This is a genomic window from Bacteroides sp. CACC 737 (assembly GCF_013874375.1).
In the GTDB taxonomy this organism is placed as follows: Bacteria; Bacteroidota; Bacteroidia; order Bacteroidales; family Bacteroidaceae; genus Bacteroides; species Bacteroides uniformis.
On the sequence record NZ_CP059408.1, the window covers coordinates 1,958,221 to 2,188,906 of the forward strand.

Consider the following 230,686-nt stretch of genomic DNA (forward strand, 5'->3'; position numbering starts at 1 on the left):
CTCGAGGACATCTTTGCGGAAAGCAATCTCTTTCTCCTTTTCTTCGTGCATCTTCAGCTGGAAGGCGTCTTCCCAGTCGTCCACCATTTTCTCCCAGACTTCATCGTCCGCATATCCTCCTTCGGTACCGAAGTGGCTGCGATAGAAGCGGGAGTCGAAGCCGTACTCCCGGTATTTGTCGGAAATCTGCTGAAGCAAGGCTTGCCAGCCGTCTTTCCGCTTTGCCATGGACCACTCCAGCACGAGTTTCATCTCATTTCGTTCCGACTGGCTTTTCCGGAGGTTGTACCTCTCCTTCTCCAAATTCAAGTGGATAAACTGAATCATGGTGTCGTAAAAGATACGTGCACAGACCTCATTGCCCAGCACCTGCACCTTGACCATGGAGTCGTTCATCACGGAGAGCAGATAGGCATACAAGGGCTCGGTATCCGTCTCAGCACACTCTCCGGTGGCTACAAAACGGTCCAGTGCCTGCACATAGAAGGCGGTGTCATATCGGGTGGCGGTGGTGTTCATCTTCTTCTTGGTTACTGGAGGATTATTCGTCTCCATATCTCAGTTTGCGCATGTCCACACGCGCCCAGGCTATCTCCTTGCGGACGATGGAGACGTATTGAGCTACGCTCTTTTTATCCTCTTCGGAGACGAAAAGGTTGGCGGACAAATCTCTTACCAGCCGGTCTATGCTGGTGGCGGCGGTATCCAGTTCCGTCTCGTAATCACGGTCGGTGACGGAGAGGTTTCCCAGCCAGAGTTGTTGCTCCTCGCCCCGTTGCAGACGCCGCATGGGGAAGCACACACCGTTGATGTAGAGATGCTTGTCGTCGCGGTAGAGGGTGACGCGTTCGGTGCCTTCCTCTTTCACGGCGCCGGTGTCGGCAAAGGCACGGATGATTGTACGCTTGGGATTGAGGGGGTCGGCATACATTATACCCAAGGTGGGGGCATCTTTGGTGCTATACTCCTTCAGATTTTTGTAGTCCACGATAAAGATGTAGGTGTTGCCCGTACCATGTTTCTCCACCTGGTAGTAGAAGTGGTCCGTTATCTGCAGGTCATCGTCCCTACGGTCGCCGGCAAGGCGGGCTTTGTCGAGGGCTTCGCGCACACGGCTGACTTTCAAATCGGATTTCAGCGAGGAGGCGATACCGGCAATCTGTTTTGTGTGGGACACGAATAAGGCACGGATAACAATGTCACGGATGGCAACGCTCTCATCAGGCTCACTCCATAGGCAGTGGTAGACGGGAAGCAAGTCGGTCATGGAGACTTCCGTGCGGCCGTGGACGAAGGCGGAGGTCTTGAGCAGCTTCACGATGTTCTTCCAGCGGCGATCGCTGACATAGACATTGCGACGCAGGTCGGAGTCTTGCATCTCTACGCTTGTCAGTCCGTGGCGAATGGCTGTGATGCAGGAAAGAACATCGAGAGGCAAGGTTACGCGGCGTATCTCTGCTTGCCATTCGGCATACTCGCGGTCGGAGATTTGCCATTCGCAGGCAGTCGTTTCCGGATGGTCAGCAGAATCGTCCAGCAGCATTTTGTAGAAAGACTCTTCCTGCTTGACGCAGGTGCAGAGAATGCGGATGAGGAAGCGGTCCCATAGGGCTTCCAGTCCCTCGCCTTGGGCAGGCAGTTCGTTGCTGGCAGCTACGAGCAGTTTGAGGGGGAGATGCAGTTCCTTGTCGCCGTTGCGGAAAAGTTTCTCGTTGATGACGGTCAGCAGAGTGTTCTGTATGGCAGGGCCTGCTTTCCATATTTCATCCAGAAACACGACGTCGGCTGTGGGCAGATAGCCGTCGATGGCACGTTCGTACTTATCGGATTCTTTCAGCCGGCTGATGCTGACGGGACCGAATATCTCGTCGGGTGTAGAGAATCGGGACATCAAGTATTCGAAGGCACGGGCATCTATAAAAGCAGACTTTAGCCGCCTGGCTACCATTGACTTGGCTACTCCCGGAGGCCCCAGGAGCAGGATGCTCTCACCTGCCAGGGCTGCCAGCAGGGAGAGGTTTATTTCGGTTTCTTTTTCGTATACTCCCCGGTTCATTTCGGAAAGGAGGAGGCGGATGCGTTGGATCATTTCCACAATATGATTTATTTATAGTCAGTACTCATGTATAAAGAAAATTGTGTAAAGATACCAAATAGTAGCGAAATCAGAGAGATTCTTATTAAGATTCACTATTTTTGGAAAACAAATACACACACAGACACGCACACACACGTTGTGATCTGCTTTCATTTTAGTATCTTTGACCCATTGGAAACAGCGATAGGAATATACGTGAAATTGAAACAATAGTTGTGATTTGCTTTCATTTTAGTATCTTTGAACCATTGGAAACAGCTTTCGACAGATAAGCAAACGGTTGAGAATCGTTGTGATTTGCTTTCATTTTAGTATCTTTGAACCATTGGAAACAGCGTTTAACATTTTGTTTTTATTCTCGTTTTGTTGTGATTTGCTTTCATTTTAGTATATTTGTTGTAATAAAGTATTTTCCCTTTGAATATCAACAGATTGAATAAAACTCGCACGAGAACGGGCAACGGATAAGAAAAAGCTGGACTGTGTAGAACTGCCATATTTCTCATGCTTTCAAATAACTCTTTAATTCGATTACAAAGATAACATTTCTATTTTAAAGGACATAATAAATGACTTCAATCTTATCGGATAAGATTGAAAAAAATAAATATTCAGTAGCCGAGTCCCCATAACCACAGGCAAAGGTAACTCGTGTTCTACTCGTCCAAGCAAGGCCAAGCCCTTCGGGTTCGTGGAAAAAATCATCCTCGCCCGAAGGGCTTGCGGTATTTTTTCCCGAAGCCTTGCATGTACGGAACACGACCTTTTAAAGCCTGTAGTTATGGGAACTCCGGCCCCGAAATGCCGGACTAACAAATATTGATTGTTATGTTACAACAGATGGCAAAAGACAAGTACAGTATCGAAACACTCAGAGAATTGAATGTTTCATACGACCGTGAACATTGGCTTACGCAGGATGATGTGGATATGGCCAACAATTACGTGCAACTCATCGAACGGACACGCTCGGAAATCACACCGCAAGTCGGTGACAGAGTGGTATATGTCACCGAGTATGGAGATTATTACGGACATGCCCTAATCGATCACATTCACAGGGATGAAGAACGCCTGTCCGTATGCGAACGGCCCTATGTGCCTTTTGTATTGAAGGAGGACGGAAGCATCCGTCTGAGTGTCAGCGGTGGAGCATTTCACCGTGTAAACCCGAAGGACATGAAATTCCTGAAATGGACGGAAGGTGCTTTCAAGGATTGGGGAAGCTGTGGAGCATGTGCCAACGGTTCGGTCACATTTCTTGCCAGAGTGCCGCTATGGTTCTATGCCGAACCAAATCCAACGTATGGCAATTACACTACCGAGACCTACCGGAAGTTTTACCTGAATAAAAGAATGGATACGGAAGAAGGCAACCTTTATCAAAGCTTCGATATCGCTTTCCGGGATGAAACCGATTTCAGACAGTTCCTGGAAGACTATGAAGGAACGGTGTTCAAGGGAAACTGGGCAAATCAAATTGTGGTATGGTGCTTCCGTCATGAAAACCGTTTTATCACGCAAGACGAATGGAATAGAATTGATGAACCGGCTGTTGAACGGAGACTCAATTTCTATCCTGAACAAGTCAAGATAGTCAAGGACATGGAACAGCACATCACGTACTTCTACCGGATCAAGCCGCAAAATTTCTAACATCTTAAATTACAACCGATATGCAGACAACAACATCAATCAAGGCCGGTAACGCTCCCGACCTGCTTTCCGGCATCCTGAGCGTACAAGTAAGAAACGAGGAAAAGATTACCGAACAGGACAGGCTCTATTGCCAGTCACAGCAGGATCTTCTGTACAAGACACTCAACCAGATAGAAAAGTGGTACGCCATCTTCAAGGAGGATGCGGAACAGTACCGGAAAGAAAGACGGTTCAAGTACGAGGACAACGGCAAAGTCTCCATCCGCGACTTTTATTTCCACAACGGGCAGGATGATTATTCGCACAATGAGTTCAAACCGTTCAATCTCATTAACGACCTTGTGGACAAGAGCCACAATGCCAATGCGAACTTTGCCAACCGCATCATTTCCTATTTCAACAAGACCTACAATGTGGATGTCCCTGTCCCGAAAATTGACGGACAGACATTGCCTATGGGATTCAGACCGGTCTACCAGACCTATGTGGATTCTGTCATCGAACATCTGGGCGGAAAGAGTTTCCGGGAAACTGCCGAGGAGGAACTGCTGGCCCGTTTCCTGAAAACGGTACGACCCTCCCGTTGGAGCAAGGTCAAACCCGAGCTGAAAAAAGACAAGATAACATTTCCTGATATCGTATATTGGGACAGCATCCATCTGGAATATCATGGTGAATACGAATTCTCATACGACTGTAGAAACAAGGTGAACATCTTCTGTGAAGGTATAGCCTACGGTTCGGATAACCTGATAAACGGCTCAACCGGAACAGTTATCGGACTTGATGAGCGGAACGTGGACATCACACAGTGGTACAGTCTCACCACGGACAATGCCCGGCAAATCAAATTCTACAAGAACGGACGCATCGACATACGGTTCAAGGACAGTCCAGCTGCCGAAAACTGTTACAGACGGCTCCGTCTGGACGAAATCACGCTCAATGAAGATTGATTCATGAAAAGTTTAATCCTGCACCCCGTAAGGCTTCCTTGCGGGGTGTTTCCGTTTTTAACCATCAAAAAGTAAAAGCATGTATGCCATCATACCCCAACAGATTCCCCGGGACAAGCGTGCCGAGGTGAACGAGAAAATCCTTTTCGCCATCGATTCCGGCAAGGACCTCATTCCGAAGGAGAGCATCTACAACTGCTACACAGGTATCGGAGGACTGCACAATTTCAAGCAGGCAGATTTTTCCAGCTATCACAGATATGCGGAAGCCAAGAAAGAATTCGAAATGGGCCAGTTTTTCACCCCTCATGAGCTATGCCGGAGCATGGTGGAGGTCCTTTCCCCGACCTCTTCGGAAATGGTGCTTGATATGTGTTGTGGAATGGGCAACTTCTTCAACCACCTGCCGAACCTGCATAACACCTACGGCTTTGACATAGACGGCAGGGCTGTAACCGTTGCGAGACACCTCTATCCGGAAGCCCATATCGAAAAATGCGACATACAGCAGTACCGCCCGGAACAACGTTTTGACGTAATCATCGGCAACCCGCCATTCAACCTGAAATTTGACTGTAAACTTTCACAGGAATATTATATGGATAAAGCATACGACGTGCTCAATCCGGCAGGATTCCTGATGGTCATCGTACCCGTGTCATTCATGCAGAGTGAATTTTGGGAGAAGACACGTGTTGCCAATATCAACAGCTGTTTTTCCTTTGTCGGCCAGACCAAACTGAATCCGGATGCTTTCGATTCCATGGGAGTACATAACTTCAGCACGAAAGTCATGGTATTCCTGCGCAGGTCACGCCACATCGAAATGCAACCCTACAATGCGGACGAGTTCATTCCGATGGAAAAGTTGAAAGACCGCGTCAGGAAGACAAGGGCGATGAAGCAGAGAATCCGGATTGACCTCATGCGGGAAACCAACCGGATAGACCGCGAGGAACTGGAAGCGTTCGAATACAGGCTCTCCAAGTATATGTATGAGCTGAAAGCCCATGCCGTACTGAACAGGCACATTGAGAAGGCAGAGGCACTTGTATCCAAGTTCCGCAACCAAAAACCACCGGAAAATGCCACGAACCAGCAGGTCAAGGAGTGGGAACGTAAAAAACTGACCACAGGCAAGGTACTCGGAATCATCCGCAAGTACATTACTTCCCAGCATTCAGTACCCCGCAAGGAAGTGGCACTGGTGAAGACCTCCTACGGTTTCAAACTCAAACCATACGCACCCCGTCTGCTTGACAAAGTCACACACAAGGCTGCAAGCATCAACGATCTCATTCTCGGAAGGGCTGAACTTCCGGTACCGGAAACCGTAACGGAAAGTAACAGGCTTCAGATCCGTGCGGCGGAGAAACTGATACGCCGGAAACAGAAACAGTATGAGATGCAGAACCTCCGGTTTGCGGATATGGAAGAAGACGTCAATCTGAAGGAATATCTGGACCGGAGCACATTCATCAACAAGGACGGCGAGGCATGTGAATTCACAGCCCTGCAAAAGCATGACCTGAACCTTGTACTTCAAAAACGTTATGCCCTGCTGAACTGGCAGCAGGGATCGGGCAAAACCGCGGCTGTCTATTACCGGGCCAGATTCCTGCTCAAATTCCGAAAAGTAAGGAATGCCATCATCCTTGCACCGGCCATTGCCACCAACATGACCTGGATTCCGTTCCTGTCGGTAAACAGGGAACGGTTCCGTGTCATCCGGGCAGAGAGCGACCTTACAAACGTACCCGAAGGCATGTTCCTCGTCGTTTCAACCTCCATGCTCGGCAAACTGAGAAGAGGTCTGGTGCGCTACGTGAAACAAACTTCCCGGAAACTGTGTCTTGTTTTCGACGAGTCGGACGAAATCACGAATCCGACTTCACAGCGCACAAGAAACATCCTGTGCATATTCAGAAGGCTCAAGTATAAGATTCTTGACACCGGAACGACCACGCGCAACAACATAGCGGAACTGTACAGCCAGTTCGAGCTGCTTTACAACAATTCGGTGAACATGGTGTGCTGGAGCCCGCAGGTCTATCACGAAAACAAGGAACGTGAGATAGAGGAAGAGAACAATACGGATTACGGGACTCCATTCCCGGCCTTCAGGGGGCACGTCCTCTTCCGTGCCTGCCACTGTCCCGGAAAAGCCACCGTATTCGGCATCGAGAAGCAGAACCAGGATGTCTATAACAAGGAGGAATTGTCGGAACTTATCGGCAAGACGGTCATCACACGCAAGTTCAGGGATTTCGCAGGAGAAAAATACAAGATACAGACCCATACCGTCAGTCCGTCGGATGGAGAGCGTGAGGTTTACCGTGTCATCATCGAGGAATTCTGCCGTATCTGTGAGCTGTATTACAACAGTACGGGTGATGCGAAGAAGGATGCCGGACTCCGGCTCATGCGGCAGATCAAACTGCTCATCAAGGCCTGTTCTGTTCCACACCTGATAGAGGGTTACTCCGGTGACGGGATTCCGAACAAGACAAAGTACATAGAGAAACTGGTGCGGAAGATACCCGGGAAAGTGGCTGTCGGCTGTACATCGATAGCCGCATTTGACCTTTACGAGAACCATCTCCGCAAATGCTTTCCCGACCGCCCGGTATTCGTGGTCAAGGGAGACGTGGCATTCAAAAGGAGGCAAAACATCGTAACGGAATTTGATTCCACCATCAACGGCATACTGATATGCACACAGCAAAGCCTGAGCAGCTCGGTGAACATACCTGCCTGCAATCAGGTGATACTGGAATCCCTGCAATGGAACATTCCCCGCATGGAACAGTTCTACTTCCGGTTCATCCGCCTCGATTCCAAAGAAATGAAGGACGTTCATTATGTCACCTATGAGGACTCGGTCGAACAGAACCTGATGGCACTGGTACTGACCAAGGAACGGCTGAACGAGTTTATCAAGACAGGAGAAGTCAAGGAACAGTCCGAGATATTCGAGGAGTTCGACATTACGATGTCCGTCATCGACAGCCTGCTTGTCCGCACGCAGGACCGTGAAGGCAAAATACACATCAGCTGGGGAAGCCAGCGAATAGCAAACTGAATATGAACCGTATGAAAAGAACCGGGAGTTCCATTCCCACCGACAAAGGTAGTCCGTGTCCTCCTTGGCCGTGCAAGGTCATGCCGCAAGCGGTTTTCGGGAAAATCATCCTCGCCAAGGCTGCGGTATTTTCCCGAAAAACCCTGCACAGCCGGGACACGGCACCTTCTCGAAGTCGGTGGAATGGAATCCCCGGCATTCGCATACATAATAATGAAAAGGATATGAATCTAAACAATGCAGAGATTGCCGTGACAACACAGCATCTCATTGACATAAAGAATTACAGGGACTACTGGCTGCACATGTCTGACTACAGTGACATGGGCGAATTCCTGTGTGCCTGCTCAGACCTGTTCCCCGGAGAGGAAGAACCGCAATACCGGTATCCCAAATGGGAGAATATCCCTGACATACTGGTCAGTCGTGAATGGCTCTGCCCAAACTTCTTCGAAATCAGGGATGCCCTTGAAAGGCTCGAAGAGGAAGAAACCGAATTCTTCATGGACTGGAGCAGGAATTACGGCTATGACATCAGTACGGATGATCCGCACATGATTGTCTCGCACTATCATGATCTGTACGGAGATGCCGTTGCCGAGAAGGAAGAGGACACTGCTGACTTGGCAGAAGATACGCTGATATATACAGGCATATCAAGCAGCTATTGCGACATGCTTCCCTTCCGTTACGAGATATTTGATGATAATTACAATTAAATGGAAAAAATATGGAAATCAACTTTAAAGGACCTGTCATGCCCATTGACCCGTACTCACAGCTGGCATTCGTCGAGATTCTGAACATCATACTGACGGCAGGACATATCGTGGATGTAAACCGTTTCCTCATCAGAAGGAACGTCAACCCCCGGTTCGGCTCCCTGTCAGGTTATTTCAGGTGGTCGTTCGCCGAAGACCGCTTTACGCTCTGGCAACGTACGGACTACAACTCCACGATGTGTTTCAGCCACAGGATACTGGACTTGCCCTTCGGTGTCCTGGCCGCAAAAGACAACGGGAAAGAAACGGAATTCTTAAACTGAAAGGAGGACAACATGGAAACGATATTCAGAATACCCAACAGGGAAATCGCAATGGCTGCATTCGAGAGCCTACGCCATGAGGGAAAGAAGGATGCGGCGCTGAAACTGGCCGGTGCTCTGCTCAAGCACACGTACATCCCGCTCGGTATAGGTGATACAGATTGGGAAATAGATACGGCACTGCGCAAGTACGGAGGTGAGCCTGTAACGGGATATGGGTATACGGCATATTTCCATTTCAGCGGAGAAACAGAAATGGAAAAAGAGAAATACGAAAAATTCATGAAAGAAAACGGATAGCAAGGGAGCGGCCGCAAGGTCGCTCTCTGCATTTATAACCACATGTACGGGAAACAGAATCCTGCCGTACACAGGTAACGAAAATGAAAGAACAGAAAAGACTGACAATGGAACTCGTCAAGTCCCTCATGGACGAATCCTACACACTGGTGTGGACGGACTACAATGACAACCTTGACAATCATCTCGACCTGATTCATGAATGCCTTGCAAGTAAAAGCCAAGAAAAATTGTGGGAAAAAGCAGATGAATGGTACAGAGATAGCGAATGGGAAGCAGTTCGTGAAATCATCACAAGACTGAAGACGGAATGTACCGCATGCTTCCATGTTGATGAAAAGACGGTGGAAGCTTTCTTTGAAGAGCACGAAGATGAAATACGCGATGAGATATACGGTCGCAACGATTCGGATGTCCTTGCGGAGCTGATAAAGAATACGGATGACATCCCTGTCCGTGTGGAAATGCTTTCCAATTATGACTGCATCAACTCCGACTGGTTTGAGTCACAGGGCGGCTACCGGTATGAAGAAAGCTACTTCGGGGATATGGTAGACGCGCTGAACCTTAATCCGGCAAGTGTGAAGAAGCTCCTGACGGAGCATGGCTGCAAGGTTTACGGATATTTTCCGAACCGCAAAGGAAGGAACGGCAAGGAACAGGTATCCTATGAACAATTCTACCAAGAACTCATCAACTCCTGTTGCGGTGCCAACCTGTTGACCTATATCGGCAGGGTAAATCTGAAAGAACTGTACGAATCCGGATTCTCACCGGGTGAAGTTGTCATTCCCAAAGGCAACTGCTGCGGGCTTTTCAGTTCCGCTTACGGCGGTGGCAGCCTGCTTGAAATGGAGCTGAAACAGGATGTCAGGTTGAAATTGGAAATCAACGGCTACCATGGTTTCCGTCTCCGTTTGGACGAGGAACGGAACAAGTATGACTATTCCATCGGACATGTGTATGGAGTGGACGATTCTTTCTTCGGTGAGAGGATAAGCCTTGTCACTTCGGACGGGAAGAAGGAACAGCAATCAAACATATAATATCAACAACCAAATTATAGGAATTATGGCAAAATACAAAGTAAGAGTAAGATACACCTTCGTGGGCACTTACACGGTAGCGGCAGGAAGCTGCGAAGAAGCAAAAAGAGTGGTAGAGGAAGACTGCGGTCTGGTATTGGGCGGCAATATCCACACGACATGTAATGAGGAAGAGGTGACGGACTGGAACTTTGGCATCCATCCCGAATCGCTGATACTCTCGATCAAGGAAACAGGCAGGAAAGCCCGGGTGAAATACACCGCAATGGATTTCAGCGACCGGATTGAGGAACTGCGCAATGACATCATTGAAGCGATACGGCAGTTGCTTCAGGCGTACTCACTGACGGAACTGGCCTTTACGGACACGGAAGATGATCCGGTATGGATAGTCTGGTTCGGGAAAAACGGAGACCCGTATGAATGCCGGGTCACGGGTGTCCGGATAACGGCAAGCAGCCTGACCGTCATTGCCGAAGAGAAAGAAAGCGGTGACGAAGTGGAATGCTACGGACCGTTTGAACTCGGTGCAAGCAACATCGACTGGCTCCATGAAATATACGAAGCCGCGAAATTGGAATTGGAAACACCCCGTCATGTCAAATCTTAAAAGAGCAGGATATGTATTTACAGGCAGAAAACGCAGTCTCCAGTTTCTTCTTCTATATGTGGAACGCCTGGAGTGAGGAAGAATGCAAAGCCGTCTATGGCAACATGTATCCGCATTTTTGGGAAAAATGGTGCGTGGCGACGGACAAGGGCACATTCGGTGCAGCGGAACGGTTCTATCTGGAACTCTCGGAAGACAGCCGCAGGCTTCTGGTAGAGCGGGCCGTCTCGATATATGACGGACGACGCTTCAGAAACAGGAACAGGAATTCGACCTCGACCACAAGGAATATATCATCAACCGCCTCGCAGGGGCATAACAGACAACAGCCATGACCTATTTTCAAAACATACATTCGCTGGCGGACCTGAAGAAAGAATACCGCCGGCTGGCATTGCAGCATCACCCGGACAAGGGTGGTGACACTGCAATCATGCAATGGGTGAATACCGAGTTTGGAAGGCTCTTCGACATTTGGAAAGACAAACCGGATATATCTGCGACTTCAACCGGATATGAATATGACCATTCGGGAGCCACGGCAAAGGAGTACACTGAATATGTGTATAACGAATACCGCTGGAAAGGCCGTAATTACAAGGGACAGCACGCACCGGAGATTGTGGAACCGGTACGTGCATGTCTCAAGGAAACCTATCCGGGATACAGGTTCTCGGTCAGGCGCGAGAATTACCACTCCATCCACATCCGGCTGATGAAAGCGGATTTCGAGGCGTTCACCAAAGAATCCGGAAAAGTCCAGGGAGATGTCAACCACTACAACATTTCGTCCGACAAGACCCTGACAGACCGGGCCAAAGAGGTTATGCAGAATATCTGCGATTTCGTCATGTCGTACAACTTCGATGACAGCGACCCGATGACCGACTATTTCCACACCAACTTCTACCTCACGTTAGGGATAGGCAGTTACAGACAGCCGTACAAAGTGGAACTGCCCGGGCTCAAGAGCCAAGACAAACCGCAAGCGTTCAAGCATCCGGAAGGTCCGGCACACAAGGCCCTGCGGCAGGCATTGGGCAAAGCACGCTTTGACTTCATAACCAGCCTCAGGTTTTCCGGAAAACTGATTCTCGGAGAGGATGCCTACGGCTCAACGGGAGAACACTATTTCTGGCCGAAGCAGTATTCCAGTGCCAGAAATGCACAAAAACGGATGGACAAACTCTCGGAAGCCGGCATACGGTGCCGACTGACGGGGTATAATGGAGGCTATATCGAGTTCCTTGGCTATATGCCTGAAACGGAAAACCTTTTAGAACAGGAACGAGAGGAATACAGCCGGGCATACCGGGCATGGGCATCAGAGCAAAGTATACCCCAAAGGATGAAAGCGATAAAATACATGAATCATTCAAATCAAATCCAACTGCAACAACCATGAAAAAGAAGGAAATCATACAAGAACTGAAACGCTACGGCTACAGCCGTGTGAACATTGACACGGACAGAAGGACCTCAAAAACATTCTATACCTATCGTGGAGGTATTCACATCAACGGTACGGAAAATCTGTCATTCCACATCGTACCGCCACCGGAAAGTTTCGGACTGGGACGGTTTGCCATATGCGCTACACGGAACGGAGAAAGCTCACAGCTGGGAACAGACCATGCTCCATTCTTTTTCCAGCGGCTGTTCTCCTTTATAAAAGGTGAGAGAACGGAGCATGAGATGGTAGATGAAATATGCAATAACTGACTAATTAAACGATAGTATGAAAGCAAAAGTATTCAAGTACAAGTCTGACGGAAATACCGTCGTGGCTCCTTATATGGAACTGGAGCCGTATGCAGAGAATGTATATCTCTCCCTGTCAAGAAAGAACGAATATGGGAATGAAGACGATGACTGTTTCCATGTGGTCTGTCGGATTGAAAACGTTTATTTTTCCAGCGGGCAGTATTCACGCCGGTTTCTCAAGGGAGAAGACCGCAGAGAGAAAGTTGCCACCTATTGCAGGAACTGGATTGCGGATACGCTTCAAAGTGCAAAAAGAGGATCCTTCGTCAGTTTGATTTCCGTCCGCGTGTTCGAGGCTCTCGGACTTGATACCACTTCCCTGGTGCAAGCCCGTGAGTCATATAAAAGAAAGCAGGAGAAGAAACGCAGGGAGCAGGAGAAGAAAGAGGCAGAAGAGCGCAGAGTGCAGGAAGAGCAACATCAGCGGCTGCTTGATGAACAGAAACAGAAATTCCTGGACGGGGAACGGATCACGGGAGGAATGTTCCTTGAAATCACCGGGAGGGACGGTTTTGACATCCATATCAGAACCAAAGGGACATTCAACAGGCATGTGAGGGGCATTGACAGGAACGGAACCGTCAGTTTCCGGAAAATCAAGGGCTGCCGGACTCCGGACTTTACCGGATGCCATAAGACCGTGTCCGCCTATCTGGCGTTCATAACAGAAAAAGAGGGCAAATAATTAAATCCGGGGCGGTAACGGTCTGCTCCATGCTGCTGTTACCGCTACCGGCTTCCGGCCTCACAATTCTCGGTTCAGCACCATTGCCAGCGGGAACATAAACTGGTTATAGGCTTTCAGTTTTTGCAGGTTCAGCACATATCCGGCATAAGGATTGGTCAAATCGGTATAGAAGAACACATCGGTAAATCCGGCGTGTTCCTCCACAATTTCACCCGCCAATGGTATCTCCTCCACATTGAACAGCTCCAGAGGCAGTTCCTCCAGACGGGCCTGTTCCGCATTTCCCAACACATTGAGATTGCGGTTAAACAGGACGAAACCTTTCTTCCTGTAATCCACACGCATACCGTACGGACGCTCCACAAGAAAAGCATCCGCCGCTTTCTTTATATAGTTTTCCATGATTCTGAAATTAGAAATTGCAAAAATACATCTTTTGTCCGGCAATGGCGAACAAATCAGGAAGAGAATCGCCACAGCCCATGCAAAGCACACTACCGTGTATTTTATTTCCCACCCTGCAAAGGTAGTCCCGTGTCCGGTGTACCCGGCCAAGGTCAGGCCCCTGCGGGGTTGGCTGAAAGAAAATCATCCTCGCCTGACGGCTGCGGTATTTTCTTTCGCCAAACCTTGCGGGTACGGCCACGGGACAGTCAGGCAGGTGAGAAATAAAAATACCGGCTCCCGGAGCCGGACGTGTTTAACAGATAAAAAACAATGAATCATGAAGATCCTGAATCAAGAACATTCCGAGAATGTAAAGCGTTATGCCGAATCCATCGGTGATACCTCACTCCAGAAATGCCTGGAACGGTTGAAGAGCTGGGAGGAAAATCCTGACTATCCCAGCGAAATCTCACTCTACTATGACCATGCCCCGTATTCGTTCGGCTTCACCCAACGATATCCCGACGGAAGGACAGGCATCGTGGGCGGTCTGCTCTATCACGGAATCCCGGACCGTTCTTTCGCCGTGACACTACAGCCGTTCCATGGATGGCAGATACACACCTGATGAGAGGCAAACAACAGTATTAACTTTATAAAATTCAATTCAATATGGAAACGACATTGGCAGTAATGGAAAGACAACAGCAGTTTGACTTCCAGAAAAACGGAATTGAAGTGATGAACTTCGAGACACTCCAACGCACCTATAAAGAAAATGACATCTATAATAACCCGGTGCAGGGCATCTACCATTACCAGGTCATACGCCGCATGATGGACATCTGTGAGAAATACAATCTCGATTATGAGGTGGAAGAAATCTTCGCTGCCCAGAACAGAAACAAGACACAGCCGGGAGTGAGCATCCTCCCGCAGGTAGAACAGACACATGGTGAAAAAGCCGTGGAAGCCCATATCCTGCGCCGTATCTTCGCTACTATCCGGATCAAGGATTGGGAGACAGACGAACTGACGACCACACTGGTTGTTGCCTACCATCAGGACGGCATACAGGCAGCCATAGGCCCTTGCGTGAAGATATGCCATAACCAGTGCATCCTCTCGCCGCAGCGGAGCATCTGCAATTACGGGAAAAAGAAGGTGACAACCGATGCGCTCTTCGAAACCGTGGACGGCTGGCTGGCCAATTTCAAAGTGAACATGAACGAGGACATTGCAAGGATTCAGCGGTTGAAACGCCGGATCGTCCCGATGGAAGAAATCTACCTGTACATCGGCTTGCTGACAGCCTTGCGCGTCTCCCATGACAGTTCGGACAGAAACCTGTCATCCACTGTGGAAACCTACCCGCTGAACCAAAGCCAGATTTCCATCTTCACGGAAGAGGTGCTGAAACTGGCCATGAGCAAGGGACAAATTACCGCATGGGATTTGTACAACGTGGCCACTGAAATATATAAGCCTGGAAAGACAGACTTTCCGGCTCTCATTCCGCAGAATGGAGCCATGGCGGAACTGCTGCTTTCCCGTCTCTCTGAAGAGGTGGAAGTGCAGGATGCCATTCCGATAAACTGACATGCTAACTTATCAAATAATCGTACAAAACCAAAAAATAAGGGAGAACCTGACAGTGATAACAACTGAAAGATTCTCCCTTTTTCACTTACTCTTCAAAAAGCAGCATGAATTCCACCTTCCTTCTCCGTTCGATGCTCGGAACCACTTTTCCTTTATAGCACCTGAAAGAGACATATTCCTTGTAAATATTACGGTCTCCCGACTCCAGTTTCTTTAACAGACTGCTCTTTGGTCTTTTCCCATAGCCTTTTAATCTGTAGGGTCCGACATTATATGAAAGGACTGCTGCCAATAAAGAATCACGCCCCAGATAACTGAACATGCGGCACAGCTTACGGAGGTCTTCCCTCAGAATGGAGTCTCCCTGCGCTTTAGAGATGCTGTTGGTAAACCTCTCCCCGGGAAGAACCTTGTGACCCCACCCGACATAAGGCCAATGCTTTTTCTCTCCATGCCAGCCCTCGAATCGCTTGAGACACTCGACAGCAAGACTAAATCTGTCCGGATTGGTTTTAACCGGATTCTCCGCCCTTAACAGCATACCTGGAAAAAAGACGGTGGCACAAAACACTGTAAACCATATTGAATTTAACCTCATAGGCAGGACCGGCTTAGTGTCCGACAATTGTGACCGGCAATTCCTTACTATCCGCAGTCACGACGGAATCTTCGTCCTCCGTCTCGTTGTTGAAGTCAAAGGTCAGCTTGCAAAGCTGTGCCGGCTCGCTGTTGTCCTCAAAATAGATGTCGATTGTCTGCTGATCCTCGCTTTCAGAAGTGTAGTATAACCTGAACACTTCCCTGTCAAGGGGATAGCGGTCATTGGGCAACAGCACCATCCCGTCATCCATGCGGAGCGTGCCCTTGCCGTCCGGCTGGAAATAGCGGATGGTGTAGCGTGCATCGGAAAAATGTCCTTCACGTTTGAGTTCACAGCGTATTTCCACCGTCTCGCCTTTCACAATACTTGTGGGAACCGGCAGGGTCTCCACCTTGAACGGGTAAGACTGCTGTACTTCCATTTCATCAGAACAGGCGGACAACAGCAAAACCGTCAGACCCAGGAACAGGACTGCCACCATTCCGGCCAATCCTCTTTTTTTATTCATTGCATTCATATTCTATCAGATTTTAATACGTTATACTTTATTCGATACTTACAGGAACTTATGTTGCAGGTATTCGTTCAGGTCCTTGTAACCTTTGTACAAAGAGGAACAATCCACCAGTTTATCCGCATAGCGTTTACGGAGTGCCTCCAGCGTGCGCCGTCCGGCTTCATCCCGATCCAGATAACAGTTAATCCTCTCGTACCTGTCAAGAATAGGGAACGAGCGTTCCAGCAATGACACTGAGTTCAACACAAGATAATCGTCTCCATATCCCAGACCGAGTTCCAGCCACGAAAGGCAGTCGATAAACCCCTCGAAGAGGTTGCATGTGTCCGAACCGTTATCCATCAGTGAAATGTCCTTAGGTGACAGGCTGGCCTTGAAAAAACGGTTGCGCAACTCGTATCCGTCGCTGACATTCCTGAATCCGATGGCGAAATACCGTTTCCCGTGCAAGGTATATCTGACTTCCCGACAGTTCGGTACAGCCACATCGCTGCTAATGCCGCGTTCCGCCAGATATCGGAGCAGGACTCTGTTGTATAGAGGCCCGAAGCGTACATCAGTGAAACTCTCCTTCTTGAGGAGATCCTCCCTGTCACTCCCATCAGTGCGGGAAACGGTCTTGTGCTCGGGGGCGAGACCGCCCCATGTCTCTGTGATGAACCTGGCCTGCGCCTTGAAATCCCCGTTGCCGATAAACTCCCCGGCAAGGTTGAATATGTCACCTCCCTGCCCGGTGCCGAAGTCATGCCAGATTTCCTTTCGTACATTCACCTGAAACGAGGCGGTGCGTTCCTCCCGATACGGAGCCAGATACCAGTATTCGTCACCCCGTCTTCTTGCCGGTTCATATCCCATCCTTGCCAGAAAAGCGGCGATAGGGATAGCTTTTATCTCTTCTATAGTCATAGATGGTACAGTTTTAATGGATAATGAATTTGATTCCCAATCCGAATTGGGTTGTAAACAGATCCAGGGAACTTCCCCACAAGGCACGTTCCCGGATATTGGCAAGTAGGACAATGCGGTCTGTCAGGTAAGTCTCAAGCTCTAGGGTTATCGCACCGCCATAGACAAACGCATCCTTGGCGAGCAGCGTTGAACCGTCAAACAGCATCCTGTCTCCCCAATTCACGGTTTCATAGCCGGCCAGTGCGGAACCGCCGATGGAGAGAAAGACCGTTCTGGACGGGTCCGACAGGAATTTCAGGTAATAGCCGCCTTCTGCCGTGAACTGTGCGCAGGGCACATTCACGTTCCGGTACCCGTAATTCTTCATCAGATACTCGGCACCGATGACCCAGCGGTCGGCTCTTTTGGTATATCCTGAAACGGCAAATCCGGCATAATGATTCAAGGGGGATTTCGAGCCGTTCGCAAATCCTCCGCGCAGTTCCACGCCCTTCATTCCGGGCAGGTACCGCTGGGCATGTGCCCGCCCCGGGAACAGGGCAAGCGACACGGCTGTAACGAATAGGAACAGATACTTCTTCATGACTACTTCACTTTAAGTTCGTTGATAACTCTGGCTCTCACGATATCTTCACTTTCCACGGTGAAGGTCTGGTGCCTTCCACCGCTTTTCTCGTGCATTTCCACCACCAGCACCTTGTCCGAGGGAATGGTGAATTTGTCCAGGACGAAAACGGTGCGCCCGTCCTTTTTCCCTGCGACAGTTGTTACATAATCGTAAGCACGCAAAGGAAATATCACCTGCTCCTGGATGGCGGTACGTTTCATCACCTTCTTGTCCACAATCTTGAATGTCACGAAATCCACCTCATAAGGCACGTTGGACCGGTTCCTGATTTGTGTATGAAAGTACAGCAGCCCGTTATGGGTGTAAAGACCGCGCAGCAGGTACTGGATGCCGAACGCCTTGCTCCCGATATGCTTGATGTGCCTTTTGTTGTCCTTATGGACGGACTTCGAAATGAGATATACCAGTTTCGGAGACTCGCTGCCGAGTTCCTTCAGGTAAATGTCAAGGGCGTTGTTGGGACGGTTCACTTCGCTTCCGTCATGGATGAAATCCTTCATCTCGATGTTCAGCAACAACGGTTCTTCCGCATACTTTACATTGAATGTATAGAAACTTCCGCTTTCGGTTATCACGGACATGTTGGTCTCCTCACGGAAATTCTTTACGGTAGCCTTTACACGGATGACATTTTCCGCGCCGTCCGCCTTGCCTGCAATGAGGTTCGGCGATCCGAGGTCCACATAACGCACCGAAGACGGGAAGATGATGTGCGTAGTCTTGTCGTAAGTCACTTCCAGACCGTACGGCGGTATCATCCGGTCGAAAGTAAGTTTTCGGGTCAGCCCGTGATAGAGGTCCCCGTCTTCCTCTTTTTGGGGATACACTTCCTTGACCGGTGTGATTCCTTTGTTTACCACCGCTGCACTGTCGGTTTCAGTCTGGGCAAAGGCGCCCATGGTGCCCCCTGCAAGGGCAAGCATTACAAATAACTTTTTCATGTTGATTGAATTTTAATGGGTTGTCATTGATTGTCATTCTGATAAAGCATCAGGGTATAGCCGGATTTGAGATGCACCTTCTCTTCACGCATCTTCCGGGAGATGTACTGCGAGACACCCTGTATGGCACCCTTCCCGAGTTCGGAAAGCAGCTGGTCGCCTGCCGACTGGTTGGTGATGGATATGCTCGTGCCGAGATTCTGCCCCAGATTGGCGGCAACCTCCTTGACAGCGTTTGCTTCCATGGATCCCGGAATGAAGATACCTTCCTGTCCGTCATTGTCATACACGGCAAGTTTCACGGGGATGATGGTACCGCCATATTCAACCTGAAGGATATTGACGTGAAGCCTTTCTCCCTGTATGCGCCCTTCTCCGATGAGCAAGGAGTTTTTGGGAAGGACATGCTTTCCTACACGCATCGCTTCCAGAAGTCTCATCTTCACACCCAGACCACTGATTACAGTCTGGTTCCCGTGGATGCAGGCCCGTATGGTATTCCTCACGTCTTTTTCATCCCTGTGGCCAATCGGGGTATGGAATCTTTCCGCCAATGTCCTTCCCGTTAATGACACGGAATCCCGGACCGGTTGCGGCAACGATGATACTACGTGTGTGGAGACCAACCCGACGGGAACGGCTTTCATGTTTCCATCTCGTCCTCTTTCTCCATCATCCGGATGGTTTTTCTTGTTTTTGCCGCCATTGCCCGGCATGTACTTGGCCGCAAGCTCGTAGGACTTTTCCAAAAGTGCCACCTGTTCCTCATAGCCCGGCTGTGCATTCTGTGCGGCAGCCGCCTGCTTCAGCTGTTCCACCTCGGCTTTCAAGGCCTCCTTTTCCGGGTCTTCCTGCGGTGATTCGTAAAAATTGCCGAGGGTCCTGTTGATGTCATTGTAAGCGGAAACGGATGAAAAACGGGCTTCCTCCCTTCGGCCGGTTTCATGCAAGCTGCTTTCCTTGTCATCCGCATCCGGTGACAGCTGTACGCGAGTTCCGGAGTTCTCGTCCGAAATGCCGGAGAAGTCTCCCAGCGTGCGCATTTTTTCTGCCTGTTTGCGCTTCATGTCCGCCTGTTCGTAGGCAGCGATCTTGTCTCCCTCTATGCCGGCTCCCCTCGGGTCAGGCAGTTCGGTATTGAAGCCCGCATTTTTTCCCTCCTTTCGTCTGTCCTCTTTAGACGGTGCGAAGATGAACCACATCGCACCAAGGAAGAGAAGGAACATTCCTGCAAAAACCAGATATTTCCTGATTTCCAGCCTCTGTCTCAATTTGTCTGCATTATTACTCATTTTCTTCCTGATTGAATTGGTTAAAGAAATCTTCCATTTCCTGCATTTTTTCATCCGGAATTGTATCGGCAGGAACGATATCCGGAATGTCCAACGGGGCTATCTCAATGATGTCCCGCTGTACATCTTCCCGCCCGATGTCATAGATGGCACGGAAAATCAGATAGAAATTTCCGAGAGCAAACAGGACAGCCGGCACGATGACTGCCAACATTCTCTTTTCCGGAGAAAGCCCGGCACACAAACCCCGAAGCTTTTCTGCAACGGTTTCCTTGATTCTTACAAACATCTGTTTCATACATTCGAAATTTTAACGGTCATACACTCTGATATCCCTGTTCTCCACCACACGGAAGGCTTCAAGGATGAAACCGTGCGGATTATTGTCGCTGCGGGTGGAGTTCAGCAGCCTGCCACGTGTGACAAGGCTGCGTTCGGTCACACTCTTCTCCCTGATAATGGAGAGTTTCGCATAGGTCACGACTTCATACGGATAGGTATTGAAATCGCACCTGACACTGTCAATCCCAATCCGCTGGCTCATGTTCCCCGAAATGATCCGGTTGTAATATCCCTGCTCTGCCAGATCCACATAATGGGCATAGGCAGAACGGTCGCTGAGAAACATCGCCCGTTGGATATTACCCTCAATCGCGCTTTTGTCGGGAGACAGTGTAAAGAACAGTTCATGAAACCTCCTGACATGTTCCCTCGCTTCCACCGGGCGGTTCTGTTCCAAGTCTTGTGAAAGGGCCAGCATCAACGACTTTCCCTCATCCAGAACATAGATCTTCTCCCGTTGCGCTTCCGCAAAGCTGTAAGCCTTCCATACTGAAAATCCCACAAGAAGCGTACAGACACACAGATAGATGATTCCGAACAGGCGGAGGTGTCTGAAACTTGTCTCGATATTCTTCAATGATTTGAATTCCATTCTGTAAATGTTTTATACTGTTATTGCCTAAATTCACTTGACCAGCCTTCCGGCAATGTTTCCCACCGCCGCTCCGGCACTTCCTGCCACCACAGAGCCGGTCTTGGATGCCGCCTGATTCACGTTCTTTCCATAATTTCCCGCACCGCCTCCGGCCTGCACAATCCAGTTGGATACGGTCGGGATGGTGAAATACCCGATAATGCCGATTATCAGAAACGTGATGTAAACTGCGTTTGAACTGTCAGGGATGAAATCCGGATCGGAAAGCTGCTCGATGTCCCTTTGTAGCATCAGCACCTGGATTCTCGCCAGCACACTGCTGAACAGGTCGCTGACAGGAAGCCAAAGGTAGATGCTGATGTAGCGGACGAACCACTGGCTGAGAGATGCCTGAAACCCGTCCCAGCAGGAAAGGGCAAAGGAAACGGGACCGAGTATCGAAAGGACGATCAGGAAGAATGTCCTCAGCGTATCAATGACCAGTGCCGCAGCATTGAAAAGGAGTTCCAGCAGTTCCCGGAAAAAATCCTGTACCGACTTTTTCATGTTATACATGGCACGGTCCACATACATTCCGCAGGCCTCTATCGCATCCAATGCGCCCAGTTCGTCCAGTTTGTTGTCAAAAGCCTCCTTGTCCACCAGATAGGCAGTCTCGGGATTCCGTTTCATAGCCTCCATCTCCAGCTTGTCCTTCTGTGCCCGGTACTCGTTCATGTCAAAGGTCTGGCTTTCGAGAATCGTATGCGTGCCTTTCACGACCGGTGACAGGATACTGTTCAGCGTACCCAGTACAAGCGTCGGAAAGAACATGATACAGAGTCCAAGGGCGAACGGACGAAGAAGCGGAAAGACATCCACGGGTTCGGCACGGGCCAGAGCCTGCCATACACGATATGCCACATAGAAAAGAGCACCCAACCCGGCAAGCCCTCGGGCGACACCGGTCATCTGTGAGCAGAGCGGCATCATTTCCACATACAGATTCTGTAAAATCTGATGCAGGTTGTCAAAATTTGCAGCCAACAATACCATAAGCATTCGGAATGAGGATTACCAATAACGTTCGTTCGGTGAACCGTAGAGAGCCATTACACGGTCCAGGTCGTTCCGTTTCTTGGCACGCAGGTAGGACACCCCGATATTCTTGTTGGTATAATACTGCACCAGGCTTCGGTTTTGCAGCATGTCGTTGTAGCAGCGGTCGATGATGTCCATCCTTTCCTGGTCGTTCATGGAAAGCCCGTTCTCGTTGACTACCGTCTTCAGGTCGTTCAGCAGATGGGCACTTTCTTCCAGCAGTTTGGTGTATCCAAGGGCAATGGCACTCAGTTCTTCCGGTGTAAAATACGGGTCGCTGAGCATACGCTCGAAGCTGGTGACATAGATGTCCGTGATATCTCCCACCATCAGGATAGTCTGCTGGACCTTGCGGGCATCCCGGACAAGGTTCTTGACCTTGCGCAATCGTAGGCTAAGCATCCAACGCCCTGCCGTATTACTACGGTGGGTTTTCGGAAGCTCGCCCCCAAACCGGACGTACACGTCTCCGCGTATCCGGCTTTCTACTAATAATATCAATCTATTCATTGTTACTGAGTTTTTTGTAACACTTACCACATATGGCAATAGTCTTTCGTTTGCGAGCCATCATTTGTTTTTCGCAGGTAGTTTTCCCTTGAAGATTTTTTAATTTTCTCACATGGTGCATCACTAACTTATCGACTGCTCCACATAATTCACATTTTTCCGCTTTCAGCCTATCTATAAGACTTGTGTTTGTAGGATGATATGTGAATTTGGGCAAGTTGTCTAAATCCTTAATGTTCATTGGATTTTTCTTTTTGAACCCACCATGATAAAAGGTCAAGTCTTTGGCAGTACCGTTCTTTAAATAGTATCTAACTGAAAAAAGTCCATTCTTGGTGTACTTTTTTCGGATTTGCGACATCGTTGTCCGATATTTCTGCGCAAATGTTTTGTACATACTATATTTCATGATATACCCAAGTTTTGACAGACTACTACAATTATTAGCCAAACAATAGTAATTGTAAATGCCCTTTATTTCCTTGTTGTACCTGTCAAGTATCTCAAAGTCATTGTTGTTTGAAAGTTTGGGACGGGATTTTGCTTTCCAATACTCCTTGCCGTTGTGTATCTTTATTTCTAAAACACGATATTCGAGCAACTTTTTCTTAAACGTATCCTTTCCAAGTGCCAATTGTATCCTCTTATTGAAGACACGTCTTAGTACTCCGTATTTGCTTCTTTTGGTGTCATTGGATTTCCTTACAAAAATCTCATATCCGAGAAATTTTGCAGCGTTTTCAGCATGGGTGATAAGTGTTTTCTCATCGGACAGTGTAAGAGCCAACTTTTCATAGAGGAAGTTCTTTATGTCCTCTTTGATGATGATAGCATCTTGTTTACTGCCAATGATTCCAATTAGAAAATCATCCGCATATCTCACGTATTTGAGTTTTCTGTAGTTCATATCCATTTCGTCACCATCAGAATACTGCAAACCTTCTTTTTGATAAGCCTTATATTGTCTTATCAATTCTGACCTTTCATTTTTGTCTTTTACCACTTTCAACTTTTTCAGAATACGGTGTCGTTTGCCTTCAAGTGATACTGCCTGTTTGGTTCTTTTCCGTTCTTTCCCCTTATCAAATTTTTCAGTGTATTCCTTCATGAATTTATCCAACTTATCAAGGTATATGTTTGCCAAGATAGGGCTGACAATTCCGCCTTGCGGTGTTCCGCTGTAGGAGTTATGAAAGTTCCAGTCTTCGATATATCCTGCATTCAGAAATTTTCTAATCAAGCGAATAAATCTTTCGTCAGCGATACGTTCTTTCAGAATACCTATCAGTATCTCATGATTGATATTGTCGAAAAATCCCTTAATATCACCTTCTACGAACCATTTCACGCCCGAAAATGTCTTCTGAATATCAGACAAGGCAGTGTGGCAGCTTCTTAGGGGTCGGAAGCCATGCGACGTTTTTTCAAACTGTCTTTCATAGATGGCTTCCAATATCATTCTGACCACTTCCTGCAATAATTTATCGTTAAAAGCTGGTACACCTAATGGACGCATTTTCCCATTTTTCTTTGGGATATACACCCGTTTTGAGGGTTGGGGCTGATAACTCTCATCTTTCAACGATGTTATCAGTTGTTCAATTCGGTTCAGGCTCATTTGGTCAATGGTTTTTCCCATCTGCACCTGCTGTCATATTGCCCGGTTTCGCATATATGCGTTGGTAGGCAACGTAATACATTTCCTCATTGAAAAAGATACGGTACAAGCGTTCGAACTTGTAATTCAAATTTTCACTGTGTTCCGTTAGACTGTTTAATACATACTCTGGACTTCTCATAATGTCTCTCACATTTTCCGTTATTTGCATTAAAATTATTAGCTGCTTCCCTTCGCCATGTACAGGGCTTTCCCCTGCTCAGACTACTACGGAAGCTCCGTTGCCTTGTCGGATTTTCATAGGTCTGTACCTAATAGCCTTGCGGCGTTCCGATTTAGGCAATCCCCGTTTACGATATAATAACATGGCTATGATAGATTATCGGATATGACTTCCGCCCGTTACCGCTTACTGCGGTTGTGCCGTAATTTGTTCCTGCCTCTACTACACGACGCTCGCAACAGAGGTATTACGGTATAGCGAGTTAAGTTATCTTTCACTATAAAACATACTGGGTTCACTTGGACTATCATTCAATCAGTTTGGATTTTATCCTCGTATCTATCTGTTTCATCTCACCATTCAGTTGCAATTTGATAACTAATTGACTTATGGCTTTCCAGCGTGCTATACTCCCTGCCGTCCTTTCGTGGGCAGATAAGCTGGTGATGATAGGTAAATATTGGAACACTTACCTAATAGCTTGCCAATGCTATATTTATTATATCGCCTATACGGGCGCACCGTCATAATACTCCTTGCCCTGCTTGTAGATTTTCACGGTTTCCTGAAAATTGTTGAGCATATTGTTCGCCGTGGAAGACGTATGAACAATGTTCTTGGCGGCATTGATGATGCCCTGTGCCAGATTGCCCGGATCGCTCACGACCCATTGGGCTTGTACTGTGAAGCTGGCAAGGAAGCAGCCCATGCACAGCATGAGAATTTTCTTTTTCATGATGTTCTTGTTTTTATAGTGAATAATCCTGCTGAATATCAGATTCCGAATTTCCGCCCCTTGGTCGGCAGATTCCGTAGGATGGCCCGTTGCGCCTGTCTCGTGCGGTTCTCTATTCGGGAATCCTCCCTCTTGCTTCTGATAGTGGCAAAGAGTTCGTCAGCATACGGCCTGCGTCCGGTCATCCTGACAAACCGGGCATCCAGTTCCCGGTATGCTTTTTCAGCCTGACACGAACGTTCCGTGGCGGAAGCGTTCTTGTCTATGCCATATTTGGCAAGAAATCCCGGATGGACATGAAGAATATCATGAACGGATTCCGGTATAGCGGCTATCTGCCCCAATCTCTCCAATTCGGTATTCAGCTTGTCGAGATATTCGACCGGGGGACGGGGACAGAGCCTTTCAAATAGTTCTTCAGCGCGGTGTGTCAGCCTCGCATCTATTTCCAGCACATCCGGAATCTCACCAAGCAGCCTTTTCTGCCTGTATTCATCATTCTTCATGGCACTGAGCTGATGATACAGCCGGTAATCCTCCGTCAATCCATAGTGATCCCGGATGCGCTTGGGAATATCCCAGTCATACATCAGAGACCAATAGAGGCAATCAGTCACTTCCCTGAGCCACTTTTCATCTGATTCAAATCTTTCATGCATACATGTTGCCTTTAAATAGGTTTATAAAAATCTTATTTTCCTCTTTTGCTTTCGGCCAACTGCTTGATAGCAAGTTCTATGTTGCCGCCGAGTTTGTCCGTAAGGCGCATGAGTTCCAGTTTTTCCGTTTCTTCAGTGGTGTAGCACATATATTCTTCAAGCGACACCTCAGTGGCATAGACTGCTGACTGGGTTCCGCCGAGACCAATCCACACTTCCTTGTATTTGCGGGAAGGGTTGTTGGCCATGTTGATGGAAAGTATCTGCGCACGCTCCTTGTCGGTCAAGCCGAGCAAGGACTGGATCTCGTCAAACTTGTTCATGTACTTGCGCTGGTCAAGGAGAATCTTACAGTCACTGTTGTTGATGATAGTCCCCTTGACAATGGGAGAAGAAATGATATCTTCCACTTCCTGGGTCACGACAACGGCTTCGCCGAAAAACTTTCTGACGGTCTTGAAGAGATACCGAAGATATTCCGCCATGCCTTCTTTGCTGATGGCTTTCCAAGCCTCTTCCAGCAATATCATCTTGCGGATTCCCTTCAGTTTTCTCATTTTGTTGATAAAGGTTTCCATGATGATAATGGTGACTATCGGGAAGAGTACTTTGTTATCCTTGATATTGTCCAACTCAAAGACTATGAAGCGTTTATTCTGTAAATCAAGCTGCTTATCGGAGTTGAGCAGATAGTCATACTCTCCACCTTTGTAGTAGGGCTCCAATACATTGAGGAATCCCCACACGTCAAAATCCTTCTCGCGGGTGCGTTTCTTTTCCAGGATATTCTGATATTCGTCACGGATAAACTCATAGAAAGTATTGAAAGACGGTTCTAGGCCGCTGTCCTTGCGGATCTTCTCCAGAAAGAGATTGACCGCATTGGACAATGCCACCTCCTCGGCACGTGTCGGCGGTTCGTCGTCACGCTTCCATAGGGTAAGGATAAGCGTCTTGATGGATTCTTTCTTCTCGATGTCGAAAATCCCGTCCTCCACATAGAAGGGGTTGAAAGCAATCGGATTATTTTCCTCATAGGTGAAATAAATCCCGTCTTCACCATGTGTCCTGGCATGGATAAGGTTGCACAGCCCCTGATAGGAATTTCCGGTATCCACCAACAGCACATGCGTTCCTTGCTCGTAATACTGGCGTACCATGTGATTGGTAAAAAAGGATTTACCGCTACCGGAAGGTCCGAGGATGAATTTGTTACGGTTGGTGATGGTGCCGTTCTTCATGGGCAGGTCGGAAATGTCCAGATGAACAGGCTTTCCGGTCAGGCGGTCCACCATACGGATGCCGAACGGAGAGAGCGAATCCTTATAGGAGGTTTCCCCGATGAACAGGCACAGGGCCTGTTCAATAAAGGTGTGGAAACTTTCCTCTGAAGGGAAATCCCCTGCATTGCCGGGTATCGCCGCCCAAAAGAGCGTCGGCACGTCCACCGTGTTGTGACGCGGTTTCACTTCCATCAACGCCAGTTGGCTGCCCACATCGTTCTTGATGCGCTTCAACTTTTCCCGGTCATCGCTCCAGGCCATGACGTTACAGTGTGCGCGGATGGAGGTCAGTCCCTTGCTGTGTGCCTCGTTCAGGTACTCTTCAATCCATTCGCGGTTGATCTGGTTGGAACGGCTGTAACGGGAAAGCGAGTGCATGTTCCGTGCGGTCTGCTCGAATTTCCTGAGAATTTCAGCCGAATCATCAATGAAGAGATACTGGTTCACCACATGGTTGCAGGTAAGCAGGATGCCTATCGGTGCGGCAAAGGACAGCCGGCAGTCGCTCCGGTCTGTCGAGAGCCTTTCATACCGGCAGTCGGTTGACACGTTCGACGGCAGGTCTTCCGGATCAGAAAGCGTATGAAGGCACAGGTAGTTGTCGCCCACCTTCATTTCCCCGGCACCGAGTGACAGATCCTGCAAGCAGGTAGCATCTTCCTGCGACATGGAAAAATACTTCTCGATGATGCCGGCGGAATTTTTGCTCCCGATGATATCCTCATCCGTCAGGCGGATGATACGTAGCAGGCCGCTGTCGTTCACGATGCGTTCGAATTGTCCGCAGCACTCCATGAACCGGGTGACGGTTTCCTTGTCCTGCATTTCCTTGGGGATAATGAATCCCCTTGTAAGTGCATTGAAACTGCTGGTCGTCCGGCTGTGTTCCTTCGTGGTCTTCGTCAGGAACAGGTAACAGGTATGCTGCAAATACGGCCGCTCGTTGAAATGCCGCTCGAAACTGCGGCTCAGAAAGCTCAGGTCTTCCTTGCAGATATCCGGCTTGTATCCCTCTTCGATGAAGAAGTCCTGCTTGTGTACGATGCTGTAGTTCGGCAAGACCTTTACCGCTTTTGCCCAGGTGGAGTGCATGGACTCGTACTCGGCACGTGTCAGCGTGAACAGTTCGGGCAGTTCCACCCGGTATGCCACGGTGATGTCCGCATCCTTGCTGATGATGCAGCCGTTTTCCACGGCCAACAGCGGGAACTTGCTTTCCAGCGTGGCTGTTTTCATTACGTTTTTCATGCTTTTCTGTTTTTAATGGTTGGGGAAAACAACCGGAGGAACTTTCTCCGGCTGATGATGTAGCGGGGATGGCTGCGCAGCGCATGGAGTTTCATAAGGCCCCATTCACCGTATTTCGAGTTCATCCTGAAAGTGACCCAGACCAGCACCGATGCGGAAACGACCCCGAAACCGATGCAGACCCACTGGTCAATACCTGCCATGTACATGACAACGAAGATTACGAACAACGCAAGCAATCCTCCTGCAAAGATGAACAGGTACTGGCTCTTGAGTCCCTTGAACTCCGGGCTGCGCCCAATCCCCTTGTTGACATTGAATTCCGCCATATTACAGGAAGAATGAGCGTAAGATGGTGGCTGCGACAATCAGGAAGATACACGCGCCGAACCAGCTGGCGGCAGTCTTTGAGGTGTCCGGGTCGCCTGATGAGAACTTGGAATAGACCTTCACGCCTCCGATAAGGCCGATAACGGCACCGATGGCGTAAATCAGCTTGGTGCCGGGGTCGAAATACGAAGTGACCATGTTGGTAGCTTCCGTAATTCCACCGATACCGTTGCCCTGGGCAAATGCCCCCATTGAAACCAGCAGCGTCATAGCTGCCAAAAAGAATCTTTTTTTCATGTGTCGAAACTTTTAATTGGTGAGACAAAAAATGATTTCGACTGCGAATATATAATGCTTAATTTATTGATTTACAAACTGTACGACATGTGACACCGTATGACATCACGTTACATCGGAAGAAGATTTTGAGCTATTCAAAAAGGGTTTTCCGGGCAATATGAAACAGTAAAAACAGGATAAGGAGAAAGCGGCATTTCATTTCTTCCGGCAAAGGTAGCCCCGTGTCCTGAGAAGCCCGACAAGGCGGCCCTGCGAGCTGGTTGCCGTGAAATAATCATCCTCGCTGCGCTTGCGGTATTTTTTCACGGCAAGCCTTGCGGGATTCCGGACCGGGGCGGAAAAGCCTTCAGGAAATAAAATACCGTTCGGTTTGAATGGATATATGTAAAACAAAAAACAGAAGATAACATGGAAACAAGAAACAATCAGACAGTGGCTTTCACAGGACACCGTAAGGAACGTATTCTGCAAGGGGTTGGAAACGATCCCCGGATACTTGCACAAATCAGGGAAGCTGTGGCTGGAATGGTAACAGAACTGTACGGGCAGGGATACAAGGAATACTACACCGGGATGGCCAACGGCTTTGACATGGCGGCTGCGGAAGCGGTCTTACAGGTCAGGGAGGAATACGGGGATATCATGCTCGTAGCGGCAGTGCCATTTCGGAAACAGCCTTTATGGTTTGATGCGGAAGACCAGCTGTTGTATGCCTGTCTGTTGGAAAGAGTGGACCGGGTGGTCATGGTTTCTGAGAATTACCACAAGGGCTGTTACCTGCGCAGGGATGAATACATGGTGCGTAAAGCGGATACAGTCATAGCCTATTGGGACCTCGTACCGAAAGGGGGAACATTTTACACGGTGAGCAAGGCGTTGGAAAGCGGAAAGCCGGTCATCAACCTTTATGAAAGGATGAAATAGCGGCTGTCTGTATTGGGATGGAAAAGCGAAGTGTGAAAGCCGGCTTTCACACTTCGCCTCTGTTCGTTTTACACGTTTTATGTATTGTCTGCTCCTCAGAACCGGAAGATATGTCTGACAACATAGAAAAGGCACACCGATATCACATCGACATGCCTTCTGAAACTATGACAGCAAAAAGAAACAATTATACGAATTCATTTATATCGAATGCCTCTGTCTGATTTTTTGTATTATCCATTGCTGTAGTATGTGAGTCATCACAAAACATACTATCAATAAGATGTCCTATCTTCTTTTTGACAGCGGCTTCTCTCCCCATAAGTCTGGAAACTTCTTCTTCGGATAAATAGATACGTGGGGCACGAATTGCAGGATTTCTTTTTATGGCAAAAGATTCTGCTTTTGGCTGCGGTACTGCTTGTTGTTTTTTGTCTTGCATATTCGATTCCATATTTACATGTATTTATTCCAATCAATTCCAATCTGTTCCAAAGGCTGTTTTGGCGTCTCTATTCCATTTGGCATATTTTCCCTGAGCAGTCTTTCCAATTGGCTCTGAGTACTCAGTTCGGTTGAAAAGAACCTGAACAGGTCTGTATCCTGAAGTTGGTACAGGGTTTCGGCTGCATTTCGGATTTTCTTTCTGTCATCCGTCCCCGAAATAAGCACATCAGCTACATTGTCCAGTTCCTCAAAAGTCAGTGCCCTTGAAAAATCCGGGTCAGGAACACACCCGTCATTTGATATAAGTTCCCATTTTTCCGATTCTGTCAGTCCCTTTTGTGAAGAGAAGTCATCTATCACATCATCCGGATCTATATCCTCATCTTCCTCTATAGGCTCTTTCTTCATAGGTTCAGAACGTGTGGGAGTTTTTCTTGCCACATCCGGGTCTTCAAGATAGACTATTTTCGTTTTTCCGATTACTTCATTGTACTCATCCAGTGGATTCGGCTGCGTTTCGGTTTTCTCATCATGCCCGACTTTAAGGATATTCCTCTCCGCTTGTACGATCCACGCTTCAGCCTTGTCCAGTCTTGCCCTATACCGGGCTTTTCTTGCTTTTTCCGCCATCCGTTTTTTGCGTGATTTCCATAACCGGATACGTGCAATACGCATATGACGAAGCTGACTATCCCAAAAATTATAAACTCTCGGACTGAAAATGAACATCAATACCTTATATAATATGTAAGTTGCCGACACGGCTTTTACTGAAAAATAAATTAATGTTGTTTCCATGACTATTGAATTTTAGGGGGTGAAAAACGGTCTTTATACATTCGGGTGATTTCCTCGATGTTGAGTTCTATATGCTCAGCGATGATGTTACTGATATAACTCGCAATACTTACTTCAGGAGCTATCACATGGAGATAATTCTTTATCTCGTCGTACAGTTTGCGGTTCAGGTACACCTGTATACGTCCGGACATGGGGGTATTCACCAGATACTTCTGACGGAAACCGCTAACATTTTTACGCTTTGGACGAGGTTCGGGATGTTCCAAGGCTGTTTTCTTATCCTGCCTTTTATCTGTTTCTTCTGCCGGAACTTCTACCACGATGACATCCTCTTTCTCTACGGCATCAGGAATGTCACCGACCATATATCCCCTGATTTCCTCTTCATTCACTTTTACTATTTTCTTTGCCATACCTTAATTATAGATTAAATTTTACAATCAGTTCATTTGCCAGTTCCTGCAATCCGCTGCCTTTAAGCTGTCCTGCCGGCGGTGGAAGGAGTGAACATCGGAAATAGGTACGTGTCCGGGATGAGAGTTCCTTGTCATAGCGGCAGAGATCCGGAATGGTTGAGTCTAGAATTTTCAGTCCCTGTTTCTTCATTAGTGCCATATAGTTGTCAAGCACTTCGGTGTTGCTTCTCTTCTTGACCTTGGTCCAGAACAGGAACACATCTTTCAAGGGAATATTCTTTCGGTTTTCCAGAAACTTCATGACGCTTTTAGCAAAGACAAAACTGCTGTCCATGACAAAATTGTCAGCGGCAATGGGGGTCAATACATAATCCACATTGAAAATGGTCTGCAACACACCGGATATGTCCATAGATCCCGGCAAATCTATGAAAACAATATCAAAATCTGCTTTTGCCGCCAACTCTCCGGCCACCTGGCGTGCATTCTCCGGCTTTGCCTGCCTGATAGGATAAATCCTGCATCCCCTGAGCCTCTGCTCTTCCAACAGCACCATGTACTTCTTGTTCTTCTCCACCATCTCCATGTCCCGTTCCCTCAAATTGAACAGGCTGCGTTGCGTAGAGTCACAATCAACGATAGCCACATTCTTGCCCATCGAATAATTCAGGAGACTGGCAAGCGTTACCAGCATGGTACTTTTGCCGACCCCACCTTTCTGGTTGCTGACCGCAACGAATAACGGATTTTTCTTCATAACAGAACTTTTTATTGGTTTATTACACTATTGTTTTACTTGTCTGTTGTTTGCTTTGTGACATGGTTTGTTAGTGATACGATTACTTTGTGCTCACCAACCGGCAAACCGACCAACCGATAGTTCTCTGCCCTAACAAAGCAAGCAAACAATCACTGCCCATCTGTTGCAACAAGTGCTTTCGTTAACCGACAATACAACGGTTATGGACTTGTCTATTGGTTTGTTTTACCGTTCACGCTGCAAATAAAAGGGTATTTTTCCATATTTCCACCATGTCTTAAGGGAGGTGACGACCTGTGTCACCATATGTCATCACGTTACATATAACCCGCTATTTTACAACAGGATAAACCGCCATAACTTTGCACCGACAACGGAACGGATACCGCTGCGGAGGTTTCCCGAAGCCGAAGAATGAGGCTAAAGGTCAAAACTTAATTTGACGAAGGAAAATTCATGTTCAAGCGAACATAGCAAGTTGTGTTTTGGGCAGCCCGAAATGATTCGGGCATCCCAAAACAAACTTGCCACTCGCCTGAAGGCTCGGGAGGGATTTCCTCCAAAGTCGGAAATCCATGACGGAAGATCAGTAACAGAAAAACCCAATGCGTATGGAAGAAAACAGAAAAAGAAGAAAAACAGGAAGTACGGGCAGAAAGCCGAAAACTGACCCGGCAGTTTACCGTTACGGTATCAAACTGACCTCGGAAGAGAACGGAAATTTTGAGCTGCTGTTTGAAAAATCCGGAATGAAACAGCGGGCAAGATTCATCAAGGCGATGATTTTCGGACGAGAAATGAAGGTCGTCAGAATCGACAAGGCTGCGGTGGATTACTACATCAGACTGACAAATTTCTATCACCAGTTCCAGGCTATCGGTAACAACTACAACCAGACGGTAAAAGCTGTCAAGTCCAATTTCGGTGAAAAACGGACATTCGCCTTGCTCCGTAATCTGGAGAAGGCCACCATCGATCTGGTGGTGCTGAGCAAAAGGATTATCATGCTTACCCGGGAGTTTGAGGAGGAATACCTGATAAAAAGGAATAAGGAGGAACAGCAGAATGGTGGCTAAAATCAACAGAGGTGTATCGCTTTACGGAGCGGTCATCTACAACCAGCGGAAAGTGGACGAGTCCACCGCCCGTATCATCACGGGCAACCGTATGATTACCAATATCACCGGAAATCCCCATAATGTCATGCAGCAGACACTATGGGCTTTCGACAGCTACCTTGCCGCCAACAGGAACACGGAGAAGCCGGTACTGCATATCTCCCTGAACCCATCGGTGGACGACCGCCTCACGGACGGGCAGTTCGCGGAACTGGCACGCGAGTACATGCAGAAGATGGGGTACGGCGACCAGCCCTACATCGTCTATCTGCACGAGGACATCGACCGCAGGCATGTCCATATCGTCTCCACCTGTGTAAAGGAGAACGGCGAAAAAATCAGTGACGCATACGAATGGAACCGTTCGATGAAAGCCTGCCGGGAACTGGAAAGGAAGTTCGGACTGAAGCAGGTGGAGAACAAACGGAAGGAATTGCTTGAACCATACCTGAAAAAAGCGGACTACCAAAGCGGTGATGTAAAGAAGCAGGTGTCCAACATCGTAAAGAGCGTGTTCGGCTCTTACCGTTTCCAGTCTTTCGGGGAGTACAGCGCATTGCTCTCCTGCTTCAATATCGAAACGAAGCAAGTGAAAGGCGAATTTGATGGAGTGACTTATAATGGTATCGTCTATACCATGACGGATGACACAGGCAAACCGCTTTGCACACCCATCAAGTCTTCCCTTATCGGGAAACGCTACGGGTATGAGGGACTGGAAAAGCGTATCGGTTACAACATTCGTGAGTATAAGGCAAAAAAATGGCAGCCGAAGATTCGGAACGAAGTGGCACTTGCCATGCACGGTTGCCGTGGCGACCGGGAGACATTTGTCCGTCTGCTTACTGGGAAAGGCATAGATACGGTATTCCGTGAGAACGATGAAGGACGCATCTACGGTGCGACCTTCATTGACCACATGAACCGGGAGGTCTATAACGGCTCCCGTCTCGGCAAGGAATTCTCGGCAAACGCCTTTGAGCGGCTCTTCAATAATCCGGACATCATCCCGGATTTGGATGCGCACATGCCGGACACCGGTCTGCAAAGCGGATTCTCCTCCGATATGGAAAGTGCCATCGAACAGGCTTTCGGGATATTCAACCTGGAAGCGAACGGTCCCGATCCACAGGAAGAGGCTCTCGCCCGGAGGCTGCAACGTAAAAAGAAGAAGAAACGCCGCTCACGGGGAATATCCTAATTACCGAATTTACCAACATTAAAAATCAGTTTATCATGCAACAGGAAGATGATTTGAGAGGACTGGCCAAGGTCATGGAGTTCATGCGTGCCATATCCATTGTTTTTATTGTCATTCACGTCTATTGGTTCTGTTACCGATCATTTGTGGATATGGGTATCAATATAGGCGTGGTTGACAGGATACTGCTTAATTTCCAGCGGACGGCGGGGCTGTTCTGCAACCTGCTTGTAACGAAAGTGTTTGCCGTCATATTCCTTGCACTCTCGTGTCTGGGTACAAAAGGTGTGAAGAATGAAAAGATGACATGGAACAGGATATATGCCGCTTTCCTTTCGGGGATGGTGCTGTTTTTCATGAACTGGTGGATGCTCGACCTGCCGTTCACCTCGACAGCCAATGCCGTCATATATACGGTAACGCTTACCGCAGGATATATCCTTCTCTTGATGTCGGGTATGTGGATAAGCCGTATGTTGAAGAATAATCTGATGGAGGACGTGTTCAATACCGCCAATGAGAGCTTCATGCAGGAAACAAGGCTCATGGAGAACGAGTATTCCGTCAACCTGCCCACGAAATTTGTCTATCAGGGCAAGGAATGGGACGGATGGATAAACATCGTCAACCCGTTCCGTGCTTCCATCGTGCTTGGAACGCCCGGTTCGGGTAAGAGTTACGCAGTGGTGAATAATTTTATCAAACAGCAGATTTCCAAAGGTTTCGCTTTGTATCTGTATGATTACAAATTTGACGACCTTTCCGTAATAGCCTATAACGAACTGCTGAAGAACCTGGATAAATACAAGGTCAGACCGGAATTCTATGTGATAAACTTTGACGATCCGAGACGCAGCCACCGATGCAATCCCATAAACCCGAAATTCATGGCCGATATCAGTGATGCCTACGAATCAGCCTATACCATTCTCCTGAATTTGAACAAGACATGGATACAGAAACAAGGTGACTTCTTCGTGGAATCTCCGATTATTTTGCTTGCGGCGATTATCTGGTACTTGCGGATTTACAAGGACGGCAAGTATTGTACCTTTCCCCATGCGATAGAATTCTTAAACAAACCGTATGCTGATATTTTCACGATTTTGACCTCGTATCCCTCACTGGAAAACTACCTTTCCCCCTTTATGGATGCCTGGCAAGGAGGAGCTCAAGATCAGCTCCAGGGCCAGATAGCGAGTGCAAAAATCCCGCTATCGAGGATGATTTCGCCACAGCTTTACTGGGTCATGACAGGCGATGACTTCACGTTGGATTTGAATAATCCTGAACATCCTAAAATCCTATGCGTGGGAAATAATCCGGACAGACAAAATATCTATTCGGCCGCATTGGGGCTATACAACTCCCGTATCGTGAAACTGGTAAACAAGAAAGGACAGCTCAAGAGTTCCATTATCATTGACGAGCTACCGACCATCTATTTCCGTGGTATCGACAACCTGATAGCCACAGCACGAAGCAACAAAGTGGCGGTGTGTCTCGGCTTTCAGGATTTCTCACAGCTTACCCGTGACTACGGTGAAAAAGAGGCGAAGGTAATCCAAAATACGGTCGGAAATATATTCTCAGGACAGGTGGTCGGGGAAACGGCAAAAAGCCTGTCGGAACGTTTTGGCAAAATACTCCAGCAACGACAATCCATCTCTATTAACCGGCAGGACACATCCACTTCCATTAACACGCAGTTGGATTCGCTGATACCTGCATCCAAGATTGCCAACCTCTCGCAGGGCACATTCGTGGGCAGTGTGGCGGACAACTTCGGGGAAGAAATTGACCAGAAGATTTTCCACGCACGGATTATTGTCGATAGCGAAAAGGTAGCGGCGGAAACAAAGGCTTACAAGAAGATACCTGTCATCAATGAGTTCAAGGACGAGAATGGCAACGATATCATGCAGCAACAGATAGACCGGAACTATTCCCAAATCAAGGCGGATGTGGTGCAGATAATCGAGGATGAGATGAAACGAATCGCAAACGACGAGAACCTGAAACATTTGTTACAGGAGAAATAACCGGTGGGTGACAAAAATACGGGCGGGGCAAATCTGATACATTGTCCCGCCCGTCATTCTTTTAATCCTGATTTTCAGAAATTTCCTCTTTAAGTAATTTGTTTATGGTCGTTATTGTGTGGGTCTGAAAGTAATTTTTTAGTTCGGCATCATCTTTCAGCAGTATGCCACATTCTTCATCAAAAGTTCCAATGATATATTTTTTTAATTCGGAGAAACTTTCTGCAAACGGTATCTGTCTGTTTTCCTGCCAGTATCCGGTCGTGACTTCGGAGACAAACGCTTTCAATACGGCTTTTTCCTCCTTGTCCAGTTTCTTGAAAGGCATTGTTTCCCGGCTCACGTGCAATGGCTCCCGTAAAATATCCTCCGGATTTTTACCGTTACGTATAGCGGACATACAACTTTTACAGATATGTTGTGCGTGTCCTTTGCCTGAGAACTTCTCGTTCGCCTTATAGTTGCCACAGATACGGCAATAGTGCCCCTGTTGTTTCTTCTTCTTTTTCGCCATGCCTATTGTTGTTTTAATAATTCCAGACCTTTTTCCGTCAGACGGTATTTCTGCTTCGGGTGGCTCGGCTGTTCCGGGTACAATGGAACGATATATCCTTCATTCAATGCGGGATGCAAGTAGTTCGTCCTAAATGTGGGACGGTGGTTCAGTTCCAATGCTTCCATTATTTCTTTTACGGACAATTCTCCTTCATCCAGTATTTTTACCAAAGCAAGAACCTGATCGGTACTTGGTCGGTACTTGGTCGGTGCTTGGTCGGTACTTGGTCGGTTTGTCACATCGCATCTGAATATCAGTGTTACACTGTCTGCCCATATCTTATATTCAGGTTCGGGCAATCCTGCTTTGCGGCATTCAGACATCATCAGTCCTATACCGCGTCCCCAGCTTTCCAAAACCTTCCGTTTATACAGAACATTGGCCAATAAAGGATTTTGTGGTTTTGATTCATGCTCTGACTTCATTTTTTCTGCATCCCATTCGGGCGGGAAAGTACCGGGGTTTTCTATTTCCACACGATCATCATAAATGGCTATGCCCACCGAACCGCCGGCTTCTTTGTACGATCTGTGGGTCAGCGAGTTCAATACTCCTTCTCTTATAGCCTTGTAGGGAATGGTCAGATGTTCCTCACGTTCCAATGTATCGGTTGTGCCGGATAAGGAAAGGTGCTTGAAAATAAATGCCATTGCCGCATTGAGCAGTTGAAAAAAGTTGCCTTGAATGCGTTGGCTGTCCATGAATACGGTTTTGTCCGTTCCTTTGAAACGGGCTAAGCGGAGCAGGCATTGGGGATATTCCATATCCTCATGTTTTCCAAACAGCACGGCTGCCGCATTGTTCAACACCCCATCTTTCAGTAAACCGAACTTTCCTAATATGGCAGGAATGTCAGTACCGGTATCTTCCGGCAGGCGACCGCATTCTATACCTAATCTGACTGTCTTCAATACCTCGTTGGTATCCAAGTGCTGTAAGGTCAGGTTGCTGTTTGCTAAAAGTTCCCAGCGGTATCTGTTTCCGTCACGCTGCAACAGTAGCTCATTGTATGCCGGCTGCGGCATCGTGGTGGTCGCACTTTCCACACGCATATAGGGTCGTCCTTTATAGCAGAACGGACGGCTGGGTTTGGAATCTTCAACACGGAAAACAATTACTTTTTTCTCATTATCCGACAGCGGTACATAGGAGATCTGTACCATTGCCACAGGTTCCAGCCGATTGATTGCTTCCGCTATATCCCGTTTGGTCTTGTCGCTTACTTCCTGCCCGATGATTTTTCCCTTGTCGCTCACACCGAACAGCACCGTACCACCGTTACCGTTGAGAAAGGCGCAAAGGGTTTCCATACCGCGTTCCAACTGACCGGTGGTTTCCTTGAACTCCACCAGCCCGCCTTCTTTTTCAGCTATCAACCGTTTTATTATATCGAGGTCTTCTATAATCATATATAATTCTGTAACGTAAGTACAAAGGTAGCGGTTTCCGCTGACATTCGAGCAAAAGAATCGAATACTATCTGTCGGAAAAGACAAACTATCCTATAAAAATGCAAGAATGGCATCCTGCCACCATCTGCTTCGGCTTTGGTACAAGATAGCCTTCTTATGCGCTCTTGATTTACGGCTCCTGATGCCCAAAGAAGACAGTAACAAGGAGGATAAGACATCCGCTTTTTTATTTCAGCCTGCAAAGGTAGCCCCGTGCCTATCTGGATTGAGCAAGGCCGGGCCCTTACGGGTTTCCGCAAAAATCTTCCGCGCTGCGCTTGCGGTATTTTTCCGGAAAGCCTTGCACAATCCGGCACGGGACTGTTTGGCAGGCAAGAAATAAAAAATCGGCTCACGAACCGGTAAGTGTTTAACTGAAAAAATATGGCTATGAGCAAAACAAGAGCAAACAATGGCATGAAAGAGAATTTGAGTCCAACCACCGAAAGCAAGGATAATCTGCTCATTGGACAGATTTATTGGAAAGGGTGTGCTTACCCTGTAAGAGAAATAGATACCGGAAAACATTTGTTCAAGGTGTCTGTGGAAAGCCTGCTGGATGAACTGATAAACGATATGCGCAACGGAATATATGAGGCAATGGAAGCGTGCGAAGAGATAGACGCTTACTGCACCGATGAAGAACTGCGTACTTTGTCCGATTCTGAATTATATAAACTGTATTGTTAAACCAACTGATAGAAAAAATTTGAAAAAGAGAAGCAACTTCACACCGATGGAAAGATTTCATGAGATTCTTGTCGGTCATAGTTTGAATGCAATGAATGTGGGAATCAACCATATTCGTGTTTTCCTTGAGGGCAAAAAACTGTTTGATTACTATCCGTTAAGGATGAAACTGTTTGACTACCATAACTGGCACCAGTTGACTTATCCTTCTTTTGGAAACGACGACACGAAATGGGAAAACGAACTTGATGATATTATCCGGTGCCTGATGATAAAATCCCAATAAAAGTTATGCTTATAAACAAAAACAGTAAAACGCTCATTTGGGATAACATTCCCGAATGGGCGATTTATTCATTGGAGTATGGCATTGAAGAGGATTTGTTTCTTACCGATGAAGACAAAAAATTGATAACCAAATTTATCGGTGAAAATTTTCCAAACGGATATGCCATGTCAGTGGATTGGGAATCATACAAGGAGTTCGACCGTTTTCCTGCATTCGGAAAACCGTGCAAGACTTATACGGTCAGGTTCTGTAACCTATAAATCAGAAAAATATGAGAAAGATAACATTGAGCGAATACAATGCCATTCCGGAAAACTATCGTGGGATTTGGACTGTCGAACGTTGGGATTTGCCTGATTGGGCAGAAATACGCAAAAGACATATCGGCAAACGTACCATGATGGTTTATGATAAAGGTACATGCCTGCTGGTAGAGGGAATCGGCTTTGAAATCGTGGATGATTCCGGCTGGAAAAAGCCGGATGAAATCAGAAAAGACATAGATATGCTTTACCAAGAGTTCTGTAACATGCGTAAATGCGAACCGCATTATGCAGATTGCATCATACGTTGGCAGGACACTCTGGATACATTGGAAACAAGAATTGCATTGTCCATGGATTCCGATACGGAATGGGATGAAGAAATCTTCTATTATTGCAACAGCCGGAACGAATTGAAATCACTCACAGAAAAAGGTTGCTCAGATTTTGTCATTGCTGATTGCTTCGGCTTCGGAATGTATGAAAAGCCGATGCAGGAAATCTGAACAACATATTGAAAAAAGTAATGAAATACCAATAAAAACAAGAAATCTCAGCCATAATGACCGAGATTTCTTTTCTTCCTTTTTATAGTGCAGATGCGACGACTAAGCTCGCACGGGCACTTTTAGTATTGCAAAGGTAAGGATTCTTTTTTATTCAACCAAATAATATGAATTCAACTTTCTATTTTGGAAACCTGCGCTATAACTTTTTGGGCTTCGGGAGTCTGAATGGAACTGACAAGATTTTGAATATCATTCTCCAAATCCTTTTTCCGCGATTGTGAGATACACCCCAGCATATACCTGGCAACATCTATGCCACCTTTAATATTGTGTCTGCATTCGGCAGAAATGTCAGCAGGCAAACGTTTGATTCCTTTAGGAAAGTCCATACGGTAAATACAACCTCCGTGTGCACATTTGTTACGAAGTACACGTATAGTTTCCATATAGTTATAAAAAACACCTCTTGAACAGCCATAGGCATTAGCGACCAGATCTTTCGCTTCCGCTTCTTTCAGCGAATCATATAATGTTATGATATTGCCTATTGTCATAAACTCGATGGTTTTCCATGCAGGAGCATATATCCCCGGATGGTTGGCATGATGACGTTGGATAATGGGGTTTTTACGCATAACCGCATATACCTGTTCTTCAAAATCGTTAACGAATTTAGAGGTTACATACTTACGATTGACAAACCAGCAGGGGTCATCAATGTATTTCAGCGATATGTTGTAGATGAGTTTTGTACGGATATTGACCTCAATACGGTCAAGAGCATTGAGCAACAATCTCCTGAGTCTGGTATCAAACTCATAAAGGTCATAGACACTTTTAAATGTAGTACCCGGTTTTAACTGATGGTCACGATGTTCCAGACATGGGAACTTTATTTCGTATGGAAAAGAATAGAATCCAAGTCGGTAATAACCCACATCAAGGAGAATCTCTTTCGCTTTCTCCTCATCATCAAATGTCATTCCATTTGATTTCAGTCTGGCTATTTGTTGGTCTATCGTATATGCTTTTTTCATTGAATTCATTGAATATTTATTTTAAATGCGAATTTACTCATTTTTCTTAAAACATATATCCAATGTGCTGATTGATTTATAGAAAGATAAATCGTGCCAAGCATTATTCCATATTCCTCCATAAAATTCCATCATTATTCCGCTTCACTTGGCAAGTCCCTTCGAGAAGATAACTCGGAGGATGATACCTTCCACGTTCAAGCCTCCGGTTTTCGGGACACAAAATTCCCTTTGGTAATTTTCCGCCCGAAAAAACGCTCCGGTATCATCGTCCGAGTTGGGGAAAAGGTCCGGGACTTAGCAAGCGAAGCGACCTACGACGCATAGGACAAAACCAAAAAGACAAATGACGGCGGTCTTTTGCCGTTGCTGATGTCGCAATGGATTACGCTGTCAATATCTACCATACAAAAATGATCTTCCGGTCTTATGGAGCAACGGAAGGAAGTGGGGACTAAAGACAGCTCGCTCTCCACTCTGCATAATACATTTCTCTTTATCGCTTTCCTTTTGTTTCCGGCTTTTCTACCGCTTCCGCCTTTTCTGTTTGTTGGGGCTTACCTCCTGTGTGCTCCTTCTTTCTTTTTTGTTTTATCGGACTCTGTATATTTCCCACACTTTTACCCTGATTCTTCCGTTTTTCTGCCTTTCGTCTTCCCGCCTATGGTGAAACGTGATGACATACGATGAAACGGATAGTCCAACGCATTGAAATATAATGTTTTATCAAAATTATGCCTATATATTTGCGGTGACAACAATAGTTTTCAACTCTAAAAATCACAGTTATGGCAAAGAAAAATGTAAGGGACGAACCCATGAAAACACAAGTCACCGAGAATGACCAGCTGAGTGACATTGTCTTCATTCTCGACAAGATGGAACTGCTGTTGCAGGCTATATCCGAAATCGACAAGAACGGCAGGTACAAGACGGTTCCTGCAGACAAGGAACACCGGAACTCCTTTCTGAAAATAGACCGTTATGCCAGCATGTTCGAGAATTTTCTGAAAAACTTCTGGAGCCAGTTCAAGGACCCGACCCGTTTCGGACTGCTCACCATCAAGGAGGACACCCTGGACAGCCCTGAAGTCAGACAGGCGGTGGAAGACATAGCCGCAGGCAGGAAATCGGATGCGGTGGATGAATTTCTGAAAAAATACGAGATTGTACCACGCACCAAGGAAAACCAAAGTATAAACAATCAAAATCAAGAAGAAATGGCAAAGAAAAACCAGACACAGCAGCAGGCCGCCCCGGAAACCGGGCAGCAGCCCAAGTACCGCTACAATGAATCAATGATCAACTGGGAGGAACTGAAACACTTCGGACTGTCCAGGGAGGAACTTCAGGAGCGCGGACTCCTTGACCAGATGCTCAAGGGATACAAGACCAACCAGGTCGTACCCATCAGCATGAATTTCGGTTCCGCTGTTTTGCGCACGGATGCACGACTGTCATTCCAGCAGTCCGTGGGAGGTCCCATCGTATTGGGCATCCACGGTATCCGTCAGAAACCCGAACTTGACCGTCCTTATTTCGGACACATCTTTTCCGAAGAGGACAAGAAGAACCTGCTTGAAACAGGCAACATGGGGCGTGTCGTGGAACTGAAGGGACGTAACGGGGAATATATCCCTTCCTTCGTGAGCATTGACAAACTTACCAACGAGGTGGTTGCCATGCGTGTGGAAAATGTGTTCATCCCGAAGGAAATCAAGGGAGTGCAGCTGACCGAACAGGAACAGAACGACCTGAGGGAAGGCAAGAAGATATTCGTTGAAGGGATGATTTCCAACGGTGGAAAGGAATTTGATGCCCATATCCAGATCAATGCCGAGCGCAGGGGTATCGAATACATCTTCGAGAACGACAAGCTGTTCAACCGCCAGTCGCTGGGTGGCGTGGAACTGACCAAACAGCAGATTGAAGATCTCAATCTGGGAAAAGCCATCTTCGTGGAGGGAATGGCACGCAAGGACGGTGAGCTATTCTCCTCGTATGTAAAGCTGGATGAAGCCACCGGCAGACCTTCCTATACACGCTACAACCCGGATTCTCCGGAAGGCGCACGTGAAATCTACATCCCGAAAGAAATCAACGGAGTGAAGATAACTCCGGAAGAACAGCAGCAGCTCCGGGAGGGCAAGGTCATCTTCCTCAATGACATGGTCAACCGCAAGGGCGAGGAATTCTCCTCATTCATCAAGGCAGACCTGGAAACCGGACGGCTGAGCTATTCACGCACACCGGACGGCTTCGAGCAGCGTGCGGAGTTCAAGATTCCGGACAAGGTATGGGACGTGCAGCTGAACCGCCAGCAGCGTGCCGATCTCCAGAGCGGCAAGGCCGTGCTGGTAGAGGGCATCAAGGGCTATGACGGAAAGACCATCTCCCAGTATGTCAAGGCGAACTTCAACCAGAGCAGGCTGGACTTCTACAACGAGAATCCGGACCGCAAGCGTGACGCTTCACAGCGGAATGTCGTGGCCAACGCCCAGAAACAGGGACAGGAGGCGAAGCAGAGCAGCCGCAGATCCAAAGGTGCAAGCATGGCCTGAAGTAAAACGAATGTATAATCCAAAAGAATCAGAAACATGGAAAAGAACAATGGAAACAATGCGCCTTTCAAGGCGGAAGACGTAAACTGGGAAGAACTGGCCAGAATCGGCATCCTCAAGGACGAACTGGAAATGTCGGGAGAACTTGAAACGCTGCTCAGCGGGAAAAAAACGAAAGTAATGTCACTCAGCCTTGTACTCCTCGGTGTGGACGTGGTGATGGATGCCACCCTGCAACTGATACGCAAGGACGGTGAACCGCTGATGGAAATCCTTGGCGTGAAGCCGATGGCATAACATCTCCTTTTCACCCGATACGACAATCAACCGTCAAATGTCAAACCGCCGTTCCCCGTCATCCATGGCGGTCGCGGGGAACGGCTTTAATTTTACAAAAAAATGAAGATAAAAGCAATCATAGCAGAAAAACCGAGTGTGGGAATGGATATCGCCCGTGTGGTCGGGGCTACCGAAAAGATGGACGGCTACTGTACAGGCAACGGATACATGGTGACATGGGCTCTGGGGCACCTCGTGCAACTTGCCCTGCCCGGCACGTATGGCTATACGAAGACAACCGCCGCTGATCTCCCGATGCTGCCGGACCCGTTCCGGCTTGTTTCCAGACTGATCCGCACGGACAAGGGCACGGTGACAGACCTGACCGCTTCCCGGCAGTTGAAAATCATCGAGGGGGTATTCTCCAGATGCGAGAGCATCATTGTGGCAACCGATGCCGGACGAGAGGGTGAACTGATATTCCGTTGGATATATGACTATCTGGGATGCACCAAGCCGTTCATGCGTCTGTGGATCTCATCGCTTACAGACGAGGCTATCCGGGAAGGTATGGCCAATCTCAGGAACGGCAGCGACTATGACAGTCTCCATGCGGCCGCTGACTGCCGGGCAAAGGCTGACTGGCTGGTGGGCATGAACGCCAGCCGAGCGTTGGCGATAGCCACAAGTTCGGCCAATAATTCCATCGGACGGGTGCAGACTCCGACACTCGCCATGATATGTACCCGTTTCAAGGAGAACCGGAATTTCGTGTCTGTTCCTTATTGGCAACTGCATATCACGCTGACACAGGGAGAGGCGCACCAGCAATTCATCCATACGGGGGAATTCAAGGACAAGGCAGCAGCGGAAGCGGCATTCGGCAACATCGGCACCGGTTCTCAGGCGACAGTCACACGACCGGAACGCAAGAGGGTCTTCCGGCAGCCACCGCTTCTCTACGACCTGACATCCCTACAGAAAGACTGCAACACCCATTATGACCTGACGGCAGAAAAGACCCTTTCCATAGCCCAGTCCTTGTATGAGAAGAAACTCATTTCCTATCCGAGAACCGGCAGCCGCCATATTCCGGAAGATGTCATGCGGATCATTCCTTCCCTGCTGGAAAAAATCACATCCATATCGGATTTCAAGGCATACGGGGAATCCTTTGACTTGTCCGACCTGAATACCCGGTGTGTGGACGGCACCAAAGTGACGGACCATCATGCACTGATCATTACCGGTATCATCCCGAACGAACTCTCCGAGGCTGAATCGGCGGTCTATACCCTGATAGCCGGCAGGATGCTGGAATCCTTTTCGCCACCCTGCGAGAAAGAGCAGCTGACCATGGAATGCACCTGTGAGGGAATGGTCTTCCGTTCACGTTCCTCTTCCGTCATCCGTCCGGGATGGTGCGGCGTTTTCTCACGGAGGGAGGAAAGAGACGGAGACGAACCGGAAGGGAAAGTCGGTATGGCTGTATTTGCCGAAGGAGAAACCCTTCCCGTCATGGGTCGGGGACTGGTGCAGAAGAAGACCCTTCCCAAGCCGCTCTACACGGAAGCGACCCTGCTGGGCGCCATGGAGACTTGCGGAAAGGACATTACCGATGAAGAGGCGAAAGAGGCCGTAAAGGATGCCGGAATCGGTACACCTGCCACACGGGCAGCCATCATTGCCACCCTGTTCAAAAGGGACTATATAGAACGATCCGGAAAGAGTATCCGTCCTACGGAAAAAGGGCTCTATCTGTTCGAGGCCGTAAAGGATATGCAGGTGGCGGATGTGGAAATGACAGGCTGCTGGGAGAAGGCACTGGCTCAGATTGAAGGGCATACACTCGATACGGAAACGTTCATGCGTTCCATCCGTGACTACACGCACAAGGCCACCGATGAAATACTCCGTCTCGAATTTCCTCTGCCCAAGTCACGTTCCTTCACTTGCCCCAAATGCAAGTGTGGTCATGTCATCATCCGGGGGAAGGCGGCCAAATGTGACAAGGAAGGTTGCGGACTGATGGTATTCCGCCGTTTTCTGAACAAGGAACTGACCGACCAGCATCTGGAACAGCTTTTCTCTTCAGGCTCCACCCGGCTCATCAAGGGCTTTAAAGGGAAAAAGGGGATCTCATTCGATGCCATGGTCGCCTTTGACGAGAGCTTTAACCTGAAACTTGTTTTTCCAAAGCCCAAAGGTGGAAAAGGGAACTGAACCAGTCATTCCATTTCCGGGACAAAGGTAGCGGACCGCCGGTTTCCACCTGCAAGGTCGGGCCTTGCAGGTTTCGGGAAAAATCATCCTCGCCGGACTCCGGTATTTTCCCCGAAAACCTTGCCTGTGGAGGCGGTCCGCTTTCCGGCCCCCGAAATAGGAAATGACATGTTTCACCGATTAACATTGTATGGTCATGAGAACAAGAGAATTTATCAAAAGGTTGAAAACAGACAAACGGATCAGGATGGCGGCATTGGTGCTTGTTGCCTTTGCCGTATTCAGTTATCTGTATTCACGGGGAATATCCCCCGTATGGGCAGCGGTAGCCATTGTCTGCTTCAGGGGATTCTTCAGGTTCCTGTATAAGATAGCCTGCCTGCTGGTGGCCGCTGCCATACTTTTCTGCATCCTCAGTTATCTGGTCTTTTAGCAAACAGGAGGAAACATGAACCGGATATGCTATACCTATTATAATATGGATTCCGACAGAAACAGCGTACGGAACGGAGCTGCCTTGAGGGGCGGCTCTTTTTGTATCTGCCATGTCCGTCATATAGGGAAAGTAGAAACAGCAGGAGCAGGAAGGATGAAAATACAGCCATTGACAGACCGAAGAACTACAGGGCAAAGGTGGCAAATGCTTCTGTACGGACGACAAGGTCAGGCCCCTTGCGGGGTTTCCCGGGAAAAATCATCCTCGCTCTGCTGCGGTATTTTTCCCGAAAACCTTGTCTTTCCGGAAGCATTTGCAGTAAAGGGCCTTGTAGTTCAACGGGCTGCCAAAGCCCGGATATTCACGATTTAAATAAAAGGAGTATGCAACAGACAATTATCGCAAGACAGTCACCGGCTCCGGCATGGATTCCGGTGATAGAGAAAAAGAGAAAAATCCGGATGCCGGAACCGCACATCAAGCTGCCCGGCAGGGGAGCGACAGGTCCCGTACCTGTCTCCACGCTGTTGAATCCGGTATTGGAAATCTGCAACCATCCCGACAGGAACAGGCTTTTGGCTGAATTTTTCCGGGAATATTGAAACAAATCGTTTTACCATTAAATAATTTAAGTTATGTTTTTCACAGCAATCCACCAGATGATGACAGAAAACGTGGATCTCACGATTGTCATCCGCAAAGCGAACGGACAACTGACCGTTGCCACATTACCCAAGTCAAACGGGCTCAAGGACGAGGCTCAGAACCATATTGTTCCGCTGACCGTTACAGGCACACCGCAGGAACTTGACGCGGGATTCCTTCAGACCGTCACACGGCCGATACAGAAGGCCGGCGGCCTGATTGCGAACATGGCCCAGTTCGAGGCACAGGCAGACAAGGCGGCAGCCAACAGCAAGGCCGCCAGGGAAGCGAAGTCCAAAGAGTCAAAGGAAGAGAGGGAAAAACGGGAAAAATACGAGAAGCTGATGAAGAAGGCGGAAGAAATGACTACCGCCAAGAATTATCGGGAAGCCCTCAACCTGCTCGGACAGGCAAAATCCCATGCGAATGAAGCACAGCTGAAAGGGATTGAAGAAAAGATTCAGGCTGTCGACAAGGAAATGAACAAGGGAAGCCTCTTTGACCTGATGGAACGGCAGCCCCAACCGGAACAGCAACCGGTAGTACAGAACCGTACACAACCGCAACCGCAGCAGGTCATGCAGCCACAAGCGGCTTATGCCCCTGCTCGGCAAGCTCCAGCAAGCAGGCAACCGCAAAGGCAGGCTCCTATGCAACAGCCGGAAAGACCGGAATTCGGACAGCCTCCTGTACTGCAGGCACAACAACAGTCAGGGTTGTGGATGCTACAGCAACCGGAACAGCAGCCGGTACGCCAGCCACTGCAACCGCATCCTCACTATGCTTCACAAAACACCGGATCCGGACAGGATATGTATGGAATGCCTCCGGCAACGGGAGGATGGCAGGATGAATCCTTCCTGCAGGAGGATGAACAGCAGCAGCTTTACTTCTCCGATTCTGAACAACCGGCCTACAATCCGAAAGACTACGAGGATTACATAGACTTTCCGCAATCCATGCTGGAACCGAAATATTCACCTTATCAAACCCGATAAACTATGGCTCTTCAAATCAAAGGGATGTCACGTACATTCAAATTCAAGAAAGGAACAGAGTATGTAACCCTTCAAGACCCGGATCCGAACCTTTCTCCGGATGTGGTCATGAGTTATTATTCGAACTTCTATCCGGAACTGACCACGGCAACCGTACATGGTCCCGTCATCCGGGATGACAGGACCATGTACGAGTTCAAGACAACCATCGGGACAAAAGGCTGACGGTTATGGATAAAGACAACAACAAGAAACAGAAGAAATCATGTGTACCATTGGACGAACAGCAGGCGGAACGGCTGGCAAGGCTCATCATCGGACAGACCGTGCGCAATATCCGGTATGGAACGGACAGGAAAGAAAGGATAACGGTGCCAAGCGGTGCCGTTCCTCTTTTCTGAACACCACGTTTCTGCCCAGACCGCTGCCGAGTCTCTTCGTGGAAGACACCGGAGGAAACAGGTACAATCTCATCACGCAGGAAAATTATGAATTCCTGCGTGATTCTTATTTCAGGTATGCCTGCCTCTTGGGAAAGGAAGCGGTACATACTCCGGGACGTACATTCGGCGAAGGAATCGCAAAACTGCACGAAGAAATGGAAGTCCTTGTCGGAGAAGAACTGAATGTCAATATAGAAGAGCAAAACGGACGGTTGCTGTTTAGGCTCTGGAAAACCCATTGTTGGGGCGTACTGACATTGTATTATTTTCCGGTGAAATTCGTGGAAGATCTCAATCCGGAACTGAGGCGTATCTCCATCACGTTTATCCATCAACTGATGAAGGCAAACGGAATACAGACCGTGCTGGACGAGGACGATACGGACTATGTGCTGACATGGATCTCGGAAGGAATTCCGGACGAGACAGCGGAGGAAAGAAGAAACCATCTGAAACTTCTGCGCTCCTATGAGATCGGCAAAGTACAAGCGTTGCTCCGGAGGGTGGAAAACAGGTGTTACTACAAGAACCTTCCGAAAGCACTTGACCGGTATGAGCCCCAAAACGACTATGAGCGGTCGCTGGTCTCCGCCATGAAGGAGGGATTGGACTTCCTGTCACCGGAGCATGGCATCATGGAATACAGTTACGACCCTTTCTATGAAGAGGAGCCTGAATGCCTGCCGATGTATCTCCACCAGCAGATCCGTGTAGTCTATGACAGCAACGATATGGTGACAGACTACCTGGTAGATTACTACAATTCATATAGCAGGGAGACCTACGACATCATACCTGCAACGACACTCGCCCTGTCACCGGAAACGGAAAAGTTATTCTGCATGGATGACTATCCGGAGCGATTTCTACAATGGGCGGACAAATTCATCAACATAATCATTTGAACATCATGATAGAGACAAACGAACTTACAAGAACCTTAAAGACTTTGCTTATCCCCAAGGCGGCACTGATTGCCTACACCTCGGAGAATGAGAGGATTTTCTTTCTGGAGGTACGGGATATAGACGACCGGGGGAATATGACGGAAGGAAGGCCGGTGACCCTGGAATTCATGAACGAACTGGTGAAGGGGTATTCGGAAAGGCACGGCAGCACGCCCTACGGAAAAATACCGTCCAACCTGATGTATTGCGATTCACGCAAGGGAAGCGAACGGTATGTATGGTACAATCCTCCGGGTAAAAGGATGATGTTCTTCGGTCCGGAGCTTAAAATCGACAATGCGGAATACAACCTGCCTGGAGTGATTTACGAGGCGGGGGAACACGGGATGAATATATATGCCTACAAGGGCGATACACCCGACAAGGATACGCCACTATATGCCGCACCGTTCTTCAACGTGACCGGATCCGGCGTATGTCTGGGTTCTGCCAATTTAGAGAAACAGAAAGATATGACCTACGAAAAGCTGCTGCAATACTGGGAAAAGAAATTCTGGCTGACGGAGTTCTCCCACTTGGGAGGCAACGGAAACCCGACCCGATCTAATCTTGTTCTGGTGACAAAAGCAGCCAGGAACAGACCTTTCGACCTCGAAGAATTAAAACCATTGAACAATCTGAAACTTAAAGACATCCTGAAATGAAAAGAGTACACTATATTGACAACTATCTGGTAAACCCGCAGCATCCGGTAACAGTAAATCTGATTGGAGCGGGAGGAACAGGCTCGCAGGTGCTTACCTGTCTGGCCCGACTTGATACTGCATTGAGAGGACTCGGACACCCGGGGCTGTTCGTGACCCTGTATGATCCCGACATCGTGACGGAAGCCAACATCGGCCGTCAGCTGTTCGGGCCGTCTGATCTGGGACAGAACAAGGCGCAATGCCTTGTCTCCCGGATAAACAATTTCTTCGGCAACGACTGGAAGGCGCAGCCGGACATCTATCCGACCGTATTGAAGGATGCCCGACGGGATAATCTGGCCAATATCACAATCACTTGTACGGACAACATCAAATCCCGGATAGACCTGTGGAACCTGTTGAAGGCTTTGCCACAACCGACATTCTGCACTTACGAAACCCCTTTGTATTGGATGGATTTCGGAAACACGCAGACCACGGGACAGGTCGTTATGGGTACGGTGCCGAAAAAAATAAAACAGCCGGCATCCAAACTGTATGAAACTGTCAGTACCTTGAAAGTAATCACCCGTTTCGTGCGATACTCTCGGGTAAAGGAAGAAGACTCCGGTCCAAGCTGCTCGCTGGCGGAAGCATTGGACAGGCAGGACCTGTTCATCAATTCCACGCTGGCACAACTCGGCTGCAATATCCTGTGGAAGATGTTCCGCAACGGGATGATTGAGCATCACGGGCTGTACCTGAATCTGGAAACGATGAAAGTGAATCCGATAAATATATGAATAGATAGTCAACCGCATTTATATATGTACTTGTTCTTCATACGCCCTCATCCGCTCCAATAAAACTTCTTTCAAATTGTCATTTTTGTCTAGGTTGAGCTTGCTTCTTATGCTTGAGCGCTGACTTGTAATGTTGCCGCTACTTCTATGCAGTATTTCACATATCTGACTGACTGTCTTATCCTGCACAATCAGTCGGCAGATGCTTAACTCAGATGGGGATAGTTCTGGAAATATGGTCCGGAGCACCTCAATGTGGCTCTTTTCTTCTTTCATGTGTGAAGTAATGGCTGCATAGAGGTTCTTTTTTGTCTTTTCCCCCAATATGCTTAGCAGCGAACCGTTCTTTTCTTCCGTATTGTCATTGTTTGCGAGCTCGGCAAATGCAAACAGTTCTTTTCTGCTCATCTGAAGCGATTTTAAGAGGGAGGCCTCTTCTGCCTTCAGGGTATTGTATTCCTTCTGAAGGGAATTGATGTTTTTATTTAACAGCCGTCCCAGTATTGCTACCATACTATATATAATGATTATCAAAGGGAGAAAAGAGGTCAAAAAAGGTCCATGCGTGACAACAACACAGGCTATATATGAAGCAACAGCTAATATGGATAACAGGATGGATACTTTATACATATATGCGCAGATAGCAATCATGATATATAATATTGACATTACCATATTACTCATAATGAGTAATCGTTGAAAAGAGTAATCATTATGTATAGAACAATAGATTATTTCTATACATTTTTCTATATGTATAACGATTAAGATGGAAGAAAACGCTGTATTGATATTGATTTTCTTTGTGGAGTAAAGTGTAGTAAACACCACCAATGCCGCAAACTTAATCGCATTCATATAATAGTACAGTGTTCCCGGGAATGGTATACTGAAGGTGTAAGTTGGAATACAGAGAAATACAATGCCTAAGAAAAGAAGGAATACGTTCTTTTGCTGATGTTCCATTATAGTACCTTCTTCTATCGAATTATCAATAAGCTGTCGATATACGGTTCCTACTGTCATAATTAATCGATTTTCAGTTGTTAATGTATATGTTTGTTTTTATTAGGTGCAAATATAATTAGTTTTTTATTGAAAACCAAATATTTATCTATAATATGTAGTCATTATAAGTATTCGAGGTTTAATCGGATAATTAGGGTAAGTATGCAACATAAAGTATATAAAGTGCCATAAGTATCATGAAATTGATAAGATAAGCATTATAATTATATACTACTATTATTATAAGTATAAATAAGTAGATATAACCAGTAAATCAAGTATTATGCCATAAAACTTAAAGTGTAAACAAGTATAAAATAGTTGTTTGGCTCTTTGTTGGGAAGAAAAATCGGAGTTAATTTTGCACTCGAAATAGATAACGAATGTATAATATATTAGTATGAACAGAAATTTGACAACCTTATTATGTGGCTTGATTGTTGCACTCTATTCTATATATGGTGCGAACATGTTACATGCGCAGGTCCAGAAAGATTCTGTCCGAATTTTCTTTTATCAAGGGAGAGCTGATCTTGATATGAAATTAAGAAGCAACAAATTGGAGTTGGAGCGTCTGTTGGAATTGTGTTCGTCAATTGAGGATACTACTTTGTATTATAATAATATATCTATCAAAGGGTGGACTTCTCCGGAAGGGGGCATATCAATAAATAGCAGTCTTTCGAAAAAACGAGCAGATGCGATTATTGAATTTCTTTCAACCAATGTGCAGAAAAAAATAAGCACAATTGACGTGCATTTTAAAGGAAGTGACTGGAATCGACTTCTGGATTTGGTTAGAAGGGATAAAGGCATTCCATTTCAAGCAGAAGCAATTAACATTGTGGAACAGTTGATGATTTTGGATGAAGCGGAGAAGTATAAATACTTTGATGAAATTAGAACTCTACATAGTGGTAGGATCTATGCTTATCTATATCAAAAAGTTTTTCCTGAACTACGTTCCACTATTATTCAGTTTGCAAAAGAAAGAAAACCTTGTGCATCCGTTTTCATGCCCGATACGGTTTATATCCATGTTACGGATACAGTCTATATACCAGTCAAAGAAATAGAATGCGATACCATTTACGTTCCGGTAATTGGTAATAAGAAACCGTTCTACATGGCTATAAAAACCAATTTGACATACGATGCATTGTTGATTCCGAATATCGGAATTGAATTCTATCTTGGTAAAAAATGGTCAGCCAGTTTGAATTGGATGTATGCTTGGTGGAAAAGTGATCGTAAGCATAACTATTGGCGTACCTATGGCGGTGATTTTGAGATAAGACGTTGGCTGGGCAAAAAGTCTGACATAAAACCTCTAAGCGGACATCATTTAGGTGTATACGCTCAGATGTTAACTTATGATTTCGAATTGGGTGGCCGTGGTTATCTGGGTGATAAATGGACCTATGGATGTGGTGTAAGTTATGGTTACTCTCTTCCACTGACCTCACGCCTAAATATGGATTTCACATTGGGTCTAGGCTATTTAGGTGGCATTTACAAAGAATATCTTCCTATTGATGATCACTATGTATGGCAGAAAACTCGCAGGATGAATTGGTTCGGTCCGACAAAAGCAGAAATATCTCTAGTTTGGTTGATTGGAAGAGGCAACAAAAATGCACAGAAAGGAGGTATAAGATGAGAATGGGTATCATTTCGATATTGTTTTGCTCTTGTCTCTTGTCTCTTGTCTCTTGTGAGCATAAAGACTTGTGTTATAGTCATCCACATGACCAAGAGGTAAGAATCCTTTTTGATTGGAGCAATATTCGCGAGGAGAATATTCCGAAAGTGGTTGCTGTCGTCTTTCGTAATGAAGAAACAAATACTGTCGTAGAATTTGCCTTGCCACCGGAAGGTGGTATAGTAATGATTCCTAATGGAGCGTATGAGTTTACAGCCTATAATGTGGGTCAATATGGAAACATCTTTAAGGAGACAGATGCAGGCAAAATAGTAACGACTCCTGTTTCTCGCAAATTGAAAGGAATATATTATGAGGCTCCTGATTTTTTGTGCTTGGAGAACCTAAGGGTTGCGCTTACAGATTCCGAAACGTCCAGGTTGATAACGGCAAAACCCATCAGACGAACAGCAAGGGTGGACTATAGGATAAATGGCATTGAAAGGTTGGAAAAAGCAGATGCTATCTATGCTGTACTGTCGGGATGTTCAGCCGAATTGGAACTCTATACCGGATGTTGTGTGGAAAGGCATGAAGATGGAATACAGCATAATATAGTATTTGAAGTAGATAAATGGAAGCAGCAAGGATGGTTCTATATGTTTGGAGGCGGATTCACCCCTGAAAATAGAAGAACGAGCGAACATGTCCACATTCTGTCTATATACGCAGTGTATAAGGATAATAAATACAAAAAGTTAGATATTGATGTGACACAACAGATACATTGCGAGAATCCGATAGGTTTACCCATGGAGGATTTTAGTATTGTAGTTGATTTAAATTTGGCACATCCCGATGGTGGTGATGACACCGATGACACTGAAGGTTTTTTCGATCCGGAAGTTGAAGGTTGGGAAGACATTGAAATAGATATTCCATTGTAGAATAATAATTTTTTAATTAAACAATAAGAAACGCAAAATTATGAAAAAAAAGAGCTTTTACATTCTTGCATTGGCTGCATTGGCAGTAAGTTGTACTAACGATGAGTTGACGACCAACGAAACTAACGCCGTTGTAGGTTTTCACGCACTGACATCGGGAGTAACCACCAGAGCTGTCAACGAAACCAATAGTGTTAACCTTAAAGACAGTCCGTTTGATGTCTATGCTTTCACAGAGACTGATGGCAAACTGTTCATAGGAAAAAGCCTGAGCGAATCCGATTACGAATTAAGCCAGGGTGTTGAAATCCGACACAATGGTTCTGCGTGGGATTATGCTAACCCGGCAGACAAGGCATACTGGCCTACGGACAAAAAACTGAATTTCTTTGCATTCCATCCACAACCAGACCCTAGCGGAGTATATAGCGTGGAGGTCTTTTCTGCCTCAAAACAAGTGGTGCGTTATTCTGTACCTACCAATGCTAAATTTCAGAAAGACTTGATGTACGCCATTTCACGAGGGGTGGACAAAAATACGAACGCAGGAAAGGTTAAGATATTATTCAAACATGCACTCTCACAGGCATGCTTCAAAGCAAAAACAGAAATGGAATCCATGAGAGTTGATGTTGAAGATATCCAGATCCACAACATTGCTGTTGATGGTGACTTGACATTACCACAGACTGGTACAGATATTTCCATGAAAGATTGGGATACTCAAGAAAAGCAACACATCGCGTTTGAACCGAAGAACCTTGAAACTCCGATTATGGAAATTGGAACAGAAGCCAAAGAATTAACTGGCAAGATGTATTTGCCGCAGGAACTTACAAAGTGGACTCCGGAAACTAAGACGATTGATCAGGCAAATCAAGAAAAGCAAAGTTATCTTTCAGTTTTGTGTAAAATTAAGCAAAATGGGGTTTATCTGTGGGGTAGTGAAGAAAAGGCTTGGAGATTATTCGTTCCTTTTGGTGTAAAATGGGAACCGGGTAAGAGATATGTATATACGCTGATCTTCGGTGGTGGATATAAAGATGACGGTACCCAGGTTCTTGATCAGATTAAATGGGAAGTTGAAGAGATGCCTTGGCAAGACGCTCCATACGATGTGAATGCAGACACAAATGTAAATGTCAACTAATGGTTAGGTTACATAGCTCTTACAAAGTAGGGGCTATGTTTTTACATAAGAATCCATTATATCTAACTCAAATGATTTACTCTAATATTGAGAGATAATGGAATGGGATATTATATGTTTTGAAAATAATTAGTCGTAAATTCATACATGAGAATCATCTTAATCACAATATTGCTTTTTGCAGCAACCAGTCTGTTTGCCCAAAAGACACGTCATATCTCTGTCGAGATTCTGGGTGCCCAAAACACGGTAGGTATCAACTACGACAGCCGTTTCAAAGGTACATACGGTTTGGGATACCGGGTAGGTATCGGTTATGGCTATGGCAGAAACTCGGGCTGGTTTGACGAGAGTATCAAGGGCGTAGGTGTGCCGCTGGAGCTGAACTACCTTCTCGGAAAGAAGAACAGCAAGCTGGAGCTGGGCTTCGGTGCAAGTCTGGGGATTTATCGCGTGAAGGGAGAAGTGGCATATTATAACAATCTCGAATGGTATTCAGATAGGTATAATACCTATGAAAAGGTTTCTGAATCTTATTACTATACGTCATCGGGCTGTCAGTTCGGTTATTTCCTCTTCGGAGACATCGGCTACCGCTATGAGCGCGCCGGCGGATTCATGTTTCGTATAGGAGTGTCTCCGTCCTTTAATTTTGGTGACAAACATGGAGTCACAAAGTCTTTCTTCTACCCGTACCTCGGCTTCGGATGGTCGTTCTAGGGTTTTAGCTGGAATAGACGCTCCCATCGTCACGGTAATGGCTACTATATTTCACCTCTGATTCAATTAAATAAAGTAGTATGAAGCTTTCTATGTTTAATCAAACTAAAATAACTCTCAGAAGACTGTTATTCTTGCTGTTGTCTGCTCTTGGATATGTTACCTGCTGTCACTGCCTTACCTCCTGCGGCGATGAATATGAAAAATTTCAAGGTATTGAGTTTAAAACGACAGGGGTAGTTCTGTCTCCCATAAACTCACTTTTATATCATGGCAAATTGGATGGTTCCGCGACTGATGTCACGATTACAGCTATAGGCAAAAACGCTAACTATGGATTCCTGTCTCTGATCAATACAGATGACTGTCTCTATGAGGTCACGGATGATGACTGGAAGCAGGCATTGCCTTATACTGTATGCGAAAAGACATGGGGAAAGATAGAGCTCCTGTCCGCGTCACCTTATTCCATCCGTCTGACTCTGAATGTAAACCAGACAGGGGATGACAGAAACCTCGAACTGACATTCGGCGGCGGATATGTAATTTCTACTCTGACATTGAATCAAATGAAGAGGCAGTAAAACATGACGAAGTTATCATTCTTATTCTTTATAATGACAATTGTAAAGTATTTAGAATAACTGCAATAACAGGAATCCGAAAATAAGATTTATATGAAAAATTGTATAACAAAACTTCTTTCTTCATCCGTGCTTATTTGCTGTTTTTGGAGTTATTCTAAAGAAGATACAGGAGCAACATATAATAAACATATATAACAGGATACCTTAGTCCAGAGTCTGCAATTATTAAAGAACAAGTTTTCAAGAATAAATTCTACGAACACTAAATTGGTTTCGCGGAAATTTGTATTAAAATTCAACAAATAGCCAAAATATAAGCAATGAGTACCTATAATCACATACCCATTCCAAAACAGTGTCTTCTCTTTCTTTTAGACATCTCTGTATAAAGATGAATTTTTCAATGGAATTTATCTATTTTTTATTGTTCTGAAACTAAATATGAAATTATTATTACAGCATAAAATTCTATTCGGTTATTTGATATGCATAGTAGTCATAGGAAGCATGGTCGCTATTTTGTTACACGAACGTAGCCGAGTTCTTCAGATAGAGACTGAAATGAAACACCTTCACCATGTACAGCACAATGTGAATACAGCCCACCGTTACATCACGCTTCTTGCTATGCATGGCGAAACTGCACTTGCCTGGGAAGAGGACGATTATACAAGCTATTGTTCACTCCGTCTCCGCGTAGACTCTATACTGCAATCCATGCACAAGGAAAACGTGGAGTTTGTCAGCAAAGAGCAAATTGACTCCCTTAGACATATGCTTGCCAGTAAAGAAGAGCATCTTTACCAAATCATGCAGGCGTTTCGTAGACAAGAGAATTATAATGATTTGCCACTCAAAAGCTTACCCAAAGAATTTCAATCTAAAACCATTATACGCAAGAAAAAAGGACTTGCTGGTTTTTTGGGTGCAAAAGAGACAGTAAAAATTACACCTTCTGAATCTTCTGTATTACAGTCGTTAAATAAAAAAATTCTCTCCTTTCAAAGAGAACATCAGGAGTCCATAGATACGAATATTGATAGTTTGCGTAAACACAATAAGGAACTCAATAAGGAACTTCGCACCTTAATTACCTCAATGGATGAGCAGACTAAATGTATTCTTCAAGAAAAGGAACATAATCTTCAAAAATCGTACGATCAATCTACTCTTATTATAACATGGCTCGTTTCATCTGCTCTTTTTATGCTTGCTATATCTTACTTGATTATTCAAAGGGACTTACGAGAAAAAACAAGGACGAAAATACAATTGGAGGAAACAATCAAACAGAATACGGCACTCCTTAATATGCGTAAGAGTATCATCCTTACCTTGTCGCACGACATCAAGACCCCTTTGAGCATCATAACCGGGAACCTTGAATTGGCCATGAAAACGGAGGAGGAAATGCAGCGAAATATTTTCCTGAAACACATCGGAGACGAATGCCTCCATGTGGTACACCTTCTCAACAACCTGCTGGATGTGTACCACCTGAACGAAGCGAACGAGAAACGCAGGGATGTCCCGTTTAACCTTCAAGAAATGCTGGAGCGTACTGCTGTGGGATTCTCGCATATAGCCAACGACAAGGGCATCCGGTTTGTCAGTGATTTCAAGGATACGGAAGTCAGGCTATATGGCGATGCGGTCCGCATAGAACAGATCATGCACAACCTGCTTGTCAATGCGGTTAAATTCACCGAATCCGGCACAATCAGTTTCCATGTCCGTTATCACAACGGAATTCTGACGTTGGAAATCAAGGATACCGGCATCGGTATGACCGAGGAGACGCTTTCACGTATCTTCCGTCCTTTCGAGCGCAAGGATTCTGCCGCCAATGCCGACGGACATGGCTTGGGGCTGTCTATCACGCAAGGGCTCGTAAAACTGCTTGACGGAAATATCAGGGTGACAAGTTCCATCGAGCAGGGAAGCACGTTCCGTGTAACCCTTCCGTTAAGGCAAACGGACGAACCGGTGGAAAACGAGAAGCCGGTTGAACTGCATCTTGAACACCTTCCTCATCGTGTACTGATCATCGATGACAACATCATGCAGAGGGATGTCATCAAGCAGATGCTGGAACGCAACGGTATAGCATGTACGGCATGCGCTTCGGTCAAGGAGGTGGTCAAGGCCATGCGCGACATGGATTACGACGTACTTCTCTCTGACATACAGATGCCCGGTACCGACGGGTTCGAGCTGCTTGCCCTTTTACGTGGCTCAACCATCGGCAATTCGCGTACAATACCCGTAGTCGCCATGACCGCACGCAGCGATTACGGGAAGAAAGACTATCAGGAAGCCGGATTTGCGGCCTGCATCTACAAACCGTTCTTTCTTTCGGATTTGCTGGGTCTGCTTTCGACCATAAAGACTTGCCGGAAGGATGAAAACCGGAAAGTGGACTTCAGCACGATGCTGGCAGAGGTCGATGACAAGGCAAAACTGTTAGGCTCCTTTATTGAGCAGTCAAGACAAGACGCGGATGAACTCGCTTCGGCCATGCATGGCAATGACCGGAAAAGGCTGCGTGAGATTGCCCACCGTATGCAGCCGATGTGGGAATTGTTGCAGATGGAAAATACCTTGTCCGCCTATCGGAGCCTGCTAAAAGACAGCACCACAGGCAATGACACCGTACGGGAACATACAAAACGAATCATGGAATATACCGCCATGCTGATAGCGGAAGCGAAGAACGAAATAAAAAAACTGGAAAATGAAACGGAAAATACTGATAGTTGAGGACAATATAAGCTTGTCGCAGATGCAGAAGGACTGGTTTGCACAGGCGGGATATGATGCGGTAACGGCCATGAACGAGCCGGTTGCCCGCTCGTTGATACGTAAGATTACATTCGATTTGATTCTTTCGGATGTGCGTCTGCCGGAAGGGGACGGCATCTCCCTACTGGAATGGCTACGCAAGGAAAAGAGGGATATCCCATTCATCATCACAACCGAATATGTATCAGTTTCGGATGTGGTACGTACTATCAAACTGGGTGCAATAGACTACCTGCCCAAACCGGTACACAGGGAGCATCTGCTGGAATTGGCCGAGGATGTGTTCCGGCCTATGGTTACGGTACGGAAGAAGGAGAAGGTGCTGTTTCACCGGACAAGTCCGAAAATAGAACAGGTGGAAAAATACGCCCGGCTGGTGGCTCCTTCGGAAATGGCTGTAATGATACTTGGCGCCAACGGAACCGGCAAGGAATCGGTGGCACAGAGTATCCATCAGGGCAGCGAACGGTGGAACAAACCCTTTGTGGCTGTAAATTGCGGAGCATTGCCCCGAGAACTGGCGGCTTCGCTTCTCTTCGGACATGAGAAAGGGGCGTTTACCGGTGCCGATACCGCCAAGGCAGGTTACTTCGACATGGCCAAAGGCGGAACATTGTTTCTGGATGAAATCGGAACAATGTCCTTTGAAATTCAATCCATGCTTCTCCGTGTGTTGCAGGAAAGTACCTATACGCCAATCGGCAGCAGCAAGGAACGGATAGCGGATGTGCGGATAGTCTCTGCCACAAACGAGGATTTGCAGCAGGCTATCAAGGAAGGGCGGTTCAGGGAAGACCTCTATCACCGCTTGAACGAATTTGAAATTCAACAGCCATCGTTGGCTGAATGCCCGGAGGACATCCTTCCCTTGGCCGAGTTTTTCCGTGAACGCTATTCAAAGGAGTTGAAACGCGAAACAAGTGGTTTTTCCGATGATGCCAGAAGCAAGATGCTTGCCTATCCTTGGCCGGGTAACGTGCGTGAAGTGCAAAACCGGGTGAAACGCTCCGTGCTTATTTCGGAATCACCGGTATTGGAAATGGAAGGGTTGGATACAGAAATCCATCAGCATGATAATGAATCAACAGTCAAACCTGCTATCCGCCCGCTGAAAGATGAATCGCAGGAGAAAATGAACATCATTAATGCCCTTAAAGCCTGCAACGGACACCGGGAACAGGCGGCAGCGATGCTCAAGATCAATCCGGCAACGCTGTACAGAAAGATGAAAAAATACGGGTTGAATTAAAAAATGAAGTCCGTAGCTAATGAAAATCTCGCTGAATATGTGTACATTTGCAAGTAAATAGAGAAAAAGCGGCATATCGTCTGTGAGACGGTTACCGATTGTATATAACATAAGAGCGCAAGCTTCTCAGACAGAAATCTGGTAAATTGACGTTAAAGGAGAATGATTGCGTAATGCTTATGCTATGCTTTGTCATAGCGTGGTATTGCGTATTCTCCTTTAGGCTTTACCAGAGCCTCTGTCTGAGTGCGTGATAACCACGCTTCTTTTTTTTGACAGATGACATGGCAAAGATACAGGCTGTAACGGTAATGACGCTGGATGGTTTCCTGCCTGAACCTGACAACGTGCTGACGCAATGGGTAATGAACCATAGAAAAGGGTTTGTTCATTGGCGGGAACACTGCAATGCCTGGATTCTACCTCACTCCATTCTGGATCTGCTCTGCGAGAAAGACCACAAAAACGCTTCTTTTACCTATCTGGCAGAAGTTCATGATGCAGAATCCCTTGAACTTCTTCGGGGACTTTTCCACTACAATCTTGTGGATGAATTTATAGTTTATCTGTTTCCTTATTCTATGGGGAAGGGACATTCCGTACAGAACATTCTTCCTTCCCGGCAGTGGAAGTTGCATAAAGCCGTTGCTTTTTCCAACGGCATCTGCCGCCTGATTTACCGCAATCCTTGCAGGATGTAACTTGCGTTTTGCGAGATTTCTTGCATCCTGCAAGGTTGTATTTCCATCATTCCTTTTCTCTGATAAATTTTATTTAGCTGTATTTCAATGGAATATCTATGTCGTTTCATGAAATATGGTGCCATTGGCATGCCGTTAGCCCTATATCATAATATAACCTGTTGCGCGACAAGGTGTAATCAACCGATTATTTACACTCAAAGACAGACCGTATTATGATACAGATAGACCGTGAAACCTTCCAGATGATGATCCATCAGATCATGGAACGGTTCGATAAGATTGAAGACAGACTGAACCGCATGAACCGCCAGACTTCCGCCCTTGACGGCGACAAGCTGCTGGACAATCAGGACATGTGCGAGCTGCTCGGCATAACCAAGCGCACCCTCGCACGCTACCGCCAGAAGAAACTCGTGGCGTATTACATGATTGACGGGCGTACCTATTACAAGTCTTCTGAGGTAGAGGCATTCCTCAACCAGAAGGGGAAACGTATGCCGGCAAAACTGAAAAACCAGGTGGAATAATAAAACAGAAAAGAATATGGAACTTGTATGTATTGACAAACAGACTTTTGAAGAGCTGCGTATCCGCTTCTGCAAATTTGAGGAACGGATGACACACATTTGCCGACCGGTAGAGGACCTCGGTCTGAAAAACTGGCTGGACAACCAGGAAGTGTGCGATGTGCTCCGCATCAACAAAAAGACTCTTCAGGCATATCGGGCCAAAGGGATACTTCCCTTCAGCCGTATAAAGAACAAGCTCTTCTACAAGCCGGAAGATATACAGAGATTGTTGGATTTGAGTTATCACCCTTTAATAAAGAGCAGATTATGAGCTATCATTTCATAGACAAGAAAGACCCACACATTGATGTGATGTTTCAGGGATTGGAGAAATTGGAGAAGATGCTTTCGGTATTGGAGGAAATCCCGAGAACGCTCTTCAACGGTGAACGCTTCCTTACGGATGATGAACTTTCCAATGTCCTGCGGGTGAGCAGACGCACATTGCAGGAATACCGTACATCTGGTGTAATCCCTTACTACCTGGTACAGGGAAAGGCTCTCTATAAAGAGTCCGACATTATGAAAATACTGGACGATGCCTATAAGCGGTGCCGGGAAGAACAACGCTGGGTATAGCTGGCATCATTAAAGTCAGAACGGAGAAACGACCTGCCGGGTTGCGGTTGTTTCTCCGTTCTCCTTTTCATACGGCTTGCGATTTCCGTTTCCGTTTTTTCTTTGTCGTGAAATCCTCTTCACATAATTCTATGCTGTTACCGAAGCCGGTGGCTCTCAAGCGTTTCATGTCCTCATCCACTTTTGAGTCCGTGACCTGCGCATAAATTTGCGTGGTGGAAATGGAGGTATGTCCCATCATACGGCTTACTGTCTCTATCGGGACACCCAACGAGAGAGTGATGTGGGTTCCGTAATTATGCCGGGCCTGGTGGAAGGTCAAATCAAATCCATAGGTCTTTCCCAATTCTTTTGTCAGCATGATAAAATAACAGCGTCCGTAAATGTTGAACACCTTGTCCCCGGTTCTCTGGCTACGGTACTTCTCTATGATTTGGAGAGGAATATCCAGCAGACGGACAGAGGAAAGCGTATCGGTCTTTTGGCGGTGGATATGAATCCACCAAGTGCCGTCGTCTGCCTGCGTAATATCATTTACCGACAACTTCTTCAAATCCGCATATGCCAGTCCGGTAAAAGTCGAAAAGATGAACATATCCCTCACGAATTGTAATTGCGGCTTCTCTACGGGAGTAGTCATCAATGTCTTGAGGTCCTCCAGCTTCATGTGGCGGCTTCTTCTTTTGGGGAGTTCGGGGTGCAGACGGCAGTATGGGTCTCGTCTCAACGTGCCCTGGCTGACAGCCCGCACCGTGAGTTTCTTCAAGCGGTACAGATGCTCATGCACGCTTTTGGGCTTCAGATTGCGGTCGGTGCGCAGGAAAACTTCAAAATCGTCATAGAACACCCTGTCAAGACTTCGCAACGTGACATCTTCCATACCCTTCTTTTCCCGTACAAATGCGGAAAGATGTTTGTATGAACGCTGATAGGACTCGTATGTCTCCCGTATGCGGTCTATCCCGACACGTTTCTTGAATTCCTCATTATGTTCCCTGAAGAGAGCCAGCAGGGTAAGCGGTTTCTGTCCGATACCTTTGACTGCATTCTTGACCAGTTCTGCCGTGATGAAACCCAGGCTGTTCTTTATCCGATCATAATGTCCGGCTATCTCGCTTGTCAGGTCATCTATGGCGCGGTTCACAGTAACGGCATTCTCGCTTCGTCCATCTGCACGCCCTTTCTCCGGATTCCAGATAGCCGGATTGACAGATACTTTGGTACCTATCTGAGCCCATTCGGCATCGATGCTCACCTTGCACAACAACTGGCACATCCCGTCCTTGCGTATTTTTGTACGGTTGATATAAAACAGCACGGCAAATGTGCTGCGGTGTTTGGTATTCTGTTTCTCAATATTCTGTTTCATATACTTTCCATTTAAGGGTTTATTAAATGACGACAGAAAAGCGTTCTGAAATTTTCCGGTTCAGTGCCTTTGTATCGGCATCTATCTTGTCATCGGTTACTTTCGCATAAATCTGGGTGGTTTCTATCTGACTGTGTCCAAGCATTTTGCTGACTGTTTCAAGGGGTACGCTATGGGAAAGCGTTATTTCCGTAGCGTATGTATGACGCGCGGCATGAAAGACCAACGGACGGTTTATGTGGCAGATTTGCGCAATCTCTTTCAAATAATGGTTCAGCATGGAATTGCAGTACATCGGCAGCAACTTGTCATCGGGAGCAGTGTCGCTGTACTTCTTCAGAATCTGTAGCGGCAAATCAAGCAGCGGAATCTCAAATTCTATTTTGGTTTTCTGTCTGGCACTTTTTATCCACCATGTCCCATCTTCTGCTGAACATAGGTTGCTTTTAGTCAGCAGACACATGTCTCTATATGAAATCCCGGTAAAACAGGAAAACAAAAACATATCACGGACATGGTATAATGTCTGTCTGTGAAGCGGAGTGGTCATGATTCTATGTAACTCTTCTGCCGTGAGATATTTCTGTACGGCTTTAGGACGCACCGGCTCGTATCCCAAAAACGGACTGGCGGTAATGATACCGTCAGCGATGGCCTCGCCGACAATCGTTTTCAGTTGTACGGTCAGATTGATGATTGTTCCGGGGGCGAGATTGCGTTCTGTCCGAAGGTATAAATCATACTTGTCAATAAAGGAACGGTCTAGCGCAGAGAACGGGATATCGGAAAGTTTGTATTTTGCCTGCAAGAATCTTTCGATATGGTTGTAGGCGTTCCGGTAAGCACGCAGACTTCCTATGGTGCGGTTTACTCCCACACGCTTTTCAAAACAATTGATAAATCGTCTGAAGTAGCCCAAAAGAGTTTCCTGTCCGCTGGCCATTCCTAGCAGAATACTTTTTATCTCTTCTGCTGTCACACCGTCACGTACAGCCGACAGTTCTGAGTAGATACTTAAAGCCATTGCACGAATCTCGTCCAGACGGTTGTTTATCTCCTTTGCCGCCACACTCTTGCCTGATGCACGTCCGGAAGTCCAGCGCGACTGTGACACTTTCATCTTAACACTGAATGCCGCTTCCGAGTATTTCCCGACGCTTAACTTAGCCATTACAGGGCAGTTTCCGTCAACATCCGCCTCGCTCTTTTTCAGGTAGAACGATACCTTTACATTTGCTTGATTCATAACTAATTCCTTTGTTTGCAAAATTATTATATAGCGAGCAAATGAATGGCATGAAAAATATAGCGGAACGGAGAATAAGGTCCTTCGCCTAACAAACAAACCCTGTCTTTTTTTCTAATACGGAAAAATATGACTAAGTTTGCATGATAGACATAGCAAGAAACATCGTTCCATGCAGTGATAAACAGGATATGAAAAGTAGAAATGGAAGCTATTTCCAACCCTCTTTTTCAACCCGGAAAAGGCAACGGATAAGTAGCGATTTGTTTTCCGAACTCCCTCAAAAACGGTCAAAAACCACAAATGGAAGAATCTGGAACAAAGCTACATATTCCTTTAGTTCTCAAATACTTTGTACTATTTCCTCAAAAGTTATCCGTATGTGGGCGAGTTTCGCTATCTTTGAACCATTGGAAACAGCAAATTACCGTTCACCTATGAGGAGTTTTTGTTGTGATTTGCTTTCATTTTAGTATCTTTGAACCATTGGAAACAGCAAATTACCGTTCACCTATGAGGAGTTTTTGTTGTGATTTGCTTTCATTTTAGTATCTTTGAACCATTGGAAACAGCACCTGTCCTCCTACAATCCATAGAAAGAAGTTGTGATTTGCTTTCATTTTAGTATCTTTGAACCATTGGAAACAGCTAAATGCAAATTTGAAATAGTAGAACCTTAGTTGTGATTTGCTTTCATTTTAGTATCTTTGAACCATTGGAAACAGCATTAAGAGATGATAAGTCAAACAAGTAAAGTTGTGATTTGCTTTCATTTTAGTATCTTTGAACCATTGGAAACAGCTCTGTATACATCATAGCATTACACTCGGTTGTTGTGATTTGCTTTCATTTTAGTATCTTTGAACCATTGGAAACAGCATTTTACAAAAAATAACAAATCAAAAATTAGTTGTGATTTGCTTTCATTTTAGTATCTTTGAACCATTGGAAACAGCGTCACATATATTTAGACCTCGGCGGGTCAAGTTGTGATTTGCTTTCATTTTAGTATCTTTGAACCATTGGAAACAGCTATCTGATTGACGAAGGCCAACGGTTGGGCGTTGTGATTTGCTTTCATTTTAGTATCTTTGAACCATTGGAAACAGCCACGAGAAGCCAAGTCCTTAGTATGAAGAAGTTGTGATTTGCTTTCATTTTAGTATCTTTGAACCATTGGAAACAGCAAAAAATAATATATATCTTTGCCTTGTCTGTTGTGATTTGCTTTCATTTTAGTATCTTTGAACCATTGGAAACAGCAGATCTTAGATTTAGTTTCACTTTTCATTGTTGTGATTTGCTTTCATTTTAGTATCTTTGAACCATTGGAAACAGCTTCTTCCGTGTTCGCATATTTACTGGGTAGTTGTGATTTGCTTTCATTTTAGTATCTTTGAACCATTGGAAACAGCGTTTCTTTTGTAAAAGTGTAATCAAGTTCTGTTGTGATTTGCTTTCATTTTAGTATCTTTGAACCATTGGAAACAGCCAATTATCTGAACATCAGAAGAGAAAAGTTGTTGTGATTTGCTTTCATTTTAGTATCTTTGAACCATTGGAAACAGCAAATACTACTTCTGCATATTATGAGCATCGGTTGTGATTTGCTTTCATTTTAGTATCTTTGAACCATTGGAAACAGCAGAAGCATCGGTAACCATAGGCCAAGGAACGTTGTGATTTGCTTTCATTTTAGTATCTTTGAACCATTGGAAACAGCCTCAGTTTGGTAAGGTGAACATCAAAGCGGGTTGTGATTTGCTTTCATTTTAGTATCTTTGAACCATTGGAAACAGCAGATGCAGTTGTGGTTGACAGCGAGAGCAGGTTGTGATTTGCTTTCATTTTAGTATCTTTGAACCATTGGAAACAGCTCTAGTCGAACAAAAGCTAGAGACTCTCGAGTTGTGATTTGCTTTCATTTTAGTATCTTTGAACCATTGGAAACAGCAGAATGTTTTTGCATGACAATGATCAACGGGTTGTGATTTGCTTTCATTTTAGTATCTTTGAACCATTGGAAACAGCCTCTTTCGTTTTCTTGCATAACAGCCAACAGTTGTGATTTGCTTTCATTTTAGTATCTTTGAACCATTGGAAACAGCATAAGATTTTATAATCCATCAAACGGCATGGTTGTGATTTGCTTTCATTTTAGTATCTTTGAACCATTGGAAACAGCAATCGTATAATCAAGCAAAGGAACAGCATGGTTGTGATTTGCTTTCATTTTAGTATCTTTGAACCATTGGAAACAGCCGTTCGCGATTATACTTAGAAGCTTCAAGTGTTGTGATTTGCTTTCATTTTAGTATCTTTGAACCATTGGAAACAGCCGTTTGTTTTGGTAGGTTTGCATGGGATAGGTTGTGATTTGCTTTCATTTTAGTATCTTTGAACCATTGGAAACAGCTGATTACAAGTAACAATCTAATATTCAAACGATTACACATAGTATTAGAATATAAAAAAAGAATGCTGCTTCTGAAAAAATCCCGCCATTGCGCGGGATTTTTTTAGAATAATTCTAATTGTTGTCCAGGCGTATTCACATCCACAGTCTTTTTCCCATAAAAAAGTGCTATATTTCCAAATTGCTTGTCCGTAATGCACATAATTCCGACACTTCCATAGTCCGGTAAGAAAGATTTAACTCTTTTTATATGTACCTCCGCATTCTCACAACTCGCACAATGACGGACATATATAGAGAACTGGAACATCGTAAATCCATCCTTTTGCAGATTTTTTCTAAATTCCGCATACGCCTTTTTATCCTTCTTGGTTTCGGTAGGCAAATCAAACAACACTAATACCCACATAATGCGATATTCACTAAACCGGTCCATCACATCTCTGGATAGGATATTTTACGCAACTCACCACTGAAACATTTATACAGAGAAGCCGTAGTCTGCCCAACAGCTACCATCAACGGACTACGTTTTCCCGAAATAACAGTCTCTAATGTAGGAATTGTCAGTAACCTCGCTTTCAATTCTCTCGTCAATTCAACACAATTCGGTTCTGCTTCCTTGAATATATCATATACCAACCTATCCACATAAGGGCGATAAGGTTCCATTATATCATCTGCCAGACAATAAGCATTATAACGATTATGATGATGTATTCCCAAAGTAGGTAGAAGCCCACTTGTCACCAAAGCACGAGCAACAACTGCCCTCAAAATAGCATACCCATAATTTAACAAATTATTAGGAGGAATACCTTCTCTATCCCTTGTAAAGCCTTCTATTTTAAACAAATTCTTCCAATAATAAGCAGCTGCACGAGCCTCCAAATTATCAGAATCTCCACTCTTTACATCTGCAGCCCACACCTTCATACACTTTATTTCTTCTCCAGCACATTCATGCAATACTACCGTCTGATTCTCTATTTTGGCTTTTATTGTTTGCTGCCAAAGTTGTTTCATCAATGGTAGAGACGCACCAAGTTGATGACGAAACCTTTCATTTTGTGTAGTATTCCCATACAAAGGAAGCATTAAACCAACCGGCATACTTTTAGAATCGCAGGTTATGACTGCACAATTATTCTCAAGCAAAGCTTCCAATACTCCCGAAGTAATGGTTATCTGCTTATTGTCCAACACCACTACTCCAATATCTTCTATTGGCTTAGTCACTTCGGACATTCGTTTGAACCCTTCGGGTAAAGCACTGTTCTTCACCACCTCCGGCAATTTAATCACCAACTGGGCATTTTTTAAAGACAAATAGACCGGATTCCCAAAATAAAGTGTTTTCTTAATCATAGCATATAGACTTTACAAGTTATTCATTCATCATTTTCAAGAAAAGGAAGCTCTAAAGTATCATTCTGTTTATCAGAATCCAACAGAAAATTTTCAGGAGAAACAACACTTCTACCCAACTCTTTTTCAGCTTGTTCACGTGCTACTCCGGCTACATTTCCTCCACGTTGTGCTACTTGCTTACTTTTAGTAAATGTATCTGGTTTTTCTTTCTGAGAAATTTCCGTTGTGACACGTTCTCCAAGCATTGTAAATATCAACTCCAAATCAGACATGTGGTCACGAAGATTCTGATTTTTCTTCGTCAGCCCCTTATATATTTTATAATCCGAAGGAGTCAATCCAAACGTTGCTCTAGATATTTCTGCCGTAAGAATGGCATAATCACTTTTTTCCGTGATTCCCCTTTCTTTCCATTCATCCGTCAAATTCTGACGAATGGCGATTCCTCTCAAACGTTTGTCAATCCAATCTTTTGGATAACCTTTTTGCTCATATAGTTCTTTCATGCGCTCTTGAGCCAATTCCGGATTTTCTATTTCCTGTACACGCTCATAACCTACTTGTGCTAACCAAAGCTTGAAAGGTTCAGCTTTAGGAGAAGGAATAGATTGAATGATGCGGAATAAAGCCTGCACATTTGCCGCCAACGTTTTTCGTTTTTTTCCTGTATCTGTCACCATTTCTACCTGGGGACAAGTTGTCCCCAGGTAAGTAGCCAGTTCTTCATCCCGTTTTCGCATCTTCTTCAGATAATCCGTAGGATTCACACTATCAGTCAATACACCAACTACATCTACAACAGAGAAATACCATTGCTGTTCTTCCTCGTTCCATACGGAACGGATCTTTTTCTCTTGAAACAACTTTATATTATTCATTTACTCTATACTTAACTTCTATAATACGGCCTAACCTATCAACTTTTACTGGAATACAAATATTCTTTATCATTTCACCATCCCATGATTTTTCTGCTTTATTATTAGAACCTAATTCTTTAGTGGAAATAATAGCATTTGATATACTTTGAGGTATAAAAAAGCATTGATTACCAGAAGATGAAACCATCTTATAAATCCTCCCCCTATCTATCGGTTCATTTATCCTACCAAAATCCCGCTCTTCTTCGGTTGGCAGATATACCAAATCATTAGGAGACAGCCAAAACAATAATTTATCTCCCTTTTCATTTCTGTCCGGTACAGGAACAAGCCCTTGTTTCTCACGCTCTATAACCCAATTTAAAGGAATAGTCTCATACGTTCTGTTTCCATCTTCTGTTATGTAAATAGCAAAGAACAAGTTAGTACCTTTAGCAGCTTCCACCCATTTGGCACCTTTATTGCCAAGTACACCGACTTTAAATTTATTTCCACGCGGTTCATACACCCTCACCTTATATATAGGCTGATGTCCTTTACCATCATTCAGTTGTAAAAGATTACGGTTCATTTCTTCTATACCTTCTGCAGAAAAAGCCAACTCCGCCTTTCCTTCTTTTGATTTCAGATGATTCAGGAGTATTTTCTGTATGCCAGTATCCGTCACCGATGCTATCTTCTTCTCATTGAAAGTTGAGTCCAATGATTTACGTACTGCAACTAAAGGTTCAGTAGTATTTTCCGTAAAATAATAAACAGCGACTTTGGCTATATCCAGCTCTTTCCACAAGAAAGCATTCTCTTTGAAATATTTTTCAATTTTCTTCTTATCATACTTATATGATAACAATTCAAGAACCTTATTTTTTACTCTTTTGTCAACAATCATAGAAGGAGTATCCAAAGCGACAGATAGGCGTACCACCTTTACCTTTCTTAAATTTACCGCTCCAAAAACCGTATCTTTGTGCATCGGTTTACGGATAGCCCAACTATCACCGATTTTCTGTTTCTCATAAACACGAGTCCCATTTGCATCAAAATGTTGATAGATATTGGTTGTTTTATTTATTATACGCAAATTCTGTTTCAAGCTAACTATTATCCCACTCAACGCTTCCCTTGCATCTTGCGTAAAAGTAGTCCATGGTTTCTTTATAATCCATCTATAATTACCATTACCATCCCCCCTACTCTTATCACACAACAGTCTCTGCAAATCATAACGGGAAATTTTCGCATTCCGGCTTGCAGACTCATTATTCAGATAGTTTACATGATTCCGTGTAGCACAAGCTATTACTATTGCATCCATAGCATGATGCCGATGGTCTATACGCTTCTTACTGAATCCTTTCTGATATTCAAGGGGCACTGCTGTTTGAAAAACTTTTTTTCCGTCTTTATTCTCCCAATGTCCAAAACACTGGGTTTCGGTCAAAGCATTTAAACGTTCAAAACGAGGACTTACAATACTATTCCAGACGTCATTCATGCCCCAATCCTTTTTCAGCCTGTCCGTCACGTTGCCTGTACAAACTAATATGTTTTTTGAAACAGCCTCCGGTTCATATTCACCGCTATCATTCTTTTCACGAACGATATTCGACAAAAGTCCTTTGACAACCTTACTGATATACCGGCTATCGTTTAATTGGCGTTCAATAAATTGCTCGGGAATATCATCCATCAACAATTTCTTCATTTTTATGCCCGATTTTGCATATTGTTCTTTTACAAAACGTTCGTAACTATCCACAGAAAAGATTTCTACTGTCTTTCCAAAACCCACTTCCACTTTCTGTCCATGATGATTCTTGATAAACTCATATCCCAGTTGATTATCTTTCAACTTGTTCACAGCAGATTCACATATCACTTTGTTAGAGAATGAATCATCAAAATAGCGGGATTGAGGTATAACATGTTCTATCTCATACGCAGCAGTAAATAATTTAGCCAAAGGTATCAGCTCACCGGTATAAGGTGAACGATATTTCTGTTCCAGCCATAATTTATAACGCAAGAATTCTGATTTCGTCGGTAATTTACTGGTATTGAATTTTTTCAATATCACATCTATATCTTCCGGAATCTGTTCTTCCCCCTTTAAAACTGCATCCTCATAAATCCGCAATATTTCTTGTTGACTTGGTGAATAGGGACGGACATTCTCTACCCCATATTCCGGATTCACAAATTCAGCAAGCAATGCCTTTATACGTAAATTGGCATTTTCATTCTCCAGAATCTGAGTAGTCATTCTTTTTCGCTTGTCCGCAGGATTTTTCATCTCGCGCCCTAACTCAATATGGATTTCATCAATTTTCCCAACCTGTTTCCAAATATCCCTGACAACTCTCAATGTCTCGGTTATCACTTGTTCTACGATAGGATTTCGTAGTGAATGTTGCTTAAAAGCAGCCAGATAAGCATCAATATCAGCAGGGGTTTCCCATTTGGTTATTTCTTTATCTTCGGAATGACGATTATACACTACATAACAAGCCAACCACAACGGAAGCCTCTTAAAACAAGATATATCCGACAAGTTCATCGCCTTTTCTCTAACCTTGGCACCTATACTCTCATCACACTCACCTGCTATTATCCTTTCTATTCTTTCCTTGGTTGTACCATCAATCAACGACATATCCCAATACTTTCCGCACCTCATCAAAGGCAACAACTTCTTTATCGCCTTGGCAGAATAAGCGCCATATTCAGACTTGAAAGGAGGAAACTTCTTGAACACTTCCACAAAGGATTCATTCAATCCGTTCTTAACCGCAAAAGTCGCCAATGCTTTCTCTATTTCCTGCTTGTCACTTACAGAATATAAGATATGCCACAAGGCTGTTTCTTTTTCATCAGATAAAAAGTCAATACCAATACCGGCCTTTTCCAAACGGGAAAGAATCGCATGTCTCGTCTCATTACATGGGTAGAACTTATCCTCGACATAATTCCAACGATAATTATTTATTTCCTTTTTCAGTCCAAACGCAGGATATCTCAGAAAAGCTTTCTGATCTATTTCCTTTCGAGAGTTCAGCCAATCAAATAGAGCCACATAATCATCTTCTGTTTTCAAAAACTCCGTTGTCACATCCACATCCAAATATAAAGTTCCATTTACTTCCCTTTCCTTTTGATATACCCGAATATTGGAAAGGAAATGCCATAAACGGAATTCCTGAAAAAGAGGATGTGACTTGGCTATACACTTTAACGGAGCTGTTTTGATTTCACCTGTTTTGCGGTTTACATATTCATTTTCCTCATAAGGGCAATTAGCTATCAATGACTTTTTGGTTTTCAACGGCCTTTGATAAAACAAGACATCATCTATTAACAAATAGATAAAGTCCCGGTTAGCTATATTTCTCCGTTGCACTTCATTACCCGGATACAACGCTTCAATACACCTCATGTATAAATCTCTATCCTGCAATTCTGCATGAAAAGCACATTGCTTCTGCAAAATCAAGTTCAGTTCCTCCTTGTAAAACTTTCGTTCTACTGTTTTCACCAATTTTCCTATTATCTTTTGTTGTGGCTCCTGCAACAAAGCATCATATATATAACTCCCAATCGTTTTATGAGTACCGGCAATGTCCGCTTCGGTCCTTTTCTTTATTAACATCCAATCATCCTCTTTAGGCGCTCTGAAAGAACGCTTCACCTCACCATACTTATCAAGCTTTGGAGTACCGTCCGGATTTAAGTCAGTAGTGACAATAAACTCTTTTACCCGTCCTTCCCAGTCCAATGGGACATTACTGCTTCTACGATATACCCATCCATTCTCCAGATGTACATTATACCATATATCCCGGCCTTTCTTTTCATCAGTCGCTTCCACCGACAAGACTTTCAATGCATAAAATTCAACAGATTTTCCTGCATTGTCTTCCTCCTCTTCTCCTCTAAGCTGATAATAACCACGTTTCTGATTAAAGTTCAAAAGAATCCATGCCAGTTCTTCTTTACTTATCATTTCTGTCAAAGCTTTCTTACGGAGATAATAAACTGTCCAGTCATAAGGGATTTTTTTACCATCAAAAACCAATGAAGGTTGGTGCTTTGCAAAATCCGCCAACATTTCATTAAACGCTGTCTGAAATAAAAAAGAGTATTTTCCCCATCTATCCTTTACCCATGGCAATTTCGGTTCGCTGCCTGACAAGAATTTACCCGTATGCTTTTCAAAATCTATTCCTTTTAAATAGTGTTCCGGCAGGAAGCCAAGAATCTTCAAAACTTTATGCAACCGTTCACGGCGTAGTAATTGTCGCTCTCTCAATCGACGCACCCCTCTAAAACGGGTTCTTTCAGCTGTCTGTGATATAGAATTCCCTTTGTCAAAGTCTCCCAAGATAGCAGCATCCATCGGAATTATTCTACTGCCAGCCATTTCTATCCAAATTTTCTCGGTCTGTTCTTTAATTACAGAGTTTATTACAGCCCATCCTATACTATTGGTTCCCAAATCCAATCCAAGTATCGTTCTCATAGTATTATATTTTGAATATTTTCTTCAAAGGTATTTTTTTTTTCAATATAAGCATTGTATTTCCATATTTATTTTATACATTTGTCATACTAAAATGAAGCAAGTCACAATAAGGATTATTCCGTTGTGAAAACATTAGGTTCCCTCGTCCTTAACGGGGGATTTTTTATTTCCAAAAACTAATTATCATTTCCAATATCCCCCTTTTGCCGAAAACTAAAACTTTCCTCCCCAAACACTACTCTTCGTATCACTATATTTTATACCTTTGTTCACTAAGAAATAATCGTCACATACCCATTTCCGTTTCGTCCGACAGCTGTCGGACGATAATTAAACAACTGTTGGACGATAATGCAACAGTTATCGGACGATTAGTTTTTAGGAAGAAGAAAATTAATCCGCTTAGCGACAAAAATAATTCCCCGAAGCGACGAGAACTGTTTATCGCTATAAACAAAAATAAATATCTTATGAGCGCGTATTACGACCTTTACGAAACGCCTTCGCCCGACGGGAAAGAAGACAAGAAATCACTCCACGCACGTATCTGCCCGAAAAGGACTTATACCCAAAAGGAGTTTGTGGAACATATCGCAACTTTCCAACATCTGCCCAAGAATGTGATAGGGGCAGCATTGGATGCCTGCATTGACGAGTTGTGCGACCTCCTTGCCAACGGAAACATCGTGGAGCTGGGAGAACTCGGATTCTTCAGCACTTCACTGAAATGCTTGCGCGAAACCGACGACGAGAAAAAGAAAATCCGCTCCGAATCCGTCCAATTCCAAAACGTACACCTGCGCATCAGCAGCACGTTCCGCAACAACATCAAGAAGAAAATGACGTTGGAACGTGTACACTCCACTACCAAGAAATCGAAAAAAGTAGTAGAGACCACCGAAGAAACAAGAAAAGCCGAACTGGAACTGTTCCTCAAGCAGAATGTATGTATCAACAAGAACGAATACATCCAATTGAGCGGACTGACCAGACATGCCGCCATAGACGAACTGAACAACTTCATCCGGCAAGGGTTCCTGCGCCGCCGCGGAATGGGAAGGTCAACGGTCTATGTACGACAAGAAAAAGACACAGCAAACGAAATTTAGGGGGGGGCGAACACAGAGACACAAAGACATAGAAATTAATGCTTTATCTCTTTGAAAAGAATCTCTGTGCCTTTGTATTTTCGTGTTCATCCCCCAAAAAATAATAAAACAACAAACAATGGAAAAATCAACAGAACCCCAACCCTGCACTCAGTGGTTCGTCTTCTTCAAAGACCAACTGCTACTGAAAAAAGGATATACAGACAAAGGAGAAATAAAATACAGCGTACCCGTCAGTATAGAGCCTCCTCTGACACCGGAAGCCGGAAGTAATATACACGAAGTGTTCCCCCCCAACGGCAAGCAAGTACGTGCATTTGCCCTGAAACAGCCTGTGACCGAGAGCGACGAATGGGTAATGATAGGCCTGCGCGCATCGTACGACTACATCACCCCGGACGAATACCGTTCCGCAGGAAAGGCCTTCCAGATACTCTATTGGGACGAGCACAGCCGCTTCTGCCCCGTGTGTGGCACCGCCATGGAGCACCAGACCCCCATCATGAAGAAGTGTCCCAACTGCGGCAATGAGATGTACCCTCCCGTTTCCACCGCCATCATCGTACTAATACGCAAAGGAAACGAAATCCTGCTGGTGCATGCACGCAATTTCCGCGGGACCTTCTACGGACTGGTGGCAGGTTTCCTCGAAGCCGGCGAAACACTGGAAGAATGTGTGGAACGGGAAGTTTTTGAGGAAACGGGGCTGAAGGTAAAGAACATCACCTACTTCAGCAACCAGCCCTGGCCCTACCCCAGCGGATTGATGGTGGGTTTCATTGCCGACTACGAAAGCGGAGAGATAAAACTGCAGGAAGATGAGCTGACCGCTGCCGCCTTCTATTCCAAAGACAACCTGCCCGAAATACCACGAAAGCTGAGTATCGCAAGAAGGCTGATAGACTGGTGGATGGAGAACAATTAAAAATTAAAGAATTAAAAAGAGGGGGGAAGAAATTTAAAAAAGCAAATTGCGGAAAACACACACTCACAAACGAACAACTACGAATGAAACGACTCTCATTCACATCAACCAATCGGTGTGTAACCGCAATCTGCATATACTAAACTTCCCTGCAAACGTTTTGTTCATCAACCATCGGGTTTAAGTCTTTATTTAAGTTTTCTTTCAACACAGAAGCAAAAAGAAAAGGCGCAGCCCTCACGGGTTACGCCTCTCCAAACACTATATACACATTTTTTCCTCTTTCCTATCAAATGCCGAGTGACTTGCGCACTGCCTCCACTTTCTTTTCAGCTTCGGCATCAGCGCCGGCATAGCATTTCGGACAACCCATCTCGCCCTTCACCTCGATATAGAACTTAATCTTCGGTTCCGTACCGGAAGGACGGACAGAAATCTTCGTGCCGTCTACAGTGAAATATTGAAGTACATTGGAAGTCTCGGGCATATCCAGCTTGCTTACATTACCCCGGACATCGGTAGCCTCCAATGTCTTGTAATCCTTAATCAAGCTGACAGCCGAACCGCCGATTTCCTTCGGAGGATTGGCACGGAAGTTATCCATCATCGCCTTGATTTCTTCGGCACCGCTCTTACCGGGTTTCACCACGTTCACGGTGGTTTCCTTTGAGAATCCGTATTCTACATAGATTTCCATCAATACGTCATAGAGTGTCTTGCCCTGGTCTTTGGCCCAAGCACAGATTTCGGCCAGCAAGGAGCAGGCAGAAACCGCATCTTTATCACGGACAAAGTCTTCGGCCAGGAAGCCATAGCTTTCTTCACCACCACCGATATACTGCTGCTTGCCTTCGCTCAGACGGATTTCGCGGGCAATCCACTTGAAGCCGGTATAGCAATCGCGCATTTCAATCTTGTTCTTATCTGCCACAGCCTTGATGAGTTCAGTGGTCACGATGGTCTTCACGATGAAGTCATTCGGCTGCATCTTGCCCATTGCAATACGGTTCTTGATGATGTAGTACAAGAAAATGAGACAAGTCTGGTTACCATTAATAAGCACCCACTCGCCCTTATCGTCCTTGCAGGCCATACCGACACGGTCGGCATCCGGGTCACTTGCCATCACGATGTCAGCGTCAATCTTCTTGGCCAGCGCAATGGCCATGGAAAGGGCTTCGGCATTTTCGGGATTCGGAGAAACCACCGTCGGGAAATTGCCGTCCTTCACCATCTGTTCGGGCACGCAGTTGATATTCTCAAATCCCCACTCCTTCAATGAGTCCGGAATGAGCACGCGGCCTGCGCCATGAAGCGGAGTATACACAATGCTGAGGTCTTTCTGGCGACGGATGACTTCGGGGTCAATGGAGATGGAGTGAACCATGTCCAGATAAACCTTATCCACTTCCTTGCCGATAATCTGAATCAAGTCCTTGTTGCCGTTGAACTTGATGTCGGTCACCGTCACCTTATTCACCTCGTCTATGATGGCTGTATCGTGCGGAGCGAGCACCTGCGCACCGTCATCCCAATAAGCCTTGTAGCCGTTGTATTCTCTGGGGTTGTGGCTGGCTGTAATGTTGATACCGCTCTGGCAACCGAAGTGGCGAATGGCAAATGAAACTTCGGGCGTAGGACGAAGGTCATCAAAAAGATATACCTTGATGCCGTTTGCAGAGAAGATGTCGGCAGAAATCTTTGCGAACTTGTCGCTATTGTTGCGGCAGTCGTGCCCCACAACAACGGAAATATCCTTCTTTCCGGCAAAACATTTGTTCAGATAGTTGGACAAGCCCTGCGTTGCGGCACCTACGGTGTAGATGTTCATGCGGTTTGTACCGGCACCCATGATGCCACGCAGACCACCCGTTCCAAACTCCAGGTCTTTGTAAAAACTGTCTATCAATTCGGTTTTATCTGGATTTTCCAACATGCGTTTCACTTCTGCCTGAGTTTCGGCATCATATGCCGGGGTAAGCCATTTTTCGGCTTTCTCAGTCACCTGCTTAATCAGTTCCTGATTTTCCATAAGACTGTTATTATTTTAAGGGTTAATATAAACTTTTTTGTAAGACACAAATGTAGAAGAATAAGTTCAAATATCCTAATTTTATTCAGGCATTTTATATCTGTCTCCCGTCTGCTTAACATACTCTTCAAGGAACTCCTTCGGGTATCCCGGGCGGATTACGCCTGCCGGCTGGCCAATGGAATTACGTTCGAATTGACCGTTTTTCATACGTTTGACAACGCCGTCATTATACTTTACGACAAGAAACTCGCCAAGACGTTTCCAAGTATCGAAGGTACTTTGAGCGGTCATGTTCGTATAGTTGGTAAGAAATGCCTTTGCTTTGGCAGGATCTTTTTCCAGCAGTTTGGCAGCAGCAGCCTCAACGCCTTCCTGCGCTTCGTTGAAGGTTGTCTCCAACTCTGTCTGAGTGGCACGCACGTCGCCCATCATCAAGTCATAACGGGGATAAACCATATTGGCCACCCAGTTGAAAATCCAGAAAGCGGAGTTCCAGGAGAAAGTGATGTAATCGGCGCCGTCCACACGGGTGTAGCATACGGGAACCTTGTCCGTACAGCAGTATACAGGTGTAAATACCGTCATATTGGCATCATCCGTGCCGAACCACAATACTCCACCGATAGGGTCGGGCAACTCGGAACGCATCTGTGCCACGAATACGAAACCGCTCTGCTGGGTGGAGATGGGACGCTCATTGAAGTATTCCTGGTCACCCACCTTGAAAGAGAGTGGAGAAAGGCGGTACGGGGTATGATACGGGCCTGCGCCGAAATCTTTGCTGATGTCGAGAGGAGTACCTTCATAATGGTCGCGCATGGCGTTCTTCACATCCTGCACGGAAACCTTGCGGTTGGGCTTCACAAACAGAGGCATCGGAGTGTCCGTCTCACCCAATATATAAGGCAGGAACTCGTTGCCGCGGTCGGTAAACATATTAAAATAGCTCCATACGCGTGCCTCGCAATAGCGACGGGCACCGAAATCGAGCGGAGCGTAGGCATCGGCAAAGCTGAAATCCTTGTTCACACCGTCAAAATAGCCCTTCTCGCGTGCAAAAGAGATGACGTCGGCAGAGTACATGCAGTTTTCCTTGTCATTCATATTGAACTGATGAATGCGGCTCTGATTGGCATGTGCGGAGATACAATCATCGGGCACGCGGACAGCTACCCATACGGCACCGCGCACACCGGGTCCCTTGCCAATCATCTCCATAATCCATATCTCGTTGGGGTCGGCAATGGTGAAGGATTCTCCACTACTGTAATAGCCATATTCCTGCACCAATTCCGTCATCACCTTGATAGCCTCGCGAGCAGTGCGTGAACGTTGCAGTCCGAGATAAATCAAGCTACCGTAGTCGATAATACCGGTAGTGTCTACCAGTTCGGGGCGTCCGCCGAATGTCGTTTCACCGATAGTGAGCTGGAATTCGTTCATATTGCCGATGACATTGTACGTCTGACGCGCCTGCTCTATCTGCCCAAGGTATTTGCCGGTGTCCCACTCGTGTATGTCAATCAGCGTACCTTTCTTGTGCATACCGGCAGAATAATGATACAACTCGCCGAACAAACCATAAGAATCGGCAGAATAGGAAACAATGGTAGAACCATCCGCAGAAGCGTTCTTGCCCACGATAAGATTGGTGCAGGCCAGCGCATTCGCCACGGCTGCCACAACAAACAAGACGGAAAGAGTCAGTCTTTTACTTTTCATACTTCTAAATTATAATGTTACTAAATATTTCAGTCTTTACCATACAAAATCAAACTGTTCGGTGGTACGGTTGCCACAGCCATCCGTCACCGTCATCTCCACCACGTGCTTGCCGCCTTTCTCCACATGTTTCGGGTCGAGCTCGCACACCAGGTTACCGCTGATGGAATTGGGCTTTCCAAACAAGGCATACTTCCCGTCAATCGTACCCCGATAGGTATTGATGCCGGTTTCCTTGTCCTTGGCCTTGAAGATGATTTTTCCCGTACGTCCCCATTGGGCTTGGTTTACGGGAGTTATCACCGGCGGAACCGTATCCACCGCTACGGTATAAGTCCCCAAATCCCGTATACGCACTTTCATGACACCATCCTCATACTTACCGCCGATGCGGTATTTTCCACCGCGCGCCGTTACGCCCGCCACATAATATTTGGTCATATCCTCTACCGGACGCCGGCGCAAGCCGATACGCAAATCGCAGGCACCGTGCATAGGAATACGGGTATCGTTCAATTGATAGGTGAAAGCGATGTCGCCACTATCAGCCCGCACGGAGTAGTTCAGCAAGACGTCATCGTAGAGCATTCCTTTCGGGATAACCAACTCCAGCCCCGGCTCCTGCAGATAGTTCACCTTATCCCATTTGAGGGCGTATTTCTCACGATGTTCCACCGGAGCAATTATCGTCTTCTGTCCCTGCACTGTGAAGCGGACCTTGGAGATATTTCCCAGCGCATCTCTCAGCGTATAGACAAACCGGTAAGGGTGTTCTTCGTTGATGTCCACCAGTCCGCGATTGCCGTTGGATGCCTGTAGCATGCGCAAGTGGTTGCCCGGCTCTATGAAAGACTTCATGTACTGGCCGTGTGTCCACGAATTGATATAGCGGTTCTCCTCATAGGCAAAGCGATCTACCGTACTGCGGAAGACTTCCTCGCCGTCCACTTCGAGAATCACCGCCTTCACGCCATATTTATTCTGCACTCCGTCCATATAGTCGTAGGCACGGATACCTGCACCAATCAGTCCCCAGGCGGTAATGGGTTTTGTTGGATGTGCCGGAAAAGCCCGTCGCGTCTGCTTGCCCTCCACCACTCCTTTTCCCGGCTGTGGAAACAGCATGATACCTTCGGCACGCGGGGCAGTCTTGTCTTTCACCTTGTTCATGAAGAAAGGCAACGGGTCTATATATTCGTCCGTAGCCGTCTCTATCATATCCAGATGCAGGTGCGGACCGAAAGAGTAACCGGTGTTTCCGCTTAAAGCTATTATCTGACCGGCCTTCACGGGATATTCATCGGGGTCGGGAGTTATTTCCACCTCCCAGCTTTCTTTTTCATATTGTAAATCTTCTATCCGACGGGCAATGTCACCCACAAAAGCACTCAAATGGCGGTTTATCGTCGAATAGCCGTTGTCATAAGTTACATCGAGCACATAACCTGAGCCGTGGGTGACGCGGATACGCGAAATATATCCGTCTGCCAGAGCGCGTACCGGCTTGCCTATGGTGCCACCTGTCTTGAAATCCAGTCCGCCATGAAAATGGTTGGCACGTATCTCGCCGAAGTTACCGGAGAAAGTGATGGGAAAATCAAAAGGCGGGATGAAGGAAGGCTTGTCTGTATCGGTTTCTTGGGCATAGCCGCTTTGCACACTACCAATAAAGAACAAAAGAGAGAAAAATATAGAATATTTCATATTTTGTACAGTCAATATTATTTTAAATGCATGCAAATATAAAAAGAATAGTTCTCTCTACCTACAGAAAGCTACAATTATCATTGATTAAAACATGCATAAAAATTCTGTTGAAGAACATAGATGCACCGATAACACCCAAGCCGGGAAATCGCTATATTGCGCCATGTTTAACCCCCCAATTAAAACTTTAAGGTTATGATTATCGGAGTACCTAAAGAAATCAAGAACAACGAGAACCGCGTGGGAATGACCCCTGCCGGAGTAGCCGAATTGGTGAAAAAAGGTCATACGGTGTATGTGCAGGCCACAGCAGGCGTAAACAGCGGTTTCTCCGACGATGACTACATCGCCGTAGGTGCAAAGACTTTACCGACCATTGAAGACACGTATGCCGCAGCCGACATGATTGTCAAGGTAAAGGAACCTATTGCACCGGAGTACAAACTGATTAAAAAGGGACAAGTGGTATTCACCTATTTCCACTTTGCAGCCGATAAATTACTAACCGAAGCCATGATTGAAAGCGGTGCCGTCTGCATTGCCTACGAAACCGTGGAAAAAGAAGACCACTCACTTCCGCTACTTACTCCTATGAGTGAGGTGGCAGGACGCATGGCTACACAAGTAGGAGCCCGCTTCCTTGAAAAGCCACAAGGCGGCAAGGGAAAACTGATGGGCGGAGTAACGGGCGTACGTCCCGCACGCGTACTTATCCTTGGAGGTGGTATCGTGGGCACCAATGCCGCACAGATAGCTGCCGGAATGGGTGCCGAGGTACTGATTGCCGACATCAACCTTCCCCGCCTGCGCTACCTGAGTGAAGTGATGCCGAAAAACGTAAAGACACTCTATTCTTCCACCCATAACATCAAGATGGAATTGCCGAACATCGACTTGGTAATCGGTTCCGTCCTCATCCCCGGTGACAAGGCCCCACACCTCATCACCAGCGAAATGCTGAAGATGATGAAACCCGGTACGGTACTCGTAGACGTAGCCATCGACCAGGGCGGTTGTTTCGAAACCTCCCACCCCACCACGCACAGCGACCCTACCTACATTGTGGACGGAATTGTACACTACGCCGTTGCCAATATCCCCGGCGCCGTACCCTTCACCTCCACCATGGCACTGACAAATGCCACCCTGCCCTACACCGTAGCCCTGGCATGCAAAGGCTGGAGACAAGCCTGCAAGGACGACCCGGCTCTGGCGCAGGGATTGAACGTAGTGGAAGGCAAAGTAACATACAAAGCTGTAGCCGACGTCTTCGGGCTGAAATATGAAGCCATTGAGTGATAAGTGATGAGTGATAAGTGATGAGTGATTTGTTGATGTTTTTCTTTCAGCATGATAACGCAGCACAATTACCAACAAATCACTCATAACTCCTCCCCAACAAAGAATCCTTCTTCCTCACATACTCCCACCACATAGCGAGCAGTGTGATGCAGAGGTTGAAAATAAACGGAAATTCCTTGGAATTAGTGTGGAACAAGATCTGAAAGAAATCTGTAATGAACGGGGACAATAGAATCGCCAGATAATTCATCACCATTACAAAGGCCAGTGCCAAAGTTGTTTTTTCCGGTATGGCCGTATCTACTGTCTCGTCATAAATCAGCGGTTGAATGACACCATATCCCAAACCAACCAACATACATCCCGGTATTATCAGCCATTCTTTAGGCGAAATCCATATCAAGAGCAAACCCACTGCAATGGACAAAAGGCTGTAGAACTTTGTGTGTTTCCCCATCCACTTCACGATATGCCCCAGGAAGAAACCCGGAGCCATAATGGCAAGGAAGAATAAGGAGATCATCAATCCAGAATTTCCGCTGGAGAAGTGATGGGCCTCCATCAAAAAAGGCAAGTCAAAAGTAACCGCCAGCACTACATACGTAGTGACGCCATAAAACAGCATCAACTGTAGCAGATGGCGGATATGGATGCCGTATTTACCGGGAACCGCACGCTTGGATTCCTCCGGAACAACGGCAGCCGTATCTTCTGCTATCTGCGGCTGACCGGTATCCCCCTTCAAATATCCGACAAGCAGCAGAGAAATCAACGGAAGCAGATATACCACGAAAGGCAAGTGCCAGTTTACCTCTGCCAGATACCCAGTCACCGCCGTTGCCACAACCAGCGTCACATTGGTGATGGCAGAACTGTAACCAAACTGCTTCACCCGATATTCCCCCATGAAATAACGTGAAACCAGACCAGTGGACAACGGAATAATCACCCCCGAACCGATGCCAAGCAAAGCGCTGACCACCATCAACTGCCACATTTTGTCCGAAAAAAGATAAAGTACCCCACTGGCGGCAAACATCCAAAGTCCCGCTTTCAGCAGACGCACAAAGTCACGTTTCTCGGCCAGCTTGCCCGCCAACAGCACAAAAGGAATTATCAGCAGCGAAGGCAGGGAGGTAAGCATCTGTATATCCAATTCCGTGGCATGTGGAAAAATGGTGGTAAGCTGTCCCAAAATAGGTGACACGGCCAACCCCGGCAAGGAAGTCAATGCAGAGACAGACCAAATGCCGACAAGCGTGATTAGGGGGATTGTACCCCTTCCGGTATTGATTTTCATATAGTAGTATATTAATTAAATGAATAATGTGGGAACAACAAACCCACCTTCAGAATGTTCGTTTTTTAAGATTTTACTACGCTGCCCTTTAATAAACGCCAAATAATGCAAAACCCCGGAACTTTCATCCGCAAACCCCGTTGTTGTGGGATATTCGACGGGGAAAAGCCCCGCCGCCTAAACCTTTAAAAAACTTATTAATATGGAAGATTTGAATTTCAGAAAAGGAGATGCAAAAACTGAAGTATTCGGCTCAAACCGTATGTTACAACCCTCACCCGTAGAAAAGATTCCCGACGGACCTACTACCCCGGAAATCGCCTATCAGATGGTGAAAGACGAGACCTTCGCTCAAACGCAGCCTCGCTTGAATCTGGCTACATTCGTCACTACCTATATGGACGAATATGCCACCAAGCTGATGAACGAAGCCATCAACATTAACTACATCGACGAGACCGAATATCCGCGCATCGCCGTAATGAACGGTAAATGTATCAACATCGTGGCCAACCTCTGGAACTCTCCTGAAAAAGAAACCTGGAAAACCGGCGCACTTGCTATCGGTTCCTCGGAGGCATGTATGCTGGGTGGTGTGGCAGCCTGGTTGCGCTGGCGCAAGAAACGTCAAGCACAAGGCAAACCGTTCGACAAACCCAACTTCGTTATTTCAACCGGTTTCCAGGTGGTATGGGAAAAATTCGCCCAATTGTGGCAGATTGAAATGCGTGAAGTGCCTTTGACACTCGACAAGACCACGCTCGACCCCGAAGAAGCCTTGAAGATGTGTGATGAGAACACCATCTGTATCGTGCCTATCCAAGGTGTTACATGGACAGGACTGAACGATGACGTCGAAGCCCTCGACAAAGCCCTCGATGCCTACAATGCAAAGACCGGCTACGACATTCCTATCCACGTGGATGCCGCCAGCGGCGGTTTCATCCTCCCGTTCCTCTATCCCGAAAAGAAGTGGGACTTCCGTCTGAAGTGGGTACTCTCCATCAGCGTCAGCGGACATAAATTCGGCCTGGTTTATCCGGGGCTGGGTTGGGTTTGCTGGAAAGGCAAGGAATATCTGCCCGAAGAAATGTCATTCAGCGTAAACTACCTCGGTGCCAACATTACTCAGGTAGGCCTGAACTTCTCCCGTCCTGCCGCACAGATTCTGGGTCAATATTACCAGTTCATCCGTTTGGGATTCCAGGGTTACAAGGAAGTACAGTACAACTCCCTGACCATCGCCAAGTATATCCATGACGAAATCGGCAAGATGGCTCCGTTCGTAAACTATTCCGACGAAGTTGTGAACCCGCTGTTCATCTGGTACTTGAAACCGGAATATGCAAAAGCTGCCAAATGGACTCTCTATGACCTGCAGGACAAGCTGTCACAACACGGTTGGATGGTACCCGCCTATACTCTGCCTTCAAAGCTGGAAGACTATGTCGTAATGCGTGTCGTTGTTCGCCAAGGATTCAGCCGCGACATGGCAGACATGCTGCTGGGTGACATCAAGAATGCCATCACGGAGCTGGAGAAACTGGACTACCCGACTCCCACCCGTATGGCGCAGGAAAAGAACCTGCCGGTGGAAGCCAAAATATTCAATCACGGATGCCGTACACATAAAAAGTAACAGCTAATATGGAAAAGAAAATATCAATTTCACAAATAAAGGAGGTTGCCCAAGAAGCCTACAACGAGGTGAAGGGCAGTACGGGAGGCAAGAATGCGGATTATATCCCCTACCTTGCCAACATAGACTCCAAACTGTTCGGACTCAGCATCTGCCTGATGAACGGGCAGACCATCAATATAGGCGATACAGACTATCGTTTCGGTATAGAGTCCGTCTCGAAGGTACACACAGCCATCCTTATCCTGCACCAATACGGCGCACAGAAAGTGCTGGACATGATAGGTGCCGATGCCACGGGACTACCGTTCAACTCCATCATCGCCATTTTGCTGGAAAACGACCACCCTTCCACTCCGTTAGTAAATGCCGGTGCCATTTCAGCCTGTTCCATGGTGCAGCCAGTAGGAAACTCCGACAAGAAATGGGATGCCATTGTACAGAACATTACCGAGCTATGCGGCTCTGCCCCGCAACTCATCGACGAACTGTACAAATCGGAAACGGCTACCAATTTCAACAACCGCTCCATTGCCTGGTTGCTGAAAAACTACAACCGCATCTACGATGATCCGGATATGGCACTCGACCTCTATACCCGCCAGTGTTCTCTCGGCATCACGGCCCAGCAACTGGGCATTGCCGCAGGAACCATCGCCAATAACGGTGTGAACCCAGTCACCAAACAAACGGTGTTCGAAGCCAGCCTGGCACCGAAAATCACGTCGATGATTTCTACCGTAGGCTTCTACGAACATTCAGGCGACTGGATGTACACCGCCGGCATACCGGCCAAAAGCGGTGTGGGCGGCGGCGTAATGGCCGTATTGCCCGGTGTCATGGGGGTATCGGCCTTCGCTCCTCCCCTGGACGAAGCGGGAAATTCCGTAAAGGCCCAATCGGCAATTAAGTTCATCATGAACAAGCTCGGTCTGGGTGTGTTCAACGGTGATAACGTGACAATTACAGAATAAGATTTTTTAGTTATGAGTTATAAGTGATGAGTTATTTGTTGGTATATGCATCGTAATTAGCAAATAACTTATAACTAATAACTCATAACTTCATAATGGACTTCATCATGAAAATGGCTCTATCAGAATTTGTATTGCGGGAAAAAGGTATTTACGGCATATTACATGTCATCATACTGATACTTTCGTTATTTTTAGTCATCAGTATCTCTGTCGACACGTTCAAGGGGATTCCCTTTTACGAACAGTCAGTCTACATGAAAGTACAGCTGTGGATATGCGCTCTGTTCCTGGCTGATTTTGTGTTGGAATGGTTTCTGGCAGAGAAGAAGGGGCACTATGTAGCCACACATTTCATTTTCTTACTGGTAGCCATACCTTACCAAAATATCATTGCCTATATGGGATGGACTTTCTCACCGGAAATAACCTATATGTTGCGCTTTATCCCATTAGTACGGGGTGGATATGCCATGGCTATCGTAGTGGGTTGGCTGACGTACAACCGTGCATCGGGACTGTTCGTTTCCTATCTTACCATGCTGCTGGCCACCGTCTATTTTTCCAGCCTGGCCTTTTATGTCATGGAGCATGGCCCCAATCCTCTGGTCAAAGGATATGGAGATGCTTTGTGGTGGGCATTTATGGATGTGACGACGGTAGGTTCCAATATCATAGCAGTCACTCCCACCGGACGGGTACTGTCTGTACTGCTGGCTGCGCTGGGCATGATGATGTTCCCTATCTTTACAGTGTATGTAACGAGCCTGGTCGAACGGCGCAATAAGGAAAAAGAAGAGTTCTACAAGAAAGCGGCACAGAAGCCCGCGCCTAAAGCTGATGCTTCCTGAATAGTTAAAACCGGAATTTTCACTTATCCGTTGGGAACAACTCTTCCCAAGTGTTGTTATAGACGCTGATTTTGAATATATTTTTCATCTAAAACCTTAACTTATGGCAAATATTAAACAAACAGTGAAGCTGGGGGTATTTACCCTGGCAATCATGAATGTGACGGCAGTAGTATCCCTACGTGGACTTCCTGCCGAGGCCGTGTACGGAATGAGTTCGGCCTTCTACTACTTATTTGCAGCCATTGTTTTTCTGATTCCGACGTCACTTGTCGCCGCGGAACTGGCTGCCATGTTTCAAGACAAGCAAGGCGGTGTGTTCCGCTGGGTAGGCGAAGCCTACGGAAAAAAGCTGGGCTTCCTTGCCATCTGGGTACAATGGATTGAAAGTACAATCTGGTATCCTACCGTATTGACATTCGGTGCCGTATCCATTGCTTTCATCGGCATGAACGACGTACACGACATGTCACTGGCCAACAACAAATATTACTCGCTCGTCGTTGTCCTCATCATCTACTGGCTAGCCACATTCATCTCCATGAAGGGTATGAGCTGGGTAGGTAAAGTGGCAAAAGTCGGCGGCCTGGTCGGGACCATTATTCCTGCCGCACTGCTGATTATCCTAGGTATCATCTACCTTGCCACCGGCGGACACTCCAACCTGGATTTCCACAGCAGCTTCTTCCCCGACTTGACGAACTTCGACAACGTGGTGCTTGCTGCCAGTATCTTCCTCTTCTATGCCGGTATGGAAATGGGCGGTATTCACGTAAAAGACGTGAACAATCCCTCCAAGAATTATCCGAAGGCAGTGTTCATCGGTGCGGCCATTACGGTTATCATCTTCGTACTCGGTACTTTCTCACTGGGTATCATCATCCCGGCCAAAGACATCAGTCTGACACAGAGTCTGCTTGTAGGCTTCGACAACTACTTCCATTACATCCGTGCTTCCTGGCTGTCACCGATTATTGCCATCGCTTTGGCATTCGGCGTACTGGCAGGTGTATTGACATGGGTTGCCGGTCCGTCCAAAGGTATCTTTGCCGTAGGAAAAGCAGGCTACATGCCTCCGTTCTTCCAAAAGACAAACAAGCTAGGCGTACAGAAGAATATCCTTTATGTACAAGGTGGTGCAGTAACCGTGTTGAGCCTTCTATTCGTAGTCATGCCTTCCGTACAGAGTTTCTACCAGATTCTGTCACAGCTGACTGTAGTCCTCTATCTTATCATGTATATGCTGATGTTCTCCGGAGCCATCGTGCTGCGTTATAAGATGAAGAAGCTGAACCGTCCGTTCCGTATCGGCAAGAATGGCAACGGATTGATGTGGCTCATCGGTGGTCTTGGTTTCTGCGGATCATTGCTGGCATTCGTACTGAGCTTTATCCCGCCCAGCCAGATTTCAACAGGCAGCAACACAGTATGGTTCTCCGTACTCATCATCGGTGCGCTGATTGTAGTCATTGCCCCATTCATTATTTATGCTTCCAAGAAACCGTCCTGGGTTGACCCGAACAGTAGCTTCGAACCGTTCCATTGGGAAGAACAACCCGCTGTACAGACAACCGGTAAAAGTGTTACAAATATGGCTACCGGTAGCGCCACTACCAGCAACAATGGCACAAGTAATTCTACCACAAGTGGAAATATGGCAAAAGACACAACCAATATCCCCAAAGGATAAAAGGTTATAAGTTGAAACTAAAAAAGGAATATTCCCGGTGATTTCGGGGATATTCCTTTTTTAGTGTTATATGATACCAGAAGACGGGAATAGTCAGAGATCCAATTCCTGCATTCTCTCCCACGCCCTTCTGCTCTCCTCCACCAACTCTTGCATGACCGACGCCACAGACTGCACTCCCTTTCCATGCAGCAAGGCAGATACCTGCCCTATTTCCAGTTCCCCTTCTTCCAAGTCACCCTCAAAAATACCACGTTTGGCACGGCCGCGCCCTAAAAGGATACGAAGTTCTTCCTCTGAAGCTCCCACAGCCTCAGCAGCCTCTACGGCGCTGCGAAAGTTATTGCGCACCAGACGCACCGGAGCCAACTTCTTCAAAAGCAGACGGGTATCCCCTTCTTCCAAATGCAAGCAGTAATCCTTGAACACCTCGCTTGCAGAACTCTCTGCCGTCAAGGCAAAGCGTGTACCAATCTGCACACCTTCCGCACCCAGCACCCGGGCAGCCAACATGGCCTCACCCGTTGCAATGCCACCGGCGGCAATCAGCGGAAGTGTAGTAACTGCACGTACAGCAGGTATCAGGCACAGAGTGGTAGTCTCCTCCCTCCCATTATGCCCACCGGCTTCGAAGCCTTCGGCAACTATTGCATCAACACCCGCCTCTTCAGCCTTCACGGCAAAACGCGAGGACGAAACAACATGCACCACCGTGATGCCACGCTCGTGCAACCAACCGGTCCATTTCTTCGGGCTGCCGGCAGATGTAAATACAATCTTCACTCCCTCGTCGGCCACAATCTGCATTATCTCTTCTATCTGGGGATACATCAAGGGAATGTTCACACCAAAAGCATGATGCGTAGCCTCACGGCATTTCCTAATATGCTCCCGCAACGTTTCGGGATGCATCGAACCTGCGCCGAGCAAGCCCAGCCCTCCCGCATTGCTTACAGCAGCAGCAAGTCTCCAGCCGCTACACCACACCATACCACCTTGAATTATCGGATATCTTATTCCGAATAGAGAAGTCACTCTGTTCATTATTACTTTTTTTAAAGGTTTACTAATGAAAACAAGAAGGGGAGAAAGAAAGTTCAAAATTTGACAAAAAGTGATAAATTACTGTTGTTCCAAAACAGTTATCGAATCTCCATACGCCTTCAATACTTCCAGCGTACGGGCACGGCGCTTGCAACCTTTGAAATTCCAAAACTCACGGGTAAAAGGCGCCATCAGGTCTAAACCGGAAATTCCACCGCCACTGGTACCCTGCCAACCGCCCACAGCCATATTATTGGCCCGCTCCGTCACCCGGTAACGCAAACCGGTTGCTTCAATCTGCTCCACCGTCTCACGCGGACCAGCATCAAACGGATGTTTAGCCCAGTTCGTAGGAATCATCAGAATCTTAAGTGCATAAAATTCGTCTCCCCGCCAAGTATCTTTGTCCACCTTAATCTTTTTCTGGTAAATGGGGTCCCAATTATATTTAGTATTGGCCGTATAAGGGCGTAGGGTAAGCACAACCTTTTTCTCGGGCACTTTCGGTATGACGGGCAGCGAATTATCAAAATCCATCCATGACTTGTCCGTCACCGCTTTCGGAGTACCTAAGGAACTGTTCATTTCAAGTTCCTTCAATACCTCCGGATTCAGCTTCACCTCCCCTTCTCCCTTCAGCAACCGGTTCAGCCTCAACGAGTCTTGAGAAGTCCAATTTTGGGCATAAAAAGGGAAGGCTACTGCACAGAGCAACCCCATTACAAGTATAAATCTCTTCACTTGACAGTTTGATTACTTAATACCTAATCCTTAATCCCTAATCCCTAAAAACATTTCACCACCACATATATCCACTGCCACAAAGTGGTTCGTCATAGCAGGGATCAATCGTCCACATAGTCCGTGGATACTTACGGGTTTCCCACCAACGGCGGTAGCGCGAGGCGGCATCCAGCACCTCTTCGTCCGAAAGGAAGTAAATACCTTCATAATTCTCCGCATCCGTATGCACCATCTTGCATCCCATTGAAGCGTTGTTCCCGAGACGGATAGTCTCTACCGTCCACAAGATGCATTCGCCCAAACGCAACTTACCACCTGCCGAATAGGATACCGGAGCCAAGGGGAAAGAGGGAATAACCGTCAAGTCCTCGGCATACTTCAGCAATTCCTCTATATCTTCGGAAGTGAACTTGGGCATATTACTCAATCCATCCGGACTTTGGGTAGAATATTTACCAGCCTTCAACTGCTTGACAAACAAGTCTACATCCGGATGGTTGTAGTCCAACGTTTCTTTGCTGCAAGAGCCCAAAGAGAGAACAGAAAGAGTAAAGAATATGAGCAGCATAGTCTGCCCGAATATATGTAATTTATTGTATAGAGTCTTCATATTTGTATGGTATTTAAGATTAATAAGTCATGCGCACGCCGCACAACAGATTCAGATTGGTGGGCCGTTCCGTACGCAAGGTTCTTGTCTGCGAGTCCGTATCGAAATGATGGGATACAGACGGCTCTGCAAACAAGGCAAAACGGTCGTTCATTTTATAGCGTACCCCTACTCCGGCAGCAACCGACAACTGTACCGGCTCTGCGCCGAAACCATTGTCCGGAGCACCTGCAATGCATTTCTCGGCTGCTCCGCCTACCATAGCATAGAAATCCACTTTCGGCGTACTGGCCAGCATCATGTTCAGCCTTACCGGAACTTCCAGCGTATGCAACGTATGGTCACCATCCAAGCAATTATACTGAAGACCGGCTTCCAAGGAGAAATGCTTGTTCAAACGACGTTCCACGCTTACCCCGGCCGTGAACGGCATATGAAAATTCCCTTTCGGCAGGGAAATGCCGATGCCTGCTTTCAATGCCCAATTACGGGGCTTGGATGGCGATACAGCCACAGACTTTGCCGGTTCTTCCTCAGAAGATGGCAGCATTCTATCTATATCAGCATCCTTATGGCCAGGATTTGAATGGTAGTTTCCGTTTCCGGCCGGAGTTCCGTTACTGTAATAACCGTTTCCCGGCTGCTGCCGGTTTCCGTACACCCGTTGGGTAATCCGGATGGAAACATGGACAGACACGGATTCATCCTCATCGGCCTGCGCCGTCAATCCTGCCGGAATGCCGTTGGCGGGATGCTGTGTACCGGGCTTTTGTGCCATGGGGTTGGCCTGATGGATAGAGGGAAAACTTTCCTGCACCACATCCCCGTTCAAGTTACCTTCCGGCGTCATGGCCGCCACTTGTGTAAAGGCCTCCTTGATTTCCTCTTTCGGAGAGAAATACCAGAAAGCGGCAGAAGCAGCTCCCAGTACAAATACAACAGAGGCGGCTGCGGCTACGCGGTGAAACCTCGGAGAAAGAAAAAGCTGCCTCCTGCCTTTTGCGGCAACCGGTGACGGCAAGTCACGTTGCAACCCTTCCCAGAAGTCCTCCCGCACTGTCATCTCTGCGCCGGCAAGACGACTGCGGAATAAACCGGTTATTTCATCATTTTCTCTCATATTCAGTATATTCTTTAATTCTTTTTATTAACAAACACTTGGCACGATGCAACTGCGAGGTAGACGAATGCTCTTTGATGTGGAGGATTTCGGCTATTTCCTTGTGCGATTTCTCCTCAAAGACGTATAAGTTGAATACAGTACGGCATCCATCGGGAAGTTCCGCCACGAACGCCATCAGCATTTCTTCGGAAATGCGGCCTCCGGTTTCGGCAATGCCCGCTTCATCCGGAATGTCGGGCAATTGTTCCTCATTCACCACCAGTTGGCTGAAACGTTGCTGTTTCCGCAGGTAGTCTATCGCCTGCGTCACCATTACCCTTGTCACCCAGGTACCCAATGCACATTCGCCACGGAAGGTGAAGTGGGTGAAAATTTTGATGAAGCCATCGTGCAATACGTCATGGGCCGCATCGACATCGCCCGTATAGCGGTAACATACCGCCAGCATCTGCTTGGAGTAGAGGGTGTATAATTCCTTTCGGGCGGAATCCTTTCCTGCCCGGCAGCCCTCAATCAGTTCTATCTCATTTTCCAATGTCAGTGCTCGTTTTACGGACGCCTCTTCGCGTCGTTTGTTAGTTAGACGCAGCATTGCGGAAAATGCTGCTGAATTAATTCTAAAAAGAAGTTAAAGAACGGAGATTATTTATATTTGGCTCTCAAAGCCTGTATTTGCTTGTCCAGCATCTCATCCAATTCATCAAATTCATGCCAATACAGAAAACCGGGAACCATGTTGACGTAATTGATAAATTTCTTATACTGCACAAGAAACAAGGCCTGGTCCCGAAGACTGTCGTCACCATCAAAAACATGCGCCAACTCCCTGGACATGGCAGCACTCATAAGAGCATCTGTTTTCGTTGCATAGTAATCACTGACATCCTTTTGTTTCCTGCCCAACTCAAAATAAGTCTGCAATACATCCTGCAACATACGTTTGTCCGGTATATACTGCATCAATGAAGAACCTTTCAGCACGTCCAGCGCATCTGTCCTATAAGAGAATTCATCCATATTATTGAAAAGCTTGCCATACTTCCACAGAGTATCTGTCGGTATCTTGGATACATCCATATCATGTTCCCTCAACAACAGACTCATGTGTATGTCAATATCCAACAAGTGCTTTATATTACGGAGCTCCTGCCTATTATATTCCAACTCTTCCGTTACCAACTGCATCGTAGCACGCACTTCCTTTTGACGGGCATTCTCGGTAATCCGGTCACTTCCCCAGAAAGTGACAATGATACCCGCAGCCACAATACTGAACTGACGGAAATAATCACCTATGTGCCAACTTTTTACCGTATGGTTCAGCCTATTAAAGTTTATCTTTCCCATATCTTTTTATTCTAAATGATACTTCTTTTCAAGCGCTTGTATTGCCTCGTCTATACGTTTTCCCACACGTTCTACATAGTCCGGCGTGAAATAGTTCTGCGCTACCCTGACAAAGTTCCGTACCGACCTGTCCGACAAGTAAATATCCCACGCCTCATATCCTCCACGATTTATCTGGTCCGTCTGTTCGTCAGTCAATGCCAAATGGAAAGGAACCATAATTTCGTCCTTCATATCGTAATAGCCATTCATAGTTGCCTTAAATCCATCCAATACCTCATAGATTCCGGTCAACTGCAACAGTAGCTCTTTATCTGAAATCTTCTGCATCAACATGGAGTTTTTAAGTATATCCAATGCATTCTGACTATAATAAAAACTGCGGATATGCCCCATAAGAAAGCGGAACTGTATCAATGAATCTTCCGGTATCGTCCGATGCTTTAAGTCATGCTCCACCAATAAGCTGGAAAGACGTTCATCCTCTCTAAACTCTGAAACGATACTCTTATAATTTTCCCGGTTACTTTTCAGTTCATCCCTAATCAGCGACATGGTGGCTTGAATATCCTTTTTCTCGGAGTTTTGAGTAACCAACTCACTACCGACAAAAGTAATCAGTACGCCAATCACCACAATGGAAGTCTGCCGGATGTAGTCTCCCACTTGCCAATCTTTGACAGTTGTTTTTACTTTATTCCATGTTATGTTTTTCATATCTTCCTACACTATTATCCATTACTATGAAACACATCATCCGTTATAGCCAAACGCATCATCTATCCGTCCCAAACAGACCATCTGTTTCACCCCAATACACCTTCTGTTTTTCCAAGAGCCACTACTTTGCTAGTTACCAATAGAAAGCCTCTCATAAATCTGCCGTAATGCAGCATTCTTTATGAGAGGCTTTCCTTATTATTCTGCAATAATGCTTTCCGCCTTTATCAACATGCTTTAAAGCTCATGTCCAATCCTTTCACGGAGTGAGTCAAAGCTCCTACGGAAATAAAGTCTACACCGCATTCGGCATAGTCGCGGAGCGTATCAAACGTGATGCCACCGGAAGATTCCGTTTCATAGCGGCCACCTACCATCTCCACAGCTTTCTTTGTCATTGCCGGGGTGAAGTTGTCAAACATGATACGGTCTACGCCACCCAGGTCGAGTACTTGCTGCAATTCGTCGAAGTTGCGCACTTCTATTTCTATCTTGAGGTCCTTACCTTTTTCCTTGCAATATTCCTTCGCACGGTTGATGGCCTTGTCAATGCCTCCCGCAAAGTCCACATGGTTGTCTTTCAGCAAAATCATGTCGAACAAGCCGATACGGTGGTTTACACCGCCACCGATTTTCACCGCCATTTTCTCGAGGATACGCATGCCCGGAGTAGTCTTGCGGGTATCGAGTACACGGGTATTCGTACCTTTCAATTGCTCGGCATACTTATGTGTCATGGTGGCAATGCCACTCATGCGCTGCATGATGTTCAGCATCAGACGCTCCGTTTGCAACAAAGACTGTATCTTGCCTTCCACAATCATGGCCACATCACCCGGCTTTACGGCTGTACCGTCATTAATAAACACTTCCACCTTCATGGTAGGGTCGAAACGACGGAACACCTCCTTGGCTATCTCGATACCGGCCAGTATGCCCGGTTCTTTTATCAGCAGTTTGGACTTGCCCATTGCCGTAGCAGGAATGCATGAAAGGGTTGTATGGTCTCCATCGCCTATATCTTCGGCGAAAGCCAGGTCTATCAGCCTGTCAATCAATTCTTCTTCCTTATTCATCTGTTTTATCTATCCTTATTTGATGTATAACATATTTGTTCTGTACTTTTCTGAAGAAACAATTCACCCGAAAGTTTCCATTTGCGGTCGTCAAGGTACCAATGACGAAACCAGACTCATCACGTTTCCCCTGATGGTTCACATTAAAACTGCCAACCTTGTGGTTGGAGAAGAAAGCAGCCATTGTGCCCTCTGCCGTCCGCTTGTCGGCGTGGGTCGACTTATTCTGAATGATTAAATCGACCTTGTCACCCAGATACTTGTTGAGTTCCTGAGAGCTTCCTTCCTTGAAGGCCCCAATCACTCCCTCGGGAACGTTCTGGGCCAGCAGCACAGACGTCCAAATGAAGAGACCGGTCAACAAAAAGACTACCCGTTTTTTCATTTTCACAAGTATTTATGATAGGCAAAGGTAAGCATTTGTCTCAAAATACAATAAAAAAATGCTAAATTTGTGCGCTAATCAAAACAGAACCAGTATGAAAACTACTCTGCTCGTCGTAGGACGGACTGTAGAACAACACTTTATAACAGCCATCAACGACTATGTGCAACGCACCAAGCGCTATCTCTCATTCGAGATGGAAGTCATCCCCGAACTGAAAAACACCAAAAGCCTCTCTATGGAAGTTCAGAAGGAAAAAGAAGGGGAACTGATACTGAAAGCTCTCCAGCCGGGAGATGTGGTCGTACTGCTGGACGAAGGTGGAAAAGAGATGCGCTCCATAGAGTTTGCAGACTATATGAAGCGCAAGATGAATACCGTAAACAAACGGCTGGTATTTATTATCGGAGGCCCTTACGGATTCTCTCAAAAAGTATACGAAGCGGCACACGAGAAGATGTCCCTCTCACGCATGACCTTTTCCCATCAGATGGTACGCCTCATTTTTGTGGAACAACTCTACAGGGCAATGAACATACTAAATGGGGGGCCGTATCATCATGAATAATTAAAATGCTCGGGCAGCCAGCGTACAATAGAGCGCAACACTATGCGGTGTTCTACGCAAGGTTTGATGTACACTTGTAAAGGTGCTGCCCGTTCAGCTCAATAGCAATACTCACCACATTCTCACAGGTAAACAAGGAGTAAGGCAGAGTGTTCGTCCATCCTCCCACCATATCCATACGTACGGAGCTATGCCCCCCATACTATCTGGAATGGCTTTTCCAATCAAGTTTGTTATTTAAAACAGAGAAAAGAATTGATTAAGAGTTAAGAATTGTCGAAAAAATATTATTAAGGATTCTTAGTAAATTTCTCAGTAATAAAAGATGGAAATACACATGAACAGATACAAACAATTAATAGCGTGCAATACACGATACTAACAACATGTCGTGCAAGAAGTTAACAACGTGTCATACAAAAAATAAATATCGTGTTTGCAGGATATTAACCTCCTGCAAACACGATATTAATTTGCTTTTATACAAAGCTATACGAGGCTGACCACCTGCTGCAACAGCCCCGGCAATTCAAAAGTAGCATTCTTGATATCCGAAATCCGGTTCTTGCCTTCTGTCGTAAGAAAAAAACGCATCTGACGCTTATCTTCCTTACCTATCAGACGGGTAATGAGTTTCTTTTCCTCTACGGAACGAATGACCTTTGAAGTGTTGGAGGCAGACAAACCCAGTGCCTCAGCTATCTTACTGGAGGTAAGCTTAGGAGTATTGAGCAGCGTGCACAACAGCATTCCTTCATTCAGTGACAAATCGTACATCTGCGTAAACTGCACCTCGAATTCGGCAATAGCCCGATAAATATCACGAATTTTACATAAAGTCTCCATATCTTTTTCTCCTATATAAATAAGTTCACATTTGCTTTGTCCGCACGTTCCATATAGGTAGCCACGCCACCGATGGTTACTTCATCCAGAAGTTCTTCGTGCCGGATGCCCATCATATCCATAGACATCTGGCAAGCGATGAATTCCACTCCTTGCGCCAATGCTTGCGAGCGCAACGACTCCAGAGAATCCACACCCTTGCGCTTCATCAGGAAGCGCATCATGCGACTGCCCATGCCAAACATATTCATCTGCGACAACTTCAGTTTCAAAGAACTGGCCGGCAGCATCATGCCGAACATCTTGCCGAAGAAATCTTTCTGCACGCTGGGTTTCTGCACTTTCTTCAAGACGTTCAGTCCCCAGAAGGTGAAGAAAATGGTTACTTTCTGTCCCGTTGCCGCTGCTCCGTTTGCCAAAACGAAGGTTGCCAGCGCTTTGTCCAGGTCGTCACTGAACAGAATCAGCGTCTTTCCCCTCCCCCCGGCTACGGGAGTGTTGGAAGCGGATGTACAAGCCGGAGCGCCTTTTTCGATGACTACCGTATAGCGTCCTTTCTCGTCATGCTTCTCTATCAATTTATTTCCCGTTGTATCGCACCAGGCAGAGGCGTCGCGGGCAAAACCGGCATCGGTAGCCACAATCTCCACACGCTCGCCCACAGCAATGCTATCCATCGCCTTCTTCACCTGCATGATAGGTCCCGGACATTGCAAGCCGCAAGCGTTTATCTTCAACGGTTCCTTTTTGGAGACAGATGCCGCCGCAGGAACATCGTCGTTGTCAGCAGAGGCAGCCGAAGAAGCAGAAGAAGAGTCACCTCCTGCCGGAGCAGATGGAGACGGCAGAGGCGCTGTTGCCATGGAATAGGTCTTATAACCACCTATCAGATTGCGCACATTGCGATAACCGCGTCCCATCAGGATGCGCAGGGACAGATAACCACGCAAACCCACAGCACAGAAAAGCACTACCGGCTTGTCCGTAGGTATCTCTGCCAAATGCTCGCGCATTTCATCCAACGGAATATTAACAGCTCCCGGAATGGTGCCGAAAGAGAACTCCTCGGGCGTACGGGTATCTATCAGCATCACTTTATCCTTCTCTTCCACCAACTCGCGCCAAGAGATGACGGGCATAGCACCGCTAATAATATTCGATGCCACATATCCGCCAATGGCGATGGGGTCTTTGGCTGAGGAGAAAGGAGGTGCATACGTATGCTCCGTCTCCATCAAATCGTAGACTGTGCCACCCTGCTTGATGAGTCCGGCAATCTGGTCGATTCGCTTGTCCACCCCCTCGTAACCGATACATTGCGCGCCATAGAGTTTACCGGTTTTAGGATGGAAAGTCAGTTTCAAAGTCAAAGGCAGGGCATCCGGATAGTAACCGGCGTGAGATGCCGAGTGCGTCACCGAGCTTTGGTATTCCATGCCCCACTGCTTGAAGCGTTTGGCTGCAAGACCCGTAGAAGCTACCGTCATGTCGAATACTTTGGCAATGGAGGTGCCGATAGCTCCTTCGTAGGAGACGGTATTGCCAAACACCATATTATCGGCAACGATACGTCCCTGGCGGTTGGCAGGGTTTGCCAGGTAATTGAGCCACGGCTTTCCGGTCAGCGGATGAGGATATTCGATGGCATCGCCCACGGCATAGATGTCTTTTTCGGAAGTCTCCAAGTGTTCGTCTACCCAGATACCGCCCATCTCGCCCAACTTCAAGCCGGCTTGTTGCGCCAATACAGTGGCAGGACGCACACCGATGGAGAGCAACACCATATCGGCAGGAATGGTCTTTCCGCTTTTCAGGAATACAGTGATTCCGTTGTCCGTACGCTTGAAATGGGTCACGCCTTCTTCCAGATAGAGGGAGACGCCTTTCTGTAACAAATGCTGATGGATGGGTGCCGCCATGGAGAAATCGATAGGCGCCATTACCTGATTACCCATTTCGACTACGGACACATGGACACCTGCATGATGCAGGTTCTCTGCCATCTCCAATCCGATGAAACCGGCACCTACCACCACGGCGCGCTTCACCTGCTTGTCTGAGATATAAGCCTTGATATGGTCGGTATCTTCTACATTGCGCAACGTGAAGATGCCTTCGGAATTGATGCCTTCCAAGGGGGGCTTCACGGGGTTGGCACCGGGAGAAAGCAAAAGTTTGTCATAGCTTTCGTCGTACTCCTTGCCTTCCGCGTTGCGTATGGTAACAGTCTTGTTTTTGGGATGGATGGCGATTACTTCATTCTGCACACGCACATCAATGCGGAAGCGCTTGCTGAAAGATTCGGGTGTCTGTACCAGCAGCTTCTCACGCTCTGCTATCACTCCGCCTATATAATAAGGTAAACCACAATTAGCATACGAGATGTAAGGGCCTTTCTCCAACAAAAGGATGTCAGCCATTTCGTCCACTCTTCTCAGTCGGGCGGCTGCCGTGGCTCCACCCGCTACACCGCCAATGATTACATATTTCATAATTCTTTGTTTTTTTAAGTTTGACGATGCAAAGAAAAGAGTTATTTTCGATAAAACATAATTTCCAGAGGAAAATATCATTAAGAGACTTATTTTTAATGAGAACGGACATAAAAAAACGGATTATTACAAGTTGTTACACCTATAATAATCCGTTCTGTATACAAATTTTCTATAAGCTACCAACCAAGTCGGGCAAGACCGGCAGCACTATACCATGAAGTAGAACGATAAGCAGCATTAGCAGCTTGGGCAGCAGAAGAAGTGGCAGTGGAAGGTATATAATGGCTAACCCCATTTGCCCGTTTTATGGAGAACATACCAACAGACATCGAATAAATCATTGGCGTTTTTTTCCAACAGACAGAAGCTGCATCATATGCTTGCTTCCATTCATCCAAGGCAACTTCATCCACAACGAGTTTTTCCATCATTTCTACGAAATCATAATAGCCTACATAATAAGACGATCCTACTTTACGCTGATCATAATTAAAGACCGATGACCGAAGAACTTCTCTATCTGCTGTCACTCCCGACAAAACATTTGCTGTAGCAGCAGCTAAGTTCTCAAGCTCAGAAGATTTCAGCACATCTATAGCAGTGCCCATCGTCCAATTGCTATTACTCCCTATTTTTCCAGTATAAATTTCATCATAAGCAGCAAAAGTCCCAATAGCCATTTCTACCGCTGCACCTTTCTGAAATATAAATGGAAACATTCTATCATAGGCAGCACCAGGACCTGGATTCTCAGCAGGGAAACCAATATAGTAATCGCAATAATCACGCAACTCATACGCGACTTCCACCGACTGCATAAAGCAAGCATCAAACATAATAAAATCAAAATGAGGAGCCTTCTGTAATACTGACTTCAAGTCCTCAATATTCATATAATGTCCTCCTCCAGTCTTATCATTTCCTATCCAGCGAGTAGAAGGCAATGGAGTAGGTATCCATCCTTCCCCATGCGACCAATAAATCAAACCATAACTTTCCGCTTTATATAAAGAATTCCCAAACACATCATTGAATACCTCCTGCGTCTCAGCGACTCCACACGAATTTCTATCTTCATATTCTTTGACTATTGTTTCAACAACAGTACCACCTTTATTTTCAATTTCAATCAAACGAGGAGATCCCGTATCTATATACACCAATAAATGCATATCAGATGTATTATCAATTGAAGCCATCCCAGCTTTCAATTCCTCCAAATCCCCATCCGTAAAGCTAGCCAATGGATTTATACTATTATCCGCTGCCATATATACCAGCACAGTACGTTTCCCATCAACCGGAGGATCAGGTATCGGGTCGTCACCACGGCACGCCGACATGAACAAGGGGAAAACAAAGAAAAAAAGAAGATATAGTTGTGTTTTCATACTTGAAATCTTATTCCTGCGGTTTTGTAAACGTGAAAGCCTCAGGCTTCACCACCTGCAAAACCATATTCTTACTCTTTTTATACTTGCCTTTTACCTTTACAGCCTCTTTTTCCAACTTTTTCTTGTTTTCAGCGAAATAAATCATGCAAGTATAATCAGGTTTCTTCAGATTGTACTCCAGATAGTTCTTAAGCTGGTAAGTGTATAAATCACGCTTGGGCAAGAATCCATTCTTATCCAGCTCTACGCTGTCCAATACCTGGATGTCTGTATAATATACGATGGAGTCATTGAAAGAAGCCGCCACCCCAAAAGCATATACAGCCTTTTCCTTATCTTTCATTGTAAAAGCCGAACACAACGCAAAAACCAAAGCTACGGCACAAAGTATACGAACGTATTTCATTGAGTTATGAGTTATAAGTTATGAATTATCAATGGGGCAAAGATATAAAAAAAACCGCACGCCTACTAAAGACGTACGGTTTTTAATTCCTTCTATTTGTCGGAAACTGATATTTCTTATTTATCCCAAATAAGATTTGAGCAATTTACTACGATTACTTTGTCTTAATCTTCTGATTGCTTTTTCCTTAATCTGACGCACACGCTCACGGGTCAAGCCGAATTTGTCGCCGATTTCCTCTAATGTCATTTCCTGCTGTCCGATACCGAAAAACATCTGTATGATTTCTTTTTCCCTATCGGTTAACGTAGAAAGAGCTCTATCAATTTCCCTCGCAAGAGACTCGTTCACCAAAGAGCGGTCAGCCATAGGGGAGTCATCGTTGACCAACACATCGAGCAAGCTGTTGTCCTCTCCCTCTACGAAAGGTGCGTCTACCGAGATATGACGGCCTGACACCTTCAGCGTATCAGAGATTTTGTCAACAGGGATTTCCAGTTCATCGGCAAGCTCTTCGGGAGACGGACGACGTTCGTTTTCCTGCTCGAACTTGGAAAAGGCCTTGCTGATTTTATTCAGCGAACCCACCTGGTTCAACGGAAGACGTACAATACGCGACTGCTCTGCCAAAGCCTGCAGAATGGACTGACGTATCCACCATACTGCATAACTGATGAACTTGAAACCACGTGTTTCATCGAATTTTTCGGCAGCCTTGATCAGTCCTAAATTACCCTCGTTAATCAAGTCGGGCAAACTCAAACCTTGGTTTTGGTACTGCTTGGCCACAGATACAACGAAACGCAGATTGGCACGTGTCAATTTCTCCAGTGCAACACGGTCACCCTTGCGGATGCGCTGAGCGAGCTCCACTTCCTCTTCAACAGTAATGAGGTCTTCGCGACCGATTTCCTGCAAATACTTGTCAAGAGAAGCGCTCTCTCTGTTAGTGATACTTTTTGTAATTTTAAGTTGTCTCATTCTTACTAATACAGATTTGGGTTGCAAAGGTACGACAAATTATTTTGTTACAATAATCTCATCCTAACTTTTTCACCTTATTTATATCTTATCCTATATAACAAAAAGGATGCCGGTATGTATTGTACCGACACCCCCTTTTCGCTATTGTTAGCTAATATTACAATCTTCTTACCTAACTATCCTTATTTTTTATTCTTGAGTCAAATCAACGGCATACATTGCACGTTTTCCTGACGGGAACATACCGGTGATGAACAAACCTTGCTCAGGAGACTTTCTTGCCTCTTTCATCGCCTTTTCCAAATCGTCTACCGTCTTCATCGGCACTCCATTGGCTTTCAGAATGATGAAGCCCTTGCGGATACCTGCATCGGCCATCTTACCATTGGTAACCCCGGTAACTTCCAGACCGTACCCCAGGTTCAACTGCTTCTTCAGCTCGGAAGATACGGGCTTGAAGGCTGCACCCAAGATTTCCATTCCGGCATCCTTCACTACCTTCGTAGTGCCTTGCTCATTCTTCAGCGTGATTTCGAATTCCTTTTCCTTCTTGTCACGAACCACCGTTACCTTCACTTTGTCGCCCGGACGGTGTTTTGCCAGCATTTCCTGCAAATCCGAGAACTTGTGAATCTTCTTGCCGTTCAATGCTATGATTACATCGTTTTCCTTCAAGACGCCGGCAGCGGAACCACCTTCAACAACTTCGGCCACATAGATACCCTCTTTCACACCAAGTTCGTCGGCCTTCTTCTTCAGCTCTTCAGTCCAGCGTTCGTCCATCTGCAGGTCTGTGCTCAAATCACTACCCTTGATGCCAAGGAGCGCGCGCTGCACGGTACCAAACTGTTTCAAGTCGGCTACCACCTTTGTCATAATGCTGGTAGGGATGGCAAAACCATAACCGGAATAAGCACCCGTGGGTGAGTAAAGCATGGCATTGATACCAACCAGCTCGCCTTTGGCATTCACCAACGCACCACCACTGTTACCTTGGTTGATGGCAGCATCCGTCTGAATGAAAGACTGGATGTTTGCAGCTTGTCCGTTGGAGGCAGAAGAGCCAATGGAACGGGCTTTTGCACTGACGATACCGGCTGTTACGGTAGAGTTCAGGTTGAACGGATTACCTACTGCCAACACCCATTCCCCCACCTTCAACTGATCGGAGTCACCAACCGGAATTGTCGGGAAATCATCCCCTTCAATCTTAATCAGCGCCAAGTCCGTGCTAGGGTCAGTACCGATGATGCGTCCTTTCAGCTCACGGTCGTCATTCAGTTTCACGGTGATTTCATCAGCACCTTCCACCACGTGATTGTTCGTCACAATATATCCGTCTTTGGAGATGATGACACCCGAACCGAAACCTACACGCGGCTGGGTCTGTATCTGGCGCTGGCGTCCACGACCGTCTCCAAAGAAGAAGTCAAAAATATCCGGTTGTTCTTGCACCGTCTGAGTCTTACTCAACTGAGTGGCACGTATATGCACTACAGCATGGAGCGAACTCTCCGCTGCTTGTGTCAAATCCACAGGCTGGGCATCCGTTGCATGGAAAGCTGCCGGCAGCAGATTATTCGGGTTCTGTTGGAACAACTCGCTGAATGCGGCAGGCTTTTCCTTATTCAGCATCTTATAAGTGGTCAATCCAGCCACTCCAGAGCTCAAGAGCACGATAGCCGCAACTCCAAGGATGTTTTTTGTTGTCTGTTTCATACTATTCTTCCTATTCTTTAAATTGTTAATATTCAAGTTTCGTTTAACATTACGACGTTAAAATAACGACAAAAAACGTTCAGTTATTCCGCTTGTCACTCTTTTTTGTTCTCTTTTAACAGAGGATATTTAGGGCTTAACAGCGGTTAACGGCAAAGACTGACAAATTAGCATTTATGTACGATTGCTGACTGTTAAAGAACTGACAGATAGAGCATAAAAAGACGCATCACCCGTTGCGGCCGAAACGGATGATGCATCTGTTTTTAGAGGGCAGATAGTACCTTAATAATTCAAGTAATCAATGTCCATGTGGTAGTCCCACTGTGGGAAGTAGAGGTTACCTCCCTCCCACTCCACCTCGCCACGCTGAAAGTCGACAGTCTCGCTGCGGGGATACTGCTTTTCGGGCTGTAGCGGCATGCCGTAATCAGTGTTCACAATCATGCGCCAGGAGTCGATACCACCCAGGAAGAAATATTCTTCGTCGGCATTGCAGGCAAAGGCAGGAATGCCGAATGACTGGTCGACAGGCACCCAACCCACACCCTCAAAATAGACTTCTGCCCAATCGTGCAGATTCCATGCACGGGGATGCATCATGAAGCCGCTCTGGAAATGTGCGGGAATTCCACTGATGCGGCAAAGCGTAATGAACAGCAGGCTGACTTGGCCACAGTCTCCGTGACGGTTGTCCAACACATATTCCGGGATATTCTCAATGGTGGAATATTCGCGTGCAGAAGCCCACGGGAAGTTGTCATTCACCCAACGGAAGATACGTTTGGCTTTCAAGTAGGGGTTGGTTTCACCGGCTGTCAATTTGGCAGCAAGTTCGCGCAAGCGCGGGGAAAAGACGATATGCTTCTCACGCTCGGCAGTATATTCCTTATAAAGAGCGGTCGTCGTATCATAGGGCTGCACGTCTTCCGGCTTCAGATTATGCCATTCGCCGTTGGCGGTAAACTCAAAGGTTTCGGAGAATACGGTAGGTTCGCCTTCGACAGCACGTTTCTCCATGTACAATGTACTGTGACGGCACTCGGGCGACGAAAAGGTGTATTGCGGTTCACTGGCCGAAATGAACTTGACATCCTGCTGCCGGGCCTGGTCCTGACGGGGATAGGGCAACCAGCAACGGATGATTTTCCCGGCAGGTACGGCATTGGTATCCACGGTCAACGTGTAGGTGACGCGCATGCGCTTCGGCTCAACAATGGCCTTGCCCTCCTTCTTCACAGCAGAAATGATTTCGGGCAGGTTCTCCATATTCACTTTCTCGCTGCCACTCGGCGAAGTACCTTCCTTGGCTATCTTGATGTCATAGCAAGTGGAGTCCACACGAAACAGATTAGGTCCGGCATTGCGGAAATAGCGTTTCTCTCCATCCAGCATCATGCACTCCAAAGCTTTGGAGGCTTCCCACTGGCGCATCTGCTCATCGGTCACGTCGGGAATATACTTGCGGATATAGTCCTTCACCTGGGATTCCGTCATACAGAAATCCGTAAGCAGACGTTGGTGCAGGTCGTCCTCCCAATTATAGGGCTTGCTCTCGGGCTTCGTGCTGCATGCAGAAGCCGTCACAAACAGAGCGACGGTATACAATAGCTTTCTCATAACTTCACCACTCCAATACCCGGCAATTCGGGCAACGTTATCTTACCTTTCACAACCTCCATACCCTTGAAACGGTCATTCGCAATCAACAGACTACCGTCCAAGTCAGCAAAGTCCACTGCCGGAGAGAATTGGGAGGCAGCGGTAATGGCACAAGAGGTCTCGGTCATACAGCCTACCATCACTTTCATGTCCAATGCACGTGCCAAAGTCACCATCTTCCAGGCTTCGCGCATGCCGGTACACTTCATCAGCTTGATGTTGATGCCCGTAAAGGCGCCCTTCAAGCCTGCCACATCCTTCAGACGCTGGATGGACTCATCGGCAAATATGGGTAACGGGCTTTGCTGAGCGACCCATGCGATATCGTCCAATTGTTCCTTGGGCATCGGTTGCTCTATCATGACAATTCCTTTTTCGTGCAGCCAATGTATCATATCGAGCGCATGATGTTTGTCTTTCCAGCCCTGGTTGGCATCAATGGCAATCGGAAGGTCCGTCACCGAACGGATGGTCTCTATCATTTCTTTGTCGTTCTCCCGCCCCAGCTTTACTTTAAGGATATTGAACCGGTCGGCACACTCTTTCGTCTTTTCACGCACCACGTCGGCCGTATCAATACCGATGGTGAAAGTTGTAAAGGGAGTCTTCTCCTTGTCCAACCCCCATATCTTATACCAAGGGGCTTGCAACAGTTTGCCCACAAGGTCGTGCAAGGCGATGTCCACAGCAGTTTTAGCAGCGGAATCCCCTGCCGAGAGGCTGTCTATATAAGCTAGTATATCTTCCAGCTGAAAGGGGTCTGAGAATTGGCCGATGACATCCTGCACCTTCTTCAAAAAAGCTAATACACTGTCCATCGTACCTAGTTCGTGTTGCAGGTACGGGGGCATGGAGGCTTCACCATAACCGATAATGCCATCATATTCTATCTCGACCTGAACGTCGGGAGTGGTAGTACGCGAGTAGGTGGCCCCTGTAAAGACATGGCGCAATTTCAGTTCATAGGGGAAGAAACGCAGTTTCATTTTTGGGGTTACACCTGCCCTACTGTTCACGTTGAACAAGGAAGGAGCGTCATTTCCTCCGGCAAATACATGATTGATTGCCATGCCTGAGCCGAGTGCGGCAAAAGCGGCGGTTTTCAGGAAATCTCTTCTGTTTGACATAATTGTGTGTGTATTAAATGTGCCAATATGCTAATGTACTAATATGCCAATGGGCTGCACTATATATACTACGTCATGTTTGCACCGTCACGCCGAGGTCATTGGCATATTGGCACATTAGCACATTATTACATTGAATAAAATGGATTCGTTTCCGTTGTATTGAGCGACGCCTCCTTATTTATATAAGGTAACACGCGCGTAGCGAACAACAGTCTACCGAGATTGTATTCATCGAACAGCTCGTCGTCGGGGCTGAAGCTATTGACGCGCACATCGCCTTGCGAATGGATGAAACGCTTGTTGCCGATATACATGCCGACATGTACCACACGTTCCTTGCGTTCCGGCGTCGCCTTACGCCCGAAGAAAATCAAATCGCCCGGCTGGAGGTTACTGAAATCAGGAACGATATCGATATGCTTGCCCACGTATGCCTGCTGGGAAGCATCCCGCGGAATGATGATGTCGTGCATGAAAAGAACGGTGCGCATGAAGCCGCTACAATCCACCCCTTTGGAGGAAGTGCCAGCCCAAAGATAAGGGATGCCCATCATGCTATGCGCCGTAGCTATAATGCTGGCTGCGTCCTGCTTCAAGGCTGCCCGCCATTTTTTTTCAGGCATAGAGATGGATTTGGAGATATATCCCTGGCGGCCGTCGGGATAAGCCACCTTATAAAAGGCACCTTTTGTCCCCTCCCACTTCAGGCGGTTTCCGGCAGCAACATCAGAGACGGTCTGCGATACCTGGCTGGGCTGTGAGTAGACAAAGCCGTAATGCGAAGTCACCACTATTTTCTCCGCATTGTTCCAAGCGGTCAGCTCTTCCCGCGTGACGGGATGTATGCCTACCCGGTGTACCCATGCAATGTAGTTGTCCGGTGTCTGGATACGGTACCAGCCGTCGCGCTGCAACACCCGCACCGGCATCCCCATCAAGCCTTGCGTCATCATTTCTGAAGAGAAATCCGGGTCTACCCGAAGATTGCACACAGACACATTGACAATGCCATACGTCTTGCCTTCAAGTCCGGTCTCATCCGGAAGCACTTGCAGACAATCCATCACCGCATATCCTTTCTTTGCCAAACCATCCAGCAAAGCCGTCTTTGCTTCTGCCGAAGTGGTGACACCACGCAACATCACATTCTTTCCGGAGAAAGAGTAATCTACATCGAACAAAGCTACGCGCTTGTCCGGTGCAAACTTTTGTTTCAAACTGTCAGCGAGTTGCGCCACCTCTGCAGGGATGGTACGGTCACCCACTTCCGAAGCGACAGCAAAAAGCGGGATTAACAGAAATAAAGGAAAAAGAGAGGATAACTTTTTCATTGGTCAAAAGGATTTGGGGGTTATTACTAATAGCAAAGCTACGAATTTATTCCGAAATAGATACATGTTTTTAAGATAATTAAGGGTAAAGAATGAAGAATGAAGGATTCATCCGTACTGCATCCGCACACTGCACAACAAATTCTTCATCCTTCATTCTTCATTCTTCATTAATATTCCGTATCTTTGTACCCCTATAAAAGCAGTTGGTCGGTCTGTCGCTTGCGCCTTCGTGCGTATGAGGAAAGTCCGGGCAACACAGAGCGTCCCACTTCCTAACAGAAAGCTGTCCGTGAGGGTAGAGTAACGTAGAAGAAAATAACCGCCGTCGCCCTCGGGCTATGGTAAGGGTGAGAAGGTGGGGTAAGAGCCTACCAGTCTTGTGGCGACACAAGGGCTGTGCGTCTTGGGAGTTGTAAGGTCATGTAAACCGACGTTATGAGAGTTGCTCGCTCCATGTCGGAGGGTAGACCGCTAAAGCTTGTATGGTGACATGCGGCTCAGATAAATGACAGACACTTCTTTTAATGAAGAATGGATAATTCCTAATTAGACTTTTTCAGGAACAGAAGAACAGAACCCGGCTTACAGACCGACTGCTTTTTTATTTCTTTTCTCCTATCTGTGATAATCCCCTTTATCTTTAATCAGTATGACCTTCAGTTGGGGGTCTTTCAACATCTGCCGTCCCTTATGTGAAGCCAACAATGCAAGTTGGGTAGTCCGGTGTCTCCAAGTCAGCAAGTCAATGGGACGGTTCAGTTCCTCTTTTATGACAGAATACCACCAGCCCGGAAAAGACAATGCACGAACAGCACCTCCATCAACAATCTTCTGCAATTCAGCAATGCAAGCATCCAGTTCCCTATCGCTCAAATCATTAGGTTTATCAAAAGCTACATAATAAGATGTATAATATCCGTTTTCTGTAAAAAGCCTCAATGCTTCCCAATTGGAACTTTCAATAATCAACTCATCTTTCTCCATACGATAAGTTTCAACCAACTTATTCAATTCAGCGAGTATTTCCGTCTTGTTGCCTGCCTTCAAGTTCTTAATATCCAACCAAATTTTACCATCAGTCTCATTCATATAAGAGAAATAAGGCTCCAGAACCAGATTAAAACTTGTATCCACATCATGCGTCACATCAAACTTCCGGTTTTTCCGAAAAACGACATCAACTTCCACGTTAGGATACTCGTCACCTTGCTCATAAAGTTTTTCTATCGAATTACATCGATGCAGCCATATCTTTTCGGGATAATCATTCATAAGTAGGGCTCCTATAACTAAATTACTCCCCACCCATGCTAACAATACAGCCAACAAAACTACCAGAATTCTCTTTTTGCGCATATTTTCAGTCTTTTTATCTCTAATAAACTTTCTTTCCCGCAAAATACATAAAAAGAATATTCTTAAACAAAACCTCCACTCCATTTCTACCTTTTTATTCGTTTATTCCAGAAATTTTATGTAATTCTGGAAAACTTTCGTTAGTGCCTTATACAAAGGACTTTGGGAGAATTACCCGATTTTGAGGTAATGAATTAGCAACTGTGCCATATGCTATGTTCTGCCTTGAATTGCATTCAAGTAACTCTTTATTATTGCAAAGGTATAAAAATTATTTGGCAAGCAATAAAAATAGGATATATTTTGTCTCTTGTCAAATAATTCTATTGATGTATTTTTATAACTTTCCATTTACCCTGTCCAGCATATATAACATCGGCAGTAACATAGCAGTCTTTCGTGATATTATACTCACAAAGAATAGAATGATGAACGTAGTAATCACCAATAAATGCAAAATCAGGAGAATCATCCCAAGAACCATTTTTATATTTTAATTCTAAGTGACCTTGAATTGTCTTTATTGCACTTGTGTTTATTTCTGCAGTTTCTTCTACATTAAGTACAATAGGCCTTTTTTCACCTTTCCTGTCTTTTGTTACACAATAGAATATTTTCAAGCATTGTCCTACTTCGGGACGAAGATCCGTATCATTAAAGAATACGATACCTCCAATTTTTCCTTGACCGAAAGTGTAATGGAATAATTTTTTTTGTATGTTTATATCGTCAACGACCACAATACCAGAATTAAAATTCGGTAAAGCAGTTTCTTTATTTACTTTTTCTACATTAGCAATAACTACTTTGTTTTCATTCTTTTTTATAATAGTATATTCTCTGAAACTGACAAAATCCCCTTTTGAAATAGTGCCCCATTTTTCTTTAAAAGCTTGAAATATTTGCTGGGAATCTTGCGTTACAATATGTAAAATTTTCTTCTCTTCATTCAAATATTCTACATATCCAAACTTTTGGGGAAGTCCCATCCATAGCCTTGTTTCACTCTTATGCATGCAAAGAGGTATATATTTAGCTTCTGTCACTTTTGTTTTATTCCAAGAGAAGCAACTTGTCTGAATTTGCTTTTCCTCTTTATCTACATGACACTTTACTCTAAAAACAGAACCAAATATCGCATTCGTCAAAAAAGGAAACCGCTTTACATTCACTTGAAATATAACGTCTACCCCATTTGTGAGAGTGCAATAAGTTTTTCCGTCTTTTTCCCATCTATCCACCAGCGTAACCTCTTTTGCTTCAATTTCTGAAAAAGCGTACTCTTCAGCAATGGTGGCATATCTATTATACAATAGCTTATTATTATTGGGCGGAATAACTGATATGTCGACTCGTTCAATATATTCTTGGTATTTCCGGGAAGTGTTTTCATGAAATTTCTTATATATATTCAATTCGCATAAGGCTTCAGATGTTAGCTCTTCCTTTATAAGCAGGTCGGCTAAAGTCAAATGAATAGAGCCGAGAAAATCTTCATTTCGTTCAACAAGTAAAGCCTTAGAAAGCAATGCTATTTTTAATTCATTACTATCTTGTATACAATCTGCCAATTCACTCCATACATAGTATTTTTCACTCATTTCAAGTAATAAAGATTTGTACACATTGATAGCAAGGTCATATTGCTGTTGCCATGTATATATTATTGCTCGTTGTCTTAATATCCATTCATCTTTTTTAGCACGTTCAATAAGAACATTATACAATGAATCTAACCAAGATACTAGTTCTGCATCTCTTGGGTGTGATTCTTTGAGATATTCATAACACTTCTTTGCTGCTTTAACAGCCAAAGGTTTATAAGTGTTACCATTATTATCTGTTTCTTCTTTCCAATCAGCATCCATGAGGTTTTCATATCTCCAATCTCTAAAAAAGTAAATAAATCTCCATGTTTCTTGACCATTCATGTGACGCTCTGCAATTTTCAACACTTCAGAATGCCAATGAGAAGCACCATAAACGGCGTTTCTTTTATTATAGACAGTAAAAGCTTCAAACATCTCACGCATTTTACCTTCTTTATGAAGATTCATAATTTCCCAAAACTGCGGTTCACGTAACAGGTCAAGTGTTTCTGTTTTTGGGAGATTTATCTTTTCACACAGCATCTCGACATCAATATCCTCGCCGCTATTTACAATTTGACGACATATACGAGAAATAAGCGAGGGAATTTCACTACCATTGTAATAGCCCTTGTTCAAATCTTCATAACGTAAATTTTCTGGTTCCCAGAGCATAAAGAAACGGTAAAAACTAAAATCAGAATGTTCTTTTGAGAAACTCAAAGCAAAGTTCAATATTTGAGAATGAAGCATTGAAGGACGTTCATTCCTAAGATACATATAGTCTTTTAGCAACGTTCTTATTTCCAACGATGTCAAATTTGAAATTTTAGCCTTGATATAACGATAAATTATCCAGCCTAACTCTTCATGCAAAGCTGAATCTACATCATTTGCAGAGTCAATATAATTCTTTACCTGAACATAAGCATTTGAAGGATCATTTTTTGATAGCTCGGATGCTTTTGAAATAGCATCAGCGTTAGGTTGCAATCGTTTATACAAATTAGTATAAGCTCTTTCTCCTGCGCCACTATCATCCACCATTGTAGGAAGTAATGAAGACATCTCTTTCAAGCAAATTTTAGCTTTATCTATGGCGTTTCTATTGCATAGTTGCTGACATATATCACGCAGAACCCAAAAGAGAGACATTTGTGCCCATGGGTTATTCCTATCTTCTTTCAGATCATCTATGGCCATCTTATATGCTTCTTTTAGATTACCACTTTTACGCAATAATGTTACTTCTTTTACAGACATTAGTATTCTTCTATTATGTTAATTTTTCTATGAGTTGTGACAGTTTAATATCAGCTTCTCCGATATCAGAAAGTGGAGCAGCATAGTTAATAAACCCTTTCCCATTAAAGAAAAAAGTTATAGCAGCATAATTACCAGAAGCTTTCATATAATATACGAGTTGGTAATGTTCTTCCACCACATTTGTTAATATGATACCACATTCATCACACAAAGAAATCATGCGACTATGTAGCATCTTTAATGACTCCAAAGATGGATGATAGTCTATTTTATATTTGATATTTTCATCATTCTGGAAGAAAAACAACAACTCAGTGTCATTGGCATCTGTTTCATATTTTGTAAACAGACCTGCTCCATTATATATTGCATCAATTCTTACTATACCGGTTGGTGTATTTACTTCATAAATATCTCTCCAAGGTTTACAGATAACGTTCTTTACTGAATATAGAGTTCCATTCATATTCTTTACAACAGACCAATATTTACATTTTACTGAAGGTAATATTGATGAAGGATGAAAAGGTGTATCCTCTATATTATCAAAAGATAAAGCATTAACAGCTGTTTTTGCAGTTTTATTGATAGGGGTTATTTTAAGAGATGTAATAGGTGTTACATCAGGAAGATTAATACACCATAACATCTTAGAAGCTCGAGTTATCGCTGTATATTTCCAACGAAGGCTATCCACATCAAGCCCTGTGCGTCTTGAAAAATCTACATAAACTGTATTCCATTCACCACCCTGTGATTTATGGCATGTAAAAGCATAACCGTACTTTACATGAAGAGCATTGTAGAAAGGGTCTCCCCACATTGCCTTAGTAAATTCTTCAGATTTAGGATTAGTCAATCCTTTCTCCGTACGCATACGCATTACCATATTGATATAAAGAGCCTTCATTTCGTCAATTGTCAGTGAAGGTCGCTTGTTTTGGAGTAATGTATCAATAATATAGCGTTTATAAATATTACCATCTTCTACTTGAAAACTTATTTCTCTGAAATCAAGCGTAATGATTTCTTTTACTTTTCTCCCATTTTTTTCAGTCCAAATAGGTGCAGACTGAGAGATAATATCATTTGATGTTTCTACTACAGTTATGATATCACCATTCAATAATTCACATTTATCATAATAGTAGCTATTACATACTACCATCAATTTATCTCCTACCGCCACATGATTCGTTTCAGGAAATATTATATTACGAATAGCCGTATTATAATCAGCTGCTTGTTGATTTGAGAAACAAACTATAGCAGACGATTGTTCTGGATCTTCACAATATTTCTTAGCAACTTCCATTGCTCCAATATCCATTACTTCATGTTCCTTTTTCTTGAACACAAGGCGATTTCGTTCTTTTTTCCGAATCAACTCACGAAGTATTGTAGCATTAGCCAAAATACAACTATTCTTATCTTGACGAACAATGTCTGTGAGCTCATAAGAATATACATTCATTTCTAGTATATCAAAATAAGTTTCATCTAATGCAACAGAACAATCATCACCTACGGGAGGCAACTGCATAGGGTCACCAACAAAAATTACCTTTCCACCGAAGTTTAATCTTGCATAACTAAGTAAATCTTTTATTAATACTCCTGTACCAAATTGGAAAAGTTCATTCTTTGATTCACGAGAACTAATCATGGAGGCTTCGTCAATAATATAAATACACCTCTCGTGGTTATCTTTAAGTGGAAATATATATTTAAGTGTTCCTTCAGATTCTTCCACTATTAGATGAGAAAAATTATAGATTCCCCTATGAATAGTAGAAGCACCATAATTTGGTAATTTAGAACGTAATATTTTTGCAGCACGTCCGGTCGGAGCCATTAACTGAATATGTAAAGATTGAGTAGATAAATAATCTGCAATACTACGAATCAATGTCGTTTTACCTGTACCTGCATATCCTTTCAAAATAAATACTTGGCTATCTTTATCTGCAATGAACTTTTCAATCATTATCATTGCTTGCTTCTGTTGTGCAGTTAATATCATTTATATTCCATTTTATGTTATTCATATTTGTCACCATAAGGCTAAACTAAAAAGCGTGGAACTGTATGCCACACTCTTTACTTGAAGGTCGTAGGAAACCATAGATGCAGATGTAACAATAGCAGCCCACGCTATATGCGTGAGAACCACTATGCTATCCTTGCATCTAATTGAAAATTTCCTACGTTTTCAAGTACAAGATGAGCATAACGCTTCTTCTATTTTCATATGTCTTTGGACAGAGTTGTCTCAATCCATTTGCAAAAGTATAAAAAAGCCGTGATAATCCGCTCAATACAGGCAGATTATTACGGCCGTTCCTTTGATTTATAGTTTTATACCTCTATCTTGTTTCTGCTTAGGTATTCCCATGGCTTCCCTAAACTCATTCATCTTCTTTCTGAACCAGTTCACATGTGAAACCCCGTCTATCTTGAAATCGAATTTACCGCTTTCATCCTGTTTGATGGAGCAGACAGAATGTCGGGTATCAAAACTTCGGTTAAACTCGGAAGAATAGAGTTTACCTTTTATTCCGACCTCCTTGAACTCGCACAGTCTTCTGATTATTCCGTCATTGAAACCCAAACGTTCACGTAGGAAGTTTACCACAGGTATAAGCTTCTCCACATACGGAAAGTAGCGTCTGACAAAATCTGTAAACTCCGACAGCTTACGGTGCTGTTGCTCGTAAGCGTTTCTTATCTCCTGTATCTGTTCGGCTTGTTGCCGTTCCCGTTGTCGGGCTTCGTCTTCAAGTTCAAGGATGCGGTCTTGCAAGTCCTCGTTCCTACGTTCCAATGATTTCATTTTTCCACTTCCGAAAAGAGAACCCACACTGCTTGCAAGGGCGGTTGCCGTATCGGTGGCTGCGCTTTTGAGCTTGTCGGTGCGGATTTCCGCTTTTACCTGTCTCAACTCCTCCTGCGCTTTGGTCTTCTTCTCCTGCAATAGTCTGGTTTCGGTTTCAAGGGTTTCATTCTTCTTTTTCAAGTCCCGATAATACTGCATGGTGGTAGTGTGCCGTGCTTCCGAGCCCCGTACCCCACGTTGCAATCCGTATTTCGTCATCACCCTTGCGTAATTGTCGTGGTAGGCAATCAAGGTCTGGCGGTTGAACAGGTCATCGGCACACAAACGGACGGAATTTGTTTTCTTGCGGTACTTGCGCTTGCCGTCCGTCTGTTCTTTCTTGGCTTTGCGCCTTTCACCTATTACGATGGGAACAACGGCTGCGTGGATGTGTGGAGTCTTCTCGTCCATGTGCAGATGGGCAGCAACCACATTGTCTTTGCCGAATGTGGCTTGAAGCCATTGGATGCTGTCGTTGCACCATTCATCAAGCTTTCCTTTTTCCTGTATGTTCATCATGTCCTCATGCGTACCCGATAAAACCACCCGGACAACACGGACTTGGTCGTGTGTGATTTTCCGTCTGATGCCTGCCGTGTTCAGCCTGTGGGCAATCGCTTCATCCCTGCCGTGAACGCCATCGGGGTATTCGACAAGCACCCTGTTCAGATGTGTTCTTGTCGGGTCTGCGTTTTTAGGTATTATCTTTCTCTCTATATGGTCGGACTGCGTGGTGTCCGATGTCCCCTTTGCTTTCTTTATGTCCAATGAAAAATATCCCATATTATTTCTATTTTTGCGGTTATCGTTATGTTTCTTCTCTCTGCCTGTGGCATCGGTTCACAGGGTTTATTATGCAAATGAGTCCTTGCTGCACTCGGCATAATCCAAACGAGTTTGGCTTCTGCCCTCGTTTGCACAGGGTTTCCAAAGGGATTTCCCTTTGGCTCGATAGGGTGTTTTTAGCGTTACGGAGTAATGCGTGAAGAAAACGCCCTATTGAGCTATGGTATTTCTGTCTAAATACCTTGGGAGAGCGGACGTGCATATTACAGATGAAATCCCCCTTTCTTTTTCTGTGGCTGTATCATCCGCCTTGCGGATTGGACTTGCTTTTTCTCCTTTATCGGCTCTGCCGATTGGGACAAGGGCTTACCGCACAGGTAGTCGTTTAAGTCCTTATAATCACGATAGTACAGCGACTTATCAAGCAGCCGTTCCCCGAACTTCTCTTTCAGCTTCTTGCAGGTGTTCTGCCCTGCTGTGTCGTTGTCAAGGAAACAGCCGATTTGGGTGTAGGTCTCCAATATGCTTTCCGCTTTCGCAAGATTGGAAACGGAGTTCAGTATGACATAGTCCTGCGTGTCCAATCGCGGGTGTTGCGGATTGTTTTTTACTCGGATGGTAAGGAATGAAAGGTAATCCATGAACCCCTCGAACAGGTAACACATACATCGTTGTCCGCCCTGCTGTCGGATATGGGTGATGTCTTTCGGGGCGACACATCCCTTGAAGTATCTGTTGCGCACTTCATATCCTCCTGCCATGTTCGGAAAGCCGATGGCAAAATATGGTTTGTCGGCATTCATAAACCGAAGTTCCCTGCATTCTCTTTTGGCAAGTCCGATGTTTATTCCCCTTTCTTGCAGATAGGCTGTAAGAGCAGGAGAGGACAACTCACCAACCCTTAATCTCTGATAAGGCTGATTGTCGGAATGCTGTCTGCCAAAAGAGAACGATGCAGGGCGGATGTATGCTGTCCGCTCCTCTATGCGTTTCAGCAGATAGGCTACATCTTCCGAATGGTAGAGTTCCGCTGCCAATGCGAGGATGTTTCCGCCTTTGCCGATGCCGAAGTCATACCATTTTTCAAGCTCGGTGTTTACCTTGAACGATGCGTCCGTTTCTTCCCGTAGCGGTGATTTATACCACAGGTTCTTGCCTTGTTGCTTTACAGGCGTATAGCCCAGACTTTGCAGATAGTCTGCCAGCTTGATTTGCTTTACATCTTGGATTGTCATATTACATACGGTTTTGAAGTTGATGAAAATTTGTTGATTTGATGAATTGTCAATGTAATATGTTTATATACAGCCTCGTAACCTCTCAACATCTTCTCAACAAACCGCTCACCAAAAGAGAAATTAACAAACGGGGGTCGGTGGTCTCTCAACTTCTCTTTTGGCTTGTTGAGATTTTGTTGAGAATGTATATCGTTTATTGTCAGTGTATTTATACCCATATTCAACAATTCAACAGAAAAATGATAATATTACAAGGATTCAAGTTGCTCCCTTGTGACGGTGTAGAAGCGTCCCACTCTCCTTATCGGCTCATACCGACACTCCCGATTGCAGTTGAATTGGTAGGTAGTATAAGTCAGTCCGTTTGGCGCAGGGGTAAGTTTCCAACATTCCTGCAACACTTTTCGGACTTGGTGTTTCTCCACCTTTACCTGTGAGTGTACCAGCAAAAGAAGAATGTCGCTGTAACAGAAAGAGAATGTATCCGTGCCGACACTGTCCATGATGTCAAGGACAAGTTCGTGCATCTCTATCTCCAACCGGTTGCGGTTGCTGCGGATAATCTTCTGCAAGGCTTCTGTATGCAGCAATGTGGGGTTGAACCACATCCGGCTTTCCTTTTCGGTGGACAGTTTTCTGTGTTGCAGGAAATGGAGAAAGGCGGGTATCTCCGCTTTCAGCTTTTGCAGGAAGTCGGTATCATCGGACTGCAAGCGGTCTATCTTGCGCACCCAATAGCGTGTTTCCCCTGCGTCTATGATTACGGGCAGATGCTCGTTGTTGGAACACAACACGAATTTGGCGAAGAACGCAATCTCGTCACGGTCTTTGCCTTTGGCTTCCACCTTATAGGAAAGTGTGGTGCTGAGGTTCTTCAACCGCTCGCTATCCTCCCTGCGGTTGAGCAGCACCTCATCCACCACGATAAGCAACTTGCCAGCCCAGTCGGAATTGAACTGGCTGCGGAAATCCTCGTTGGTGTTGAAAGTCACATTGTTCTGAAAAAGGGCTTTCAGAAAGTTCAGGAAGGTGCTTTTGCCCGTGTTGCGTTCTTCCGACACCAACAGCAGGATAGGCAACTTCTGAATCGGTTGCAGGTAGAGCAGTTGCAGATAGTCCATCCCCAACTCGTACTGTTCCCCGAAGATGTGCCGTACCAAAGATTGGATATGCGATAAATCGCCCTCCTGCGGTCGGTGGTCTATCGGTTCGTAGAGGTTAAGGAACTTGCCGACTACGGAACGGTAGCCGATGTGTTCGGGTACGGTGCAGAAGCCGTCATACTTGGAAACGCTGCCGATGTAATCCTTGCCGTAATCCTGTCGCAGGGTCTCGTTGTTCCATGCGATGCGTTTCTTCACATACCCTCCGTTCAGTCTCGGTTGCTCCACAATCTTGTAGAGCGTTGTCCCGACACGGATAAATTCTTCCTTTGCCATGCCGCCATCCGATGGCGGTCTGTGGCTGTCCTGTTGTTCGATAGCTGACATAATCAAATGGTTTTAAGTTTGAAAATTACCAGCTACAAAAATATAATCAATTATCGGATAGGTTGTTATGCAAAACACAGCAGAATGGTGACAAATAGCCCCCGAAACAAAAACTTTCGATGGCTTGGGGCAGGAAACAGGTTCTGCAAACGGAAAAACTCCCGAAAAGCGAATGTCGGATTACGCTTTTCGGGAGAAAAAATCAGAGCGTCTGTCGTTCTGTCGTACTGACTTAATGAATTACTGACTTACCGAGTGAATAATGTCAGGCATTCAGCTACGAGAAGTATTCGGATTTGGATATACCGTTGGTATTCAGCGAGAAAAAGATGCTTGTTTTCTCTTTTCGCAGGTACAGTCTTTCAAGAACGGCATTGCGTACCCGTTCCGCTCCGAATGTGCCGATATGGAAAGCAAGGGCAACTATCGCTTCAAGGTTGTAAACCTCCATACAGCAATTATCGGATACCCGTATGCTTCGCCTTATCCCGTATTCCCTTAAAATTCCGCTCTTGCAAAGAGCTTTCAGCCCTGCACGGAATGTCGGGGCGGTTACTCCGAACAGGTCGCAAAGTTCCCATTCGCTCATGGCGGTTGCGCTAATGTCGGTCGGCAAGGTGATGTTGCCGTTGCCGTCCGTTGTGATGATGCTTCGTTTCATGGCTATGCTTGGTTATGGGGTTACACTTCCGAACGATGCGTTCAGCTTGTTGCCGAACATCGTCAGGTCATTGTCAAGTTTCTGTGTGGTTATCTTCGCATAGATTTGAGTCGTGACAATGTTCGTATGTCCCAAAACACGGCTCACGCTTTCAATGGGCATCCCCTTGCTAAGAGCCAGTGTTCCAAACGTATGACGTGCGCAATGGTAGGAGATTTGCTTCTCTATTCCGCATTCCGCCATTACCTTTTTCAGTTGTTTGCACATCGTCCAATAGTTGATTTTCCCGAAAACCAGCCTGTCTTCCGACAGATACTTGTACCGTTCGATTATCTGCAAGGGAATATCCAGCAGCTTCACTTGGAACGGGACATTTGTCTTGTGCCGTTTCGACAATATCCATTTCTCACCGTTCACCTCCACTATTTCGTCTGTTGTGAGTTCTTTCATATCCACGAAAGACAAGGCGGTGAAGCAGGCGAAAATGAACAGATCCCGCACCAATGTGAGGGTGGGGGTGTCAAACTCGTGCGCCATGATTCTTTTGATTTCGTCCTCTGTCAGATATTCCCGTTCCTTAACATTCGGGCTGATATGGAACTGCGCAAACGGATTTCTCGGTATCAGTCCGTTATAGTGCGCACGCATCACCACTCCTTTCAGCCACATGCAGTTCAGCCAGATGGTGGCGTTTTTCAGTTCCCGTTCAGCCGTAAGATAAGCCGCAAACTCCTTGATGAAGTCGGGTGTAAGTTCCAGCATGGACATGTCCGTCCGTCTGTAGAATGACTTGATAAAGGCTGCGACATAGTTCCTTGCCCTTACCATGATCTTGTATGTGCCGATGCTGCGGTCTTTGCCGACACGTTTCAGGAAGTTGGCGCAATCCTTGTCAAAAGCCTTTATCAGTGTCTCATACTCGCTTCCTACCCCTTGGTAGGCATTGCGCACCATTTCAGCCGTTACGTATGCCTCTCGGTCGGATATGCGCTGATAGTGCTTGATGATTTGCGCCTTGATGTTGTCCAATGCCAGATTGATGTTCCGTGCTTCGGCGCTCTTGCCTTTGGCTCGGTTGCCTTTCGCATCCCAAAGGGGTTTCGGGATGGTCTGCTTGCAACTGAACTGCGCCACAGTACCGTTGATTGTCACTCGTCCCATGATGGGGACAATACCGTCTTTCTCCTTGCTGCCGTTCACGTAGAACAGCACTTTGAATGTACTTCTTGCCATACTCGTTTTTTTTGTTTGCAAAGTTAAATATCAACGAGTTAGACCTTGATACGCAAATCGGTGACAAACGGTGCAATAGCATCTCTCATATGTTAAATCTTACTCTTTCACGGGTAATGATTTGCAAACCATTCTTCTTCTTAAATCCGCTTTTCTTTGCGTTTTCCGATTTTTCGGTTTGTCATCATTTGACACCGTAACAACTCTGATATTAAGTCGTTTAGCGTCATTTATCCCGTTTTTCGAGGTTATTCCAGAGATTTTATATAATTTTGCACTTCATATAAACAGAGATCATTGAGAATCCGTTAAAGATAATTCTTTGAACTTACGCTAATTGACATTTTATGAATAGACGTATTGCAGCCTTCTGGAAGTTTCTTACTTACGACATCTGGCGTATTACAGAAGATGAAGTTACGCGAACCACTTTTTCCGTATACAATATCATCAAGACCATCTACCTTTGTGTCAACCGCTTCACCAAAGACCGGATAGTAAACAAAGCCTCGGCACTGACTTACAGCACCTTGCTTGCCATTGTACCGATTCTCGCTATATTGTTTGCCATCGCACGCGGTTTCGGATTCGACAATCTGATGGAAAGTCAGGTTATCAACGGGTTCGGAGGTCCTACAGAAACCACAGAGGTTATTCTACAGTTCGTAAACTCATATCTCTCACAAACCAAAAGTGGAATATTCATCGGCATCGGGTTGATTATGTTGCTGTGGACAGTCCTGAACCTAATCAATAATATGGAAGTCACCTTCAACCGCATCTGGCAGGTAAAAAAGGCGCGCAGCATGTACCGCAAAATAACGGATTACTTCTCCATGCTTCTGTTGATGCCCATTCTGCTGGTAGTGTCCGGTGGTCTTTCCATCTTCATGAGTACGATGGTGAAGAACCTCGAAGACTTTACCCTACTGGCACCCGTCGGCAAGTTTATGGTACGCCTCATCCCCTTCGTACTGACCTGGTTCATGTTTACAGTACTGTACGTCTTTATGCCGAATACAAAAGTCAAACTAAAACACGCACTCATATCCGGTATTCTGGCAGGTACGGCACATCAGGCATTCCAGTTCCTCTACATCAGCAGCCAGTTGTGGGTTTCCCGTTACAATGCCATCTATGGTAGTTTCGCCGCCCTCCCGATGTTTCTGCTATGGTTGCAGGTATCTTGGACTATCTGCCTGTTCGGTGCCGAATTGACCTACGCCGGACAGAATATCCGGAACTTCAGCTTCGACAAGGATGCGCGCAACATCAGCCGTCGCTACCGCGACTTTATCTCCATCCTGATAATGTCCCTCATAGCCAAGCGTTTTGAACAAGACGCCCAACCCTATACAGCCGAGGAGATATCCGAAGAGTGCCAGATTCCCATCCGGCTGACACACGAAACCCTTTATGAATTGCAAGAAATCAACCTCCTGCATGAAGTGGTGACCGATGAAAAAAGTGAAGACATCGCTTACCAGCCTTCCATGGACATCAACAAGATGAATGTGGCCCTCCTGCTGGACAAGCTGGACACACACGGCTCAGAAGACTTCAAAATTGATAAGGAAAATGAATTTAACAGCCAATGGGGAGCATTGCTGAAGGCACGGGAGGAATACTACAAGAATGCAAGCAAGGTGCTGCTAAAGGATTTGTAGTTTGGTTTAAACACGGAGGCACAGAGATTTTTTCTCGTCTATTGGTTTAATCCCTGCACCTCTGTATTCTTCTGCTAATGCTAATACTTATTATAAGATACTGTCTTCTCTTTTGGCTTCCGCGATTTCTTCCGTTTTTCCTTCACCGGATAGCCAATCGTAATATCTAGCAAAAGGCGTTTACCGGCCGGGATACCGACAAGTTTCTTTATCTCCTTCTCATCAAACCAGCCCAAAATGCAGGAACCCAGCCCTTCATTTTCTGCCGCCAACGTGATATGTGCGGCAGCGATACCAATATCAATCAATGGGAAATACTTACCCTTGATTTTTGCACCCAGAAAGGAAGTGGCATTCATGGACTCCTCCACCACCAGAATATGAACGGGAGCATCCTTGGCAAACTTGTTCATCCCCAATCCTGCAGCAGCCTTGCCCACCTTGGCAGACAGCTCCGGTTCCGTAACTACCACGAACTTCCACGGTTGTGCATTGCAGGCGGACGGAGCCAGACAAGCCGCTGCCAATATCCGTTCCAACTTCTCGGGCTCCACAGCACGAGTCATATCATAGGCACGGTCACTCTGACGGGATGCCACTAATTGCAGGAAATCGTTCATAGCGCCGTTACCTTATTTATATTGTATCATGCGACTGATGTACTTACCAATGATATCGAACTCCAAATTCACCACACTGCCCACTTTGAAAGCATGAAAATTGGTATGCTCGAAGGTGTAAGGAATAATGGCCACCTGAAAAGTATCGTCGGTGGGATTACACACGGTCAGGCTGACACCGTTAACCGTTACCGAGCCTTTGTCTACCGTGATGTAGCCGCGCTTTGCCATCTCCTTGTCAAAAGCATACCGGAAAGTAAAGTAATAGCTTCCTTCCGCATCCTTTATATCGATGCAAGTGGCAGTCTGGTCCACATGTCCTTGAACGATATGGCCATCCAGCCGGCCGCTCATCATCATACTACGCTCCACATTCACTTCATCTCCCACCTGCAACAAGCCAAGATTGGAACGGTCCAGCGTTTCCCTCATGGCCGTCACGGTATAGGTATCATCCGTCAGGCTGACTACCGTCAGGCAAACACCGTTGTGAGATACACTCTGGTCTATTTTTAATTCACTGACGAATGAACACTTGAAAGTAAAATGTACATTCTCCTGGTCTTTGACCATCGCCACCAATGTGGCACATTCTTCTACTATTCCGGAAAACATGGTTCTATATACTTTTAGATTATACATGATTTATTATTAATATGCGCAAAGATACAAAAAGCCCTTCGTATAGGTACAAAAAAAGGAAGCTTTTCACAAAGCCTCCTTTTTCAGTTTTCAATAGGTATTAGTTTTTTTTTAAGGTAAAAAGATTGTTTTCAGGATAACGATGCAAATATAGGCGCTTTTCGTGATACTAACCAAATTAAAAAACATGTCTTATAACATCTTTTTGAAAAAAACATTTAAGTTTATTATCATTTCAAAGCACTTTTCTACACCTGCAATCGTTTTCAATGGACAAATATAAGGCTATTTTCCATGAAACACTGAAATTATCCTAAAATTTTGTTTATTTCTTATCATTTAAGTAGTGTTCATCTGTCTGCCCGCTATGTTTTAACACTTTTGCGTCGATAAAGAACACTATTTCTTCGGCAATATTCGTGATGTGGTCGCCGGAACGCTCCAATTTGCGGAACACGCTCACCAGATTCAGACAAGAGAGTGCACTCTCCGGATGCCGGCTGATGTAGTCGGCAAGAATGGCAGTGGCCTCCGCATTGATTTCGTCCAGCATATTGTCCTTGGCAAACACAGCGGTAGCCAATTCCTGGCTCTCCTCCTGAAGTGCCTGCTTGGCAAGCTCGAGCATGGAGAGCACCTGGGCTATCATCTCTTCAAGGCGGAGTTGCTTGACCAGCTCAGTATCCAATGCCGGTTCATGGCAGTTGAGGGCAAAGCGGGCGATGCCTTCTGCAAAGTCGCCCAGACGCTCCAGGTTCGTATTGATTTTGAGCATGGCAAGCACAAAGCGCAGGTCGATGGCAACGGGGTTGTAAAGGGCAATGATGTCCTCCACGTCGCTGTCTATTTTCAGTTCGAAAGCATTGACGCGACGTTCGCGCACCAATACCTGCTGAGCCAGCTCCCGGTCCAGCGTAAGCACGGCATCACCTGCACGGTCGAGCTGATTATATACCAGGGTCCACATTTCGTCTATTTCCTTTTTCAGCAAGACGAGTTCAGATTCGATAAACTTCACCATAATGTTTCTATTTTAAGATTACTTTTGTACAACTTATTTTTGCTTGTATGGAACAATCCGCTACCCGAAGCGTCCCGTGATGTAGTTCTGCGTTTCCACCTTGTCGGGATTCGTAAATATCTTCCGGGTATCTCCAAACTCCACCATCCGCCCCATATAGAAGAAAGCCGTATTATCACTGACACGCGCTGCCTGCTGCATGTTGTGGGTAACGATGACGATGGTGTACTGCTTCTTCAACTCGTGGATAAGCTCTTCCACCTTGGCAGTGGAGATGGGGTCGAGGGCGGATGCCGGCTCGTCCATCAGCAGGACCGAAGGAGACACCGCCATGGCACGGGCTATGCAGAGACGTTGCTGCTGACCGCCGGAGAGGGCGTAGGCGGAGACTTTCAGCTTGTCCTTCACCTCGTCCCAAAGGGCGGCGCCTTTCAGGGTTTCTTCCACCCGCTGACGGATGAAAGCGTTATCGGTGATGCCATTTACACGGAGTCCGTAGGCAACGTTCTCGAAGATGCTTTTTGGGAAAGGATTGGGGCGCTGGAACACCATGCCCACGTTCTTGCGGAGTTCATCCACTTGCACTCCTTTTCCATAGATGTCTTGTCCGTCAATGCGTATCTCGCCGGTCAGACGGGTGTCGGGAATCAAATCATTCATGCGGTTTAGCAGGCGCAGGAAGGTAGACTTTCCACAGCCCGAGGGACCGATGAAGGCTATCACAGACTTCTCCTCAATGTCCATGCTGATGCCTTTCAGGGCATGGAAATCGCCATACCAGAAGTTCACGTCACGGGTTTCTATCTTGTTCTTCATACCTATTGTATATGTTTTCAATTCGTCTTAATCTTCTTCTCAAAGTATTTCCGCAGGGCGTTCGCCAGCAGGTTCACCAGGAGGATAATGAGTATCAGCACCAGTGCCGTGCCGTAGGCAATAGGAAGCTGCGCTTCCATATCGGTGCCGCTGGTAGAGATGACGTAGAGGTGATAAGGAAGCGCCATGCACTGGTCGAAGATACTTGCAGGCAGCTGTGGCAAGAAGTAGGCGGCACAAGTGAAAAGGATGGGTGCCGTCTCGCCCGAAACACGCCCCAACGCCAGAATCAGTCCGGTGATGATATTGGGCATCCCCATCGGCAGGATGACATGCCAGATGGTCTGAAGCCTGGTAGCTCCCAACGCGCGGCTTCCCTCACGCATGCTGTCGGGAATGGCTTTCAGCGCTTCTTCCGTGGTGCGGATAACCAAAGGCAGACTCAGCAGGCCCAGTGTCAACGAACCTGCCAGGATGCTGTCTCCAAAATCCATATAGTTGACGAACAGCGCCATGCCAAACAGACCGAACACGATGGAAGGGATGCCGCTCAAATTGTTCGTCATCATCCGTATGAAGCGTACCACCCAGCCCTTCGGCACATACTCATTCATATAAATACCGCTCATCACCCCCACCGGAAAAGCAAACAAGGCACTGCCCACCATCAAGCAGAACGTACCTACAATGGCAGGAAGGATTCCGCCGGCAGTCATACCGTTGGCAGGAGCCGTAGTGAGGAACTCCCAATCGATGACTCCTATACCTTTATATATAATGAAACCGAGGATAGCAAAAAGAATTCCCACCACACTCAGACTCAACAGACGGAACAAGCCGAATGCCACGTTTTGCGAAAGATGCTTTCTATTGACCATATCTACCTTCTTTTATTTTCGTCTTGGCGAAACTGCTTCCACCGTGAAATTTATCAATAAACTGATGAAAAACAGCACGACACCCAGTAGGAACAATGCTTCGTAGTGAGGTCCGCCGGCAGGTGCCTCGCCCAGCTCCGCGGCAATCGTAGCCGGAATAGTACGCAACGGCTCCAGAATGGTATGGGGAATGACGGCAGCATTGCCCGTCACCATCAGCACAGCCATCGTCTCGCCCACCGCACGGCCGATGCCCAACACCACTCCGGAGGTGATGCCCGAAATGGAGTAAGGAATCACCACCTTATATATAGTCTGCCATTGCGACGCTCCCAGTGCCAGACTGGCTTCGCGCATGGCACGAGGGCAGTTTCTCATCGCATCTTCCGTCACCGTAATGATGGTGGGCAGTGCCATAATGGCAAGCACAATACTGCCCGCCAGCCCACTCTCGCCGACCGGCAAGTCGAAGACCTGCTGCAAAAAAGGCACAATGACAATCAAACCGAAAAAGCCGTAAACCACCGACGGTATGCCACTCAGCAACTCAATGATAGGTTTCAGCAGATTCCTTACCCGGGAATTGGCTACCTCCGACATATAGATTGCCACCGACAGACCAAACGGCAGTGCAAAAAGGATGGCAAACAGACTGACCCACAACGTCCCCGTAATGAGCGGCAAAAAGCCGAACTGTGCAGCAGGTGTTGCCGTGGGAAACCATTCGGCACCGGCAAAGACGTCCTTCACCGAAATGGTGTTGTCTTTCAGCAAATGCACTGAGTCCGGACGAACGATGAACTGCTGCGGTACAAAGGCTATAATACCGGGCGTACGCTCCACCAGCTCCGTAATGCAAGCACCTGCATTTTCATAGGAAGCGCCCAACTGCTCTTCCGTATAATACTGTGTGATGTCCTCCAAACGGAAAAGGCGGATAGGAAGGTCCTCCCCTCCCACTTCGTTCCAGTTTGTCAGCTCTTCATCAAAGACATCCTTTATCTGTGCCGGAGTCAGTTCGCCCACCCGATTCTCCTTATTCAAAGCCAATACATACCCTTCTTCTATTACCTTGCTGCTGAACAAGCCTAGCGCTTCGGAAAAGAGGAACACGACGATAAGTACGATGGTAAGGCTCGTCACAAAGCCGCTACAAGCCAGTATACCTTCTACAATCTTCTCAAAAATCTTTTTCATGTTGCCTATTGATTTCTGTATGCAAAGGAACGGACCGGATGTTAAGGTAGTGTGACTAACGTTTGAAAGAAATGTTTCAAACGTGTTACAAAACCATTACAACGACTTAAAGTACACCCCATGTAACACACTTGTAATATCCATTGCCTTAATTTGCATCATGCGTTGAGCCAGATTACATGATGCATACCATCGGTTTACATCATGTGTTTGCCCCAATTGCATTATCTGTTTACCCAATTTGCACCATGTGTTTTATGAAGACAAGAAAATTACTCCTACTCCTCGCCCTGGCAGCTGCCACCACCGGCATGCAGGCGCAACGCATCAAAGGCAGCGACACCGTGCTCCCCATAGCGCAGCAGACCGCCGAACGCTTTATGACCCTAAACCCGTCTGCCCGTGTCACTGTGACCGGTGGTGGAACAGGTGTCGGTATTTCAGCCCTGCTGGACCAAACCACGGACATCGCCATGGCTTCACGCGCCATCAAGTTCAGCGAAAAGATGAAAGTCAAAGCTGCCGGAGAAGACTTGGCAGAAGTACCCATCGCCTACGACGCCCTTGCCGTAGTGGTTCACCCCTCCAACCCGGTGAAACAACTGACCCGGCAGCAACTGGAAGACATCTTCCGGGGCAAAATCACCAACTGGCAGCAAGTGGGCGGAGACGACCGCAAAATCGTAGTCTACTCCCGCGAGACTTCCTCCGGTACCTACGAGTTCTTCAAGGAAAGTGTACTGAAAAACAAGAACTACATGAGCAGCAGTCTCTCCATGCCTGCCACGGGAGCCATTATCCAATCCGTCAGCCAGACACGCGGTGCCATCGGATATGTGGGCCTAGCCTATGTATCGCCGCGTATCAAGACACTCGCCGTTTCATACGACGGGCAGCATTATGCCGCTCCCACACTGGAGAATGCCACCAATAAGACTTATCCGATAGTGCGCCCGCTATACTATTATTATAACCGGAAAAACGCCTCGGTCGTAGCCCCTCTGCTCGATTTCATCTTGTCTGCCGCAGGACAGAAAATCATCAAAGAGAGCGGATATATCCCGGTACATAAAGAATAAATCTTCATTCTTCATTCTTCATTCTTCATTTTTTTACCCTATCTTTGCCCCCACGATACGAAAATAGTAACATTATGGCAGAAATAAAGAGCGAAGAAACAAGCGAAAAAAAGAGCTTGAACTTCATTGAGCAAATAGTAGAAAACGATTTGAAAGAGGGTAAAAACGGGGGAAAAGTACAGACACGCTTCCCGCCCGAACCGAACGGTTACCTCCACATCGGACACGCCAAGGCCATCTGCCTTGATTTCGGTATTGCCGCCGCACACGGCGGTGTCTGCAACCTGCGTTTCGATGACACCAATCCCACCAAAGAAGATGTGGAATACGTAGAGGCCATTAAGGAAGACATCCAATGGCTGGGCTACAAATGGGGTAACGAATATTACGCTTCCGACTATTTCCAGCAATTGTGGGACTTCGCTATCCGCCTCATCAAAGAGGGCAAGGCATACATCGACGAACAGACTTCCGAGCAGATTGCCGCCCAGAAAGGCACCCCCACCCAGCCCGGTGTGGAAAGCCCTTACCGCAACCGCCCCATTGAAGAGACACTGGATTTATTCCAGAAGATGAACAGCGGCGAGATTGAGGAAGGTGCCATGGTGCTCCGTGCCAAAATAGACATGGCAAGCCCCAACATGCACTTCCGCGACCCCATCATCTACCGTGTAGTGAAGCATCCGCACCATCGCACGGGTACCACTTGGAAGGCTTATCCGATGTACGACTTCGCCCACGGACAAAGCGACTTCTTCGAAGGCGTGACACACTCGCTCTGCACACTGGAGTTTGTGCCCCACCGTCCGCTCTACGACCTCTTCGTGGACTGGGTGAAGGAAGGCAAAGACCTCGACGATAACCGCCCCCATCAGTATGAGTTCAACAAACTGAACCTCAGCTATACGCTGATGAGCAAGCGCAACCTGCTGATGCTGGTCAAGGAAGGCTTGGTAAACGGTTGGGACGACCCCCGTATGCCGACCATCTGCGGTTTTCGCCGTCGCGGTTACTCTCCGGAGTCCATCCATAAGTTCATCGACAAGATTGGCTATACCACATACGACGCCCTTAATGAATTCGCCCTGCTGGAAAGCGCCGTGCGCGAGGACCTGAATGACCGCGCCACCCGCGTATCCGCCGTATTGAACCCCGTGAAGCTCATCATCACCAACTATCCCGAAGGACAAGTGGAAGAGATGGAAGCCGTCAACAACCCCGAACATCCCGAAGAAGGCAACCACGTCATCGAATTCAGCCGCGAACTTTGGATGGAGCGCGACGACTTCATGGAAGATGCTCCGAAGAAATATTTCCGCATGACACCGGGACAAGAGGTACGTCTGAAGAACGCGTACATCGTGAAGTGCACCGGCTGCAAGAAGAACGACGCCGGTGAAATCACCGAAGTATATTGCGAATACGACCCCGATACCAAGAGCGGTCTACCCGGAGCCAACCGTAAGGTGAAAGGCACCATCCATTGGGTAAGTTGTGCCCACTGCCTCGAAGCAGAAGTGCGCCTCTACGACCGTCTGTGGAAAGTGGAGAACCCGCGCGACGAGCTTGCCGCCATCCGCGAAGCGAAGAACTGCGACGCACTGACAGCCATGAAAGAAATGATCAACCCCGACTCCCTGAATGTGCTGCCCTGCTGCTACATCGAGAAGTACGCTGCCGGCATGCAGCCCCTCTCCTACCTGCAGTTCCAACGTATCGGTTATTTTAATGTTGACAAAGATTCTACGCCAGAAAAAATGGTATTCAACCGTACTGTAGGTCTGAAAGACGTTTGGGGTAAAATCAATAAATAAGAATATGAGTAAAAAAAACCTGCTGTCCGGAAGAGACAAAGAACTGCAAGAAATGGCAGAACAATATGAAGCTGCCAAAGCAGAGAACAGAACCATCTATCTGGACGCAGACGACTTAGCCGACCTCGCAGACTGGTATGCCGTGCATCATAAATATGCCATGGCTACCGAGGTCGTAGAGTATGGCTTGGGAATACATCCGAATAATACAGCCCTGCTGGTGGAACAGGCATACTTATTCCTCGACACCCAGCATAAAGAGCAAGCCAAAGATATATTGGAACGGATTGCCGAAGAATCTTCCGAAGTGAAAGTGCTGAAAGCCAACCTACTGTTGGGCGAAGGCAAAGAAGAAGAAGCGGAAGCGATACTCGACAGTATAGACGATAAGGACGACCTAGCCAACATCGTCGATGTATCCTATATGTACATAGACATGGGATTCCCGGAAAAAGCATTGACATGGCTGACGCGCGGACTCGAAAAATATGCCGAAGAAGAAGCCTACCTTGCCGTCACTGGCGATTGTTACTACGCCCAGGGACTGTTTGAAAAAGCCACCTTCTTCTTCAATAAGCTGATTGACAAGAATCCGTATTCGGCTCCTTACTGGTTTGGACTGGCCCGTTGCTACTTTGACCAGCAGATGTTCGACAAAGCAATCGAAGCATGCGACTATGCCACGGTGGCCGATGACGAGTTTGCCGATGCCTACCTGATGAAAGGACATTCCTTCTTCCAATTGGGAAATGAGGAAAGTGCCATGGAGAACTACCTGCAGGCCGAAAAATTCCATCTTGTCTCCCACGGTTTCATCAACACCTTCATCGGTCTGAACAAAGCCTCCAAAGGAGAATGGAAAGAAGGATACGACTATCTGGAAAAAGCCATAACGGCCGAAGACAGCCATGACTTCGCCTTGCCCTCCCTTTACGCCAATGCGGCCCTATGCCTGCACAAGATGGGAAAGAAGCGCAAAGCCCACCAATATTGTAAAAAAGCATACGACCTGTCACCCGAAGAGATAGACCCGTACCTGATTGAGGGACGCATCTACATGGAAGAAGGTGAGTATGAGAAAGGTGTGAAAAAATGGGCCAAAGCCTTAGAGTATGCCCCCTATGCGGATACCTGGCACGAAATAGGCATGTGTAGCATGGAGATAGGACAACTAAGCTATGCCAAGCTGGCCTTTGAACATGTCAAAGAGATAGAACCGGACTTTGAAGGTATCAACGAAAGGCTGACCTCTCTGTATATGCTGCTCAAAGACAAAGAGAACTTCATGAAGTACAACCAGCTGTGCGAACATCCGTTCAGGCTGGAAGAGCTGGACAAATTGCAACAGATACTACAAGAAGATAATCAGGAAGAGCTGGCCCTAGTAATGAAGAATATTTTCAATGCATTACAATAACAGTAATTATATACCACTAATCTAGCAAATGGAATCAGTAGCCTTTATCCAATGGTGTCTCGACCACCTCAATTACTGGACCATCACTTTATTGATGGCCATTGAAAGTTCGTTTATTCCCTTCCCTTCGGAAGTTGTAGTCCCTCCTGCCGCTTGGAAAGCCGCCAACAATGACAACATGAATATATATCTGGTGGTATTGTTTGCAACCATAGGGGCAAATATCGGAGCCTTGATAAACTACTATCTGGCAAAATGGCTGGGACGCCCCATCATTTACAAGTTTGCCAACAGCCGTTTCGGGCACATGTGCCTCATCGACGAAGCCAAAGTGCAGCATGCGGAAGAATATTTCGACAAGCATGGAGCCGTATCAACCTTTGTCGGCCGCCTGATACCTGCCGTACGCCAGTTGATATCCATCCCTGCCGGTCTGGCACGCATGAAACTGGGAACTTTCTTGCTGTACACCACCCTGGGTGCGGGCCTTTGGAATTCCATCCTGGCTTTCATCGGATATTACTTGTCCACAGTACCCGGCATCGAGAACGAAGAACAGCTGCTTGCCAAAGTAACGGAATACAGCCATGAGATAGGTTATGTATTTATCGGCATCGGCGTACTCATCGTGGCATTCTTCATCTATAAAGGCATGAAGAAGAAATAAAAAAGGAAACGGCATGATAATAAAAAAGCGGTGGACAGCATGATAAATTCTGTCCACCGCTTTTTATTGCTTATCCCAAATCCAAACTTTCTACTTTACAGCTGCAATAGCTTTATCATAGTCAGGTTCTTGCGTAATTTCAGGTACCAATTCCGTATAGGCAATCTTACCATCTTTGCCGATAACCACTACCGAACGCGCCAGTAGACCTGCAAGCGGTCCGTCGGCCATGCGTACCCCGTAGTTTTCATCAAAATCGGAAAAACGGAAATCAGACAAAGGAATCACATTCTCAATACCCTCCGTTGTACAGAAACGTGCATGTGCAAAAGGCAAATCCTTGGAGATTGCCAACACTACCGTATCGGGCAGGCCGGCAGCCAGTTTGTTGAACTTACGTACAGAAGTAGCGCACACACCAGTGTCAAGGCTGGGGAAAATATTCAAAATAACATTCTTCCCGTTCAGTTCCTTCAAAGAGAATGAAGACAAATCTGTTTTTACCAATTCGAAATCGGGGGCAACAGAGCCCACCTTTATAAATTCACCGATAACCTTTACCGGTTGTCCTTTAAATTTTGTTGTAGCCATAGTTTTATCAAATTATATGTATACATAACAAATTACATACAGAAAAAGTTCACCCGAAACTTTTTTCCGGATAAACTGTTATTCTACAGACGAATTAATGATAATCACTTAAAAAATTAAATTCACATGAAAACTATTTTTGACGAACTTCAGCAGGAAGTAAAGAATTGGTGGATTTCACTCATTCTTGGTATTCTTTATGTAATAGTGGCTATAAGCCTGATGTTCTCCCCTCTCAGCGGGTATGCGGTATTGAGCATTCTGTTCAGCGTCTCCATGTTGTTCAGCGGTCTGCTGGAAATATCCTTTGCAGTAAGTAACCGTAGAAGGGTATCCAGTTGGGGATGGTATCTGGCTGGAGGCATCATCGACATGATTCTGGGATTCTACCTGATAGCCTACCCGATGCTCAGCATGGAAGTCATTCCGTTCCTCATCGCCTTCTGGCTGATGTTCCGCGGCTTCTCATCCGTAGGCTATGCCATGGACCTCAAAAGATATGGGACAAGAGACTGGGGATGGTACGTTGCTTTCGGTATTCTTGCCGTCATCTGCTCGCTCATCATCTTGTGGCAACCGGCAGTAGGCGCCCTTTACGCCGTGTACATGATTTCGTTTGCATTCCTGATTATAGGTTTCTTCCGTATCATGCTGTCATTCGAGCTGAAAAACCTGCACAAGCGCGGGAAAGAGTGGAAGGAAAAGAAAGAAGTATCAGCCGAATAAGTAGCCCACACGAAGCGTGTCAAAAGGAATCCCACCTTTGACACCTTCGTTTAGCTGAATTGCTCAATAGTGTCTCAGAAAACGGAACATCGTAGTCCGTGACACTCCCATCTGCCGGGCAAGCTCAGCACACGACTCTCCTCTTTGGTGCTCCCTTACAAGCTTCCTCTTGTTCGCATAGAGTATCTTCATTTTGGGTGTGTCCCCTTTCTTCCTGCCCAGATGTTTTCCTTCTTTCCTCCGTCGTTCCAAGGCTTCTTTGGTGCGCATGGAAATCAGATTACGCTCTATCTCGGCCATCAGTCCAAAAGCAAATCCCAGCACTTTGCTATTGATGTCATTCTGGAACACATACCCCTCTTTGGTACTGTACAGCACCACTCCCCTTTTGATGCAGGAGTTAAGAATGGTCATTATCTCCAGCAGTGTCCGGCTAAGCCGCGAAATCTCCGTTATAATCAAGGAGTCTCCCGGTTTCATCCGATCCAACAAGCCCGCCAGTTTACGCTCTTTGCTACTCACTTTTCCGCTGACCGTCTCCATGTACCATCTGTCGATACTCAACCCATTCTTCTCCGCGAAGCGTATAATTTCCTCGCGCTGATTCTCTAAAAACTGTTTTTCTGTACTTACTCTTAAATAAGCTACTACTGCCATAATTGATAAACGTTTATTGGTTATTATTCACCGCCAAAGAACGGTTATTCAAATAAGAGTGGCAACACACAACTATGGCTCTCTATCACAGAAGATCACATTATGGATATCCCCCGAAGTCAGAGAAGATTCTCGGTACCCATCTCAAATATGCCTATAAACAAAGAAAACAGCCCCACTGAAGCTGTTTTCTGAAATTAGTTCATAAAAAATTGATACTATGTAGATTTCATAGTATACTCTCCTTCATTTCATTCACTATGTATCTCACATCCTCATCCGTCACATAAGGACCACTCGGCAAGCAAAGACCACGCCTGAACAAACCCTCACTGACACCATTCACATAGGCAGGATTAGCTGCATAAACCGGCTGGAGATGCATAGGCTTCCATAAGGGACGGCTCTCGATACCGGCTCTGTCCAAGCAAATACGCATGGCTTCCACATTACGGTTGGGCTCACAAGAGGTATGGGCACTCATTGACTCATGCGTAACACCCGCGGCACCACCAACGGCACCTTTCACTGTCTCACGGTAGGCATCCTCCTCACCTCTCACATGCAGATTCCCGTCAAGCAGTACCGTGTTCAGCCAATAATTGCTGTCATAACGTCCGGAAGGATTCTCATGAAGCGTGATTCCCTCCACATCCGCCAACAGCTCACGATACAGACCGCACAGATGCTTATGGTGCGCTATGTGCTCATCCACCACCGTCATCTGACCGCGGCCGATTCCCGCACAAATGTTACTCATCCTATAATTATAGCCTATACGCTCATGCTGGTAGTAGGGATAGGACTCACGGGCCTGGGTAGCATAGAACATTATCTCACGTTTGGACTCTTCATCAGGGCAAATCAAAGCACCGCCACCACTGGTGGTTATCATCTTGTTGCCATTGAAAGAAAGCACACCATATTTGCCAAAAGTTCCAAGAACTTGCCCGTCAAACTTGCTTCCAAAGCCTTCGGCGGCATCCTCTATGACCGGAATATCATATTTATCTGCCACCGACATAATTTGGTCTATCTTGTAGGGCATCCCATACAAAGCCACCGGAACAATCGCTTTGGGCTTTCGGCCGATCTTGTCGATACGGTCCCTGATAGCCTGCTCCAGAAGAAGCGGGTCCATGTTCCAAGTATCAGCCTCAGAATCCACAAATACCGGAGTGGCACCGAGGTAGGTCACCGGATGGGAAGAGGCACAAAAAGTGAAGCTCTGTACTATCACTTCGTCACCCTGACTAACTCCGCAAGCAAGCAAGGCCAGATGCACAGCGGCAGTACCGGCACTTAAAGCCACCACCTTTTTATTCTGCCCCACAAAGCATTCCAAATCCTGCTCGAAGGCATTCACATTCGGTCCGAGAGGAACAACCCAGTTGGTATCAAAGGCTTCTTGTATGAAGCCCATCTCCTTGCCGCTCATGTGAGCGAGGCAAAGATATATTCGTTTGTCCATAAAGTTATAAATGAATTTCTTTTCAAAGAAGTGCAATGAATATTATGAAGATATCTCTCTTTTTACATAATATGGAATTAGCAAAAAAACAAAGATTTTACAGAGCTTTTTCCAAAGCCGTTTCATATCTAAAACTATATAATTGCTTCTTTTTTAGCAAGGGTTACTTTCTCAAGATGTCCTGGACATAATATCCGAGACTCAGCCAATCGAATTATTAGTGCTTTCGATTTATCCGCCTCCTTCTTATTTCCATTGGGAAGATTAGTTACAACATTATATCCCGGTATATATGAATCCCCAGAAAAAACATAGCTCCCTATGAGATAAGTAATGCAAGTTGGACTGTGCCCTGGCGTTTCTATTACCTTTGCATTTATCCCATCTAATAAGGTAATGGAATCTTCTTCACGAACAACTTTAATATTCTTTCCTGAATATATTATTGGTTTATCATGGTATTTAGATAGATTCAGTTTTGCGGAAGCCAAAGCCTCTACACCTGCTTCGTTAGTATAGATTATTGCACCAGGAAATATCCGTATTAAAGCAGGCAATCCATAGATATGATCATAGTGAATGTGTGTCAACAGAATACCCTTCAGCACTTTGCCGTCACCCGCAGTCTCCATAATTTGTTCAATATCCCCAGGATCGACAATCCAGAATTCAGTTCTGCTAACTTCAAGAATATATGTTCTTGATTCTAAAACAGTATTGATAATGGATTTTACGATTAGCATTATATTAAGGATATTGAGCAAAATCAATATACATCACAATTAACACCCGATACATATTGAATCACCGACTATCAGTACAATCTTCTATAATTAAAAATATATTATCAATAAATTGATAACCATTTCCTCCATGCTGGAAAATTGTTGAACATATCCGTAAAATTATCAGGATTTTTAAACCCTTCCCAATTTCTATATTTTTTAGGCAGACCTCTTTGTGCAACAAATGAATTATAATTCAAGCACTTACCTTTATTCAAGGAAGTAATATCAGCCATTTCATCGACACTCAGTTCAAAGTCTAAAATCGAAATATTTTCTTTCAAATGAACTACATTCCAAGTTTTAGGAATCACAATAATCCCCCTTTGAATAAGCCAGCGCAGGACTACTTGAACGGTGCTCTTACCATGTTTTTTTGCGATTGCCAAAATCAAAGGATGTTCAATAATCTCCAGTCTTGGTTCTACTGAACGGAAATGGCTAAATGTCGACATAGATTCAACTGCAATTCCCCTATCCTGACAATATTTTATTAACTCAATCTGAGCGTTTAACGGACTAATTTCTATTTGATTCACAGCAGGAACAACATCCGAAATCTCACTCAAAGCTTCAATATGTGGCTGCAGAAAATTGGAAACCCCAATAGCCCTGATTCTTCCCTCTTTATAGAATTTCTCAAGAACCTTCCACATATCCATGAATATTTTCCAAGGATTATGAATCAAGAACAAGTCTATATATTCCGTATCAAGGTTATCAAAAGATTTTTGAACAGCTTGTTCAATACTGACATTATTCCTTCGATTAAGAATTCTATGAATTCCATACTTATATCCTCCACAGTAAAGCGCATCAATATTCACTTTTGTAGTAATAAACACATCTTCACGCTTGATACCATGTTTTTTGAAAATCCGAGCAATATCAGCCTCGTTATAATATCTCCAAGCTGTATCAAACTGTCTGTAACCCATGTCATAGGCTTTTATCAGAGTATCCTCCAGCTTATCCTTCGGTATAAGAAATGTTCCTAGACCAATTTGTGGCATTTCAATACCATTATTCAATTTTATATATTGCATATCCATATAATTATTAGTTCATATACTATTTCCACGCTTGCATTTTATACCATAAACCACATCCAGATGCAATTTGAGTTATATCTTCTCCTGGAGGAATATTACCTTCTAACAACTCTATCCCATTTTGAGCTATAGCTAAATCCCATCCAACGTATCTTGCATCAGGTTCATAATAAACAATTTCTTTTATAATTGAGATACATTCATCAAAATGTGGAATAATAAAACCATCAAATTTAATATGAGAATAAGGATGAACCTCATATCTTGCACAGTTCATGCCATAAGCATCACCTTTCAAAATGCTTTTTTCAGAGTCTATCACACAAGCCATACCACCATCATGATAATTATCAGTTAATGCAACCCCATTGCCCATACGCAATAATGCGGCCAGTATGTGTAATTGTTTTTCCCGATCTAATACGGTAACAATACGAATCGTATTCAATGAACCTGGCGCTAAGTTCTTTAGTTTCTCACAATTTGTTATAATTTCCTCTATTATAAATTGTTCTCCAGTAATAATCTTTTGCTCCAAAATATCTAGTACATATTTATAGTTATCAGAAGAAGTACATATTCTAAATACACCATGCCCTCCGTAATCTTTTAAAGGTTTAGCAATAACATCTCTATATTGAATTATAAATTTCACAATTTCATCCCAGCTCTTATTTACTGTTGTTAACCATCCCCTATTTATATATTTCCGAAATCGTTGATTAAATTTAGCTTTATCAAGAAACAATTCATACACTTCTGGAGTACTAAAAGTATATCTTAGAACATCATTTCTGCGCAATGATATATATGCTTTTCGTTCAGCTATTGATTTATTCCAAAATGTAAAAGTACAATAGTCATTAAAATCATTACCATAAAAAATATACCAATATAATAAATCAACAAATACACTGAATCTACTTTTTGAAGGACATTGTTTTATGACAAATGCACTATTATCCCAACTATTTCGACAATAATTCAATACTGTTGATATACGATATAATTTCAACTTCCTTACTATTGCATTCATATGCCAATTTTTCTTAGTATTCCACCAATTCAGAAACAACAATATTATCCACATTAAACTCCATACATGCCCAAGCAAGTCCTACCCCAAATCCACAAGCCAAGCAATGGTTCTTTTTGTTACATAATGCTTCTGCAGTACGGGTAACCATGGTCAAAGGAATGGAGGCACTTGTCACATTGCCGAAATCTTCCAAGCAATAAGGAACTTTCTCTGCAGGTATCTTCACCGATTTGCGAATCTTCTCGTCAATGAATTTATTTGCTTGATGTAAATAGAGATAATCTATTTCATCCACATTGATATGATAAGCCTCTATAAGTTCTTTCAACGAACGAGGCGGTGTCTTGATAGCAAACGCAAACACATCCATACCATTGACTATCATATCAGTTCCCTTGCGGACAATGCCCGGTTCTATTTCCTTTTCAACAACCGCTTCAACAGTTGTCGGATATCGCATTCCTCCATACTTTGTCCACACAGCCTGATAGCCAGAACCATCCACTCCAAATACAAAATTAAAAGGTTTGCCGAATGAAGCATCATATTCAAATGCTGTTACCGTGGCAGCGTCGCCAAACAAAGGTTTAACCGTCCTATCTTTAGAATTTCGGTTGATGGAATTTGTCTCAGCTGCAATCAACAAACCTTTTTTAAAAGAGCCATGTGACATTAAAGAGCCTATCACACTAATCCCATAAATCCATCCTGAGCACCCTAAAGGTAAGTCCATTACGTAACAATCGTTACGTAATCCCAAGCGGTTTTGAAGGATACATGCTGTTTGTGGAGCAATAAAATCACGAGATGTACATACATAAATCAAGCAATCCACTTCTGAAATCTCCCAACTCAAATCGGTCAATATCCGATGAACAGCAGCTACTGTAAGATCAGATGCTGTCGTTCCTAATTGTACCACTCGTCGCCTTTCGATGCCAGTCGATGCCATAACTTTCTTTGCTTCACTTTCATCCTTGAAAATAGGAAGTGACAAATTTTCTTCTACCCGTGATGGGACACAAGCTGCCATTCCTGCTATTCTCACATTTCTGATTGTCAATTGTGACATAAAGCTAATCGTTGTTTTTTTCCCGATGAAGTCATTGGAATTTTATCAATCCATTCAAACTTCACCGGCATTTTATAATTCTCAATTTTGTTTCCCAACAATGTATCGATTTCTTCTAAAGATTTGGTAGTTCCCTCCCTTAGTACATATACTTTAGGCACCTCACCAACCAATCCTCTTGGATCTTTCATTGCAACACAAATACAGTCCGATACACCTCCCAAAGCTATAATTGCATCCTCTATTTCAATAGGACTCACTTTCTTACCACCGACATTAATCATCTCTTTTTTACGGCTCACCAAATAGAAATTTTCATTTTCCGATTTATATGCATAATCACCTGTGCGGAAATATTCTCCCCAAAAAGAATCTACAGTATCACCGTCCACCAGATAAGACTTCATCACCATATTCCCCTTTATGCACAATTCACCGGATTCTCCTATCGGAAGTTCCAGACCTTCATCACTGAAGATTTTCACATCCACCTCCTTTGTTACAGGCTTTCCGATAGTAACCAAATCGTCAGCATATTCATGAAATTCCATAAAGAGTGAACGGGATGCCTCTGTCAATCCGTAATGCATACAAATACGAGTGTTTGGAAACATTTCCATCAGTAACCGCTTGTTCTCCACACTCATTGCCGCACTACCAATTTCAATATAACTCATCTGACTTGCAAACTTTCCAAAAACATTTCCACTCAATTTCTTGATATACTCCCATACAGCAGGTACCATGCCTATCCCTGTCACATGATATTGTTCCATCGTGTTAAACAATAACTTTAGATTAGCAAAACTACCCAATAAGATAAATGTTGCTCCTAACAACATATTACAACGTAATCTACCCAAACCAAACGAATGGCAAATAGGTAAACCCAATACCTCTACATCATCGGCTGTATTCCCGATATATCGATTAATATTATTGGCAGAGCCACTAATATTGGCATGTGACAAAAGCACGCCTTTTGGTTTTCCGGTAGTACCGGTTGTGAACATAATATCAGCTATATCTTGAGCAGAAAGCAGTCCGATGTCAGCAGGTTTTCCCACCAAAGAAACCTCAGAATACCCAATACCTCCCTTAAGACCAAAGACTCTTTTCGGACGAACCGTTTCAATGATATATTTTTTTCTTTCCTCATTCGAGGTCGGGTCAACTATCACATTAACCAGTCCCAACAGATGAGCAGCAAAATATAAATATACAAATTCAACATCTTTCAAAGCAGAAAGTAAAATACAGTCACCTTTCTCCAATCCCAATGATTGAAGACAAGCCGCCGCACCAAGTATGTTTTTCCACAGCAATGCATAACTCACCGAAACGCCCTTTGCTATGATAGCCGTTTTATCCGCACTCTGCACCGAATACCGATAAATAGCTTGCAGTAATTGGCTATGTGTTAAACTACACATTCTTCAACTCAATAACTTTATTTACAATACTTCCTACCGTGTTTAGCTCAAAAAGGTCTTCTACTGGAAAATCCACATTTAATTCATTTTCAATAGTCGTAAGAATAGCCACGTTACCCATCGAGTCCCATTGTTCAATATCACCGGCAGCCATTTCCATAGTAATCACTGATTCTTCAACATTCAGTGTTCTAGCAATTACTGATATTATTTCACATTTTATATCCATTTTTATTCTTAGCTTTAAATTGACACTCCACCATCCAACACCATCGAATGACCAGTCAGCCACGAGGAGGCATCAGACAGTAAATACACCACACCATATGCAATGTCCTCAGGTACTCCATAACGTTTCAGAGGATAACGTTTCATATCCTCCTGTAATTGCTCTTCGCTGACTGTACCTCTATGAATTAAAGGAGTATCAACCATCCCTGGACAAATACTATTTACACGTACTTTTCTCGATGCAAACTCTTTGGCACAAAATTTCATAATGGAATTCAAGGCAGCCTTCGATGCACCGTAAATACAGTTACCACCGCTGAATACCTCTGTTCCACCCAATGAAGCCAATATCACGACAGCCCCCTCTTTATTGATTTGCTTCTTTTTATAAAGCACGCGCATTAATTCAATAGGAGCATAAAAATTGGTCTCAAAAATATCATCAAACTTATCACGGCTCGAAAACTGGAACGGCAATGTCAGTCCTTTACCCGAACAAAGCACCAGTCCATCTATCTTACCAGCTTCAGATATCAGATTTTCCACTTGTTCCACCACCTGCAAATCAGCTACCACAACCTTGTGTGCCTGCCCGTTCTTCACATCCAAATCAGCAAACGTAGCATTGAGACGTTCTTCATTGCGTGCCGTTATAATAAGGTTAGCCCCCATCTTGGCACATTCTGTAGCAGTAGCTTTTCCTATACCGGATGAAGCTCCCGTGACAAGTATTGTTTTTCCCTCTAAAGAAAAAGGATTATAATGCAACATAACTTTTAAAGTTCTTGTAATTCAGAAATCACTAAATTTTCATCTGTATGAAAAAGAATCGTCCCCCATGAAAGTCCTACTCCAAAACCACAGCCTACCAAAGTAACTGCTTTTCCATATAGCTGTTCCCTCAATTCTGTCACAACAGTAAGTGGAATGGATGCTGATGAAGTGTTGCCAAACCGTCTCAAGCTATAAGGAACTTTTTCGTCCGTCAATTTCAACTTTTTCTTGATAGTTTCGAGCATTTTTATGTTTGCCTGATGAAACAATACATAATCCACTCCATCCATGGTAATACCACACTCTGCAAATACCTTTTTAATGGATTTAGGAGCAGTGGTAATCCCGAATGCAAATACATCCATGCCGTTCATTCTCGTTTGACAAGCATGACGCTTACGTCCATCCTCGCAATCCTGCAACTCTAACGAAGCTGGCGTTATAGGATTACGGGCCCCACCACCAGGACGGATTATCGCATCATATCCAGTTCCATCACTTCCCAAATCAATAGTGATAGGTTTTGCCTTTTCATCATATTCGAGAGCAGTAGCAGTACCTGCATATCCAAAAAGTTGGTCGTGTTCTTCCGGAACTTGTTTACGTGCATCACCAGCTAATACTATAGCACGTTTTATTCTGCCACAAGTCATTAACGAGAGTGCAACTGACATTGCATATACCCATCCCGAACATCCAAGATTAATGTCAAAGCAGAGACAGCTTTTCTTTAATCCTAACTTTCCATGCAACACACATGCTGTTGCTGGCAATATATAATCCGGAGTTTGAGTTACAAGCATCAGTAAATCAATGTCTTCGTTTTCCCAGTTCAAATCCCACATAAGCTTTTTTGCCGCTGCTTCACATAAATCCGAAGAAGTAAATTCATTAGAAAAACGTTTTTCCCTCACTCCAACAGACTCAATGTAAGCTTCGTCATCATATTTATCTGTTGTAGATACAGTCTTTACAATGTTTCTTGGAACACCAGCTGCAATACCTGCTATACGGATATTATTTATATGAATGATAGCCATATTCTTTTTATCAACAAGCTTATTAAAGTTTACTTGCCACAGTGTTATAAATATCCGCTATTGTTTCCGATTTTTTAATGTCGTCTCCTTTTAGAGTCACATCATATTCCTCATCCACCATGGCAATCACGCTAAGAGCAACTAATGAAGACCACTCCTCAATCTCTCTAAAGCGAGTTTCCGGAGTAAATACACTTTCTTCTGTTTCATCAAACTGAGCAGCAAAATTGCTCACAAATTCTTTCATTTCCATAAACTGTTTTTTTAGTCATTACTTATCTTTACACCTATAGTTTCAATACTTTCGCCGGTACTCCTAAATACACATTTCCTTCTTTAGGTTTAGTCATAAGCACACTTCCGGCAGCAAGTTTTGTATCATTTTTTATTTTTAGTTGTTGCAATACAATGGAACCCACTCCAAAGAAATTACAGTCGCCCATCACCACTTCACCGGATATTCTGACAGAAGGCATTAATACATTGTAATCTCCTATCTTCACATCATGTCCTAAGACAACAGCCCCGTTGAATATATTAAAGTCTCCAATTATTACATCACAAGATACGACACAACCGCCTTGTATAATGTTTCCTTTCCCTATTTTGAAGGTCTCAACATCTTTTATGACAATATTAGGGGCTATAATATTAGGAAACTGAACATTTGTATTGCTTATTAACGAAGAGAGTTTACGAAGTACTTTATTGTTAGCAATTGCAAAAACCACACTCAAAGACTTATTCCATGAATTGAGGGTATCCATTCCTCCTAGCACTTTACCATAATGCGATATTTGAGTTTCACATTCTACTCCATCATCAAAAAAGCCTATCAAATTCCACTGAGGCTTCACCTCATTTATCCAATAAATTAAGCAAGCAATCTCTTTACCGAAACCACCTGCACCATATATAGCAATATCATTCATGATTAATCAACTTAATTATATCCATCAAATGGAATTGTAGTAGCTTGACCTTCCTTGGAAATACTATCCCTCATAAACACTTTCTTAATTGTTAGAAAAAAAATTTTCACATCAAGTTTCAAAGAGCAATGGTCTACATACCACACGTCCAATTCAAATTTCCTCGTCCAAGAGATAGCATTGCGCCCATTCACTTGTGCCCAACCCGTAATCCCCGGACGGACTTCATGACGACGAGCTTGTTCTTTACTATAAAGCGGTAAGTATTGAGATAATAAAGGACGAGGACCTATCAAAGCCATGTCCCCTTTCAATACATTAATCAGTTGTGGCAATTCATCAATACTTGTAGAACGCACAAAACGCCCTACCTTAGTCAAACGCTGTGCATCCGGCAGCAGATTACCATCCGTATCCCGTTCATCAGTCATCGTCTTAAACTTTATCACTTGGAATATCTTTCCATCTTTTCCCGGACGCTCCTGAGTAAAGAATGCTCCTGCACCTTTGTTGGCAAAATGTAACCATAGGGCAAAAAGAAGGAGTATCGGCCAAATCAAAGCCAACACACAAAACACAAGGATGAAGTCAATCACTCTTTTAAAAAAATGAGAGTACATGATTAAAAAAATAAAATTATGTGCGAAAGGACTGTACAGTTCATCTCGAATTTATCTTCATCAGATAATTATCGAGCTAACTCTAAAATCGGTTTATTACCTAGATGTATTTATAATGTTACTCTGTAAACATTACCCAAAATTATCTTCTATATTATGCAATACTAAATCTTACTTTCCCAAAGAACGGTACTCTTCCAATAGCGCTTCCCAAACCTTACGCTGTTCGTAACGTTCTACAATCATAGGGCGAGCGCGCTTTGCCATTTCTTTCACTTCATCATCACGATGTTCATAGAACCACTTCATCGCATGGTATAAAGCCTCTTCATCACAAGGAGGAATTATTTTGCCATTAACGCCATCTTGGATTATTTCATTACAACCTATTATGTCAGTAGTTATACACGGAATTCCTAATGCTCCTGCCTCCATAAGCACCATGCCAAAGCCCTCACGATAAGACGGCAAAACAAATACATCTGATTGGTTCATATATGGTCTTACATCTGGTTGAAAACCAACGGTATGAATACGAGTATTCACTTGCATCGTGTTTTTAGTAATTTCTGCTATCGGATTTTGTTCATTCTCTATCGAGCCTACCACAACCAAATGTACATCTTCATTCTCAGTCGATAATCGGTCAAAAGCAGTAATCAGTTCATTCACCCCTTTATCCTTAACAATACGCCCAACAAAACAAAACACAAAACCACCTTTCGAGATTTGAGGAAGAACTATTGTACCTATTTTTTGTTTATCAAATCTATTTAGATTAATACCATTTGCACTACCATAAGCTATAACTTTCAGTTTTTGCTTCTTACATATATGGTCTGCCAACAATGTCTGTTTCACTCCAACAGAAACACATATCACTTCGGTCGCGCACACGCACGAAATCCTCTCCATCATTTGAAGCAATTTTTTCATTAGTCCACCATATCCCTGATAACGAAGTCCATGACATATATAAATACGTACAGGAACATTCGTAATTTTTGCTGAAAGCATTGATAAGAAACCGCCTTTGGGGGTATTTCCATGTACTATGTAAGGATTAGACTTCAGAAAAAACACAATAAAACGATAAAAGCTAATTATATCTTTACACAAAGATATAGGTCTTTGCATTGGAATACAATGAACAGAAATCCCCTCTTTCTGCCCAACTTCTTCTAAGTTTTTTTTATCTGAAGATATAGCCATCACCTCGAAAGTTTTATTCAGAAAGTTCAATTGCCCTTCAAAAAATCGAAGAGAGGCAGGAATTGTCGTTACAACAATAAACTTTTTCCTCATTCAGTTCTCTTTATTATGATTCTTGTTTTGGCAATACCACCGTTGCCCCATCTGGCACATCCTCCACCGCCACACAATTAGCACCTACTTTAGCATTATTACTATTGAAACATTAGGCAATATCTTTGCATCATCTACTAAACTATTTACGACTAATAGATTTTATCAAATCTTCTTTAGATAACAATTTTGTTCCCGGTAATGGCATTCTATGTCTTTTACTAACCAGTATATCTGTCTTATCAAACAGGTCAAATATTATATAAGCAACAATCTTTACTACAGCATACAAACTATTTTTCAACCACCAAAAGCAAGATTTCTCATATTTTTCATAACGCAAAAAGATTCTAAGTAAAGTTTTTTGCGTTTGAATATATTTCTTTGTTACAGGCACACCAAACTCCCTATAGAATAAAAGAGGCTTATCTAAGGCCCAAAAATTACTTTTAGAAGCTGTTCTACTCCATAATTCCATATCTTCAGCCCTTAATGCCCAACCACAATAGGGGTTAGCCCTAAACCACTCCGACTTCCCCATCACTGTAGGATGAATAAAAGCATTAACCTTTCCATCATGCATATTAGACCCCACAATATTATTCTCATTATCAATTATCATAATAGAAGTACCTAATACATCTACATCAGGATGAGATTCCAAAAACCTTACTTGTTCTTCAATACGAGTAACATACATGATATCATCTGCATCCATTCGAGCATAATACTTACCTATAGCCGTCTCTATTGATTGATTCAATCGAGTAACCAAGCCCTTGTTTTGTCCATCATCTATCACTTTAATTCGAATATCATTCAAAGCATACTCTTGCATAATAGCTAAAGAGTTATCAGTACTCCCATCGTTTATGAGATATAACTCCCAGTCTTGAAAAGTTTGATTTACTACAGATTGTATTGCATCTCTCAGATAACTTTCTCCATTATAAACAGGAATAGCGATAGTAACAAGCATAAGATATCATATTTTAGTATCCAATTTTAATGTATCAGATCACTAGTATTCCGTTAAAATCAGTCTCACATTTCTTATATTATTGATATTCAATAAATTAAAGTCACATATAAAGCAGATGGATTTGAAATGAAGATTACAATAATACTCAGTCTATAGAAATTATTATTCCCTAAATATCAAATAGTTACGATTTTAATTTTCTCAAAAATGACATGAACGAAAATTTAACGGAACACTAGTGGTATCATATAAAAACTACTTTTAAAAAATCTTCTTCTATAAATAAACAAGATAATTATCTTCAAAAATTACCGTCCCAATAATTGCAAACAATATTCACTTATAATTTCTATATTACTGATAGCTCTATAAAAGTTCCTATAAAAACAATCCTATACAAATTTTAATACTGATTCATTTCTGTAATAAGCAAAAAAACTACTATATAAGAATTATACATTTTGTAATTAGAATTATGAACGTTAAGTTTATCAAGAATTAACACAAAATGTTGCAATTGGATATTTAGCACATAAATTATATGTTTCATTCTGCTTCACCAACAATGCAATTGAGATAAAAAGAAATAATTCGACCTCCCATAATGCATACGGTCTCTGCCAAAAAGAAGCAGCATACAACAATAATAAACCTTTAATAAATGGAGATTTAGAATACAAAGCAATAGTAACAAAAAAGAGTGCTAATAGTACAAGTCCCAAAATGCCATGTTGAACAATAAAAACTTTATATGAACTGTTACCACCTTTATCAGAAATATCACCAAGGTCACTACCAATACCCCAAAGAACAGACTCTGTTTTATAAAATTTGTTATCATAATAATACTCAAAGCCCTCTGTTGTCCGATTATTTCCTATAAACCCCTTATCCTTATCATATTCCAATCTAAGCAATATAGCTTGAGAAAAATACGAATTTGGGAGAAAACTATAAATCAGAGTACATGTCATTATTATCATTAAAAACAGAGTGATAGTTTTAAAAAAATTCCCCAAAGACAATTTATAAATAATCATCCCTAAAAATAACAGCATATATGAAGCTAATGACATTGACAATAATGAAGACAACAAAATAATTATACCTTGCCATGATTTAATATTATACCTTATTGTATATAATATTAAAGATGAAATCATACCAACATGACCTGGTTCTAAAAAAATTGATTGAAATCGATAATATGGTAATGAAGGCATAGGGAGTATCAAAAACAAACAATTTCTAAATCCCCATGAATAATATGGATCACTAATAGGAACTTCATAAGAGTAAACTGGCACCCCCAATATCACTATAAAATATATTATTAAAGAAAGTAAAAGAACCCCAGCATAAAGATTTATAAATATTTTTATCAATGAAGCTCTTTCTTCAGACAAGAATAATATAACCAATGAAACACAAATTAAATGTCTAAAAATATACTCTACAAATCGCTTTACATCATTGATATGAGGAACATCGACAACTGTATACACTATAAAACAAAGTATCAATAAGAAACAATACTTTTTATTGATGCTTCGTACAAAAATCAATCGAGTTAATATAAATAACACAACCAGAATATACAAGATAATAGGACTATTCCATACAAACCAAGGTTTCATGGAACAAAGCATTATAAAAGATACTAAATATAATGATATACGACTTATTCTGGTTTTAGAGATTCTCATACAACTAATTTTTACCAATCACGTGTTTGAATCCCGCTTTTCTTTTCTTGAATAGTTTCAAAAAACATTCTAGAAGATCCTCCATAAACAATAAATAAGCTCCCTGATAGTGTTGACAAATGCACATAAAGCGAGACAATAACACCACTAAACCAAAATTTGAATAAAATTTTAAAAACACACAGACATTAAATCTATATCTCAAAAGCCCCCTACCTTTCAAAAAATCATTTATTCTAAAAGCAGCAGCTAATCTTTCGTCACATCGTTCTTTATTCACAAACAATTCTAATGAACCTTTACGTACTGTAAGACAATAAATCATAGTCCTATCAGCAATCACTTTTTGCGCATAAAAACCAGATGTAATAGAAAACCATATATCATTTGCAACAGTACGCTCCTCAAAATATAAAGAATTTTCCACAACCAATCTTCTTGCTATCATCTTAGACATCGGACCATACAGTTTAAAACGAAGCGGATTAAAATCATTAGTCAATATTGCTCTCTCTACAAATTCATTAACTCTCTCACCTCTATTAGTAATTTTCAAACTATCTGAAAATACACTATTCACTCCAAAATAGATAATATCATATAAAGAATCTCTATATTTATCAATACTATATAAAAAACCACAATTAAAGAAATCATCAGCATCAGCAAATATCAACCACTTTCCTACAGCATGTTGTAATCCTATATTTCTAGCATATCCTGCGCCTTTACCCTCTTTAGTAAAATATACTTCTACACACTCCTCATTCATCCCTGGAAAATGCGAAAAATCAACCTTATCCAAATCGCTATTATCATCTACTACAATAATCTGAAGATCTACACGACGAGGTATGGAATCTAAGCAACGCTGAAGGAGTTCTGGGATATTTTTATGAGGAATTATGATACTATAATTTATTGTATTACAATCCATTATTTCCCAATACACTTATATTCAACACCTAATCTATTCATTTCTTCAACATCATAGATATTTCGTCCGTCAATCACCAAAGAGTATTTCATACTCCTTTTAATAACTTCCCAAGAAGGCAAACGAAATTGTTTCCACTCTGTTAATAACAATAATGCATCCGCATCAACTACCGTATCATACATATCATTAGCATAAGTTACCACATCACCGATACGGCGTCTACATTCATCCATAGCAACTGGGTCATAGACTCTAACCTTGCAACCCGCTTCCAACAACAACGTAATTGTTACCAAAGAAGTAGCCTCACGCATATCGTCTGTCTCAGGTTTAAAAGCAAGCCCCCATAAGGCAATGGTACGACCTTGCAAGTCACCTTGATAAAAGTCATGAAGTTTATTAAAAAGTACAGACTTTTGTTTCTCATTCACTTCTTCCACAGCTTTTAGAACTTTCATTGAATAGCCATTCTTTTCTGCAGTCTTTATAAGCGCTTTTACGTCTTTTGGGAAACAGCTACCACCATATCCACAACCCGGATAAAGGAATTTGCTGCCAATACGGCTATCACTACCTATACCCTTACGAACCATATTCACGTCGGCACCCACCAACTCACAAAGATTGGCGATGTCGTTCATGAAGCTGATACGGGTAGCAAGCATAGAATTAGCCGCATACTTTATCATTTCCGCAGAAGGAATATCGGTAAAAATGACACGAAAGTTATTGAGCAGAAAAGGACGGTAAAGTCTAGTCATCATTTCTTTGGCCCTTTCGCTCTCTACACCTACCACTACACGGTCAGGACTCATAAAGTCCTTGATTGCAGCGCCTTCTTTCAAAAATTCCGGATTACTTGCTACATCAAAAGATATCTCTACCCCTCGTTGCTGCAACTCTTCTTCAATAACAGCTTTCACCTTTTTAGCAGTACCAACGGGAACCGTAGACTTAGTTACCAATACCGTATATTTTTTTATATTTTGCCCAAACTGACGTGCTACGGCAAGTACATATTGAAGATCAGCACTACCATCTTCATCCGGAGGCGTGCCTACGGCACTAAAGACAATATCCACATCATCAAGCACTGAGGTCAGGTCTGTAGTAAAGTTCAAACGCCCCTCCCGGTAATTGCGCAAGACCATTTCATCAAGTCCCGGCTCATAGATAGGAATTTGTCCACTGATAAGCGCATTAATCTTTTCTTCGTTCACATCCACACAGGTGACATGAACGCCCATTTCTGCAAAACATGTTCCTGACACCAGACCTACATAACCGGTGCCGACAATTGCTATATTCATTTTCTAAATTTTAATAACACCAAATGGCCCATAACATAATAAACTCACTTGTATATCCGATGAATTACCAACTCCACCTTCCGCTTTATCATGCTACGCTCAACAGATGACAAGCCAAAAGAAAAAACAAGCACTAAAAGAATAACCACTGAAATCAACGAAGTAAAAATAACAGTAAAGAATGTATCTGGAAAAAAGCTATGGATATAGTTACAAATTATCCAAGTTGTAATTCCAATAGCCATACTACGAGCAAATACTGCAAATAAATAATGTGATATATTGCATTCTGGTATATATCTTTTTAAGAGAAAAATACGGAAAAAAATAGCAATTATACCAGTTAAGATGCCAGGACATAATGCATAATAAGGTGGATAACCATATGACAAAAGGATATAACCAATAGGTAATTCCGACAACATGATAACACATATACCTATCTGAAACCACTTAATCTCTCCAGTTGCCTGCAAAGCAGTAGTCACTGTACCGGTAACCGTATAAAGAATAGATACAACCATAGATATTATCAAAAATATAGAAGTATATTCAGGTACATTCCCTAACCATAACATCAGTACATAATCCACATTTATTAAAAATGGAATGGAAATCAGAGCTAATAAATAAAAAGTATATCGTGCACCGGAATATACCAGATCCAAACAGTTTTCTACATTTCCACCGGCATATTGCTTGGTTATTTGAGGAAACAAAGCCATTGAAAAATTAGATGAAAAAGTGGAGACCAAGCCACTCACCTGCATAGCTATGCCCCTTGCCGCATTGATAGGAGTACCATAGAACAAATTAAGAATGATATTTGATCCCTGATCCTTGAATGAAAAGCCTAAATTACCCAAAACACTCCATCCAGCAAAAGAAAACATCCTTTTCAGTAATCCCCCGTCCATCATAAAACTGTATGTACACTCCTCAAAATGCCTTTTACAATAGAAACTATAAAGAATACGAACTGCAATACTTACAGCAAAAACACCAAAAGCATAAAATATCAGTTTATCATAGGGGAAGGCTAATAATAAGAATACCACTGCCAACCTCAAACATGCGTCAACAATACCTATATAAGCAAACGCCCTCATATGCTCGTGCGCAACTATACATGAATTATAAGGGACACTTAACACAGTTACCATAAAAGTCAATACAGAAAACTGATAGACCCAATTGGCAGCCACCATTCTATCCGCATCAATTACCAACTGAGTATTGACAAACCATAATCCGATAGTTTCAGCCAATAGAAAAATGATGACCGCTATAATTATATGGATATTTATTGACGTACAAAATACAAGATTCAGCCTTTCCTTGTCTCCACGTCCCAATTCATACGAGATAAACCTTTGTGAAGCAGCAACCATAGCAGAATTCAGAAAAGCGAACATGGAGACCATGCCCCCAACGACATTGTACACTCCATAATCTGAGACTCCCAATGTTTTCAATATAACTCTACTGGTATACAAGCCAATAAGTATCATTAAAAACATACGGACATAGAGCAGCAAAGTATTTTTAGCAATACGGCGTTTATCTAGATTTTGCTCTGTCGTCACTATTGTATTAAACTTTTTTGCTTTTTGTTTATTACCTAATAACCAAAATATTAAACCATAGTTTTGCTTATATTCTCAAAGGAAGGAAAAAACACAATGGGCTCTACGGCTTACATTCCACTACCTCAAATGGATATGGATTCTCTTCGATATTTTTCAATTCTTCGATGATTGCAGTTTGTTCCGAAGTCAAATTATCTTTGTTCCAACCTTCAATAATCGCATAGGCTTCTTGAAACAAGACCTCTTCATAAACCTCCCCATATGTATAAGTCAGTAGTCGAACTTTAAGCAAAGAAGCAGGCAACTGCTCCAAAACATGACAAATCCGATTCAATACCATTTGTTTCTTTTGCTCCTTATCCCCATCATCATAAATGGTAGCATTATACCCCATCAAAAGAGCCAGACACAAATTCGCCTCTTCTTCAACATCGGAACTCTGAGCAGAAAAAAGAGAATCAGACTTAACAAGCACTTCCTTATTCAACCGGCAAAAAGTGTCGGAATAGACCGGCTCACCGTCCATACCAAGATACATCAGCTCATGAGCTGCATGCTGAAGCTCAAGAGCACGGGAAGTTAAATCATTCATTATTATGATATATGATTAAAATATAAGATTATATTTATTTAGAAGTCACCCGATTATTTTCAGATAGGATTTAGGGACTTTGATACTTGCAGTCAAAAGGTCTTTAATACGGATGACGACGTATGTTTTATTGGCTTCGACGGCAACTTCACCTTCAATACCGCTGAGTTCGCCTTTGATAACTTTTACTTTATGCCCAACAGTAAGAATTTCGCTATCAAGGCTGACACCGTCAGGATTCAGATCCATCACGAACATAAAGTCCTCCATTTGCTTATCCGGTACCACTAGCATGGAATGCGTGGCAAGATCCTTCATATAAAAAAGGGGGACATTATAAATGTTGGAAATATCGCAGGCTGTCTGCTTGGAGGAATGAACAAACACCAGATTACGGATTACCGGAACTTCGCTACGCTTACGGCGATATTTCAATTGAGAAATGACAAAACGCGTGGGAAGATAATAGTCAAAATCCAAATGCTCTTCCGATTTGAGTCGGTCCAGAGATTTCCGGACTGTGAATTCCTGCTTGTCACGGGTGCGGGCTGCAAACCAATATTTCTGTTGTTCAGTCACTTAGGGATTTCCTTTCGAATGAATCAGCTCAGTTCCGGGTGCGCTTCGCGGTTTGAACGAGACATTTTCTCACCCAAACCGTATTGCACACTTTTGCAATGATAATAAGCTATTAAAGAAGATATTAGACTCATATAAGTGTCCAATAAACGTTCGTTTAATGAACGTCTATTTTTAAGAAAATAAGTAGAGGCATAAAAGTTAAAAAGGAACAGAACTTTAAGATGTCAAATGTTAGATATATACTACTGTTATTCAGCATATTATAATAAAGCAGGAAACACTTTGGAAATATTTTTATTAAACATTTTGTTAGTTCAAAAAATACGGCTTATCTTTGCGTTCATTAAACGAACGTTTAAAAAACACCTCATCATTTCCAATATATCATTCTACATTCCAACATCTTACCCTCATAAATGCATTATTGAAGTTACGTAAGTAAGTATGTCCACTGTTGCATAGGGAATTAATAACGCCTAACGGCCATGAACAGCTCTGCTAATGGCCATGAAGCAATCGTTTAACGACCATAAGCAGGGTTGTTCATGGCCGTTAGGCGTCACTAACTCCAAGGCTTTTACAGATGAAGTACGTAGCCCGCGCCTATTGCGCACAAGGTGCAAACGTATTGTACAGCAACTTAAAAGACATCAGACTCCACTATTCATAGTCGGGCAAACTCGAAAATGCAGGAAAACTACACTGACCGATTTATGTAACCCACGCGCGGTATTATATTAAAGAACAATAAGTTACGACAAAACTCAGACGTTTTCGGCAGGTGGAAGCAAATTTTGCTTCCACCTTTTCAGGTTGCTTCCACCGCAGGGTAAATGCCGATGGATAGGGAGATGCAGGAGGTGGATGGAAGTGTGGAAGCAAAACAGATGCAAATTTATGTTTCAGCAACGCGCCTCAAGTTTAAAAAAAGATGTAGTACAAAGGCATAAAATATAATAAGTGTTACAAATACACATTTTATGCCCCGACACTCTTGCAAATGTCGAAAAAGTCCGTACCTTTGCAATGTGTTTTTCATAGTATTAGATTTAAGGTTAACAAAGGTTGGAGTACAGCGGTACTCCTTTTTTTATGCCCATACGTACCGTCCCGGTTCTCCAATAAATTTTTCACGTAAAATGCAAGGCAACTTTTTATATCCATTTAGTTTTTGGCTATCTTTGCACTGCTTTCGGCGGGCATAGGCACGCATAAAGCAGCTTAACTAACAATAAATCAATAATTAAAAACAGAAAATTATGGCAATGCATACATGGTTTGAATGTAAGATCCGTTACGAGAAAACAATGGAAAATGGAATGAACAAGAAGGTGACCGAACCGTACCTGGTGGATGCCCTCAGTTTTACGGAAGCGGAAGCACGCATCATCGAAGAGATGACGCCGTTCATTTCGGGAGAGTTCACCGTATCGGACATCAAACGTGCCAACTATAGCGAATTGTTCCCCAGCGAAGAGGAAGCTGCCGACCGCTGGTTTAAATGTAAACTGGTTTTCATCACACTGGACGAGAAAAGCGGTGCGGAAAAGAAAACCTCTACCCAGGTATTGGTGCAGGCTGCCGACCTGCGTGATGCAGTGAAGAAACTGGATGAGGGCATGAAAGGCACAATGGCCGACTATCAGATAGCATCTGTAGCGGAAACCGCCATTATGGATGTATATCCGTACAGTGCAGAGCCCGACGACAAACCGGAAGTTTAATTTAAGTTATGAGTTATAAGTTATTGCGAGCCATAACTTATAACTCATAACTCATAACTCAAAAAAACGATGATTGCAGAGAATTTAAAACAAGTACTGAGCGAACTGCCTGAAAAGGTACGGCTGGTGGCTGTTTCCAAATTTCACCCCAACGAGGCGATAGAAGAAGCGTATCGTGCCGGCCAGCGTGTGTTCGGAGAAAGTAAGGTGCAGGAAATGACTGCCAAATACGAAAGTCTGCCCAAAGACATAGAATGGCATTTCATCGGGCATCTGCAAACAAACAAAATAAAATATATCGTTCCTTACGTAGCGCTGATTCATGGCATAGACTCCTACAAGCTGTTGGCCGAAGTGGACAAGCAGGCTGCCAAAGCCGGAAAAACCGTCAACTGCCTACTGCAGTTGCACATTGCCCGAGAAGAGACCAAGTTTGGATTCAGCTTTGACGAATGCCGGGAAATGCTGGCAGCCGGTGAATGGAGAGAGCTCAAGCATATCCGGATATGCGGATTGATGGGCATGGCCACGAATACGGACAATGACGAACAAATCAAAACAGAGTTTTGTTCTTTAAGTAGCTTCTTCAATGAAGTGAAAGCCAAATGGTTTGCCGATGCAGAGTCATTCCGGGAACTGTCCATGGGGATGTCTCACGATTACCACGAGGCCATTGCAGCCGGGAGCACCTTGATACGTGTAGGAAGCAAGATTTTTGGAGAAAGAAACTATTAACCATAAAAAATCATTATCATGGCAACATTAGAAACTACTTTTGCAGGGCTGAAACTCAGAAACCCCATTATCGTCAGCAGCTCCGGACTGACAGACAGTGCCGCCAAGAACCAGAAACTATCTGAGGCCGGCGCAGGTGCCATTGTACTAAAATCACTTTTTGAAGAGCAAATCATGATGGAGGCTGACTGGATGGGAGACCCGAATATGTACCCCGAAGGCAGTGACTACCTTGTAGGATATATCCGCGAACATAAGCTGGGTGAATATCTGAACCTGATTAAGGAAAGCAAAAAGGTTTGCAATATCCCCATCATAGCCAGCATCAACTGCTATCAGAATGCCGACTGGGTGGAATTTGCCGCCAAAATAGAAGAAGCCGGTGCAGACGCATTGGAAATCAATATCCTTGCACTGCAGACGGATGTACAATATGCTTACGGCAGTTTCGAGCAACGCCACATCGACATTCTGAGCCACATCAAGAAGACGGTCAAGATACCCGTCATCATGAAGCTGGGTGACAACCTGACCAATCCGATAGCTCTGATAGACCAGCTGTACGCCAACGGCGCCGCCGCAGTAGTGCTGTTCAACCGCTTCTACCAGCCGGACATCAACATTGAGAAAATGATACAAGTATCCGGCAACGTATTCAGCAACGAAGCCGATTTGTCTAAAGCCCTGCGCTGGATAGGCATCGCTTCGGCAGCCGTAAACAAGCTGGACTATGCCGCTTCCGGTGGTATCCACTCGCCCGAAGGCGTTGTCAAGGCAATATTAGCAGGTGCTTCGGCCGTAGAGATATGCAGTGCGCTTTATCAGAATTCAGCTACCATCATTGAAGAATACATCCGCTTCCTCAACTTGTGGATGGACCGCAAAGGTATGGAAACCATCAGCCAGTTCAAAGGTATTCTGAACGTAAACGACCCGAAGGGAGTCAATACTTTCGAACGTACACAGTTCTTGAAATACTTCTCTTCACATGAATGAGACAAAAGGCTGACAAGAAGACAATAAAATTGAAAGGGTGATAACACTACAATGACGTTATCACCCTTTCATTTTATACTATACCGCTATCTTTTTATTTCTTCTTATCCAGCGCCTCAAAGCAGGAATTCTTGCTCACGAATTCCGGAACAATATCCTTCATGGCAGCAACAATTTTCATCTGATCATAGGTGTAACTTACATCAATCAGCTTCTGGATACGCTCCTTCACCTCATCATAGTCATACTCACGCACCGTGGCAATCATAATCTTCTCATGATAGGTGGGCTTTGTAAGCTCCTTCACATTCAAGAGTTCCTCGTAGAGCTTCTCGCCATGACGGAGACCGGTAAATTCAATCTTCACATCCGTACGTCCGGAAAGGCTGATCATACGCTTGGCAAGATCCACAATCTTCACCGGCTTACCCATGTCGAAGATATAGATTTCACCGCCGTTGCCCATACTGCCGGCCTCAAGAACAAGACGGCAAGCTTCGGGAATGGTCATGAAGTAACGGATTATCTCAGGATGGGTCACCGTCACCGGACCGCCACGCTGAATCTGGTCACGGAAACGGGGAATGACAGAACCGTTGGAACCCAGCACATTGCCGAAACGCGTAGTGATGAACTGAGTGGCATGGCCTCCCTCCTTTTGCAACTTCTTCGCAAGAGACTGCACATAAATCTCGCAGATACGCTTGGAACAGCCCATCACGTTTGTAGGGTTAACAGCCTTGTCCGTAGAAATCATCACAAACTTCTCGGCACCGTATTTCACGGCTAGATCAGCAACGGTGCGCGTACCGAATACGTTCACCTGGATGGACTCGGAAACGTTGTCCTCCATCATCGGCACATGCTTGTAGGCGGCCGCATGGAAAATATACTGAGGCTTGAACTCCCTGAAGATATCCTCCATGCGCGTGGCATTGGAGATGTCGGCTATGATGGTCTCAGCATCGATGTCGCGCCAACGGTCCTGAAGTTCCAGACGGATGTCGTGCAGAGGAGTCTCGGCCTGGTCCACTAAAATAAGCTTATAGGGATTGAACGAAGCCACCTGGCGCATGATTTCGCTGCCGATGGAGCCGGCGGCGCCCGTAATCATCACACGCTTGCCCTCCAGATGAGAGGCAACCTTATGGATATCTATCTCGATAGGATTGCGCTGAAGCAGGTCCTCAATCTGAATTTCCTTCAACTGCGTGCGGCTCAATGCCTGGCCGTTCCACTCGCTCAAGGGAGGCGCGGTCATCAGTTTGATGTTATGCACCAGCAGGCGATCAGCCATGTCGGACTTCTTCAGTTCCTCCATCTTGGCGGGAGAAATGATAATAGTCTGCACATCGCGGTCGTTCAGCACATCAATCAGCGTATCATCGTTGGGGAACACCTTGACCCCCATCATCACCTTATTGATAAGCTCAGGTTCGTCCGCAATGAATCCACGCAGACGGTAGTGGTTGCGCAGATTGACACGCAATGCCTTGGCAATGTTGACCCCGGCTTCCTTGGCACCGTAAATGAACACATTGGCACTATGGGTGCCGTCAAAGTTCAGCGCCTCAAAGAAAGTCTTGACAACCACACGGGAGCATGCCATCATGGCAAAGCTGATGATATAGGACATGAACAGCACGCTGACCGGAGCCAGGTTAAACTCCAAATAGCTTTCCGTCAGGACACTCGTTATCATCAGCAGTGCATACGACACAGTCAATGACACAAAAATTCGCATGATATCCACAAAGGAGGAAAAGCGCAGCACATTGGAATACGTACGGAAAACACGGAAGAAAATCAAGTTGACAGCAACCGTCCATAAAATGGTCTTGTCAATGGTAGAGGATTCAAAAAAAATACTTCTGAAATCATATCGGAGAGCATAGGCCAACATACTGGATATGACGATGATAAATACGTCAATTAATAGAATAGTCCATATCGGAAGCACTTTCGCGGAAAGATACCGATGAAAAAAATTTCGCTTCATTTTGCTTGACAGTTTTGTTTTAGGCGAGGCAAAGATACACTATTTTAGTCAAAACGGGCAAAAAATCGATAAAAAAATGTTATAATAATTATCTATCCTCTATAAAGAAACCATCCCGCCTTCCCCTGTTTTAGCAGCCGGAAAGCGGGATAGAAATAGTTTTACCCCGGAAAATGCGATATCCGCTACATCAGATTACTTGCCAACTCGCTCAACTGGCTACGTTCTCCTTTCACCAGATTGACATGGGCAAACAAGTTCTGGTCCCTCATACGGTCTATCATATAGACAAGTCCATTGGACTGACTGTCCAGATAGGGTTGGTCTATCTGCTGAATATCACCGGTAAACACCATTTTTGTGCCTTCGCCGGCACGGGTGATGATGGTCTTAATCTCATGTGGGGTCAGGTTCTGGGCTTCATCGATAATACAGTAGGTCTCACTCAAGCTGCGCCCGCGGATAAAGGCCAATGCCTCGATGACCAATTGTTCACTTTTTTGCATATCCTCCAAGCGTTTCACTTCAGAGGAATTGGCAGCGAACTGATGTTTGATTACATTCAAATTATCGAACAAAGGCTGCATGTAAGGAGCCACTTTCTCATTGGCATCACCGGGAAGGAATCCAAGGTCTTTATTAGACAGAGCCACGATGGGACGTGCCAGAAGAATCTGCTTGTAGTCGGTAAGTTTTCCCAATGCGGCAGCCAGCGCCAACAAAGTCTTGCCGGTTCCCGCCTTACCGGTCAGGGCAACCAGCTTGATGTTCGGGTCGTTCAGCACCTCAAAAGCAAAGCTCTGCTCGGCATTACGCGGTTCAATGCCATAATTCCTTGTCTTGTTGACCCGACAAATCGAATGGGTAAAGGGATTATAACGTGCAAGCACACTGCTGCGGTCACTCTTCAGCACAAAGCATTCGTTGGGGCGAATGATGTCCTTAAAATCGAACTCGTTGATGTCCAGTCCTTCTTTGGAAGAATAAATGCGGTCTATCAGCGCAGGGTCAATACCCTCGAACACTTCATTCGACTTTTCGAATATATCCACATTGATTACCTTATCATTGATATAGTCTTCGCACAGCAGACCGATGGAACGCGCCTTCATGCGCAGATTCATGTCTTTCGTGACAAGGATGGTTTTCATTTTAGGCTTTTTGGTAGAAAGCCAGTCCACTACCGACAGAATCTGATGGTCGGGGATGCGTTCGGGAAAGGAATCACGTACCCGGGGAGAGTCCACCATGCCTGCCACCACAAACAGACGGCCCAAGCCCTCTCCCAATGGCGCCCCTTTGGTGAACAGATTGTCATCGGTAATCAAATCTAGCTCACGGACAAACTCACGCGCATTGAAATTAATCTGCTCATTGCCTTTCTTGAATTTGTCCAGTTCTTCAAGGACTACGATGGGAAGATAAATGTCATTCTCCTGAAAATTCTTCAAACAGTTATAATCGTGAAGAATCACATTCGTATCAATCACAAAATTTTTCTTAGCTCCCATACACGTTAGATTTAAATTGTTAATACCTTTGCATAAGCTTAAGATAAGTTACACTGCAAGCAATTTCAAGCAAGCTTGATTGCGTCCGGTCTGCATTATCTTTGTCGCTTTTAAAGATAACAAATTAATAGGGAGAAAGGATTGCTTCTCCGTTAAATATTATAAAAGATGGATTATCAGAACACTTTAACTTACTTATATAACAGTGTGCCCATGTTTCAGCAGGTGGGCGGCTCAGCATACAAGGAGGGGTTGGAAAATACTCTGACCCTGGACGAACATTTCGGACATCCCCACCGCAGTTTCCGCAGCATTCATGTGGCCGGTACCAACGGAAAGGGTTCCTGCTCGCATACGCTTGCCGCCATACTGCAAGAAGCGGGATATAGGGTCGGACTCTACACCTCGCCCCACCTGGTGGATTTCCGGGAGCGCATCCGGATTAACGGACAGCCTATACCCGAGGAATACGTCATCCGTTTTGTAGCGCAGGAACGTGGATTCTTCGAACCCCTCCACCCCTCCTTCTTTGAGCTGACCACTGCCATGGCCTTCCGCTACTTTGCGGATGAAAAGGTGGATGTAGCCGTAATCGAGGTGGGACTCGGCGGACGCCTGGACTGCACCAATATCATCCGTCCGGATGTATGCATCATCACCAACATCAGTTTTGACCATACCCAATTCTTGGGGGACACCTTGGCAAAAATCGCAGGAGAGAAGGCAGGAATCATTAAAAGCGGTATCCCCGTTGTAATCGGCGAGACCACTCCCGAAACGAAATCGGTGTTTCTGGAAAAAACGCAGGCGACGGGTGCTCCTATCTACTTTGCCGAAGAGAACGACCGTGAGGACTATCCCGGAATAGAATACGAACTGAAAGGGCTCTACCAGCAGAAAAATGCCCGGACCGTACTCACCGCCCTCCCGCTACTGAAAGAAGCCGGCTACCGGCTGGACGGACAAGCAGTGCGCAGTGGCTTTGCCCGTGTGGCGGAACTGACGGGCTTGATGGGACGCTGGCAAAAACTGCAGGACTCGCCCACCCTGATTTGTGACACCGGCCACAATGTGGGAGGCATCACCTACATTACAGAACAACTGAAGCAACAGACTTACCGACAGCTACACATCGTCATAGGCATGGTGAATGACAAGGATATACGGGGGGTACTGGCCTTGCTACCCCGGGAAGCGACCTACTACTTCACCAAAGCCAGCGTGAAGCGGGCATTGCCCGAAAGCGAACTGCAGGAGCTGGCCGCAGCAGCTGGCCTGAAAGGGCATTGCTATCCTGACGTACCCGCCGCCGTGCGGGCCGCACAAGAAAAAAGCCTCCCGGAAGATTTCATCTTCGTGGGAGGCAGCAGTTTCATTGTGGCCGACTTGTTAGCGAACCGCGATGCACTCAATCTCTACTAAGGCGTCTTTAGGCAGCGCCTTCACTGCCACAGCCGAACGTGCCGGGAAAGCACCGTCAAAATAAGTGGCATATACCTTGTTCATATCAGCGAACAAGGACATGTCTGCCAGGAAAACGGTTGTCTTCACAATATTTGCCATGCCCAGGCCTGCCTCTTCCAGAATATGCTTTATATTCTCCAAGGACTGGCGGGCTTGCGCTTCAGCACCTTCAGCCATCACTCCGGTAGCTGCGTCAATAGGCAACTGACCTGATACAAATACCATTCCGCCGGCTTCGATAGCCTGGCTATAAGGGCCTATGGCGCCCGGTGCCTTCTGGCTGCAAATCACTTTCTTCATGATTGTCAAAGTTTGTTTTTATTAATAATCGGGTCTATTTTCTTTTTTCTCATAAAAAAATCCGAAGTATATGCAGTATTCCGGAAATCCACGCATTTTATAAATAAAACAACGTAATTTCACTCATAACCTGTTATACCTAGACTTAACTCATTTAACACGGGGGAGTTCCCCAAAACAGAGGCTCTGCTTGCGAAAGTAGAGCCTTTATTCTATCCCATCCCTTTACTTGCAATGCTTCTCTATCAAAGCATCCACATTGGGATCACCCAATTCCTTTGCCTTGGCAAAGCTGGCACAAGCTTCCTTGTCCTTCTTCATCTGCAGCTGGGCGATACCCATCAGACGGTAGGCTTCGGCATATTTAGGGTCTTTCTCCAGAGCAGCCTTCAGCACATTCAACGCCTCCTCGTAACGTCCCACGCGAAGATTCACCACTGCCAGTTCGGCACGGTAGGTCAAATCTTCCGGATTAAGTTCGATGGCCTTCGCCATATCGTCCAGCGCACGCTGGTACTGCTTGGCCTTCAAGGCAGCCTGCTCACGGTAATAGTAGAACATGTCGTTCACTTTACCGTTCACGGCATTGTAATAGGCATCATAATCCAGCATGGCATTACGCGCCTGGTCTGCATTCATACGGGCTTGGGCACGCTCCAGCAAGTAAGGGGCGGCTTCCTCCGTATAGGGCTGGGTAAAGCGGGCCACACAACTGTCCATCAGAGCCAGTACCTCTTCGGCAGGCGCCTGCATCAGTTCCTTGGTCTTGGCAGCACTGAAAAAGGTAGCCGGAGAGGCCAGAATGGTCTTATTCACTTTATCATAGCTGGTAAATGCCGACGGATAGTCCTGCTTGGCAAACAGGATGTCACCCTCCAACTGGACATAAACTGGAAGCTCGTCAATGGTTATCGCTTTCCGTACCTCGTCCAGAGCCTTGTCGAGCGACCAGTCCTTATAAACTTTCTCGGGCTTACCCAATGCATAATTATAGATTATCTTGGCCCGGTTGTAATACACATCATCTTTCTTTGCGGCAACCTCCAAAGCCTTATCCATATCTGCGGCGACCTTATCCATGGAAGCATCTTCACGGGACATGAACAGATGCTGGGAAGCACGGCGCAGATAACCGTCGGCACTGGCAGGATATTGTGCAATGAAATCGTTCAGAGTCTCCATATACTTCTCCGGAGACAGTTGGGAAGAAGCCATGTAGAGGAACACCAAAGCCTGCTCTTCGGTATCGGGCAATGCCTTCTTAATACCGATGCCCTTCAATGACATATCTCCATAAGACAATGCGGAGATATTCTGCGACATGGCGAAATTGGCATCAATGGCATAGCAGATGGTAGCCGTGTCTTGTCCGGAGGACTTCTGCGCAAGGCCGAAGACCTGCCCGTCCACAGTCATCAGCGGACAACTCACCATCTTGTCCTTCAAACGCATATCAAGTGTATAATAGGAATAGTTACCGGAAATCTTATCAGCTTCCTTTACTTTCCCGGCAGTGAAGGAACGGTCCTTCTGGGTGGAATAAGGCAGCAGATATACATCCGCACCGGTAGCCGGAGCCACAGCAGCCAAAGTGAGTGCCGTGACTTTCTTTCCGGGGATGCCGACACGGAACTTGACAACATCGTACATGTCATCAGCTCCCATAATGGCCTCCACCGGCATCTGTGCCCCGTCCGAGCTCATCACAACGGCGCGCCGGGCACCTTTGAACAAGGTGTAGTCAGAAAGCGCAATGCCATCTTCAGTGACAAAAAAGCCGTTTCCAGTATTCAGTATCTTATCGTTCTGGTCGTAAGTCACTACCGAGAAAACCGCACGTTTGGCTTTGTCTACCCACTTCGGGGCTTGTGCCACACTCCACTGAGCCAATAAACAGAGAGTGAGCATCAACAGCAATTTCTTTTTCATATCTTAGTTGGTTCTTTGTTTTACCGCTTCATAAATCAAAATGCCGGCTGCAACGGAAACATTGAGGGACTCGATGGTTCCCAACATGGGAATCTTCACCCACTCGTCACACAACGCCAGGTTGTCATAGGACACCCCCTTGTCTTCGGCACCCATAATGATGCACATCGGACCGGTATAGTCGGCTTTGGTATAGTCGTAATCGCCTTTCTCCGTGGCTGCCACGATATGGAAACCACTATTCTTGAGGAATTGCAGGGTCTCTTTCAGGCTGTGTTCGCGGCAAACGGGCAAAGTGTGCAAGGCTCCTGCCGAGGTTTTCATGGCATCTGCGTTGACAGATACACTGTTCCGTGCAGGGATAATCACGGCATCTACCGCCGCACACTCGCAAGTACGGGCAATGGCACCGAAATTGCGGACATCCGTGATGCCGTCAAGCATCACAAACAGAGGATTCTTGCCCTGCTCGAAAAGGAAAGGTACCAAATCCTCCGTCTTCTGGTAAGTGACTGAAGAGATGAAGGCAATCACTCCCTGGTGATTCTTCCGCGTCACGCGGTTGATGCGTTCCACCGGAACGCGCTGTACCGGTATCAAAGTCCCTTTCAAGACAGCGAACAGCTCTTTTGACAAATCACTCTGAATGTCCTTCTTTACCAATATCTTGTCTATCTCTTTTCCTGCCTGAATGGCTTCTATCACGGCACGGACGCCGAAAATCATTTCACTGTTATCAACCATATATGGGTATTTACTATTTGACGATTTACTATTTACTATTTGATACTTCCAGCAATACTCTGGCATTGTTCAGTGCGGCTTCGGTCAGCTTAGCACCACTCAGCATATGGGCTATTTCTTCCACGCGTTCATCGTCGGTCAGACGACGGATGTGACTGTTTGTTTCCATCTCGTTGTCCTGCTTGTACACCTTGTAATGGGCGCGTCCACGGGCAGCAATCTGGGGTAGATGGGTAATGCTGATTACCTGGCGGTCCTGCTCGCCCATCTCCTGCATGATATCCGCCATGCGGTCGGCTATCTCGCCGGAGACTCCGGTATCTATTTCGTCGAATACAATGGTAGGAAGCTTGACGGCACCGGCTATCATTGCTTTGATGGAGAGCATGACGCGGGCTATTTCACCACCCGAAGCTACGGAGGAGACGCTTTGCAATGCCCCGTTCTTATTCGCGGAAAACAAGAAGTTCACAGTATCCGCCCCGTGTATGCCCGGCTCTTTGCGGGCACCTATCTCTACCTGGAAACGGACATTGGGCATGCCCAACGGAACCAGCCGCGCAGCCATCTGCTTCTCCACTTCACGGGCAGCGGCAGTACGCGCCTTGGTGAGGACGGCAGCCTGCTTTTTCACCTTATTATATAAAGCGTCGCAACGCGCTTTCAGTTCCTCGATGTGCTCGTCGGACGAAGTGATGGCTGAGAGTTTGGCGGCGTATTCATCCGTCAACGCCAGAAGTTCACCGACAGTGGAAACGCGGTGCTTCTGTTGGAGCGTATAAATCAAGTTCAGACGTTCGTTCACTTCATCCAGACGTTCGGGGTTGAACTCTATTTCATCCTCCTTACCCGACACTTCCTGCGAAATATCCTTCAACTCGATATAAGTGCTTTCCATGCGTTCGGCAAGTTCCCCGGCAACCGGATAAACCCTCTGCAGGCCGAGCATCGTGTTCAAGCATTCCTTCAGCCCGGACAACAAGCCTCCTTCGTCCGAGTAGAGCGTCTGCCCTACCCGATAGAGTCCGGCCTTTATCTCTTCCGCATGGCTCAGCGTATCTGCCTCTTGCTCCAGCTCCTCCTGCTCACCGGCAGACAAGTGTGCCTCTTCCAACTGTTCCAGTTGGAAACGGATATAGTCTTCGTCCGACTTATCCTGATTGGCACGGGCAACAAGGGCCTCCAAATCCTGCTGTGCCTGCTTCCATGCTCCGAAGATATGCTGGTAAGCAGACAAGGCCTCTTCGTTATGCGACAAGATGTCCAGTACATTCAACTGAAATCCTTCCTTGTTCAGCAATAGGTTCTGATGCTGGGAATGCACGTCAATCAGCAGTTCTCCCAACTCCTTCATCTGAGCCAATGAAGCAGGCGTGTCATTGATGAATGCCCGGCTCTTGCCCGAAGCGGACACCTCGCGGCGCAGGATGCATTCTTCCTCGTACTCCAACTCATTCTCCTCAAAGAAAGGCTGCATACCGTAAGCGGAAATATCAAAACGGGCCTCGATAATGCACTTCGAAGCTCCTACACGAATGGCTTTCACATCGGCACGCTGTCCCAGCAGCAGACCGATGGCACCCAGAATAATGGATTTTCCAGCACCGGTCTCACCCGTTATCACCGAGAAACCGCTGCTGAAGCTGATATCGAGCTTTTCAATAAGCGCATAATTCTGTATGTAAAGCGAACGCAACATAAGGATATTGACGATTTGACGATTTACTATTTACTATTTAAATCTTTCACCAGACGGTCTACGATGTCGGCAGCCACTTCGGCTTTGGACTTCAAGGGGTAGTCCGTCTTTCCCTGGTGGTCTATGATACTGATTTTATTGGTATCGCAACGAAAACCGGCTCCCTTGTCGTTCAGGGAGTTCAGCACGATGAAGTCCAGATTCTTGCGGTTGAGCTTGTCTTCCGCATTCATCTGCTCGTTATGAGTCTCAAGGGCAAAGCCTACGAGGAGGCGCCGTTGGTGCTCTGTATCGTTCTTCAGATTGCCTAAGAAAGCGGCTATGTCGCGGGTAGGTTTCAAGTTCAAACTCATCTCCCCGGTCTTTTCACGTTTGATTTTCTCATCGGCAACTTGTTCGGGAGTATAGTCTGCCACAGCAGCCGTCAAGATGGCGGCATCGGCATGGACAAAGGCTGCGGATGCAGCATCGAACATCTCCTGCGCCGACTCTACCGCATGGTATTGATGCATCGGAAAATAAGTGGTCTGCTGCACCGGACCGGCAATCAGTATCACCTTGGCTCCCCTTGCAGCGCATTCGTCTGCCAAGGCAAATCCCATCTTACCGGAAGAATAGTTGCCGATGAAGCGCACCGGGTCTATCTTCTCATAAGTAGGTCCTGCGGTTATCATCACTGTCTTCCCCACCAGGTCTCCCTCTTTGGCAGCAAAGTACATTTCCAGATGGCAAATGATATTCTCCGGTTCCTCCATACGGCCTTTCCCCACCAGATGGCTGGCGAGTTCTCCCGTAGCGGGTTCTATGATGTGGTTTCCATAAGAACGGAGTATATCCAGATTCTTTTGGGTGGAAGGATGGGCATACATGTCCAGGTCCATGGCAGGCGCCACAAACACCGGAGCTTTGGCGGAAAGATAGGTGGTAATCAGCATATTGTCTGCCACGCCATTCGCCATCTTGCCGATGGTGGAAGCCGTAGCCGGGGCTATCAGCATGGCATCTGCCCACAGACCGAGGTTCACATGACTGTTCCAGGTGCCATCACGTTGTGCAAAGAACTCACTGATAACCGGTTTGCTAGTCAGGGCAGAGAGCGTGATGGGGGTAATAAATTCCTTACCGGCAGGCGTAATGACCACCTGCACCTCTGCACCACGCTTAATCAGTCCGCGAATAATATAACATGCTTTATAGGCTGCAATGCTGCCAGTAATGCCCAATACTATTTTCTTCCCTTTCAGTATATTTGCCATTTATTTCTGAGTCATTTCACGCAGACGTATCTTGGTCAGCGTGGCTTTGGTATTCAAAGTAAAATCACTGTTCAGAATCCAACTGTAATAGCCGGGATCGCGCTTCAGGACATCGGATACCGACATGCCCTTGTACTTGCCGAAGTTGAATACTTCCACACCTTTGTCATCGTAAACCATACGACCGGCAAAGTCCACATTCTTGTTGAAGCTGGAATAGTCGGCAAGGAAAGCCACGTCATTCTGCAACTCCGGATAGCGGTCCAACTGCGACATCAGCACCTCGTAGGTGGCACGTGTATCAGCCTCTGCCGTATGGGCGTCTTCCAAATTCTTGCCGCAATAGAATTTATAGGCAGCAGACAGCGTGCGTTGCTCCATCTTGTGGAAGATGACCTGCACGTCTACAAACTTGCGGCGGCTCATGTCAATGTCCACACCGGCACGAAGGAACTCTTCCGCCAGGACGGGGATATCAAAACGGTTGGAGTTGAAGCCCGCCAAGTCGCATCCTTCAATGTCATTGGCAATGTTGCGCGCCACTTCCTTGAATGTGGGGCAGTCGGCTATATCGGCATCGTAGATGCCATGAACGGCAGATGCTTCGGCAGGAATGGGCATTTCGGGATTGATACGCATGGTTTTGGACTCCTCATTCCCGTTGGGATATACCTTGAGGTAACAAATTTCGACAATTCGGTCTGAGTTGATATTGGTACCCGTAGTCTCCAAATCAAAAAAGACTATCGGATTTTTCAGATTCAATTTCATTGTTTTTTCGTTTTATAAGCTCTGGCTATGAGCTATAAATTATAAGTTTAACTTACAAGCCACGAGCTACAAGTACCGTGCGGCATAATTGCGCAGCCACTTGTAGCTCGTAGCTCATAATCCGATTGCTAATATTCATCAGTCATTCAGCATCATCGGCATCAGCAGCATCAGCAAGTCTTCGTTCTCTTCCTGCTCTACCGGAATAATGACACCTGCACGTGAAGGATCTGCCAGTTCGATAACGATTTCATCGGCAGAAATGTTATTCAGAATGTCAATCAGGAAAGTGGACTTGAAACCGATGCTCATCGGATTGCCCGCATACTGGCAAACCAGTGTTTCTTCGGCCGATGTAGAGAAATCGATGTCCTGTGCGGAGATGACAATTAGATTCTCCTGCATACGCAGCTTGATAAGGCTGCTTGCCTGCGAAGAAAAAATGGACACACGGCGCAAAGCACCGAGCAGTTGCAGGCGGTCTACCGTCACTTTATAAGGGTTGTTCTGCGGAATCACAGAGTTGTAGTTGGGATAGCGACCTTCGATAAGACGGCACACCATGCGGTAGCTTTCCAGTGTGAACACAGCGTTGCGTTCGTCGAACTCGATAGTCACCATGCCTTGCTCTTTCGGCAGCAGATTCTTCATCAGCGAAGCCGGCTTCTTGGGCAGGATAAAGGCGGCACGTTCGTTACCTTTGGCGGCCAGTGTCTTGCAGCGCACCAGCTTATGACCGTCTGATGCCACCATCGTGATGTCCTCCGTTGTGATATCGAAATAGATACCGTTCATCACGGGACGAAGCTCGTCATCAGCCGTAGCAAACACGGCACGGTTGATACCACCCAGCAACACTTGTGCATCCATTTCCACACGTACGGCATTGTCACCCAACATGGCAGACTGAGGGAACTCGTCCGCATTCTGCCCCATCAGGCTGTATTTACCGTTCTGATACTGTACCGTGATTTCAAGGGAATCCGTATTGATTTCAAAAGTCAACGGTTGTTCGGGAATTTCCTTCAAAGCGTCCAAAAGGGTTTTGGCTGTGACGGCAAAACGGCCGTCCATATCACTTTCATTCACTTCGACCGTAGTGACCATCGTCGTTTCACTGTCGGAAACAGTTGCAGACAAGGTTCCGTCTTGCAGTTCAAAGAGGAAACAATCCAAAATAGGCAACGCATTCTTCGAATTAATCACACGGCTGATAGCCTGCAAATGACTGGAGAGCGCAGTACTCGAAACGATAAATTTCATATCTTCTGTATATTTAAGTTTTTTATTTTGCTAACGTCTTAGAAACCGTTTTTATATTTTTCAAACTGACGGACAAAGTTAAAAAAAGAATTCCCTACGACAAAGAAATAGCAAGAAAAAACAGCCGAATATTCGTCTCATATTCCTAAAAAATTGTAACTTCGCCGCATCATTTAAAAAGAAAACAATGGAATTTACAGGAAAAATCATCGCTATACTCCAGCCCAGAGGCGGAGTTTCCAAGTCGGGTAACGAATGGAAAGCACAGGAATATGTGATTGAAGATCATGGTCAATACCCGCGTAAAATGTGTTTTGACGTGTTTGGAGCAGACAAAATAGAACAGTTCAATATTCAGATGGGTGAAGAGTTGACAGTATCTTTTGATATAGACGCACGCCAATGGCAAGACCGTTGGTTCAACAGTATTCGCGCATGGAAGATAGAACGCGTAAGCACTGCCGCACCCACTCCGGGCGCTCCCGTTCCGCCGCCAGCTCCCACTGCCGCACCGGAATTCCTCGCAGGGGATGCAAAGGATGACTTGCCGTTCTAAAACTAAGTTATAACTCACCACAAAATTGTACAGATTAACGCATATTACCCTAAAACATTGATAATCGACATCTTCAATTGCAGCAATCTGTGTAATTCTGTGGTGAATGTATATTTTGACTTTCCTTGTGCCTATTATCCCTCAGCACACTACAGCACGACTGATTAATCATCCCCCTTATAAAGCAATACAATATTCGGATAAACCACCCCTTCTGTACAAGTGAACTGTACTGCAAGCATGAAGTGACGGAAGAAGTTGGATTGGCGGAAGAAGAAGTTCGGTATCAGACGCACATACGTTTCCGGCTGACTCAGCATCATCTCCATATCCACCATCATTACAAAATTATATATGGGTGAAAGACTGCCGATACCCTCTTCATACACCGGTGTTCCGTCCAATACATCTCCACTCTCCACCGCTTCAATATAGGCAGAAAGGCTCAGTGCATCAGGAGCCAGCAACAGACTACCCCGATAAAAACAGGCAAAGGTATAAAGGGCAGACTCCGTGATACCCGTCAACTGGGTAAGCAGCGTGTTACGGGGCAGCACATATTTAGAAAACCTCCTTGCTTTGGGATACAACGAATTATTTGAAACCACCTTCGGCATAAGCGGAGCATCCTCTTCCTTGGGAGTACTGTAAAGCAAAGACTGCAAGCAGCGTTCCGCTGCCAGCTCATCCTTGAGAGGAATACACATCACGGCGCAAGGCAGCTTGTCCAACGTGTCTTTCGACTGAAACAAGCAAGACATCACGTTCTCCCCCGCATGCTCATTCAAGTAAGCAATCCACTCTTCGTCGCGCTGCTTGATATAGTCTGAATAGGTGGCCTTGGCATACTCCTGACTGGCAGTGAAGCCAAACCAGGCATCTCTGTCAGACATTGCCCAGCGATCGTAAAAGAAAGTGGAAGACGGAAGCAGAGACCCGGAAAATCCGTCCTCTACCGGCTGCTGCACCCGCAAGGCATTGATAAACGTCTGTGTGGAATCCGATCCGTGGCTGACACCGGAACAATAGATGGCATCTTCATTGAACTTCATGTCAAACTCTGCCCAACTGCCCAGCTGCGTCTGCGAACGAATACCGTCCGTAGTTTTCCCCATACCCACTCCTTTCATACGCACATAGACTGTGGCAGCTACATTGTTGTGTTTGCCCGCGTGCATAGTACGGAAAGAAGGGAGGTTCATCAGGGACTTTTTGCTGCGCCGCGCATCAATCACATGTTCTATCAAACGCTTCTGGAAACTTACAACCAGAAAATCGGGAGTGAAGTAGGCAGCCAGAAAACGACCGTCTGCCATGGGATAGATACGTATCTCCTCTCCCTTGTAATCGAAATACTTGGAAGGGAACGAACTGGAGCAGTACTTCTCCACAAAAGACTCCACTAACTCATAATCACCCGAACCCAAACTGCAATACAATACTTGGTTCATCGGTGTATCTGGCTCGTGAAAGCTAATCAGCATCTTGTTCATCTGTTTACTCAGTCCATGTGGAGTATCTTCCACCAAAGTATACAAATACTTCTTCAAGTAAACAAAAAGCTCCGATACGTATAGAAAATGATTGTCTTTGCTGCAATTCAACTCATTGATATCTTCCACGAGGTCTGCCATACGGTCGGTTTCGAGTATGGCTGTGGCATCTTGCGGCACCAAAGTATAAAGATTGAAATCCTGCCGGTTCTCCACCGAATTCAACCGCAGGAAAGAATACACGCCAAAGCCGGTACATAGCAGCACTATGGACACAACGACAGCTATCTGTATGAGGAGTCGGAGTTTCATGGCATTTATTCATCAACTTTTGGCAAAAATAACATTTTCTACTAATAAAACAAAACAAATGTTTCAAAAAGTTTAGAAATCTATTTCAAGTCCATCGTAGGCAAAGTGCACATGGGGTGGCAGCCGCTTTTCGATGTCAGTATGAAGCCCTGCATGATGGCTCATGTGGATAAAATAGGTCTCTTTGGCACCAATACGTCCGGCAGCCTCCAACGCCTCCGAAATACTCTGGTGCGTAGGATGCGGCTTTGGCCGTAAAGCATTCATTACCAAAACATCCAAGCCTTTCAATTGTTCATAAGATTCCTCAGGCATTGTGTGCATATCCGTGATATATCCCAAGCGGCCGCCAATGCGGTAGCCCAGGATGGGAAGCCTGCCGTGCATCACCCGTAAAGGCAGCACCTCCGTCCTGTTGATGTGAAACACTTGCCCCGCCTCCACTTCCTGCAGATAAATACGCGGAACTCCCGGATATACTTTATCGACAAAACAGTAAGGCATCCTTGTCCGCAGATGGGCAGCAGTGTAGGCATCGGAGTAGATAGGAATATCGGCAAAACGACCGAACGGGCGCAAATCATCCAGACCGCCCACATGGTCATAATGTTCGTGTGTCACCAGTACGCCGTCTATCTTCTCAAAAGAAGAGGCGCACAGCATCTGTTCCCTGAAGTCAGGACCACAATCTATCAATATCACCGCATCATCCGTATGCAGCAGGGATGACGCACGCAAGCGGTTGTCCCGCGGGTCAGTGGAAGTACAGACCGGACAAGTACAGCCTATCTCAGGCACACCGGTCGAAGTCCCGCTTCCTAATATTCTGAGTTTCCCCATTGACTAAATCAAATAAATTTCTAAAATCAGGTTATATACAACGATGTTTGGGTGTGTCAAAACTCTCTTACTATTTTATCAAACAAACTTCCGGGTGAATATCAATGCCGAATTTCTCGCGGACAGAAGCGCGCACGGCATCTGAAAGAGCGACAATATCCGCTCCCGTGGCACCACCCGAATTCACCAGTACCAACGCCTGCCGATCGTGCACCGCAGCAGGCCCCAGCGCTTTACCTTTCCAGCCACACCGGTCTATCATCCAGGCAGCCGGTATCTTTACCCGGCCGGCATCCACATCATAGTGGGGCATGTCCGGATATTCCCGTTGCAAGGACTCCAACTGCCGACGCGGCACAATGGGGTTCATAAAAAAACTACCCGCATTGCCCAGCACCTTCGGATCGGGCAATTTGCTTTGACGGATGTCTATAATCACCCGGCGCAAAGTTTCCAAATTCAGCACCGGATATTTCTCCAGCTCCTGCTGGATAGTACCGTAACCCAATGTATAATGTTCCCGTTTACCCAGGCAGAAGTTCACATAAGTCACAAACACGGTCTTCATCTCCGGTTGCTTAAACAAGCTCTTTCTGTAAGAGTAGCCGCACTCGTCCACTCCGTAGATACGCTTCTCCCCTGCCATGTTTATGGTTTCCACGGATGTTATCAGGTCCTTTACTTCCACACCATAGGCACCGATATTCTGTACTGCACTCGCCCCTACCTCACCCGGTATCAGCGAAAGGTTCTCGGCACCATACCAACGCCGCTCCACACAGTAGGCCACAAAATCGTCCCATATCACACCGGCGCCCACACGCACCGACACGTGCTCCTCATCCTCTGACGTCACCTCCAGGCCACCGATGCGTGAATGCAGCACCGTGCCTTCATAATCCTTGATAAAGAGCAGGTTGCTCCCTCCACCGATATGTAGCCAAGGTGCAACAACATGTCCTGCCGCAATCAATTCCCGCAGTTCATCCTCCGAACCGTATTCCAGAAATCTTGCAGCAGTAACGTCAATTCCAAATGTATTGGGTATTTTCCTCAAACCTTTCCTCCTCTATTTTAAATGCTCGTGTCTTCATATTTGTACAGCTCCCATCCCTTACCGCGTTTGCGGAAATAGAAGATATTGGAGTACCCGTTGCCTATACCATTTACCTTCAGTATCTTGGTATCCGACAAGTCCTCATTCTTCTGTCCGTAATTGATATTAGACAATCTGTCGGTAGGCATTACCGGACGGAAGGCATACCACTGGTCCACATCCAAAGTAGTTTCCAGGATAGAAAACTCGTCATCAGGGTCTATGGTGATGAATTGTAGCGGATGGCTGATATGCTTGCTTTGATAGACACTGTCCCTCACAAAACGGGTATAGAATTCCACGAAGTCCTCATTTTCACCTTTCTCCATCTCGCGCAGGTTGATGGCCTCGAGCATCCACATTCCCCGCTTCCGCTCAAAATAATAACGCTTCACCATACGCGTTTTCAAGAAAATCCACTCCACTTGTACCGATGTCAGCGTAGTATCACCCACCATGTCCATATCCTCTTCCTTATCAAAAAGCAAGGTGTAACAGTTCTCCTTGGTAAACAGATAATCGTGCTTCCAGAAGTCCGCCTCTATCTTCAGCGGAGTATCACGGTCATAATAGGGCAAAGGAAATACCGTCCTCTGCCTTTGCAGGGCATCATCCGAAGCATAATTGAAGATAAAATCATCAAACAGCTCGTCTGCCACCATCGGCTTCGGTTCTTCCTTCACTTCTGCTTCCTGCAGCGTATCGGCCTTGTAACCGGCCGAATCCACCATTTCCGCAATGGTAGCAAAGGGATCCATTTTCGCCTTTTTGTTTCCACACGAAATCAAAAAGGCGAGTAACAAAAATCCCAATAAAAGTTTTTTCATTCTTTGCGGACCGCTTACGGTCACCTATTTAATTTAGCCTTCAATTTCTCAAGCATGTCTACGGTCATGGACTCCAGGTCATACTGCGGCATCCAGTCCCATTCCTCGCGTGCACAAGAGTCATCCAGAGAGTCGGGCCAGCTATCAGCAATGGCCTGCTTCAGCGGATCAATCTCGTATACCATCTCAAAATCAGGCACATGCTTCTTGATTTCCTGATAAATCTGTTCAGGGTCAAAACTCATGGAGGCGATGTTGAAGGCGTTGCGGTGCTTCAGCCTTGCCGGTGCTGCTTCCATCAGTGAGATGGCCGCATTCAGTGCATCAGGCATATACATCATATCCATATACGTACCGGCCTTCACCGGACATACGAATTTTTCTCCCTTCACGGCAGAGTAGAAAATATCTACCGCATAGTCCGTAGTGCCGCCACCCGGAGGGGTCACGTTCGAAATGATTCCCGGAAAACGTACCGAGCGTGTATCCACACCATATTTTGTATAGTAATAGTCACTCAACAATTCAGTCGTCACTTTAGTCACGCCATACATGGTACGCGGACGCTGGATAGTGTCCTGTGGTGTCTTCACGTGAGGCGTAGCTTCGCCGAACGAACCGATGGAACTCGGGGTAAACACGGCACAATTGTACTCGCGCGCCACTTCAAGTACATTCCACAACCCGTCGATACCGATTTTCCAAGCCATGGCCGGACGGCTTTCGGCAACTACCGAGAGCAAGGCAGCCAGGTTGTAGATTGTATCAATCTTGAACTGACGCGCCACCACCTCGATGGACTGACGGTCTGTCACATCGGCAATAGCCGAAGGACCGGATGCTTTCAATTCTCCCTTGGGCATAGCACTCGGAATGTATCCTGCCACAACATGGTCATCGCCATAACGTTTGCGCAACTCCAGTGTGAGTTCCGATCCAATCTGTCCGGTAGCTCCAATTACCAAAATATTCTTCATACGAGTTATTTATAAGGTTTCGTTATTATATATGGTGCAAATATACACACTTTTTTTTCATATTTCTGCCATATTGTTATTGTTTATTCCAAGAAAAATGATGTTCTTTGTGGGAAATGTAACGACAACGTATTACCTAAAAAATAAAAATGCTATGTACGGTAAAATGAAAGACCATCTCAGCAAGACTATTGCTGAAATAAAAGAAGCCGGACTCTACAAGGAAGAGCGACTGATTAAGAGTGCACAACAAGCTGCCATCACCGTAAAAGGCAAAGAGGTACTGAACTTCTGTGCCAACAACTACCTGGGACTGTCCAACCACCCGCGGCTGATTGCCGCCGCCCAGCAGATTATGGAACACCGCGGATACGGCATGTCGTCCGTACGTTTCATCTGCGGAACGCAGGACATCCACAAGGAGCTTGAAGCAGCCATCTCCGACTACTTCAAGACTGAAGACACCATTCTCTATGCCGCTTGCTTCGACGCCAATGGCGGGGTATTTGAACCCCTCTTCACCGAAGAAGACGCTATTATCTCGGACTCCCTGAACCATGCTTCCATCATTGACGGCGTACGCCTCTGCAAAGCCAAACGCTATCGCTACGCCAATGCCGACATGGCCGACCTGGAAAAATGCCTGCAGGAAGCCCAAGCACAGCGTTTCCGTATCATTGTTACGGACGGGGTATTCTCCATGGACGGCAACGTTGCCCCGATGGACCGAATTTGCGACCTTGCCGAGAAATACGACGCGCTGGTCATGGTGGACGAATCACACTCTGCCGGTGTGGTAGGCCCCACGGGACACGGCGTAAGCGAACAATATGGCACCTACGGACGCGTAGACATCTACACTGGAACTTTGGGCAAAGCCTTTGGCGGCGCTTTGGGAGGATTCACTACCGGACGTAAGGAAATCATTGACCTGCTGCGCCAACGCAGCCGTCCGTACCTCTTTTCCAATTCATTGGCGCCAGGTATCATCGGCGCCAGTCTCGAGGTATTCAAGATGCTTAAAGAGAGTAATACCCTGCATGACAAACTGCTGGAAAACGTGAATTACTTCCGCGACAAAATGACTGCCGCTGGCTTCGACATCAAGCCGACACAGAGCGCCATCTGCGCCGTCATGCTGTATGATGCCAAACTTTCCCAGATTTATGCCGCCCGCATGCAAGAAGAAGGTATCTACGTTACCGGCTTCTACTACCCCGTAGTGCCCAAAGACCAGGCACGCATCCGCGTACAAATTTCTGCCGGACACGAAAAGGAACATCTGGACAAATGTATTGCCGCATTTATTAAGGTGGGGAAAGAGCTTGGAGTGCTGAAGTGAATTATAAGTTATAACCAAACAAAAAAATCCCACGACTGATTAGCCGCGGGATTTTTTGTTGTTTCTTATTTGCGTTCTCCCAACTTTGCATCAACAAAGAAGATTCCGGTAGTACCAGCTTTCTTCACCATATCCACAATACCAGCAGCAGTAGCTTCTTCTTCTACCTGCTCACGTACAAATCCCCAAAGGAAATCTTGTGTAGCCTTATCTTTTTCTGCAGCAGCAACATCCACCAATGCATCAATCATCTTTGAAACACGGCATTCGTGTTCATAAACCTGCTCGAATACTTCCAACGGAGTACCAAAATCATTGGGAACAACATCAATCTTATCCAATTTAGCCTTACCGCCACGCTTGATGATATAAGAAGCCATTTCGCAAGCATGAGCTTTTTCTTCAGAAGCCTGCTTCTTCAACCAAGCAGCTATACCGTTATAACCTTCTTTCTCCATATAGAAAGACATCGCTAAATAAAGATTGGAAGACCACATCTCAGCCGTAATCTGCTCATTAATTGCATTCTGTAATTTTTCTGTAATCATAATCGTATTTATTAAAATTGAAATCATTACAAAAGTAACAAGAAACCTTAAAAGTTGTTCACACAATAACATTTTTTATACAAAAACAAAGGTCTTGGAATGCTTCGTCATCCATGCAACACGTCTCCAGCCGCTCTATACCAGCTCGTCCGATGTATATCCTTGAGGAAGCTCACGGCAGTTATAGCCCGAAGCCATAATTTCACCATAAGCCCCTGCCGAACGGAGGGCGATAAGGTCACCACGCTTCACGCCATTCAAATCAATAGCCTTACCAAATACATCGGAAGACTCGCAGATGGGTCCTACTACATCATAAGCCTGAACCGGCGCATCCGAAGTGATATTCTCTATTTTATGGAACGCTTGGTAGAGTGCCGGACGAATCAAATCCGTCATGCCAGCATCCAAGATGGCAAACTGCTTGTTGGTACCCTGCTTCACATAAAGTACCTGCGAAATCAATGAACCACATTGTCCCACTACCGCACGTCCCAGCTCAAAGTGAAGCGTCTGATGGGGACGAAGTTTCAAATGGCTGCTGTAAGTCTCGAAGTAGCTTTTAAAGTCAGGTATCGGCTGACGGTTGGGGTGACCATAGTCGATTCCGAGCCCCCCCCCCACATTGACGTGCTCAATGCGGATATGACGGGCTTCCAACTTATCTTGTAATTCGTTGACACGGTTACACAAAGCCACGAAATCACCCATATCCAATATCTGGGAACCGATATGGAAATGCAGTCCGATGAGTCTCAGATTCTTCATATTCTGCGCAATGTCTATCACACGGTCCATATCCTGCATACTGATACCGAACTTATTTTCGGCCAGCCCAGTGGTAATATTGGCATGGGTATGGGCACCTACATTGGGATTGATACGGAAAGCCACATTGGCTACCTTACCTTTAGCGGCAGCCAGCTCATTGATAATTTCCAGCTCAGGGACAGATTCCACATTAAAGCAGAAAATATCATAATCCAGCCCCAGATTAATTTCCCAATCAGCCTTACCCACCCCGGCAAAAACAATCTTGCCAGTGGGAAAACCGGCTTTGATGGCAGCACGGATCTCACCGCCACTTACACAGTCGGCACCCAAACCATTCTCGCGGATAATGGCAAGCACTTTGGGATTGGCGTTGGCCTTCACGGCATAATGCACTGAATAATTACCATACTTCGCCGCCTCCGTACGAATGCAGGCAAGCGTATCACGCAAAACCTTTGTATCGTAGTAATAGAAGGGAGTACGCAATTCGCGGAATTTATTGATGGGAAATGTTCCTTTCATATAATAGCTGTAATCTTTGTTTAGTTTTAAAAAAGGAAATGAAAGAAGTGTTTGCAACTCTTTTTAGAGCGTAGATTACGCGGATTGTACGGATAAAAAACAAAAAGAATTCGTACAATCCGCGTAATCTACACCCTAAAAAAATATTTATTCGCCGTTAAACAGCGCATTGCTGAGTGACTGCAACGCCACTTTCTTGTCACACTCTCGGATGAGGAAAGAAATATTATAGTTGCTACCACCGAAAGAAATCATACGTACCGGTATGTCGCGCATGGCATCCAATGCCTTGGCTTCGAAACCGACGTTCTCCCATTCGAGATCACCCACCACACAGATGATACACATGTCCTTGTCCACCGTCACTGTGCCATACTTCTTCAAGTCATCCAGAATTTCATTAAGATGCTTCACATTGTCGATAGATACGGACACACCCACTTCTGAGGTACAAATCATATCAATGGAAGTCTGGTAGCTCTCGAATATCTCGAAAACCTTACGCAAGAATCCGTGAGCAAGCAACATGCGGCTGGACTTTATCTTAATAGCCGTAATGTTGTCCTTGGCAGCCACCGCCTTAATCTTACCCTTCTCCGTATCGTTAGAAATCAGTGTACCCGGAGCAGTGGGGTCCATCGTATTGAGCAGACGGACGGGAATATTGGCATACTTGGCAGGCTGAATGCAGGTGGGGTGCAGAATCTTGGCACCAAAATATGCCAGCTCTGCGGCCTCTTCGAAGTGCAGATGACGCACCGGCGCAGTTTTGTCCACAATACGGGGATCATTGTTGTGCATGCCGTCGATATCCGTCCAAATCTGAATTTCAGAAGCGTTGATGGCAGCACCGATCAGCGAAGCCGTATAGTCGCTTCCGCCACGCTGCAGATTGTCTATCTCTCCGTAGGCGTTACGGCAGATATACCCCTGAGTAATATAAATCTCAGCATCCGGATGTAATTCCAGCTGAATCTGAAGCTTATCCTTGATATAGACCGGATCGGGTTCGGCATTCTTATCCGTACGCATGTATTCTAAAGCCGGAAGCAACACAGACTTCACACCGCATTCCTGCAGATAGTAATTCATCATGGCGGTGGAAATCAACTCGCCCTGAGCCAACACCACCTTCTCCTCAAACAGAGTGAAGAGGTCTTTGGTATAAGAACGGATATAGTCAAAATGAGATTTGATGAGCTCCAAGCCTTTCTGTTTATACTCCGGAGTAGCAAAAAGTTCATCAATGTGCTGGCGATATTTACTTTCCAGCTTGTTGATAATCTCGTTGGCACCTTCCGGATTCTTCTTGTACAGATAGTCCGAAATCTCAACCAATGTGTTTGTGGTACCCGACATGGCAGAGAGAACCACAATCTTACGTTCACCATCGGTAATCAATTTGGCCACTTCCTTCATTCGCTGAGCCGAACCTACTGAAGTACCTCCAAACTTTAAAACTTTCATTTTCGTTTCTGTATTAATTAGTTTATAGTTACAAGCTACGAGCTACAAGTAGGCAGCTACGGAGCTCTATCGTTAATTTCTGTTCTTTATAAGAATCAGTAGTCAGAGATAACTACTAATCATTGGTTATTGTAGGGGCGTATTCTGCCGTAACATCAGTCATCAGGTGGTCTGCGCACCGGTACACCTTACCGGGAAACTCTCGCAGCAACTGCAAGTTGTGCGTGGTCATCACCACCAGTGCGCCGGCTTCACTGATGCCGTGCAGAAGCTCTGCAATAACATGTCCGGTTTCCGAATCCAGGTTTCCGGTAGGTTCATCCGCAAGGATTATCTCCGGAGAGTTGAGAACTGCACGCGCAATCACAATGCGCTGCTGCTCACCGCCCGACAGTTCATTGGGCAACTTATATCCTTTGTTGCTCATCCCCACCAGGTTCAGCACCTCTTCTATTTTGTCCTTAATCTCCCCTTTGCTCTTCCAACCGGTAGCACGGAGAACAAATTCAAGATTGTCGTACACCGTACGGTCTGTCAGCAACTGGAAGTCCTGGAATACGATTCCCAGTTTGCGGCGCAACTGCGGGATGTGCTTACGCTTAATATGGAGCATGTCATACCCCAATACCTCAGCCTTGCCCGATGCAATATCCAGTTCACCATAGAAAGTCTTGAGCAGGCTCGTCTTGCCAGAACCCACTTTACCTACCAAGTACACGAACTCCCCTTTGTGAAGTTCCAAATTCACACCGTTCAGTACGCACAACTCCTGCTGGTGTATCTCTACATCCGTATATCTTATCAGCGCCTCGCCCACCCCTATTTTAATTTTTAATTGTTAATTTTTAATTGTTTAGTGTTTCTTCCACGTCGCACTGTGACGTTCCTCCAATTCACGCGCAAGGTCTTCAATGCGGTATCCTTTGGATGTGAGTAGCACGATGAGGTGATACAACAAATCAGCTCCTTCATAAATCAGGCGTTCGTCCGTACCGTTGCAAGCCTCAATGACAGTTTCCACAGCCTCTTCGCCTACCTTCTGTGCCATTTTGTTGACACCGGACTGGAAAAGACTAGTCGTATAGGAACCTTCGGGCATCTCATCATAACGCTTACAGATAAAATCCTGAAGAAGCTTCAAGAACATAACAGGTTGTTCGTTCTTCTCACCCCAGCAAGTATCTGCACCGGTATGGCAAACCGAGCCTACGGGATGTACCTGCACCAGTAACGTATCCCGGTCACAGTCTTCCTTCATGGAAACCACATTCAGGAAGTTACCACTCTCCTCGCCTTTCGTCCAAAGACGGTTCTTGGTACGACTGAAGAAAGTCACCTTTCCGGTTTCCACCGTCTTGTCATAAGCCTCCTTATTCATAAAGCCAAGCATCAGCACCTTAGCGGTATCTGCATCTTGTATAATCGCCGGAACAAGTCCGTTCATCTTGTCAAAATCCATTTTATTTACGATTTAGCTATTTACTATTTACGATTGAATTATTTTAAGTGACTGGAGACTTATGATTTGCTTGAGTAATCCCAATCGTAAATCGTAAATCGTCCAATCGTAAACTCACCTTCATCCTCTCATCGCAATTCCTTGGGCACAAAGGTACGATTTTAATTCGGGAATTTTGATTTCTCCGAAATGAAAAACACTGGCTGCCAGAGCAGCATCTGCTTTTCCCTGCAAAAAGACATCACGAAAATGCTCTTTGACACCTGCTCCCCCCGATGCAATGATAGGGATGGACAAATTGTCGGCAAGGCTGGAAAGCGCTTCATTGGCATAACCAGTCTTGACACCGTCGTGATTCATGCTAGTGAACAATATCTCGCCCGCACCACGTTCCTGGGCTTCTTTTGTCCACGCAAACAGTTCCTTATCCGTTTCCACACGGCCACCGTTCAAGTAACACCACCATCCCTTCTCAGTCTGTTTGGCATCAACTGCCAGTACACAAACCTGCGAACCGAAGTTCTTCGCAATCTCGTCTATCAATCCGGGACGGCGGATAGCAGAGGAATTGATGGAGATTTTATCGGCACCTGCATTCAGTAGCCTATCCACGTCACCCAGTTCATGAATGCCTCCACCTACAGTAAAAGGAATACTGATATTCGCAGCTATGCGTTTCACCAATTCTGTGAAAGTCTTACGACCTTCAAAACTGGCTGTGATGTCGAGAAAAACCAGTTCGTCGGCACCCTGCTCACTATAAGCACGCGCCAGTTCTACCGGGTCACCTGCCTGGCGGAGGTTCACAAAATTGACACCTTTCACGGTCTGCCCATCTTTTATGTCGAGGCAAGGAATGATTCTTTTTGCTAACACGGCGGTTTGAGTTATGAGTTATAAGTTATAAGTGATTAATTTTCAATTTTCACCTTTCAACCAACAAAGTTTTCCAGTTCTTTGAAGGTAATGCGACCTTCGTACAGAGCCTTACCGAAAATAACGGCAGGTATACCGGCAGTTTCCAGCTGGCGGATATCATCAGCACAACTTACTCCTCCACTGGCTATCAAATAGAGTTCAGGGCGGTGCTCCAATATCTCCTTATACAGCGCTATCGATGGTCCTTGCAGCATTCCATCACAACTGATATCAGTACAGATAACCTTATGAACCCCCTTCTCCACATAGTCTTTCAAGAACGGAAACAATTCGCAACCACTCTCATCCTTCCAACCATTGACGGCTATTTTATGCTCTTTCACATCAGCGCCAAGAATAATTTTCTCAGAGCCATACATTTGAAGCCATTTGCAGAACAATTCGGGATTCTTCACAGCAATGCTGCCGCCAGTCACCATCTGCGCACCGTTCTCAAAAGCTATCACCAAATCTTCATCACTCTTTACCCCACCTCCAAAATCTATAATAAGAGACGTACGCACAGCTATCTGTTCCAACGTGCGGTAGTTTACCACATGATGGGAAACCGCACCGTCCAAATCGACCACATGAAGTCTGCGGATACCATGAGCCTCCAGTTCCAAGGCCACTTCCACGGGATTTTCATTGTACACCTTCTTGCTGTCATAATTGCCTTGGGAAAGGCGTACACATTTTCCGTCAATAATGTCAATAGCGGGAATCAGTTCTATCATTTCATTTACGATTTGGCGATTTACAGTTCCAGGAAATTCCGCAAAATACGCTCTCCCACACTTCCACTCTTTTCCGGATGGAACTGTGTGGCGTAGTAATTGTCTTTATGCAAAGCGGCACTGAACGGATGAATATAATCCGTCACGGCTGCCGTACAATCACTGACAGGCACATAGAAACTATGTACGAAATAGACAAACTCTTCTTTAGTAAAGCCTTTAAAAAGGCCACTATTTATCCGAGCAATGGTATTCCATCCCATATGAGGCACTTTATCCTCGTGCCTCTGAGAAATGAAACGTTTCACATCAGTATCAAAAATCCCCAGGCAATCCACATCCCCCTCTTCAGAATGACGGCACATCAACTGCATGCCCAGACAAATGCCCAATACCGGCTGGCGTAATTCCTTTATCAACCTATCCATACCACTGGCACGCAAAAAGTCCATAGTGGTTTCCGCCTCTCCCACACCGGGAAAGATAACCTTATCGGCAGCACGTAGCACAGCCTCATCCGCTGTAATCACTGCCTCTACTCCCAGGCGTTTCAAAGCATAATCCACCGAACGGATATTGCCTGCATTATATTTGATAACTGCAACCTTCATTTTTTTATTGAGAATTGACAATTGAAAGGTAATGACTGGTTCCACACCATCAATTATCAACTAATTAAATATTACTGTTTTATTCCTATATGCCAACACCTTGCGTTCAATATGCTTCTGAACAGCACGGGAAAGTACAATCTTTTCCAAGTCCTTGCCCTTGTTCACCAAATCTTGCACAGTGTCCTTGTGTGTAATACGCACCACATCCTGCTCTATGATAGGACCGGCATCCAACTCTGTGGTAACATAGTGGCTGGTGGCTCCAATAATCTTCACTCCACGTTCAAACGCAGCATGATAGGGCTTCGCTCCTACAAATGCCGGAAGGAAAGAATGATGGATATTGATTATCCTATTAGGATAAGCATTTATCATTTGCTCGGAAATGACCTGCATGTAGCGTGCCAGCACTATGAAAGTTATCTTATGTTCTGCCAGTAGCTCCATTTCCTTCTTCTCTTGTTCCTCCTTTGTCTCTTTGGTGATGGGGAAAAGATGGAAAGGAATACCGAAACGCTCTGCCACATGCTGCAAATCAGGATGATTGCTTATGATAAGAGGTATCTCTACGTTCCACTCACCGGCAGTATAACGCGCCAGCAAGTCGAACAAGCAATGGGACATCTTCGAGACAAAAATAGCCATGCGCGGTTTTGTATCGGAGAAATAGAGACGGAAATTCATCTCATACTTCTGTGCATACAAGGTGGCAAAATAATCTTCAATCTTTTCTTGAGGTACCAGAAAATCCTTCAATTCCCATTCTATACGCATGAAAAAGATATTCTCTACATGGTCTACATACTGATCTAGATAGATAATATTACCTTTGTTCACCGTTATAAAGTCTGTTACTTCTGCCAATATGCCAGGTTTGTCAGGGCAGTGCAGCAACAGTTTGGCTGTTTTCATCATCCTAAAATGTTTTTTATCATTTTTCAAATTACAACATTCTCGTTTTGAGTTCGCAAAAATAACGATTTATTGCAAAACAAAGAACTTTTCGAGCAAGAAGTTTAAAACAAGCTCCGAAATGTTTCGTTTTCTCCAGGAGAGATTTTCATATCAAGAACAAAACAGTGCATAAACAAATTTCTAAACAGTTGTTAAATTTACTTTTCTCTCATTTTTACAATCTTCTCAATATGAGGATATAAAGCAAATACAGCACAAAACGCTTGAAAAAAAATTCGTCATAGCTATTGCAGATATCAAAGAAATGCCTACCTTTGCAACCGCAATCGAGAGAGATAGCTACAAAAAAATGAAATAATGGTGCGTTAGTTCAGTTGGTTAGAATACATGCCTGTCACGCATGGGGTCACGGGTTCGAGTCCCGTACGCACCGCGAATAATAAAGTAAACCTCTGAAATTTAATAATTTCAGAGGTTTACTTTATTATTCTTCCGACAAAAATGGAAAGTCGAAATATCCGGTGCACAAGCAACTTTCGGGTTTCAGCCTTCTCAGATTTACATCGCAAGAATAAGAAACTGAGCAGCAATGAATGGATAGATCGCCCCCTGGATAAGGGTAAGACCTGAAGAAGATATAGGCAGAATCCATAATATCCCATACTTTTTTATCACGGAGGTTTTATGATAAGGATTTGGGAATTATACATCAAGCTTCTCCACATTACACATAGAACATCAAGGGAAAAAGTACCCACATCCGGAGAGTAAAAGCCACACTTCCGACACTGCATGCAACGGGATTGCCCCCTTAAATGCAGTATTTGTACGAAGAAAGTGAAGAATAAGCCCTAAATCGGTGTTAATAGATATTAGGGTAAAAAAGCATCGTTAAGTTCTTACTATCAGAAATTAAATCTGTAAATGAAAAGAAAAAGTAGTGCTGTCAATTACATCTTTATTTAAAATTGGATGCGGGCTACAACTGCATGTGTAAAATAGGATACTCTTTACCTTCTCCGTCCAAATCGGACCTTTTGTATACGTTAAAGCCTATATATTTATAAAAACCGACAGCTTGAATATTCTGCTCGTTCACATCGACTTTTGTTACCTGCAAATGATTTATGGCATAAGTAACCAGTTTTTTCCCAATTCCTATGCTTCGATAATTATTGTCAATAAACAACATTTCAAGATTTCCTTCTGCAATTCCCATAAATCCGATTAAGATTCCCTCCTGTTCAAATCCGAATAGAGTGACATACTGAAAATATACCGGAAGCTGTTCCTTATAGTATAGAAAATCTTCCTCTTTAAGAAAATCATGTGTACTCAATACTGCACTTTCCCAAATTTCTATCAAACGTGGATAATCCGTAACTTTAATTTTTCTAATCATAATTGTAATTGCTATTTAAAGCCGCAAAGTTCGGAACTTATACATTCAATGCACTGAACCCAGGTTAAAAAATACGTTTACGGATTCTGCTTAGTGCTTGCGGCGTGATACCCAAATAAGAAGCTATATCTTTGAGTGGTATATAGTTTAATGTAATGCCATATTCTTCAATCATCTGTAGATAATACTGTTCAGGAGAATATTTAATCAGGTCGATATTTCTTTTCAAGAGTTTATTCAGTAGTATAGCATTCAAATCTTCAAATACAGTTTTCACCTTAGGAATAGCAGTATACAGTTCATCTACTCGCTTCTTGTCTATTCGGTAAATAACGCTATCTACAATTGTCTGCACATTAAATGCAGATTTTGTTTGTAAGGTAAAAGATATGTTCGACATTGAAAACGTACCTTCTTTACAAAACCAAAAAATCTGCTCTTCCCCTTTATGATTCAAAAGCCAACAACGTAACATCCCATCATAAACGAAATAACTATATCTTTCTATTTCTCCTTCCTTAATCAAAAATGTATCTTTACTAATCAATATCCGCTCAAAATATCGGTCAAATAACTTAGATTCCTCTAAATTAAAAGTATTGATGCTAAAATTAAATTCTTTAAGCAGTTTTTCTAAAAGCATAATATTCACTGACTATAGTTTTTATAAGTTTTGACAGCCGATTTTTATTCCACAATACCAAAATGAACCAGAGCGTTCCGGATACCATGCCCATCCACCGTCTCCGTTATATAATCGGCAACGCTTTTCACAGCCTCGGAAGCTCCTCCCATAGCTATTCCCATCCCGGCTGCACGAATCATGGAAATATCATTCCCGCCATCACCAAAAGCGATGGTTCCTGAAACATCAAATCCATAATAGGAAGCAAACTCATTGATACCCATAGCCTTGCTTACTCCCGCCACATTGACATCCGCAAAGAAAGGGTTCCATCTGGAAACAGAAAGTCCGGGAAGTTGTGCCATAACTTCTTTTTCCATTTCTTCATCACAATATATGCATAACTGACAGCATCCGCCTCCCATAAATTCCTTTTCAATGTCTGCCACCGGCGGTGTAGGGTGGTTGACCAGCCTGGCCAATTCGACGACGGTCGGATTGAGTTCGTTGACAAAAATACCTTTATTCGTTTCGATAGCCAGAGCAAACCCATAATGTTGAGCCAATACCAGTACCCTCTGAAAATCCTTTTCGGGAATCTGTTTACGAGATATAGGAGTGCCATCTCTCAGTACACAATCGGACCCATTCAAAGCTATCACTGCATCGTATGGAATCTCTTCAAGTTCGTGAAGATCGGTAAACGCCCTCCCAGTTGCTATTATGATTTTTATATCGGATTCATGAACTTGCTGCAACGCTTCGATAGCCGACTGCGGAACGCGGTGAGTGTCGAAACTCACCAATGTTCCGTCTACATCTAAAAATATAGCTTTGGTCTCCATTATAAAATATTTTGGTCTAATAAATTATATATATTTCCCTCATCTCAATTTTGTGAATATCTATATTCATTCGGTGCAACTCCCGTTGCTTTCTTAAACACCAGACTGAAATATTGCACACTCGGATAGCCCAGCCGACGCGCTACGGCAGCAGGTGTATTACCGCCTTCCGACAACATCTTCCTGGCCGTGTACAAGCATTTGAGCTGGAAATGTTCAGCCAATGTCTTGCCGGTTTCAAACCTCAGCAAATCATCAAAGTAAGCCGTCGAAAGATTCAGTCTTCCGGCACAGCATCCGGAAGTGGGCAGCTTCCCCTCCTGCAACTTTCCGGAAGTGATATATTCGTCCAATATCCCTTCCATTTTCCCCAGAATCATCTTGTTCTTATTCTCACGGGTGATGAATTGCCGCTCATAGTAACGTGAGCAATAATCCAGCAGCAATTCGATGTGACGGGACAAGATGGTATTGCTATGCGTATCAATGGAATGATGAAGTTCATCCTCGATATTCTCAAAGCAACACGTCACTTTGGCCGTTTCGCGCTGTGACAGATGCAACGCCTCCTCTTTGCGGTAGAAAAAGAAAGTATAGTTGTCGATATGATTCTTTAACGTAGTACAAAGCAATAAATCGGGATGAAATGCCAGCAGCCAGCCTTTGTCCGGAAGCGTATTATTCTTGTTCATCCGGAATATCTCGCCGGGAGTAAGAAATACCATCGTAGCATTGGAATAATCATAATATTTCCGCCCGCAACAGTCGCATCCCCCTTCACAATCCTCTATCAGCAGGATAGCATAGAACTCAAACTTCACGGCATCCTGATACACATTAGGATTTTCCAGATTAATAATGCTTACCTGGGGATGCAGCGTTTTGCATCCCAAACACCGGTTACACTCACATACAGTCTTTATGTCCAATGTATTGTCTTTCATCACCTATAAAGCCATTCTCAATTATTGCAACTTCAGATATCTAAAATCGTTAAGGATATGTTTTCCAAACGTTCACAATATCCCAATTACAAAATTAGAGGAAAATCCGGATACTTTCACTACCCTTATTACGGATTATATAACCTTAGTTACTGTCTTTATATCTGGTTACGTGACTTCATCTCCAGATACTTGTTTATCACATCGACAGAAAGATTCTCCGGTGTAGTCAGTAAAGAACAGATGCCGTGCTGCTTCAAGGTGGAAACAATCAACCGCTTCTCAAATACAAATTTCTCGGCAATGACATGACGGTAATAACCTTCCGTATCTTTTGCAGGCGTGGCGATGTACTCTTCCAAATCGGTATCTTCAAAGAAGATGACAAGCAACCGGTGCTGACGGTTCAACTGCTGTAGATAAGCCAGTTGGCGGTTCAGGCTGCTTATACCGGAAAAGTTAGTGTACAGCACCAAAAGGCTCCGTTTGTTGACATGCTTGTTCAAGTGTACGCACAATGAGGAAAAGTCGGTCTCCCCAAAAGTAGTCTGCTGGCTGTAAAGGTTCTCCAATAACGCCTGCATTTGTCCGGGCTGTCGGGAAGCGGGGATAAATGTATCAAAGTGCTCGTTAAACGTCACCAGTCCGGCTTTATCCTCCTTCCGCATGGCAACGTATGAAAGGACAAGGGAGGCGTTGATTGCATAGTCGAGCAAAGTCATTCCGCGAAATGCCTGCTGCATAACCCGCCCCTTGTCTATCACATTATAGATTTGCTGGGAACGTTCGTCTTGATAGACATTGACCATGAGTTCGTGCCGCCGGGCACTCGCCTTCCAGTTTATCGTGCGGTAATCATCCCCTTTCACATACTCCTTTATCTGTTCGAACTCCGTATGATGCCCCACCCTGCGGATGCGCTTTATCCCCAGCTCGGTCAGGTTGTCACTGATGGCCAGCAGCTCATACCGATGAAGCATCAGATAGGACGGATATACCTTGACATCCTGAGGAGCACCGCAAGTATATCTGCGGGAAAGCAGTCCCATCCTGCCTGCCACAAACACCCGAATCCGTCCGAAAGAGTAAATCCCCCGCCGCGTGGGACGCAGATGATAGGTAATCGTCCTGCCCTCACTCGCCCGGAGCTTCATCCTGAAATCAACATTCCGCAACTGGAATTCAAAAGGAATCTCATCCACCACTTCCACAGCTACCGGATACGGATAACTGCTCTCCACACGTATGTTCACAGCGTTCTCATCTCCGTTGGAGAAACGGGTAGCGCACTGACGGAAAGCCCGGATGCCACGAACGCGATAGAGCATAACCCCATCCACCAGCACCGACAAGGCCAGGACAAACAGCGCCCACTGCCCGATTGTAAAGAACGGAGCAAAAGCATACCCGATACCCATCAGCAGGATAATCAGCACAAGAGTCATATAGAAGCGGCGGCCCAGTCTCATTTCGGAACTTCCACTTTATCAATCAGACGTTGCGTCACTTTTACCGGTGAATAACCTTCCATCTCGGCTTCTGCCGTCAATATCAGGCGGTGCTGAAGTACATACGGAGCAACGAACTTTATGTCCTCCGGTGTCACGAAATCACGTCCTTGCAACAGTGCATACGCCTTCGAAGCCTGCATCATTGCCACAGATGCACGTGGAGAGGCTCCTAAATACACAGCTTTGCTGGTACGCGTCTGTTGCACTATCAGCGCGATGTATTGAAGCAGTGTACGATCCACAAACACCTGCTCCATCAGCCTGCGCAATGACAGCAGTTCTTCCTTTGTAAGGACAGGCGTCAGACTATCCAGCTTCACCAGCGAAGCATTCGTGTGGTGACGCTCCAGAATATCCACCTCCTCCTCCAACGAAGGGTATCCCATGGTTATCTTCATCAAAAAACGGTCCAATTGCGCTTCGGGCAATTTATAAGTACCCTCCTGTTCCACCGGATTCTGGGTTGCCAGAATCGTATAAAGTTCTCCCATTTGATGCGTGGTGCCGTCAATGCTGACCTGCCGTTCTTCCATAACCTCAAACAAGGCGGCTTGCGTCTTGGCAGGAGCACGGTTTATCTCGTCCACCAGCACGATGTCGGCAAATACCGGTCCTTGATGGAAGTCAAAGTCATTGGTTTTCATGTTGAAGACCGTAGTCCCCAACACGTCACTCGGCATCAAGTCCGGAGTAAACTGAATGCGGCTGAAATCCGCCTTAATCAAACGGGCAACCAGACGGGCAAGCAGCGTCTTTGCCACCCCCGGCACTCCCTCCAGCAACACATGGCCGTTTGCCAGGACAGCCGTCAGTACCAGGTCCACTATCTGCTCCTGCCCCACTATGACCGTAGCAATCCGGTCCTTCAACGCTTGTATCTTCTCGGAAAAGAGAGTCAAGTCCACCCGTTTTTCTGTGTTCTCTTCCATAAATATCTTCTTTATATATGATTGATTATTTCATTCATTTTATCGACAAGCCGTTTCATCTCCTCCTCAGAGATGCTGCGCCCTCCGTACACCACCGGCCTCACCTCGCGGATGAATGCGGCAATTTCCCCCGCTTCCATACCCGTCTTCCGGGCAATCCTGCCGAAAGAGCGCTCATCCTCTGCCACTTCCTCCACATCCACTTGCATTTCCCTCCTCAGTTCCTCCGCAAAATAGAGATATTTCTTGCGGACTAAGTCAGCATGGTCCTTCTTCTGATAATAAAGGGTACCTATCAACTCTGCAAACTCCAAAGACTTATTCTCCGGTTCGCGGATAACGGGAATGGCACGCTGCTTCCTACGGGCTGTAAATATCATAAAGAGCAGGATGGAAACCATACTCAAGTACAATGCCCAGCGAAGCGGAGGCTGCGAAAGGAAATAGCGAAAAGGAGACATCTGTGCCTGGGCTGTTTCTTTCATATAGCCTTCGGTACGGACAATGGGAAATCCACCCATTTGGGACAATATACGAAAAAGATAAGCCGCATTCTTCCCATCCAGCACACCATAGTTCGTAAAAAGCAGGGGAGTGGAAGCCAGTATAACCTCCCCCTTTCCCCAAGAAACTGACATGGCAACCGGATGAGCAGCTTCTCCGGTAACAGTTTTTTCCGCCAACACTTTACAAGAAATGGAATCTGCAAAGAAATAAGACTGGCAAAGTTGGGGATAGAAACAGAAAGTCTGCTGCGGATAAACCGCCGAATCCCCCACCCAGCACAAACTGTCTTTCGAGAGCAATGCAGTGGCATATTTTTTCAAAGCCGACGGACTGAAATAGGAATAGCTGCACTCAAATCCCAGCGTATCTTTCAAAATACGGCTGAAAGAGCTCCCCGCCAGCATAATCCGGTCTCCCCGTCCCGCCATCTTCAACATCGCCTCCACATCTACATCCGTCAGATGCAGGTTATCGGTAACAACCAGTATTCCGCGGCGAAGCGTCGTATCTTCCTGCTCCAGCTCATAAAAAGTCTTTCTCGACAACGAATATCCCTTCGGCAACGATGAAGACACCAGGCTATCGAACACGGCACAGCCGAACGGTTGCTTGTCATAATGGCTGAACGTAGGGTTCCAGACAAACTTCTTCGGCAGACGGCACTCTATCGCAAACATCAACACCAGAAAAGCAATGATACCGGCTATAAACCAATGGTTCCCCTTCATGCCATCCCTCCTTTCTCCACTTCTTTCTGCAAATCCCGCATCGCATGGAACAATGTTTCGGTCGCTTCAAAATTTCCGTAACGTACCCGTAGAAAATGGCTGGTCATTTGGCGGAAAGCTGGCAGACGGACTTCATAGATATATTGTGTAGGCGTTTTATATAACTGCCAGTCTATACGTTTTCCGTCGCTGAGCTGTTTCAGCGTCTGCAGATAGAGCAAACGCACCGCCTCCCGATAATCCGTCCGGACAAGCGCATCGGCAATTCCCTCCGCAAAATCCACTCCATAGATGGTATCCTCCCCCACTGTATAGGGCAGGGTACTCTTGCGCGAATGCATGAACAGTTCCGGACGCTTCTTGTACACAAACCAGATGACCAATACAAGGATAAGAATGGCAATGCATATCAACACGACCTCCGAATATTCTGCCACCAACGTATTCCCGAATATCTTGTCCAGCAGCTTGCCGAACCATCTGCTGAACCACTCAAGTACATTAATTTCGGGAGCTATCAGCTCACGGCTGTAAGCAAACGCCGGGTCGGACTGCCAAACGGCAATCTGTGCAGTATCACAAACCAGTGTATCAGCCGGAACCATATTCATAGTCCGTTATCAGAGTTTATCAAAATTGTCAATATCACTCTCTACCATCACATAATCTATCTTTTCCGAAGCATGACCGTATTGATAAGCCAGTCCCAGCAATGAGAAAATCATGGACATATAAACGCCGAATGCCTGGACCACCGCCAGCAGATAAAGCACAAAGCTATAGGCTGCCGATACAGTGGCACCGCCACCTGCATCAGTCATTGCAAAGATATATTTCACAATGGTCCCGATATACCATGGAATCATCGTCACTCCTTGCAAGATGGCGGCGATGAATCCCATAACAATGGAAATCAGTACGATACCTCCCCAGGTAGCGAAACCCAGTCGGTAGGCCTTCTTCAAGGCATCTATGATATAGATATCTTCGAACAGATAGACTGGAGCCCAAATAGCCAGTGGCACAGACACCACCACAACAAGCAGAACGAACAAGAACGCAAGCGCTATAAACGGAATGATGGTGGCTATAAAACCAACAATAAGCCCTACAAACAGCACCAAAAGCACACTGACAATCATTATCAGAAATACCCTTCTGACATTACGGAACAACAAGGGCTTCAGCATCCCTAACGTCACTCCCTCCAAGCGTTCTTCCCGTTCATTGTAAGTACGGACCAATGCGTAGACCAAAGAGGTCAGCATGACAGTTCCCAGCAGATATAGAACGGCATACAGACTGTAATAAGTCACCAGCGCCATGATGGACGCTCCGACAACAGAAGAGTCGAACGAGCCTCCGGTCATATCACCCAAAACCATTGTACCGCTCATCAGCCCGTTCAGGCTCAGCCCCTGAAGCAGGCAAAGCGGCAACATCAGATATGTAGTGAATTTCATCAACGGCTTCCAGTTCTCTTTGATAAAATCAAAGGTAGCAGTTAGTTTCTCTCCAAAAGAACGTTGTACATACAGTGCGATTTTAGGTTTCTGTGCTTCCATGCTTCTTTCTGTTAGGTAAATAAATATAATAAAAAAAGATAAACGACAAAGAAAGTAGAATAAAGCCGAACCTCAAAGCATCCGAAAGTTCGGTATGACGGGTAACAAATCCTTCTATAAATCCTGCCATGATGAATACGGGTACCGTACCCACCACTATTTTCAGTCCTTTTTTGGCTCCCCGTTTGAAAGATTCCAGCCTTGAATAGGTTCCGGGAAAGAGCCATCCGTTGCCCAGGGCAAGACCGGCGGCACCGGCTACAATAATCGCCCAGATTTCGAGTGTCCCGTGCAGCCAAATGGCAAGGGAGGACTCCCAAAGCAAGTCGTGCTGATAAAAGAAGGTTTGGAAAGCCCCTATCATGATGCCATTGTTAAGGAGCATGTATCCGGTGCCAAAACTGGTCAGCAGCCCCATGGCAAAGCAGTTGAAGGAGACCATGATATTGTTCAGCGTGATACTCAGAAACATGGGGAACTCGGAGGAACCGTTATATACAGCCATGGGTTCACCATTAGCGATATTGTTCAAAGTCATATCCACATAAGAGTTTCCTAAAATCAAACGCACAAAATCGGGGTCTCCGGCAGCAGATACCACTCCTATCAATGCGCTGACCACAAATATAATGAAGGAAGCCACTAACTCACGGCGTGCATCGTGCATGGCCGAAGGCACTTCACGGGTCCAGTAGGTGATAATTCTTGACCATTTCTCGCGCTTGTTTCTATAAATGCGGTTGTGCAATGCCGAGGCAAGATTGTTCAGATAGATAGTGATGCGGGAAGCGGGGAAATGCGTTTGGGCAAAAGCCAGGTCTGCCGTAAGCTCCGTATATGCGTCGGCAAGCTCATCGGGAGACAGACTGTCCGCCTGCTCCACTATTTTTTCTGCTTGTTTCCATTTTTCGATGTTCCGCCGGATAAACGTCACTTCTTTCATACCCCATGAATATTTCAGAGAAGTTTTGTCTGAAATCGGTAACAAAAATAAGAGAATAATGATATATTTGCAATGAAATACTAAAAATGTTTTATCAGGAATGGCAGAATCTACAATTATCACCGGGCAGTTTGTCCGCATCAGTCAAACGCCTGCCAGTATCGGTGAACGGCTCATTGCACTGGTCATAGACTATATTCTGCTCGGATTCTATGTATTTTCTACTTTGGCCTTGTTTTCACGGATTCATCTGCCCTCTGATTTCACGATGCTTTTCTTCCTCGCTATCGTCTACCTGCCGGTCTTGTTTTACGCATTTCTCTGCGAAATGTTCAACCAGGGACAAAGTCTCGGCAAGCGGCTGATGAACATCCGTGTCGTAAAAGCAGACGGTTCCACGCCCGGTATAGGCTCGTACCTGCTCCGATGGCTTCTCTTTCCTATCGACGGACCGGTGACCGGTGGCCTGGGACTTCTGGTCGTCCTTTTGACCAAAAACAGCCAGCGAATGGGCGACCTTGCTGCCGGCACCATGGTAATCAAGGAAAAGAATTACCGCAAGATACACGTCAGCCTCGATGAGTTCGACTACCTGACCAAAGACTACCGGCCTACCTATCCACAAGCTTCCGACTTGTCATTGGAGCAAATCAACGTCATTACTCGGACCCTGCAATCGGGTAAGAAAGACCGTACACGACACATTGCCTCCCTTGCGAAAAAAGTGCAGGTACTTCTCTCCATCACTCCTCATGACGGTAACCCGGAAAACTTTCTTCAAACCATTCTCCGGGACTACCAGTATTATGCCTTGGAAGAAATTTAATACAAACTTCCAACAAAACCCAAGAAGTGTTAAGTCTTACGCTTATTTAAGATTCAAGCTGCATCTTTTTGGTTTTTCATTTGTTAATTAACCAGAAGGTCTTAACTAAATAACAAAGAACAATTATGAAACGAATCATTACATTAATCACACTGGTGTTGGTAAGTGCATCTACCTTGATGTATGCACAGAGTAGTAACGAAACGCGCCGTGCAGAGCGTAAAGCCCAACGCGAAGCCCAGAAAGCACGCGAAAAAGCGGAAAATGAAAGGAACTATGCCATTGCCGTCCAGGCATTGAAAGAGGGCAAGTTTGTATTGGAAGCAGACCAGCTGGTATTCAAGAGAGGAAGGAGTGCATTTGTTTCATCGACAACAAACTTCGTTATGATGGACGGTGAACACGCATCTGTACAAATAGCTGCCAACAGTGCCCTTGCAGGCCCCAACGGAATAGGCGGCATCACAGTGGACGGCAGCAGAAAGGAAATGAAAATCACGACCGACAAAAAGGGAAACGTGAATTGCAGCTTCAGCGTACAAGGCATCGGAATATCCGCACAAGTGCATATCACACTGACCAACGGCGGCAATAATGCATCAGCAAGAATCAGCCCGAACTTCAATTCGAATACCCTGACGCTGAACGGAGTCCTGGTTCCATTGTCCCAGTCAAACGTTTACAAAGGGCGGGCTTTATAAAACGCTCCTTTTGTCCGTACAAAGTATGAAGAAAAGAAGATATTCATATCGTGTTCGCAGGATATGAATATCATGTAGACATGAAATTAATAGAATGCAATACAAGGAATTAATGTTCTGTATAACAGTTTATTAATTCCTTGTATTGCATATAAAGGATTCTAAGAAGATGTGAACATTTATTCTTTTATCTGTTGACACGTTGGGCAATAATATACCGAACCACCCATATAAGCCTCTTTTATGATGGTACTGCCACAACGGAGACAAGGATTCTTCCATGTTTTGGCAGAAAGAATGGTTTTGTAGCCTCCGGCGTTGCCATAAAGATCTGTTTGCGTATCGCGTCCGCCCTCGGAAGTCATATCCACCAATGTTTTTTTTAGAGCATTAAAAAGAACTTCTTTCTGATTATCCGACAGAAGTAGCACTTTCTGTTTGGGATTTATCCGTGCATTGAACAGAATATCCTGCGTTACGCCGTTACCGACACCGGGAATATGCTGATTGGTTGCCAATAGAGCTTTAGCGGAGAGGGTCTTCTTTGCTTCGGCAACGAGTTTCTCAAATTCCGCTTCGGTGTATTTATCGCTCAACGGCGAAATGCTTTCCCGACTCAATTTATAGTACTTATTGTCGATATAGCTATCAGGATAAACATTGATAAAACCATACATTGCAACCGTGAAGACAAGGAATGAATCATCATTAAACGTCAGCAACAACTGGTAATTGGCAGGAATCTTATCTCCCACATTGTAATAACGGACACTGACTCCGTCGCCTATATTCATGATCACATTATCCGAAAGATTGAAATTGACAAACATGCCATATCCTTCGGATGAAAGGATGGTTTTGCCTACGAGCAGTTTACCATACTCCGACGGATTGCCGTTATAGAACGTAAACTTATGCGGTTTGGTGGCATTGAATACCTGCGTGATTGTTTTACCGCTCAAGGCGTTGTTCACTTGTTTGCTCAGGGTGATAACTTCGGGTAATTCCAACATATTATCTTACTTTTATTTTCGATAGGGATATATATTTCCGTTAATAACTCGTCAATAGCTAAATAATCAATATCGTTCATTATTTTAACCGGACCACTTCCCCTATAATAGGCATCAACACGTTCAAAGAGTCTTTCTCTTTCAGATTCATGGCATTCTTCAACGGTTCGTCCCAGCGGTGTCTAGCCAAAGCATATTTGGAATGATGGACAGTCAGAAGCTTTTCCGCATTCAAGTCCCTGGCCACTTGTCCCAAATATTGGGGCATGGTATGGATATATTTCCAATCTTCGTTATACTGCCCATTCTCCAATATGGCAAGGTCAATGCCGGGATATTGCTTGCCTATTTCGGCAAAATGCGTATCATATCCACTATCACCGCCCATATAAATCTTCTGCGAAGGGGTTTCGATAAGGAAAGAGGCCCATAGTGCCTGATTCGCTTTCAACGAGCGGCCCGAAAAATGCCGGGCGGGCAAGCAATGAAGCAGAAATCCCTTATCCAGTACAGTATCTTCAAACCAATCCAGCTCAACCAGAGATGATTTCTCAAATCCCCAATACTCGAAATGTTCACCTACCCCCAAAGGACATACTACCTTATCTACCCGATTTTTCAGCTGCATCACCGTTTCATAATCCAGATGGTCCCAATGGTCATGTGATATCACCAGATAGTCAATCTCCGGCATATCGGCAGGCTTGTAGGCATCTGCTCCCTTGAACGGCTTGTTTACAAACGAAACCGGAGAAGCCCCACAAAATACGGGGTCTACCAGTATACGCTTTCCGTCTATCTGGATAAAATAGGATGAATGTCCGAACCATACCAATACATTCTCGTCCTTGCTTATCTTGCTGAGGTCCGTCTTTATAACCGGAATCTCTTTTTCTGGACGCAAATCGGTTTCTTTCTTAAATAAGAATCCCCAGAAAGCTCCCAAACGTCCCTTTTGGGAAGTCATCATCATCGTACTGTGCAGATTCCGGAATTCTCCGTCTTTGTAATGAGGCGACTTCTTTATCCTCTCCAACCGTTCTCCTTGAGGAGCCCTCCCGAAACTCGGCTGATTGACAAAAACGAATCCCGCTATGACCGCAACAGCCACAATACCCACTATAATGCCAACTATCATACGTACTCTTTTCGTTTTTAATGAATTCATATTCAATGAAGCTACATTTACAGCTGCAAATATAGTCGAATTGTTATTAAATCACTATCTTCGCGCCCAATTTACGGAATCAATACAATAAAGAAATAAAAAGCCAACAAAGAAATGAACACACACAGTCTATGTTGCATCGGTTATATTACCCAAGATAAAGTCGTAACCCCTAAAAATACCATATATATGCCGGGAGGCACCTCCTTCTACTTCGCACATGCCATCAAGCACTTGAATGCTAACGATTTTCTATTGGTAACAGCTTTGGCTGATACTGACATGGGCATTGTGGAAGACATTCGGAAAGAAGGTATTTCCGTCAAAGCCTTGCACAGCACACATTCCGTCTGTTTCGAGAATATTTATGGAGAAAATCAAAACGAACGTACACAACGTGTCACGGCAAAAGCAGACCCTTTCACCGTGGAAGGTTTGAAAGATACCGATGCACGGATTATCCACTTGGGCAGTCTGCTTGCCGACGACTTCTCTTTGGAGGTCATCAAGTTCTTGTCCGGCAAGGGACTCCTCTCGGTAGACGTGCAAGGATTTCTCCGCAAGGTGGAGAATGAAAAGGTGCTGGCCGTAGACTGGCCGGAAAAGAAAGAAGCATTGAAGTATATCCATATCCTGAAAGCCAACGAAGCTGAAATGGAAGTGCTGACCGGATGCAGTGAACCGCACGAAGCTGCATTGCTGATTGCAGACTGGGGCGTGAAGGAAGTGCTGCTGACCCTGGGAGATAAAGGTTCGCTGATTTATGCCCAAGGAGAATTCCACGAAATACCCGCCTACCCTGCCCTGCAGATTACAGATGCAACGGGATGCGGAGACACCTATATGGTAGGATATCTGTATATGCGCGACAAAGGCGCGTCTTATCGAGAAGCCGGATGCTTTGCCGCCGCCATGTGTACCATAAAGCTACAATCACACGGGCCGTTCTGCGGAACGGAGGAAGCGATAAATAATGTGATAAGAGGATAAGATGATGGGGTGATAGCAGGATATCACCCCATCATCTTATTTACAATCCGAATTTCTTCAAATCATCTTCCACGCTACCGATACCTGCAACATGGAACATATCAACCAGTACCTTGACGACATTTGGAGAAAGGAAAGCGGGCAATGTAGGTCCTAAGTGAATATCCTTCACACCGAGGCTCAATAATGCCAATAATACAATAACTGCTTTCTGTTCGTACCACGCTATGTTGTAGACTATGGGAAGTTCATTAATGTCGTTCAGCTGGAATACTTCTTTCAGCTTCATGGCTATTACCGCCAGTGAATAGCTGTCATTGCACTGCCCGGCATCCAATACACGGGGAATGCCGTTGATGTCTCCCAAACCAAGTTTATTATAGCGGTATTTGGCACAACCTGCGGTCAGGATAACGGTATCTTGCGGCAAGGCTTTGGCAAATTCCGTGTAGTAGTCACGGCTCTTCATACGTCCGTCACAACCTGCCATTACGATAAAGCGGCGTATGGCCCCGGTCTTCACGGCATCTACCACCTTGTCTGACAGTTGCAGCACCTGGTTATGGGCAAAACCGCCGATAATTTCTCCATGCTCTATCTCCACCGGAGGCTGGCATTGTTTGGCAATCTCTATGATTTCAGAAAAGTCTTTCCTACCTTCAGCATCCTTATCAATGTACTTGCAACCCGGATAGCCGGTAGAGTTGGTGGTAAACATACGTTCTTTATACACAGCATTTGCCAGAGGAGGAACGATGCAATTGGTGGTAAACAGAATCGGTCCGTTGAAGGAAGTGAATTCTTCGCGCTGTTTCCACCAGGCATTGCCATAATTGCCTACAAAATGGGAATATTTCTTGAAAGCCGGGTAATAGTGAGCAGGTAACATTTCACCATGTGTATAGACATCTATTCCTGTGCCTTCAGTCTGTTTCAATAATTCTTCCATATCCTTCAAGTCATGGCCGCTAATCAAAATTCCCGGACGGTTCTTCACACCGATATTCACCTTTGTAATTTCAGGATTACCGTAAGTACCAGTATTGGCTGCATCCAATAGAGCCATTGTCTTTACTCCAAACTCACCAGCTTCGAGAACCAGCTTCACCCACTCCTCTGCCGATAGAGACTCAACTGCAATGGTAGCCAGTGCGCGTTGCATGAAAACATGAACCGTATCATCATTGAATCCCAGACGCATGGCATGCTCCAGATAGGCAGCCATACCTTTCAAGCCATAGACAAGCAATTCTTTCAACGAGCGGAGGTCTTCATTCTGTTCACGCAGAACACCTACTGTCTTCGCTTTTCCGGCATAGTCATCACGCGTTCCCTGCCAAGTCAGTTCATCTACTTTGGGTAAGAGCACTTTGTTATGCTTGGCCTCTTGAATCAATCCATTACGCATGGTGATTCCTTTATCTACCCGCTTCAAAATGCTTTCATCATCGAAATTTGCATTCGTAATAGTGCAGAACAGAGCATCCGTCACAAAGATATTCACTTCTTCGGAGACTGGACAATCTGCCTTGCGCAAAACATCGGCAACGACAGAGACACCTCTAACCACAAACAGCAACAAGTCCATAGCTTGAGCCGTATGACTTTCTTTTCCACATACACCTTTCAGTATACAGCCGGTTCCTTTGGCTGTCTCCTGACATTGATAACAAAACATGTTCGGTTCCATATTCTTATTCATTTAAAAGTTTACATCATCTTTCCATAAGATAAGCGGCACCTCAGCAATAAAAATAAGCAAGCTTATTTTCTATTACTTTCGGTTTGCATTATCTTTGTGCAAAGATGAGAGTTCTACAACGCGAAAACTGTCACGAATGTTACATCGAATCACAAAAAAGTAAAAAAGAGAATGGAAATCCATACATTATTGAAAATGCCTCCTTTTCAAGGCATAACAGAAGAAGAATTATTATCCCTCATCCTGGCACCCGAACATGCACGCAGGCAATACAAACCTGCTGACTTTATTGCCATGCAGGGAGAAGCATACCGTTCTCTATTCATATTGTGCTGCGGCAGTGTGCGTACCCAAATGGTCAGTGCAGAGGGAAAGCAACTCACCATAGAAACGCTGAAAGCCCCGCAACTACTTGCCCCGGCTTTTGTCTTTGCCTCCGAAAACCGCTTCCCGGTAAATATCGAAGCAAAAGAGAAATGTGAGATACTCATCATAAACAAGAATGTCTTCCTGGAATTCCTGCATCGACACCCCACTGTGATGCGCAACTTTCTGCAACTGGTATCGGACAGAACTCTGTTTCTCTCCAAAAAGCTGAATGCCTTTGCCCTGCAAAGCCTAAAATCGCGCATACTGAACTATCTACGCATGCATGGCACAATACTCAACCAGCAGGAAGTGGCACAAATACTGGGAGTGGCTCGTCCCTCGCTAGCACGTGCCTTATCGGAGCTGGCAAGCGAAGGATGCATCCGGATAGAAGAGAAGGAAATGCGGATAAATGAAATCTCCGCCCAAAAGTATTTATAAAAAAACGCCCACAAAACACGCACGCCTGCGCATCTTGCGGACATCTTCATCCTTTTATAAAATTGCCTGCTTTTTCTAAGCAACTTTCTTTAATTGCATGTTCGCTTTCCTACTGCCTTTCCGAACCAATCTGCGAATCCAAAGATAATAGCCCGTCAGCGGCAAGCTGGCCCCTACCAAAGCGGCAAGAAAACTCAATATACGGGTGGTCAGCCCTCCCCAACTGCCTACATGAACGGAGAATATCCAGCCACGGATTTTTCCTGAAGCGTCGGCATCCTTATATAAGGTAGCCCCGGTGATTTCACCGCTACGGGGATTGAACGTATAGCGGTCGGCAGCACGCTGGTTGCCCAACCGATTGAAAGAAACCGTAGCAGAGCCTTTGGACACGGTAATCTGTTTATAATCAGGATTGAGTTCCTTCAGTTCTTCGTAAACCTTCTGCCAGCTTGTAAAAGGAGAGAAAGAATTTCTTTCACGATGCTCACCTCCTGGTCTGCCACCAGACCGGCCTTGAGCCCGTTCTCCTCCCTGGGCAGCAGTTTGTGCCGAAGCACCATGTCCTCCACCCCCTTGCGTGGTTTCCACTCCGAAAACTTTGTAGAAGCCGGTGCGGTACCAGGAGAAAGACCATGACAGTCCCGTAAGCGCCATTACCAACAGAAGAACCAGCGTGTACATACCGCCTGCCACATGCAGGTCATAGCAGAACCGACACCAACCCTTACCGGAAACAATCTTCAAACTGTTCTTCAAAGCCTTTTTTGTACGGGGCCACCAGATAACAATGCCCGATATCAGGACAAAGACAAACATCAGCGTGGCAGTGCCCACAATCATTTTTCCCCAGAAGATGCCTCCATCGGGCTTCATGCTGTCCAGCAACCAGCGATGCAGGCGGAACATGGTCGTGAAAAACGGCGCACGTTCATACTTGCCCTTTATCTCACCCGTATACTGGTCTACATAGACGGAAGCACGACGAGGTTTGGAAAGGTTCACCTGCCAGGCACGCTCCGGAGCAGACGAGGCTGTGACACCCGTCACAAAAACACTATCCGGCAGAGTAGCGGCCACTTTTTCGGCCACCTTGCCCATGGGAAGCGATGCCGGCCCGACTTTCTCCACATAGTAGAGGTCGCGGCGGCAGAGCTCCATCACCTCCGTCTCGAATACCAGCATGGCTCCGGAAAAACAGATAAGGGTAATCAGTAGCCCGAAGGGGACTGAAAGCCATAAATGTATTTTACGAAAAACTTTCTTCATAGGAGCTTTATTCCAGTTTACCTACACCGTTCAGTTGGGTTGCATTGACAACCAGACCCTTGGTAGCTGTTGCATTGGCAGGGTCTACCTTATAGATGGCAGGATAGCCGGAAGAGGTAGTGACTGCCACATATGCGTTGCCATTTTCCATGTACGGGGTATTACCAAAGCCGGAGACATCGCTTGGAAGGCCGTTCACATAAGTCAAAGCTCCGGTGGAGGCATTGAAGACGGCAAGTTGGTTGGCAACCTTGTCTGATGCCGTAATTGCCTTATCATACATCAGCAACAGGAAATAATTACCTGAAATATACCAAGTGCGCAAGAAAGAGGCGCCATTGGCTTTCTCTTCAAGATTATAGTAATAGGCGGCATCAAATTCCTCTGCTTTGGTATCGATGCGTACAACTCCAGCAGGCAATGTAGTCTGCTGACGCGAATCACTCATGGTCTTGGCATAGCTCGGAGAAAATACATATACATAGCCGTCGTCGGCAAGCCAGTTCATCTGGTAGTACTGTGACTTCATGCGTCCGGCAGCATAACTGATTTTGTCTGTAGTGATGACCTTATGAGAATTCAGTGTCTGATCACCAAAGATAGCGATATGGCATTCATTAGGATACTGGGTCCATTGCAATTCGTCCTTCTCATAGGCACCGCTACCCTGCCCGCCGGATTCTGTCTTTATTAAATCCTCATTACCGGAAAGCACCCACTTGTAACTACCGTCTTCATTCTTCTGCATGCAACCATACTGGCTAAGCCCCATGGGAATGGCTGCTGCATAAACCTTACTGCCCACTTGTTCTATACCGGCCAGTGTTACGTATTCACCATTTTCAAGGAAATTTTCGGCAAGAAATGGAGTATCCTTTGTTACCGAGTTCTTTGTATAAGTCTGTTTCTCGACATCCAGATAGGAAATCAAAAAAGATTGGGGAGTATATCCATTTGCATCATTCAGTTCCGTAGGGCCGTCGCCGGTAGAAGTCGTCATTATAAATTGGTCATAATAGCCGTAGGTAGTGAAACGATTGACGTTATACTCCTGGCTACGTTTTTCCAGTTCACCGTTTGTATTCATAATGAACGACTGGGTAGTGCCTGCATTTCCCTGGTGATAATTCAAGGCATACAGATATTTGTTTCCGTAGAACACCCAGTAAGTAGCCCCATCGTTCACAAGGCCATTGCCGGCAGCAGTAATTTCACCGCTTTCCAGTGACTCGGCTGTCAGCAGGACAGGAACAGAGCTACCTGAAACTGTAGCCGTGGCAGCTATCACATAGTTACCCTTTGAACCGGAACCGGAGCCGGAACCCAGTTCGTCTGTGTCTGTACAAGAAATTAAAGCCATTCCGGTCATTGCCATTGCCAAGAGGCCGGACAAAAGATAATTCTTCTTCATTTGTTCTTCTTATTAATTACACCTATTAAAACCATTATATTTATTAATCACCAAAATGTACACGTACCTTGCCATAGAACGCACGCCCGGCTTTCTGAAGACTGAAATTGTCGTACAAATCCTCGTTCGTGAAGTTGCGGCATTCAAACGAGATATTATAGCGGCCATTCTTCAGACTATAGCTCAATGTCAGGTTATGGGAGAACTGGTCGGGTACCATGAAATCCTTGTTCTTGCTACCGATGGCCTGCGAATAGTAGGAGAAGCTGTGCATGTACTGGTTGTCGTAAGTCACGGACAGCATATTCCCTTTCTTCCAGAGGTCGCGCCAATAGAAGTTTACGTCAAAATCAGCAAACTGATAGGGCACATTGGGAATGCGTGCCTTGTAACCGAGATTTTCCACAGAGTTGCCGGTACTGCCGATTTGCATCTTCTCATTGTCACGCACATTCATCTGCGTGAAGTTGCCGCCCACACTCAGCCAGCGTCCGAAGCCATAGCGTGCCGATACATTGTATCCCTTCGTCAGCACCTTGCCGTAGTTGGTATAAGTGGCCCCTTCTTTTCCTCCGCTCAAGTCCTGGATATTGCGCTGGATATAATCCTTCGTATTGCGGTATACCACACCGCCTTCCACGTAGACGGAATGTTTTCCAAAACTCCGGGAATAACTCAGGTTCAAGTTGATGTTGTCACTTTTCTCGGGACGGATGCCGATGTCTCCACTCTCCAGGTCTTCGTCACCAAACATCTCTTCGATAGTGGGCAGGCGGTAAGCTTTTTCATAAGAGAGCTTCGCCTGCAAGCCGGGCAGGATGAAGTAGGTTCCGGCAGCACCATATCCCCAAGAGTCTACCGTACGGCTGGTGCGTACATAATTACTACCGGTATCATCCTCGGCCATAGGTCCTGCCACATACTGGCGGTAGTATTTGCCGAATGCCGAGAAGTTCCACTTTTCGGAAGGCATCAGGCGGTATGACAAACCGGAGATATTCTTGCGGGTCTGCTTGGCAATGGCATCCGTCTGTTCTTCCACCGCCAACAGTGAAGTATTATCACGCTGGAATGCACTCAACACATGATTGAAAGTCAGCATGTGGACCCTGGCAATGCGGTAATTCAAGGTCAATGTACCGTTCCAATTGTCATTATCGGCACGGGAATACTGGCGGGACTGTTCGCCGGGGCTGTTCAGCGGATGTTTCTCACCAAGCCAGTTGTATTCGTAGCGGGCAGTATCCACATTCGTAGTGGCATTGCGATTGTAGTTGGCTGTCAGCACCATATCCAGCCCCTTGATTATCAGGTTGCGTTTGCTGTATTCCATCGAAGGCATCAGTGAATGGCCAAAGCGGTGCTTTTCCCCGAAGACTGTCTTCTGGCGTACACCGGTCTGTATGTCCTTGTACATGTGCGAATAGGTGAAACCGAACATCAGCCGGTCTGCCCAACTTTTGTCCACAATACCCGCTTTGGCCACAATGGCTTCGTTGTGGTAAGTATCATTGAAACGCTTCACGCGCACCTTCTCACTTTCGTTGAAACTGCCCGTCTCAAAATCCTTTACCGGCGCATCTACATAATAATCGTTGTCCGAGTAGTTTTGAAAGGCATTGATTTCATAGCTGAAACCGTTCTTGAAAGTCTGTCCGAAGTTAACGTATGAGCGGTGGGTATTGAACGAGCCGTAAGAATAAGAAGCATCCAGAAACCAGTTCCGGCGTTTCTTGTTGGTAACAATATTGATGACACCGCCAATGGCATCCGTACCGAAGCCCACGGGAACTACACCTTTATATACCTCTATACGGTCGGCAAAGCTCACCGGAATATTGTTCAAGCTGAAGGAGCTTCCCACACCTTCCTGCGGCACACCGTCAATGAACACCTTGACGTGCTTTCCGCTAAAACCGTCCAGCATCAACTGCATATCCGAACCTACCCCACCCGACTCACGGAGTTTCATGCCCGGAGCCTTGGTCAAGGCATCGCTCAGATTCTTCGTGGTGTTCTGGAGTTCCTTTGTATCGACTGCCACAGCATTGAATGCCGACCTCTTCACCCGGCTCACTCCGGTAGAAACGATAGTCACCTCGTCCAGCTGTTGCGTTTCAGGAGCGATGGTTATGTTCAGCTTCATCCGCTCATCATTGACCAGCTTCACCTTTTTCTCCACCTTTGTATAACCTACGGCAGACACCACCAACGTATAGTCGCCGGCAGGCGCCTTGATGTGATAGAGGCCTTCCTGATTCGTGGTTCCTCCATAACTCGTCCCTTTCAGATAAACAGTCGCAAAATCCACCGTTTCTTTTTCCGTAGAAATGATTCTACCAGAAATCATCCCTCCTCTCCTCTGCGCATGTACAGACAGAGAAGCCAACAGAAGGAGAAACAGCAGCGAGAATTTAAATGTATATGCTTTCAATTTTATAATAATTATAATGTTGTTAGTAAACCGGTGCAAAGGTCATTATTAACATCCAGCTGTGCAATCGCTTATTGTAGGTAATTATATGGAGTGGATTTATCGTATATATCATACCATGCAATCACCATTGATAGGTATTATCAATAATAAAACAGATAAAAAAACCGAAAACGAGCTCGGAAGGTGCTGAGGAAATCTCTTAAATAATAAAATCAAAACAATTTCTTATTCGTCAGCGGCATTTATGCGGATAATCGTAAAAGAGAAAATAAAGATGTAGCAAAACTAATGATAGAGAAGCCTTATATTAGCCGATGAATAAAGACAGACTAACTTCTCATTTACTAAAAACTATTCGTCCGACAGTTGTTACATTATCGTCCGACGGCTGTTTAATTATCGTCCGACAGCTGTTGGACGATAATTAAACAACTGTCGGACGAATAAAAATTAGCAAACAAGAAACTAAAGGTCAGTAGACAAGGATATAGAATATAGTGATGCAAAAATTACCTGTCCTAACAGCCCCCTTCTATTTATAGGAGCCATCAGATACAGCATCTTATTCACGGTTCATCAAACGATGCTCCGCCATCTGCTCGAACTTCGTGCCGGGACGTCCGTAATTGGCATACGGATAAATGGAGATGCCGCCACGCGGGGTAAAGATACCAGTCACCTCGATATACTTAGGATTCATCAAATGAATGAGGTCTTTCATTATGATGTTCACGCAATCTTCGTGGAAAGCTCCGTGATTGCGGAAGCTGAACAGATAGAGCTTCAGGCTCTTGCTCTCCACCATCTTGACATCGGGGATATAGCAAATACGGATTTCCGCAAAGTCCGGTTGTCCCGTGATGGGACAAAGACTGGTGAATTCGGGGCAGTTGAAACGCACCCAGTAGTCATTGCCGGGATGCTTGTTATCAAATGCCTCTAATACTTCGGGAGCATAGTCCTGACGGTATGCTGTCTTTCTCCCCAAAAGGGAAAGTTGGTCTTTCAATTCTGTCATAGCCATATATTTTTAGTGATACAAGTGTGCCTCATTTAGTAGAAGCCAAAAACTTTTCCAATCCTTCTCTGCGCAACGTGCATGCCGGGCAGTGTCCACAACCATCTCCCGGGATACCGTTATAACAAGTCAGCGTTTCGTGGCGTATAAGTTCGAGCACTCCAAGCTCGTCTGCCAGTGCCCAGGTCTCCGCTTTGTCAATCCACATCAGTGGTGTGTGCAGTACGAATTGCTCGTCCATAGCCAGGTTCAGCGTCACGTTAAGCGACTTGATGAAAGCATCCCGGCAATCGGGATAACCGCTGAAATCGGTCTGCGACACCCCCGTCACAATATGATTAATTCCCCGCTCGCGGGCGTAGACGGCGGCTATACTCAGGAAAAACAGATTGCGTCCCGGCACAAAAGTATTCGGAAAGCTGTCTGCCGGCTTCTCCTGGTCCATCTCCATGCCGGCATCTGTCAATGAGTTATGTCCCAGCCGGCCGATAAAGGAAACATCCATTACTTCGAACTCCACACCTGCCTTACGGGCAATGGCCCTCGCCAAGTCCACTTCCTTCTGATGCTTCTGTCCATACAGAAAACTCAGCGCATACACTTTCTTAAATTCACGTTTTGCCCAAAAGAGGCAAGTGGTCGAGTCCTGCCCGCCACTGAATACCACCAAAGCAGTGTCCCTATTCATCTTGTTAAAAGCCTCTCTGTTTCCCTCCCCCGTAGGGAGGGAAACAGAGAGGGCATTGCTTATTATTTGTTTGACATAATAACTGATTTCCCCTCACTACGGGTAAGGGGCTTTAAATATCGCCTATTTTCCATACTTTATAGGAGATGCCTTCATCATAGACATCACTACCGTCTATCCGCTTAATAGCTTTTACCACACGGATAGTCACAGGCAGTATCAATACCTCGTACATGGACTTCAGCAGAATCTGGATACACATCATCACCAGCAACTCCCGCCATGCAATGATTCCTCCGAACGCCACCGGAAAGAAAATCAACGAGTCTGCCGTCTCACCAACCACCGTCGACCAAATGGCACGTGCGGAGAAATTACGCCCGTTGCTTGCCAGTTTCATGCGGCTCATTACGTAGGCATTCAGAAAAGAGCCCACCAAGAATGCCGTCAGACTAGCTATGACAATACGGGGAGCCATTCCAAAGACAAAATTGAAATGCGCGGCACCATCCCAGAAAGGGGCGGCAGGCAATGCCACGGCTATCAGTCCCAGCATTACCACAAAAAAGTTCATGGCAAAACCGCTCCAGATTATCAGACGAGCTTTACGAAAGCCCCAAACCTCGGCAATGCAATCGTTGATAATATAAGAAACAGGAAAGACCAGCAATCCGGCTGTTACGGTAATACCCAAAAACTGGATAACTTTAGTCTCAAGAAGATTGGCTGCAATCAAGCATACATTGAACAGAATGCCCAGCAACATAAAAGGTACAGATACTTTTTGTTTCATACTCCTGTTTTTTACGTGGTGTTCTAGAATACACGACCGTTATTCACGGCATCATACATTTTAAATCCGGTTGCAAAGATACAACAAGTTTTGCAAATGAACAAACAACATATATTTTAACTAAAACTCAAGCAAAACGAAAGTCCTTTTTTTATTCGAAGTAATTGCAAACTGTGCATATTTAGTTAACGAGACTTAAATAGAACATCCCAAACAAAGAATATTATTTACAACAACTTTAAAATATAAAAACTAAAAGCATATAAATCAACATATTAATAAATTATAGTACAAATTCAAAAGCATGCAACCGAATTCATCCTCAAACAAGATTTCATTCACGCAAATTCCTTAAGCATATAAAATAATAGACAACATATTTTAATACTTAAGATTCTATATTTTAAATAATTAAAATTAGGGTTATATTTGATAACAACAATCCGGAAGCTCTGGAAAACACATTGATATTAACCAAGAATATACCATATTATATATAGTAACCTTAGAAAAACAATGAATGCCTATGATTTACCCGAAAGCCCCAAGACACTATTAGTGTCATCTTCTATTCAACCTATTTATTTTGAGATCCATTAGCTTAAACAAAAAACATCTATTATGAATGAAAATCGTAAACGAGGAACATCGAACAACAAAATCCTCACAGCAATTGCCATCACCTCCCTATTTATAGGAAGCTGCAGAATCATGGCAATAGAGACCTATTCGGAAAATTCATTCGGAGTGACAGAACAGATGCAGGCACAAACAGCCCGCGGTATTGTTGTCGACCAGAATGGAGAGCCTATCATCGGAGCAAGTATCTTGGAAAAAGGTACTACCAATGGAGTTACTACCGACTTATACGGTAAATTCTCGCTAAACGTAAAAAGAGGTGCCACCCTGGTCATTTCCTACATCGGCTATAAGACGCAGGAAGCCAAAGCAGATGCCAACATGAAAATCACCCTTGCAGAAGATTCCGAACTACTGGATGAAGTAGTTGTTGTCGGTTACGGTGTACAGAAAAAGAAACTTGTCACCGGCGCCACTGTACAAGTGAAAGGAGAAGACATAGCCAAGCTGAACACTGTGGATGCCCTGGGCGCTTTGCAGAGCCAGTCACCGGGTGTCAACATCACGCAGAACAACGGCTTCCTGGGTTCGGGCTTCAAGGTAAATATCCGCGGTATCGGTACTACCGGAACCTTCTCCCCGCTTTATGTGGTAGATGGAGTTGCCAACGGTAGCATCGACGGGCTGAACCCGAGTGACATTGAATCTTTGGACATCTTGAAGGATGCCGCTTCCGCCGCCATCTATGGTGCGCGTGCTGCCAACGGCGTTATCTTGATTACCACCAAACGAGGTAAAACCGGCGTTGCCGAAGTCAGTTACGACGGCTATGTCGGCGTGCAGAACCTCTACAAAATCCCTACTATCCTCAATGCCCAAGAGTACATGATGATGCAGGATGAAGGCCGTGTAATGGACGGATTGAGTCCGTACAACTGGGCGACCTATATTCCGGAAAGGGATTTGCAGGCCATACAGAACGGAACATGGAAAGGGACAAACTGGCTGAAGGAAGTGCTGAATGAAGATGCATTGGTACAGAACCACGCAGTCAACATCACCGGAGGAACAGACCGTTCCAGATATGCCATAGGTATTTCATACACCAACCAAGAAGCCACCATGGGAGTTCCCGGCGAATTTCCTGAAATGAACCGCTACAACTTCCGCGTCAACTCGGACCACGTAGTTATGAAAAAAGGCAATCTTGACTTCCTGAAAGTGGGCGAAACCATCAACTACAAATATTCGCAAACACAAGGTTCATTCGGAACCGGCGGCATTTATTGGAACGGAGTGCACAATATGCTCATCATGAGCCCGTTGATGCACCCTTACAATTCAGATGGAGACTACTACCTCTACGCAGACCAGGAAAAGGACAACTACAAATGGGATATCTCCAACGGAGCCAATAAAAACCCGATAGCTTATCTGGACTACTATATGAACCAGAACCTAAGCAAGTCCCATTACATGCAGAGCAGCTTCTATGCAGAACTGCAACCCATCAAGAACCTGCGTATCAAGAGCCAGTTCGGCTACATCATGGGAGCCTCCAGTTATCGTTCCTATTTGCCGAGATTCGATTATCTGAGTGCGTCACTCAACAACGCAGAAGACAAGGTTACCCAATCCATGTCTATGTATAACCGTTGGTCATGGGACAATACAGCCAACTACATCTTCAATATCGATGACCATAACATCGACGTCCTGGTAGGTCAGAGTATGGAAAAATGGGGTATGGGAGAAGAAATGAGCGGTTCAGCCATAGGCTCAAACTTCTATGACTTCAAGCACGCTTATTTATCCAATGTTCCATTGACCGCCAACAGTGTGTCCTCCTTGACTGGCAAGCCTAACGGGGAAGGTTCCATCGCTTCCTTCTTCGGACGCGTCAACTACAACTACCAGGAGAAATACATGGCTTCTGTCATCATGCGTGCGGACGGTTCCTCCACTTTTGCCCGCGGACACCGCTGGGGATACTTCCCTTCAGTATCCGCCGGATGGGTTATCAGCAACGAGTCCTTCATGTCAGGAATCAAATGGCTGGACTTCTTAAAGCTACGCGCTTCCTGGGGGCAAAATGGTAACTGTAATGTATCTACTTTCCAATATCTTTCACTGATAACTTCCAACAATGGATATGGCGGTTATACGTTCGGCGACTCCATGGACCTCATCAGTACCGGTTCATACGCCTACCGACTGACCAACCCGGACCTTACCTGGGAAACACAGGAGCAGTTGAATTTCGGTATCGATGCACGCTTCTTGAACAACCGCCTGGGCTTTGAATTCGACTGGTATAACAAAAATACCAGAGACTGGCTGGTTACGGCTCCGGTACTCTCTTCCTTCGGTGCCAATGCAGTGTCCGTCAATGGCGGCAATGTAAAGAACACGGGTATTGAAGTAGGACTCCACTGGAACGACAACATCGGAAAGGATTTCCAATATGGAGCCAACCTGACCCTGGCTCACAACAAGAATGAAGTGACCAAGATTGCCAACAAAGACGGAATCATCCACGGTAGCGGCAGCGTTCTGTGGGAAGGAGCCGAAGAGTGCTTCCGTGCTGAAGTAGGCAAACCCATCGGCTACTTCTACGGCTACAAGAGTAACGGCATATTCCAGAACCAGGAACAGATAGACAACTACAAAGGTCCGAAACTAAATGGCGACAAGACACAGCCGGGTGACGTAATCTGGGCAGACACCGACAATAGCGGTACGCTCGATGCCAATGACCGTACTATGATAGGTAACCCGAATCCCGACCTGACAATGGGACTTTCCCTGAATGCCAGCTGGAAGGCCATTGACTTCTCAATCACTACTTACGGCGCATTCGGCCAGCAGATTCTGAAGTGTTATCGTGACTTCTCCTCCTCACCCTTGAATAACTATACAGCAGAGATATTCCAACGCTGGCACGGCGAAGGTACGTCCGACAAGTTCCCGAGACTGTCCAGCGCTTCCAGCTCCAACTGGAACAGAGTATCAGACATTTATATTGAAGATGGAGACTATCTCAAGATAAAGAACATCACTGTGGGATTCGACTTCAAGAAAGCATTCAAAAAGTTACCGGTACAACAGCTGCGCCTGTATCTGACCGCACAGAACCTCTTTACCTTCACCGGCTATTCCGGTATGGACCCGGAAATCGGTTACGGTGGCGACGATTATGGTTGGGCATCAGGCATCGACCTGGGCTACTACCCCAGTGCACGTACCTATATGATAGGCTTAAATGTAAAATTCTAATTAACCGAAGAAATTATGAAAAAGATATTATTCATAGCATCAGCAATACTGATTCTTCTTTCAGGATGCGAAAACTTCCTCGATTCGGAACTTTTGACCGAAAAGACAACCGCCAACTTCCCGGAGACAGAAAAGGATGCCCAAGAGATGGTGACGGCCATATACGCCCATTTGTTGTTTGAAAGTCCTGAAACCTCTTCCCAGTATTACATTGCCCAGTTGGCAGGTGACGACTGTCTGGGAGGTAACCTCTCCTACTCCAACAACTGTGCCACCAACTTCCTTATGTACAGTGGCAATCTGAATACATTTGCCGGTATTTGGGACCGTTGTTACACCCTCATCAACCGTGCCAACAATGCCATCAACACAATGGACAACGTGAAATCATGGTCCAGCGAGAGCGAACGCAACCGACTTTTCGGTGAATCCTATTTCCTGCGTGCCATGGCATACTATGAGCTGGCACAAGTTTTCGGCGGAGTTCCCTTACGCACCACACTGGAAAGTACCAACCTGCCGCGTGCATCCGTAGACGAAATCTACGCCCAGATTGCAGCAGACTTGAAAAACGCTATCGAAATGATGCCCGCAAAGATTTATCCGAAAGGCTCAGACATGACCGGACACGCTACAAAATATGCCGCCGAAGCCATGATGGCACGTGTATTCCTTTTCTATACCGGACGCTACGAAAAAAACGAGCTTCCCAACGGAACTACCAAAGAGGAGGTCATCTCTTGGATAGATGACTGTGTTAACAACTCCGGTCATAAACTGGTGTCCGACCAACGCAACATTTGGGCCTATACCAACGATGCTACCGAAGACAATACCGAAGGGTTCCGTTACCAATACGTCATCAACCATAACCTGAAATGGGAAGGAAACAGTTCCGACGAAACTTTGTTCGCCAACAAGCATAACCTGAAATCCGACTGGACCTATACTTGGTTCTCCAACACTTGCGCCCAATTCTATTCACCGTCTGCCGACAACTATTCCAACAAAGACAGTTATCCCTTCGGCACCGGTTGGGGAGCTGGCCCTGTATCTCCGGCTATGGTCAACGAATGGAAAGACTGGGCCGCCAAGCAGACCTATACGGACGGTTACAAGGAGGATCCCCGTCTGACCGGTTCCATATGGTCGTACAAAGCACTTGATCCGAATGTTGCCGGCAATGTACTGATGGACTGCACCATGGACGAGGGTGAACCGGAATATACCGTATCCTATCGTTACTATGAACAAACCGGCTATTTCCAGAAAAAATACATCAATATCAATTCCTACAATGAAGGCAAAATCGAACCTTTCGGCAAGCAGATGTTCCCCGGAATATCTTCGCAGACATCCCAACAGCTACTCCAAATTGCCGACTTGATTCATATCCGTTTTGCCGACGTTCTGCTCATGCAGTCCGAGCTGAAACAAGACGCTACGGGTCTGAACAAGGTACGTGCCCGCTCCCACTTGGCTCCGGTGGCCTACTCCCTGGAAGCCATCAAGCAGGAACGCCGCTGGGAACTTGCATTCGAGTCCATCCGCTGGTGGGATATCCTTCGCTGGTCGGGTCCTTCGCTTGAGGAAGCCGGTGACATACTCAACAAACAGACCGGGTTCAATATAATAAATGCCGCTACGGTGGTACCGATGGTCAAATTCGACTATAAGAAACGCCTACAAGCAACCCAAGGCTACTGGCCCATTCCGCAAGACGAAATCGACATCTCCAATGGAGTCCTTGAGCAGAATCCAGGCTGGGATGCATCTGCCCAGTTCTCGGATTGGAACAATATGTAAGAGTATTAACCTATAAATAAAGACAATATGAAAGTAACAAAAATATTGATAGCAATGCTTGCTTCAGCCTTCATCGTTACTGCATGCGATCCTATCGAAGACGAAGACTTGCGAGACAAATATGTGACTGATGCCGGTACACCCATAACCAAGGAGGCATTACAAGCCGCCATATCCATTACCCAACCCTTCCCCAACCAAGACGGAGTAGTGGAAGGCGACCAGTATATCGCCCTGAAAAACTCCCGCCCGGACATTGGCGGTTCATGGCACATAGAATGGGGGGGCGAAGGAAGTAAACAAAGTAAGACTCTGGTCACGGACAACGCTACGGTCATCATGGAGTCCAATGCGGACTATTCCATCTACTATATGGGCATTTCCGCCAATCAGATTATCAAGACAGATCCGGTTGTAGTGACTGTGACCAATGTATTCGACGATTGGTCCACTTACTTCACCGGTGCAACCGACAAGAGTGACAAATCTGCCAAGAAGACCTGGAAATTCCGTGAAGTCAGCTGGGGTTCCGTCTGCAATATGGGGGCTCATGGAGGCTGGAAATATACCAGTGCAGGCTATACTCCCGAATCAAATTTTGCCTGGTGGGCCAATGTCACTGCCGCCGAAGCGGGAGACCAGTCCATGGTATTCGAATTCGACGGAAACAAGATGAAAACCTATGATGCCAGCGGAAACCTGAAGGCAGAAGGTACTTTCTCCTTCACACACGAAAAACCGGAAGACGGAGTACTGGGTGAACTGATAACAAGTATCCCCACCATCGGAGGAAATTATGACGACAACGGACAAAGCGTAGGCAGCAACAAATTCTGGCTGCTGACACTGGATGAGAACTATATCACAATCTATCATCCCGGCAAGTATAGCGGTGGTGTGGATTGGGACGACAGCGGCTGGTATGCTTACTTCAAGACTGAAGCAGGAACCGATTCTGAATAATATGCACTCTCTATGAAAAAGAAACTGCTATTTATAATAGCTACTGTCTTTCTAGTAGCCGCATGTCACAATGACGACTACATGCCCGGACTGCCAGCTCCGGGAAATGAAGACAACGAGACCGAAATGGCTGAACAGGTTGCAGGCCGGGTTGCATTGGGCTACGTCACTTATTATGGCACATCCATACCCGATGCCAAATACCTGACCCACATAAACTACGCTTTTGCAGAATTATATGTTAAAAACGGAATTTATGAAAAGTTTGGCCTGCAAGGCGATAAATCCCGTTTTGATAAGGTAAAGAAAATAAAGAGCCAGTATCCACATGTGAAGATATTACTCTCTTTTACCAATAGCGTTTCCAATTCTGACAATTCCCAGGACGGAGGCTTCTCCGCCCTGGCGAAGAGTCCGGAAATGCGCAAGCAATTCGCACAAGACTGCAGAGCCTTTGTTCTGAATGAGGGCATAGACGGTATTGACATTGACTGGGAATTTCCCGGTATGACTTTCGGCAGCAATGCTTATGACGAGTTGGTAGATGTGGAGAACTTTACCCTATTGATGAAAGACCTGCGTGCAGCATTGGGTCAGTCCACCCTATTGACCTATGCAGGTTATTGTATGGACAAACGTCCCCAAGGTGAAGGCTACAAATATATTGATGTAAAGGCTGTAGACCCGTATGTAGATTTCGTCAATATCATGGCCTATGATCTGGTTGGTGCCCCCCAGCATCAATCAGCATTGAACAAGCCTAGTAATTACTGGGACTGCCAGCGTTCCGTAGACGAATACCTGAATGCAGGTGTAGCTGCCAACAAATTAGTATTGGGGATTCCATTCTATGGAAGGGCAGATTTCAATTCCGGCGGCAGTATCAATTATCGGGATATTCTCAACTTGAGCAAAGACGACGGCTATGTCATCGATAATTGGGATGCCGAAGGCAATGTCCCCTATGTCACCAAAAACGGCAGTTTCTACTGTGGCTACGACAATCCCCGCAGTATTGCCGCCAAAGGTGAATGGATATTAAAAAACGGCATGAAAGGCATGATGTTCTGGGATTATGAAGGTGACGACACCATGGGAACCCTACGCAAAGCGCTATGGAATGCCGTCATGAAAAAATAAGTAACTTAACACACATTCTCAGGAGGTTATTCCGGAAATTAGGGTAAGGGTAATTTTGCATACGATCTTCATTCAAGGCAAGAATACTGACGGAATAACCTCCTTTCTTCCTCCAAGACTACAAAACCTTTTTTCATTTAAGTTGTTGAAAGCACATTCATCAAAACCTAACTTAAATGAAAACAATCTTAAAAGCAATGTTTCTGTTGTGCGTAACCGGACTTCCCTTGTCCACTATCCATGCACAAAAAAAAGAGATTATCGATGACGAAGCTCCAAACGGCATTGTCATAGTTACCATCGACAAAGCGGGCGACGAGATTATCCGCATCATGAATGAGTCACAATTGCCTTACATCCATGACCCGAAAGCTCCCCGCTTCTTATTGATGGACAAACAAGGCAAATTCGCCCTGGGTATCGGAGGGTATGTCCGTGCCACCGGCGAGTATGATTTTGGAGGTATTGTGGATGACATCGACTTTGTTCCTGCCAACATTCCAAGCAGTAGTAAAATCAAAAATCAATTTCAGATGGATGCCAGTACGGCTACTATCTTTCTGAAATTGGTCGGACACACCCGGCTATTGGGTGACTTCACAGTCTATACTGCTGGAAATTTCCGTGGTGGAGACAAGACATTCCAACTGCGCAATGCCTATCTTTCATTCCGCAATATAACAATAGGATACAATTATGGCGGTTTCATGGACTTAGGCGCCCTCCCTTCCACCATTGACTTTCAAGGTCCCAACGGTGCCACATTCTACCGCGCCACACAATTGTCATATACTTATAAAGGGCTGAAAGACTTTCGTTTCCAAGCTTCCATCGAGGCGCCTGCCGTTGACGGCACAACAAGCAGCCAATTCGAGATTGCCCAGCAACGCATGCCGGACTTCACGGCTTCGGCACAATACAGCTGGAACAGCAGCAGTCATCTGCGTGTAGGAGGTATCATCCGCAGCATGACATATACCAATGTAGAAAGGGATAAGGCATCCAGTGTCACCGGATACGGTATACAAGCCTCAACGACCTTCAATCTCGGTAAAAAATGGCAGGCATTCGGGCAAGTCAACTATGGTAAAGGTATCGGGCAATACCTGAACGACATCAGCAATCTGAACGTCGATATTGTCCCCAATCCCGAAAAGGAAGGCAAAATGCAGGCATTGCCCATGCTGGGCTGGTATGCAGGTCTGCAATATAACATATCTCCGAAGATATTCCTCTCAAGCACTTACAGCATGTCCCGCCTTTATTCTGAAGACGGTTATCCCAACGACCTGCCAAGTACCTACCGCTACGGGCAATATTTCGTAGCCAACGTATTCTGGAACGTAACCCCGAACATGCAGGTAGGCGCTGAATATCTGCGTGGCTGGCGCACCAACTTCGACAATTCCACCAACCATGCCAACCGTATGAACCTGCTTGTACAGTATTCTTTCTAATCCAATATAAAATAAGAAAGAAGCCGCCTCAAATCGATATTTGAGACGGCTTCTTAATATATAAAGGTAGGATTGTGAAATCAGAACTTATAGTCAACACCAAGACCAAACACTTTATTAGTACGGCTATAAACATTCTTGGTGGTTTCACTTATCTTCTTTGTATAATCATCATAGTTTGTCCAAAAATAGGCTATATTCATAGTCAAATGCTTTGTCATTTTGATGGCAGCACCAAACCCCAGTGAATAAGAATCACATGAAAAACTTATATCACTCTGAAAATCATCAGCCAAGCCATAATCTGTACGCTGATAACCACCACTGATGGTCAGCTGTTTAGCTATATCCCATTCTGCACCAATCAAAATTTCATGTGTGCCATGCTTCAACGCTTTCTGCTTATCATTGGCCATCCCTGCCGCTTTATCAAAAAAATGGTGATATTCCAGCGTTGCACGAAGCGTAGGAAGGAATTCATAACCAACAGCTGCAGTCAATAATGCAGGGATATCACTCGGAGTATTCACACCATCCTTATAGTCAGCCAAAGGATTCCCTTCATCTCCCATAGCAGTTCCCATTGCACGCACTTCAGCTTTTTTGGTTTTATTTTCGAGATTAAGACTTGTCATAAACTCGTACTTCAACCCAATATTCCATTTGCCCAACTTCACATCAGCTCCCAAGATAGGGGTCAATCCCCAGCCGGTCTGGTCGCAGTCTAAATCGATACCAACCAATTCCATGCCACCATAAGTAGGAATATTACTGTGTGCGGTTGCAGTCAGAAATCCTTCATACCCACCGGTAAAATAATTCATACGTCCACCGGCAAACACACCTAACCAATCATTAACTTGATACGACAACCCCAATTGCACACCATAAATAAACTGGCTTCCATCCATTGCACTATTGATAGAATACATATTGGAAGTGATTTGACCACCCGAAATAGTATGGACTTGTCCCATCACCATTGAATCGAACATACCCAAACCATCATCAAACGATGCCTTACCACCACCACCTACAACAGCAAAGCTACCGGAAATAGTCCAGTCTCCTTTTTTATATGCACCTTGAAAACTAGGAATGAAAGGAGCAGAAGCTTTTCCTTTATAATAACGTGTATTCCCATCTTCAATAAACAAGGGAAATGTCGCCTTTATGTTACGGGTCTGATAAGCACTTTGTCCATTCAAAGACAAATAGAGACCATCTTCCGGCAAGAAGGCCAAACCGGCCGGATTAGAATAGACACCGTCAATATCAATGGAAGCACCACGCGCTAACATTCTAAGAAAAGATACATGCTGATTTGTATTTGTCAGGATACCACCCGCAAAAGTTGGAATTGAAACGATTAACATCACAATGCTAATCAACGAAATTTTTCTCATCTAAATCTTTTTTAATTATTTTCGGGCGCAAAGGTACAATAATATTGCACATAAAAAAGAATTTTGTGCATAAAGTTATCCTAATATAATACTTTAATTGAAATACCAAATAGTTTCTGATGAAACAAATGGAAATAATTATCATTTTATGAATCCTTCCGGCCACTGAACCATATCAACTTTCCACTTGTTATCTCTCTATTATTATGTAACATTTAAAAAACAACAAATCCCATGGCATACACTATTGCATTTTTTGGCAGCAAACCTTATGATGAAGCGTCTTTCAATGAAAAGAACAAGGAATATAGTTTTGAGCTCCGCTACTATAAAGGGCATCTCAACAAGCACAACGTTATTTTAACCCAAGGCGTAGATGCAGTCTGTATCTTCGTGAACGACACGGCCGATGCCGAAGTTATCCGTCTGATGGCGGACAATGGTGTGAAATTATTGGCGTTGCGCTGCGCCGGCTACAACAATGTAGATTTGAAAGCGGCTGCCGACTGTGGCATTAACGTAGTGCGCGTCCCCGCCTATTCCCCTTATGCCGTGGCAGAGTATACCGTTGCCCTAATGTTATCCCTCAACCGTAAAATCCCACGCGCCACCTGGCGGACACGGGACGGAAACTTCTCGCTGCACGGACTTCTGGGCTTCGACATGTACGGAAAGACAGCAGGCATCATCGGTACGGGAAAAATTGCCAAAAAACTGATATGTATCCTGCGCGGATTCGGCATGAATATCCTTGCCTACGACCTCTATCCCGACTATAATTTTGCCCGTGAACACCAAGTGGTATATACCAGCCTGGATGAGCTTTATCACAATTCGGATATCATCTCCCTGCACTGCCCGCTGACTGAGCAGACCAAATATCTCATCAACGACTATTCCATCAGTAAAATGAAGGACGGAGTAATGATTATCAATACCGGACGTGGACAACTCATCCATACCAACGCCCTGATTGAAGGACTGAAAAACAAGAAAATCGGCTCTGCCGGCCTGGATGTGTACGAAGAGGAAAGCGAATATTTCTATGAAGACCAATCGGACAAAATCATCGATGACGATACCCTGGCGCGGCTACTGTCCTTCAATAATGTCATCGTCACTTCGCACCAGGCCTTTTTCACACGCGAGGCACTGGAAAACATTGCTTCGACAACGTTACAGAACATCAAAGATTTTATGAACCATAAGCCACTGGAAAATGAGGTCAAAGCATAGTTCCCACTCATTTACAAATTATTAGACATCGGTTTTAAAACTTTATAACTTTCCAAAGCGTTACTAGTATATAAACCATTTTAGGAAAAGGAATAAATTATGAAAAAAGTTATAGACAAATCAGATAGCAGAGGTCATTCCCTATATGATTGGCTTGACAGCCACCACACCTTCAGTTTTGACGAGTATTACAATCCCCGCCGGATGAATTTCGGCGCCTTGCGTGTACTGAACGACGACCGTGTGGCTCCGGGAAAGGGCTTCGGCACACATCCTCATAAAAATATGGAAATCATCTCCATTCCCTTGAAAGGGAAACTGAAACATGGGGACAGTCATCAGAACAGCCGCGTCATCACTCCGGGAGATATACAAACCATGAGTGCCGGCACCGGCATCTACCACAGCGAAATGAACGGCAGTGACACTGAAGCGGTAGAATTCCTGCAAATCTGGGTGATGCCCGAAAAGCTGAACACACCACCCGCATACCAGGACTTCGACGTACGTCCACTTCTGCGCAAAAATGAAATGGCGCTAATAGTATCCCCTGACGGCGATGCTCCTGCCAGATTGCTACAACAGACCTGGTTCTCTATCGGTGAAATAGAAGCTGGAAAGAAGATTGACTACCACATGCACCAATCGCATTCCGGTGTCTACATCTTCGTAATGGAGGGTGAAGTCAAAGTGGACGGCACAGTGCTCTCACGTCGTGACGGAATGGGAGTGTACGAAACCGGCAGTTTTGAGCTGGAAACACTGAAAGACTCTCACATTCTCTTCATAGAAGTACCGATGTAGCGTGCTTTTGCATAAAATAACAGCTTAAACCGGAAGTTTGTGTAGCGTTTTTTGTAATATTGCGCTATAATTCAATCCGTAAATGAAACTTGATTACATCTACCATAGCGGCTTCGCGATTGAAGCGGACGGAGTGACGGTCATTATCGATTACTATAAAGATTCCTCGGAAGAGGTTTTCAATAAAGGTATCGTGCACGACAATCTCTTGGAAAAGCCGGGCGTACTCTACGTACTATGCTCGCATTTCCATCCCGACCACTTCAATCGCGAAGTTCTTTCATGGAAAAAACAGCGGCCCGACATCCGCTACATATTCTCCAAAGACATCCTGAAGCACCGCCGCGCCTCAGCGGAAGATGCCACCTATATCAATAAGGGCGACACCTACGAAGACGAACATATCCGTATCCAAGCCTTCGGTTCCACCGATGTGGGTATCTCCTTCCTGATAGACCTGCAGGGCAGGCGACTGTTCCATGCCGGTGACCTAAACAACTGGCACTGGAGCGAGGAATCTACTCCGCAGGAAATACGCAAGGCCGAAGGTGACTTTCTGGCCGAAGTGAGAGCTCTGCAGCAAACTGCACCTGCCATAGATGTAGCCATGTTTCCGGTAGACAGCCGTATCGGAAAAGATTATATGCGTGGAGCAGAACAATTCGTGGAACGAATAAAAATCACTATATTTGTACCGATGCACTTCAGCGAAGATTATCAGGGAGGCAACGCCTTCCGGCAGTTTGCCGAGAGCAAGGGATGCCACTTTCTGAGCATCGCACACCGTGGTGAAAGTTTCGAACTCCCCAACTTGTAGCCCATAATTCGTAAATTAATAATTAAAACACATACTATTATGAAAAATTTGACACAACTTCTTTTTACACTGTTTTGCCTGTGTCTGCCGACCATGCTGCAGGCGCAGGATAGGGACGACAGTAAATATCTGGCCGGTGCCGTTCCCGAGGTGGACGGTAAAGTGGTATTCACCAAAGAATTCAGCATCCCCGGCATGTCTCAGGATGAAATCTACGAACGTCTGCTCGGCTGGATGGATGCCCGTCTGAAAGAGAATGAAAATAACAGCCGTGTAGTATTCTCAGACAAAGAGAAAGGACAGATTGTAGGTATCGGGGATGAATGGATTGTATTCAGTTCTACGGCTCTGTCATTAGACCGTACCAAAATCCTTTACCAGCTGACTGTGACCTGCCAACCCGAAAAGAGCGTGCTCGAAGTAGAGAAGATACGGTTTAACTATCGCGAAGGAAAAGAAAAATATACCGCCGAAGAGTGGATTGTAGACAAGTATGCCTTGAACAAGGCGAAGACCAAACTGGTACGCGGACTTGCCAAGTGGCGCAGAAAAACCGTAGACTTCGTTGATGACCTTTGCCTGGGAGCAGCAGAAGCATTGAGCGCCACCACTGCCAAAGCTCCGGTAGAAGAAAAGAAGGAAGAAAAGAAAGAGGTGAAAGCTGTCGTCAATTCCGGTCCGACGGTAATCACCCCGAAGAAACAAGTTACCGTGGAACCTGCCCAGGCTGCTGAAAAGGCATCCGAAGGCATCGTGAAAGATGCCCAAGTCATCGAAGTGCCCCAAGTCAAGAAACCTGCCGCACTGGTTCCTGCCCAAAAGAGCCAGCAGCAAGAATACAAGACCATAGCCCCCGAGCAATTGTCAGCCGATGCCATCCAGACCGGAGCAGGCAAATTGGTTATCGTCATCGGCCAAGAGCCTTTCAACATGACCATGATGACAGCAAACTCCGGAGGTTCTTTGGGCAAAGTCAACGGCAAACCAGTTGTATTCAGCATACTATCGCCCGACCAGCCGTATGAACAAATGGAAAAAGCAGAAAGCTATACCATCCGTTTCTATCCTACGGGACAGACAGAGCCTACGGTCATTCTGGAATGTAAGAAGCTGCCCTCACCGGCAACGATGGAAGGTATGCCACGCACGTATGTAGGCGAAATTCTGAAAGCAATGGTCAAATGACCGCACACGCAGACTATAAATTGTAAATAATCAAATCAGAAATAAACAAATGGAAATAAAAAGTAAATTCGACCATTTTAATATCAATGTCACCAACCTGGAACGTAGCATCGCATTCTACGAAAAGGCACTGGGGCTGAAAGAACATCATAGGAAAGAGTCGTCCGACGGCTCTTTCACTCTGGTCTATCTGACCGACGGCAGTACCGGCTTTCTGCTGGAACTGACCTGCTTGAAGGATCACCCACAAGCCTACGAATTAGGAGAGAACGAGAGTCACCTCTGCTTCCGCGTATCCGGCGATTACGACGCCATACGCCAATACCATAAGGAAAACGGATGGGTATGTTTCGAAAACACAGCAATGGGACTGTACTTTATCAATGACCCGGATGACTATTGGATTGAGGTATTGCCGGAGAAATGATATTCTACTTTATTAAAACAACGAAATATATGAGTATAGAAGAAGCGATGATGGGTGGTATTGTCTTCAAAGGCAAAAAGGACAAACCTAAAGAAGAAAACAAGATAAAGACCAAAGCCAAGAAGAAAACCTACATTACCGGGCAACACGGTTCCGCCTCAGCCAAAATGAAAGCAGAAATCCGCCGCAAACGCGCTAACAGACATAAGAAATGATAAATACAGCCTTATTGCCTGCCGACAAGGACCCGATGGGCGCAGCCATAGCCGATTACTTCAAACGGCATAAAGCCGACCGCCTACGCGTGTTCTCTTCACAATTCGATGAGGACGAAATTCCCGTCGAAGAGCTATTCCGCACAGAAAAGCAAATGCCCTTGCTGGAGCGTACTGCTCTGCAAATGGCAACCGGAAGGATTCTGGATGTGGGTGCCGGCAGCGGTTGCCATAGCCTTGCCCTGCAAGAAGCCGGAAAAGAGGTCCATGCCATCGACATTTCCCCGCTTTCCGTGGAAGTGATGAAGCAGCGAGGTGTGCGTAGCGTGTCACAAACCAATCTGTTCAATGAACACTTTGCCGATGAATACGACACTATCCTGATGCTGATGAATGGTTCCGGCATTATCGGAAAGTTGGAGAATCTGCCTGATTTTTTCCGGAAGATGAAGCTGCTGCTCCGGCCTGGAGGCTGCGTTTTAATGGATTCCAGCAACCTGAGCTATCTGTTCGAAGAGGAAGATGGCAGTATTGTTATCGACCTTGCCGGTGATTACTACGGAGAGGTAGACTTCCAGATGCAATACAAGAATGTCAAAGGAGACTCCTTTGACTGGCTCTACATCGACTTCCAAACCCTGAGCCTTTATGCTGCCGAAAACGGCTTTACTGCAGAACTGGTGAAAGAGGGTACACATTATGACTATCTTGCCAAACTATCCCGACAAGCATAAAATGAAGTGCCCCCTAAAGGTTAGACAAAAACTTTTAGGGGGCACTTCGTTTTTTTATATCTTGCCTATGCCTGCTATTCAGAAAGCATCCCGTCAATCTCCTTCACCAGAGAAGCAAATTCTTCAGGGTTATACAAACGTGTCAGCTTCACAATACGCCCTTCCTTATCAATTAGGACATTGCGTGTGATGCCTGCCTTGCGGAGCGCATACTTCGCAAATATATCCGCTCCCGGGTCCAGACCCAAAGGATAGGTCACTCCGGTTGACTTACCAAAAGCAATCACTTTCTCCAACGGCTCGTCACGGTCAATGCCAATCAGCATAAAATCCGGATTCGACTTATGCTTCAGCCAAATATCCTTCTCAATGAAAGGCATCTCCTTACGGCACACTCCACACCAGCTTGCGGTAAACTGCAACATGACCACCTTCCCACGAAGTTCCGAAAGGGTAATGCTTTTCCCATCCGTCAGCTTCACTGTAAAATCAGGAGCCATCTCCCCTACCTTAACGATGTAGCCGGTACTGTCCGCCACTACATCCTGTGCCTTGCCTGCCATGCTGCACATAGCAAACAGACAGAAAATCAGAAATCCTACTTTTTTCATTTTATTCAATCTTTAATAAGTAAGCTGTAACTATTCAGCGAATGATATTTTATAGAATGGGCAAACAATTCCCTATAACAAAAAACTCCGAAACACTTTTAAAAAGCAGTTTCGGAGTTTTATTCTTCGAGGTACCTGGCAGATTCGAACTGCCGTACACGGTTTTGCAGACCGCTGACTAAGCCACTCATCCAAGGTACCGGTTCTTACAAGAACTCTTTATTTCTTGTTTGCGGATGCAAAGGTAGCACTTTTTTTGAAACTACCAACTATCCGCAACAACTTTTCTTCTTTTTTTTCGTCACTCCACTGCACTCCGCACGCTTCTTATCATACAAATTCTTTAGTTCACAGCCACTTGCACAGCTATCACACGGATTACCATTTTCTTTGACCCGATGAAAAAAAGAATAAATACTCATGCCAATCCGCACAGCGCAGAGCAACAACAATAAGGCTACTACCCACTCCTGCCAACTATTCATCATAAAAACAGACCTCCTATCTGATAAATTGCAAAAGACATCAGCCAGGCCAGCGCAGTAGTATAAAGCCCCGCAAACACGGCCCACTTCCAACTGCCCGACTCCCCTTTAATGGCTGCCAACGTGGCGATGCACGGAAAATAAATCAGCACAAACACCATGTAGCCGAAAGCCACCAGGGGCGTTATTGGAATGCGTTCGCTCAAGCTTACGGCATCTACCTCGGCATCGTCGGCATAAAGCACTCCGAGCGTGCTTACCACCAGTTCCTTGGCGCCCACGCCGGAAAGGATGCCAATACCCAGTTTCCAGTCGAATCCTAACGGTTCGATGACCGGTTCCATGGCTTTACCAATCCGACCGATGTAGGAATTTTCCTGCTGTTCCGTCACACTTTCATATTCATCGTGGTTGGGATAATATCCCAATGCCCAGATAACGATGGATGCCACCATAATGATACCTCCCATCTTGCGGAGATACTGCGCTCCCTTCTCCCACGTATGGCGGAAGATGGCCTTGGACGTCGGCATACGATAAGGCGGCAGCTCCATGACGAACGGTGTATCGTCCCCTTTCACCAGGAAGCGGCAGAAAATGCGTGCCATGAGCACTGCCAACAGAATACCGATGGCATAGATTACCAACAGCACAAAGCTCGCATTGTTCGGGAAGAAGGCGCCTACCAGCAATAAATAGATGGGCAGACGGGCGCTGCACGACATCAGCGGGTTGATGAGCATCGTCACCAGACGACTCTTGCGGTTCTCGATGGTGCGCGAAGCCATGATAGCGGGAACATTGCAGCCAAAGCCCATAATCAGCGGAATGAAGGACTTTCCATGCAGCCCCATTTTATGCATAATCTTATCCATAATGAAAGCGGCACGCGCCATATAGCCCGAGTCCTCCATCAAGGAGATGAAGAAATAGAGCAACAGAATATTCGGCAGGAATACAATGACACCTCCCACACCACCGACAATGCCATCCACCAGAAGGTCCTTCAACGGTCCTTCGGACATGTTGTTGCGTATCAGGTCGCCCAATTCG

215 protein-coding genes, 2 tRNA genes, 1 other RNA gene, 3 pseudogenes and 1 CRISPR repeat array (2 of these 222 running past the window's edge) are annotated in these 230,686 nt (G+C 45.4%); of the genes and pseudogenes, 82 read left to right on the plus strand and 139 right to left on the minus strand.

Annotation, left to right across the window (positions count from 1 at the left end):
* A protein-coding gene (locus tag H1A11_RS08435) for a hypothetical protein (RefSeq protein WP_181758087.1) crosses the window boundary here: on the minus strand, positions 1-519 show its 5' portion. The gene continues 933 nt to the left of window position 1, outside the view; the window shows 519 of its 1,452 coding nt (coding positions 1-519); it begins with the start codon at positions 517-519; its stop codon lies beyond the left edge, outside the window.
* 22 nt (positions 520-541) lie between these two features.
* On the minus strand, positions 542-2,095 hold the full coding sequence (locus H1A11_RS08440; RefSeq protein WP_181758015.1) for an AAA family ATPase: 1,554 nt from the start codon (positions 2,093-2,095) through the stop codon (positions 542-544).
* An 831-nt stretch (positions 2,096-2,926) separates the two neighbouring features.
* On the opposite strand from H1A11_RS08440, the gene H1A11_RS08445 reads away from it, so the two are divergent.
* From H1A11_RS08445 to H1A11_RS08505, 12 genes are all read left to right on the plus strand, one after another.
* On the plus strand, positions 2,927-3,754 hold the full coding sequence (locus H1A11_RS08445; protein WP_181758016.1) for a DUF4121 family protein: 828 nt from the start codon (positions 2,927-2,929) through the stop codon (positions 3,752-3,754).
* A gap of 20 nt (positions 3,755-3,774) precedes the next feature.
* Positions 3,775-4,713 (plus strand): hypothetical protein, encoded by a 939-nt coding sequence (locus H1A11_RS08450; RefSeq protein ID WP_181758017.1) that lies wholly within the window; start codon positions 3,775-3,777, stop codon positions 4,711-4,713.
* Between the two features lie 79 nt (positions 4,714-4,792).
* The gene (locus H1A11_RS08455; RefSeq protein WP_181758018.1) at positions 4,793-7,795 is read left to right on the plus strand and encodes an N-6 DNA methylase; all 3,003 of its coding nucleotides are present in this window, start codon (positions 4,793-4,795) and stop codon (positions 7,793-7,795) included.
* 224 nt (positions 7,796-8,019) lie between these two features.
* Positions 8,020-8,514 (plus strand): hypothetical protein, encoded by a 495-nt coding sequence (locus tag H1A11_RS08465; RefSeq protein WP_032946923.1) that lies wholly within the window; start codon positions 8,020-8,022, stop codon positions 8,512-8,514.
* Positions 8,515-8,525: 11 nt separating this feature from the next.
* Complete coding sequence (locus tag H1A11_RS08470; RefSeq protein ID WP_032946859.1) at positions 8,526-8,840, plus strand: hypothetical protein; 315 nt, start codon at positions 8,526-8,528, stop codon at positions 8,838-8,840.
* Between the two features lie 12 nt (positions 8,841-8,852).
* Positions 8,853-9,140, plus strand: a complete 288-nt coding sequence (locus H1A11_RS08475; protein WP_181758019.1) for a hypothetical protein — start codon at positions 8,853-8,855, stop codon at positions 9,138-9,140.
* 83 nt (positions 9,141-9,223) lie between these two features.
* The gene (locus tag H1A11_RS08480; RefSeq protein ID WP_181758020.1) at positions 9,224-10,186 is read left to right on the plus strand and encodes a hypothetical protein; all 963 of its coding nucleotides are present in this window, start codon (positions 9,224-9,226) and stop codon (positions 10,184-10,186) included.
* A 25-nt stretch (positions 10,187-10,211) separates the two neighbouring features.
* Complete coding sequence (locus H1A11_RS08485; protein WP_181758021.1) at positions 10,212-10,796, plus strand: hypothetical protein; 585 nt, start codon at positions 10,212-10,214, stop codon at positions 10,794-10,796.
* Between the two features lie 11 nt (positions 10,797-10,807).
* Positions 10,808-11,131, plus strand: a complete 324-nt coding sequence (locus H1A11_RS08490; RefSeq protein WP_057325911.1) for a hypothetical protein — start codon at positions 10,808-10,810, stop codon at positions 11,129-11,131.
* A complete protein-coding gene (locus H1A11_RS08495; RefSeq protein WP_181758022.1) occupies positions 11,128-12,201 on the plus strand; it encodes an LPD29 domain-containing protein in 1,074 nt (357 codons plus the stop codon). The genes H1A11_RS08490 and H1A11_RS08495 overlap by 4 nt, the downstream gene beginning before the upstream one ends.
* Positions 12,198-12,518 carry a hypothetical protein gene (locus H1A11_RS08500; RefSeq protein WP_032946869.1) on the plus strand — a complete coding sequence of 107 codons (321 nt, stop codon included), beginning with the start codon at positions 12,198-12,200 and terminating at the stop codon, positions 12,516-12,518. Before H1A11_RS08495 ends, H1A11_RS08500 begins: the two co-directional genes overlap by 4 nt.
* 16 nt (positions 12,519-12,534) lie before the next feature.
* Positions 12,535-13,245 (plus strand): cell envelope integrity protein TolA, encoded by a 711-nt coding sequence (locus H1A11_RS08505; RefSeq protein ID WP_032946874.1) that lies wholly within the window; start codon positions 12,535-12,537, stop codon positions 13,243-13,245.
* 60 nt (positions 13,246-13,305) lie between these two features.
* Here H1A11_RS08505 and H1A11_RS08510 read toward each other — a convergent pair whose 3' ends face one another.
* Complete coding sequence (locus H1A11_RS08510) at positions 13,306-13,650, minus strand: hypothetical protein (protein ID WP_032946875.1); 345 nt, start codon at positions 13,648-13,650, stop codon at positions 13,306-13,308.
* Positions 13,651-13,972: 322 nt separating this feature from the next.
* Here H1A11_RS08510 and H1A11_RS08515 point away from each other — a divergent pair, with 322 nt between their 5' ends.
* Positions 13,973-14,263 (plus strand): DUF4120 family protein, encoded by a 291-nt coding sequence (locus H1A11_RS08515; RefSeq protein ID WP_032946880.1) that lies wholly within the window; start codon positions 13,973-13,975, stop codon positions 14,261-14,263.
* Between the two features lie 44 nt (positions 14,264-14,307).
* Positions 14,308-15,234 (plus strand): hypothetical protein, encoded by a 927-nt coding sequence (locus H1A11_RS08520; RefSeq protein ID WP_057325908.1) that lies wholly within the window; start codon positions 14,308-14,310, stop codon positions 15,232-15,234.
* An 88-nt stretch (positions 15,235-15,322) separates the two neighbouring features.
* On the opposite strand, the gene H1A11_RS08525 is transcribed toward H1A11_RS08520, so the two are convergent.
* The 16 genes and pseudogenes from H1A11_RS08525 to H1A11_RS08600 all read right to left on the minus strand — a co-directional run bounded on the left by H1A11_RS08525 (position 15,323) and on the right by H1A11_RS08600 (position 29,046).
* Complete coding sequence (locus H1A11_RS08525; RefSeq protein ID WP_032946887.1) at positions 15,323-15,835, minus strand: glycoside hydrolase; 513 nt, start codon at positions 15,833-15,835, stop codon at positions 15,323-15,325.
* Between the two features lie 13 nt (positions 15,836-15,848).
* Entirely contained in the window at positions 15,849-16,355 is a 507-nt protein-coding gene (locus tag H1A11_RS08530) for a DUF3872 domain-containing protein (RefSeq protein WP_032946889.1), read from the minus strand.
* Positions 16,356-16,394: 39 nt separating this feature from the next.
* Positions 16,395-17,261: a toprim domain-containing protein gene (locus H1A11_RS08535; RefSeq protein WP_032946892.1), complete on the minus strand. Its 867-nt coding sequence runs from the start codon at positions 17,259-17,261 to the stop codon at positions 16,395-16,397.
* A gap of 13 nt (positions 17,262-17,274) precedes the next feature.
* A complete protein-coding gene (locus tag H1A11_RS08540) occupies positions 17,275-17,847 on the minus strand; it encodes a conjugal transfer protein TraO (RefSeq protein ID WP_057325907.1) in 573 nt (190 codons plus the stop codon).
* Positions 17,848-17,849: 2 nt separating this feature from the next.
* Entirely contained in the window at positions 17,850-18,833 is a 984-nt protein-coding gene (gene traN, locus H1A11_RS08545) for a conjugative transposon protein TraN (RefSeq protein ID WP_057325906.1), read from the minus strand.
* Positions 18,834-18,856: 23 nt separating this feature from the next.
* The gene (gene traM, locus H1A11_RS08550) at positions 18,857-20,125 is read right to left on the minus strand and encodes a conjugative transposon protein TraM (RefSeq protein ID WP_032946900.1); all 1,269 of its coding nucleotides are present in this window, start codon (positions 20,123-20,125) and stop codon (positions 18,857-18,859) included.
* Positions 20,118-20,423 carry a TraL conjugative transposon family protein gene (locus H1A11_RS08555; RefSeq protein WP_032946902.1) on the minus strand — a complete coding sequence of 102 codons (306 nt, stop codon included), beginning with the start codon at positions 20,421-20,423 and terminating at the stop codon, positions 20,118-20,120. Before H1A11_RS08555 ends, traM begins: the two co-directional genes overlap by 8 nt.
* A 12-nt stretch (positions 20,424-20,435) precedes the next feature.
* Positions 20,436-21,059 (minus strand): conjugative transposon protein TraK, encoded by a 624-nt coding sequence (gene traK / locus H1A11_RS08560; RefSeq protein ID WP_032946904.1) that lies wholly within the window; start codon positions 21,057-21,059, stop codon positions 20,436-20,438.
* A 33-nt stretch (positions 21,060-21,092) separates the two neighbouring features.
* Positions 21,093-22,097, minus strand: coding sequence for a conjugative transposon protein TraJ (gene traJ, locus H1A11_RS08565; RefSeq protein ID WP_032946906.1), 1,005 nt, complete (start codon positions 22,095-22,097; stop codon positions 21,093-21,095).
* A gap of 18 nt (positions 22,098-22,115) precedes the next feature.
* Complete coding sequence (locus H1A11_RS08570; protein ID WP_181758023.1) at positions 22,116-22,652, minus strand: conjugal transfer protein TraI; 537 nt, start codon at positions 22,650-22,652, stop codon at positions 22,116-22,118.
* Positions 22,645-24,451, minus strand: a pseudogene (locus H1A11_RS08575) (reverse transcriptase domain-containing protein). The gene H1A11_RS08570 and the pseudogene H1A11_RS08575 overlap by 8 nt, the downstream one beginning before the upstream one ends.
* A 562-nt stretch (positions 24,452-25,013) precedes the next feature.
* Positions 25,014-25,229: pseudogene (locus H1A11_RS08580) on the minus strand (DUF4141 domain-containing protein); the annotation flags it as partial.
* A gap of 38 nt (positions 25,230-25,267) precedes the next feature.
* Positions 25,268-25,888, minus strand: coding sequence for a hypothetical protein (locus H1A11_RS08585; RefSeq protein ID WP_032946911.1), 621 nt, complete (start codon positions 25,886-25,888; stop codon positions 25,268-25,270).
* Positions 25,889-25,920: 32 nt separating this feature from the next.
* Complete coding sequence (locus H1A11_RS08590) at positions 25,921-28,419, minus strand: TraG family conjugative transposon ATPase (protein WP_181758024.1); 2,499 nt, start codon at positions 28,417-28,419, stop codon at positions 25,921-25,923.
* Positions 28,416-28,748 carry a DUF4133 domain-containing protein gene (locus H1A11_RS08595; RefSeq protein ID WP_008777826.1) on the minus strand — a complete coding sequence of 111 codons (333 nt, stop codon included), beginning with the start codon at positions 28,746-28,748 and terminating at the stop codon, positions 28,416-28,418. Before H1A11_RS08595 ends, H1A11_RS08590 begins: the two co-directional genes overlap by 4 nt.
* A 1-nt stretch (position 28,749) precedes the next feature.
* The gene (locus H1A11_RS08600) at positions 28,750-29,046 is read right to left on the minus strand and encodes a DUF4134 domain-containing protein (RefSeq protein WP_005644316.1); all 297 of its coding nucleotides are present in this window, start codon (positions 29,044-29,046) and stop codon (positions 28,750-28,752) included.
* Positions 29,047-29,457: 411 nt separating this feature from the next.
* On the opposite strand from H1A11_RS08600, the gene H1A11_RS08605 reads away from it, so the two are divergent.
* Entirely contained in the window at positions 29,458-29,973 is a 516-nt protein-coding gene (locus H1A11_RS08605; RefSeq protein WP_032946915.1) for an SLOG family protein, read from the plus strand.
* A gap of 187 nt (positions 29,974-30,160) precedes the next feature.
* On the opposite strand, the gene H1A11_RS08610 is transcribed toward H1A11_RS08605, so the two are convergent.
* From H1A11_RS08610 to H1A11_RS08625, 4 genes are read right to left on the minus strand one after another with little or no spacing between them, the layout of a single operon-like run.
* Positions 30,161-30,427: a hypothetical protein gene (locus H1A11_RS08610; protein WP_032946916.1), complete on the minus strand. Its 267-nt coding sequence runs from the start codon at positions 30,425-30,427 to the stop codon at positions 30,161-30,163.
* Between the two features lie 2 nt (positions 30,428-30,429).
* A complete protein-coding gene (locus tag H1A11_RS08615) occupies positions 30,430-31,218 on the minus strand; it encodes a DUF4122 family protein (protein ID WP_181758025.1) in 789 nt (262 codons plus the stop codon).
* 2 nt (positions 31,219-31,220) lie between these two features.
* Positions 31,221-31,634 carry a DUF3408 domain-containing protein gene (locus tag H1A11_RS08620; protein WP_032946918.1) on the minus strand — a complete coding sequence of 138 codons (414 nt, stop codon included), beginning with the start codon at positions 31,632-31,634 and terminating at the stop codon, positions 31,221-31,223.
* Positions 31,635-31,641: 7 nt separating this feature from the next.
* Positions 31,642-32,394 carry a ParA family protein gene (locus tag H1A11_RS08625; RefSeq protein WP_032946919.1) on the minus strand — a complete coding sequence of 251 codons (753 nt, stop codon included), beginning with the start codon at positions 32,392-32,394 and terminating at the stop codon, positions 31,642-31,644.
* A 608-nt stretch (positions 32,395-33,002) separates the two neighbouring features.
* On the opposite strand from H1A11_RS08625, the gene mobA reads away from it, so the two are divergent.
* Genes mobA through mobC form a run of 3 tightly spaced genes read left to right on the plus strand, consistent with a single transcriptional unit; the run spans position 33,003 to position 36,758 of the window.
* Entirely contained in the window at positions 33,003-33,473 is a 471-nt protein-coding gene (mobA, locus tag H1A11_RS08630) for a conjugal transfer protein MobA (protein WP_032946921.1), read from the plus strand.
* A complete protein-coding gene (gene mobB / locus H1A11_RS08635; protein WP_181758026.1) occupies positions 33,463-34,716 on the plus strand; it encodes a conjugal transfer protein MobB in 1,254 nt (417 codons plus the stop codon). The genes mobA and mobB overlap by 11 nt, the downstream gene beginning before the upstream one ends.
* Positions 34,717-34,751: 35 nt before the next feature.
* The gene (gene mobC, locus H1A11_RS08640) at positions 34,752-36,758 is read left to right on the plus strand and encodes a conjugal transfer protein MobC (protein WP_181758027.1); all 2,007 of its coding nucleotides are present in this window, start codon (positions 34,752-34,754) and stop codon (positions 36,756-36,758) included.
* 61 nt (positions 36,759-36,819) lie between these two features.
* Here the strand turns inward: mobC and H1A11_RS08645 are convergent, their stop codons facing one another.
* A complete protein-coding gene (locus H1A11_RS08645) occupies positions 36,820-37,272 on the minus strand; it encodes a hypothetical protein (RefSeq protein ID WP_032945880.1) in 453 nt (150 codons plus the stop codon).
* A 2-nt stretch (positions 37,273-37,274) separates the two neighbouring features.
* Positions 37,275-38,723 (minus strand): Fic family protein, encoded by a 1,449-nt coding sequence (locus tag H1A11_RS08650; protein ID WP_032945881.1) that lies wholly within the window; start codon positions 38,721-38,723, stop codon positions 37,275-37,277.
* Between the two features lie 432 nt (positions 38,724-39,155).
* Here H1A11_RS08650 and H1A11_RS08655 point away from each other — a divergent pair, with 432 nt between their 5' ends.
* Genes H1A11_RS08655 through H1A11_RS08670 form a run of 4 tightly spaced genes read left to right on the plus strand, consistent with a single transcriptional unit; the run spans position 39,156 to position 40,513 of the window.
* Positions 39,156-39,455, plus strand: coding sequence for a hypothetical protein (locus H1A11_RS08655; protein WP_226766873.1), 300 nt, complete (start codon positions 39,156-39,158; stop codon positions 39,453-39,455).
* Positions 39,456-39,501: 46 nt separating this feature from the next.
* Positions 39,502-39,741 (plus strand): hypothetical protein, encoded by a 240-nt coding sequence (locus tag H1A11_RS08660; RefSeq protein WP_238615604.1) that lies wholly within the window; start codon positions 39,502-39,504, stop codon positions 39,739-39,741.
* Between the two features lie 5 nt (positions 39,742-39,746).
* Positions 39,747-40,004, plus strand: a complete 258-nt coding sequence (locus H1A11_RS08665; protein WP_009135733.1) for a hypothetical protein — start codon at positions 39,747-39,749, stop codon at positions 40,002-40,004.
* A gap of 11 nt (positions 40,005-40,015) precedes the next feature.
* Positions 40,016-40,513 (plus strand): hypothetical protein, encoded by a 498-nt coding sequence (locus tag H1A11_RS08670; protein ID WP_032945885.1) that lies wholly within the window; start codon positions 40,016-40,018, stop codon positions 40,511-40,513.
* Between the two features lie 173 nt (positions 40,514-40,686).
* Here H1A11_RS08670 and H1A11_RS08675 read toward each other — a convergent pair whose 3' ends face one another.
* Positions 40,687-41,562, minus strand: coding sequence for an Abi family protein (locus H1A11_RS08675; protein WP_234062017.1), 876 nt, complete (start codon positions 41,560-41,562; stop codon positions 40,687-40,689).
* A 779-nt stretch (positions 41,563-42,341) separates the two neighbouring features.
* On the opposite strand from H1A11_RS08675, the gene H1A11_RS08680 reads away from it, so the two are divergent.
* The 11 genes from H1A11_RS08680 (at position 42,342) to H1A11_RS08730 (ending at position 51,535) form a co-directional block, all read left to right on the plus strand.
* Positions 42,342-44,114: a DUF3945 domain-containing protein gene (locus H1A11_RS08680; protein ID WP_181758028.1), complete on the plus strand. Its 1,773-nt coding sequence runs from the start codon at positions 42,342-42,344 to the stop codon at positions 44,112-44,114.
* Between the two features lie 36 nt (positions 44,115-44,150).
* The gene (locus H1A11_RS08685) at positions 44,151-44,411 is read left to right on the plus strand and encodes a DUF4099 domain-containing protein (RefSeq protein WP_032945889.1); all 261 of its coding nucleotides are present in this window, start codon (positions 44,151-44,153) and stop codon (positions 44,409-44,411) included.
* A gap of 108 nt (positions 44,412-44,519) precedes the next feature.
* Positions 44,520-46,616 (plus strand): type IA DNA topoisomerase, encoded by a 2,097-nt coding sequence (locus tag H1A11_RS08690; protein WP_181758088.1) that lies wholly within the window; start codon positions 44,520-44,522, stop codon positions 46,614-46,616.
* A gap of 196 nt (positions 46,617-46,812) precedes the next feature.
* Positions 46,813-47,049 (plus strand): hypothetical protein, encoded by a 237-nt coding sequence (locus H1A11_RS08695; RefSeq protein WP_032945890.1) that lies wholly within the window; start codon positions 46,813-46,815, stop codon positions 47,047-47,049.
* Positions 47,050-47,064: 15 nt separating this feature from the next.
* On the plus strand, positions 47,065-47,424 hold the full coding sequence (locus H1A11_RS08700) for a hypothetical protein (RefSeq protein WP_227187223.1): 360 nt from the start codon (positions 47,065-47,067) through the stop codon (positions 47,422-47,424).
* A gap of 11 nt (positions 47,425-47,435) precedes the next feature.
* Positions 47,436-47,654 carry a hypothetical protein gene (locus H1A11_RS08705; RefSeq protein ID WP_032945891.1) on the plus strand — a complete coding sequence of 73 codons (219 nt, stop codon included), beginning with the start codon at positions 47,436-47,438 and terminating at the stop codon, positions 47,652-47,654.
* A 33-nt stretch (positions 47,655-47,687) separates the two neighbouring features.
* A complete protein-coding gene (locus H1A11_RS08710) occupies positions 47,688-48,695 on the plus strand; it encodes a PRTRC system protein E (protein ID WP_181758029.1) in 1,008 nt (335 codons plus the stop codon).
* A 3-nt stretch (positions 48,696-48,698) separates the two neighbouring features.
* The gene (locus H1A11_RS08715) at positions 48,699-48,920 is read left to right on the plus strand and encodes a PRTRC system protein C (protein WP_032945893.1); all 222 of its coding nucleotides are present in this window, start codon (positions 48,699-48,701) and stop codon (positions 48,918-48,920) included.
* Positions 48,921-48,960: 40 nt separating this feature from the next.
* The gene (locus H1A11_RS08720; protein ID WP_032945894.1) at positions 48,961-50,043 is read left to right on the plus strand and encodes a hypothetical protein; all 1,083 of its coding nucleotides are present in this window, start codon (positions 48,961-48,963) and stop codon (positions 50,041-50,043) included.
* A 5-nt stretch (positions 50,044-50,048) separates the two neighbouring features.
* Positions 50,049-50,750, plus strand: a complete 702-nt coding sequence (locus H1A11_RS08725) for a prokaryotic E2 ligase family D protein (RefSeq protein ID WP_032945970.1) — start codon at positions 50,049-50,051, stop codon at positions 50,748-50,750.
* Positions 50,747-51,535 (plus strand): PRTRC system ThiF family protein, encoded by a 789-nt coding sequence (locus tag H1A11_RS08730; RefSeq protein WP_032945896.1) that lies wholly within the window; start codon positions 50,747-50,749, stop codon positions 51,533-51,535. The genes H1A11_RS08725 and H1A11_RS08730 overlap by 4 nt, the downstream gene beginning before the upstream one ends.
* Positions 51,536-51,553: 18 nt before the next feature.
* Here the strand turns inward: H1A11_RS08730 and H1A11_RS08735 are convergent, their stop codons facing one another.
* Positions 51,554-52,048, minus strand: a complete 495-nt coding sequence (locus H1A11_RS08735; protein WP_181758030.1) for a LuxR C-terminal-related transcriptional regulator — start codon at positions 52,046-52,048, stop codon at positions 51,554-51,556.
* An 898-nt stretch (positions 52,049-52,946) separates the two neighbouring features.
* Between H1A11_RS08735 and H1A11_RS08740 the strand changes: the two genes are divergently transcribed.
* The 11 genes from H1A11_RS08740 (at position 52,947) to H1A11_RS08790 (ending at position 63,495) form a co-directional block, all read left to right on the plus strand.
* Positions 52,947-54,206: a DUF3575 domain-containing protein gene (locus H1A11_RS08740; protein WP_032945897.1), complete on the plus strand. Its 1,260-nt coding sequence runs from the start codon at positions 52,947-52,949 to the stop codon at positions 54,204-54,206.
* A complete protein-coding gene (locus H1A11_RS08745) occupies positions 54,203-55,135 on the plus strand; it encodes a DUF5119 domain-containing protein (RefSeq protein ID WP_181758031.1) in 933 nt (310 codons plus the stop codon). Before H1A11_RS08740 ends, H1A11_RS08745 begins: the two co-directional genes overlap by 4 nt.
* A gap of 40 nt (positions 55,136-55,175) precedes the next feature.
* Positions 55,176-56,285: a fimbrillin family protein gene (locus H1A11_RS08750; RefSeq protein ID WP_181758032.1), complete on the plus strand. Its 1,110-nt coding sequence runs from the start codon at positions 55,176-55,178 to the stop codon at positions 56,283-56,285.
* 147 nt (positions 56,286-56,432) lie between these two features.
* Entirely contained in the window at positions 56,433-57,005 is a 573-nt protein-coding gene (locus H1A11_RS08755; RefSeq protein WP_057325885.1) for a hypothetical protein, read from the plus strand.
* Positions 57,006-57,283: 278 nt separating this feature from the next.
* Positions 57,284-57,589, plus strand: a complete 306-nt coding sequence (locus tag H1A11_RS08760; RefSeq protein WP_129643657.1) for a hypothetical protein — start codon at positions 57,284-57,286, stop codon at positions 57,587-57,589.
* Positions 57,590-58,033: 444 nt separating this feature from the next.
* Positions 58,034-60,352 carry an ATP-binding protein gene (locus H1A11_RS08765; protein WP_132215710.1) on the plus strand — a complete coding sequence of 773 codons (2,319 nt, stop codon included), beginning with the start codon at positions 58,034-58,036 and terminating at the stop codon, positions 60,350-60,352.
* Positions 60,327-61,643 carry a sigma-54 dependent transcriptional regulator gene (locus H1A11_RS08770; protein ID WP_057325882.1) on the plus strand — a complete coding sequence of 439 codons (1,317 nt, stop codon included), beginning with the start codon at positions 60,327-60,329 and terminating at the stop codon, positions 61,641-61,643. Before H1A11_RS08765 ends, H1A11_RS08770 begins: the two co-directional genes overlap by 26 nt.
* A 284-nt stretch (positions 61,644-61,927) precedes the next feature.
* Complete coding sequence (locus H1A11_RS08775) at positions 61,928-62,344, plus strand: hypothetical protein (protein WP_121956544.1); 417 nt, start codon at positions 61,928-61,930, stop codon at positions 62,342-62,344.
* 215 nt (positions 62,345-62,559) lie between these two features.
* Positions 62,560-62,874: a helix-turn-helix domain-containing protein gene (locus tag H1A11_RS08780; protein ID WP_121956545.1), complete on the plus strand. Its 315-nt coding sequence runs from the start codon at positions 62,560-62,562 to the stop codon at positions 62,872-62,874.
* 16 nt (positions 62,875-62,890) lie between these two features.
* Positions 62,891-63,187: a helix-turn-helix domain-containing protein gene (locus H1A11_RS08785; protein ID WP_009135689.1), complete on the plus strand. Its 297-nt coding sequence runs from the start codon at positions 62,891-62,893 to the stop codon at positions 63,185-63,187.
* On the plus strand, positions 63,184-63,495 hold the full coding sequence (locus H1A11_RS08790; RefSeq protein WP_121956546.1) for a helix-turn-helix domain-containing protein: 312 nt from the start codon (positions 63,184-63,186) through the stop codon (positions 63,493-63,495). The genes H1A11_RS08785 and H1A11_RS08790 overlap by 4 nt, the downstream gene beginning before the upstream one ends.
* Positions 63,496-63,562: 67 nt before the next feature.
* Here the strand turns inward: H1A11_RS08790 and H1A11_RS08795 are convergent, their stop codons facing one another.
* From H1A11_RS08795 to cas9, 6 genes are all read right to left on the minus strand, one after another.
* A complete protein-coding gene (locus H1A11_RS08795) occupies positions 63,563-64,864 on the minus strand; it encodes a site-specific integrase (RefSeq protein ID WP_121956547.1) in 1,302 nt (433 codons plus the stop codon).
* 22 nt (positions 64,865-64,886) lie between these two features.
* Complete coding sequence (locus tag H1A11_RS08800; protein WP_181758033.1) at positions 64,887-66,110, minus strand: site-specific integrase; 1,224 nt, start codon at positions 66,108-66,110, stop codon at positions 64,887-64,889.
* Positions 66,111-66,789: 679 nt separating this feature from the next.
* A CRISPR array of direct repeats spans positions 66,790-68,526; the repeat unit is 47 nt; unit sequence GTTGTGATTTGCTTTCATTTTAGTATCTTTGAACCATTGGAAACAGC.
* A gap of 103 nt (positions 68,527-68,629) precedes the next feature.
* The gene (gene cas2, locus H1A11_RS08805; protein ID WP_005832235.1) at positions 68,630-68,962 is read right to left on the minus strand and encodes a CRISPR-associated endonuclease Cas2; all 333 of its coding nucleotides are present in this window, start codon (positions 68,960-68,962) and stop codon (positions 68,630-68,632) included.
* Positions 68,962-69,894: a type II CRISPR-associated endonuclease Cas1 gene (gene cas1, locus H1A11_RS08810; RefSeq protein ID WP_005832238.1), complete on the minus strand. Its 933-nt coding sequence runs from the start codon at positions 69,892-69,894 to the stop codon at positions 68,962-68,964. The genes cas2 and cas1 overlap by 1 nt, the downstream gene beginning before the upstream one ends.
* 23 nt (positions 69,895-69,917) lie before the next feature.
* Positions 69,918-70,775, minus strand: coding sequence for a BRO family protein (locus H1A11_RS08815; protein WP_005832239.1), 858 nt, complete (start codon positions 70,773-70,775; stop codon positions 69,918-69,920).
* A complete protein-coding gene (cas9, locus tag H1A11_RS08820; protein WP_131225295.1) occupies positions 70,768-75,294 on the minus strand; it encodes a type II CRISPR RNA-guided endonuclease Cas9 in 4,527 nt (1,508 codons plus the stop codon). The genes H1A11_RS08815 and cas9 overlap by 8 nt, the downstream gene beginning before the upstream one ends.
* A gap of 473 nt (positions 75,295-75,767) precedes the next feature.
* Here cas9 and H1A11_RS08825 point away from each other — a divergent pair, with 473 nt between their 5' ends.
* Complete coding sequence (locus tag H1A11_RS08825) at positions 75,768-76,406, plus strand: HU family DNA-binding protein (RefSeq protein ID WP_005832241.1); 639 nt, start codon at positions 75,768-75,770, stop codon at positions 76,404-76,406.
* A gap of 118 nt (positions 76,407-76,524) precedes the next feature.
* Positions 76,525-77,331: an NAD(+) diphosphatase gene (gene nudC, locus H1A11_RS08830; protein WP_131225297.1), complete on the plus strand. Its 807-nt coding sequence runs from the start codon at positions 76,525-76,527 to the stop codon at positions 77,329-77,331.
* 289 nt (positions 77,332-77,620) lie between these two features.
* Here the strand turns inward: nudC and H1A11_RS08835 are convergent, their stop codons facing one another.
* The 3 genes from H1A11_RS08835 to H1A11_RS08845 all read right to left on the minus strand — a co-directional run bounded on the left by H1A11_RS08835 (position 77,621) and on the right by H1A11_RS08845 (position 82,792).
* Positions 77,621-79,363, minus strand: a complete 1,743-nt coding sequence (locus H1A11_RS08835) for a phospho-sugar mutase (RefSeq protein WP_138346014.1) — start codon at positions 79,361-79,363, stop codon at positions 77,621-77,623.
* 81 nt (positions 79,364-79,444) lie between these two features.
* Entirely contained in the window at positions 79,445-81,088 is a 1,644-nt protein-coding gene (locus H1A11_RS08840) for a C69 family dipeptidase (RefSeq protein WP_117965790.1), read from the minus strand.
* Between the two features lie 36 nt (positions 81,089-81,124).
* A complete protein-coding gene (locus H1A11_RS08845; RefSeq protein ID WP_226791191.1) occupies positions 81,125-82,792 on the minus strand; it encodes a M23 family metallopeptidase in 1,668 nt (555 codons plus the stop codon).
* Positions 82,793-82,990: 198 nt separating this feature from the next.
* On the opposite strand from H1A11_RS08845, the gene ald reads away from it, so the two are divergent.
* Positions 82,991-84,094: an alanine dehydrogenase gene (gene ald, locus H1A11_RS08850; RefSeq protein WP_117965796.1), complete on the plus strand. Its 1,104-nt coding sequence runs from the start codon at positions 82,991-82,993 to the stop codon at positions 84,092-84,094.
* A gap of 79 nt (positions 84,095-84,173) precedes the next feature.
* On the opposite strand, the gene H1A11_RS08855 is transcribed toward ald, so the two are convergent.
* A complete protein-coding gene (locus tag H1A11_RS08855; protein WP_181758034.1) occupies positions 84,174-85,397 on the minus strand; it encodes an MFS transporter in 1,224 nt (407 codons plus the stop codon).
* 202 nt (positions 85,398-85,599) lie between these two features.
* On the opposite strand from H1A11_RS08855, the gene H1A11_RS08860 reads away from it, so the two are divergent.
* The 4 genes from H1A11_RS08860 to gadC all read left to right on the plus strand — a co-directional run bounded on the left by H1A11_RS08860 (position 85,600) and on the right by gadC (position 90,551).
* A complete protein-coding gene (locus H1A11_RS08860) occupies positions 85,600-87,036 on the plus strand; it encodes a glutamate decarboxylase (protein WP_117965802.1) in 1,437 nt (478 codons plus the stop codon).
* Positions 87,037-87,044: 8 nt separating this feature from the next.
* The gene (glsA, locus tag H1A11_RS08865; RefSeq protein ID WP_181758035.1) at positions 87,045-88,010 is read left to right on the plus strand and encodes a glutaminase A; all 966 of its coding nucleotides are present in this window, start codon (positions 87,045-87,047) and stop codon (positions 88,008-88,010) included.
* 107 nt (positions 88,011-88,117) lie between these two features.
* Positions 88,118-88,861, plus strand: coding sequence for a potassium channel family protein (locus H1A11_RS08870; RefSeq protein WP_117601288.1), 744 nt, complete (start codon positions 88,118-88,120; stop codon positions 88,859-88,861).
* 103 nt (positions 88,862-88,964) lie between these two features.
* The gene (gene gadC / locus H1A11_RS08875; protein ID WP_117601264.1) at positions 88,965-90,551 is read left to right on the plus strand and encodes a putative glutamine/gamma-aminobutyrate antiporter GadC; all 1,587 of its coding nucleotides are present in this window, start codon (positions 88,965-88,967) and stop codon (positions 90,549-90,551) included.
* A 93-nt stretch (positions 90,552-90,644) separates the two neighbouring features.
* Here gadC and H1A11_RS08880 read toward each other — a convergent pair whose 3' ends face one another.
* From H1A11_RS08880 to H1A11_RS08920, 9 genes are all read right to left on the minus strand, one after another.
* On the minus strand, positions 90,645-91,595 hold the full coding sequence (locus tag H1A11_RS08880) for a nitronate monooxygenase family protein (protein WP_117601265.1): 951 nt from the start codon (positions 91,593-91,595) through the stop codon (positions 90,645-90,647).
* Positions 91,596-91,673: 78 nt separating this feature from the next.
* The gene (locus tag H1A11_RS08885; RefSeq protein WP_117965805.1) at positions 91,674-92,336 is read right to left on the minus strand and encodes a DUF4858 domain-containing protein; all 663 of its coding nucleotides are present in this window, start codon (positions 92,334-92,336) and stop codon (positions 91,674-91,676) included.
* A 55-nt stretch (positions 92,337-92,391) separates the two neighbouring features.
* On the minus strand, positions 92,392-92,949 hold the full coding sequence (locus H1A11_RS08890; protein WP_117601267.1) for a DUF4943 family protein: 558 nt from the start codon (positions 92,947-92,949) through the stop codon (positions 92,392-92,394).
* A 19-nt stretch (positions 92,950-92,968) separates the two neighbouring features.
* Positions 92,969-94,069, minus strand: a complete 1,101-nt coding sequence (locus tag H1A11_RS08895; RefSeq protein ID WP_131225301.1) for an outer membrane beta-barrel protein — start codon at positions 94,067-94,069, stop codon at positions 92,969-92,971.
* Complete coding sequence (locus H1A11_RS08900; protein ID WP_117601269.1) at positions 94,056-94,664, minus strand: RNA polymerase sigma factor; 609 nt, start codon at positions 94,662-94,664, stop codon at positions 94,056-94,058. Before H1A11_RS08900 ends, H1A11_RS08895 begins: the two co-directional genes overlap by 14 nt.
* Positions 94,665-94,714: 50 nt before the next feature.
* The gene (locus H1A11_RS08905) at positions 94,715-95,419 is read right to left on the minus strand and encodes a hypothetical protein (RefSeq protein WP_181758036.1); all 705 of its coding nucleotides are present in this window, start codon (positions 95,417-95,419) and stop codon (positions 94,715-94,717) included.
* A gap of 6 nt (positions 95,420-95,425) precedes the next feature.
* Entirely contained in the window at positions 95,426-96,136 is a 711-nt protein-coding gene (locus tag H1A11_RS08910; RefSeq protein WP_117965814.1) for a hypothetical protein, read from the minus strand.
* Positions 96,137-96,366: 230 nt separating this feature from the next.
* Entirely contained in the window at positions 96,367-97,215 is an 849-nt protein-coding gene (nadC, locus tag H1A11_RS08915) for a carboxylating nicotinate-nucleotide diphosphorylase (protein ID WP_117866338.1), read from the minus strand.
* Positions 97,208-97,600, minus strand: a complete 393-nt coding sequence (locus H1A11_RS08920) for a DUF4783 domain-containing protein (protein ID WP_119962138.1) — start codon at positions 97,598-97,600, stop codon at positions 97,208-97,210. The genes nadC and H1A11_RS08920 overlap by 8 nt, the downstream gene beginning before the upstream one ends.
* 94 nt (positions 97,601-97,694) lie before the next feature.
* Here H1A11_RS08920 and rlmH point away from each other — a divergent pair, with 94 nt between their 5' ends.
* Positions 97,695-98,168, plus strand: coding sequence for a 23S rRNA (pseudouridine(1915)-N(3))-methyltransferase RlmH (gene rlmH, locus H1A11_RS08925; protein ID WP_117601274.1), 474 nt, complete (start codon positions 97,695-97,697; stop codon positions 98,166-98,168).
* Positions 98,169-98,194: 26 nt separating this feature from the next.
* On the opposite strand, the pseudogene H1A11_RS19730 reads toward rlmH, so the two are convergent.
* From H1A11_RS19730 to H1A11_RS08970, 10 genes and pseudogenes are all read right to left on the minus strand, one after another.
* Positions 98,195-98,377 (minus strand): annotated as a pseudogene (locus H1A11_RS19730) (hypothetical protein); the annotation flags it as partial.
* Between the two features lie 280 nt (positions 98,378-98,657).
* Positions 98,658-99,014 (minus strand): MarR family transcriptional regulator, encoded by a 357-nt coding sequence (locus H1A11_RS08930; RefSeq protein ID WP_117601275.1) that lies wholly within the window; start codon positions 99,012-99,014, stop codon positions 98,658-98,660.
* Positions 99,015-99,025: 11 nt separating this feature from the next.
* Positions 99,026-101,506, minus strand: coding sequence for an FAD-dependent oxidoreductase (locus tag H1A11_RS08935; protein ID WP_181758037.1), 2,481 nt, complete (start codon positions 101,504-101,506; stop codon positions 99,026-99,028).
* 179 nt (positions 101,507-101,685) lie between these two features.
* Entirely contained in the window at positions 101,686-102,900 is a 1,215-nt protein-coding gene (locus H1A11_RS08940) for a clostripain-related cysteine peptidase (RefSeq protein WP_117601277.1), read from the minus strand.
* A gap of 10 nt (positions 102,901-102,910) precedes the next feature.
* On the minus strand, positions 102,911-103,309 hold the full coding sequence (locus H1A11_RS08945; protein ID WP_117601278.1) for a hypothetical protein: 399 nt from the start codon (positions 103,307-103,309) through the stop codon (positions 102,911-102,913).
* Positions 103,310-103,429: 120 nt separating this feature from the next.
* Positions 103,430-104,290 (minus strand): RNA polymerase sigma factor RpoD/SigA, encoded by an 861-nt coding sequence (locus H1A11_RS08950; protein WP_002561589.1) that lies wholly within the window; start codon positions 104,288-104,290, stop codon positions 103,430-103,432.
* Positions 104,291-104,482: 192 nt separating this feature from the next.
* The gene (locus tag H1A11_RS08955) at positions 104,483-106,012 is read right to left on the minus strand and encodes a Do family serine endopeptidase (RefSeq protein ID WP_035458138.1); all 1,530 of its coding nucleotides are present in this window, start codon (positions 106,010-106,012) and stop codon (positions 104,483-104,485) included.
* Between the two features lie 285 nt (positions 106,013-106,297).
* Entirely contained in the window at positions 106,298-107,632 is a 1,335-nt protein-coding gene (locus tag H1A11_RS08960; RefSeq protein WP_181758038.1) for a transglutaminase family protein, read from the minus strand.
* Complete coding sequence (locus H1A11_RS08965) at positions 107,629-108,801, minus strand: dipeptide epimerase (RefSeq protein ID WP_181758039.1); 1,173 nt, start codon at positions 108,799-108,801, stop codon at positions 107,629-107,631. The genes H1A11_RS08960 and H1A11_RS08965 overlap by 4 nt, the downstream gene beginning before the upstream one ends.
* A 128-nt stretch (positions 108,802-108,929) precedes the next feature.
* A complete protein-coding gene (locus tag H1A11_RS08970) occupies positions 108,930-110,135 on the minus strand; it encodes an NlpC/P60 family protein (RefSeq protein WP_138346031.1) in 1,206 nt (401 codons plus the stop codon).
* A 202-nt stretch (positions 110,136-110,337) separates the two neighbouring features.
* Here H1A11_RS08970 and rnpB point away from each other — a divergent pair.
* An RNA gene (gene rnpB, locus H1A11_RS08975) (RNase P RNA component class A) lies at positions 110,338-110,739 on the plus strand.
* A gap of 14 nt (positions 110,740-110,753) precedes the next feature.
* Here the strand turns inward: rnpB and H1A11_RS08980 are convergent.
* The 8 genes from H1A11_RS08980 to H1A11_RS09015 all read right to left on the minus strand — a co-directional run bounded on the left by H1A11_RS08980 (position 110,754) and on the right by H1A11_RS09015 (position 122,632).
* On the minus strand, positions 110,754-111,494 hold the full coding sequence (locus H1A11_RS08980; protein WP_226791193.1) for a hypothetical protein: 741 nt from the start codon (positions 111,492-111,494) through the stop codon (positions 110,754-110,756).
* Positions 111,495-111,817: 323 nt separating this feature from the next.
* Positions 111,818-114,346: a lipopolysaccharide assembly protein LapB gene (locus H1A11_RS08985; RefSeq protein ID WP_169757463.1), complete on the minus strand. Its 2,529-nt coding sequence runs from the start codon at positions 114,344-114,346 to the stop codon at positions 111,818-111,820.
* A gap of 13 nt (positions 114,347-114,359) precedes the next feature.
* The gene (locus tag H1A11_RS08990) at positions 114,360-116,372 is read right to left on the minus strand and encodes an ATP-dependent RecD-like DNA helicase (protein ID WP_009018055.1); all 2,013 of its coding nucleotides are present in this window, start codon (positions 116,370-116,372) and stop codon (positions 114,360-114,362) included.
* Positions 116,373-116,699: 327 nt separating this feature from the next.
* Positions 116,700-118,007, minus strand: coding sequence for a MobV family relaxase (gene mobV, locus H1A11_RS08995; protein WP_181758040.1), 1,308 nt, complete (start codon positions 118,005-118,007; stop codon positions 116,700-116,702).
* A 266-nt stretch (positions 118,008-118,273) separates the two neighbouring features.
* Complete coding sequence (locus H1A11_RS09000; protein ID WP_181758041.1) at positions 118,274-119,245, minus strand: toprim domain-containing protein; 972 nt, start codon at positions 119,243-119,245, stop codon at positions 118,274-118,276.
* A gap of 251 nt (positions 119,246-119,496) precedes the next feature.
* A complete protein-coding gene (locus H1A11_RS09005; protein WP_169757456.1) occupies positions 119,497-120,738 on the minus strand; it encodes a primase-helicase family protein in 1,242 nt (413 codons plus the stop codon).
* A gap of 277 nt (positions 120,739-121,015) precedes the next feature.
* Positions 121,016-121,399: a hypothetical protein gene (locus tag H1A11_RS09010; RefSeq protein ID WP_008672343.1), complete on the minus strand. Its 384-nt coding sequence runs from the start codon at positions 121,397-121,399 to the stop codon at positions 121,016-121,018.
* Positions 121,400-121,411: 12 nt separating this feature from the next.
* The gene (locus tag H1A11_RS09015; RefSeq protein WP_181758042.1) at positions 121,412-122,632 is read right to left on the minus strand and encodes a site-specific integrase; all 1,221 of its coding nucleotides are present in this window, start codon (positions 122,630-122,632) and stop codon (positions 121,412-121,414) included.
* Between the two features lie 347 nt (positions 122,633-122,979).
* Here H1A11_RS09015 and H1A11_RS09020 point away from each other — a divergent pair, with 347 nt between their 5' ends.
* Positions 122,980-124,299 (plus strand): YihY/virulence factor BrkB family protein, encoded by a 1,320-nt coding sequence (locus H1A11_RS09020; RefSeq protein ID WP_117965840.1) that lies wholly within the window; start codon positions 122,980-122,982, stop codon positions 124,297-124,299.
* A gap of 80 nt (positions 124,300-124,379) precedes the next feature.
* On the opposite strand, the gene H1A11_RS09025 is transcribed toward H1A11_RS09020, so the two are convergent.
* The 6 genes from H1A11_RS09025 to pstC form a co-directional block, all read right to left on the minus strand.
* Positions 124,380-124,919 carry a nitroreductase family protein gene (locus H1A11_RS09025; RefSeq protein WP_117965842.1) on the minus strand — a complete coding sequence of 180 codons (540 nt, stop codon included), beginning with the start codon at positions 124,917-124,919 and terminating at the stop codon, positions 124,380-124,382.
* Positions 124,920-124,931: 12 nt separating this feature from the next.
* Positions 124,932-125,534, minus strand: coding sequence for a riboflavin synthase (locus H1A11_RS09030; protein WP_117965844.1), 603 nt, complete (start codon positions 125,532-125,534; stop codon positions 124,932-124,934).
* Between the two features lie 352 nt (positions 125,535-125,886).
* Positions 125,887-126,582: a phosphate signaling complex protein PhoU gene (gene phoU, locus H1A11_RS09035; RefSeq protein WP_005831301.1), complete on the minus strand. Its 696-nt coding sequence runs from the start codon at positions 126,580-126,582 to the stop codon at positions 125,887-125,889.
* A gap of 60 nt (positions 126,583-126,642) precedes the next feature.
* Positions 126,643-127,398, minus strand: coding sequence for a phosphate ABC transporter ATP-binding protein PstB (gene pstB, locus H1A11_RS09040; protein WP_055288615.1), 756 nt, complete (start codon positions 127,396-127,398; stop codon positions 126,643-126,645).
* A gap of 17 nt (positions 127,399-127,415) precedes the next feature.
* The gene (pstA, locus tag H1A11_RS09045) at positions 127,416-128,276 is read right to left on the minus strand and encodes a phosphate ABC transporter permease PstA (RefSeq protein ID WP_117965847.1); all 861 of its coding nucleotides are present in this window, start codon (positions 128,274-128,276) and stop codon (positions 127,416-127,418) included.
* Between the two features lie 12 nt (positions 128,277-128,288).
* Positions 128,289-129,473 (minus strand): phosphate ABC transporter permease subunit PstC, encoded by a 1,185-nt coding sequence (gene pstC / locus H1A11_RS09050; protein WP_005832300.1) that lies wholly within the window; start codon positions 129,471-129,473, stop codon positions 128,289-128,291.
* A 257-nt stretch (positions 129,474-129,730) separates the two neighbouring features.
* On the opposite strand from pstC, the gene H1A11_RS09055 reads away from it, so the two are divergent.
* The 4 genes from H1A11_RS09055 to H1A11_RS09070 all read left to right on the plus strand — a co-directional run bounded on the left by H1A11_RS09055 (position 129,731) and on the right by H1A11_RS09070 (position 134,450).
* The gene (locus H1A11_RS09055; protein ID WP_138346037.1) at positions 129,731-130,552 is read left to right on the plus strand and encodes a PstS family phosphate ABC transporter substrate-binding protein; all 822 of its coding nucleotides are present in this window, start codon (positions 129,731-129,733) and stop codon (positions 130,550-130,552) included.
* Between the two features lie 74 nt (positions 130,553-130,626).
* Positions 130,627-132,366, plus strand: a complete 1,740-nt coding sequence (locus tag H1A11_RS09060) for a glutamine--tRNA ligase/YqeY domain fusion protein (protein WP_138346039.1) — start codon at positions 130,627-130,629, stop codon at positions 132,364-132,366.
* A gap of 4 nt (positions 132,367-132,370) precedes the next feature.
* Positions 132,371-133,783: a CDC27 family protein gene (locus H1A11_RS09065; RefSeq protein ID WP_181758043.1), complete on the plus strand. Its 1,413-nt coding sequence runs from the start codon at positions 132,371-132,373 to the stop codon at positions 133,781-133,783.
* A 28-nt stretch (positions 133,784-133,811) separates the two neighbouring features.
* Positions 133,812-134,450: a DedA family protein gene (locus tag H1A11_RS09070; RefSeq protein ID WP_005831315.1), complete on the plus strand. Its 639-nt coding sequence runs from the start codon at positions 133,812-133,814 to the stop codon at positions 134,448-134,450.
* 90 nt (positions 134,451-134,540) lie between these two features.
* Here the strand turns inward: H1A11_RS09070 and tpx are convergent, their stop codons facing one another.
* Positions 134,541-135,041 (minus strand): thiol peroxidase, encoded by a 501-nt coding sequence (gene tpx, locus H1A11_RS09075; RefSeq protein WP_005831317.1) that lies wholly within the window; start codon positions 135,039-135,041, stop codon positions 134,541-134,543.
* 126 nt (positions 135,042-135,167) lie between these two features.
* Between tpx and H1A11_RS09080 the strand changes: the two genes are divergently transcribed.
* A complete protein-coding gene (locus tag H1A11_RS09080) occupies positions 135,168-135,767 on the plus strand; it encodes an HdeD family acid-resistance protein (protein WP_119979463.1) in 600 nt (199 codons plus the stop codon).
* 63 nt (positions 135,768-135,830) lie between these two features.
* Here H1A11_RS09080 and H1A11_RS09085 read toward each other — a convergent pair whose 3' ends face one another.
* The 21 genes from H1A11_RS09085 to H1A11_RS09185 all read right to left on the minus strand — a co-directional run bounded on the left by H1A11_RS09085 (position 135,831) and on the right by H1A11_RS09185 (position 155,876).
* On the minus strand, positions 135,831-136,424 hold the full coding sequence (locus H1A11_RS09085; RefSeq protein WP_057089503.1) for a master DNA invertase Mpi family serine-type recombinase: 594 nt from the start codon (positions 136,422-136,424) through the stop codon (positions 135,831-135,833).
* Between the two features lie 229 nt (positions 136,425-136,653).
* Positions 136,654-137,895: a DegT/DnrJ/EryC1/StrS aminotransferase family protein gene (locus tag H1A11_RS09090; RefSeq protein ID WP_181758044.1), complete on the minus strand. Its 1,242-nt coding sequence runs from the start codon at positions 137,893-137,895 to the stop codon at positions 136,654-136,656.
* A 134-nt stretch (positions 137,896-138,029) separates the two neighbouring features.
* Positions 138,030-138,638: an MBL fold metallo-hydrolase gene (locus tag H1A11_RS09095; protein WP_138346046.1), complete on the minus strand. Its 609-nt coding sequence runs from the start codon at positions 138,636-138,638 to the stop codon at positions 138,030-138,032.
* A gap of 104 nt (positions 138,639-138,742) precedes the next feature.
* Positions 138,743-139,732 (minus strand): aldo/keto reductase, encoded by a 990-nt coding sequence (locus tag H1A11_RS09100; RefSeq protein ID WP_310591133.1) that lies wholly within the window; start codon positions 139,730-139,732, stop codon positions 138,743-138,745.
* 19 nt (positions 139,733-139,751) lie between these two features.
* On the minus strand, positions 139,752-140,768 hold the full coding sequence (locus H1A11_RS09105) for a sugar-transfer associated ATP-grasp domain-containing protein (RefSeq protein WP_171030457.1): 1,017 nt from the start codon (positions 140,766-140,768) through the stop codon (positions 139,752-139,754).
* A gap of 13 nt (positions 140,769-140,781) precedes the next feature.
* Positions 140,782-141,843, minus strand: coding sequence for a ketoacyl-ACP synthase III (locus tag H1A11_RS09110; protein ID WP_117965260.1), 1,062 nt, complete (start codon positions 141,841-141,843; stop codon positions 140,782-140,784).
* Positions 141,831-143,276: a class I adenylate-forming enzyme family protein gene (locus H1A11_RS09115; protein ID WP_117991333.1), complete on the minus strand. Its 1,446-nt coding sequence runs from the start codon at positions 143,274-143,276 to the stop codon at positions 141,831-141,833. Before H1A11_RS09115 ends, H1A11_RS09110 begins: the two co-directional genes overlap by 13 nt.
* Positions 143,269-143,505, minus strand: a complete 237-nt coding sequence (locus tag H1A11_RS09120) for an acyl carrier protein (protein ID WP_098032745.1) — start codon at positions 143,503-143,505, stop codon at positions 143,269-143,271. The genes H1A11_RS09115 and H1A11_RS09120 overlap by 8 nt, the downstream gene beginning before the upstream one ends.
* Positions 143,506-143,519: 14 nt before the next feature.
* Positions 143,520-144,278: an SDR family NAD(P)-dependent oxidoreductase gene (locus tag H1A11_RS09125; RefSeq protein WP_117965264.1), complete on the minus strand. Its 759-nt coding sequence runs from the start codon at positions 144,276-144,278 to the stop codon at positions 143,520-143,522.
* Between the two features lie 5 nt (positions 144,279-144,283).
* Positions 144,284-145,321: a 3-oxoacyl-ACP synthase III family protein gene (locus H1A11_RS09130; RefSeq protein ID WP_117965266.1), complete on the minus strand. Its 1,038-nt coding sequence runs from the start codon at positions 145,319-145,321 to the stop codon at positions 144,284-144,286.
* Positions 145,322-145,343: 22 nt separating this feature from the next.
* Positions 145,344-145,574, minus strand: a complete 231-nt coding sequence (locus H1A11_RS09135; protein WP_117965268.1) for an acyl carrier protein — start codon at positions 145,572-145,574, stop codon at positions 145,344-145,346.
* Between the two features lie 34 nt (positions 145,575-145,608).
* Positions 145,609-146,253 (minus strand): acetyltransferase, encoded by a 645-nt coding sequence (locus tag H1A11_RS09140; RefSeq protein WP_138346048.1) that lies wholly within the window; start codon positions 146,251-146,253, stop codon positions 145,609-145,611.
* 11 nt (positions 146,254-146,264) lie between these two features.
* Positions 146,265-146,873: a sugar transferase gene (locus H1A11_RS09145; RefSeq protein ID WP_181758045.1), complete on the minus strand. Its 609-nt coding sequence runs from the start codon at positions 146,871-146,873 to the stop codon at positions 146,265-146,267.
* A gap of 171 nt (positions 146,874-147,044) precedes the next feature.
* Positions 147,045-148,178, minus strand: coding sequence for a glycosyltransferase family 4 protein (locus tag H1A11_RS09150; RefSeq protein WP_117965273.1), 1,134 nt, complete (start codon positions 148,176-148,178; stop codon positions 147,045-147,047).
* A gap of 142 nt (positions 148,179-148,320) precedes the next feature.
* Complete coding sequence (locus H1A11_RS09155; RefSeq protein ID WP_117965275.1) at positions 148,321-149,157, minus strand: glycosyltransferase family 2 protein; 837 nt, start codon at positions 149,155-149,157, stop codon at positions 148,321-148,323.
* 494 nt (positions 149,158-149,651) lie between these two features.
* On the minus strand, positions 149,652-150,797 hold the full coding sequence (locus H1A11_RS09160; RefSeq protein WP_138345402.1) for a hypothetical protein: 1,146 nt from the start codon (positions 150,795-150,797) through the stop codon (positions 149,652-149,654).
* A 73-nt stretch (positions 150,798-150,870) separates the two neighbouring features.
* Positions 150,871-151,803 carry a glycosyltransferase family 2 protein gene (locus H1A11_RS09165; protein ID WP_117965279.1) on the minus strand — a complete coding sequence of 311 codons (933 nt, stop codon included), beginning with the start codon at positions 151,801-151,803 and terminating at the stop codon, positions 150,871-150,873.
* Complete coding sequence (locus H1A11_RS09170; RefSeq protein WP_117965281.1) at positions 151,803-153,116, minus strand: UDP-glucose/GDP-mannose dehydrogenase family protein; 1,314 nt, start codon at positions 153,114-153,116, stop codon at positions 151,803-151,805. Before H1A11_RS09170 ends, H1A11_RS09165 begins: the two co-directional genes overlap by 1 nt.
* 44 nt (positions 153,117-153,160) lie before the next feature.
* Positions 153,161-154,702, minus strand: coding sequence for a lipopolysaccharide biosynthesis protein (locus H1A11_RS09175; RefSeq protein ID WP_117965283.1), 1,542 nt, complete (start codon positions 154,700-154,702; stop codon positions 153,161-153,163).
* Between the two features lie 103 nt (positions 154,703-154,805).
* Positions 154,806-155,297 (minus strand): UpxZ family transcription anti-terminator antagonist, encoded by a 492-nt coding sequence (locus tag H1A11_RS09180; RefSeq protein ID WP_117965285.1) that lies wholly within the window; start codon positions 155,295-155,297, stop codon positions 154,806-154,808.
* A 45-nt stretch (positions 155,298-155,342) separates the two neighbouring features.
* Complete coding sequence (locus tag H1A11_RS09185) at positions 155,343-155,876, minus strand: UpxY family transcription antiterminator (RefSeq protein WP_117965293.1); 534 nt, start codon at positions 155,874-155,876, stop codon at positions 155,343-155,345.
* A gap of 1,262 nt (positions 155,877-157,138) precedes the next feature.
* On the opposite strand from H1A11_RS09185, the gene H1A11_RS09190 reads away from it, so the two are divergent.
* From H1A11_RS09190 to H1A11_RS09200, 3 genes are all read left to right on the plus strand, one after another.
* Positions 157,139-157,603, plus strand: a complete 465-nt coding sequence (locus tag H1A11_RS09190) for a DUF4494 domain-containing protein (RefSeq protein WP_005831367.1) — start codon at positions 157,139-157,141, stop codon at positions 157,601-157,603.
* A gap of 69 nt (positions 157,604-157,672) precedes the next feature.
* Positions 157,673-158,338 (plus strand): YggS family pyridoxal phosphate-dependent enzyme, encoded by a 666-nt coding sequence (locus H1A11_RS09195; RefSeq protein WP_087333023.1) that lies wholly within the window; start codon positions 157,673-157,675, stop codon positions 158,336-158,338.
* 18 nt (positions 158,339-158,356) lie between these two features.
* Positions 158,357-159,334, plus strand: coding sequence for a dihydroorotate dehydrogenase-like protein (locus H1A11_RS09200; protein WP_181758046.1), 978 nt, complete (start codon positions 158,357-158,359; stop codon positions 159,332-159,334).
* 94 nt (positions 159,335-159,428) lie between these two features.
* Here the strand turns inward: H1A11_RS09200 and H1A11_RS09205 are convergent, their stop codons facing one another.
* Positions 159,429-161,333: a nucleoside-diphosphate sugar epimerase/dehydratase gene (locus tag H1A11_RS09205; RefSeq protein ID WP_117974367.1), complete on the minus strand. Its 1,905-nt coding sequence runs from the start codon at positions 161,331-161,333 to the stop codon at positions 159,429-159,431.
* Positions 161,334-161,518: 185 nt separating this feature from the next.
* On the minus strand, positions 161,519-162,844 hold the full coding sequence (locus H1A11_RS09210) for a PhoH family protein (RefSeq protein WP_181758047.1): 1,326 nt from the start codon (positions 162,842-162,844) through the stop codon (positions 161,519-161,521).
* A gap of 168 nt (positions 162,845-163,012) precedes the next feature.
* Here H1A11_RS09210 and H1A11_RS09215 point away from each other — a divergent pair, with 168 nt between their 5' ends.
* Complete coding sequence (locus H1A11_RS09215; protein ID WP_181758048.1) at positions 163,013-164,266, plus strand: folylpolyglutamate synthase/dihydrofolate synthase family protein; 1,254 nt, start codon at positions 163,013-163,015, stop codon at positions 164,264-164,266.
* Here H1A11_RS09215 and H1A11_RS09220 read toward each other — a convergent pair.
* From H1A11_RS09220 to dnaN, 7 genes are all read right to left on the minus strand, one after another.
* Entirely contained in the window at positions 164,234-164,608 is a 375-nt protein-coding gene (locus tag H1A11_RS09220; protein ID WP_005831379.1) for a RidA family protein, read from the minus strand. The genes H1A11_RS09215 and H1A11_RS09220 overlap by 33 nt on opposite strands.
* A gap of 225 nt (positions 164,609-164,833) precedes the next feature.
* A complete protein-coding gene (locus H1A11_RS09225) occupies positions 164,834-166,537 on the minus strand; it encodes a serine protease (RefSeq protein ID WP_181758049.1) in 1,704 nt (567 codons plus the stop codon).
* Between the two features lie 3 nt (positions 166,538-166,540).
* The gene (rlmB, locus tag H1A11_RS09230; protein ID WP_005831382.1) at positions 166,541-167,281 is read right to left on the minus strand and encodes a 23S rRNA (guanosine(2251)-2'-O)-methyltransferase RlmB; all 741 of its coding nucleotides are present in this window, start codon (positions 167,279-167,281) and stop codon (positions 166,541-166,543) included.
* Between the two features lie 28 nt (positions 167,282-167,309).
* A complete protein-coding gene (gene recN / locus H1A11_RS09235) occupies positions 167,310-168,980 on the minus strand; it encodes a DNA repair protein RecN (protein ID WP_181758050.1) in 1,671 nt (556 codons plus the stop codon).
* 26 nt (positions 168,981-169,006) lie between these two features.
* A complete protein-coding gene (gene coaBC, locus H1A11_RS09240) occupies positions 169,007-170,236 on the minus strand; it encodes a bifunctional phosphopantothenoylcysteine decarboxylase/phosphopantothenate--cysteine ligase CoaBC (protein ID WP_119962293.1) in 1,230 nt (409 codons plus the stop codon).
* Complete coding sequence (locus H1A11_RS09245; protein ID WP_005831385.1) at positions 170,237-171,007, minus strand: 3'-5' exonuclease; 771 nt, start codon at positions 171,005-171,007, stop codon at positions 170,237-170,239.
* A 138-nt stretch (positions 171,008-171,145) separates the two neighbouring features.
* On the minus strand, positions 171,146-172,270 hold the full coding sequence (dnaN, locus tag H1A11_RS09250) for a DNA polymerase III subunit beta (RefSeq protein WP_005831387.1): 1,125 nt from the start codon (positions 172,268-172,270) through the stop codon (positions 171,146-171,148).
* 187 nt (positions 172,271-172,457) lie between these two features.
* Between dnaN and H1A11_RS09255 the strand changes: the two genes are divergently transcribed.
* Positions 172,458-172,826, plus strand: coding sequence for a DUF3127 domain-containing protein (locus H1A11_RS09255; RefSeq protein ID WP_117600316.1), 369 nt, complete (start codon positions 172,458-172,460; stop codon positions 172,824-172,826).
* 164 nt (positions 172,827-172,990) lie between these two features.
* On the opposite strand, the gene H1A11_RS09260 is transcribed toward H1A11_RS09255, so the two are convergent.
* The 5 genes from H1A11_RS09260 to H1A11_RS09280 form a co-directional block, all read right to left on the minus strand.
* Positions 172,991-174,631, minus strand: a complete 1,641-nt coding sequence (locus tag H1A11_RS09260) for a DUF3352 domain-containing protein (RefSeq protein ID WP_117965309.1) — start codon at positions 174,629-174,631, stop codon at positions 172,991-172,993.
* Positions 174,632-174,703: 72 nt separating this feature from the next.
* Entirely contained in the window at positions 174,704-175,471 is a 768-nt protein-coding gene (locus H1A11_RS09265) for an MBL fold metallo-hydrolase (RefSeq protein ID WP_117600318.1), read from the minus strand.
* A gap of 70 nt (positions 175,472-175,541) precedes the next feature.
* A complete protein-coding gene (gene murB, locus H1A11_RS09270; protein ID WP_117965311.1) occupies positions 175,542-176,528 on the minus strand; it encodes a UDP-N-acetylmuramate dehydrogenase in 987 nt (328 codons plus the stop codon).
* A gap of 17 nt (positions 176,529-176,545) precedes the next feature.
* Complete coding sequence (locus H1A11_RS09275; protein WP_117600411.1) at positions 176,546-177,394, minus strand: DUF4348 domain-containing protein; 849 nt, start codon at positions 177,392-177,394, stop codon at positions 176,546-176,548.
* Between the two features lie 20 nt (positions 177,395-177,414).
* Positions 177,415-178,371 (minus strand): NAD-dependent epimerase/dehydratase family protein, encoded by a 957-nt coding sequence (locus tag H1A11_RS09280; protein ID WP_117600320.1) that lies wholly within the window; start codon positions 178,369-178,371, stop codon positions 177,415-177,417.
* A gap of 154 nt (positions 178,372-178,525) precedes the next feature.
* Between H1A11_RS09280 and kbl the strand changes: the two genes are divergently transcribed.
* Complete coding sequence (gene kbl, locus H1A11_RS09285) at positions 178,526-179,713, plus strand: glycine C-acetyltransferase (protein WP_119962297.1); 1,188 nt, start codon at positions 178,526-178,528, stop codon at positions 179,711-179,713.
* Between the two features lie 65 nt (positions 179,714-179,778).
* Here the strand turns inward: kbl and H1A11_RS09290 are convergent, their stop codons facing one another.
* From H1A11_RS09290 to purU, 9 genes are all read right to left on the minus strand, one after another.
* Positions 179,779-180,261, minus strand: a complete 483-nt coding sequence (locus tag H1A11_RS09290; protein WP_117600321.1) for a ferritin — start codon at positions 180,259-180,261, stop codon at positions 179,779-179,781.
* 135 nt (positions 180,262-180,396) lie between these two features.
* The gene (lysA, locus tag H1A11_RS09295; protein WP_117600322.1) at positions 180,397-181,557 is read right to left on the minus strand and encodes a diaminopimelate decarboxylase; all 1,161 of its coding nucleotides are present in this window, start codon (positions 181,555-181,557) and stop codon (positions 180,397-180,399) included.
* A gap of 147 nt (positions 181,558-181,704) precedes the next feature.
* The gene (locus H1A11_RS09300) at positions 181,705-183,024 is read right to left on the minus strand and encodes an aspartate kinase (protein WP_117600323.1); all 1,320 of its coding nucleotides are present in this window, start codon (positions 183,022-183,024) and stop codon (positions 181,705-181,707) included.
* Between the two features lie 115 nt (positions 183,025-183,139).
* Positions 183,140-183,841, minus strand: coding sequence for a cell division ATP-binding protein FtsE (locus H1A11_RS09305; RefSeq protein WP_117600324.1), 702 nt, complete (start codon positions 183,839-183,841; stop codon positions 183,140-183,142).
* A 36-nt stretch (positions 183,842-183,877) separates the two neighbouring features.
* Positions 183,878-184,483, minus strand: coding sequence for a bifunctional phosphoribosyl-AMP cyclohydrolase/phosphoribosyl-ATP diphosphatase HisIE (hisIE, locus tag H1A11_RS09310; protein WP_117600325.1), 606 nt, complete (start codon positions 184,481-184,483; stop codon positions 183,878-183,880).
* A 120-nt stretch (positions 184,484-184,603) separates the two neighbouring features.
* Complete coding sequence (gene hisF / locus H1A11_RS09315; protein ID WP_117600326.1) at positions 184,604-185,359, minus strand: imidazole glycerol phosphate synthase subunit HisF; 756 nt, start codon at positions 185,357-185,359, stop codon at positions 184,604-184,606.
* A gap of 56 nt (positions 185,360-185,415) precedes the next feature.
* Complete coding sequence (gene hisA / locus H1A11_RS09320; RefSeq protein WP_117600327.1) at positions 185,416-186,138, minus strand: 1-(5-phosphoribosyl)-5-[(5-phosphoribosylamino)methylideneamino]imidazole-4-carboxamide isomerase; 723 nt, start codon at positions 186,136-186,138, stop codon at positions 185,416-185,418.
* Positions 186,139-186,158: 20 nt separating this feature from the next.
* Positions 186,159-186,749, minus strand: coding sequence for an imidazole glycerol phosphate synthase subunit HisH (gene hisH / locus H1A11_RS09325; protein WP_117965314.1), 591 nt, complete (start codon positions 186,747-186,749; stop codon positions 186,159-186,161).
* Positions 186,750-186,809: 60 nt separating this feature from the next.
* Complete coding sequence (purU, locus tag H1A11_RS09330) at positions 186,810-187,667, minus strand: formyltetrahydrofolate deformylase (RefSeq protein WP_117600329.1); 858 nt, start codon at positions 187,665-187,667, stop codon at positions 186,810-186,812.
* A 359-nt stretch (positions 187,668-188,026) separates the two neighbouring features.
* Here purU and H1A11_RS09335 point away from each other — a divergent pair.
* Positions 188,027-188,100, plus strand: a tRNA-Asp gene (locus tag H1A11_RS09335).
* Between the two features lie 546 nt (positions 188,101-188,646).
* Here H1A11_RS09335 and H1A11_RS09340 read toward each other — a convergent pair.
* The 10 genes from H1A11_RS09340 to H1A11_RS09385 form a co-directional block, all read right to left on the minus strand.
* Positions 188,647-189,069 carry a GNAT family N-acetyltransferase gene (locus H1A11_RS09340; RefSeq protein ID WP_117600330.1) on the minus strand — a complete coding sequence of 141 codons (423 nt, stop codon included), beginning with the start codon at positions 189,067-189,069 and terminating at the stop codon, positions 188,647-188,649.
* Positions 189,070-189,133: 64 nt separating this feature from the next.
* Positions 189,134-189,712 carry a Crp/Fnr family transcriptional regulator gene (locus H1A11_RS09345; RefSeq protein ID WP_117600331.1) on the minus strand — a complete coding sequence of 193 codons (579 nt, stop codon included), beginning with the start codon at positions 189,710-189,712 and terminating at the stop codon, positions 189,134-189,136.
* A 44-nt stretch (positions 189,713-189,756) separates the two neighbouring features.
* The gene (locus tag H1A11_RS09350) at positions 189,757-190,539 is read right to left on the minus strand and encodes a Cof-type HAD-IIB family hydrolase (RefSeq protein ID WP_181758051.1); all 783 of its coding nucleotides are present in this window, start codon (positions 190,537-190,539) and stop codon (positions 189,757-189,759) included.
* Positions 190,540-190,583: 44 nt separating this feature from the next.
* Entirely contained in the window at positions 190,584-191,483 is a 900-nt protein-coding gene (locus H1A11_RS09355; protein WP_119962081.1) for an AraC family transcriptional regulator, read from the minus strand.
* 158 nt (positions 191,484-191,641) lie between these two features.
* Positions 191,642-192,952 carry a DUF58 domain-containing protein gene (locus H1A11_RS09360; protein WP_119962080.1) on the minus strand — a complete coding sequence of 437 codons (1,311 nt, stop codon included), beginning with the start codon at positions 192,950-192,952 and terminating at the stop codon, positions 191,642-191,644.
* Complete coding sequence (locus H1A11_RS09365) at positions 192,949-193,923, minus strand: MoxR family ATPase (RefSeq protein ID WP_119962079.1); 975 nt, start codon at positions 193,921-193,923, stop codon at positions 192,949-192,951. The genes H1A11_RS09360 and H1A11_RS09365 overlap by 4 nt, the downstream gene beginning before the upstream one ends.
* Before the next feature lie 11 nt (positions 193,924-193,934).
* Positions 193,935-195,158, minus strand: a complete 1,224-nt coding sequence (locus H1A11_RS09370; RefSeq protein WP_117965320.1) for a DUF4350 domain-containing protein — start codon at positions 195,156-195,158, stop codon at positions 193,935-193,937.
* Positions 195,155-195,769, minus strand: a complete 615-nt coding sequence (locus tag H1A11_RS09375) for a DUF4129 domain-containing protein (protein ID WP_117689197.1) — start codon at positions 195,767-195,769, stop codon at positions 195,155-195,157. The genes H1A11_RS09370 and H1A11_RS09375 overlap by 4 nt, the downstream gene beginning before the upstream one ends.
* Before the next feature lie 9 nt (positions 195,770-195,778).
* Entirely contained in the window at positions 195,779-196,723 is a 945-nt protein-coding gene (locus H1A11_RS09380; protein ID WP_117600338.1) for a hypothetical protein, read from the minus strand.
* Positions 196,704-197,666, minus strand: a complete 963-nt coding sequence (locus H1A11_RS09385; protein ID WP_117600339.1) for a stage II sporulation protein M — start codon at positions 197,664-197,666, stop codon at positions 196,704-196,706. The genes H1A11_RS09380 and H1A11_RS09385 overlap by 20 nt, the downstream gene beginning before the upstream one ends.
* 100 nt (positions 197,667-197,766) lie before the next feature.
* Between H1A11_RS09385 and H1A11_RS09390 the strand changes: the two genes are divergently transcribed.
* A complete protein-coding gene (locus tag H1A11_RS09390) occupies positions 197,767-198,492 on the plus strand; it encodes an RDD family protein (protein ID WP_117600340.1) in 726 nt (241 codons plus the stop codon).
* A 125-nt stretch (positions 198,493-198,617) separates the two neighbouring features.
* Positions 198,618-199,193: a DUF4251 domain-containing protein gene (locus H1A11_RS09395; RefSeq protein WP_005831464.1), complete on the plus strand. Its 576-nt coding sequence runs from the start codon at positions 198,618-198,620 to the stop codon at positions 199,191-199,193.
* Positions 199,194-199,372: 179 nt separating this feature from the next.
* Here the strand turns inward: H1A11_RS09395 and H1A11_RS09400 are convergent, their stop codons facing one another.
* Entirely contained in the window at positions 199,373-200,206 is an 834-nt protein-coding gene (locus tag H1A11_RS09400; RefSeq protein ID WP_181758052.1) for a DNA-formamidopyrimidine glycosylase family protein, read from the minus strand.
* Positions 200,207-200,285: 79 nt separating this feature from the next.
* Positions 200,286-201,374, minus strand: coding sequence for an MBL fold metallo-hydrolase (locus H1A11_RS09405; RefSeq protein WP_304521595.1), 1,089 nt, complete (start codon positions 201,372-201,374; stop codon positions 200,286-200,288).
* 114 nt (positions 201,375-201,488) lie between these two features.
* Here H1A11_RS09405 and H1A11_RS09410 point away from each other — a divergent pair, with 114 nt between their 5' ends.
* Positions 201,489-202,364: a PfkB family carbohydrate kinase gene (locus tag H1A11_RS09410; protein ID WP_061412187.1), complete on the plus strand. Its 876-nt coding sequence runs from the start codon at positions 201,489-201,491 to the stop codon at positions 202,362-202,364.
* A gap of 40 nt (positions 202,365-202,404) precedes the next feature.
* Here the strand turns inward: H1A11_RS09410 and hcp are convergent, their stop codons facing one another.
* Positions 202,405-204,054, minus strand: a complete 1,650-nt coding sequence (gene hcp / locus H1A11_RS09415) for a hydroxylamine reductase (protein WP_119962102.1) — start codon at positions 204,052-204,054, stop codon at positions 202,405-202,407.
* 183 nt (positions 204,055-204,237) lie between these two features.
* Between hcp and H1A11_RS09420 the strand changes: the two genes are divergently transcribed.
* Positions 204,238-204,876 (plus strand): Crp/Fnr family transcriptional regulator, encoded by a 639-nt coding sequence (locus H1A11_RS09420; RefSeq protein WP_117600342.1) that lies wholly within the window; start codon positions 204,238-204,240, stop codon positions 204,874-204,876.
* Between the two features lie 75 nt (positions 204,877-204,951).
* On the opposite strand, the gene H1A11_RS09425 is transcribed toward H1A11_RS09420, so the two are convergent.
* From H1A11_RS09425 to H1A11_RS09450, 6 genes are all read right to left on the minus strand, one after another.
* On the minus strand, positions 204,952-206,145 hold the full coding sequence (locus H1A11_RS09425; protein ID WP_117600343.1) for a PepSY domain-containing protein: 1,194 nt from the start codon (positions 206,143-206,145) through the stop codon (positions 204,952-204,954).
* A 7-nt stretch (positions 206,146-206,152) separates the two neighbouring features.
* Complete coding sequence (locus H1A11_RS09430; protein ID WP_181758053.1) at positions 206,153-207,556, minus strand: DUF4374 domain-containing protein; 1,404 nt, start codon at positions 207,554-207,556, stop codon at positions 206,153-206,155.
* A gap of 43 nt (positions 207,557-207,599) precedes the next feature.
* Complete coding sequence (locus tag H1A11_RS09435) at positions 207,600-209,906, minus strand: TonB-dependent receptor (protein WP_254883939.1); 2,307 nt, start codon at positions 209,904-209,906, stop codon at positions 207,600-207,602.
* Between the two features lie 649 nt (positions 209,907-210,555).
* Complete coding sequence (gene queF / locus H1A11_RS09440; protein ID WP_117965416.1) at positions 210,556-211,011, minus strand: preQ(1) synthase; 456 nt, start codon at positions 211,009-211,011, stop codon at positions 210,556-210,558.
* A 31-nt stretch (positions 211,012-211,042) separates the two neighbouring features.
* Positions 211,043-211,699, minus strand: coding sequence for a 7-cyano-7-deazaguanine synthase QueC (gene queC, locus H1A11_RS09445; RefSeq protein WP_005831503.1), 657 nt, complete (start codon positions 211,697-211,699; stop codon positions 211,043-211,045).
* 112 nt (positions 211,700-211,811) lie between these two features.
* Positions 211,812-212,492, minus strand: a complete 681-nt coding sequence (locus H1A11_RS09450) for a queuosine precursor transporter (protein ID WP_117965328.1) — start codon at positions 212,490-212,492, stop codon at positions 211,812-211,814.
* 621 nt (positions 212,493-213,113) lie between these two features.
* On the opposite strand from H1A11_RS09450, the gene H1A11_RS09455 reads away from it, so the two are divergent.
* The 5 genes from H1A11_RS09455 to H1A11_RS09475 all read left to right on the plus strand — a co-directional run bounded on the left by H1A11_RS09455 (position 213,114) and on the right by H1A11_RS09475 (position 221,713).
* A complete protein-coding gene (locus tag H1A11_RS09455) occupies positions 213,114-216,347 on the plus strand; it encodes a TonB-dependent receptor (RefSeq protein WP_181758054.1) in 3,234 nt (1,077 codons plus the stop codon).
* Between the two features lie 15 nt (positions 216,348-216,362).
* Complete coding sequence (locus H1A11_RS09460) at positions 216,363-218,153, plus strand: RagB/SusD family nutrient uptake outer membrane protein (RefSeq protein WP_181758055.1); 1,791 nt, start codon at positions 216,363-216,365, stop codon at positions 218,151-218,153.
* Positions 218,154-218,180: 27 nt separating this feature from the next.
* A complete protein-coding gene (locus H1A11_RS09465; RefSeq protein WP_057097813.1) occupies positions 218,181-219,116 on the plus strand; it encodes a hypothetical protein in 936 nt (311 codons plus the stop codon).
* A 12-nt stretch (positions 219,117-219,128) separates the two neighbouring features.
* Positions 219,129-220,256 carry a glycosyl hydrolase family 18 protein gene (locus tag H1A11_RS09470; protein WP_181758056.1) on the plus strand — a complete coding sequence of 376 codons (1,128 nt, stop codon included), beginning with the start codon at positions 219,129-219,131 and terminating at the stop codon, positions 220,254-220,256.
* A gap of 176 nt (positions 220,257-220,432) precedes the next feature.
* On the plus strand, positions 220,433-221,713 hold the full coding sequence (locus H1A11_RS09475; protein ID WP_117600345.1) for a hypothetical protein: 1,281 nt from the start codon (positions 220,433-220,435) through the stop codon (positions 221,711-221,713).
* An 80-nt stretch (positions 221,714-221,793) separates the two neighbouring features.
* On the opposite strand, the gene H1A11_RS09480 is transcribed toward H1A11_RS09475, so the two are convergent.
* Positions 221,794-223,119 (minus strand): OmpP1/FadL family transporter, encoded by a 1,326-nt coding sequence (locus H1A11_RS09480; RefSeq protein WP_181758057.1) that lies wholly within the window; start codon positions 223,117-223,119, stop codon positions 221,794-221,796.
* 234 nt (positions 223,120-223,353) lie between these two features.
* Here H1A11_RS09480 and H1A11_RS09485 point away from each other — a divergent pair, with 234 nt between their 5' ends.
* From H1A11_RS09485 to H1A11_RS09515, 7 genes are all read left to right on the plus strand, one after another.
* The gene (locus tag H1A11_RS09485; protein WP_131225315.1) at positions 223,354-224,355 is read left to right on the plus strand and encodes a 2-hydroxyacid dehydrogenase; all 1,002 of its coding nucleotides are present in this window, start codon (positions 223,354-223,356) and stop codon (positions 224,353-224,355) included.
* 99 nt (positions 224,356-224,454) lie between these two features.
* The gene (locus tag H1A11_RS09490; RefSeq protein WP_057089062.1) at positions 224,455-225,159 is read left to right on the plus strand and encodes a pirin family protein; all 705 of its coding nucleotides are present in this window, start codon (positions 224,455-224,457) and stop codon (positions 225,157-225,159) included.
* Between the two features lie 82 nt (positions 225,160-225,241).
* A complete protein-coding gene (locus H1A11_RS09495) occupies positions 225,242-225,976 on the plus strand; it encodes an MBL fold metallo-hydrolase (RefSeq protein ID WP_181758058.1) in 735 nt (244 codons plus the stop codon).
* Positions 225,977-226,015: 39 nt separating this feature from the next.
* Positions 226,016-227,161: a DUF4468 domain-containing protein gene (locus tag H1A11_RS09500; RefSeq protein WP_057089065.1), complete on the plus strand. Its 1,146-nt coding sequence runs from the start codon at positions 226,016-226,018 to the stop codon at positions 227,159-227,161.
* 49 nt (positions 227,162-227,210) lie between these two features.
* Positions 227,211-227,588: a VOC family protein gene (locus H1A11_RS09505; protein WP_117600350.1), complete on the plus strand. Its 378-nt coding sequence runs from the start codon at positions 227,211-227,213 to the stop codon at positions 227,586-227,588.
* Between the two features lie 29 nt (positions 227,589-227,617).
* Complete coding sequence (locus H1A11_RS09510) at positions 227,618-227,803, plus strand: hypothetical protein (RefSeq protein ID WP_008664928.1); 186 nt, start codon at positions 227,618-227,620, stop codon at positions 227,801-227,803.
* Positions 227,800-228,537 (plus strand): bifunctional 2-polyprenyl-6-hydroxyphenol methylase/3-demethylubiquinol 3-O-methyltransferase UbiG, encoded by a 738-nt coding sequence (locus H1A11_RS09515; protein ID WP_131225318.1) that lies wholly within the window; start codon positions 227,800-227,802, stop codon positions 228,535-228,537. Before H1A11_RS09510 ends, H1A11_RS09515 begins: the two co-directional genes overlap by 4 nt.
* A gap of 74 nt (positions 228,538-228,611) precedes the next feature.
* Here the strand turns inward: H1A11_RS09515 and H1A11_RS09520 are convergent, their stop codons facing one another.
* From H1A11_RS09520 to feoB, 4 genes are all read right to left on the minus strand, one after another.
* The gene (locus tag H1A11_RS09520; RefSeq protein ID WP_016274283.1) at positions 228,612-229,148 is read right to left on the minus strand and encodes a TlpA disulfide reductase family protein; all 537 of its coding nucleotides are present in this window, start codon (positions 229,146-229,148) and stop codon (positions 228,612-228,614) included.
* 129 nt (positions 229,149-229,277) lie between these two features.
* A tRNA-Cys gene (locus tag H1A11_RS09525) sits at positions 229,278-229,349 on the minus strand.
* A 68-nt stretch (positions 229,350-229,417) separates the two neighbouring features.
* The gene (locus H1A11_RS19090) at positions 229,418-229,633 is read right to left on the minus strand and encodes a hypothetical protein (RefSeq protein WP_370293441.1); all 216 of its coding nucleotides are present in this window, start codon (positions 229,631-229,633) and stop codon (positions 229,418-229,420) included.
* Positions 229,633-230,686, minus strand: partial view of a ferrous iron transport protein B gene (feoB, locus tag H1A11_RS09530; RefSeq protein WP_117965418.1) — the end only. It continues 1,418 nt past the right edge of the window; 1,054 of the gene's 2,472 nt are visible here — the last part of the coding sequence; its start codon lies beyond the right edge, outside the window; it ends in the stop codon at positions 229,633-229,635. Before feoB ends, H1A11_RS19090 begins: the two co-directional genes overlap by 1 nt.

Excerpts from the sequence above, each read along its gene's own strand:
- H1A11_RS08445 (WP_181758016.1), top strand. The coding sequence starts at position 2,927 with ATGTTACAACAGATGGCAAAAGACAAGTACAGTATCGAAACACTCAGA.
- H1A11_RS08450 (WP_181758017.1), top strand. The coding sequence starts at position 3,775 with ATGCAGACAACAACATCAATCAAGGCCGGTAACGCTCCCGACCTGCTT.
- H1A11_RS08455 (WP_181758018.1), top strand. The coding sequence starts at position 4,793 with ATGTATGCCATCATACCCCAACAGATTCCCCGGGACAAGCGTGCCGAG.
- H1A11_RS08465 (WP_032946923.1), top strand. The coding sequence starts at position 8,020 with ATGAATCTAAACAATGCAGAGATTGCCGTGACAACACAGCATCTCATT.
- H1A11_RS08470 (WP_032946859.1), top strand. The coding sequence starts at position 8,526 with ATGGAAATCAACTTTAAAGGACCTGTCATGCCCATTGACCCGTACTCA.
- H1A11_RS08475 (WP_181758019.1), top strand. The coding sequence starts at position 8,853 with ATGGAAACGATATTCAGAATACCCAACAGGGAAATCGCAATGGCTGCA.
- H1A11_RS08480 (WP_181758020.1), top strand. The coding sequence starts at position 9,224 with ATGAAAGAACAGAAAAGACTGACAATGGAACTCGTCAAGTCCCTCATG.
- H1A11_RS08485 (WP_181758021.1), top strand. The coding sequence starts at position 10,212 with ATGGCAAAATACAAAGTAAGAGTAAGATACACCTTCGTGGGCACTTAC.
- H1A11_RS08490 (WP_057325911.1), top strand. The coding sequence starts at position 10,808 with ATGTATTTACAGGCAGAAAACGCAGTCTCCAGTTTCTTCTTCTATATG.
- H1A11_RS08495 (WP_181758022.1), top strand. The coding sequence starts at position 11,128 with ATGACCTATTTTCAAAACATACATTCGCTGGCGGACCTGAAGAAAGAA.
- H1A11_RS08500 (WP_032946869.1), top strand. The coding sequence starts at position 12,198 with ATGAAAAAGAAGGAAATCATACAAGAACTGAAACGCTACGGCTACAGC.
- H1A11_RS08505 (WP_032946874.1), top strand. The coding sequence starts at position 12,535 with ATGAAAGCAAAAGTATTCAAGTACAAGTCTGACGGAAATACCGTCGTG.
- H1A11_RS08510 (WP_032946875.1), bottom strand. The coding sequence starts at position 13,650 with ATGGAAAACTATATAAAGAAAGCGGCGGATGCTTTTCTTGTGGAGCGT.
- H1A11_RS08515 (WP_032946880.1), top strand. The coding sequence starts at position 13,973 with ATGAAGATCCTGAATCAAGAACATTCCGAGAATGTAAAGCGTTATGCC.
- H1A11_RS08520 (WP_057325908.1), top strand. The coding sequence starts at position 14,308 with ATGGAAACGACATTGGCAGTAATGGAAAGACAACAGCAGTTTGACTTC.
- H1A11_RS08525 (WP_032946887.1), bottom strand. The coding sequence starts at position 15,835 with ATGAGGTTAAATTCAATATGGTTTACAGTGTTTTGTGCCACCGTCTTT.
- H1A11_RS08530 (WP_032946889.1), bottom strand. The coding sequence starts at position 16,355 with ATGAATGCAATGAATAAAAAAAGAGGATTGGCCGGAATGGTGGCAGTC.
- H1A11_RS08535 (WP_032946892.1), bottom strand. The coding sequence starts at position 17,261 with ATGACTATAGAAGAGATAAAAGCTATCCCTATCGCCGCTTTTCTGGCA.
- H1A11_RS08540 (WP_057325907.1), bottom strand. The coding sequence starts at position 17,847 with ATGAAGAAGTATCTGTTCCTATTCGTTACAGCCGTGTCGCTTGCCCTG.
- traN (WP_057325906.1), bottom strand. The coding sequence starts at position 18,833 with ATGAAAAAGTTATTTGTAATGCTTGCCCTTGCAGGGGGCACCATGGGC.
- traM (WP_032946900.1), bottom strand. The coding sequence starts at position 20,125 with ATGAGTAATAATGCAGACAAATTGAGACAGAGGCTGGAAATCAGGAAA.
- H1A11_RS08555 (WP_032946902.1), bottom strand. The coding sequence starts at position 20,423 with ATGAAACAGATGTTTGTAAGAATCAAGGAAACCGTTGCAGAAAAGCTT.
- traK (WP_032946904.1), bottom strand. The coding sequence starts at position 21,059 with ATGGAATTCAAATCATTGAAGAATATCGAGACAAGTTTCAGACACCTC.
- traJ (WP_032946906.1), bottom strand. The coding sequence starts at position 22,097 with ATGGTATTGTTGGCTGCAAATTTTGACAACCTGCATCAGATTTTACAG.
- H1A11_RS08570 (WP_181758023.1), bottom strand. The coding sequence starts at position 22,652 with ATGAATAGATTGATATTATTAGTAGAAAGCCGGATACGCGGAGACGTG.
- H1A11_RS08585 (WP_032946911.1), bottom strand. The coding sequence starts at position 25,888 with ATGCATGAAAGATTTGAATCAGATGAAAAGTGGCTCAGGGAAGTGACT.
- H1A11_RS08590 (WP_181758024.1), bottom strand. The coding sequence starts at position 28,419 with ATGAAAAACGTAATGAAAACAGCCACGCTGGAAAGCAAGTTCCCGCTG.
- H1A11_RS08595 (WP_008777826.1), bottom strand. The coding sequence starts at position 28,748 with ATGGCGGAATTCAATGTCAACAAGGGGATTGGGCGCAGCCCGGAGTTC.
- H1A11_RS08600 (WP_005644316.1), bottom strand. The coding sequence starts at position 29,046 with ATGAAAAAAAGATTCTTTTTGGCAGCTATGACGCTGCTGGTTTCAATG.
- H1A11_RS08605 (WP_032946915.1), top strand. The coding sequence starts at position 29,458 with ATGGAAACAAGAAACAATCAGACAGTGGCTTTCACAGGACACCGTAAG.
- H1A11_RS08610 (WP_032946916.1), bottom strand. The coding sequence starts at position 30,427 with ATGGAATCGAATATGCAAGACAAAAAACAACAAGCAGTACCGCAGCCA.
- H1A11_RS08615 (WP_181758025.1), bottom strand. The coding sequence starts at position 31,218 with ATGGAAACAACATTAATTTATTTTTCAGTAAAAGCCGTGTCGGCAACT.
- H1A11_RS08620 (WP_032946918.1), bottom strand. The coding sequence starts at position 31,634 with ATGGCAAAGAAAATAGTAAAAGTGAATGAAGAGGAAATCAGGGGATAT.
- H1A11_RS08625 (WP_032946919.1), bottom strand. The coding sequence starts at position 32,394 with ATGAAGAAAAATCCGTTATTCGTTGCGGTCAGCAACCAGAAAGGTGGG.
- mobA (WP_032946921.1), top strand. The coding sequence starts at position 33,003 with ATGCGTATGGAAGAAAACAGAAAAAGAAGAAAAACAGGAAGTACGGGC.
- mobB (WP_181758026.1), top strand. The coding sequence starts at position 33,463 with ATGGTGGCTAAAATCAACAGAGGTGTATCGCTTTACGGAGCGGTCATC.
- mobC (WP_181758027.1), top strand. The coding sequence starts at position 34,752 with ATGCAACAGGAAGATGATTTGAGAGGACTGGCCAAGGTCATGGAGTTC.
- H1A11_RS08645 (WP_032945880.1), bottom strand. The coding sequence starts at position 37,272 with ATGGCGAAAAAGAAGAAGAAACAACAGGGGCACTATTGCCGTATCTGT.
- H1A11_RS08650 (WP_032945881.1), bottom strand. The coding sequence starts at position 38,723 with ATGATTATAGAAGACCTCGATATAATAAAACGGTTGATAGCTGAAAAA.
- H1A11_RS08655 (WP_226766873.1), top strand. The coding sequence starts at position 39,156 with ATGAGCAAAACAAGAGCAAACAATGGCATGAAAGAGAATTTGAGTCCA.
- H1A11_RS08660 (WP_238615604.1), top strand. The coding sequence starts at position 39,502 with ATGGAAAGATTTCATGAGATTCTTGTCGGTCATAGTTTGAATGCAATG.
- H1A11_RS08665 (WP_009135733.1), top strand. The coding sequence starts at position 39,747 with ATGCTTATAAACAAAAACAGTAAAACGCTCATTTGGGATAACATTCCC.
- H1A11_RS08670 (WP_032945885.1), top strand. The coding sequence starts at position 40,016 with ATGAGAAAGATAACATTGAGCGAATACAATGCCATTCCGGAAAACTAT.
- H1A11_RS08675 (WP_234062017.1), bottom strand. The coding sequence starts at position 41,562 with ATGAATTCAATGAAAAAAGCATATACGATAGACCAACAAATAGCCAGA.
- H1A11_RS08680 (WP_181758028.1), top strand. The coding sequence starts at position 42,342 with ATGGCAAAGAAAAATGTAAGGGACGAACCCATGAAAACACAAGTCACC.
- H1A11_RS08685 (WP_032945889.1), top strand. The coding sequence starts at position 44,151 with ATGGAAAAGAACAATGGAAACAATGCGCCTTTCAAGGCGGAAGACGTA.
- H1A11_RS08695 (WP_032945890.1), top strand. The coding sequence starts at position 46,813 with ATGAGAACAAGAGAATTTATCAAAAGGTTGAAAACAGACAAACGGATC.
- H1A11_RS08700 (WP_227187223.1), top strand. The coding sequence starts at position 47,065 with ATGAACCGGATATGCTATACCTATTATAATATGGATTCCGACAGAAAC.
- H1A11_RS08705 (WP_032945891.1), top strand. The coding sequence starts at position 47,436 with ATGCAACAGACAATTATCGCAAGACAGTCACCGGCTCCGGCATGGATT.
- H1A11_RS08710 (WP_181758029.1), top strand. The coding sequence starts at position 47,688 with ATGTTTTTCACAGCAATCCACCAGATGATGACAGAAAACGTGGATCTC.
- H1A11_RS08715 (WP_032945893.1), top strand. The coding sequence starts at position 48,699 with ATGGCTCTTCAAATCAAAGGGATGTCACGTACATTCAAATTCAAGAAA.
- H1A11_RS08720 (WP_032945894.1), top strand. The coding sequence starts at position 48,961 with ATGTGTACCATTGGACGAACAGCAGGCGGAACGGCTGGCAAGGCTCAT.
- H1A11_RS08725 (WP_032945970.1), top strand. The coding sequence starts at position 50,049 with ATGATAGAGACAAACGAACTTACAAGAACCTTAAAGACTTTGCTTATC.
- H1A11_RS08730 (WP_032945896.1), top strand. The coding sequence starts at position 50,747 with ATGAAAAGAGTACACTATATTGACAACTATCTGGTAAACCCGCAGCAT.
- H1A11_RS08735 (WP_181758030.1), bottom strand. The coding sequence starts at position 52,048 with ATGGTAGCAATACTGGGACGGCTGTTAAATAAAAACATCAATTCCCTT.
- H1A11_RS08740 (WP_032945897.1), top strand. The coding sequence starts at position 52,947 with ATGAACAGAAATTTGACAACCTTATTATGTGGCTTGATTGTTGCACTC.
- H1A11_RS08745 (WP_181758031.1), top strand. The coding sequence starts at position 54,203 with ATGAGAATGGGTATCATTTCGATATTGTTTTGCTCTTGTCTCTTGTCT.
- H1A11_RS08750 (WP_181758032.1), top strand. The coding sequence starts at position 55,176 with ATGAAAAAAAAGAGCTTTTACATTCTTGCATTGGCTGCATTGGCAGTA.
- H1A11_RS08755 (WP_057325885.1), top strand. The coding sequence starts at position 56,433 with ATGAGAATCATCTTAATCACAATATTGCTTTTTGCAGCAACCAGTCTG.
- H1A11_RS08765 (WP_132215710.1), top strand. The coding sequence starts at position 58,034 with ATGAAATTATTATTACAGCATAAAATTCTATTCGGTTATTTGATATGC.
- H1A11_RS08770 (WP_057325882.1), top strand. The coding sequence starts at position 60,327 with ATGAAACGGAAAATACTGATAGTTGAGGACAATATAAGCTTGTCGCAG.
- H1A11_RS08775 (WP_121956544.1), top strand. The coding sequence starts at position 61,928 with ATGGCAAAGATACAGGCTGTAACGGTAATGACGCTGGATGGTTTCCTG.
- H1A11_RS08780 (WP_121956545.1), top strand. The coding sequence starts at position 62,560 with ATGATACAGATAGACCGTGAAACCTTCCAGATGATGATCCATCAGATC.
- H1A11_RS08785 (WP_009135689.1), top strand. The coding sequence starts at position 62,891 with ATGGAACTTGTATGTATTGACAAACAGACTTTTGAAGAGCTGCGTATC.
- H1A11_RS08790 (WP_121956546.1), top strand. The coding sequence starts at position 63,184 with ATGAGCTATCATTTCATAGACAAGAAAGACCCACACATTGATGTGATG.
- H1A11_RS08795 (WP_121956547.1), bottom strand. The coding sequence starts at position 64,864 with ATGAAACAGAATATTGAGAAACAGAATACCAAACACCGCAGCACATTT.
- H1A11_RS08800 (WP_181758033.1), bottom strand. The coding sequence starts at position 66,110 with ATGAATCAAGCAAATGTAAAGGTATCGTTCTACCTGAAAAAGAGCGAG.
- cas2 (WP_005832235.1), bottom strand. The coding sequence starts at position 68,962 with ATGGACCGGTTTAGTGAATATCGCATTATGTGGGTATTAGTGTTGTTT.
- cas1 (WP_005832238.1), bottom strand. The coding sequence starts at position 69,894 with ATGATTAAGAAAACACTTTATTTTGGGAATCCGGTCTATTTGTCTTTA.
- H1A11_RS08815 (WP_005832239.1), bottom strand. The coding sequence starts at position 70,775 with ATGAATAATATAAAGTTGTTTCAAGAGAAAAAGATCCGTTCCGTATGG.
- cas9 (WP_131225295.1), bottom strand. The coding sequence starts at position 75,294 with ATGAGAACGATACTTGGATTGGATTTGGGAACCAATAGTATAGGATGG.
- H1A11_RS08825 (WP_005832241.1), top strand. The coding sequence starts at position 75,768 with ATGAGCGCGTATTACGACCTTTACGAAACGCCTTCGCCCGACGGGAAA.
- nudC (WP_131225297.1), top strand. The coding sequence starts at position 76,525 with ATGGAAAAATCAACAGAACCCCAACCCTGCACTCAGTGGTTCGTCTTC.
- H1A11_RS08835 (WP_138346014.1), bottom strand. The coding sequence starts at position 79,363 with ATGGAAAATCAGGAACTGATTAAGCAGGTGACTGAGAAAGCCGAAAAA.
- H1A11_RS08840 (WP_117965790.1), bottom strand. The coding sequence starts at position 81,088 with ATGAAAAGTAAAAGACTGACTCTTTCCGTCTTGTTTGTTGTGGCAGCC.
- H1A11_RS08845 (WP_226791191.1), bottom strand. The coding sequence starts at position 82,792 with ATGAAATATTCTATATTTTTCTCTCTTTTGTTCTTTATTGGTAGTGTG.
- ald (WP_117965796.1), top strand. The coding sequence starts at position 82,991 with ATGATTATCGGAGTACCTAAAGAAATCAAGAACAACGAGAACCGCGTG.
- H1A11_RS08855 (WP_181758034.1), bottom strand. The coding sequence starts at position 85,397 with ATGAAAATCAATACCGGAAGGGGTACAATCCCCCTAATCACGCTTGTC.
- H1A11_RS08860 (WP_117965802.1), top strand. The coding sequence starts at position 85,600 with ATGGAAGATTTGAATTTCAGAAAAGGAGATGCAAAAACTGAAGTATTC.
- glsA (WP_181758035.1), top strand. The coding sequence starts at position 87,045 with ATGGAAAAGAAAATATCAATTTCACAAATAAAGGAGGTTGCCCAAGAA.
- H1A11_RS08870 (WP_117601288.1), top strand. The coding sequence starts at position 88,118 with ATGAAAATGGCTCTATCAGAATTTGTATTGCGGGAAAAAGGTATTTAC.
- gadC (WP_117601264.1), top strand. The coding sequence starts at position 88,965 with ATGGCAAATATTAAACAAACAGTGAAGCTGGGGGTATTTACCCTGGCA.
- H1A11_RS08880 (WP_117601265.1), bottom strand. The coding sequence starts at position 91,595 with ATGAACAGAGTGACTTCTCTATTCGGAATAAGATATCCGATAATTCAA.
- H1A11_RS08890 (WP_117601267.1), bottom strand. The coding sequence starts at position 92,949 with ATGAAGACTCTATACAATAAATTACATATATTCGGGCAGACTATGCTG.
- H1A11_RS08895 (WP_131225301.1), bottom strand. The coding sequence starts at position 94,069 with ATGAGAGAAAATGATGAAATAACCGGTTTATTCCGCAGTCGTCTTGCC.
- H1A11_RS08900 (WP_117601269.1), bottom strand. The coding sequence starts at position 94,664 with ATGCTGCGTCTAACTAACAAACGACGCGAAGAGGCGTCCGTAAAACGA.
- H1A11_RS08905 (WP_181758036.1), bottom strand. The coding sequence starts at position 95,419 with ATGGGAAAGATAAACTTTAATAGGCTGAACCATACGGTAAAAAGTTGG.
- H1A11_RS08910 (WP_117965814.1), bottom strand. The coding sequence starts at position 96,136 with ATGAAAAACATAACATGGAATAAAGTAAAAACAACTGTCAAAGATTGG.
- nadC (WP_117866338.1), bottom strand. The coding sequence starts at position 97,215 with ATGAATAAGGAAGAAGAATTGATTGACAGGCTGATAGACCTGGCTTTC.
- H1A11_RS08920 (WP_119962138.1), bottom strand. The coding sequence starts at position 97,600 with ATGAAAAAACGGGTAGTCTTTTTGTTGACCGGTCTCTTCATTTGGACG.
- rlmH (WP_117601274.1), top strand. The coding sequence starts at position 97,695 with ATGAAAACTACTCTGCTCGTCGTAGGACGGACTGTAGAACAACACTTT.
- H1A11_RS08930 (WP_117601275.1), bottom strand. The coding sequence starts at position 99,014 with ATGGAGACTTTATGTAAAATTCGTGATATTTATCGGGCTATTGCCGAA.
- H1A11_RS08935 (WP_181758037.1), bottom strand. The coding sequence starts at position 101,506 with ATGAAATATGTAATCATTGGCGGTGTAGCGGGTGGAGCCACGGCAGCC.
- H1A11_RS08940 (WP_117601277.1), bottom strand. The coding sequence starts at position 102,900 with ATGAAAACACAACTATATCTTCTTTTTTTCTTTGTTTTCCCCTTGTTC.
- H1A11_RS08945 (WP_117601278.1), bottom strand. The coding sequence starts at position 103,309 with ATGAAATACGTTCGTATACTTTGTGCCGTAGCTTTGGTTTTTGCGTTG.
- H1A11_RS08950 (WP_002561589.1), bottom strand. The coding sequence starts at position 104,290 with ATGAGACAACTTAAAATTACAAAAAGTATCACTAACAGAGAGAGCGCT.
- H1A11_RS08955 (WP_035458138.1), bottom strand. The coding sequence starts at position 106,012 with ATGAAACAGACAACAAAAAACATCCTTGGAGTTGCGGCTATCGTGCTC.
- H1A11_RS08960 (WP_181758038.1), bottom strand. The coding sequence starts at position 107,632 with ATGAGAAAGCTATTGTATACCGTCGCTCTGTTTGTGACGGCTTCTGCA.
- H1A11_RS08965 (WP_181758039.1), bottom strand. The coding sequence starts at position 108,801 with ATGTCAAACAGAAGAGATTTCCTGAAAACCGCCGCTTTTGCCGCACTC.
- H1A11_RS08970 (WP_138346031.1), bottom strand. The coding sequence starts at position 110,135 with ATGAAAAAGTTATCCTCTCTTTTTCCTTTATTTCTGTTAATCCCGCTT.
- H1A11_RS08980 (WP_226791193.1), bottom strand. The coding sequence starts at position 111,494 with ATGCGCAAAAAGAGAATTCTGGTAGTTTTGTTGGCTGTATTGTTAGCA.
- H1A11_RS08985 (WP_169757463.1), bottom strand. The coding sequence starts at position 114,346 with ATGTCTGTAAAAGAAGTAACATTATTGCGTAAAAGTGGTAATCTAAAA.
- H1A11_RS08990 (WP_009018055.1), bottom strand. The coding sequence starts at position 116,372 with ATGATATTAACTGCACAACAGAAGCAAGCAATGATAATGATTGAAAAG.
- mobV (WP_181758040.1), bottom strand. The coding sequence starts at position 118,007 with ATGGGATATTTTTCATTGGACATAAAGAAAGCAAAGGGGACATCGGAC.
- H1A11_RS09000 (WP_181758041.1), bottom strand. The coding sequence starts at position 119,245 with ATGACAATCCAAGATGTAAAGCAAATCAAGCTGGCAGACTATCTGCAA.
- H1A11_RS09005 (WP_169757456.1), bottom strand. The coding sequence starts at position 120,738 with ATGTCAGCTATCGAACAACAGGACAGCCACAGACCGCCATCGGATGGC.
- H1A11_RS09010 (WP_008672343.1), bottom strand. The coding sequence starts at position 121,399 with ATGAAACGAAGCATCATCACAACGGACGGCAACGGCAACATCACCTTG.
- H1A11_RS09015 (WP_181758042.1), bottom strand. The coding sequence starts at position 122,632 with ATGGCAAGAAGTACATTCAAAGTGCTGTTCTACGTGAACGGCAGCAAG.
- H1A11_RS09020 (WP_117965840.1), top strand. The coding sequence starts at position 122,980 with ATGAATAGACGTATTGCAGCCTTCTGGAAGTTTCTTACTTACGACATC.
- H1A11_RS09025 (WP_117965842.1), bottom strand. The coding sequence starts at position 124,919 with ATGAACGATTTCCTGCAATTAGTGGCATCCCGTCAGAGTGACCGTGCC.
- H1A11_RS09030 (WP_117965844.1), bottom strand. The coding sequence starts at position 125,534 with ATGTTTTCCGGAATAGTAGAAGAATGTGCCACATTGGTGGCGATGGTC.
- phoU (WP_005831301.1), bottom strand. The coding sequence starts at position 126,582 with ATGGTGAAGTTTATCGAATCTGAACTCGTCTTGCTGAAAAAGGAAATA.
- pstB (WP_055288615.1), bottom strand. The coding sequence starts at position 127,398 with ATGAAGAACAAGATAGAAACCCGTGACGTGAACTTCTGGTATGGCGAT.
- pstA (WP_117965847.1), bottom strand. The coding sequence starts at position 128,276 with ATGGTCAATAGAAAGCATCTTTCGCAAAACGTGGCATTCGGCTTGTTC.
- pstC (WP_005832300.1), bottom strand. The coding sequence starts at position 129,473 with ATGAAAAAGATTTTTGAGAAGATTGTAGAAGGTATACTGGCTTGTAGC.
- H1A11_RS09055 (WP_138346037.1), top strand. The coding sequence starts at position 129,731 with ATGAAGACAAGAAAATTACTCCTACTCCTCGCCCTGGCAGCTGCCACC.
- H1A11_RS09060 (WP_138346039.1), top strand. The coding sequence starts at position 130,627 with ATGGCAGAAATAAAGAGCGAAGAAACAAGCGAAAAAAAGAGCTTGAAC.
- H1A11_RS09065 (WP_181758043.1), top strand. The coding sequence starts at position 132,371 with ATGAGTAAAAAAAACCTGCTGTCCGGAAGAGACAAAGAACTGCAAGAA.
- H1A11_RS09070 (WP_005831315.1), top strand. The coding sequence starts at position 133,812 with ATGGAATCAGTAGCCTTTATCCAATGGTGTCTCGACCACCTCAATTAC.
- tpx (WP_005831317.1), bottom strand. The coding sequence starts at position 135,041 with ATGGCTACAACAAAATTTAAAGGACAACCGGTAAAGGTTATCGGTGAA.
- H1A11_RS09080 (WP_119979463.1), top strand. The coding sequence starts at position 135,168 with ATGAAAACTATTTTTGACGAACTTCAGCAGGAAGTAAAGAATTGGTGG.
- H1A11_RS09085 (WP_057089503.1), bottom strand. The coding sequence starts at position 136,424 with ATGGCAGTAGTAGCTTATTTAAGAGTAAGTACAGAAAAACAGTTTTTA.
- H1A11_RS09090 (WP_181758044.1), bottom strand. The coding sequence starts at position 137,895 with ATGGACAAACGAATATATCTTTGCCTCGCTCACATGAGCGGCAAGGAG.
- H1A11_RS09095 (WP_138346046.1), bottom strand. The coding sequence starts at position 138,638 with ATGCTAATCGTAAAATCCATTATCAATACTGTTTTAGAATCAAGAACA.
- H1A11_RS09100 (WP_310591133.1), bottom strand. The coding sequence starts at position 139,732 with ATGGATATGCAATATATAAAATTGAATAATGGTATTGAAATGCCACAA.
- H1A11_RS09105 (WP_171030457.1), bottom strand. The coding sequence starts at position 140,768 with ATGAATGCAATAGTAAGGAAGTTGAAATTATATCGTATATCAACAGTA.
- H1A11_RS09110 (WP_117965260.1), bottom strand. The coding sequence starts at position 141,843 with ATGTCACAATTGACAATCAGAAATGTGAGAATAGCAGGAATGGCAGCT.
- H1A11_RS09115 (WP_117991333.1), bottom strand. The coding sequence starts at position 143,276 with ATGTGTAGTTTAACACATAGCCAATTACTGCAAGCTATTTATCGGTAT.
- H1A11_RS09120 (WP_098032745.1), bottom strand. The coding sequence starts at position 143,505 with ATGGATATAAAATGTGAAATAATATCAGTAATTGCTAGAACACTGAAT.
- H1A11_RS09125 (WP_117965264.1), bottom strand. The coding sequence starts at position 144,278 with ATGTTGCATTATAATCCTTTTTCTTTAGAGGGAAAAACAATACTTGTC.
- H1A11_RS09130 (WP_117965266.1), bottom strand. The coding sequence starts at position 145,321 with ATGGCTATCATTCATATAAATAATATCCGTATAGCAGGTATTGCAGCT.
- H1A11_RS09135 (WP_117965268.1), bottom strand. The coding sequence starts at position 145,574 with ATGGAAATGAAAGAATTTGTGAGCAATTTTGCTGCTCAGTTTGATGAA.
- H1A11_RS09140 (WP_138346048.1), bottom strand. The coding sequence starts at position 146,253 with ATGAATGATATTGCTATATATGGTGCAGGTGGTTTCGGTAAAGAGATT.
- H1A11_RS09145 (WP_181758045.1), bottom strand. The coding sequence starts at position 146,873 with ATGTACTCTCATTTTTTTAAAAGAGTGATTGACTTCATCCTTGTGTTT.
- H1A11_RS09150 (WP_117965273.1), bottom strand. The coding sequence starts at position 148,178 with ATGAGGAAAAAGTTTATTGTTGTAACGACAATTCCTGCCTCTCTTCGA.
- H1A11_RS09155 (WP_117965275.1), bottom strand. The coding sequence starts at position 149,157 with ATGCTTGTTACTATCGCTATTCCTGTTTATAATGGAGAAAGTTATCTG.
- H1A11_RS09160 (WP_138345402.1), bottom strand. The coding sequence starts at position 150,797 with ATGAAACCTTGGTTTGTATGGAATAGTCCTATTATCTTGTATATTCTG.
- H1A11_RS09165 (WP_117965279.1), bottom strand. The coding sequence starts at position 151,803 with ATGGATTGTAATACAATAAATTATAGTATCATAATTCCTCATAAAAAT.
- H1A11_RS09170 (WP_117965281.1), bottom strand. The coding sequence starts at position 153,116 with ATGAATATAGCAATTGTCGGCACCGGTTATGTAGGTCTGGTGTCAGGA.
- H1A11_RS09180 (WP_117965285.1), bottom strand. The coding sequence starts at position 155,297 with ATGAATGATTTAACTTCCCGTGCTCTTGAGCTTCAGCATGCAGCTCAT.
- H1A11_RS09190 (WP_005831367.1), top strand. The coding sequence starts at position 157,139 with ATGGCAATGCATACATGGTTTGAATGTAAGATCCGTTACGAGAAAACA.
- H1A11_RS09195 (WP_087333023.1), top strand. The coding sequence starts at position 157,673 with ATGATTGCAGAGAATTTAAAACAAGTACTGAGCGAACTGCCTGAAAAG.
- H1A11_RS09200 (WP_181758046.1), top strand. The coding sequence starts at position 158,357 with ATGGCAACATTAGAAACTACTTTTGCAGGGCTGAAACTCAGAAACCCC.
- H1A11_RS09205 (WP_117974367.1), bottom strand. The coding sequence starts at position 161,333 with ATGAAGCGAAATTTTTTTCATCGGTATCTTTCCGCGAAAGTGCTTCCG.
- H1A11_RS09210 (WP_181758047.1), bottom strand. The coding sequence starts at position 162,844 with ATGGGAGCTAAGAAAAATTTTGTGATTGATACGAATGTGATTCTTCAC.
- H1A11_RS09215 (WP_181758048.1), top strand. The coding sequence starts at position 163,013 with ATGGATTATCAGAACACTTTAACTTACTTATATAACAGTGTGCCCATG.
- H1A11_RS09220 (WP_005831379.1), bottom strand. The coding sequence starts at position 164,608 with ATGAAGAAAGTGATTTGCAGCCAGAAGGCACCGGGCGCCATAGGCCCT.
- H1A11_RS09225 (WP_181758049.1), bottom strand. The coding sequence starts at position 166,537 with ATGAAAAAGAAATTGCTGTTGATGCTCACTCTCTGTTTATTGGCTCAG.
- rlmB (WP_005831382.1), bottom strand. The coding sequence starts at position 167,281 with ATGGTTGATAACAGTGAAATGATTTTCGGCGTCCGTGCCGTGATAGAA.
- recN (WP_181758050.1), bottom strand. The coding sequence starts at position 168,980 with ATGTTGCGTTCGCTTTACATACAGAATTATGCGCTTATTGAAAAGCTC.
- coaBC (WP_119962293.1), bottom strand. The coding sequence starts at position 170,236 with ATGGCAAATATACTGAAAGGGAAGAAAATAGTATTGGGCATTACTGGC.
- H1A11_RS09245 (WP_005831385.1), bottom strand. The coding sequence starts at position 171,007 with ATGAAATTGAATCTGAAAAATCCGATAGTCTTTTTTGATTTGGAGACT.
- dnaN (WP_005831387.1), bottom strand. The coding sequence starts at position 172,270 with ATGAAATTTATCGTTTCGAGTACTGCGCTCTCCAGTCATTTGCAGGCT.
- H1A11_RS09255 (WP_117600316.1), top strand. The coding sequence starts at position 172,458 with ATGGAATTTACAGGAAAAATCATCGCTATACTCCAGCCCAGAGGCGGA.
- H1A11_RS09260 (WP_117965309.1), bottom strand. The coding sequence starts at position 174,631 with ATGAAACTCCGACTCCTCATACAGATAGCTGTCGTTGTGTCCATAGTG.
- H1A11_RS09265 (WP_117600318.1), bottom strand. The coding sequence starts at position 175,471 with ATGGGGAAACTCAGAATATTAGGAAGCGGGACTTCGACCGGTGTGCCT.
- H1A11_RS09275 (WP_117600411.1), bottom strand. The coding sequence starts at position 177,394 with ATGAAAAAACTTTTATTGGGATTTTTGTTACTCGCCTTTTTGATTTCG.
- H1A11_RS09280 (WP_117600320.1), bottom strand. The coding sequence starts at position 178,371 with ATGAAGAATATTTTGGTAATTGGAGCTACCGGACAGATTGGATCGGAA.
- kbl (WP_119962297.1), top strand. The coding sequence starts at position 178,526 with ATGTACGGTAAAATGAAAGACCATCTCAGCAAGACTATTGCTGAAATA.
- H1A11_RS09290 (WP_117600321.1), bottom strand. The coding sequence starts at position 180,261 with ATGATTACAGAAAAATTACAGAATGCAATTAATGAGCAGATTACGGCT.
- lysA (WP_117600322.1), bottom strand. The coding sequence starts at position 181,557 with ATGAAAGGAACATTTCCCATCAATAAATTCCGCGAATTGCGTACTCCC.
- H1A11_RS09300 (WP_117600323.1), bottom strand. The coding sequence starts at position 183,024 with ATGAAAGTTTTAAAGTTTGGAGGTACTTCAGTAGGTTCGGCTCAGCGA.
- hisIE (WP_117600325.1), bottom strand. The coding sequence starts at position 184,483 with ATGGATTTTGACAAGATGAACGGACTTGTTCCGGCGATTATACAAGAT.
- hisA (WP_117600327.1), bottom strand. The coding sequence starts at position 186,138 with ATGATAGAACTGATTCCCGCTATTGACATTATTGACGGAAAATGTGTA.
- hisH (WP_117965314.1), bottom strand. The coding sequence starts at position 186,749 with ATGAAGGTTGCAGTTATCAAATATAATGCAGGCAATATCCGTTCGGTG.
- purU (WP_117600329.1), bottom strand. The coding sequence starts at position 187,667 with ATGATGAAAACAGCCAAACTGTTGCTGCACTGCCCTGACAAACCTGGC.
- H1A11_RS09340 (WP_117600330.1), bottom strand. The coding sequence starts at position 189,069 with ATGATTAGAAAAATTAAAGTTACGGATTATCCACGTTTGATAGAAATT.
- H1A11_RS09345 (WP_117600331.1), bottom strand. The coding sequence starts at position 189,712 with ATGCTTTTAGAAAAACTGCTTAAAGAATTTAATTTTAGCATCAATACT.
- H1A11_RS09350 (WP_181758051.1), bottom strand. The coding sequence starts at position 190,539 with ATGGAGACCAAAGCTATATTTTTAGATGTAGACGGAACATTGGTGAGT.
- H1A11_RS09355 (WP_119962081.1), bottom strand. The coding sequence starts at position 191,483 with ATGAAAGACAATACATTGGACATAAAGACTGTATGTGAGTGTAACCGG.
- H1A11_RS09360 (WP_119962080.1), bottom strand. The coding sequence starts at position 192,952 with ATGAGACTGGGCCGCCGCTTCTATATGACTCTTGTGCTGATTATCCTG.
- H1A11_RS09365 (WP_119962079.1), bottom strand. The coding sequence starts at position 193,923 with ATGGAAGAGAACACAGAAAAACGGGTGGACTTGACTCTCTTTTCCGAG.
- H1A11_RS09370 (WP_117965320.1), bottom strand. The coding sequence starts at position 195,158 with ATGAAGGGGAACCATTGGTTTATAGCCGGTATCATTGCTTTTCTGGTG.
- H1A11_RS09375 (WP_117689197.1), bottom strand. The coding sequence starts at position 195,769 with ATGAATATGGTTCCGGCTGATACACTGGTTTGTGATACTGCACAGATT.
- H1A11_RS09380 (WP_117600338.1), bottom strand. The coding sequence starts at position 196,723 with ATGGAAGCACAGAAACCTAAAATCGCACTGTATGTACAACGTTCTTTT.
- H1A11_RS09385 (WP_117600339.1), bottom strand. The coding sequence starts at position 197,666 with ATGAAAGAAGTGACGTTTATCCGGCGGAACATCGAAAAATGGAAACAA.
- H1A11_RS09390 (WP_117600340.1), top strand. The coding sequence starts at position 197,767 with ATGGCAGAATCTACAATTATCACCGGGCAGTTTGTCCGCATCAGTCAA.
- H1A11_RS09395 (WP_005831464.1), top strand. The coding sequence starts at position 198,618 with ATGAAACGAATCATTACATTAATCACACTGGTGTTGGTAAGTGCATCT.
- H1A11_RS09400 (WP_181758052.1), bottom strand. The coding sequence starts at position 200,206 with ATGTTGGAATTACCCGAAGTTATCACCCTGAGCAAACAAGTGAACAAC.
- H1A11_RS09405 (WP_304521595.1), bottom strand. The coding sequence starts at position 201,374 with ATGAATTCATTAAAAACGAAAAGAGTACGTATGATAGTTGGCATTATA.
- H1A11_RS09410 (WP_061412187.1), top strand. The coding sequence starts at position 201,489 with ATGAACACACACAGTCTATGTTGCATCGGTTATATTACCCAAGATAAA.
- hcp (WP_119962102.1), bottom strand. The coding sequence starts at position 204,054 with ATGGAACCGAACATGTTTTGTTATCAATGTCAGGAGACAGCCAAAGGA.
- H1A11_RS09420 (WP_117600342.1), top strand. The coding sequence starts at position 204,238 with ATGGAAATCCATACATTATTGAAAATGCCTCCTTTTCAAGGCATAACA.
- H1A11_RS09425 (WP_117600343.1), bottom strand. The coding sequence starts at position 206,145 with ATGAAGAAAGTTTTTCGTAAAATACATTTATGGCTTTCAGTCCCCTTC.
- H1A11_RS09430 (WP_181758053.1), bottom strand. The coding sequence starts at position 207,556 with ATGAAGAAGAATTATCTTTTGTCCGGCCTCTTGGCAATGGCAATGACC.
- H1A11_RS09435 (WP_254883939.1), bottom strand. The coding sequence starts at position 209,906 with ATGATTTCTGGTAGAATCATTTCTACGGAAAAAGAAACGGTGGATTTT.
- queF (WP_117965416.1), bottom strand. The coding sequence starts at position 211,011 with ATGACAGAATTGAAAGACCAACTTTCCCTTTTGGGGAGAAAGACAGCA.
- queC (WP_005831503.1), bottom strand. The coding sequence starts at position 211,699 with ATGAATAGGGACACTGCTTTGGTGGTATTCAGTGGCGGGCAGGACTCG.
- H1A11_RS09450 (WP_117965328.1), bottom strand. The coding sequence starts at position 212,492 with ATGAAACAAAAAGTATCTGTACCTTTTATGTTGCTGGGCATTCTGTTC.
- H1A11_RS09455 (WP_181758054.1), top strand. The coding sequence starts at position 213,114 with ATGAATGAAAATCGTAAACGAGGAACATCGAACAACAAAATCCTCACA.
- H1A11_RS09460 (WP_181758055.1), top strand. The coding sequence starts at position 216,363 with ATGAAAAAGATATTATTCATAGCATCAGCAATACTGATTCTTCTTTCA.
- H1A11_RS09465 (WP_057097813.1), top strand. The coding sequence starts at position 218,181 with ATGAAAGTAACAAAAATATTGATAGCAATGCTTGCTTCAGCCTTCATC.
- H1A11_RS09470 (WP_181758056.1), top strand. The coding sequence starts at position 219,129 with ATGAAAAAGAAACTGCTATTTATAATAGCTACTGTCTTTCTAGTAGCC.
- H1A11_RS09475 (WP_117600345.1), top strand. The coding sequence starts at position 220,433 with ATGAAAACAATCTTAAAAGCAATGTTTCTGTTGTGCGTAACCGGACTT.
- H1A11_RS09480 (WP_181758057.1), bottom strand. The coding sequence starts at position 223,119 with ATGAGAAAAATTTCGTTGATTAGCATTGTGATGTTAATCGTTTCAATT.
- H1A11_RS09485 (WP_131225315.1), top strand. The coding sequence starts at position 223,354 with ATGGCATACACTATTGCATTTTTTGGCAGCAAACCTTATGATGAAGCG.
- H1A11_RS09490 (WP_057089062.1), top strand. The coding sequence starts at position 224,455 with ATGAAAAAAGTTATAGACAAATCAGATAGCAGAGGTCATTCCCTATAT.
- H1A11_RS09495 (WP_181758058.1), top strand. The coding sequence starts at position 225,242 with ATGAAACTTGATTACATCTACCATAGCGGCTTCGCGATTGAAGCGGAC.
- H1A11_RS09500 (WP_057089065.1), top strand. The coding sequence starts at position 226,016 with ATGAAAAATTTGACACAACTTCTTTTTACACTGTTTTGCCTGTGTCTG.
- H1A11_RS09505 (WP_117600350.1), top strand. The coding sequence starts at position 227,211 with ATGGAAATAAAAAGTAAATTCGACCATTTTAATATCAATGTCACCAAC.
- H1A11_RS09510 (WP_008664928.1), top strand. The coding sequence starts at position 227,618 with ATGAGTATAGAAGAAGCGATGATGGGTGGTATTGTCTTCAAAGGCAAA.
- H1A11_RS09515 (WP_131225318.1), top strand. The coding sequence starts at position 227,800 with ATGATAAATACAGCCTTATTGCCTGCCGACAAGGACCCGATGGGCGCA.
- H1A11_RS09520 (WP_016274283.1), bottom strand. The coding sequence starts at position 229,148 with ATGAAAAAAGTAGGATTTCTGATTTTCTGTCTGTTTGCTATGTGCAGC.
- H1A11_RS19090 (WP_370293441.1), bottom strand. The coding sequence starts at position 229,633 with ATGAATAGTTGGCAGGAGTGGGTAGTAGCCTTATTGTTGTTGCTCTGC.